The organism is Kitasatospora sp. cg17-2 (genome assembly GCF_054031055.1).
Genome location: NZ_CM132923.1, coordinates 913,511 through 1,144,196 on the forward strand (window position 1 = coordinate 913,511; position 230,686 = coordinate 1,144,196).

The window sequence follows — 230,686 nt, forward strand, 5'->3', positions numbered from 1 at the left end:
GTCCTTGAAGGCCGTGCCGGGCCGGATCGCGTCCACCGCGGGATGGCCGAGGACGGCCGCCGCGTGGGTGCGGACCAGGTCGAGCAGCAGGCGGTGCTGTTCGGACTCACCGAGGGCGGCGAGCCGTTGACGCAGCACCGCCGCGGCGGGTGCCTCCGTGTCGTCGGTCGCGGCCTCCAGGGCACGTCGGGCCTCGGGGACGCCGGTGAGCAGCGGGCTGGGACGGGTGGAGGTGAAGACGGCGGCGAACCGCTCCCAGTCGACGTCGGCGACGGCGAGCACGGTCTCGTCGTCGTCCAGCGCCTGTCGCAGGGCCTGGACCGCGAGGTCGGGGGCGATCCGGGGCAGGCCGTGCTGCTCCAGTTTGAACAGGTCGGCGTCCTCCCCGGCGACGCGGTCCTGCCAGGGGTTCTCGGCCTGCCAGATGCCCCAGTCGACGGTGGTGGCGGTGAGGCCGCGGGCCCGGCGGTGCTGGGCCAGGGCGTCGAGGTAGGCGTTGGCCGCGGCGTACGCGCCGTGGTCGCCGCTGCCCCAGACGCCGGCGATCGAGGAGAACAGGACGAAGGCGTCGAGTTCGCGGTCGAGCAGGGCGTCGAGGTGTTCGGCGCCGGCGGCCTTGGCGGCGACGATCTGCTCGAACGCGGACATCGGTGTGCCGTCGAGGGGGGCGAGCGCGACGAAGGCGGCCGCATGGACGACCGCGGTGACCGGGTCGCCCGCCGTCTCCAGTCCGGTGAGCAGCTCCGCCACGGCCCGACGGTCGGCCAGGTCGCAGACGGGCAGGGTCAGTCGTACGCCGAGGGCGGCCAGTTCCGCGGCGAGTTCGGCCGCGCCGGGTGCCTGGGGGCCGCGGCGGCCGGGCAGGACGAGGTGGGTGGCGCCGCCGCGGGCCAGCCAGCGGGCGAGGTCCGGGCCGACGGCTCCGGTGCCGCCGGTCAGCAGGACGGTGCCGCGGGGCTTCCAGTGCTTCGTGGGGCCGTCGTTCCGGGGGGCGCGGCGGAGGCGGCGGGCCAGCAGGCCGGTGGGGCGCAGGGCGAGCTGGTCCTCGCGGCCGGCACCCGTACCGGGGCCGGTACCGGAGGCCGTCAGGACGGCGACGAGCCGGGTCCTGGCGCGGGCGTCGAGGTCCGGCGGCAGGTCGACGAGTCCGCCCCAGCGGGCGGACAGTTCCAGCGCGGCCACCAGTCCGGTGCCCCAGACCAGGGCCTGGCGGGGGTGGGTGACCGGGTCGTCGGCGCCCGTGGACACCGCCCCGGCGGTGGCGCACCAGAGGGGTGCTTCGAGGGCGAGGTCGCCCAGGGCCTGCACCAGGGCGACGGTGAGTGCCGTTCCGGTGGGCAGGGCCGGGTGGTCGGGGTGGGGCCGGTCGGCGGCGGCCAGCAGCGACAGCACGCCCGTCGGGACGCGGTCGCCGAGGGCGGTGGCGAGGGTGTCCGCGAGGTCCGTGCGGCGGACGGCGTCGGTCGTGAGTCCGGCCGTGACGACGGTGGCGCCCGCTTCGGCGAGGGCGAGCAGCGGCCCGCGTACCTGTGCGTCGTCCTCGTGTCCGGCGGGCAGGACGACGAGCCAGGTGCCGGCGGCGGGCGTGGCGGCCGGCGGGTCGGGCAGCGGCTGCCAGCCGATGCGGTAGCGCCAGGAGTCGATGACGCTCTCGTCGCGCCGCTGTTGCCGCCAGTCGCGCAGGGCCGGCAGGACGGGGGCGAGGGCGGCCTCGTCGACGGCGAGGTGGGCGGCGATCTCGGCCGGGGCGTCGTGGTCGACCATGTGCCAGAAGGCCGTGTCGTGCGGGTCGGCGGCCGGTGCGGTGCCGGGCACCGCCTCCGGCTCCAGCCAGTAGCGCCGCGACTGGAAGGGGTAGCCGGGCAGGGCGGTCGGGCGGGCACCGGTGCCGGCGTACACCGCGGACCAGTCGACGGCCACGCCCGCCACCCACAGTTCGGCGGCCGAGCACAGGGCCCGGCGCGGTCCGCCGTCGTCGCGGCGCAGGGTGCCGACGACCACGGGCGGCTCCGCGGCACCGGTGGCCCCGACGGTGGCCTCGGCGGTGTCCTGGAGGGCCATGGTCAGCACCGGGTGCGGCGACACCTCGACGAAGACCTCGTGGCCCTGCTCGACCAGGGAGCGTACGGCCGCCTCGAAGCGGACGGTGCCGCGGAGGTTGCGGTACCAGTAGTCGGCGTCCATGGCCGTGGTGTCGAGCAGCTCGCCGGTGACGGTGGAGAACAGCGGGATCCGGGCCGGGAGCGGGCGTACCCCGGCCAGCGCGGCGAGCACCTCGGACCTGATCCGTTCGACCTGGACCGAGTGCGAGGCGTAGTCCACGGGGACGGACCGGGCCCGCACACCCTGGGCGGCGCAGTGGGCGAGCAGTTCGGCCAGGGCCTGCGTCTCGCCCGAGACCACCACGGCGGCGGGCCCGTTGACGGCGGCCACCGACAGCTTCTCGGCCCAGGGGGCGATCTCGGTGCGGACCCGGTCCTCGGGCAGGGACACCGCGACCATGCCGCCGAGTCCGGCCAGCGCCCGGATCGCCCGGCTGCGCAGGGCGACGACCTTCGCCCCGTCCTCCAGGCTCAGCGCTCCCGCCACCACGGCGGCGGCGATCTCGCCCTGGCTGTGCCCGACCACGGCGTCGGGCCGGACGCCCCAGGACTCCCAGTGCGCGGCCAGTGACACCATCACCGCCCACAGCGCCGGCTGCACCACGTCCACCCGTTCCAGGGAGGGTGCCCCGGGCGCGCCCTCCAGGACGGCGGGGAGCCGCCAGTCGACATGGGCGGAGAGGGCGGCGTCGCAGGCGGCGAGGCGGTCCCGGAAGGCGGGGCTGCCGGCGAGCAGGTCCAGGGCCATGCCGGCCCACTGGGAGCCCTGGCCCGGGAACACCAGCGCCGTCCGGCCCTCGACCGCCCGGCCGGTGCCCACGACGACGTCGGCGGTCGCGGCCGGGCCGGTGGGGAGCTCCGTGCCCGGTCCGGACAGGGCGGCGAGCCCGCTCAGCAGCGCGGGGTGCCCGTCGCCGATCACCACGGCCCGGTGTTCGAAGGCGGACCGGGTGGTGGCCAGCGAGAACCCGAGGTCGACCGGCCGGGCGGGCGCGTCCGCGGCGAGCCGGGCGCGCAGCCGGGCCGCCTGGTCCCCGAGCGCGGACGCGGTGCGGCCGGACAGCACCCAGGGCAGCACGGCCCCGGCCACGGTGTCCGGCGCGTCGGTCACCGCTTGCGGTCCGTCGGCTTCCGCTCCGTCGGCTCCCGGTCCGTCCGTTTCCGGTCCGTCCGCCGGTTCCGGCTCCGGGGCCTGTTCGAGGACGACGTGCGCGTTGGTGCCGCTCATGCCGAACGAGGACACCCCGGCCCGGCGCGGCCGGTCGACGGCGGGCCAGTCGCGGGCCTCGGTGAGCAGTTCGACGGCGCCCGAGGACCAGTCGGCGTGCGGGGTGGGCGCGTCCACGTGCAGGGTGCGCGGCAGGACACCGTGCCGCAGCGCGAGGACCGTCTTGATGACCCCGGCGACTCCGGCGGCGGCCTGGGTGTGCCCGATGTTGGACTTCAGCGACCCCAGCCACAGCGGACGGTCGGCGGGCCGGTCCTGACCGTACGTGGCCAGCAGCGCGTCGGCCTCGATCGGGTCGCCGAGGGTGGTGCCGGTGCCGTGCGCCTCCACCGCGTCCACCTCGGACGCGGTCAGGCCCGCGTCCGCGAGCGCCGCCCGGATCACCCGCTGCTGCGAGGGGCCGTTGGGGGCGGTCAGGCCGTTGCTGGCGCCGTCCTGGTTGATCGCCGAACCGCGCAGCACGGCCAGCACCGTACGGCCGTTGCGGCGCGCGTCCGACAGCCGCTCCAGCAGCAGCATCCCCACGCCCTCGCCCCAGCCGGTACCGTCCGCGGCCGCCGCGAACGGCTTGCAACGGCCGTCCTGGGACATCGCGCCCTGCCGGCTGAACTCGACGAACACGGCCGGCAGCGCCATCACACTGACCCCGCCGGCGAGGGCGAGCGAGCACTCGCCGGCCCGCAGCGCCCGCGCCGCGAGGTGCAGCGCCACCAGCGAGGCCGAACAGGCGGTGTCCACGGTGACCGCGGGGCCTTCGAGACCGAGCGCGTAGGACACCCGCCCGGACATCACGCTCATCGAGTTCCCCGTCATCAGGAACCCCTGGACGGCTTCGGCGGCGCCGGGGCCCAGCGTCGCGTACCCCTGGTCGATCGCCGCGGCGTACACCCCGGTACGGCTGCCCCGCAGGCTGAGCGGGTCGATGCCGGCCTGCTCGACGGCCTCCCAGGACGCCGTCAGCAGAAGCCGCTGCTGCGGGTCCATCGCGACCGCCTCGCGGGGCGAGATGCCGAAGAACTCCGGGTCGAAGTCCGCCGCGTCGTCGAGGAACGCCCCCTGCCCGGGGACCGTGCCGCCGGACGGCCAGGCGCTCTCCCAGCCCCGGTCGCCGGGGACGGCCCCGACGGTGTCACGGCCTTCGGCGAGCAGTTCCCACAGGTCCTCCGGGGTGCGGACGCCACCGGGGAAGCGGCAGCTCATCGCCACGATCGCGATCGGCTCGCTCGTGCGGGCCTCGGCCTCCCAGAGCCGCTGCCGGGTGTCCCGCAGGTCGATGATCACCCGGTTGAGGTAGTCGCGCATCCTCTGGTCGCTCACTGGACACCGCTGCTTTCGTCTCGGGCTGCTCGGGTCTCGTCTCGGGCCGCGCGGAGTGCGCGGGGCGCGCCGGGTGCGCCGGGTGCGCCGGGTGTGCGGTCCGTTGCCCCGGTCACGCGGATCCCAACTGCCGGTCGATGTAGTCGAACACCTCGTCGTCGCTGGCCGCCTCGATCAGGTCGGGGGCGAGGTCGTCCGCCTCGCCCGCGGGGCGGACGGTGGTGACCGGTGTCCCGCCGGGCAACGGACGGGACAGCACTTCCCTGATCCGGGCGGCGAGTTCCTCGCTGACACCGTCCGGCGGCAGGGCGTCGAGCAGGGTCTCCAGGGTGTCGAGCCCGGCCCGGACCGCCGAGTCGGCCGTCGGGCGGGCGTCGCCGGCCCGCTCGGCGAGGTGGCGGGCCAGGGCCTCCGGGGTGGGGTGGTCGAAGACCAGCGCGGCCGGCAGCCGCAGCCCGGTCGAGGACATCAGCCGGTTGCGCAGTTCGACCCCGGTGAGGGAGTCGAAGCCGACGTCCTTGAACGGGCGGGCCGGGCGGATCAGGTTCGGCGAACTGTGGCCGAGCACCGCTGCGGCGTTGCCGCGCACCAGGTCGAGCAGGGTCCGGTACAGCTCGGCCTCCGGCAGTTCGGCGAGCTGCCGCGCCATCGAGGGCGCCGGTGCCGCGGCGGAGGCGGCGCCGGTACGGGCGGGGCGGACCAGGCCGCGGAGCACGGCGGGCAGCCGGTCGTCCGCCCGCAGCACGGACGGGGCGATCCTGGCCGCGAGCCGGTAGGCGTACGGGGAGTCCAGGGCCGCGTCGAACAGGGCGAGGCCCTCCGCCGAGGTCAGCGCGCCCGCCCCGGCGCCCCGGCCCGCGGTGACCGCGGCGGTCATCGCGCTGCGCTCCTCCCACAGGCCCCAGCCGATGGACAGGCCGGGCAGCCCCTCGGCCCGGCGTTCGGCGGCGAGGGCGTCCAGGACGGCGTTGGCGGCGGCGTAGTTCGCCTGCCCGGCCGCGCCGAACTGGGCGGCGCCCGAGGAGAACAGGACCAGCGCCGCGAGGTCGAGGTCCCGGGTGAGCTCGTGCAGGGCCAGCGCCGCGTCCGCCTTGGGCCGCAGGACGCGGTCGAGCCGGTCCGGGGTCAGCCCGGCGACCGTGGCGTCGTCCAGGACACCGGCCGCGTGCACGACGGCGGTCAGCGGGTGCGCGGCGGGCACCGACCCGAGCAGGGCGGCGAGTTCGGCGCGGTCGGCGACGTCGCAGGCCGCGACGGTCACCGATGCCCCGAGCCCGGTCAGTTCCCGCACCAGCTCCGGCATGCCGTCGGCGGACCCGCCCCGGCGGCCCGCCAGCAGCAGGTGCCGGACGTCGTGCGCGACGACCAGGTGCCGGGCCAGGAGCCGCCCCAGGGTGCCGGTGGCCCCGGTGACCAGGACGGTCCCTTCCGGTTCCGGCCGAGCGGGCAGCAGCAGGACGTTCTTGCCCACGCCCCGGGCCTGGCCGAGCGAGCGCAGGGCGGCCGGAGCCTGCCGGACGTCCCAGCCGGTGACGGGCAGGGGGCTCAGCACTCCCTGCTCGAACAGGCCCAAGACCTCGGCGAGCATCTCCCCGATGCGCTCCGGACCGGCCTCCATCAGGTCGAACGCCCGGTAGCGCACCCCGGGGTACTGCCGCGCGACCGCCTCGGGGTCGCGGACGTCGGTCTTGCCCATCTCCACGAACCGGCCGCCGTTCGGCAGCAGCCGCAGCCCGGCGTCGACGAACTCCCGCGCCAGACTGTCGAGTACGACGTCGACGCCCCGCCCGCCGGTGGCGGTCAGGAACGTCTCCGCGAAGTCGGTGGTGCGGGACGAGGCGATGTGCCCGTCGTCCAGTCCGCCGGCCCGCAGGACGTCCCACTTGGCGGGGGAGGCGGTCGCGAACACCTCCGCACCGGCGTGCCGGGCGAGCTGCGCCGCCGCCATGCCGACCCCGCCGGCCGCGGCGTGGACCAGGACCGATTCCCCGCGCCGCAGTCCGCCGAGATCGAACAGACCGTAGTAGGCGGTGAGGAACACCACCGGCACGGACGCGGCGCGGGCGAAGGACCAGCCCGCGGGTATCCGGGCGACGGTGCGGCGGTCGGCGACGGCGGTCGGGCCGAACGCGCCCCCGAAGATCCCCATCACCCGGTCCCCCGGCACCAGGTCGTCCACGCCCGGGCCCACCTCGACGACGGTTCCGGCGCCCTCGCTGCCCAGGCCCTGCTGTTCGGGATCGGGGTCCAGGCCGAGCGCGGCGATGACGTCGTGGAAGTTCAGCCCGGCGGCGCGCACCGCGATCCGCACCTCGCCCTTGCCCAGCGGGGCGAGGGCGTCGGGAGCGGGCTCCGCCACGATGTCCTCCGCGGCGCCCCGGCCGTCGGTGGTGAGCCGCCAGGCGGTGCCGTCCGGCAGGGACAGCGTGCCGTCCGGCCGGCCGCCGCGGACCAGCCGCGGCAGCAGCGGCGGGCCGGTCCGCAGCGCCAGCTCGGGTTCCCCGGCGGCGAGCGCCGCGGGCAGGGCGTCCGCCGGCAGTGCGTCCGCCGGCCCGCCGGTCCCGGGCGTGTCGACGAGGACGAAGCGCCCCGGGTGCTCGGCCAGCGCGCTGCGCACCAGGCCCCACAGGGCGGCCTGGGCGGGATCGACGGGACGGTCGACCGGGCCGGTACGGACCGCGTCCCTGGTGAGCAGGGCCAGCCTGGCCGCGCCGAACCGCTCGTCGGCCAGCCACTGCTGGACGAGGGCGAGGCCCTGGTGCGCGGTGGCGCGGACCCGGTCGGCGGGGTCGGGCAGGTCGGCGGTGGCGACGGCCGCCACGATCACCTCGGGGAGGGCGGCGCCCGCGGCGAGGGCGGCCCCCAGGGCGTCGAGGTCCTGCCACGACACCGCGCCGGGGACGGCGCCGCCGAGAGCGGCCCAGGTGGGCACGGCGCTGTCGGCCGGGTCGGTGGCCGGGGCCCAGTCGAGGCGGTACAGCAGGTCGGCGTGGGCGGTCGCGGAGAGCGGCCCGCCCGCGGCCGGAGGCCGCAGCAGCAGGGCCTCCACGCCGAGCACCTGACGTCCCGACAGGTCGTGGGCGTGCAGGGTCACCGCGTCCGGCGCGTCCGCGGCGAGCCGCACGCGCAGCGTGGTGGCCCCGGTGGTCCCGCCGGTCACACCGCTCCAGCTGAAGGGCAGCCGGGCCCGGCCGTCCTGGTCGGGCAGCAGCGCGGCGCTCTGGAGGGCCGCGTCCAGCAGCGCGGGGTGCAGCACGCACCCGGCGGCGTCGGCGTGCTGCGGCTCCGGCAGCACCACCTCGGCGAACACCTCGCCGCCGCGGAGCCAGGCGGCGCGGATACCGCGGAAGGCGGGGCCGTAGTGGTAGCCGGCCTCGGCGAAGCGCTCGTAGAGGTCGCCGGTGTCCACGGGTTCGGCACCGGACGGCGGCCAGCTCAGCAGACCGGCCGCGCCTTCGGACCGGTCCCCGGCGGGCCGGGGTACGAGAGTGCCAGTGGCGTGCTCGGTCCAGGGCGTGTCGGCGTCCTGCGCCGTCCGGGCGAACACGCTGAGCCCGCGCCGGCCATCGCCGTCGGGCGCGGCCACCCGGAGCTGCAGGTGGACGGCTCCCTCGGCCGGGAGCACCAGCGCCGATCCGAGGGTGAGTTCCTCGACCACCGGGCAGTCCGCCTCGGCCCCGGCACGCAGCGCGAGTTCGAGGAAGGCCGTGCCGGGGAGGAGGACGACGTCCGACACCGCGTGGTCGGCGAGCCAGGGGTGGGTCCGCAGCGAGATCCGGCCGCTGAGCAGCAGTTCGTCGGAGTCCGCGACCTGCACCGCCGCACCGAGCAGCGGGTGCCCGGTCGTGGCGAGACCCGCCGAGGCGACGTCCCAACTCGTGGTCGGAACGTCGAGCCAGTAGCGGGTGCGCTGGAAGGCGTACGTCGGCAGTTCGACGCGCCGCGCCCCCGGGAACGCACCCGACCAGTCCACCGCCAGTCCGCACTCCCACGCGCGGCCCACCGCACGCAGCACCTGGTCCACGCCGCCCTCGCCGCGGCGCAAGGTCCCCAACACTGCGGCATCCGCACCGGCAGCCTCCACCGACTCCCCCACCGCCACCGACAGCACCGCGTGCGGGCTGGACTCCACGAAGAACCGGAACCCCTCCCCCAGCAGCGTCGCCGTGGCCGTCCCGAACTCCACGGTCTCCCGCAGGTTGCGGTACCAGTACTCGGCGTCCAACTCCTTCGTGTCCAGCCACTCGCCCGTCACCGTCGAGAAGAACGGCACCGAAGCGGAGAGAGGGGCGATACCTTCCAGATCGGACAGCAGCTGCTCGCGGATCTCCTCCACGTGCGCGGAGTGCGAGGCGTAGTCCACCTCGATCACCCTCGCCCGCACACCCTCGCCCACCAGGGCGTCCACGAGTGCCGTCACCGCGTCGGCGTCGCCCGACACCACCGTCGACGACGGGCCGTTCACCGCCGCCACAGACAACCGGCCCGCCCAGGAGGCGATCCGCTCCCGTGCCACGTCCACCGGCAACGGCAGCGACGCCATACCGCCCCGACCCGCCAGCACCCTGATCGCACGGGAACGCAGCGCGACCACCCGGGCGCCATCGTCGATACTCAGGCCGCCCGCCACACAGGCCGCCGCGATCTCACCCTGCGAGTGACCCACCACGGCGTCCGGAACGACACCGAACGAACGCCACACCTCAGCCAGCGACACCATCACTGCCCACAGCACCGGCTGCACCACATCCACCCGCGCCAACAACGCCTCGGAATCCAAAGCCTCCGTCAACGACCAGTCCACGTACGGCGCCAGAGCCCGCTCGCACTCCGCCATCCGCCCCGCGAACACCTCCGACCCGACCAACAGCTCCGCAGCCATCCCCACCCACTGCGAACCCTGACCCGGGAACACCAACACCGAACGGCCGGAAACCAACCCGCCGCCGGCCACCCCGGCACCCTGCGACAGCGCGGTCAGGCGCTCGGCAAGGTCCTCCTCCGTGCCCACCAGCACCGCCCGGTGCCCCAGCGCGCTGCGGCCCGTGGCCAGCGAGAAGGCCACGTCCGCGGCGCGGACGCCCGACCCGTCCGCGATCCGGGCCGCCAGTGCCGCGGCCTGGGCGTCCAGCGCCTCCGGAGTGCGCGCCGAGAGGAGCAGGGGGACGGCGGCGGGTACGGTCTCCGGCGTCCAGGGCCCGTCGACGATCGGGTCCGCGGAGGCTGTCGGGTCGGCCGGGGCCTGTTCGAGGATGACGTGGGCGTTGGTACCACTGACGCCGAAGGAGGACACTCCCGCACGTCGCGGGTGTCCCGTCTCGTCCCAGGCCCGGGCCTCCGTCAGCAGTCGGCCGGCTCCCGCCGACCAGTCCACCTCGGGCGTCGGACCGTCCACGTGCAGCGTCTTCGGCATCACCCCGTGCCGCAGGGCGAGCACCGACTTGATGACCCCCGCCACACCGGCGGCGGCCGAGGCGTGTCCGATGTTGGACTTCAGTGAACCGATCCACACCGGACGGTCCGCCGGACGGTCCTGACCGTACGTCGCCAGCAGCGCCTGCGCCTCGATCGGGTCGCCCAACCGCGTCCCCGTACCGTGCGCCTCCACCACGTCCACCTCGGACGCCGTCAGCCTCGCGTCCGCCAACGCCGCCCGGATCACCCGCTGCTGCGACGGACCGTTCGGCGCCGTCAGACCATTGCTCGCACCGTCCTGGTTCACCGCCGAACCACGCACCACCGCCAGCACCGGATGCCCCAGACGCCGCGCGTCCGACAACCGCTCCACCAGCAGCATGCCCGTGCCCTCACCGAAGGCCGTCCCGTCGGCCCCCGCGGCGAAGGACTTGCAGCGGCCGTCCGGGGCGAGTCCGCCCTGTCGGCTGAACTCGACGAACAGTTCGGGGCTGCACATCACGTTGACGCCGCCGGCCAGGGCCATCGAGCACTCGCCGGACCGCAGCGCCCGCACCGCCAGGTGCAGGGCCACCAGCGAGGACGAGCAGGCCGTGTCCACGGTGACCGCGGGGCCTTCCAGGCCGAAGAAGTAGGCCAGGCGTCCGGAGACGATGCTTCCCGAGTTGCCGGTGCCGAGGAATCCTTCGACGTCCTCGGGGATGTGGGGCAGCAGCCGGGCGGCGTAGTCCTGCTGCATCAGGCCGACGTACGTGCCGACCGGGGCGCCGCGCAGGGTGGACGGGTCGATGGCCGCGCGCTCGAAGAGTTCCCAGGTGGTCTCCAGGAGCAGCCGCTGCTGCGGGTCCATGGCCAGGGCCTCGCGCGGCGAGATGCCGAAGAACTCGGCGTCGAAGTCGGCCGCGTCGTGCAGGAAGCCGCCGTGCCGGGTGACGGAGGTGCCGACGCTGTCGGGATCGGGGTCGTAGAGCGTCTCCGGGCTCCAGCCCCGGTCGTCGGGGAACTCCGAGATGCCGTCGCGGCCCTCGGCCAGCATCCGCCACAGGTCCTCGGGCGAGCGGACACCGCCGGGGAGGCGGCAGGCCGCGGAGACGATCGCGATCAGGTCGTCGTCCGCGTCCCGGTTCCGGTAGGCCGGAACCGCCGGTACGGCCGCGGCCGTTGCCGTGCCCGCTTCCGTGTCCGTGAGTCCGGCGGCCAGGAAGTCCGCGAGCGCCGCCGGGGTCGGGTGGTCGAACACCAGGCTGGCGGGAAGCCGCAGGCCGGTGGCGGTGTTCAGGCGGTTGCGCAGGTTCACCGAGGCCAGGGAGTCGAATCCCAGTTCACGGAAGGCCCGTCCGGGGTCGAGGGTGTCCGGGGAGGCGTGGCCGAGGACCGCTGCCGCGTGGGTGCGGACGAGTTCGACGAGCAGCCGGGTCCGTCCGGTGCCGTCGAGGGCCGCGAGGCGCAGGCGCAGGGCGTTGTCCTCGGCCCTCGCCTCCGCGGCCGTGGCCGCCCGGCGCGGCGGTGTGCGCACCAGGCCGCGCAGCAGCGGCGGCAGGGTGCCGTCCGCCGCCGCGGACCGCAGGGCCGCCGTGTCGAGGCGCATCGGGACCAGGGCGGCCGTGTCCACGGTGAGGGCGGTGTCGAAGAGCGCGAGCCCCCGCTCGGTGGAGAGCGGCGGCATCCCGGACCGGGCGAGGCGCCGTACGTCGTCCTCGTCCAGGTGTCCGGTGAGCGCGCTGGGCTGCTCCCACAGGGTCCAGGCCAGCGACTGGCCGGCCAGCCCCGCCGCCCGGCGCCGGACGGCCAGGGCGTCGAGGAAGGCGTTGGCGGCGGCGTAGTTGGCCTGCCCGGGGCCGCCGAAGGTGCCCGCGGCCGAGGAGAAGAGCACGAAGTGCGTGAGGTCGAGGTCGCGGGTCAGTTCGTGCAGGTGGAGGGCGGCGTCGACCTTGGGGCGCAGCACGGCGTCCACCCGTTCGGGGGTGAGCGCGGTGACGACGCCGTCGTCGAGGGTGCCCGCGGTGTGGACCACGGCGGTCAGCGGGTGCGCGGGCGGCAGGTCCGCGAGGACCGCGGCCAGGGCCGCCCGGTCGGCGGCGTCGCAGGCGACGACGGCGGTCTCGGCTCCCAGCGCGGCGAGTTCGGCCCGCAGTTCGTCGGCTCCGGCGGCGGCCGGGCCGCCGCGGGAGAGCAGGAGCAGGTGCCGGACGCCGTGCCCGGTGACCAGGCGGCGGGCGACGTGGGAGCCGAGCAGCCCGGTGCCGCCGGTGATCAGGACCGTGCCGTCCGGGTCGAAGGCCCGGACGGGCGCTGCCGCGTCGTCCGGGAGGTCCGGGTCGTTCCTGAGGACCCGGACCAGCCGGGGTACGCGGACGTCGCCGCTCCGGACCGCGGTCTCCGGTTCTCCCGAGGCGAGGGCCGCGGCGACGCCCGGGGAGGTGCCGTGCTCGGCGTCGAGGTCCGAGTCCGGGTCGAGGTCGAGCAGGGCGAAGCGCCCGGGGTGTTCGGACCGGGCCGAGCGGACCAGGCCCCAGAGCGCGCTGTGCGCGGGGTTGCGGACGTCCTCCCCGTCCGCGGCGCCGACCGCGCCCCGGGTGGCGAACACCAGGCGCGAGTCGGCGAAGCGGTCGTCGGCGAGCCAGGTCCGGACGTCGGCGAGGGCCTGGTGCACGGTCGCGCGGACCGCCTCGGCCGGTCCGGCCGCGGCCGCGGGTTCCGCGCGGGCGAGCAGGACCGTCCCGGGCACCGGGGCTCCGGCGTCGACGGCGGCCAGCAGCGTGGCCAGGTCCGCGGTGCGGTGGACGGGTGCGCCGCTGCCGCGCGGGGGCGCGGTGACCCACTCCGTCGTGTAGAGGTCCTGGTGGCGGCGGCCCAGGGGGGCTCGGTCGGCGGCGAGGCCGACGGCGCCGGCGGGCCGCAGGACCAGCGCGTCCACGGTCGCCACGGGGGCGCCGGTCGCGTCGGCGACGGCGAGTGTCACCGCGTCGGGTCCGGCCGGGGCGAGCCGGACCCGGATCGCGTCGGCGCCGGTGGCGTGCAGGGTCACGCCGTTCCAGGAGAACGGCAGCCGTCCCTCGGGGTGAGCGTCCGCGCCGGGGGTGCCGGGCACGCCGGTGGCGTGCAGGGCCGCGTCCAGCAGGGCCGGGTGCAGGCCGAAGCGGGCGGCCCCGGGCACGGGCCCGGCGGGCACGACGGCTTCCGCGAACAGCTCGTCGTCGCGCCGCCAGGCCGCGCGCAGCCCCTGGAAGGCGGGACCGTAGGCGAATCCGGCCGCCGCGAAGCGGTCGTAGAGCCCGTCCAGGTCGAGGGGTTCGGCGCCGGCCGGCGGCCAGGGCATCGGCCCGTCGGCCCCGGCGCCGTTCACGCCGTTCGCGCCGTGCACACCGTCCGTGCCGTCCTGGGCCAGGACGCCCTCGGCGTGCCTGGTCCACCCGTCGTCCTCGGGGTCGCCGTCGGCGGGTGTGTCCGGCCGGGAGTGCAGGCTGAGCGGGCGGTGGCCCCGGGAGTCGGGGGCGCCCACGGTGAGGCGCAGCACGGTGCCGCCGTGTTCGGGCAGCACCAGGGGGGCTTCGAGGGTGAACTCCTCGACCCGGGGGCAGCCGACGCGGGCTCCGGCCTGGAGCGCGAGTTCCAGGAAGGCGGTGCCCGGGAGCAGTGCCCGGCCGCCGACGGCGTGGTCGGCGAGCCACGGGTGGGTGCGGGCCGACAGGCGGCCGGTGAGGAGCAGGCCGTCGCTGTCGGCGAGGACCACGACGGCGCCCAGCAACGGATGGTCCGCGGGGGTCAGTCCGGCGGAGCCGACGTCGGCGACGGGCGCGGCGCCGTCCTCCAGCCAGTACGGGTCGCGCTGGAAGGCGTAGGTGGGCAGTTCCACCCGGCCGGGGCGTCGGCCGGCGAAGACGGTGTCCCAGTCCGGGGAGACTCCGCTCAGGTGGAGTTCGGCCAGCGACTCGGTGAACCGGCGCGGGCCGCCGTCGTCGCGGCGCAGGGTGCCCACGGCGGTGGCGTCGGCGCCCGCGTCCTCGGCGGTCTCCAGGGCGCCGACGGTGAGGACGGGGTGCGGGCTGCTCTCCAGGAGGACCCGGTAGCCGTCGGCGAACAGGGCGCGGGTCGCCTGTTCGAAGCGGACGGTCCCGCGGAGGTTGCGGTACCAGTAGTCGGCGTCCAGGGCGGTGGTGTCCTCCAGCAGGCCGCCGCTGAGGGTGGAGTAGAACGGGACGGCGGACGGACGGGGGGTCAGTCCGTCGAGCCGGACGAGCAGTTCGGCGCGGATGTCCTCGACGTGGGCGCTGTGCGAGGCGTAGTCGACGGGGATGCGCCGGCTGCGGATGTCCAGGGCCGTCGTCCGGTCGAGGAACGCGTCGAGCGCGTCGGTGTCGCCGGAGACCACGGTGGAGGAGGGTCCGTTGACGGCGGCGACGGAGAGCCGGCCGTCCCAGGGGGCGAGGTGTTCGGCGACCTGTTCGGCGGGCAGGGCCACCGAGGCCATGCCGCCGCGGCCGGACAGGGCGCGGATCGCCCGGCTGCGCAGGGCGACGACCTTCGCCCCGTCCTCCAGGCTCAGCGCTCCCGCCACCACGGCGGCGGCGATCTCGCCCTGGGAGTGGCCGATGACGGCGCCGGGGGTGATGCCGTGGGAGCGCCACAGTTCGGCCAGGGAGACCATGACGGCCCACAGCACCGGCTGCACCACGTCGACGCGTTCGGCCGGCGGGGTGCCGGGGGCGCCGCGCAGGACGGCTTCCAGGGACCAGTCGACGAAGGGCGCGAGGGCGCGCTCGCAGTCCGCGACGCGGGCGGCGAAGGCGGGGGCGGAGTCGAGGAGTTCGACGGCCATGCCGACCCACTGGGTGCCCTGTCCGGGGAACACCAGGACGACTTCGCCGCCGGTTCCGGCGGTGCCGAGGACCAGGCCGGGGGCGGTGCGCCCGGCGGCCAGGGCGTCGAGGCCGGCCCGGAACTCCTCGGGGTGGGTGCCGATCAGGACCGCCCGGTGCTCGTGCGCGGCGCGGGTCGTCGCGAGGGCGTGGCCGACCTCGGCCGGACCGGGCCCGGGGTGGGCGTCGAGGTGGTCGCGGAGCCGGGCGGCCTGGGCGCGCAGCGCTTCGGCGGTGCGTCCGGAGAGCACCCAGGGAAGCACGGCGGGGGCGGCGTCGGGGACGGCGGCGTCGGGGACGGGGGCGGCGGCCTGGTCCAGGACGGGTTCGTCCGCCTGCTCCAGGACGACGTGGCCGTTGGTGCCGCTGACGCCGAACGAGGACACCGCGGCCCGACGCGGCCGTCCGGTCTCGGGCCACGGGGTGTTCGCGGTGACCAGGCGTACCGCGCCCGCGGTCCAGTCGATCTGCGGGGACGGGTCCTGCGCGTGCAGGGTGGGCGGGACGGTGCCGTGCCGCATGGCGAGGACGGTCTTGATGATGCCGCCGACGCCGGCCGCCGCCTGGGTGTGCCCGATGTTGGACTTCAGCGAGCCGAGCAGCAGCGGCTGCCCGTCCGCGCGGTCCTGCCCGTAGGTGGCCAGCAGGGCCTGGGCCTCGATGGGGTCGCCCAGCGGGGTGCCGGTGCCGTGCGCCTCGACCACGTCCACGTCGGCGGGGGTGAGTCCGGCGTTGGCCAGGGCGTGGCGGATGACGCGCTGCTGGGCGGGGCCGTTGGGGGCGGTGAGCCGGCTGCTGGCGCCGTCCTGGTTGACGGCGGTGCCGCGGATCAGGGCGAGGACCGGGTGGCCGTTGCGCCGGGCGTCGGAGAGGCGCTCCAGCAGGAGCATGCCGACGCCCTCGCCCCAGCCGGTGCCGTCGGCGGCGGCGGCGAAGGACTTGCAGCGGCCGTCCCGGGCCAGGCCGCCCTGGCGGCTCATCTCCACGAACGGGACGGGTGTCGACATGACCATCGCGCCCCCGGCCAGGGCCAGGGTGCAGTCCCCGGCCCGCAGGGCCTGGGCGGCGAGGTGGACGGCGACCAGCGAGGAGGAGCAGGCGGTGTCGATGCTGACCGCCGGGCCCTCCAGACCGAAGGTGTAGGCGACGCGGCCGGAGGCGACGCTGTCGGAGCTGCCGCTGCCGATGTAGCCGGCCACGTCGTCGGGGACCTGGCGCAGCCGGACCGCGTAGTCCTGGTACATCACTCCGGCGAAGACGCCGGTCCGGCTGCCCCGCAGGGCCGCGGGGTCGATGCCGGCCCGTTCGAACGCCTCCCAGGTGGTCTCCAGGAGGAGCCGCTGCTGCGGGTCCATCGCGAGCGCCTCGCGCGGGGAGATCCCGAAGAATCCGGGGTCGAAGTGCCCGACGTCGTCGAGGAAGCCGCCCAGGGCGGTGTGGCTGGTGCCCTCGCGCAGTTGTTCCGGGTCGTCCAGGTGGTCCAGGTCCCAGCCCCGGTCGCTCGGGAAGCCGGTGATGGCGTCGGTGCCGTCGGTGACCAGTCGCCACAGGTCCTCGGGGGACCGTACGCCGCCGGGGTAGCGGCAGCTCATCGCGACGACCGCGATCGGTTCGCGGCCCGCTTCCTCGGCCTCGGTGAGGCGCCGGCGGGTGTGGTGCAGATCAGCCGTCACACGCTTGAGGTAGTCCCTCAGCCTGTCGTCGTTCACCATCGGGGGCCGCCGTCCTGGTTCGCGTGTCGGGTCGGTGTCATGACAGGCCGAGTTCGTTGTCGATGAGGTCGAAGAGTTCGTCGTCGCTGGCGCCGTCCATGCGGTCCTCAATGGAGTCGGCCGCCGTGGCGTCGCCGCCGGCCGCGGTGACCGCCAGGCCGAGGCGGCCCAGGATCTCCCGGAGCCGTTCGGCGAGCCGGTCGCGGTCCGCCGGGTCGTCGAGGGTGCCGGCGAGGGCGTCCTCCAGGCGGTCCAGTTCGGCGAGGCCGGGGACCGGGCCGGGCCCGGCCTCGGGGACCAGCTCGACGGCCAGGTGTCCGGCGATCGCGGCCGGGGTCGGGTGGTCGAAGAGCAGGGTGGCCGGCAGCGGGTGGCCGGTGGCGGCGCGCAGCCGGTTGCGCAGTTCCACCGCGGTCAGCGAGTCGAAGCCGACCTCCAGCAGACCGCGTCCGGGCTCGACCGCGTCCGGGCCGCTGTGGCCGAGCACCAGGGCGGCGTGGGAGCGGACCAGGTCGAGGAGGACCCGGCCGCGCTGGGTCTCGTTGAGGGAGCCGAGGCGCTGCTTCAGCGCTTCCGGCGCGTCGGCTCCGGTGCCGGCGGCGGGGCCCGCGGCGCCGCGCCGGGCGGCGGGGCGCACCAGGCCGCGCAGCAGGGCGGGGACCCCGCCGGAGGCGGCCTGGGCGCGGACGGCCTCGGTGTCGAGCCGCAGCGGGAGGACGACCGGCTCGTCGAGGGTGCCGGCCGTGTCGAAGAGCGCCAGCCCCTGGGCCGGGTCGAAGGCGACGATCCCGCCCCGGGCGATCCGTCGCAGGTCGGCCTCGGTGAGCCCGCCGGTCATCCCGGTGCTGTTGGCCCACAGGCCCCAGGCGAGGGAGCGGCCGGGCAGCCCGTCGGCGCGGCGCCGGTGGGCCAGTGCGTCCAGGAAGGCGTTGGCGGCGGCGTAGTTGCCCTGGCCCATGCCGCCGAAGACTCCGGCGATGGACGAGAACAGGACGAACTCGGACAGGTCCAGGCCGGCGGTGAGTTCGTGCAGGTTGATCGCCGCGTCCACCTTGGGGCGCAGGACGAGGTCCAGCTGCTCGGGCGTCATGTCGGCGACGACGCCGTCGGCCAGGACGCCCGCGGCGTGCACCACCCCGGTCAGCGGGTGTGCGGGGGGCAGGACGGCCAGCAGGGCCGCGAGGGCGTCGCGGTCGGCGGCGTCGCAGGCGGTGATCTCGGCGTGCGCGCCCAGGGCGGCGAGTTCGGCGAGGAGTTCCGCCGCGCCGTCGGCCGCGGGGCCGCTGCGGCTGGTCAGCAGCAGGTGGCGGACGCCGTGTTCGGCGACCAGGTGGCGGGCGACATGGGCGCCGATGGCGCCGGTGCCGCCGGTGATCAGGACGGTTCCGTCACCGCCCCAGCCGGGTGTGCGCGCGGTGGCGGCCAGCGGTACCCGGGCCAGCCGGGCGAGGTGGACGGCCCCGGCCCGGATCGCGAGCTGGGGTTCCCCGGACGCGAGGGCGTCGGCGAGGAGAGCGGGCGGGGTGTCGTGGGTGTCCAGGTCCAGCAGGACGAAGCGGTCGGGGTTCTCGGTCTGCGCCGAGCGGACCAGGCCCCAGAGCGCGGCCAGGGCCGGGTCGGGGACGTCGTCGGCGGTCACCGGGACGGCGCCGCTGGTGACCAGGACCAGCCTGGAGCCGGTCAGGCGCTCCTCGGCCAGCCAGTCGCGCAGCAGGGCGAGGACGGTGCCGAGGCCGTCGTGGACCGCGTCGCGGAGGGTGCCGGCCGGCGCGTCCGGGGCCGGGGCGGGCGGGCAGGCGGCCAGGACCAGCGGGGGCGGCGGGGCGCCCGCGTCGAGCAGGGCGGACAGGGCGGCGAGGTCGGTGACCGGACGGCCGGGGAGCGGCGCGGCGCCGGTGGGCAGGGGCGTCCCGGTGCCGAGCACGGTCCAGGACTCCGGTGCGGGGACGGAGGCGGCGGCCGTCGCGGCGCGCTCGGGCAGGGCCTGCCACTCGGGGCGGAACAGTTCCTCGTGGTGTCCGGCGCGGGTGGCCTTGAAGCGGTCGGCCGAGACGGGCCGCAGCACGAGGGAGCGGGCCGAGAGCACCGGCCGGCCGGTGGCGTCGGTCGCCCGGACGGCGACGGCGTCGCGGCCGGTGGGGGTCAGCCGCAGCCGGAGTTCGGCGGCGCCGGAGGCGTGCAGACGCACCCCGTTCCAGGAGAAGGGCAGCCAGCCCTGCGCGGGTCCCTCCAGGACGTCGAACACCAGCGAGTGCAGGGCCGCGTCCAGCAGGGCCGGGTGCAGGCCGAACGCGGTGGCGTCCGGTCGCTGCTGCTCCGGCAGGCTCGCGACGGCGTAGACCTCGTCGCCGAGCCGCCAGGCCGCGCGCAGGCCCTGGAACGCGGGGCCGTAGGCGAAGCCGCCGCCGGCGAAGCGGTCGTACAGGCCTTCCGTGTCGAGGGGCACGGCTCCGGGCGGCGGCCAGGCCTCGGGGTCCGCCGGGTCGACCGGGTCGACCGGGTCCGGGCCGGGTTCGTCGGCGGAGCCGAGCAGGCCGCTCGCGTGCCGGGTCCAGGGGGCGTCGGGGCCGTCGTCGGCGGCCCGGGCGTGCACGCTCAGCGGGCGGGTGCCGGAGGCGTCCGGGCTTCCGACGGTCAGCTGGAGCGCGACGGCTCCGCCCGCCGGGAGCACCAGCGGTGCTTCCAGGGTGAGTTCCTCGACCCGGTCGCAGCCGACCTGGTCGCCCGCGCGGACCGCGAGTTCCAGGAACGCGGTGGCGGGGAACAGCACGCCGTCGTAGACGCCGTGGTCGGCCAGCCAGGGGTGGCTGCGGACCGAGAACCTGCCGGTGAAGAGGAAGCCGTCGGATTCGGCGAGTTCCGTTCCGGCGCCGAGCAGCGGGTGGTCGACCGTCAGCAGTCCGGCCGCGGGCAGGCCGGCCGCGGCCGGGCCCGCCTCCAGCCAGTAGCTGGCGCGCTGGAAGGCGTAGGTCGGCAGGTCGACGGCGGGGCGGGACGGGCCGCCGGAATGGACGGCGTTCCAGTCCACCGGGACGCCCTCGACGTGCAGCCGGGCCAGGGCGGCCGTCGCCGCGGGTGCTTCGGGCCGGTCCTTGCGCAGCAGGGGCACCAGCACGGGGCCGCCGGCGGCGCCGGTGTCGCCGGTCAGGCAGTCCTGGCCCATCGCGGTGAGCGCGCCGTCGGGCCCGAGCTCCAGGAACGCGGTCACGCCGTCGCGTTCCAGGTGGCGCACGCCGTCCTGGAAGCGGACGGTGCCGCGCACGTGCTCCACCCAGTAGTCCGGTGAGCCGAGCTGCTCGGCGGTGGCCGGCTCGCCCGTCAGGTCGGAGACGACGGGCACGGTGGCCTCCCCCGCGACGATCCGGGCCGCGACCTCGCGGAACCCGGCGAGCATCGGCTCCATGAGGGGCGAGTGGAAGGCGTGCGAGACCCGCAGCCGTCGGGTCTTGCGGCCGCGCGCGGCGAGCACGGCGGCGATCTCGTCCACCGCCGCCGCGTCGCCGGAGATCACGGTCGAGGCCGGGCCGTTGACCGCGGCGAGGGCGACCTCGCTCTCGCGGCCCGCGAGCAGCGGCAGTACCTCCTCCTCCCCGGCGGCGAGGGCGGCCATCGCGCCGCCCGCCGGGAGGGCCTGCATCAGCCGTCCCCGCGCGACCACCAGCGCCGCGGCGTCGGGCAGGGAGAACACCCCGGCGACGTGGGCGGCGGCCAGCTCTCCCACGGAGTGGCCGAGCAGCCGGTCGGGACGCACACCCCAGTGCTCGACGAGGCGGAACAGCGCGACGCCGAGGGCGAACAGGGCGGGCTGGGTGTACTCGGTGCGGTCCAGCAGGCCGTGGCCGGGATCGCCGGGGGCCGCGTCGATCACCTCCCTCAGCGGGCGGTCGAGCAGCGGGTCGAGTTCCGCGCAGACCGCGTCGAAGGCGTCGGCGAAGACCGGGAACCGGGCGTACAGTTCGGCGCCCATACCGGTGCGCTGGCTGCCCTGGCCGGGGAACAGGAAGGCGGTCTTCACCGCCGCGCCGGTGACACCGCGCACCAGGTCCGCCGAGGGCTCGCCGGCGGCGAGGGCGGTGAGCCCGTCGAGCAGGGTCCGCCGGTCCGTGCCGGTCAGGGCGGCCCGGTGCTCGAAGGCGCTGCGGTTCAGGGCCAGGGAGCGGCCCAGGTCGGCGACCGCGAGGGTCGGGGCGTGCTCCACGTGCCGGAGCAGCCGGGCGGCCTGGTCCCGCAGCGCGTCCGCGCCGCGGGCGGAGAGCAGCCAGGGCAGGGCGGGTGCGGCGGACGCCTCGGGCGTGGTCGCCGGGACCACCGGGGCCACCGCGGGGGCGGCGGCCGGGGCCGGTGCGGTGGGCTGTCCGGTGGGCTGTCCGGTGGGCTGTTCGGTGGGCTGTTCGAGGATGGTGTGGGCGTTGGTGCCGCTGACGCCGAACGACGACACCGCGGCCCGCCGGGGGCGGCCGGTCTCCGGCCACGGGGTGTCCTCGGTGAGCAGCCGGACCGCGCCGGCCGACCAGTCCACGTGGGGTGTCGGCGCGTCGACGTGGAGGGTGCGCGGCAGCGCCCCGTGCCGCATGGCCTGCACCATCTTGATGATGCCGGCGACCCCGGCGGCGGCCTGGCTGTGCCCGATGTTCGACTTCAGCGACCCGAGCAGCAGCGGCTGCTGCGCGTCGCGTTCCCGGCCGTAGGTGGCCAGGAGCGCCTGGGCCTCGATCGGGTCGCCCAGCCTGGTCCCGGTGCCGTGCGCCTCCACCGCGTCGACCTCGGCGGCGGTCAGTCCGGCGTCGGCGAGGGCCGCCCGGATCACCCGCTGCTGGGAAGGGCCGTTGGGGGCGGTCAGGCCGTTGCTGGCGCCGTCCTGGTTGACGGCGGAGCCGCGGACCAGGGCGAGCACCGGGTGGCCGTTGCGCCGGGCGTCCGAGAGGCGTTCCAGGACGAGCAGTCCGGCGCCCTCGGCCCAGGAGGTGCCGTCGGCGGCGGCGGCGAACGGCTTGCAGCGGCCGTCCTCGGCGAGCACCCGCTGTCGGCTGAACTCCACGAACGCGCCCGGTGTCGACATCACGGTGACCCCGCCCGCGAGCGCCAGCGAGCATTCGCCGGCCCGCAGCGACCGGGCCGCGAGGTGGACGGCGACCAGCGACGAGGAGCAGGCCGTGTCGACGGTCACCGCGGGCCCTTCGAGGCCGAGGCTGTAGGAGATCCGCCCGGACGCCACGCTGCCCGCGCTGCCGATGCCGAGGTAGCCCTCCATCTCCTCGGAGGGTTCGGTGACGCGCGACCCGTAGTCGTGGTGGCTGCATCCGACGAAGACGCCGCTCGGGCTGCCCTTGAGCGACAGCGGGTCGATGCCGGCCCGCTCGAACGCCTCCCAGGAGAGTTCGAGCAGCAGCCGCTGCTGGGGGTCGATGGTCAGCGCCTCGCGCGGGGAGATCCCGAAGAAGGCCGGGTCGAAGCGGTCGGCGTCGTGCAGGAAGCCGCCCTCCCGCGCGTAGGTGCTGCCGACCCGGTCCGGGTCCGGGTCGTAGAGGCCGTCCAGGTCCCAGCCGCGCCCGGTGGGGAATCCGCTGATCGCGTCCCCGCCGCCCGCGACGAGCTCCCACAGCTCCTCGGGGGTGCTGACGCCCCCGGGGTAGCGGCAGCTCATGGCGACCACCGCGATCGCCTCGTCCTCGGGCACCGCGGCGGCCGCGGGCACCGGCGCGGGAACGTCGGGCGTCTCCGTGGCGGGCGCGCCCGGCAGTTCGGCGCGCAGGTGTCCGGCCAGCGCCGTGGCCGTGGGGTAGTCGAAGGCCAGGGTCACCGACAGGCGCAGACCGGTGGCCGCGGCGAGCCGGTTGCGCAGTTCGACGGCGATCAGCGAGTCGAAGCCGATCTCCTTGAACGCCTGGTCGGGTCCCACCGCCTCGGGCCCGGGGTGGCCGAGCACGGCGGCGACCTCGGAGCGAACCAGGTCCAGCAGGGCCCGGTCCCGTTCCGCCGGGGGCAGTGCGGCCAGTCGCAGGGCCGGCGGCTCGGCGCCGTCGGCCGTGCTCCGGGAGCCGCGCGCGGCGGCGAGCGCCTCCCGGACCTCGGGCAGGTCCCCGAGGGCGGCGCTGGGCCGCAGCGCGGTGAACGCCCGGGTGAATCGGTCCCAGGCGAAGTCGGCGACGAGGACCGCCGTGTCGTCGTGGTCGAGGGCCCGGCGCAGCGCGGTCGTGGCCGTCCCGGGATCCATGGCGGGCAGGCCGTCGCGGATCAGCCGTTCGGCGACGGCTCCGGAGGCGAGGCTCTCGCCGCCCCACAGGCCCCAGGCCACCGAGGTGCCGGGCAGTCCGAGGTCGCGGCGCTGCCGGGCCAGGGCGTCGAGGTAGGCGTTGGCGGCGGCGTAGCTGCCCTGGCCGGTGCCGCCGAGCGTGCCGGCGAGCGAGGAGAACAGCACGAAGGCGGTCAGGTCGAGGCCGCGGGTGAGCGCGTCGAGGTTGCGTGCGCCGTCGAGCTTGGGGCGCAGCACGCCGGCCGCGCGTTCGGGGGTGATCGAGTCGATCACGCCGTCGTCGAGGACGCCCGCGGTGTGCAGGACGGCGCGCAGCGGGCGCTCGGCCGGGATGCCGGCGAGCAGTTCCGCCAGTGCGTCGTGGTCCGCGACGTCGCAGGCCACCGCGGTGGCGGCGGCGCCGAGACCGCGCAGTTCGGCGAGCAGGGCGTCGGCCCCCGGGGCCTGGGCGCCGCGCCGGCTGGTGAGCAGCAGGTGCGCGGTGCCGGTGCGGGCGAGCCATCGGGCGATCTGGGCGCCGAGGCCGCCGGTGCCGCCGGTGATCAGGACGGTGCCCTCGGGTGTCCAGTCGCGGACGGGGGCGGTGTCGCCGAGTCCGGCGTGGACGACCCTGCGGCCGTAGAGGCCGGTGGCGCGCACCGCCAGCTGGTCCTCGCCGTCGGGACCGGTCAGTGCTTCGGCGAGCCGGGTCGCGGCCCGGTCGTCGAGCCGTCGCGGCAGGTCGACCAGGCCGGCCCACCGCCGCGGGTACTCGACTCCGGCGACCCCGCCGAGGCCCCAGACCAGGGCCTGGAGCGTGCTGTCGATCCGGTCGGAGCGGCCGACCGACACCGCGCCCCGGGTGACGCCCCAGAGCGGGGTGTCGGTGCCGAGGTCGCCCAGGGCCTGGAGGAGTGCGACCGTCAGGGTGAGGCCGAGGGGGAGCGCCGATCCGTCGCCGTGCGGTTCCTCGGCGAGGGCGAGCAGCGACAGGATTCCGGCGGGCGGCCCGTCGGCGTGGTCGTGGGCGTCGCGGAGCAGTGCGGCGAACCGGGTCCGGTCGGTCGCGTCGGGGCCCGCCGCGACCAGGACGGGTGCGGCGCCGTGTCCGCGCAGGGCGTCGACGGCGAACGCGACGGCCGGGTCGCCGGCGGCGCCGGCCGGGGCGACGACCAGCCAGTTGCCGGTGAGCCGGGGCGGTTCGGGGGCCGGCAGGGGCTTCCAGGTGACCCGGTAGCGCCAGCTGTCGGCGGTCCGGTCGCCGGCCCGGCCGCGCGCCCATGCGGCGAGGGTGGGCACCAGGGAGGCGAGGGAGGCCCTCAGTTCGCCGTCCTCGACCCGCAGGGTGGTGGCGAGGGCGTCCAGGTCCCCGTGGTCGACGGCCTCCCAGAAGCCGGAGTCGGCCGGGCCGGCGCCGGTCGTGGCGTCGACGCCGGTGAGGGCGTCGGCGGGCCGGTCGGGGGTGGTGTCCAGCCAGTAGCGCTGCTGCTGGAAGGCGTAGGTGGGCAGGGGTCGCTTGCGCGCGCCGGTTCCGGCGAACACCGTGTCCCAGTCCACCGGAAGTCCGCGGACCTGGAGTTCGGTGAGCGCGGCGAGGAAGCGGCCGGGGCCGCCCTCGGCGCGGCGCAGGGTGCCGACGACGGCTCCGTCCCCGGCCCCGGCCGCTTCGACGGCCTGCTGGAGCCAGACGGTCAGCGCGGGGTGGGTGCTGCACTCGACGAAGGTGTGGTGCCCGTCGGCGACGAGTGCGTCGACCGCCCGTCCGAACTCCACCGGCCGGCGCAGGTTCTCGTACCAGTACCCGGCGTCCAGGCCCAGGGTGTCCAGGGGGCCGCCGGTGACCGTGGAGTAGAAGGGGATGTCGGACGTCCGCGGCGCGGTGCCGGCGAGGAGGGTGAGCAGTTCCTCGCGGAGTTCCTCCACCTGGGGCGAGTGCCCGGCGAAGTCCACGCCGGGGACCGGCCAGGTCAGGACGCCCGCCTCGGAGTACTGGTCGCGCAGTCGTTCCAGGGCCGCCGGGTCGCCGGAGACCGTCACCGACGTCGGCCCGTTGACGGCGGCGACGTCCAGCGCAACGTACTGGGCGGACGACAGCGTCTCGCGCACGGCTTCGACCGGCTGCGGCACGAACAGCATGCCGCCGCGTCCGGTCAGGGCCAGCAGGGCCCGGCTGCGCAGGGCGACGATCCGGGCCGCGTCGTCCAGCGAGAGCGCGCCGGCCACGCAGGCGGCGGCGATCTCCCCCTGGGAGTGGCCGACCACGGCGTCGGGGACGATCCCGTGCGCCCGCCACAGCTCGGCCAGCGACACCATGACGGAGAACAGCACCGGCTGCACCACGTCCACCCGGTCCAGCGGGGGCGCGTCGGTCTCCTCCCGCAGGACCGCGAGCAGCGACCAGTCCAGGTGCGGGGCGAGGGCGCGTTCGCAGGCCGCGATCCGGTCGGCGAAGGCCGGGGCGTGGTCGAGCAGTTCCCGGGCCATGCCGGCCCACTGGGATCCCTGGCCGGGGAAGACGAGGACGGTCCTGGTCGACCGGGCGACGGTGCCTTCGACCAGGCCGGGTGCGCGGTCCCCCGCGGCCAGCGCGGCCAGGCCGCCCAGCAGGGTCGCGCGGTCCTCGCCGACGACGGCCGCGCGGTGCTCGAAGGCGGTCCTGGTGGTGGCCAGGGAGTAGCCGACGTCGGCGGACGACAGCTCCGGGTGCTCCGTCAGGTGCGCGTGCAGCCGTTCCGCCTGGGCCTTGACCGCCTCGGCGGTCCGCCCGGACAGGACCCACGGGACGGCGGCCCGCGTGGTGCCGGGATCCGTCGCGCCGGACCCGGCGGACGGGACGGCGGACGGGCCGGCGGCGGGTACCGGTACGGATGCGGACCCGGCGGCGGGCGCGGACCCGGCCGGCAGGGCGGGCAGCGGGAGCGCGGGTTCGGCGGGCGGCTGCTCGACGACGACATGGGCGTTGGTGCCGCTCAGGCCGAAGGAGGACACGCCGGCCCGGCGCGGCCGGCCGGTCTCCGGCCAGGGCGCGGCCTCGGTCAGCAGGGCGACGGCGCCCGCCGTCCAGTCGACGTTCGGGGACGGCCGGTCGATGTGCAGGGTCCGCGGCAGCTCGCCGTGCCCCATGGCCAGCACCATCTTGATGATGCCGCCGACGCCGGCCGCGGCCTGGGTGTGCCCGATGTTCGACTTCAGCGACCCGAGCCGCACCGGCCGGTCGGCCGGCCGGTCCTGGCCGTAGGTGGCCAGCAGCGCGTCGGCCTCGATCGGGTCGCCCAGCCGGGTGCCGGTGCCGTGCGCCTCGACGGCGTCCACGTCGGCGGCCGTCAGCCGGGCGTTCGCCAGCGCGTCGCGGATCACCCGCTGCTGGGCCAGGCCGCTGGGCGCGGTCAGCCCGTTGCTCGCGCCGTCCTGGTTGATCGCCGAGCCGCGCAGCACCGCGAGCACCGGGTGGCCGTTGCGGCGGGCGTCGGAGAGGCGTTCGAGGAGCAGCAGGCCCACGCCCTCGGCCATGCCGAAGCCGTCCGCCGAGGCCGCGAAGGACTTGCAGCGCCCGTCCTCGGCGAGCCCGCGCTGCCGGCTGAAGCCGGTGAACGACAGCGGGGTGCCCATCACCGTGACACCGCCGGCCAGGGCCAGCGCGCATTCGCCCGAGCGCAGCGACTGCGCGGCGAGGTGGACCGCCACCAGGGACGAGGAGCAGGCCGTGTCCACGGTCACGGCGGGCCCCTGGAGGCCGAGTTGGTAGGCGACCCGCCCGGACAGGACGCTGGTGGAGATGCCCGCGATGAACAGGCCCTCCAGTTCCTCGGGGACGTCGCGCAGGGTGCCGCCGTAGCCCTGGTAGGAGGCGCCGGCGAAGACCCCGGTCGGGGTGCCGTGCAGGGACGTCGGGTCGATGCCGGCGCGCTCGATCGCCTCCCAGGCGGTGACGAGCAGGAGCCGCTGCTGCGGGTCCATGGCCAGGGCCTCGCGCGGGGAGATCCCGAAGAATCCGGGGTCGAAGCGGTCCGCGTCACTGACGAACCCGCCCGCGGCGGCGTAGCTCCGGCCGGGCCGGTCGGGGTCCGCGTCGTACAGCGCGTCGAGGTCCCAGCCCCGGTCGGACGGCAGCCCGGAGACGGCGTCGCGCCCGTCGGCGAGCAGTTCCCACAGGTCCTCGGGGGTGCGAACGCCGCCGGGGTAGCGGCAGCTCATGGAGACGATCACGACGGGGTCGTCGTCCTCGGCGGGCTCCGCCGACGGGGCCTGCCGGACGGCGGCGGGCTCCTCGGCGGCGCCCAGCAGTCCGGTCTCCAGGCGCCGGGCGAGCGCGGTCGCCGACGAGTAGTCGAAGACGACGGTGACCGGGAGCCGCAGGCCGGTGGCGGTGTTGAGCCGGTTGCGCATGTCCACGGCGGTCAGCGAGTCGAAGCCCAGGTCGCGGAAGGCCCGGCCGGGGGCGACCGCGTCCGGCGAGTCGTGGCCGAGGACGGCGGCCGCGTGGGTCCGGACCAGGTCGACCAGCACCCGGGTCCGCTCGGCCGCCGGAAGCGGCGCCAGCCGGTCGCGCAGCGCCGAGGGCGCTCCCTCGGCCCCGGTCGCGCCGGTCTCCGGTTCGGCGGCCAGCGCGGCGCGCACCTCGGGGAGTTCCCCGATCAGCGGGCTGGGGCGGGCCGAGGTGAAGACCGTCGCGAAGCGGTCCCAGTCGATGTCGGCGACCACGACCACCGTCTCGTCGTGGTCCAGGACCTGCTGGAGCCCGGTGATCGCGGCCGCGGGCGGCATGAAGAGCACGCCGTGGCCGCGCAGGGTCTCCTCCGCGAGTTCGGCCGCCATCCCGGCCCCGCCCTCGGGGTTCCAGATCCCCCACACCACGGAGGTCGCGGCGAGGCCGCGGCTCCTGCGGTCCTCGGCGAGGCCGTCGAGATAGGCGTTGGCGGCGGCGTAGGCGCCGTGGACGGCGCTGCCCCACACCCCGGAGATGGAGGAGAACAGCACGAACGCGTCGAGCGTGTCCCGGTCGAAGAGCAGGTCCAGGTTCCTGGCCCCGCCGGCCTTGGCGTGCAGGGTGTCGGCGAACTCGTCCGCGTCGGTGTCGGGCAGTGGCACCAGCAGCCCGGCCCCCGCGGCGTGGAAGACGGTACTGATCCGGTGGCCGTCCTGTTCGAGGCCGTCCTTCAGCGCGCGCAGGGCCTCCAGGTCGGCGACGTCGCACGAGGCCAGGGTGACCCGGGTGCCGAGGGCGGCCAGTTCCTCGGAGAGCTCCGGCGCACCCGGCGCGTCCGCGCCGCGCCGGCCGACCAGCACCAGGTGCGCGGCTCCCCGCCGGGCCAGCCAGCGTGCGATCTGCGCGCCGATCCCGCCGGTACCGCCGGTGATCAGCACGGTGCCCCCGGGCCGCCACCTGCGCCGCGGCGCGGCGTCGCCCAGGGCCGACCGGACCAGCCGCCGGCCGTGGCAGCCGGTGGCCCGTACGGCCACCTGGTCCTCGTCCCCGGCCCCGCCGGCCAGCACCCGGCACAGCCGCGCGGCGGCGTCCGGGTCCAGCACCTCCGGGAGGTCGATCAGACCGCCCCAGCGCTGCGGGAATTCCAGCGCGGCGACCCGGCCCAGACCCCAGAGCAGGCTCTGCGCGGCGCTGACCGGACTCCCGGTGTCGGTGCCCCCGACCGACACCGCGCCCCGGGTCGCCCACCACAGGGGCGCGTCGATCCCGCCGTCGCCGAGGGCCTGCACCAGGGCCAGGTTGAGCGCGGTGCCCAGCGGGACGGAGGGGTGCGCCGGGTGCGGGCGCTCGTCGAGGCCCAGCAGCGACAGCACTCCCGTCACCGGGCCGGGCAGCGCGTCGAGCGACGCGCGGACCCGGTCGGCCAACGCGGCGCGGTCGGCCTCCGCCCCGGTGACCCGTACGTGCGCCACCGAGGCCCCGGCCTGTTCCAGGACGTGGGCGGTCGCCTCCGACCGGCGCACCCCGTCCTCGGACTGACCGTCCGAGGACAGGACGAGCCAGTTGCCGTCCAGTGGAGGCGGAGGGCCCTCGGGCAGGGCCCGCCAGGTCACGCGGTAGCGCCAGGAGTCGACCACCGAACGCTCGCTGCGCTCGGTGCGCCAGGTGGTGAGCGCGGGGAGCACCACGTTCAGCGGGTCCTCGGGCGCGACCCCGAGGGCACTGGTGAACCGGTCCAGGTCGCCCCCACCCAGGGCCTCCCAGAAGTCGTCACCCTGCGGGGACGTTCCGGAGGGACCGCCCGCCGCGGGGCCGGTGTCCTCCAGCCAGTACGGGCGACGCTGGAAGGGGTAGGTGGGCAGGGAGACTCCGCCCGGGCGGAGTCCGGCGAACACCCGGTCCCAGTCGGGCGACAGGCCGCCCGCGTAGGCCTCGCCCAGGGAGGTCAGGAAGCGGTCGAGGCCGCCCTCGCCGCGCCGCAGCGTGCCCAGGACCACGGCGGGGCCCTGCGCGGAGCCGGCGGTGTCGGCCTCGTCGGCGGTCTGCTGGACGCCGAAGGTGAGCACGGGGTGCGGGCCGGCCTCGACGAAGAACCGGAAGCCCTCCCCCAGCAGCGTCGCCGTGGCCGTCCCGAACTCCACGGTCTGACGGAGGTTGCAGTACCAGTACTCGGCGTCCAACTCCTTCGTGTCCAGCCACTCGCCCGTCACCGTCGAGAAGAACGGCACCGAAGCGGAGAGCGGGGCGATGCCCTCCAGATCGGACAGCAGCTGCTCCCGGATCTCCTCCACGTGCGCGGAGTGCGAGGCGTAGTCCACCTCGATCACCCTCGCCCGCACACCCTCGCCGACCAGGGCGTCCACGAGTGCCGTCACCGCGTCCGCATCGCCCGACACCACCGTCGACGACGGACCATTGACCGCGGCCACCGACAGCCGGCCCGCCCAGGAGGCGATCCGCTCCCGTGCCACGTCCACCGGCAGCGGCAGCGACGCCATCCCGCCCCGACCCGCCAGCACCTTGATCGCACGGGAACGCAACGCCACCACCCGCGCCCCGTCCTCCAGACTCAGACCACCCGCCACACAGGCCGCCGCGATCTCACCCTGGGAATGACCCACCACCGCGTCCGGCACGACGCCGAAGGAACGCCACACCTCCGCGAGCGACACCATCACCGCCCACAGCACCGGCTGCACCACATCCACCCGCGCCAACAGCGTTTCCGAACCCAACGCCTCCACCAACGACCAATCGGTGTACGGCGCCAGAGCCCGCTCGCACTCCGCGAAACGCCCCGCGAACACCTCCGACCCGCCCAACAGCTCCGCAGCCATCCCCACCCACTGCGAACCCTGACCCGGGAACACCAACACCGAACGGCCCGACGACACCCCGTCGCCCCGAACCAGCCCCGGCACCGTCCGGCCCTCGGCCAGGGCCTTCACGCCGTCGATCAGCCGGTCCCGGTCGGCGCCCACGACCACGGCCCGCCGCTCGAAGGCGGTACGCGTGAGGGCGAGCGCGCGGCCGGTGTCGTCGGCCCGCAGGGGTGCGGGACCGGCGCCCAGGTGCGCCAGCAGCCGGGCGGCCTGGTCGCGCAGGGCCTCGTCGGTACGCCCCGACAGCACCCAGGGCAGCGGGTGCGCGTCGCCACCGGCCGCCAAGTCGGCCACCGGTTCGGCTTCCTCCGCCGGGGCCTGTTCCAGGATCAGATGCGCGTTGGTGCCGCTGACGCCGAAGGCGGACACCCCGGCCCGGCGCGGGCGTCCCGTGTCGTCCCAGGCGCGGGCCTCCGAGAGGACCTCCACGGCTCCCGACGACCAGTCCACCATGGGCGTCGGCCGGTCCGCGTGCAGGGTCCTGGGCAGTTCGCCGTGCTCGATCGCCAGCACCATCTTGATGACGCCGCCCACGCCGGCCGCCGCCGAGGTGTGGCCGATGTTCGACTTCAACGAGCCCAGCCACAGCGGTCGTTCGGCGGGCCGGCCCTGGCCGTACGTGGCCAGCAGGGCCTGCGCCTCGATCGGGTCGCCGAGCGTGGTGCCGGTGCCGTGCGCCTCCACCACGTCCACCTCGGACGCCGTCAGCCCCGCGTCCGCCAGCGCCGCCCGGATCACCCGCTGCTGGGACGGACCGCTGGGCGCCGTCAGACCGTTGCTCGCACCGTCCTGGTTCGTGGCCGAGCCGCGAACGACGGCCAGCACCGGGTGCCCGTTGCGGCGGGCGTCCGACAACCGCTCCAGCAACAGGACGCCGACACCCTCGGACCAGCCGGTCCCGTCCGCGTCGGCCCCGAACGCCTTGCAACGGCCGTCGGCCGACAGCGCGCGCTGGCGGCTGAACGCCACGAACGCGTCGGGGGTCGCCATCACCGAGACCCCGCCGGCCAGGGCCAGCGTGCAGTCGCCCGCCCGCAGGGCCCGGATCGCCAGGTGCAGGGCGACCAGGGAGGAGGAGCAGGCGGTGTCCACGGTCACCGCGGGGCCTTCCAGGCCCAGGGTGTAGGCGATCCGGCCGGAGACCACACTGCTCGCCGTCCCGGTGTCCAGCAGGCCCTGGACCTCGGGGAGGTGGCGCGAGCCCGCGCCGTAGCCGTTGCCGATCGCCCCGAGGAAGACACCCGTGGCGGTGCGCCGCAGCGTCCGGGGGTCGATCGCGGCCCGCTCGACCGCCTCCCAGGCGGTCTCCAGCGCCAGCCGCTGCTGGGGGTCCGTCGCCAGGGCCTCGCGCGGCGAGATACCGAAGAACTCGGCGTCGAACTCGGCCGCGTCGTGCAGGAAGCCGCCGTGCCGGGTGTAGGAGGTACCGGCCCGCTCGGGGTCCGGGTCGTAGAGGCCCTCCACGTCCCAGCCGCGGTTGACCGGCCAGGTCGAGACCGCGTCGGCGCCCCGGGAGACCAGGTCCCACAGCAGTTCGGGCGTGTCGGCGCCGCCGGGGTAGCGGCAGGCCATCGAGACGATGGCGATCGGTTCGTGGCGGGCCTGTTCGGCCTCGCGCAGTTGCCTCCGGGCGTCACCGAGGTCCGCGGTGGCGCGCCTGAGGTAGTCGAGCAGCTTCTTGTCGTCGGACATCAGGGACAGCTCTCTCTCAGGCGTTTCCGAAGTCGTTGTCGATCAGGGCGAACAGCTCGTCCGCTGTCGCCGTTTCCGTCGCCGCGGCCAGGTCGTCCACCGGTCCGGGCGGCAGTGCCTCGCCGCCCGGTGCACCGACTCGCCGGCCCCAGCCGCGCAGCAGTTCGTCCAGTCGTTCGCCGACCCCGTCACTGTCCGCCGCTCCCGGCGGGACGGCCGCGAGCAGCACGGCCAGCCGGTCCAGCTCGGCCAGCAACGGCGAGGGCGGTTCGGGCGCGGCGGACAGCTCGGCGTCCAGGTAGTCGGCGAGCGCCTCGGGCGTCGGGTGGTCGAAGACGACCGTCGGCGGGACGGCCAGCCCGGTGGCCTCGCACAGCGCGTTCCTGAACCGCACCGCGAGCATCGAGTCGAAGCCGACCTCCGAGAAGGCGCGTTCCGCGCGCACCGGACCGGCTCCGGGATGGCCGAGGACCGCCGCCGCGTGCCGGACGACCAGGTCGAGCACCGCCTGACGGCGGGCCCGCCGGTCCAGCGGGGCCAGCCGGGCGGCCAGTCGTACGGCGGGGGTGCCGTCGTCGTCGCCCGCCGCCCGCGCGGTCCCCTCGGCCGGCACCGAGGTGGTGGCCGAGGCAGTGACCGCGGCGGCCGTCCGGCCCGGTGTGGGCAGCCAGTACCGGTCGCGCTGGAACGGGTACGTCGGCAGCGGGACGGGTGCCGGGTCGTCCGGCCCGGGCGCCCCCGTCCAGGGCGACCAGTCCACCGGACCGCCGCCCGCCGCCCACGCCTCGGTCAGCGAGGCCAGCAGCCGGTCCCGGCCGCCGTCGCCGCGCCGCAGCGTGCCGACCGCCGACACCTCCCGCCCGGCCTCCGCGGCCACCGCCTCGATCCCGGCGAGCAGCACCGGATGCGGGCCGACCTCGACGACCAGGGTGTGACCCGTCTCCAGCAGGGCGCGGGTCGCCCCGACGAAGTCGACCGGCTCGCGCAGATTGCGGTACCAGTAGGCGGCGTCGAGCGATTCCCCGGCGACGGGTCCGCCGGTCACCGTCGAGTAGAGCGGGACGGTCGAGGCGCGGGGCTGTATCCCGGCGAGGGCTTCACGCAGTTCGTCCTCGATCTCGGCGACCTGGGCCGAGTGGGCCGCGTAGTCCACCGGGATCGTCCTGGCCCGTACGCCCTCCCGGTCGCAGGCGGCGAGCAGGGCGGCCAGCTCCTGGGGCTCCCCGGCGACGACCACCGCCCCGGGGCCGTTCACCGCGGCCACGCACGCGCGTCCGCCGGCGGGCAGCAGGCCCGTCGTCCGCTCGGCGGAGGCGGCGACCGACACCATGCCGCCGCGCCCCGCCAGCCTCAGCAGCGCCCGGCTGCGCAGCGCCACCACGAGGGCCGCGTCGTCGAGCGACAGCGCTCCGGCGACGCAGGCGGCGGCGATCTCGCCCTGGCTGTGCCCGACCACCGCGTCCGGGGTGACCCCGGTGTCGCGCCAGTGCGCGGCCAGCGCGACCATCACGGCGAACAGCACCGGCTGGACGACGTCCACCCGGTCGAGCGTCGGTGCGCCGGGCGCACCGCGCAGCACCTCGGTCAGGGACCAGTCGGTGTGCGGGGCGAGCGCCCGTTCGCAGGCGGCGATCGCGGCGGCGAACGCCCCGGAGGAGTCGAGGGCCGCCACGGCCATGCCGGCCCACTGCGAGCCCTGGCCGGGGAAGACGAAGGCCGTACGGCCGCCGCGGGCCCGGTCCTGCACGGCGTCGGGCGCGGGCTCTCCCGCCGCGAGCGCGTCCAGCCAGCCGAGCAGCGCGTCGCGGTCGCGGCCGGTGGCGGCCGCCCGGAAGGGCAGGGCGGGGCGGGTGGTGGCGAGCGCGCGGGCCGGTCCGGCGACGTCCCCGTCGGGGTCGGCCCGCAGGTGCTCGCCCAGTCGGCGCGCCTGCCGGCGCAGGGCCGCGGGGGTCATGGCGGAGAGCAGCCACGGCACCGCGGTCCCGGTGTCCTCGGCCGGTTCGCCGTGGGTGCCTCCGGTCGGCGGGGTGTCCTCGGCGGGTGCCTCCTCCAGAACGGCGTGGGCGTTGGTGCCGCTCATGCCGAACGCGGAGACGCCGGCCCGGCGCGGCCGGCCCCCGTCCGGGGCGTCCCAGGGGCGGGCCTCCGCGAGCAGCCGGACCGCGCCGGCCGACCAGTCCACCCGGCTGGACGCCTCCTGTGCGTGCAGGGTGCCGGGGAGCACGCCGTTCCGCAGCGCGAGCACCGTCTTGATGACCCCGGCGACCCCGGCGGCGGCCTGGGTGTGCCCGATGTTGGACTTCAGCGACCCCAGCCACAGCGGACGGTCGGCGGGCCGGTCCTGGCCGTACGTGGCCAGCAGGGCCTGCGCCTCGATCGGGTCGCCGAGCACGGTGCCGGTGCCGTGCGCCTCGACCAGGTCGATCTCGGCACCGGACAGTCCGGCCGTGGCCAGCGCCGTCCTGATCACCCGCTGCTGCGCGGGGCCGCTCGGGGCGGTCAGGCCGTTGCTGGCACCGTCCTGGTTCACCGCGGTGCCCCGGACCAGGGCGAGGACGGGATGCCCGAGGCGGCGCGCGTCGGAGAGGCGCTCCACGAGCAGCACGCCCACCCCCTCGCCCCACCCCGTGCCGTTCGCCCCTTCGGCGAAGGAGCGGCAGCGGCCGTCGGGCGACAGGCCCTGCTGACGGCTGAACTCGACGAAGACGTCCGGGCTCGCCATCACCGCGGCGCCGCCGACCAGGGCGAACGAGCAGTCGCCGGCGCGCAGGGCCTGGCCGGCCAGGTGCAGGGCCACCAGCGAGGACGAGCAGGCCGTCTCCACGGTCACGGCGGGGCCGCCGAGCCCGAGGGTGTAGGCGATGCGGCCGGAGGCGACGCTGGTGACCGTGCCGCTGAGGAGGTGCCCCTCGACCTCGTCGGACGGGTCCTGCGGGCCGGTGCCGTAGCCCTGGGCGGCGACGCCGACGTAGACGCCCCCCTCGCTGCCGCGCAGCGACGCGGGATCGAGTCCGGCCCGCTCCAGGGCCTCCCAGCTGGTTTCGAGCAGCAGGCGCTGCTGCGGGTCCATGGCGAGTGCTTCGCGCGGGGAGATGCCGAAGAACTCCGCGTCGAACTCGGCCGCCCCGTCCAGGAATCCGCCGCCGGTGGTGTAGAAGGTGCCCGGGTGCAGGGGGTCCGGGTCGTAGAGGGTGTCCAGCGGCCAGCCGCGGTCGGCGGGCAGCGCGGCGACCGCGTCCACGCCGTCGGCCACCAGTCGCCACAGATCCTCGGGCGAGCGGACGCCGCCCGGGAACCGGCAGGCCATCGAGACGATCGCCAGCGGTTCGTCGGCCGCCGCGGGCCCGGCCGCGGAGTCCCGTGCGGTGGTGCCGGTCGTGCCGGTCGTGCCGTCGGCGTCCGGTTCCGTGCCGCCCAGCCCGGCGAAGAGGTGCGCGGCGAGGGCGGTCGCGGTCGGATGGTCGAAGACGGACGTGAGCGTGAGCGGCAGCGCGGTGGCCTCGACCAGCCGGTTGCGGAGCTCGACGGCGGTGAGCGAGTCGAAGCCCACCTCGCGGAACGGGCGGTCGGCCGCGAAGCCGGCGGCCGACTCGTGGCCCAGCACGGCGGCCGCTTCGCTCCGGACCAGCTCCGTCAGCAGTTTGCGGCCCTCGGGCCCGGACAGCCGGTGCAGCCGGTGCGACCACGCCGGGTCGCCGCCCGTCCCGGGCCCGGAGCCGGCGGGGGTGTCCGCGGCCGCGGGGCCGCCGTCCGCCGCCCGGGCGGCCGGCAGGCCGCGCAGCAGCGCGCTGGCCCTCGCCGAACCGAAGAGCGGCGCGAAGCGGCTCCAGTCCAGCTCGGCGACGACCGCCTCGCCCTCGTCCAGGGCCAGCGCCAGGCCGAGCGCGGAGAGCGCCGCCGCGGGGGCCATCGGCACCAGCCCGTGGCGGCGCAGGCCGTCGCCCACGGCGCCGTCGGCCATGCCCGCGCCGGCCCAGGGGCCCCAGGCCACCGAGGTCGCCGCCAGGCCCCGGCCGCGCCTGGCCGCGGCGAGGCCGTCCAGGTAGGCGTTGGCCGCCGCGTACGCGCCCTGGCCGCCGCTGCCCCAGGTGGCCGAGACCGAGGAGAACAGGACGAAGGCGTCCAGCGGGCGGCCTTCGAACAGGGCGTCGAGGTGGGCCGCGCCGAGCGTCTTGGCCGCCGTCCGCCGGGCCAGTTCCTCCGGCGTGCAGTCCATCAGCGCGGTGTCCGAGGTGAGTCCGGCGGCGTGCACCACGGCCCGTACGGTGTCGCCCTGGTCGCGCAGCCGCTCCAGGACCCGTTCCAGCGCGGTGCGGTCGGCGACGTCGCAGGCCAGCACTGTGCTCCGGGCGCCGAGCGCCGCCAGGGCGTCGACCAGCGCGTCGGCTCCGGGGGCCTCGGGGCCCCGCCGGCCGAGGAGGACGAGGTGGTCCGCGCCGCGCTCCGCGAGCCAGCGCGCCACCTGGGCGCCGAGGCCCCCGGTGCCGCCGGTGACGAGGACCGTGCCGCGCGGCGTCCACGGTGCGGGCGCGGGTGCCTCCGGCTCCGGCGCGGGGACGAGCCGGCGGCCCAGCGGTACCGGCGTGCGTACGGCCACCTGGTCCTCGCCGTCCCGTCCGGCCAGCACCGCGCACAGCGCGTCCAGCGCGGGCCCGTCCAGCAGGTCGGGCAGGTCGACCAGGCCGCCCCAGCGCAGCGGGTGCTCCAGTGCCGCCACCCGGCCCAGGCCCCACACCTGGGCCTGTTCGGGGCGGACCTCCTCCGTGCCGTGCGCCGCCACCGCGCCGCGGGTGGCGCACCACAGGGGCGCGTCGACGCCGCTCTCGCCCAGGGCCTGGAGCAGCAGCAGGGTCCCGGTCAGACCGGCGTCGAGCGTCCGCAGGACCGGGTGGGGTCCCTCGGCCAGGGCCAGCAGCGACAGGACGCCCGTCAGCTTGCCGAACTCCGGCAGCAGCAGGGCCAGTTCGGCGCGTTCGGCGGCGGCCCCGACCCGGGTCACGACCACGTCGGCGCCGTGTCCGGCGAGGGCCTGTTCGCAGGCGATCGCGGTGTCCTCGGCGCCGGGTCCGTCCGGGGTGACGAGCAGCCAGCGACCGGAGAGGCGGGGCTCCGCGGGCGCGGCGAGCGGCTCCCAGGCGACGCGGTAGCGCTGGGGACCGGCGGGGGTCGCGGCCCCCCGGCGGGCGCGCCAGGCGGCGGGGGCCGGGTCCAGCGCGGCCTCCGGCCAGAAGCGCCTGCGCTGGAAGGCGTAGGTGGGCAGGTCGACCCGCCGCACGTCGGTGCCGTTCCAGCCCGCCGACCAGTCCACGGCCACGCCGCGCAGGTGCAGCGAGGCGAGTGCGGTGCGGACGGCGTCCGGCTCGCCGCGACCGTCGCGCAGCAGCGGCACCGTCCCGGGGCCGCCGGAGCCGCCGGCGCCGGAAGCCGGGTCGGTGGTGGGGTCGAAGGCGGGGTCGGGGTCGGGGAGGCAGGCGTGGAGCATGCCGGACAGCACGCCGCCCGGTCCGAGTTCGAGGTAGGTCGTCGCACCCTCGGCCCGCAGCCGGCGGGCCCCTTCCAGGAAGCGGACGGTGCCCCGGACGTGGCGCACCCAGTGGTCGGGGGACCGGAGTTCCGCGGCCGTGGCGGTGCGCCCGGTCAGGTTGGAGACGATCTCGATGCCGGGGGCGTGGTAGGTCAGCGACTCCGCCACGTCCCGGAACGCGTCGAGCATCCCGTCCGTCCGGGCGGAGTGGAACGCGTGGCTCACGGTCAGGCGCCGGGTGCGCCGTCCGCGGGAGCGGAACACCCCGGCCAGGCGCTGCACCGCGTCCACGTCACCGGACAGGACCACGGAGGTGGGCCCGTTGACGGCGGCGATGTCCACCGCGTCCCGGTCCGCGTCCCGGTCCGCTTCCTGCTCCGGGACGGAGTGCCCGGCGCGGTCGTCCAGCAGGGCCCGGCGCACTTCCTCCTCGGTGGCCTCCACCGCCACCATCGCCCCGCCCTCGGGCAGTTCGTCCATCAGCCGTCCCCGGGCCGCCACCAGCGCGCAGGCGTCGGGCAGGTCCAGCACGCCCGCCGCGTGGGCGGCGGCGAGTTCGCCGATGGAGTGCCCCATCAGCAGGTCGGGCCGCACACCCCAGTGCCGCACCAGCCGGAACAGCGCCGTCTCCAGGGCGAACAGCGCGGGCTGGGTGTACCGGGTGCGGTCGAGCAGTTCCGCGCCCGGGGTTCCGGGCGCGGCGAACAGGACGTCGCGCAGGGGCAGGTCGAGGTGCGGGTCCAGGCCGGTCAGCACCTCGTCGAGGGCGTCGGCGAACACCGGGTCCTCGCGGTAGAGCTCCGCACCGGCTCCGGCCCGCTGGCTGCCCTGCCCCGGGAAGAGGAAGGCGGTCCGGCCGGAGCGTACGGCGCCGCCGGTGAGCAGTCGGCCCTCCGCCGTGCCGCGCGCGAGTGCGGTGAGGGAGCGCCGGACGGAGTCCCGGTCCCGTCCGAGGACGGCTGCCCGGTGTTCGAGCGGGGCCCGTCCCGCGGCGAGCGAGTAGGCGACGTCCGCCAGTTCGACGTCCGGGTCGGCGTCGAGCCGGCTCACCAGCCGGCCGGCCTGCGCCCGCAGGGCCTCCGGTGTCCTGGCCGAGAGCAGCAGCGGCACCGGCGGGCCGGTACGGCGGGCGGTGGCGGTGGCCTCGGCGGTGACCGCCGCGACGGCCGTCGTGGCGGCGGTGTCCGGAGCGGGCACCGCCGAGGTGCCGGTCCGGTCCACGGTGTCGGTCCGGTCCGAGGTGCCGGTCCGGTCCGGGGCGTCGGTCCGGTCCGGGGCGGGCACGACCGCGATGGCCGGCGCCTGCTCGACGATCGCGTGCGCGTTGGTGCCGCTGATGCCGAACGACGACACGCCCGCCCGGCGCGGGCTCCCGGTCTCCGGCCACGGCGTGCGCGCGGTGAGCAGGCGGATGCCACCGTCGGACCAGTCGACGTGCGGGTTCGGCGTGCCGGCGTGCAGGGTCCCCGGCAGTTCGCCGTGGCGGATGGCCAGCACCATCTTCATCACCCCGGCCACCCCGGCCGCCGCCTGGGTGTGCCCGATGTTCGACTTCACCGAGCCGAGCCACAGCGGACGGTCCGCCGGGCGCGCCGGTCCGTGGACGGCCTGGAGCGCCTGCGCCTCGATGGGGTCGCCGAGCCTCGTGCCGGTGCCGTGGGCCTCGATCGCGTCGATCTGGTCGGCCCGCAGCGCGGCGTCGGCCAGGGCGGCACGGAGGACCTGCTGCTGGGACGGGCCGTTGGGGGCGGTGAGCCCGTTGCTGGCGCCGTCCTGGTTCACGGCGGTGCCGCTGATCAGCGCGAGCACGGGGTGCCCGTGGCGCAGGGCGTCGCTGTGGCGCTCCAGCAGCAGCACCCCGGCTCCCTCGCCCCAGCCCGTGCCGTCCGCCTCCGCCGAGAACGCCTTGCACCGTCCGTCGGCGGCGAGCCCGCGCTGACGGCTGAACTCCACGAAGAGCCGCGGGGTGCTCATCACCGTCACCCCGCCCGCGAGGGCCTGCTCGCAGTCGCCGCGCCGCAGGGCCTGCACGGCCAGGTGCAGCGCCACCAGCGACGAGGAGCACGCGGTGTCGACGGTGAGCGAGGGCCCCTGGAGGCCGAGGACGTAGGACAGCCGCCCCGAGAGCACGCTGGCCGTGTTCCCGGTCAGCAGATGGCCCTCGGACACTCCCTCCGCGCCCTCCAGCAGCGCGGAGTAGTCCTGGCCGTTGGTACCGATGTAGACGCCGACCTGCCGGTCCTTCAGCGCGGTCGGATCCTGCCCGGCGGCCTCGACCGCCTCCCAGGCGGTCTCCAGGAGCAGCCGCTGCTGCGGGTCCATGGCCAGGGCCTCGCGCGGCGAGATGCCGAAGAACTCCGCGTCGAACTCGGGGACGTCGTGCAGGAAGCCGCCCTGCCTGCTGTACGTGGTGCCGGCCCGGTCGGGGTCCGGGTCGTACAGCCCCTCGGTGTCCCAGCCCCGGTTCGACGGCCAGTCACCGACGGCGTCGGTGCCCTTCGCGAGCAGGTCCCAGAAGTCCTCGGGCCCTGCGACCCCGCCGGGGAAGCGGCAGCCCATGCCGACGATCGCGATCGGCTCGTGGCAGTCGGGCTCCGCCGCCCGGCCCGTCCCCGCGCCGACGGGGCCGGCGGACCCGGCGGTGCCGCCCGCCGCGTCCGGCAGTCCCAGGTCCAGGTCCAGGTCCAGGTCCGCGAGCAGCCGGTCGGCCAGTGCCGACGGTGTGGGGTGGTCGAACAGGACGGTGGCGGGCAGGGCCAGTCCGGTGACGGAGGCGAGCCGGTTGCGCAGCTCCACCGCCGTCAGCGAGTCGAAGCCGAGCGCGGAGAACGCCTGTCCGGGCCGGACCGTCTCGACGTCGGGGTGGCGCAGGACCGTCGACGCATGGGTGCGCACCAGTTCGGTGAGGGTCCTCACCCGGTCCTCGTGGCGCGGCAGTTCGGCGATCCGCTGCCGCAGGGCGTCGGCGGGGTCGCCGCCCTCCCGGGCCGCCGACGGTGCGGTGGCGTCCGGGACGGGCCCCGCGGCCGCCGGGTCCGGAATCCCGTCGAGCAGGGCGGCGGACGGCAGGCCCGTGCCCGCGGCGAAGCGCCGCCAGTCGACATCGGCGACCAGGACCAGCGCGTCGTCCTCCGCGAGTGCGAGGCCGATCGCGGTGACGGCCGTTTCGGGCTCCATCACCGGCAGACCGAAGTCCCGCAGCCGTGCGGCGACCTCGTCCGCCAGCAGGCCGGGACCGGCCCAGGCGCCCCAGGCCACGGAGGTACCGGGCAGCCCGGCGGCGCGGCGGGCGGCGACGAGTGCGTCGACGGCCGCGTTGGCGGCCGCGTAGTTGCCCTGCCCGGCGTTGCCCACGACGCCCATCACCGAGGAGAACACCACGAAGGCCGACAGGTCGAGACCCGCGGTGGCCTCGTGCAGGTTCCGGGCGGCGGTCAGCTTGGCGCGCAGGACCGCGGCGAGCCGCGCGGGGTCCAGCGCGTCGAGCACACCGTCGTCGAGGACACCCGCCGCATGGACGACGGCGGACAGCGGGTGCCGCGCCGGGATGTCGGCGACCAGTGCCGCCAGTGCGACCGGGTCGGCGACGTCGCAGGCCGCGATGGTCACTTCGGCGCCCAGCGCCGTCAGTTCCGCCCGCAGCTCGTCCGCACCGGGTGCGTCGGCACCGCGACGGCCGACCAGCAGCAGCCGCTCCGCGCCCTGGCCCGCGAGCCAGCGCGCCGTGTGCGAGCCGACGCCGCCGGTGCCACCGGTGACGAGGACCGTGCCCTGCCACCGCGGTCGCGGCCGCCCCCGGGCGGCCGCGCCACCCGCACGGGCCTTCGACGACATGGGGGACGCGGGCCGGAGACGGCGGCCGTGGACCCCGGTGGAGCGCACCGCCACCTGCTCCTCGTCGGCCGCGGCTCCCGCGAGCACCGCACACAGGCGGCGGGCGGCCCGCACGTCCAGCACCTCGGGCAGGTCGATCAGACCGCCCCGGCGATGCGGATGCTCCAGCGCCGCCGTCCGGACCAGGGCGGCGGAGGCGGCCTGACCGACGTGTCCGGGCCGCTCGGCGCCGCCCAGGACCGCCAGTCCCTTCGTCAGCGTCCAGAGCCGGGCGTCGAGGCCCGCGTCCTCCAGCGCCTGCGCCAGCGCGAGGGTCAGCGCCGCAGCACCGGGCACATCGGGGTGCTCGGGATGGGGGCGCTCCTCCCAGGAGAGCAGGGACAGCACTCCGGCGATCGGCTGCTCCCCCGCGGTCCTCGTGAGCAGAGCGGCCAGTTGTTCGCGGGTCGCGCCCGGATCGGCGACGACGCACGGGAGGAGGTCGGCTCCGGCCGCGCCGAGGGTGTCCAGGACGGCCGCCGCGTCGTCGCCCTCGGGACGCAGGGCGAGCCAGCGACCGGGGAGGCCGTTCGCCGGCGCGACCGACAGGGGTGCCCAGGCGACGTGGTAACGCCAGGATTCCGCCCTGCTCTCACGGTTCCTGGCGGACCGCCAGGCCGCCAGGGCGGGCAGGACTTCGTCCAGGGCTGCCCGGCCGACCCCGAGGGCTTCGGCGAGCTCGGCGGGGTCCTGCAGTTCCAGGTCGTCCCAACGGTCCTCGGCCGGGGCGGCCGGGACGGCGGCGGGGGCCGTCAGCCAGTAGCGCCGCCGCTGGAAGGCGTACGTCGGCAGCTCGACGCGCCGCGCCCCCGGGAACGCGCCCGACCAGTCCACGGCAAGTCCGCACTCCCACGCACGGCCCACCGCCCGCAGCACCTGCTCCGGGCCGCCCTCGCCGCGGCGCAACGTCCCCAGCACCGCCGCGTCCGCACCCGCGGCCTCCACCGACTCCCCCACCGCCACGCCCAGCACCGGGTGCGGGCTGGACTCGACGAAGACGCGGTGCCCGGCCGCGAGCAGCGCGCCGGTCGCGCGCTCGAACTCGACGGTCTCCCGGAGGTTGCGGTACCAGTACTCGGCGTCCAGGGCCTTCGTGTCCACCAGGCCGCCGGTCACGCTGGAGTAGACCGGCACCGAGCCGGAGCGGGGGGTGAGGCCTTCCAGGTCGAAGAGCAGCTGCTCCCGGATCTCCTCCACGTGCGCGGAGTGCGAGGCGTAGTCGACCTCGATCACCCGCGCCCGCACACCCTCGGAGACAAGCCCCTCCACCAACTCCACGACCGCGTCCGCGTCGCCCGACACCACCGTCGACGACGGACCGTTCACCGCCGCCACCGACAACCGGCCCGCCCAGGAAGCGATCCGCTCCCGTGCCACGTCCACCGACAACGGCAGCGACGCCATCCCGCCCCGACCGGCCAGCACCTTGATCGCGCGGGAACGCAGCGCGACCACCCGGGCGCCGTCCTCCAGACTCAGACCACCCGCCACACAGGCCGCCGCGATCTCACCCTGGGAGTGGCCCACCACCGCGTCCGGAACGATGCCGAAGGAGCGCCACACCTCCGCGAGCGACACCATCACCGCCCACAGCACCGGCTGCACCACATCCACCCGCGCCAACAACGCCTCGGAACCCAACGCCTCCACCAACGACCAGTCCACGTACGGCGCCAGAGCCCGCTCACACTCCGCCATCCGCCCCGCGAACACCTCCGACCCGACCAACAGCTCCGCAGCCATCCCCACCCACTGCGAACCCTGACCCGGGAACACCAACACCGAACGACCGGAAACCAACCCGCCACCGGCCACCCCGGCACCCTGCGACAGCGCCTTCAGCCCACCGAGCAACTCGCTCCGGTCCGTGCCCAGCACCACCGCCCGGTGCTCGAAGGACGCCCGCCCCATCGCCAGCGAATGACCCACGTCCGCGATGTCGAGCCCGGGCTCGGCCACCACCCGGGCCGCCAACGCCGCCGCCTGCGCCCGCAGAGCCTCCGCACTGCGCGCCGACACCGGCCACACCACCGCCCCCGGACGCCGGGCATCCTCCGCCGCCGCCCCGGCCGGGGCCTCGGCCGGTGCGGACTCCAGGATCACGTGGGCGTTGGTGCCGCTGATGCCGAAGGAGGACACTCCCGCACGTCGCGGGCGTCCCGTGTCGTCCCAGGCCCGGGCCTCCGTCAGCAGTCGGCCGGCCCCCGCCGACCAGTCCACCTCGGGCGTCGGACCGTCCACGTGCAGCGTCTTCGGCATCACCCCGTGCCGCATCGCCAGCACCGACTTGATGACACCGCCCACACCCGCCGCGGCCTGCGCATGGCCGATGTTGGACTTCAGCGAACCGATCCACACCGGACGGTCCGCCGGACGGTCCTGACCGTACGTCGCCAGCAGCGCCTGCGCCTCGATCGGGTCGCCCAACCGCGTCCCCGTACCGTGCGCCTCCACCACGTCCACCTCGGACGCCGTCAGCCCCGCGTCCGCCAACGCCGCCCGGATCACCCGCTGCTGCGACGGACCGTTCGGCGCCGTCAGACCGTTGCTCGCACCGTCCTGGTTCGTGGCCGAGCCGCGGACGACGGCCAGCACCGGATGCCCGAGACGCCGCGCGTCCGACAACCGCTCCAGCAACAGCATGCCCACGCCCTCGGCCAGGCCGAAGCCGTCCGCGGCTGCCGCGAAGGCCTTGCAGCGGCCGTCCGGGGCCAGACCGCCCTGACGGCTGAACTCCACGAGCATGCCGACCGTGGACATCACGGTCGCGCCGCCGGCCAGGGCCAGCGAGCACTCGCCCGACCGCAGCGCCCGCACCGCCAGGTGCAGGGCCACCAGCGAGGACGAGCACGCCGTGTCCACGGTGACCGCCGCTCCCTCCAGACCGAGGGTGTAGGCCAGTCGGCCCGACACGACGCTCCCGGTGTTGCCGGTCAGCAGGTGGCCGCCCTCGTCGGCGCCCTCTTCGAGCGGGGGCCCGTAGTCCATGGTCATCGCCCCGACGTAGACGCCCGTCGGGGTCCGCCGCAGCGTGGCCGGGTCGATCCCGGCCCGCTCCAGCACCTCCCAGGTGGTCTCCAGCAGCAGCCGCTGCTGCGGGTCCATCGCCGCCGCCTCGCGCGGCGAGATGCCGAAGAACTCCGCGTCGAACTCGGCCGCGCCGGCGAGCGAACCCGCCTCCCGCTGGTAGTAGCGGCCCGGCGTCCCCGGTGCGGGGTCGTACCGGCCGACGGTGTCCCAGCCGCGGTCGTCGGGCAGCGCGGAGACGGCGTCGGCACCTGCCGACACCAGCTCCCAGAGTTCGTCGGGGCTGCCGACACCGCCGGGGTAGCGGCAGCCCATGCCGACGATCACCACGGGGTCGTCGTCCTCGGACCGCCGCACCGGCCCGTCCGCCTCCGCCTTGGTGTTCCGGTCGGGCCGGTCGCCGCCGATCCCGTCGCAGAGGTACTCGGTCAGGGCCGCCGGGGTCGGGCAGTCGAAGACCACCGTCGCCGGGATGCGCAGCCCCGTCGCCGCACTCAGCCGGTTGCGCAGCTCCACCGCGGTGACGGAGTCGAATCCCAGGTCGAGGAAGGCCAGTTCGGCGGGGACCGGATCGGACCGCCCGGTCAGCGCGGCGATCTCCTCGCCCACCAGCCGGGCCAGCGCGGCCCGCCGCTCGGGTACGTCCAGTCCGGCCAGCTCCGCGCGGAACGCGGTGCCGGCCTCCCGGTCGTCGGGGTCACCGCCCGTGCCGCCCGCGCCGCCGGGCCCGTTCGCGTCGCCCGGGCCGGGCTCCGCGAGCAACGCCAGGACGGCCACCGGCAGTTCCCGTACCCGGACGTCCTGCCCGGCGGACAGCGCTTCCCGTTCCGGAGCGGCACCGAGCACGTACAGGTCACCGAGCGCGGTCAGGAAGCGGCCCGGACCGCCCTGGTCGCGGCGCAGCGTCCCGAGGACGGCGGCCCGCGCACCGTGCTCCTCCGCGCAGTCCGCGAGGGCGGAGGTCAGCACGGTGTGCGGGCTGACCTCCAGCAGGACGCCGTACCCGTCCCGCAGCAGGGCCCCGGTCGCCTGGTGGAACCTGACCGTGTTGCGCAGGTTGCGGCACCAGTAGTCGGCGTCCAGGACCGGGACGTCCAGTCGTCCGCCGGTCAGTCCGGAGTAGTAGGGCAGCTCCGGTGTGCGGGGCCGGACCGGTGCGAGGTCGGCACGCATCCGGGGGAGGATCGCGTCGATGTGGGGGGAATGGGCGGCCAGGCCGACCGCGATCCGCCGTGCGTGCACCGCGTCCGCGGCCAGGTCGGCGAGGAGTTCGGCCGCGGCGTCGCGGTCGCCGGAGACGATCACGGACCGCGGGCCGTTGTGCGCGGCGACGACGAGGCGGCCGTCCCAGCGGCGCAGCCGCGGCTCGACCTCGTCGGCCGGGGCCATGACGGAGACCATGTCGCCCTGTCCGGCCAGGGTCGCCTGGGCCTGGCTCCACAGGGCCACCACCCGCGCGGAGTCGTCCAGGGACAGCGCGCCGCTGACCGCGGCGGCGGTGACCTCGCCGACGCTGTGCCCGAGCACGGCGGCCGGTTCCACGCCGTGGGACCGCCACAGCGCGGCGAGCGACACCGTCACGGCGAACAGCAGGGGCTGCACCACGTCGGCCCGGTCCCCGGCGGGCGCGCCCGGCGCGTCCGGGTCGCGGAGCACGTCGATCGGCGACCAGTCGACGAACGGTTCCAGGGCCTGCGCGCACGCGTCCATCCGGTCGCGGAAGACCGTGGAGGTGTCCAGCAGGTCCACCGCCATCCGGGGCCACTGCGCGCCCTGTCCGGGGAACACGAAGGCGACCCGGCGGTCCGACCCGGCGGTGCCCTCCGCCAGGCCGGGCATGCTCCTGCCGTCGGCGAGCGCGCCCAGCCGCCGCAGGAACCCGTCACGGCCGTCCGCCACCAGTGCCGCCCGCCGGCTCCCCTCGGACGCGGTGCGCGCGAGGGCGAGCGCGATGTCCTGGGGGCTCCAGTCGTCACGACCGGCCAGGTACGCGTGCAGGCCGCGCGCGCCGGCCGCCAGCGACTCCTTGCCGCTGCCGGCCAGCGTCCACAGCAGCGGTGCTTCTGTACCGTCGGGGTGCGCCATCGTGTGTTCGGACTCCTTCACGGCGAGCAGGACCATCAGTCACCGGACCGTCGCGGGGCGCCCGCTCCCACGGGTCGCGCGCCGTCCGGGACGCCTTCGTCGTGCCCGGCGTGTACCGCCACCGGACCTGCGACGTCGATCTTGCCCAAGTCGCATAGCGGCCCGATAGCGCAGGCCGCGACACGACTCGGGTACGGGGAGCGGGCGGGTCGCGGGCACGCGCGGGAGATCCGCGCGCACCCTGTGGGTCGGGTCAGGCGTCCGTTCCGGCGGACGGGGCGCCCGGGGTCCGGGCCACTCCCAGCTCCCGCCAGATCCCGTCCAGTGCCGCGACGAACTCCTCGACCGCCGCGGGCTCGTGGACGGCGCCGGGCGCGCTCCTGAGGATCTCCTGGCCCGCCCGCACGCTCGGCGCGTTGATCGCCTGGACGTAGATGCCGTGGCGTTCCAGCAGCAGGGCGGAGATCCGCTGGGCGAGCGCGTCGTCCCCGACGAAGATCGAGACGATGTGCGACTCGTCGGAGACGAAGGGGATGCCGCGTTCGGTGAGCAGCCGGTGCGTCAGTCGCGCGTTCCCGCGGAGCCGGTCGCGTTCCTCGTCCGACGAGCGCAGGTGCCGGACCGCGGCGAGCGCGCCCGCCACGACCGCCGGCGGCAGGGCGGTGGTGAAGATGAAGGAGCGGGACAGGCCGCGCACCGCGTCGACGAGTTCGGCGGGGCCGGCGATGTATCCGCCGGTGGTGCCGAATCCCTTGGCGAGCGTCCCCATAATGACGGTGAACTCGTCCGCGATACCCAGGCTCGCGGCGATGCCCGCTCCCTCGGGTCCGTACATCCCGACCGCGTGGACCTCGTCGAGGAAGGTCATCGCGCCGTACTCGCGGGCGATCCGGGCGATCTCGGCGAGCGGGGCGACATCACCCGCCATCGAATAGACCGACTCCACGACGATCATCTTCGGTCGATCGGGATCGGTGGCGGACAGCAGCTCTTCCAGATGCGCCGTGTCGTTGTGGCGGAAAATGTGCTTCTCGGCGCCGCTGTGGCGGAGTCCGTCGATGATCGAGGCGTGGTTCATCTCGTCGGAGAAGACGGCGCAGTTCTTCAGCCGGCCGGCCAGGACGGTGAGGGCTCCGTCATTGGCGGTGTACCCGGAGGTGAAGAGCAGGGCGTCCGCCTTTCCGTGCAGATCCGCCAGTTCCTTCTCCAGCAGCACGTGGTGGTGGTTGGTCCCGCCGATGTTCCGGGAGCCGCCCGAGCCCGCGCCGTACTCGCCGAGGGCTTCCCGGGTCGCCGCCAGGACCACCGGGTGCTGGCCCATTCCCAGGTAGTCGTTGCTGCACCACACGCTGATCTCGGAGGTCACCCCGTCCCGCAGGCTCCGGGCCGCCGGAAATTTCCCGGCGATCCGGCCTATCTCCAGGAACTCCCGCTTCGCCTCCGGGGATCCGCCTTCCCTCATATGCCGCGAGAAGAGCTCCAGGTAATGGTTCATGACGACCCTTTCTCCGAGGAATGCGCCGATACGGGGCCCGGACCGGTAGAGGGGATTGTCTCAGAGCGGAATATCACTTCGATGGCGCGGACTGCGACAATGAGAAGTCCGCATGCTTCTGTTTCCTCAATTCGAGCCCCTGGTGGACCTGCTTTGCCTGTTGTAGGCTGTGCCGAAATTCCTCGAAACGGCACCTCTGGAGTTTCCTATGCCGTCGGACGAAACGTATGTCAGCCAGATCCTGGACGTCATCTCCGCGGAACCGGAGAAGGTGGTGCTGTCCTGGCGCGACCGGACGCTGACCGCGGCGGAGCTGACCGGCCTGGTCCGGTCGGCCGCGCAGGCCCTGCACCAACACACCGGCGGGAGCGGCGGGAGCGGCGGGAGCGGCGGGAGCGGCGGGAGCGGCGGGGCCGTGGTCGCCATCCTGACCGTCACCAACACCGCCCCGACCCTGGTCCTGCGGTACGCCGCGAACCTGGTCGGGGCCACGGTGGTCCATCTGCACACCACCAACGCCGTCGACCCGGCGGACCACCTGGCCGCCGGCGCCAAGCTCAAGATCCTCCGGGAGACCGGTGCGACGCACCTGGCCGTCGACGCGGAGAACCTCGCGACCGCCCGCGAGCTGCGCGAGCGCCTGGGCACCCCGCTCGCCCTCGTCGCCCTCGGCGATCTCGGCCCCGACGTCCTGGACCTGACGACCGGGGACCCGGACGCGCTGGACCGGGCCGACATCGAGATCGGCCTCGACCGGCCCGCGGTGGTGACCTACACCAGCGGTACGACCGGCGAGCCGAAGGGCATCGCCTTCGACTTCCGGACCCGCAACGGCTTCATCTCCGCCGGACTCCAGATGCGCTGGCGGTCCGTCTACCTGGCCTGCCTCCCGCTCAGCCACTCCAGCGGCGCCACCGCCGACGACTCGCTCGCGTCCGGCGGCTCCGTGGTCCTGCGGGACGGCTTCGACCCGGCCGACGTGCTGCGCTCCGTCGAGCGGCACCGGATCACCCGGATGCTGCTCTCCCCTCCCCAGCTGTACCTGCTGATGGACCGTCCGGAGGTGGGCGCGACCGACCTGTCGAGCCTCCAGATGGTCACGTACGTCGGGTGCCCCGCGTCCCCCGAGCGACTGGCCGAGGCAGTCAAGGTCTTCGGCGACGTGCTGATCCAGGTGTACGCGACCAGCGAGGCCGGCTTCGTCAGCATGCTCTCGCCCGCCGAGCACCTCGACCCCCGGCTGCGGGTCACCGTCGGCCGCCCGATGCCCGACTGGGTCCGGATCACCGATCCGGACGACCACCGCGACCTGCCGCCCGGCGAGATCGGCGAGGTCTGCGTACGGTCGCCCTTCACGATGAGCGCGTACGTGGCCGAGCCCGAACTCACCGCCCGGACCGTGCGGGACGGCTGGGTGCACACCGGTGACCTCGGCTTCGTCGACACCGACGGCTACCTCCACCTGCGCGGCCGGATCGGCGAGGTGATCAAGACCAACGGCATCAAGATCCATCCGGTGACGGTGGAGAACGCCTTCCTGGCCCATCCCGAGGTGGCGCAGGCCGCCGTCTTCTGCGTCCAGGACCGGGACCGCGTCGAGCACCTGCACGCCGCCGTGGTGCTGCGCGAGGCGGGCACGGCCGACCCCGAAGGACTGGCGGAACACATCAGGGCCACCATCTCGCCCAAGCACGTCCCCGCGCGGATCCACGTCCGCCCCGCCCTGCCCCTGACCGGCGTCGGCAAGCCGGACAAGGCGCGGCTGGCCACGGAAGCGAGCGGGTGACACCCCCATGACCCTGTCCGTGGCGGCGATACTCGCCGAGTCCGCACTACGGCGACCGGAGCACCCGGCGGTCGTGTGGGGCACGCGGAAGATCACCTACCGCGAACTGTGGGACGGGGCACGGCGGTACGCGGCGGCGCTGCGCGCGCGGGGCATCGGCCCCGACGACAAGGTGGCGCTGCTGCTCCCCAACACGCCGCACTTCCCGCTGGCCTACTTCGGCGTGCTCGCGCTCGGCGCGATCGCGGTCCCGGTCCACGCCCTGCTCCGGGCCGACGAGATCGCGTACGTGCTGAAGGACTCCGGGGCGGCGGCGCTGATCTGCGCCGCCCCGCTCCTGGCCGAGGGCGGCAAGGGGGCGGAGGCGGCCGGCACGCCCCTGCTCACCGTCATGGAAGAAGGAGGGGACGAGGAGGGGGCCGCCCGCGCGCGGCGGCTGGACGAGCTGGCGGCCCGCAGTGCCCCGATCGACCGTCAGGTGCCGCGCGACCCGGGGGACATCGCGCTGGTCCTCTACACCTCCGGCACCACCGGCCGGCCCAAGGGCGCCCTGCTCACGCATCTCAACGTGGTGATGAACGTCGGCACGACCATGCTGTCGCCGTTCGACCTCACCGCGGACGACGTCCTGCTCGGCTGTCTGCCGCTGTTCCACACCTTCGGCCAGATCTGCGGCATGAACACCTGCTTCCGGGCGGGGGCGACCATGGTGCTGATGCCGCGGTTCGACGGACCGGGAGCGCTGGACCTCATGGTGCGGGAGGACTGCACCGTGTTCATGGGCGTCCCCACGATGTACACGGCGCTCCTGGACGCGGCCCGCGCCGACCCGCGCAGGCCCCCGCTCGACCGCGCGTTCTCCGGCGGCGCCGCGCTGCCGGTGGCCGTCCTGGACGCGTTCCGGGAGACGTTCGGCTGCCCGGTCCTCGAAGGCTACGGGCTGACCGAGACGTCTCCGGTGGTGGCCTACAACCAGAGGGCGTGGCCGCTCAGACCGGGCACGGTGGGCCGGCCGATCTGGGGCGTCGAGGTCGAGATCGCCAGGGCGGAGGTGGAGGACCGGATCGAACTGCTGCCCGCCGGCGAGACGGGCGAGATCGTCGTCCGGGGGCACAACGTGATGGCCGGCTACCTGAACCGGCCGGAGGCGACCGCCGAGGCCATCGTGGACGGCTGGTTCCGCTCGGGCGACCTCGGCGTCAAGGACGACGAGGGCTACCTGTCCGTCGTCGACCGCAAGAAGGACGTGGTGCTGCGCGGCGGGTACAACGTCTACCCGCGCGAGGTGGAGGACGTCCTGGCCCACCACCCGGCGATCGCCCAGGCAGCCGTCGTCGGGCTCCCCCACCCCGTCCACGGCGAGGAGGTGTGCGCGGTGGTGAGGGCCCACCCCGGCCATACGCCGGGCCCGGCCCTCGGCGCCGAGATCGTCGCCTGGAGCAGGGCCCGGATGGCGCCGTACAAGTACCCGCGCCGGGTGGAGTTCGTGGACGCCTTCCCCCTCGGCCCCAGCGGCAAGGTCCTCAAACGGGAGCTGGTCGCCCGCTTGCGCGCCGCGGACCCGGACCGCCCCCCGGACGACCGGCCCCGCCCGCACTGACCCGGGCCCCGGCCGGTCGGGACTCCCCCGATCGGCTGCGGGTCGCCGGAGCGCGTCCTACCGGACACCGTCCGCGGTGGACCGACGACCGCTCGCACCGCGCTCTCACGCGCCACCTCGCTCGGCGCGTGGTCCGCGCTCCACGCACGTCTCATGTCAGTCGTTGACGGTGTTCCCGGTCCTGAGGTCGTCGATCTTCTGCTGGTAGTCGTCCAGCCGGTCGGGGCAGTAGACCTTGACCACCTCGGCGCCGGCCTCCAGGATCCGCTTGTCCGCGATGACCGGGCGCTGGCCGGGGCCGGCCGCGCCGTTGGAGATCTGGACGAGCCAGAGGCCGCGTCTGAGCGCCGAGTTGGGGTCCTCGCAGACCACGCCGCCGTCGGTGCCCAGGGTGTCGGCGATGGTGGCCGGGTCGCGTACGGCGAATCCGTCGGCGGCGAGGGCTTCGTTCAGCTGGTTCGCCTTCCGGTAGGCCTCGTTGGTGTTCTTCTGCTGCGTGTAGGTGAACAGTCCGACGACCGCCACGACGACCAGTACCACGATCGCGCCGATGTAGATCCAGCGGTGCTCCGACCACGCCCGGGTGGGACTCATGCCGCGCCTCCGTCGACCTGGGCGGAGCCGGCGTCGGGCTGCCGCCAACCGGGTTTGCGCGCCTTCAGGAAGGCGAACGGGATGACCACGCCGAGCAGCAGGAGGCCGCCGCCGACGATGCCGACGTAGGCCCAGGCGCTGCCGCCGCCGAACTGCGAGGACGGGATGAACCCGATGGCCATGGCCAGGGCCGAGGCCACGAAGCCGACCACACAGAGCGTGGTGAGCATCGGCGCCCGGTAGCCGCGGGGGTGGTCGGGCTGCTTGCGGCGCAGTTGGACGGCTGCCACAAACATCAACAGGTACATGATCAGGTAGACCTGGGTGGTGATGACCGAGAAGATCCAGTAGACGCTGGAGACATCCGGGATCAGTGCGTACAGCAGGGCGATGACGGTGGTGACCGCGCCCTGGGTGACCAGGATGTTCTGCTGGACCCCCTGCGCGTTGAGCTTCTGCAGGAACGGGGGCAGGTAGCCCTCCTGCCGGGAGATCAGCAGCAGGCCCTTGGAGGGGCCGGCCAGCCAGGTGAGCATGCCGCCGAGCGAGGCGGCGCACAGGGCCACCGCGATGATCGGGACCAGCCAGCCCACGTGGAAGTACTGGAAGAAGGCGTCGAAGGCCTGCATGACGCCCGCGGTGAGGCTGAGCTGGTCGGCCGGGATGACCCAGCTGATGGCCAGCGCGGGCAGGATGAAGATCAGCAGTACCAGGCCCATGGACAGGAACATCGACTTCGGGAATTCCTTGGCCGGGTTGCGCAGCTTGTTGACGTGGACCGCGTTCATCTCCATGCCGGAGTAGCTGAGGAAGTTGTTGACGATCAGCACGAGGCTGGCGATGCCGGTCCATTGCGGGAACAGGTGCGAGGAGTCCATCGGCGCCGCGGAGGCGTTGCCCTGGCCGAGGAAGACGAATCCGAGGACGACCAGCAGCGCACCGGGGATCAGCGTTCCGATGACCAGGCCCCAGGAGGCCAGGCCGGCGACGGCGTTGGTGCCGCGCGAGGACACCCACACGCCGGTCCAGTAGAGAACGACGATGACGATCGCCGTGTAGACGCCGTTGCTGGCCAGCGCGGGATTGATGACGTAGGAGACGGTGCTGGCGACGAAGGCGAGCAGGCTCGGGTAGTAGAAGATCGTCATGGCGAACTGGCACCAGACCGCGAGGAACGCGAGCGGCTTCGACAGCCCCTGGGCGACCCAGTTGTAGACGCCGCCGCTCCATCCCGAGGCCAGTTCCGCCGAGACCAGCGCCGTCGGCAGCAGGAACACGACGGCGGGCAGCAGGTAGAGGAAGACGCAGGCGAGACCGTACACCGCCATGGTGGGCGAGGCCCGCAGACTGGCGACCGAACTGGTCGTCATCAGCGCCAGCGTCAGCCAGGTGATCTTCTGCGACCCGACGGCGGCCCGTACCGCGCCCGCCGGCTTCGCCCGGGCCGGGCGGCCGGTATCGTCCGCCGGTACGTCACCAGCGCTCATGGGGACCCTCCTCGGGTGCGACGGCCCGCGGTGGGACGTCACCCCCACGCTCGCCAGGACGGGCGGCAGCCGCTCGCCGGGTTCGGCCGGCCGGGGCCGTTCGTTCCCTCGTTCACCCGTCCGGCGGCTCAGAGCACGAGTCCGGTCCGCTGCCGCGGCGGAGCCCGCCCGGACCGCACCCGAACCCGCAGGCCCGGGCCGGTCACCGGCCCTCGACGGGAACGGTGTGCGCGTGCGCCGCCGCGGCGGCGCCGAACGACTCGGGCCCCGACCGGCGGCGGGCCCGGACCGCCAGGGCCGACAGCAGCAGACCCACCCCGGACGCGACGGCGAGCAGCAGGCACGCCCGCGACAGCCCCTCGGCCAACGCGTCCGCCGCACCGTCACCGGCCGCGCGCCGCGACGCCCCGACCGACGCGTTCACCGCCGCCACCGCCGCCGTGAACGCGGCCGCACCGATGTAGCGGGCCATGTTGGAGATCCCGGACGCGGCTCCGACGTCGTCGGCCGACACCCCCGAGGTCGACGCGGAACTCGCCGGACCGTTGACCAGCCCCAGACCGACCGCCAGCAGGACGAGCGGCCCGACGAACGCCGCATAGCGCCAGTCCCCCTGGACGAGCGCCAGCAGCGCGCACCCGGCCGTCGCCGCCGCGAACCCGACGCCGATGACGGGCGCGACCCCCATCCGCTTGACCATCCGGGGGACCAGCGGGGTGACCGCGATGAGCCCGACCGTCGCGGGCAGGGTGGCCAGACCGGCCTGCAACGGGCTCAGCGCGAGCGTGGCGGGGTCCTGGAAGTAGAGGCTGACCAGGTACATCAGACCGTTGATCACGCCCGCGCTCAGCAGGATCGCGACCGTACCCCCGATCAGCACCCGGTTCCCCAGCAGCCGCAGGTCCACCAGCGGCGCCTCGACCCGCCGCTCCACGAGGACGAACCCCACACCCGCCGCCACCGTCACGGCGAAGCACCCCAGCACCCCCGGCGACACCCAGCCCCAGTCCGCGCCCTCGCTCAGCGCGAGCAGCGCCGGGGCGAGCACACCGGCGATCAGCACCGTCCCCGCGAAGTCGATCGACCGGCTGCGCTCGGGATCGCGGGACTCGGCGACGCCCTTCACCGTGACCGGGACGCAGCCGAGCGCGATCGCCGCGTCGATCCAGAACAGCCCCTGCCACCCCGTGCCGTCCACCAGCAACCCGCCGACCAGCGGCCCGGCCGCCGCGCCCACCGCCGACGCGCCGCCCCACAACGTCACGGCGCGCACCTGCCCGGCCCCCGAGGAGGCGACCGACAGCAAGCTCATGCCGCACGCGAGGATCGTCGCCCCGGCCGCCCCCTGGATCGCCCGGCCGACGATCACACCGCCACCGCTGCCGGACAGCGCGATCAGCACGCACGAGCCGACGAACAGCACCAGGCCGCCCAGGAAGACCAGCCTCCGGCCGAACACGTCGCCGAGCGCACCCGAGGTGACCACCACCGCCGCACCCACCAGCGAGTACCCGGTGACAGCCCATTGCAGCGTGTCCAGCGAAGTCCCGGTGTCCGTACTGATCGCCGGGAGCAGGATGCTCACCGCCGAACTGTTCGCGTTGACGACCAGCGCCGAGAGGCAGGTCGCGATCAACACGGCCGCCGGCGCGGGGCGGCCGGAATCCGCGGATGTCGCGTCACCGCTTCGGGAGTCCACACAGGCAGGTTCACACGCGCCGCCCCGCCCCGCAGCCCGTGACCGACCTGCGGCGTCGTCCCCGGAAGCGCTCCTGGGCCGATCCTGGCCGACACCGGGGCGGCCGCGCGCACGTACGCGGCCGCCATCTCCTCGGTCAGCGGTGGTTGACGATGACGGAGATGCCCCAGCCGATCGACGCGAGGACCACCGCGAGGAGCAGTCCGGCCAGGGCGTAGCCCACCGGGCCGGCGGTGGGGCGGTCGGTGGCGGGTTCGGTGGCGGATCCGGTGGCCGGGACGCCGGTGGGCGCGGGCCCGGCGGGCGGGTTGAGCAGGCGCAGGGCGAGGGCGAACAGCGCGGGCAGACCGGCGCCGGTGAGCAGGCCCACCACGAGGATCTTCCACAGCGCGTCCAGGTCGATCCAGGAGTTCACGAGCCCACCTCGTCCGTGGCCTTGACGGGCGCCGGGACCACCGAGCCGGTCCACGCCGCGTTGACGTTCTCCGAGGTGACGGCCGGGTAGCGGGAGGCGACGTAGAAGGCGGTCGACGCCAGCACCAGGACGGTGAACACCACCAGCACGCCGGCCGTCCCGCCGATCCCGTTCGCGGTCCAGTAGGCCAGCGCGCCGACCAGTGCGGCGGCCGGCAGGGTGAGCAGCCAGGCCGTCACCATCCGGCGGGCGAGCTGCCAGCGCACCTCGGCGCCCTTGCGCCCGATCCCCGAGCCCAGGATCGACCCGGTCGCCACATGCGTGGTGGAGAGCGAGTAGCCGAAGTCGGTGGAGCAGAGGATCACGGCGGCCGAGGCGGATTCGGCGGCCATGCCCTGCGGCGACTCGATCTCCACCAGGCCCTTGCCCAGGGCGCGGATCACCCGCCAGCCGCCGACGTAGGTACCCAGCGCGATGGCCAGCGCGCAGGAGAGGATCACCCAGTCCGGCGCCGTCGCCCCGGAGGTCAGGTTCCCGTTGGCGATCAGGGCCAGGGTGATGACGCCCATGGTCTTCTGCGCGTCGTTGGTGCCGTGGGCGAGCGACACCATGGAGGCCGAGCCGATCTGGCCCAGCCGGAAGCCGCGCCCGCGCGCTCCTTCGGACACGCCCCGGGTGATGCGGTAGACCAGCAGGGTGCCGGCCACGGCCACCAGGCCGGCGATGAACGGCGACAGCGCCGCCGGCACGATCACCTTGGAGACCAGGCCCTGCCACTTGACGGCCGAGGAGCCGGCCGCCGCCACGGTCGCCCCGATCACGCCGCCGATCAGCGCGTGCGAGGAGCTGGAGGGGATCCCGAGGTACCAGGTGGCCAGGTTCCACAGGATGCTGCCGGTCAGACCGGCGCACACCACGGTCAGGGTCACCGCCCCGCTGGCGACCAGGCCGTTGGCGATGGTCGCCGCGACGGCGGTCGACAGGAACGCGCCGACCAGGTTCAGCACCGCCGAGAGGGCGACCGCGACGCGCGGCGGCAGGGCCGCGGTGACGATCGAGGTCGCCATCGCATTGCCGGTGTCGTGGAAGCCATTGGTGAAATCGAAGCCCAGCGCCGTGACCACCGTCAACGCCAGGACCGCGTCGTTTCCGGTCACGCCCCAGAACCTAGCCCGCGAGCCGACCCGGTCCCGGCGCCGCGGCGACCCGGCACACCGGGAAGCACGGGCCGGCCATCCGATCGGCGCAACACCGCGCGTCCTGCGGGGTCCGTCCGGGCGGCACCGCGTCGGACGCCGGGCGTCGACAGCCGCCGAGGGTCTCCCGCTCGACCCGCTCACTGCCCACTGCTCACGAGCCGCATACCCGCGGGGGGATTGCCGGCCGGCACCGATGGCAGTCGGTACCGGCCGGCAATGCGAGAGAAAATATCCGATATACGAAGTCTTGGCCAGAGGCTTCGCGTGATCCATTCCGACCGGTCAGGGTGCCTCAACCGGCCCGCACGCCGAAGCGGCGACACCTCTGGCGTTAATTTCGTATATCGCATATGTTACGCGGCACACCTTCGGCCGCGACGCAGCCGACCGGGCCCAACGGGCCACCCACGACATCTCCGGACCCGGCTCCGACTCCACCCCGAGCCGCCCCCACGAAGGAAGACCATGACCAGCTCCGAGCCGCACGGAATCAGCCGCCGCTCCGTCCTGCGCGGCGCCGCCATCGTCGGCGCCGCCGCCGCCATGCCCCAGCTCCTCACCTCCACCCCCGCGCACGCCGTCGACGACAACACCGGTGGCAGCTACACCGTCGCCTTCGACGACAACGCGGCGAAGAGACAGACGATCCTCGGCCTCGGCTTCGAGATCCAGTCCGACTCCATCGGCTCCAACGACGGCCCCACCGACGACGGCCTGGTCAGCGGCGTCCCCCTGGACCTCACCGCCGCCGCCTACACCCGCTTCGTCAACGACCTGCTCAAGGCCGGCCGCAGCGACCGGGGCTTCCGCTACTGCCGACTCGCCATGGGCCTCTACCACCGCGGCGTCACCGCCGACGGCAAGCGCTTCCAGGACCGCTACCCGGACCAGACCAAGAAGCTGGCCACGATGGTCCAGGACGCGGGCATCGAGGGCCTCGGCGTCGAGTACTGGTCCCCCGCGCCGCACTGGAAGAGCAACGGGCAGCTCGGGGGCGGACCGAACAAGGACGCGACCCTCGCCTCCTTCGCCCCGGCCGAGGCCGCCGCCATGGGTGATGCCATGGTGGCCGACCTGGACTACCTGGTCGAGAACTCCAGGGAGACCCCGAGCTCGCCGCCGCGACTGAAGATCATCTGGTGGAGCCTGCAGAACGAACCCAACCAGGGCGCCAGCTACAGCAGTTGCAAGTACACCGACGAGCAGTACCGGGACGTCTTCAACATCATCGCCCCCAAGATCCGCGCGGACTACCCGGACACCAAGATCCACGCCACCAGCATCAGCGGCTGGTGGAACAACCGGGGCGCGGTCCTCAAGAACAACGCCACCTCCATGCAGTACATCGACGCCTGGACGTGGCACAAGATCGGCGCCGACAGCAACACCCAGATCACCGAGAACTACACCGGCAGCGGCGTCGACTTCCGACCCGTCTTCAACAACGAGTTCGAGTACCTGGGGGGCCACGGCCCGGTCGTCGACCGGGACACCCTCAACACCGCCCAGTCGATCATGAACTGGATGACCTTCCAGAACGCCCCCACCTGGTGGTGGCTGCACGCCCTCAAGCCCAGCACCGACGCCCTGTCCGAGAACTACGGCCTCGGCACCTGGCGGCCCCCGGGCGCCCCGGCGGACAGCCGCTTCCCCGGCCTCCAGCCCGGCGACTGGACCTTCAACCCCCGCAACTGGAACGCCGTCGCCGGCTTCGTGCGGTTCATGCCCTGGGACTCCGTGCGCTACAACGTCGAGGAGCCCCACCCCACCGAGGCCAACGGCGGCCTCAAGACCCACCCGAACGGCGTCACGACCCCCGGCAACGTCACCTACCGGCCCGACCAGCGCATCATGGCCTGGAAGACCCCCGGCGGAAAGCCCGTCCTCGTCGTCACCAACCGCGGCAACGCCAACTACACCTTCACCGTCGACACCCGGACCACCGGCACCTTCCGCGGCTACCGCTACGGCCCCTCCACCAACATGGCCGGCGTCGGCGCCAAGTCCGGCACCACCCTCACCCTCACCGTCCCGCCCCTGTCGATCGAGTTCTGGGTCCACGACTGACACCCCTCGGTGCCGGGACCTGGACCGGCACGGCCCGCCGCCCCTGCCGTCGCATCCGGATGCGACGGCAGGGGCGGCGGCAGGAGCGGCGGCCGTACGCGGGCACCCCGGCCGGCGGCGCGGTGACCGCTGCCGCTCTCCCCGGAGTCGGCCTTCCCGCGTCGGCGCATCCGACGGACGCCGGCTGGGGAGCATTGCGGAATGGACTACCAGGACTGCGTGGACATCCTCGAGAAGCTGCACGGGCGGGTGCGGGAGTCGCTCCGCGACGAACGACGGGCGAACGTCCCCCGGCTGCTGGCGGCACTGGGTCATCCCGAGCGCGGACTGCGGGGGATGCTCGTGGTCGGGACGAACGGCAAGGGATCGACCTGCGCGTTCGCGGTGTCGGCGGTGACCGCCGACGGTGCACGGGTGGGCAGCATGCCCAGCCCGCACCTTCAGGAGCACCGGGAACGGATCCGGGTCGACGGGGTCCCCGTCACACGCGCCGAGTACGCAGCCGCGTTCGCCGAGGTGTGGCAGGCGGTCGAGCGGCACGCGCTGCCGGTCCTGGCCTCGGGCCTGTACGCGGCCACCGCCGCCGTGCACTTCCGCCGCGCAGGGGTGCCGCTGGCCGTGGCCGAGGCGAGCATCGGCGGGAACCGGGCCGCGGCCGGGGAACTCGGCATGGACGTCAAGGTCGTCACCGGCATCGGACTCGACCACACCCGGCTGCTCGGGAACTCCCTGGCCGAGATCGCCCGGGCCAAGGCGATGGCCGTCCGTGACGGGGACCACGCGGTCCTGGGGCGGCTCACCCCCGAGGCGGCCGCCGCGGCGCAGCAGGTCCTCGACGAACGGGACCGGCTCACCGTGTGGCGCATGGACCACGAGATCCACTACACGGCCCGCACCGTCGCCGGCGACCGCTCTCCCGCGGTCGTGGTGGACGTCACCACCCCGCGCGCGGTGCACCGCGGCCTCCCCTGCCCACTGCCCGGCGCGCACCAGCACCACAACCTTGCGGTCGCCGTCGCGGCGGTGGACGCGATGGCCGAACGCGGCCACCTCCGCACCCCGGACGGCGAACGCCTCCGCGCCCGACTGGCCGCCACCCGCTGGCCGGGCCGCCTCGAACTCGTCCCCGACGCCCGGCTGCGGGGCTGGACGGGCCGCGTCCTTCTCGACGGCGCGACCAACCCGCAGGGTGTCGCCGCCGTCGCCCCGGAGATCCTCCGCCACGGCCGCGGGGACGGGCACGCGGACGGCCGCGGGGACCGACCGCCCGTCCTGGTCTTCTCCTCCTTCGAGGGAAAGGACGTCCCCGGCATGCTCGCCCCGCTGCCCTCCCACTGGCCGATGGTCCTCACCCGCACCGGCTCCCACGAGTGCTCCGACCCCTCCGCCGTGCGCGACCGCGTCGCCGCCGGCCGGGGCCCGTGCCTGACCGCCCAGAACACCCGGTCGGCACTGGAGCAGGCCGGCGCCCTCGCCGGGCCCGGCGGCCTGATCGTCGTCACCGGCTCGCTCCGCCTGGTCGGCGAAGCCCGCACCGCGCTCGACCTCCCGCCCGCCTGACCGCCTGACCGCCTCCGGGTCGATGCTCCTCCGGCCCGCGGACAGTGTGTCGCGGGCCTCCTGGACCGCGCGTTCGGTGTGGGGGCCCAGGCCGCTCATGGCCTCGTCGAGGACGAGGACCGGCGGGTTCCGCAGCATCGCCCGGACGATGGCCGGCCGTTGCCGTGCGTCCCGCTCCGTCCCCGGGTGTCAGCTCCGGGCGGCGTGGATCGCGCGGCTCTTGCGGGACTTGACGGTCTGCGGGTGGAACTGGCCCAGCACACGGTGGCGGTCGGCCGCCACCTGCTCCAGCAGTCGGGCCGCCTCACCGTGGTGCCCGGCCTCGCCCAGGTTGCAGGCGTGGTTGTGCCGGGCGGTGAGGGTGTGCGGGTGGTCCGGGCCGAGGACGCGTCGGCGGTCGGCCGCCACGAGCGCCAGCAGCCGCGCCGCCTCCTCGCGGTAGCCGGCCTCGCCCAGGTAGTAGGCGTGGTTGTGCCGGCTGGTGAGGGTGTGCGGGTGGTCGGGCCCCAGCGCGTGGTGGCGGTCGGCCGCCACCTGCTCCAGCAATCGGGCCGCCTCCCGGTACTGCCCGGCCTCGCCCAGGTTGTAGGCCTGGTTGTTGCGCGCCCTGAGGGTGTCCGGGTGGGCCGCGCCCAGCAGCCGCGCCCGGCCGTCGGCCACCTGCGCCAGCACGGTCGCCGCCTCGTTGTGGCGCCCCTCCCGGCCGAGGGAGTTGGCCAGCTCGTGGGCCGTCGTCAGTTCGTCGACGCTGGGCGGCCGGACGGCCGCGGCAGGAGGCGGGGGCAAGGACGGCGACGACGACGGAACGCGCACGGTCGCCAGTACGGTGGCGGCGGCGCCCGTCGGCCGGGCGACGGCAGCCCGCAGCGCCTCGGCCACGGCCAGGGCCGAGGCGGGGCGGTCCGCCGGATCCTTGGCCAGGAGCCGCAGGACGACACGGTCGAGGCCGTCCGGCAGCTCGGGCCGGTGGTGCCGCGGTGGCACGGGCTGCTCGTTCAGGTGGGCTTCCATCGCGGCGTACGAGTTGCCGCGGAAGCCGAAGGGCGTCGTGCCGGTCAGGAACTCGTACAGCACGCAGCCGAGGGAGTAGAGGTCGGCCCGGCCGTCGATCCGCAGGCCCTTGATCTGTTCCGGGGCCATGTACGCCGGGGTGCCGTTGGCGCTGCCGGCGGGGGTGAGCTGGGTGTGGCCGGCCATCAGGTAGGCGGCGATACCGAAGTCGAGGACGACGACGGCCTCCGTGCCGTCCGCGTGCCGCGTCAGGAAGAGGTTCCCCGGTTTGATGTCCCGGTGCGCGACATCCACCGCGTGGGCGGCGGCCAGCGCGTTGCAGATCTGCACGCCCCACTCCACGGCCCGGGCGGGGTCGAGCCGCTGACCCGACCCCAGGGCCTCGGCGACGGACCGGCCGGTGAGCAGGCTCATCACGACGTAGGGCGTCGCCAGACCGGCCTCCCGGTGAAGGCCGTAGTCGTGCACGCCGATGATGTTCGGGTGCTGGAGCCGCGCGGTGATGCGGGCCTCCCGCTCGAAGCGGGCCTGCGCCTCGTGGTCCTCCGCGCCGTCCACCTGGGGCAGCAGGACCTTGACGGCGACGTCCCGTTGCAGCCGGGTGTCCAGGGCACTCCAGACCGCCCCCATCCCGCCGACACCGATGCAACGGTCCATCCGGTACCGGTCGTTGACCATGGTGCCCTGCAACATCCGCTCCCCCACCCCGAGTCCCGTCCGGGCTCACCGTAGTGTGTCCGGACGACCCCGCGCAGCCTCGTCCGGGGTTCCCGATCAACGGGCCGGGTCCCCCGGTCGCGCGGCGTCGGCCGACCGGGAACGGCTACGCCTCGGCGGGCCTTCGCCGGACGAACTCCGGCGCCCCCGCCACCGCCTCGCGGACGTCCGGGTGCGGGTCGTCGGCGAGGGCGAACAGCAGTTCGGCGACCCCGGGCGTGCGCCAGTCGCCGATCGCCCACACCAGGGACTCCCGGACGCGGTGGTCGGGATGGGCGGCGAGGTGGGCGAGTCGGGCGATCGGGCCCCGGCGGCGGCGGAGCCGCATGAAATGGTCGAGGACCGCCTCCAGCTCGGCCGGGTCGCCCGGATCCCCGGCGGCCGCGATCCGGGCGAGCAGCACGTCGGTCGGCGGCGGCGGGCCGTCCAGCTGGTGCGGGAGACGCTCGCGCAGCCGCCGGGCCCCGTAGCCGCCGCGCACCCGGCAGCCGAAACAGGTGCAGGGCCGGGTGCCGTGCGCGTCGGGGCAGTACCGCCAGCCCACCACCTGCGGCGCGGCGCGGACGCGGTGGACCTCCGCCCGCCCGATCGCCCGGGGTACGAACACCTCCCAGCCGCGCGGGTCGTCCAGCGCCGCGATCCGCCGCACCGCCTCCGCCGCGGGGACCACGGCCTGGGCGCTCCGCGCCCGGTCCCCGTAGGACCCGACCAGCACCGGCTGGGCGTCGTCCAGCCGGACGTGGACGGCCACCCGACCGCCCCGCCGGTCGAAGCGGCCCAGCTCGCGCATCCACTGGTGGGTGAGCGTGTACGACGGCAGCACCGGGAAGCAGTACACCCCGCGTGCGCCGTCCTGGCCGTGACTGGCCGAACGGATCCCGGCCCGCCGGATGCGCGGCGCGTTCGCCGCCGCTGTGAGGTGCACAAACATCGCCATGGCTCGGCATGCTAGGCGATCGGCTCCGCGGCGTCCTGGCAATTACCGGGCGCTCAGCGGTGGTTCAGCAGGCCCTCCGCGAGTGGCGCGAACAGCAGGTCCCAGTTGCCGGGCAGGTGGCGTACCGCCGCGGTCAGGTGGAACCGCGCGACCGTCCACTCGTCGGGCCGCGCCTGCGTCCCGTGCTCCCGGACAGCGTCGAGGCAGTGGTCCACGAACTCCGGATCGTCCTCGTCGAACCCGAGCCGCTTGCACGCCCGCCGCACCTCCGGCGCCTCGTCGAACCAGTCCTCCCAAGCGGTGGCCGCGCCCAGGAGATAGAGCAGATGACTGCCGGACGCCGGCAGGCCGCCACGCAGGTCCGCGGAGACGACGGCCCGATCCGCGTCGTCGCCGGTCAGCGCCGTTCCCTCGACCGCGAGAGCCACCAGGTCGTCCCAGTGGGCCGCGTCGTGACTGCCGGTGCGCTGCCGCATGTACGCGCTCGCGAAGGCGGCCATCGCCCGCGGGTCGTCGATCAGCGGGGAGACGACCAGGTCGCTGGTGAAGTCGAAGCCGAAGTAGTACCGCCGCCCGTCCAGGGTCAGCGACTCCACGCCCCCGACGTGGCCGATCCGGTCGGGCAGGGGCGGGAAGCGCTCCAGGAGATCCTGTTCCATGGGGCGGACCATAGCCTCCGCCACCGACATCCGTCGGGTCCGCGCGGTCGACCGGGCACCGCCGCGCCGGGCTGTTCCCCTGGCGCGGCGGTGCTGTCGAGGCCCCGACGGGGCGGACGGCCCGGACGGGGTGGACGGAGCGGTCAGGGCGGTCGGGGCGGTCGGGGCGGAGGACCGCCGGGCGGTCAGATCCGGGTGGCCAGCGGCACGGTCGTCCGCTTCATCCAGGTACCCGTCGCGAAGTCGCGTGCCTTGACGACGACCCGGTCGCGGTACACGTCCACCTGGATCCCCTGATTGAAGCGTCCGGGGACGGTGGACTCGCCGCCCTGCCCGTTGTCGGCGTAGCCGGTCTGCACGGCGCCGGTGTTGATCACCGAGAAGCCGTCGAGGTTGGCGGTGCCGGGCACGACGCGGCGCACGTACCAGTCGGAGAGGTTGAGGTCCCAGTGGGTGTGACCGCTGAAGAGGAACACGTCGCGGTGGCGCCCCAGGAGGCCGAGGAGCCGGTCGGGCTGGAGGTAGTCACTCGAATAGATCTTGCTGCGGGTACCGGAGACGGTGTTGGGCAGCGGGTGGTGGGTGATCACCATGACCGGCTTCCGCCGCCGCGCCCAGTACTGCAGGCGGTCCTCCAGCCACTGGAACTGCGCGTCGCTGATCCACACCTCGTCCCACAGCGCGCTGTCGTGGTACCTCATGTACCGCTCGGTGCCGAGGGTCAGCACCGGGATGCCGCCGAACGTCGTCTCCGTGTAGATCGTGGACCGGCCGGCGAACCGGTAGAAGCTGCGGAAGAGGGAGTCCTCGGTGGTCCCGTTAGGCCAGGTGCTCTGGGCGAGCGTGTTCGGGTCGGACCACTTCGGCACGTAGAACTCGTGGTTGCCGATCGCCCAGGCCACCTCGCGCGGCTTCGGGCCCTGGTCCAGGACCTTCCGCACCTCGGCGTACTCGAAGTCGTAGCCGCGCGGCGTGATGTCGCCGGCGACGGCCAGACCCGAGGAGCGCGGATTGGTGGACCTGATGTCCCGGAGGGCCTGGGCGAAGTCACCGAGGTCGCCCTGGATGTCGCTGATGACGTTGAAGGTGGTGACGAGCCCTCCGCCGGCCTCGGCGGACGTGGCTTCGGCGGGCGCGTCCTGGGCGGGCGCGGCCGCGGCGGTGCCGTGGGCGAGACCTCCGAGCACCAGTGCTCCGGCCGTCGCACCGAGCAGGGACCTGCGTTCCATGGTCGTTCCCTTCCACTGTCGCGCGGGGACGGGGGAGCCGGCCCCTCGCACGATTCGGATCAGACCCGTTATCGATATGCGATCAAGTGGACGACCAGGTGAACGGGTGCCGACGGATGGTCACGATACGAATGACCGCTTGCGATTGCCCGGGCCGAGCGGGTCGAGCGGACCGACCGGACCGAGCGGGCGGGCGGGCGGGCGGGCGGGCGGACCGGGCCTACCGGACCGACCGGGCCGAGCGCCGGAGGCCGGCGACCGCGTCATGAGTCCGTCAAGAACGCGCCTCCCGCCGTCATGGTGCCGTCAGCGGCGGCCCGGGCACCCCGGCCGGGGCGTTCCCTGGACAAGGGTCCCCCGGAGGCGGGGAACCACCGGGTGTCACGCGACCGAGGCGGAGGCGAGCAGCCATGACCGGCACCACCAGCGGCACCAGAACCAGCAGTACGACCGGGACCACCAGAGTGGTCGTCGGGCTCAGCGGATCCCTGGGCAGCCTCGCGGCGCTCTACCGCGCCGTGGCCGAGGCCGCCCGGCGCCAGGCCGTGCTCGTCCCGGTCGCCGCCTGGTCGCCCTCCGACGACGACCGGCGCGGACCGCGCCCGCTGTCCGAACTGGAGCACGCCGCCCGCCGCCGCATCGACACCGCCTTCGAGCAGGCCTTCGGCGGCTACCCCGCCGACCTCGTCATCCACCCCCTCACCGTCCGGGGCAACGCCGGACCCGCCCTCGTCTCCGCCGTCACCGGACCCGACGACCGACTGCTGATCGGCACCGGCCGCCACAGCCGCCTCGCCCGACTGCTGCCCGGCACCGTCCTCGCCCACTGCCACACACACGCCACCTGCCCCGTCACCGCCGTCTCCCCCTCCGAACTGCTCGAACGCCTGGAGTTCAGCGCCCGCAGCGGCGCACCACTCCCCTTCGCGGCCGGCCACCCCGGCACCCGACACACCCACCCCCGGCCCGTCGGCGTGCGCTGATCACCTGGGCGGTCGCCGGCCCGCGTCACCGCTGACCCGGGCGGGGGTTCGGAAAACCGAACCCCCGGTTCGGGGGGCCGCACCATCGATCCGTGCGCCGCAGCCGCCAAGGATGGCGGTATGGACGGAACGACACAGACCACCGGTACCGCGGCCGCCGCGCGGGCGGACGACCTCTACCGCGAGTACGGACGCGGCACCGCCGCGGTGCGGGCCCTGCGCGGGGTGTCCGTGGCCTTCGCGCCCGGCACCTTCACCGCGGTGATGGGGCCCTCCGGCTCCGGGAAGACCACCCTGCTGCACTGCCTCGCCGGGATGGACCGCCCCACCCGCGGCACCGTCCGGTGGGGCGACACCGAGGTGTCGGGGCTGCCCGAGCGGCGGCTGGCGGAGCTGCGGCGCAGCCGGGTCGGGTTCGTGTTCCAGGCCTTCAACCTGATGCCGGCCATGACGGTCGCCCAGAACGTGGAGCTGCCCGGCCGACTGGCCGGGCGGCGGCCCGACCGGCGTCAGGTGCTGGACGCGCTGGCCCGGGTCGGCCTGGCCGGGCGCGAGCGGCACCGGCCGGGGCAGCTCTCCGGCGGTCAGCAGCAGCGGGTGGCGATCGCCCGGGCCCTGGTCTCCGACCCCGAGGTGCTGTTCGCCGACGAGCCGACCGGCGCCCTGGACCGGTCCACCGGGCACGAGGTGCTGGCCCTGCTGCGGTCCGGGGTGGACCGGGACGGCCGGACCTGCGTCATGGTGACCCACGACCCGGTGGCCGCCGGGTACGCGGACCGGGTGCTGATGCTGGCCGACGGCCTGGTGGTCGACGAGCTGGAGCGCCCCACCGCCGCCGAGGTCGGCGAGCGCCTGAGCCGGCTGGGCGGGTGAGCGCGATGTTCTCCCTCGTTCTCGGACAGCTGCGTCGGCGCCCGGCCGCCTTCGCCGGAACGGCGGTCGCCCTGCTGCTCGCCATCGCGGCGGTCACCCTGTTCGGCTCCCTGTTCGCCGCCGAGCTCGCGACGCCGGCGGCCGTCCGGAAGGCGGCCGCCGGACCGGGGCTGATGGTGATCGCGGCGGCGTTCGGCGAGATCGCCGTCCTGGTCGCGTTCTTCGTCGTCGTCAACGCGCTGGGTTTCGCGCTCCGTCAGCAGCACCGTGAACTGGCCCTGCTGCGCACCGTCGCCGCGACGCCCCGGCAGACCCGGCGACTGGTGCGCGGCGAGGTCCTCGTCACCGTCCTGCTGGTGACCGGGCCGGGCTGGGCGCTCGGCGCGGTGGCGGCCCGGTGGTTCCTCACCGCGCTGCAGCGGCGCGGTATGGCGGCGCCGGGCGTCCGGGTGCCGGGGACGCCGGTGCCGATGCTGGTCGCCCTCGGCGTCGTCCTGCTGGTCGGACTGGCGGCCGCCGCCGTGGCGGCCCGACGGATCTCCCGCATCGCGCCGGCGGCGGCGCTGACGGCGAGCTCGACGGAGCACGCCCGGACCGGTGTGCCGCGGCTGCTCGCCGGGGCCGGCGCGCTGGCGGGCGGTGTCCTGCTGCTGCGGCTGTCGGCGACCCGGCCGGCCGACCAGGTGGACAAGGCGGGGCAGGCCGCGCTGCTCGCCTCGCTGGTGCTGCTGGTCGCGGTCGCCCTGGTGGGCCCGTTCGCGGCACGGGTCCTGGCGGCCGTGCTGGGCGGTCCGCTCCGGGTGCTGGCGCCCGGGGCGGGCTGGCTGGCCGACGCCAACCTGCGCGGTTACGCGCGGCGGCTGTCGTCCGCGGTGGTGCCGGTCGCGCTGCTGGTGGGGCTGTCGGGCACCATGTCGATCATGACATTCACCGCCGGGCGGGCCGCGGCGGCGGGGGGCAGCGCCTCCTCCGTGACCTCCGCCACCGACATCTGGCTGCGGCAGGCCGAGCTGGGGATGCTGGTCTGCTTCGCCACGGTCTCCGTCGTCAACACCCTGGTCGCCGTGACCGCCGACCGGCGCCGGGAGTTCGCCCTGCTGCGGCTGGTCGGCGCCACCCGGCCGCAGCTGCTGCGAATGCTCTCGGCGGAGGCGGTGCTGACCACCGCGGTCGGCGTCCTGCTCGGCGCGGCGGTCGCGGGCGCCGCGACCTCCGCGTTCAGCGCCGCCGTGACGGGTTCGGCGGTGCCGCCGGTGCCGGTGGGGACCTGCGGGTGGATCGTGGCGGGCGCGGCGGCGCTGGTCCTGCCGGCCATCCTGGTCACCGGCCGCCGGGCGGTCGGCGGACCGGCGGCGGAGCTGGTGGGCGGCGGCCGTGACTGAGCGCGCCGACGGCCCGGCCGGAGGGGCGAGGCACGGCGCCGCGCCCGGGTGGCGGCGCCACCTCGCCGTCCGGGGCGGGGACTGGGCCTTCGCGGTCCTCGGGCTGCCGGTCGCCCTGCTCGGCGGGCTCCTCGCGATCGCCGTCCTGTACGCGGGGGTCCTGCTCTCGCTGACGGTGGTCGGCCTGCCGTTCGTCGCCCTCGCGCTGCTGGGTGTGCGCCGCCTCGGCGCACCGCAGCGGTGGCTGGTGGACCGGCTGCTCGGCGAACGGGTCGAACCGCCGGCCCCGCTGCCCCGCCCGGCGGGAGCACTGGCCCGGGGCCGGGCGGTGCTCACCGATCCGGTCGCCTGGCGGGTGCTGCTCCACCTGCTGCTGCGGCTGCCGTTGGGCGTGCTCGGCTTCGCGGCCGCCGTGCTGCTTCCGCTCGGCGGCGGGTGGCTGGTCGGCTTCCCGCTCTGGATCCGGCTGCTGGAACCGGGCCCCCGGGCGACCGGCTGGCCGGAGCTCGTCGCCGTGCCCCTGGGCCTGGTGCTGCTGGCCTCGGCACCGGGCACGGTCCGGGCGCTGAGCGGGGTGAACCGGCGGCTGGCCCGGGCCCTGCTCGGACCGGTCCGGACCCACCAGCGCGTGCGGGAGCTGGAGAACGCCCGCAGCGGCCTGATCGCGGCGAACACCGACCGGCTCCGCGGGCTGGAGCGTGATCTGCACGACGGCACGCAGGCCCGGCTGGTGGCGCTGGCGATCACGCTCGCGCTCGCCGAGGACGCGCTCGGCCCCGACGGACCGCCCGGGCCGGACCCGTCCGCCCCCGCGGACGCTGCGCGGCTGCGCGCCCTGGTCACCCGGGCCCGTACCCAGACGGACGACACCATCGTCGAACTCCGGCTGCTCACCCGGGGCATCCACCCGGTGACGCCGGAGGGCGGCCTCGGCGAGGCCCTTCCCGGTCTCGCCGCGACCTGCCCCGTACCGGTCGACATCCGCCTCGACCTGCGTCAACGGCCGGAGCCGGCCATCGAGCAGGCGGTCTACTACTGCGCCGCCGAACTGCTCACCAACATCGCCAAGCACAGCGGGGCCCGCTCGGCCGAACTCGCGGTGCGCGCGGCCGACGGCCGGGTCCGGCTGCTGGTGCGCGACGACGGCCGGGGCGGGGCGGCGCCCGGCGGCGGGGCAGCGCCCGGAGGCGGGAGCGGCCTGACCGGACTGGCCGAGCGGCTGGCGGCGGTGGACGGGACACTGCGGGTGGACAGCCCACCCGGCGGTCCCACCACGGTCACGGCCGACCTCCCGACGGCCCTGTGAACCGTCGTCACCCCTCCTGCTCGGCCAGGTACGCGAGCACGGCCTTCACCCGCCGGTTGTCGACGTCCGTGGCCGGCAGGTCGAACTTGGTGAACACGGCGGCCACGTGCTTCTCCACCGCCCGCTCGGACACCACCAGCAGCCCGGCGATCGAACGGTTGGAGTGGCCCTGCGCCATCAGCTCCAGCACCTCGCGCTCGCGCGGCGTGAGAGTGTCCACCAGCCGCCGCCGCACGCCGCGCATCAGCCCGGTGACCACCTCCGGGTCGAGCGCCGTACCGCCGTCCGCGACCCGGTGCAGCGCGTCCATGAACTCCGAGGTCCGGGCCACCCGTTCCTTCAGCAGATAGCCGATCCCCGCCGCGCCACCGGCCAGCAGCCGGGCCGCCCAGGCCGTCTCGACGTGCTGGGAGAACACCAGGATGCCCGCCCCCGGGTCGGTCGACCGGATCTCGACGGCGGCCCGGATCCCCTCGTCGGTGTGGGTGGGCGGCATCCGGATGTCCACCACGGCGACGTCCGGCCGGTGCTCGGCCACCGCGGCGATCAGCTCCGGCGCCGTCCCGGCGGTGGCCACCACCTCGCACCCCCGCGCGCCGAGCAGCTCGACCATGCCGTCCCGGAGGATCACGGAGTCCTCGGCCAGTACCACGCGCAACCGCTTGTCGATCATGACGCCATTATCGGGCCCGCCCGATCGGGCCCGGGAGCCGCAGGTGGGCGGGCCGATCTTCACGCGGGCGGCTCCGGGATACTGCCGGGATGACAAACGAACTGACGGCCCGGCCGGAGACAGTGGCGGCCGGGGACGGGGAGCGTCGGGCGCTGCGGCGTGATGTGTCGGGGCCGGCGCTGCTGGCGGGCCTGGTGTGCGTCGCGGTGTCGTTCTCCGGTCCCCTGGTGGTGGTGCTCGCGGCGGCGGCCGCCGGGCGGCTGGACACCGCGCAGACGGCCTCCTGGATCTGGGCGGTGGCGATCGGCAGCGGGGTGAGCGGCTTCGCGCTGAGCTGGTGGACGCGGACGCCTGTGGTCACCGCCTGGTCGACGCCCGGGGCCGCGCTGCTGGTGACCAGCCTGGGCGACTACCCGTACCGGGAGGCGATCGGGGCGTTCCTGGTGAGCGCCGTGACGGTGACGCTGTTCGGGGTGACCGGGTGGTTCGGGCGGCTGATCGCCGCGGTGCCGGTGGGGATCGTGAACGCCATGCTGGCGGGCATCCTGTTCTCCTTCGGCGCCGGGATCTTCGGTGCCGTGCACAGCGCGCCGACGCTGGTGGTCGGCGCCTTCGCGGCGTTCCTGGTGGCGAAGCGGTTCGTGCCCCGGTACGCCGTGCCGGTGGCGCTGCTGGCCGGCGGGGTGCTGGCGGCGCTGACGGTGGGGCTGCCGCTGCACCTGGGCTCGGGCGGGCCGACGGTGCCGGTGCTGACGGCGCCGGCGTTCTCCTGGTCGGCCGCGGTGGGTCTGGCGCTGCCGCTGACGATCGTGGCGCTGGCCTCGCAGAACGCGCCCGGTCTCGGGGTGATGCGGGCCTTCGGTTACCGGGCGGACGACCGGCTGCTGATCGGTTCGACCGGCGCGATATCGGTGCTGATGGCGCCGTTCGGCTCGCCGGGGGTCAATCTGGCCGCGATCACGGCGGCGATCTGCTCGGGCCCGGAGGCCCACCCGGATCCGCGCCGCCGCTATGTGGCGGGGATGTCCTCGGGTGCGCTGTACGTGCTCGTGGGCAGTTTCGGCGGGGTGCTGGTGAGCCTGTTCACCGGGCTGCCGAAGGAGCTGATCGCGGTGATCGCCGGGGTCGCGCTGCTGGCCTCGCTGCAGGGCAGTCTCGCGGCGGCGGTCGCCGAGGAGCGCGGGCGGGACGCGGCGATGGTGACGTTCCTGGCGAGCGCCTCGGGGATGAGCCTGTTCGGTATCGGCTCGGCCTTCTGGGGGCTGGTGTTCGGGCTCGGCACCCACCTGGTCCTGGACGCCCGGCGGGGCGGCGACAAGCGCTAGCGGTCCGGCAGGACTTCGACGTTCTGCCTGATCGGAGGACTGCGTGTCGTCGAGGATCGGGACACTGTTGATCGCGCCGAGGCGTTCGGCGGAGTGAACGGGCGGGGGGCGGGAAGTCGGCCGAACCGACTTCCCGCCCCCGCAACAGCATTCGACTCAGGCGCCGTGGCGGTGACGCCGACGCCGCTCCACGACCAGGAGCAGAACTCCACCGCCGAGCAGCAGCCCGACACCGGCAACAGCGGCGACCCGGATCCCTCCGCCGGCACCCGTGGAGGCGAGTGCGCCTCCGGTGCTAGGGGTCGAAGCCGGGGCCGAAGTGAGGGCCGCGCTCGGGCTCGGGCTCCCCGAGCTGCTCGGGGAGCCCGACTCGCTCGGGGAAGCCGAGCCGGTCCGGGAAGCCGAGCCGGTCGGCCTGTTCGTGGCGGACGGCGGGACCGACTCGCCCGGACGCGTACTCGGGCCTGCCGAGCCGGTCGGCTCACCGGTCGCGGACGGAGAGCCCGACTCGCTCGGACGCACACTCGGGCTCGCACTCGCACTCGCACTCGGGCTCGGGCTCGCACTCGGGCTCCCCGAGCCGCTCGGGGTGGCGGTCGGTGACGGCGAAGCCGCAGCCGCGGTCCAACTCACCTCCGCTCGCGCGATGGTGTGGAACTTGTTGAGTCCAATGAGGATCAGCGGCTGACTGTCCGGACTGACCAGCACCGAGCCGTCCTCGACCGGCACGTAGCCCGCCACGCTGACGGTCCCGCCGCCCGCGCCCGCGGCGGCCGGGACCTTCACGAAGAGCGGGTCACCGTTCTTGGCCGGGCCGGTCAACCGACCGCTCCCGTCCGAGAGGACGGTTCCCTTCCCGTCGGTCAGCACCGCACCGGCCGCGACAGCCTCCGGGCCGAGGAGCCCGATGACCTGATCGCCGGTGGTGGCGATCCCGATCGGGCCGAGCACCGACCCGGCGCTCCCGGTCACCGTCGCGGGGGCGAGGGACAGCGGAGCGGCCGGTTCCTCGACGTCGACGGCGTGCGACACGAGGTAGTCGACGAGCCGGTCCGGGACAGGGCTGTTCAGCACCCCCTTCACGTGGTTGGTGAGGCGCCAGACGGCGGCCTGGGTCGCGGCGGCCGCCTGCGCCCTTGTGAGCTTTCCCTGAACAATCGCCCCGAGCTCCTCGACGGTGACTGTCGGGAACCCGTGCCGCAGGATCCAGTTGACCTTCCCCGCATCCGCGTTGCCCTTCAACGTGGACACGCCGGACCAGCGGCCCACCTCGTACGGCGAACCGAGTTTCATCTCGCTCCGGGCGTCGAGGGAATAGCCGAAAACGGCGGCGACGGGGTCGAAGGTCCTCATTTCCATCAGACCGCCCCTGACCCCGTCGTCCTTGCCGTCGCCGAAGAAGACGAATTCGCCGACGACTATCCTGCTGGTCGACACATGCGACGCGTGAACACCGGGAGGCTCCTCGGGGATGCCGTCCGTTCCGGCGGCCTCCGCCGGCGCCGGCACGCCGAATGCCAGCGTTCCCGTCGCGAGCACGACTCCTGCCGCGCGGATTGCAGACTTCCACTTCACTGCTGATTCTTCTCCTGTGAACTCCGGAACCCAATGGCCCCGGTCCGGGCCGGATCAATGCTTGTGTCCGCCTCCGCCCTTCGCGGCGCGGCCGTCGAAGAGAGAGTGGCCGTTCCACGGCTCTATGGCTCCATAGAGGCGACCTATGACATGCCGCCGGAGCCGGAGCGCGAGCCGCTGGAGGGCAGGTCCGCCGGGATCCTCCATTGCCCTCCATCGGCTCGCGACATCCGCCCAACTGTGCTCGAAATCCTTGGGCTTGCCGTTCCGGACACGAACGAAGGTATCAACGGGAGGGCGGGTCCGGAGCCGGATTCCCGGGGCACTTCCTGCAGAACCGGGGCGCAGGTTCCTGCAGCAATGGAGCCCCCGCGCCGGAATATCGCAACAGGACTCCCACCCCGTCGCCACGACGGCCCGCCCGTGTCCCCGACCTGGGGTACTGTTCCGGTCCGACATTTCTTCACGGGGACGGTGGAATCAGTGGAACGAGCCACACTGGCGGCCCTCGGCGTGAGCCCGCAGGAGGAATCCGCCTATCGAACGATGCTCCGGTCACCGGGAATCGGGATTGCCGAAATATCCCTCACCTGCGGAATCAGCCGAGAGGGGGCCGGAGCTCTCATTGCCCGACTGCGGGAACTCGGAATGGTGGCCGCGACCGGTGGACGCGCGTACAGCGCCCTCGATCCGGAGTCGGTGGTGGAACGACTGGCACGGCTCCGGATCCAGAGTCTGCAGGGTGAGATCCGGCAGATCGCCTCGTCGCGTCATCTGGTGGACGACCTCCTGGACGAACGGCGGGCGGGGCGGCAGAGGTCGGCCCGCGAACTGGAACACGTCGAGGGGCTCGACCAAGTGGTCGCGTGCGTCGACGAACTGTCCTTCTTCTCCCGCGAGGAGCGGCTCACGACCCACCCCGGACCGATCCTCACCGCCGCCTTCGACGCGGTCAGGAGCTCCGACCTCAAATACCTGCAGCGCGGCCTGCGGATGCGGACCATCCTGCACGCCCGTGCGCTCGACCGCCCCGAGGTCGACCTCTTCGCGGCGGAGCTGGCGCGGGAGGGAGCCCGGGTCCGCAGCACTACGGGCGCGCTGGAGCGCATGGTGGTCTTCGACCGCCGGACCGCCGTGGTGGCGGCCGACCCGCACGACATCACCAAGGGCGCACTGATCGTCCGCGAACCGGGCCTGCTGTCGCACCTGCTGGCCCTCTTCGAGCACCAGTGGTCGCAGTCCTGTGAAGTCGAGGAGGAACTGCCGGGCGAGGTCGAGCGGAAGGTGCTGCACGCCATGGCACGCGTCGACAAGGACGAGGTCGGCGCCCGGGAACTCGACATGTCGCTCCGGACGTACCGGAGCCATGTCTCGACGCTGATGCGCCGGCTGGGAGCGGCGAACCGGTTCCAGGCCGCGCTCGCCGCCCGTGAACGGAACTGGATCTGACGCGGCGGCACCGACCGACGGCATCACGGCGCGGGCACCTCGTCCGGACGACGGTGGGACGGAACAGGCCCGCAGCGGGAAGCGGTGGCGGAGTGCGCGGCACGGGAGGGGCGTGCACGAATCGTTCCGCTCCCCGGGAGGCGCCCGGGACGGGGCCGCTCCGAGGCCCGCAGCCCTCCCCCGCGGTGCCGCCCGGCCCGGCACCACCGGCCCGGACCGGTCGAAACCGGCGTGCGGGGGCGCGGTCCCGGGCCGCGCGCGACACCGGGCGCCACCCCTCCGGCCTTGGCAGGGATCACCGCGACGGCGGACGCTCTGTGCACAGCCGATCATCGGCTGATCCCCTTCACCTGCCAGCCCCCGGAGGGCACCCATGTCGTTCTCGCGCACCCGCCTCGCCGCCGTCGCCCTGCTCGTCGCCGGTGCCACCGCCCTCGCCGTCCCGGCCCAGGCCGCCGGCGGCAACCGGGCGCTCAGCCGGTTCGACGACGGCAGCTTCGAGACGCCCAAGGCCCCCGTCAACTCCTTCACCCCGCTGACCGCCGGTCAGACCATCGGCCCGTGGAGCGTCGCGAGCGGCAGCGTCGACCTGATCGGCGCCGGCTTCTGGCAGGCCGCCGAGGGCGACCAGTCGGTCGACCTCAACGGCACCAGCGCCGGCACCGTCACCCAGCGCTTCACCACCGTCCCCGGCACCACCTACTCGGTCACCTACTCCCTGGCCGGCAATCCGGCGGGCGCGCCGGCCCTGAAGACCGGCCGGGCGCTGATCGACGGCCAGAACTTCCAGGACTTCTCCTTCGACGTCACCGGCCGGACCTTCGCCGCCATGGGCTACGTGGGCCGTCAGTTCACCTTCGTCGCGCAGGGCACGTCGACCGCCCTGGGCTTCACCAGCACCGTCGGCGGGTCCTACGGCCCGGTCGTCGACAACGTGCAGGTGCAGGAGTGCAAGCCCTGTTGCGGCTGACCGGCCCGCCCCGCAGACTCGGGCCCGGCGGGGCGGTCGCCCCGCCGGGCCCTCGGGATCAGCGGGTGCAGCTGATCGCGGCGTTCGCCCCGTAGTAGCCGGGGGCGAGCCGGTAGGACTCCGCGAACAGCAGCACGCACTGCTCGTCGAGGAAGCCGTTCAGCAGTGCACTGTGGCGGGCCTGCCGCTCGGCCTCGCGCTTGGCCTCCTTGGGGCTGTTCTCGTAGGCGGAGCCGGTGAACCTCAGGGTCTCCTGCGCGACGGCGGCCGCGCCGGACCGGGTGACGGTGTCGGTGGCGGCGTGCGCGGCGGTCGGCACGAGCACGGCCGCACCCGCGAGGAGGAGGGCGGCTGCGCCCCGGACGAACGTCGACGTCATCTCAGTGGTCCTGCTTTCCTTCTCGGTGGACTCGGGGGTGGACATCGGACGGGTCAGCGCCGGCAGAAGACCTCGGCGACCACCGAGAACCCGCCGCCGCTCGGCTTGACGTCGGTGGCGCGCAGGTAGCACTGGCTCCGCAGCCAGCCGGCCCGCTCCGCCTTCGCGAAGGCCGCGTCGGAGGCGTTGGCGATCGCGGCGGACTGCGTGTAGCCGTAGCCACTGGCGGTGAACGACGCCGACTCGGTCGCGGCGGTCGAGGCGACCCCGGCGGGGCTCGCCGGGGCGGCCCCGGCGACGGCCGCACCGCCGAGCAGGCAGGCCGAGGCCGCGACCGCCACGACGGCGGCGCGCAGACGGAGCGAGGAAGAACGGCTCATGGGGACTCCTCCGGAACGGATCCGATGATCACGGCGACGACCCGTGCCCCGGACGACTGCCGGGGCGGGGTCGGCGGAGCCAGTCTCCGGGCGCGGAGTCCGGCCGGGCAAAGCCCTTCGAGCACGGTCGAATCCGGACACCTGGCGGACGTCCGCTCAGGGGGCGGCGAACAGCCCCGGGAAGGAGGAGGCCAGCCACGGCCGACGGCCCCAGGCCAGCACCCTGCCCCGGCGGAGGGCGTCGGTGGCGCTGAAGCGGCCCAGCGCGATCAGGAGGAACGCCACCGGTTCGGTGAGGATGGTGCAGTCCGGACGGCGCGGCGGCCGCCGGCTCACCACGGCCGCACCGTCCGTGAAGGTCACCGCGAAGCCGTCCAGGCCCCGGACCCGCAAGCGGTAGCAGGCGCTGTGCCCGGCCGCCGCGCGGGCGTCCACCACCAGCGGCATGGCCGTCCGCAGGAAGGGCATCGTCAGCCCGACCCGCCGCCGGTCGATCGGGTGCGGCCGCCCCAGCGCGACGGCGATGTCGTAGAGGTGGCCCAGCATGTGGGTCAGCAGATAGGCGCCGAGGGTGTCCAGGTCCATGTCCCCCAACGGGGTCCGGACCGGCTCCCCGCCGCCGCGCGGTCCGGCCGCCGCGGTGAACCGCCGGGCCTGCCGGGCGATCTCCGCGCCGAGCACGGCCGGGTCCCGCTCCGGCCGCTCGGCCAGCGAGGCCGCGTTGGCCGCCGCCAGCGAACCGGGCGTGCCGTCCCCGTACGGCCGGTCCGCGCCGGCCGCGAGTTCCGCCATCAGCTCGTTGGCCATCGCCAGGTGCGCGGCCGCCTCGGCGACCGTCCACTCCGCACCGGGTATCGGGGTCGCGCCGCGGCAGCCGGCGAGCAGGGCGACGGCCGCGTCACCGACCTCGGTGACCGCGTCGAACAGCGCGCCGCGCCCGGCGCCGGGCCCCTGCGCGGGGAGCTGGCGATTCATGGAGGTGAACACTGGCGCACTCCCACGCCCGTGTCCAGAGCCGCGCCGCGAGCCGCCGGCCTTCCCGGCTCAGGGCAGGGCGAGGCGCAGCCGCTCGCTGACGGCGTGCATCGTCCGTTCGTCGAGCCGCTTCTCCTGAACCTCCACGTCGTAGAGGCCGGGACGGATCGTGGTCACGAAGTCGGCCAGGACATGACCGGCGACGTCGTCCACCGCGCACCCCTGGTGCTCGCCGATGGAGACGGCCGTCGGCCACTCGTCGGAGCCGGTGCCGATCTGGGCGACGACGACGGTGTCCAGGACGGCGTTGCGGGTGTCGTTGGAGATCACCACCCACATCCCGCCCATGCCGTCGCGCCCGACGACGATCACGTCCCCGCGCCGCAGCGAGGTCACAGGGTCCCCTCCATGGCGCTGACGGCGAAGTAGGTGGCCCGGTCGGCGAGCGCCGTCTCCTCGGCGCGCCCGAGTGTCCGGCTCATGTGGCGGTAGCCCGCTTCCAGGGCGACGGCCAGGGCCCGGTCGAGGGCGGCGGCGTGGACGAAGCGCTTCACCGGGAGTCCGGCGGCGGCCGCCGCCCGCCGGATCCGGGTCAGCTCGGCCTCCGTGAAGGAGACGTTCAAGGCTGGCATGGCCATGACGGTACCGGCATCCGGTACCGGCGACCAGGTGCTGTCGGCACCCGCGGCGGGGCCCCTCGGGTGTCAAGACGCGGCGACCGGTCCCCGACCCGGCCCGCGCCGGACATACCCGCCGCCCGGGCCCTCTTGACATCCCCGCCGGGCGGCGACGGCTGCTCTCCTTGTCGGAGGCACCACGGCCAGGCGCTTTCCTCACACCCGACAGGAGAACAGCCATGCCCATCCCCTACGCCCGCAAGGCCCTGACCGCCCTCGCGACGGGGGCGGCCCTCGTCGGCGCCACCCTCACCGCCGCCGGACCGGCCTCCGCGGCCACCGAGCGGGCCGACTACCAGGTCGCCTGCGCGAGCAGCAAGTACCACTGGTGCGACGCGGTCAGCGCCAGCGGCGAGTACGCCCAGATGAACGTGTACTGGGGCAGCGACGGCCACGAGTACATCGACGCCTTCTTCAACACCAACCACTACGGCCAGAACCTGTGGATCCTGACCTGGAACGGCAGCGGCTGGGACTGGTCCGGCGTCGCCGCCACCTACGACTGGCAGAACGGCTACTGGGGCGCCGTCGACAACGGGCGCTCCGACGCCGGCAAGACGATCAAGCTCGCCATCTACAACTGGGACACCGGCGGCTACGTCTACACCAACTCGCACTGACACCGGCGGTTCCCTGCTTCCCGGTGCCCTTGAGCCCTGAGCCCGCCGAGTCCGTCGAGTCCGTCGAGTCCAGGACCACCGGGGACGGAGCCCCCGCGCGCGCCGGCGCGGGGGCTCCACCGTTTCAGTCCCCCGCCGAGCCCGATGGACCGGGCGGACGGCGGTCGAGGACGCGCAGGCGCAGCCGGTGCGGCCGCAGGACGGTGGTCAGGCGCATCGGGCGGTCGTCGGAGCGGCGGCCGCCGGACACCGCGACGGGCCGTCGGCGTGCCAGCAGGGTGGCCAGCGCGATGGCCGCCTCGGTGCGGGCGAAGTCCGCGCCCAGGCACTGGCGCGGACCGTTGGCGAAGCCGGCGAACGCCCAGCGCGGCAGCGCGGCGGAGCGCTCGGGCAGCCAGCGGTCCGGGTCGAAGCGGGCCGGGTCGGCGAAGATCCCGGGATGGTGGTGGGCGACGTACGGGCTCAGCACCACCTGGGTGCCGCGCGGCAGGGTGCGACCGCCGAGCTCGGTGTCCCGGGTGCAGGTGCGCAGCAGGACCCAGCCCGGTGGGTAGAGCCGCAGGGCCTCGGTCAGCACGCGGTCGGTGTACGGCAGTCGGGGCAGGTCGCTCCACCGGGCGGGCCGGCCGTCCGGCAGGGCCTCGTCGAGTTCGCGGTACAGGGCGTCGAGCACGTCCGGGTGGGCGGTCAGCAGGCGCAGGGTCCAGGAGAGCTGGGAGGCGGTGGTCTCGGTGCCGGCCAGCAGCATGGCGACGACCTGGTCGTGCAGTTCGGTGTCGGACAGGGCCGAACCGTCCTCGTCGCGGGCGGCGACCAGGCCGGCCAGCAGGCCGGTGCGGTCGGCGCCGTGCTCCCGCTGGTCGCGCACCAGCTCGGCGACGGTGCCGCGCAGGGTGCGCACGGCCGCGCGGTAGCGGGGGCCCGCGGGCAGTCGGACCACTCGTCGCAGTGCTCCGGCGAACGCGGTCTCGAACGCCCGCTGGAGCCGGCCGGCCAGGGCGTCCGGCACCTCGGTGCCGAGCAGGGTGCGGGTCACCACCCGCAGGGTGAAGCGGTAGCAGGACGGGAAGACGTCCACGACCTCGCCGGGCCGCCAGGATTCGGCGAGCAGCGTCGCCTCCCGGGTCATCACCTCCGCGTACGCGGTGACCCGGTCGGGCCGGAACTCCGGTTGCAGCATCCGGCGTTGGCGCCGGTGGTCGGCGTGGGCGCAGGTCGCGACCCCGTTGCCGAGGATCTCCCGGAAGCGCCCGTAGATCGGGCCGCCCTTGTCGTAGGTGCGGTCGTCGGCGTAGACCTGCCGCAGCAGTTCCGGGTGGCAGGGCACCACCAGCCGGTTAGGCCCCAGGCGCAGGTCCACCAGGTCGCCGTGCCGGTGCAGTCCGGCCAGCAGGGCCGCCGGATCGCGCACCAGCGCGGGCAGGTGCCCGAGCAGGGGCACCGCCCCGGGCAGGCTCGCGTGGACGTAGGCGGGTGGCGCGGCATCCCGCGCGGACGAGGACACGTACAGCAGCGTAGGGACGGCCGGGGGCGGACGACAGTACCCGGGCGTCCGCCGCGCCCGGGCCCTGCTCGGCCCCGCGGCCGAGGGAACCGCCGGGGTGGCGTCAGGCGCCGGTCGCGGCGGAGGCGGCGACGGTGGCGGCGGTGGTGGCGGCCAGGATCGCGACCTGGGTGGCGCGGATCGTCTCCTGGACGGCGTCCGCCGCCCACTGGCCCTCGGCGAGGGCGGCCATCCTCGGCTCGACGCGCTTGCCCTGGTCCCCGGGGAAGGCCAGCCGGTGCAGCCGCGCGCCGTGCAGGAGGCCGATCAGGCCGGCGGTCCGCAGGTCCGGCTCGGCGCCCTCCAGCACGACGCGGTTCAGCCGCTCGCGCAGCTCGCGCTCGACCGTGCCGTCCGCCTCGGGGAAGCGGCGGACGGGGAAGAGTCCGAGCACCCGGTGGCGCTCCTCGGTGACGATGCCGCGCTCGCGCAGGCTCTGCAGGGCGGCCTCGACGCTCCTGGCCTGGTCCTTCCTCAGCCAGGCGGACACCGTGGCGGACTTGGTGCTCCCGGCCCAGGCCGCGATCGACTCCAGCCGGCCGTCGAGCAGCGCGTCGCCGGTCGGCGAGGTGTCGGCCACCTCCACCCGGCCGCCGTCGACGCGGATGCGCTCGGCGAGCGCCAGCTCCAGCAGCAGGCCGCCGGCGACGATCCAGCCGACCGCCCAGCGGTCCTTGGCCTGGCCGCTGTCGTCGTCCAGCGACAGCAGCATGATCTCTTCGGCCAGTGTGACGTGCATGGTCCATCCCCCGTGATCAAGGTACGAGCGCCCGGGTCCGGGGACGGTGGCCCTCGGCCGGGACGATCGAACGATCGAGTGATGATAGATCATTTCGATCGAAAAAACAGGAGGTCAGGAGGCCGGGAGGCCGGGAGGCCGGGAGGCCGGGCGGTCAGAACGACGCGGCCGGTCGGACGGCTCGGACCGGCCGGGCGGCGAGCAGCTCGTCGAGGCCGACGATCCGGTAGCCGCGCCGACGCAGGCCGGTGATCACCTCGGGCAGGGCGGCGACGGTCTGCGAACGGTCGCCGCCGCCGTCGTGCATCAGCACCACCGAACCCGGTCCGACCCCGCTCAGCACCCGCTCCGCGACGACCTCCGCACCGGGCCGCGACCAGTCCTTCGCGTCCACGTCCCAGAGCGCCGTACTGAGGCCCGACCCGGCCACCGACCTGAGGAGTTCCGGACTGCGGCCGCCGTACGGGGGGCGCAGCCAGCGCGACGGGCGGGTGCCCCCGCAGGCGTGGGCGAGGGCGTCGGCGGTGAAGCCGAGCTGCGCGCGGAGCCCGATCGGGCCGAGGTCCGGCAGATAGGCGTGGGACCAGCTGTGGTTGCCCAGGGTGTGGCCCTCGGCGGCGATCCGGCGGACGACCCCGGGGTGGGCCAGGGCATGCAGGCCGATGCAGAAGAACGCGGCGGGGGCGTCGTACCGGGCGAGCACGTCCAGGATCCGCGGGGTGTACTCCGGGTGCGGGCCGTCGTCGAAGGTCAGTGCCACCAGTGGGGCGGCTCCCCCGCCTCCCGCCAACAGCAGCCCCTGTTCGGCGAGTTCGCGCTCGACCGGTCCGCTGGCCGCCTCCGCGGCGGTGATCGCCTCCTCGCGGCCGGCCAGGGTCCAGCCGTCCGGCGGCAGCGCCGTCAGCGCCTCGGGGCTGTCGCGGCCCAGCGCGGCCAGGGAGCGCGCCGTGACCCGACCGTCCGTCAGCACCGGCGGGTCGGCCCGGAGTACGGGTATGCCGAGGGCGGCGAGCGGGGCGTCCATGATGCCGTTGGCGCTGTCGAGGACCACCGCGAAGCCGTCCGGCGACTCCCCCGCCAGCTCGGCCAGCCGCGCCACCGGCCGTTCCAGGCCGCAGTGTTCGTACACCTCGTCCGGTCCGGACGGCCCGTCGTCGGCGCCCGCCACGGCGATCCGGTAACCCCCACGCGTCAGACCCACTCCTGCGAACCGCACTGTGCTGCGCCTCCCTTGGACCGTTCGTGGCCGGCGGGACGGCTGCGGGCGGCTGCGGACGGGCCGCCGACGACGGCGGGCCGGTACGGACCGCTGCGGGCACCCTCGGCATCCGCCCGGCGCGCACCCCGGTCGGCGGGCAGCCCAGATCATACGGACGCCGGGGCTCCGCGACGACAGCTACGGCAGGCAGCTTCCGGACGAGGGGCGGAGGCCGGGAGCGGAAGGCCGCAAGAGCGGAGGGCCCGGTACCGGTTAGGGTCGGGGCCATGTCTGCTCCCGCCGCCGCTCCCACCCCCGCCCTGCGCCCCGCCACCCGCGCCGACCTGCCCGCCGTCCTGGCCCTGCTGGCGGACGAGGACCGGGTGGTGGACCAGGCGACCGTGCTGGTGACGGAGGCCTACGAGCGCGCCTTCCACGCGATCGACACCGACCCGCGCAACGAGTTGCTCGTCCTGGCGGACGCGGAGGGCGCCGTGGTCGGCTGCCTCCAGGCCACCTACATCCCCGGCCTCGGCAAGGGCGGCGCCGAACGCGCGCTGCTCGAAGCGGTGCGGATCCGCGCCGACCGGCGCGGGGGCGGGCTCGGCCGCGTCCTGATGACGCTCGCGATCGACCGGGCCCGTTCGCGCGGCTGCGCGCTGGTCCAGCTGACCAGCAACAAGCAGCGCGGGGCCGCGCACCGCTTCTACGCCGGGCTGGGCTTCACCCGCAGCCACGACGGGTTCAAGCTCGCGCTCTGAGGCCGGCGCTCCGGGCGCCGGGGCAGGGGCGCCCGCCCGACAGGCCGTGGCGGCGAACAAGCGGCCGTGGCACGGGGAAACGGCAGCGGAGCGGCCGGTTCCGGCCAGGGCGGGGACGGGGCGGGACGGGCGCGGTGGGGCGGCTGGTACCGGTGCGGAGGCGGGCGGGGCGGGACGGACCGGCCGGGGCGGGTGGGGCGGTGGACGGCCGCCGCGCGAACGGCCGACGGCGGACCGGGCGGCCCGTGCCGGAGGCCTGTGCCACCGCCCGGCCCGCCCCTACGATGTGAGCGCCGTCGGGCCTGACCCCCGACCCCGTCACTGCCGGCCGACGCCGGACCGCACCGGTCCTCCCTGAGGGACCGTCACCCCGTCGGCCGCCGCGCGCCGGCCCCGCCACGGGCCCGGGCGGAGCAGCGGTGCGGGCAGCACCGCGCAGGCCACACCCGTGATTCCTCACCGTCCAAGGGGTATGCCCATGCACGCCGGTACCTTCGCACCACCGGTCAGACCCGTCGGCGGCGCCCGCGCCGTCCGCGCCCTGCTCCTCGTCCTCGCCGTGCTGGCGGCCCTGGTGGGCGTCAGCCTCCCGGCGGCCGGCCCGGCTCACGCCGCGGTGCCCGACCGCTGGGGCTTCGCCTACCTCGACAACCCGAACCCGCCGCTCGGCTACGTCCCCGACACCAGCCGCCAGTGGGGCAGTTGGCCCACTCCGGCCAGCAACCCGGTGAAGGTGGACCAGGTCGGCACCGGCTCGTACGTGGTGCACTTCCCGCTGATCGCCGGGCCCGGCGGCATCGCGCACGTGACGGCCGTGAGCCGCACCGGCAGCTGGTGCCAGGTCAGGAGCTGGGGCACCGCCGGCACCGGCCAGGACGTCACGGTGGGCTGCTACCGCCCGGGCGGCGCGCCCGAGGACAACCGGTTCACCGTCCTCTACACGACCAGCAGCGGCGTGCCGTCCCCGCCCGGCGGCAGTTACGGCTACGTGTTCGCCAACTCCACCGGATCGGTGATCACCCAGTACAACTCGGTCGGCGCCACCAACACGGTGGGCGCCGGCGGCACCGGCATCTGGAAGGTCTGGCTGCCCGGCCTGGGCCAGGCCACCCCGGTCGGCAACCTCCAGGTCACCGCGGTGGACGCGACCGCGGGCGCCCGCTGCAAGGTCGCCGACTGGTCGCCCGCCGCCAGCGGCCAGACCGTCGTGGTCGCCTGCTTCAACGCGGGCAACGCCCCGTACAACACCCGCTGGACGCTGAGCTACTCGGAGAAGCGGGCGGTGCACGGCCCGGCCTTCCCGCCCAGCAACTTCGGCTACCTGTGGTTCAACGGCGGCCTGCCCCCGGGCACCAACTACAACTCCTCCGGGGCCGTCAACACCCTGACCGGTTCGGTGCCCTACACCGTCAACCTGCCGAACGTCGCGGTGCCGCCGGACACCGCCCAGGTCACGGCCTTCGGCCCCGGCCCGGACTACTGCGGGCTGGCCACTCCCTGGAACCGCAGCGCCGGCACGGTGAACCTGTTCGCGCTGTGCTTCAACGGCTCGGGCTCACCGATCTCGTCCCGCTTCTTCACCGCCTACACCTCGGCGTTCTAGCCCCGCCGACGGCCGGGCGCGCGACGACGGTCGCGCGCCCGGCCGTCTGTCCGTTTCAGCTCCGGGTGAAGGTGCCGAGGCCGTCGTGGTCGAACTGCTCGACGACCACGGTGGCGGCCTTCCCGTCCGCGCCCACCGCGAAGGTCACCCCGGACAGGCCGGCCGCGTTCTCGCCCCTGGTGCGGAAGCTGAACACGTCGCCGTCGTAGTGCTGGAGCGGGAAGCGCAGGTTGTCCGGCCCCAGGCTCATCACCAGGCCGCCGCCGTCCCCGGAGCTCACCGTCAGCGGGCCGAAGTAGTCGTTGCCGTACGTGCCGAGGTAGGCGCTGTCCGGCTTCGCCGGGGCCGCTCCGGCCGGCGGGGAGGCGTAGTCGGTCGGCGACACCGGGCTCGCCGCCGCGGCGGGCACCACCTTGCCCAGGAAGCCCAGCCAGTCGACCGTCTCGTGACCGTACTGGGCGAGGTCGAAGAACTCCTCGGCCACCGCCTCGGGGACGCCGGTGGGCTGGCCGTTGGTCAGGACGACGATCCCCAGCTGCTCGGACGGCAGCAGGGTCACCACGGTCGCCGCGCCCAGCGAGAAGGCGCCGGAGTGGTTCAGCCGCAGCCGGCCCTCGGCGTCGTAGCTCACGTTCCAGCCCAGGCCGTAGAAGCCGGTCCGGCCGGCGGGCGCGGTGGTCGGGCTGGAGACGGTCTGCGGCAGCCGGGTCTCGTTGAGGCCCGCCGGGTCGACGATCTGCTTGCCCTCGAAGGTGCCGTCGGCGAGCTGCAGCCGCATCCACCGGCCGAGGTCCTGCACGGTGGAGCTCACCCCGCCGGCCGGGGCCTGCGGGTCGGGGTTCTCGGTGGTGCTGACCTGCCAGCCGGCGGCGTCGCGCACGTGCGGCGTCGCCTTGTTCGCCGCGCTGTCGTAGGCGGAGCGCAGGGAGCTGGTGGAGGTCATCCCCAGCGGCTTGTAGAGCACGTCCGCCGCGAGGTCCTCCCAGGCCACGCCCTTGGCCTTGGCGACGGCCACCGCGGCCTCGGTCAGGCCGTAGTTGGTGTAGGCGTAGCTCGCCCGGAACGGCGCCAGTCGGTGCTCCCGGAGGTGCTGCAGGATGTAGTCGCGCTGGTAGCCGAGGTCCTCCAGCAGGTCGCCGGCGTGGTCCGGCAGACCGCTGCGGTGGGCGAACAGGTCGGCGATCGTCACATGGCTGCTCACCCAGGGGTCGGCCAGGGCGAAGCCGGGATCGTGGGCGGTGACCGGGTCGTCCCACTTGACCGTCTTCTGGCCGACCACCCCGGCGACCACGGTCGAGGCGATCGGCTTGGAGACCGAGGCGAGCTGGAACACCGTGTCCGGGTCCACCGTCTCCGGCTTGCCGAGCTGACGCACGCCCAGGCCCTTGGCGTGGATCACCTTGTCCTTGTACACGACGGCGAGGGCCAGCCCCGGCACCCCGGTCTTCGTCAGGGCGTTCTGCGCGTAGTCGTCGATCCGGGCCACGGCGGCGTTCACCTGGTCCTCGGTCAGCTCGGCCGGGGGCTGCCGCGGCGGTGCGGTGGCCGGGGCGGAGGCCCCGGTCAGCGAGGAGGAGGAGCCGGGGCTCGTGGGGGCGGGTTCGGGGTCGCCGCCGGAGGCCGAGGTGCATCCGCCGAGCAGCGGGACGCCCAGCAGCAGACCGGCCGCCAGCAGGGGCGCGGTGCCGCGCGGCACCGGGCGGGGCGCGGTCCGGCCGGGCCCGGCGGCGGTCCACCGGGGTGCGCCGTGACGATGCATCGGGATCCTCCCTCGTCCGGGCGGCGCGGCCCGCATTCGGCGGCGCCGCCGTCCGCCTCACGGCGCGAGTATTCGACGGCCCGTGCGGCGCCCGCCCCCGCCGCGCACCCGGGCGGCGCGCAATCCACCCGTCCGGCGGCGTGGGCGAAGGGGGCGCGAGGTCGAGGGCCGGGGGGGCGGACGGCCCGGCCCCGGCGCCGGTCAGGCGTCGGACAGCAGCTCGCGGATCAGGCGGACCAGGGCCGGGACGGCCGGGTGCGGCGGGGTGTCGGCGCGCCGGGCCAGGAACAGCGGCACCGGCGGGGCGTCGGCGAGCGGACGGTAGGCGATCATCGGGTGACTGTGCAGCCGGGGGGTCGCCGCGGTCGAGACGCCGACGGCGCGGCCCCCGGCGATGGCGGTGAGCCACTCGTCGGTGTTGTCGACCTCGATCGTCGCCGAGGGGCGGGCCCCGGCCGGCCAGAGGTCGAGGGTGGTGGTGCCGGCGACCGTGTTCAGGACGACCGGCCGGGCGGCGAGGTCCGCGAGCGCGAGGGTCTCGCGCCCGGCGAGCTCGCTGTCCGCGGGGACGGCCGCCACCCGCTCCTCCTCCAGCAGCAGTTCGGTGACCAGACCGGGTTCGGTGACCTCACCCCGCAGCAGGGCGACATCGGCCCGGCCCCGGGCGAGGCCGGCGGTGCGGTCGTCGATCCGGCGCAGTTCGAGCGGCTGGTCCGGGTGTTCCCGGTCCCAGCGGCGCAGCAACGGCGCGGTGTACTCGCCGAGGGCCGGCCAGGGGTGGCCGAGGCGCAGCGGGAGGACGGTCAGCGCGCGGGGGTCGAGGGCGCCGTCGACGGCGGCGAGGGCGGCGGCGGCCCGGTCCCGGAAGGCCCGGCCGGCGGCGGTCAGCTCCAGGTGGTGGGTGGAGCGGTCGATCAGGCGGGTGCCGAGGTGGTTCTCCAGCTGGCGCAGGGTGCGGGAGAGGGCGGGCTGGCCGGTGTGCAGGCGGACCGCGGCGCGGGTGATCGTCCCCTCCTCGGCGATGGCGAGGAAGGCTCGCAGGTGGCGCAGCTCGATGGTCATGCCCGGGGAGCATAACCGCTGTCGGATCGGCATTTCACGCGCCGGGGGCGGATTCCTAGCGTGGAGGGCATGACGAGAACCACTTCAGGTATCGCGGTGCCGCAAGCACCGCCGGGGTTCGCGGCGGGCCTCCGGAGGGGCGGCGGGCCCCGGACGGAAGGCGCGCCCCGGCCGGTGGCCGCGCCCGCGCGGGTGGGCAGTGCCACCGGCGTCGGCATGGTGCTGGCCGGCACCCTCTCGGTCCAGTTCGGCTCCGCCGTCGCCGCCCTGCTGTTCCCCCGGGCCGGTGCCCTGGGCACGGTCGCGCTGCGGGTGACGATCACGGCCGTGCTGCTGCTCGCCGTCTGCCGACCCCGGCTGCGCGGGTACGGCCGGGCGGACCGGGCGGTCGCGGGCGCCTACGGGGTCGCGCTCGGCGGGATGAACATCCTCTTCTACCAGGCGATCGACCGGATCCCGCTCGGCCCGGCGGTGGCCCTGGAGGTCCTCGGGCCGCTGCTGATGTCGGTCGTCGTCGCCCGGCGGGCGGCCGGTCTGCTGTGGGCCGGGCTGGCGTTCGCGGGCGTCCTGCTGCTCGGGAAGGACGGCTTCGACCGGCTCGACCCGGCGGGTGCCGGGTTCGCGCTCGGCGCGGGCGCGATGTGCGCCGCCTACATCCTGCTCGGCGTCCGGGCGGGGCGACGCTTCCCCCGGCTGGACGGGCTGGCGCTGGCGATGGCCGTGGCCGCGCTGATGAGCCTGCCGCTGGGGATCGGCTCGGCGGGCGCCACCCTGCTGGAACCGGGGGTGCTGGGGCTGGGGCTGGCGGTGGCGCTGCTGTCCTCGGGGCTGCCGTACACGCTGGAACTGCTGGCGCTGCGACGGCTGTCCGCGCCGGCCTTCGCCGTCCTGACCGGGCTGGCCCCGGCGGTCGGGGCGCTGGCCGGATTCCTGGTGCTGGGACAGGAGCTGTCGGCGGCCCAGTGCCTGGCGGTGGTCCTGGTGGTGGCGGCCGGCGCGGGCGCGGTCCGGGCGGGTGCGCCGAGGCCGCCGCGCGGACGGGGCGCCCGCCGGCGCGGCCGGGGAGCGGTCCCCTCGCCACGATCGGCTCTTCGCCGGCCGAACACGGGCTCGACGGAATGACCGCCCCGACGCCCCGGGGCGCAAGAACTGCGCCAGTCCGACGGTTCGGATCCGGCCGATTTCCCCGCACCGCCCCCGGAGCGCCCGCGCGCCTGCCATGCTGACCAGCGGCAATGCGCTCCGAGTAGTCGGAGCGTCACACACCGTTGACGAAAGTCCGGGTGGGCACGTGCAGTACTCGATCAGCGCGGCGGCGTTCGTCGCGATCATCATCCTGATCCGCCTCCGGCGCCGGACCGAGGCCCGGAGCCGGGGCGACGAGGCGTTCACCGTGTTCAGCAGCATCGTGCTCGGCGTCCTGATCGCCGGCACGGGCTGGGGGAACGCGATCCTCCAACTCGTCGGCGTGGCCACCCGGGCCACCCACTGACCGGGACGGAGGACGGTTGACCGGACGCCGAACTCCCGTCCGCCGCCGCAGGCGTGGCCGCCGCCCGCCGGGCGACGGGGTGACCTGGCTGGTGGGCGCGGCGATGGCGGCCGCGGCGCTGCGCTGGCTGGCGGCACACCGGTGGCTGCTCGTCCTCGCCGCCGTCGCGACCGCCGTGGCGGTGGCGGTCGCGGCGCACCGGCGCCTGCGCGCGGCGCGCGAACGGCGGTTGCACGCCGCACGGTTGCGGCTGGCGCTGACCGGACCGGGCGGCCTGGACCGGCTGGCACCGGACGCCTTCGAGTTCGCGGTGCGCGACCTGCTGGCGCGCGACGGCTGCCGCGCGCGCAAGGTCGGCGGGGCGAACGACCGGAGCGTGGACGTCCTCGCCGAGGACCCGACCGGCCGCCGCTGGGCGGTGCAGTGCAAGCACAAGCAGGACCCCGTCGGCGGCAGACCGGTGGGCGTCGGCGTCCTGTACGCGCTCGCCGGCACCTACCGGCGCAGCCACGGCGCCCATGTGGCGGTCGTCGTCACCAACGGCCGCTTCTCCCGCGAGGCCCTCAAGTGGGGGGCTGAGCAGGGCATCCTGCTCGTCGACCGGCCCTCGCTCGCCCGCTGGGCCGGGGGCGGCCGCCCGCTGTGGGAGGTCCTGCCGCGCGTCCCGGCCCCCCGCGAGGGCCGCCACCGCTGACCGCCGGTCGTCGACCGCGGGGCGGTTCCACGACCGGACGGGCTCTGGCAGGATCGGCCGAATGGAGAACCGCGAGGGGACGGGGCCCCGGTTGGTCGTCGGAACGGGCTACGCGCTGTACCGGGGACCGCTCGCGGACAGCCACACCCACCGGCACGCGGCCTTCCAGGTCGCCTTCGCCCCCGGCGCGGCCGACCCCCTGCCCACGGTGACGGCCACCGACGGGCACGGGGTACGGCACCGGGGTGCCGCCCTGGTGGTGGCCCCGATGGTGCGCCACCGGATGGAACCGGTCCGGGAGTTGGTGACCTACTTCGTCGACCCGCACTGCGCGTTCGCCGACCGGCTGCGGACCCCCGGCGGCCCGGGCATCACGGTGGCGCCGCACTGGCACGGCCTGCGGGAGGAGCAGGTCCGCCCCGCCGGGGCGCTGCCCTCGGACCGGGTCGACCCCCGGCTGCGCGCCGCGATGGAGGCCGCCGGCGACGACGCCGTCCCGCTGGCCGGTCTGGCCGCGCGGGTCGGGCTCTCCCCGCAGCGCCTGCGGGCGCTGGCGCAGGAGCAGTTGGGCCTGCCGCTGGCACGCTGGCGGATCTGGCGGCGGCTGGCCCGCGCGGCCGACGCGCTGCGCGCGGGCAGCACCCCGGCCGAGGCCGCCCTCCTCGGCGGCTTCGCGGACCAGGCCCACTTCGGCCGCCGGATGCGGGAGATGACGGGGCTGACGCCCGCCGCGGTGCTCCCGGCCCTGCGCCCGGTCCCGCCTCCGGTCGGCGGTCAGGCCCGGCGGGCCACGTAGAGCGAGAGGGAGCCGGTGAGCGTCGCGACGGTCTCGCTCTCCCGCACGTTCTCGAAGCCCGCCTCCGCGATCAGCCGGGGCAGGATCCCGTCGGCGTTGGGCTGGGTGTCCGCCTTGCCGTCGGCCAGCTGCACGAACCGGAACGCCAGCCGCATCGCGGCCGTGCGCTGCTTGCCGTAGTCGGCGATCACCAACTTGCCGCCGGGCCGCAGCATCTCGTGCATCGCCGTCAGCACGGCGCGCTTCATCGGCACGGGGCACTGATGCAGGACCAGGCTGGAGACGACGGTGTCCGCCGTCCCGGCGCCCACGATCCCGGCCACGGCGTCGCCCATGCCGAGCCGCCACTCCGGGGTGCCGCCCGCCGCACCGTCGGTGGCGGCGGCCTTGCGCCGGGCCACCTCCAGGGCCTCCGGGTCGGGGTCGACACCGATGACGGTGGCACGCGGTTCGACCCGGTTCAGGAGCACCGCCAGCGAGCCGGTGCCGCAGCCGACATCGACCACCACGTCCTCCGGTCGCGGCGCGACGTGCATGGCGACCAGGCTGCGCCACAGCCGCTCCCGGGTGAGGGCGACCACCGGGTCGTAGAGGCGGACCGGCGCGAAGCGTCCGGCGGCGGGGGTGAAACTGCGTTCGGTCATGGGCAGCAGTCTTGACCCGGCCCCGGGGCCGCGTCTTGAACGAATCGCTCGCCCGGGGGCCGGGGCACGACGGCCCCGGCCCCCGGGATCAGCCCACCGCGGCGACGAGACGCTTGAGCTGCGGCGTCACCAACTCCGTGCGCAGGGCCGGGGCGTGGGCGGTGTCGTCGGCGGTCAGGAACAGCACCCGGTTGTCGCCCACGGCCGCCCAGAGATACACCCTGGTGAGTCCGCCGGGCGAGGTGACGGCCCCGGTGGGGGTCCGCACCTGGAAGCCGACGGCCGGCACGTCGAGCCCCGGCGACGGGACCGGCTCGACCGTCAGCTGGACGCCGCCCTTGCCGTTGTCGACCCGGAGGCCGGTGCAACCGCCTCCGGTCACCGCCGCCCGCAGCGCCTCGAAGCGCTCCCGGGACAGCCCGTCGGCCAGCCCGGCCACGTCGATCTGGGTCCGGTTGGCGAGCACGTTGTTCCCGGTGACGTACCAGCGGCTGACGGACCCGGCCGGTCGCTCGAACATCGCGCGGAGCACCGGCGCGCATTCCGGGTGTTGCTGCGCGGCCGCCTCGGCCTTCGGGTCCAGGACGGTGGCCGTCGACGCGACGGCCGGGGCCTCGGCGGTACTGCCCGGCGGCAGGTCGGCGTCGGGCAGCAGGGCCGCGGCGAGTTGCTCCCCGGACAGGGCGGCGCCCGGGCGCCACGCCGCCCCGGGTGGCGGGGCGGCGTGGTCGTCCGCGGCAGCCGACGTGCTCGCGGCCGCCGACGTGCTCGCGGCCGCAGACGACGTGCCCACGGCCACGGCCGGGGACGAGGACGGTGACGAGGACGGTGACGAGGCGCAGCCCGCCGTGAGGGCGAGCAGCGCCAGGATCGCCGGTGCGACCCGTGCGACTCGTGCGGTAGGTCCGGTCGGCCCGGTCAAGAGGTCTCCATTCGTCGTTCCCGGATGCCAACCCGTCAGGAGTGGGCGCGCTCCCACAGCTCGGTGACCTTGCCGGAGGCGTCGACGGCCACCTTGTAGTCGCCCGCCGAGCAGGGGTAGGAGCCCTTCTCGCTGTGCGGGGAGGCGAGGCACTCGTTGATGTGCTTGACGACACCGGCCAGGTCGACGTCCTTCGGGGCCGCCATCACCGAGCTGAGGTGCCCCTTGGCGGTGGGTGCGAAGGCCGCCGTCCGGTCGGCACCGACCGGTTCGAAGGACACGTCGTTGACGCCGCAGGCGTCCTTGGTGTCCCGGTAGGTGAGGGTGGTGGTGCTGGTCCCCTTCACCGGGTAGATCCACTTCTGGCCGGCGGGCAGCGGCACGTGGGTGCAGAAGCCCTCCGGCTCGTCGGAGGCGGACCCGGCGGGCGCGGTGGACCCGGCGGAGGCGGGCGCGGTGGTCGGCGCGGCGCCCTTGGTGGCGGGCGCACTCGCGGCGGCGGTCGGCGCGGTGGTGCCCTTGGCGCTCTGGTCGGGCGAGTTGTCCGGACCGCAGGCGGCCAGACCGAGTGCGGCGGTCGCGACCAGAGCCGTGGCGAGCAGTCTCCTGGAAACGGGCATGACGAAGGAACCCCCGTGTAATGCATGATCAGATGAATGGTGCGGCCGACAGACTAGCGTCTTTCGCGGGCGAACCCTTCCGGCCACCGGCACCCCCCGAAAAGGTCCTGCCCCACGGCTTCGGACAGGAAGGAGTGCGTGGCGGCCGAAGGACGGGTCCCGGGGTCGGCCGCTACGGACGCTCGGGCCTGCGAGCGTGGAGCAGGGCCGCGTCGAGCGGGAGCGGGGTGTGGGCGAGGAGGTCGAGGCCGGCGGCGCCGAGGAGGTCCGCGTAGTGGTCGGCGCGGCGTTCGCGGCCGCCGACGTTGCACATCATGTGGACGTCCCAGGCGGTCGCCAGGGAGGCGGATCCGTCGGCGGGCAGCAGGCGTTCGACGATCAGCAGGTCCGCGTGCGCGGGCATCGCCCGCTCGCAGTGCCGCAGGATGGCGCGGCAGCGGTCGTCGTCCCAGTCGTGCAGCACCCGGGAGAGCAGGTAGACGTCGCCGTCGGCGGGGACGTCGGCGAAGTCGCCGACCCGGTAGGTGCAGCGGTCGGCGCAGCCGGCCTCCGCCATGGTGCGGCGGGCGGCCTCGACGGCGTGCGGGCGCTCCAGGAGGACGCCGCGCAGCCCCGGGTGGGCGGTGAGCACCCGGGCGAGGAGTTCGCCGTTGCCGCCCGCGACGTCGACGACGGTGCCGCCGTCCGGTCGCGCGGCCGCGGCGGCGAGGGCCGGGTGCGCGGGCACGGGGTCGAACATCCGGGTGCTGGCGGCCATCGAGCGGTCGAACAGGTCGGCGAGTTCGGGGTCGCGGGCGAAGTGGTCGAAGTGGTTCTCGCCGAAGAGGTGGTCGAAGGCGGTCTCGCCGGTGCGCACGGTGTGGTCGAGGGCACCGAAGGAGCGGTAGAACGGCCCGCCGTACATCAGGGCGAGCGGCCGCATCGAGGCCGGGGCGTCCTCCCGGAGCAGCGCGCCGACCTCGGTGAGACGGACGCGCTCCCCCTCGGCGGTCACCACGCCGAGCATCGCGAGGTAGCGCAGCAGGGTGGCCAGGGCCCGGGGGTCGGTGCCGGTGCGGTGGGCCAGGGCGGTCCGGTCGACGGACTCCCCCTGCGGGACGGCGTCGGGCAGGCGCAGCCGGGCGCTGGCCGCCAGGGCCTGGGTGGCCCAGGCCCCCGTCAGCAGGCGCAGGAGCGTTTCGGCAGGCTGGTCGGTGGGCGCGCCGGTGGACGAGTGGGCCGCCGGGCGGTCGGCCGGGCCGTCGGCCAGGTGACCGGCCAGGACGTCGCGGTGGTCGCCCGGCGCGTACAGCTCCACCCGCCGGTAGCCGGCCAGGGCGGCGGCGGGCACGGTGAAGTAGAGGACGGTGCCGTTCTCGTGCGGGTTGTAACCGCCGCCGTCGGGGACGGCGCCCTGGTCGGCGAGCAGGGCGCACAGTCCGCGCAGGAGCAGCGGTTCCGGGCGCAGCACCTCGAACGCGAGGTGCGCCTCGTGCTGGTGGACCCGCTCGTGCTCGGCGACGTCCCCCAGGTCGGAGCCCGGCGGGACGGTCAGCGCGAACACCTCGACCGCGCGGCGGGTGCCGTCCGCCGCCCGCACCCCGGGGCGCAGGATGGACACGTCCAGTCCGGCGGCGTCGCGGCCGTGGCGGGCGGCGAGCCGGTCGCGGACGACGGAGCTGGGGAGCGGCGGGGCGTCGGCGGTCAGGCCGCAGGCGGCGAGCTCGGCGCGCAGGGTGGCCGGGTCGGGCGGGAACACCAGCAGGGCGGCGTGCGCGAACGCCAAGTGGCGGGTGAGGGCGTGGAGTTGCGGGCCGTCGAGGCCGGGGAGGAGGAGCGGCAGGAGGGTGGATGTGTCGTGGCGACGGACGAACTCGGCGGCCGCGCGCAGGCAAACGCTGTCTTCGCTGCCGCCGTCCGGGCCGGTGGCGGGCGCCGCGGTGGCGCCGGCGGTCATGGCGGGAGTGGTCATGGCAGGGGTGGTCATGGCAGGGGTGTCCTCGGTGCGGTGCGCCGACGGCCGGTACTGCTCGATGGGCCGACGGGGATCGATGAGCTGTCGGGGATCTTGTCGGGGCTCGGGAGGGTGCGGGGCCCGGCGAGGGGTGTCGCTCACAGGCCGACGTAGTTCTCGGCGAACCAGTCCTGTTGGGTGCGCGACGTGCGCAGCGCCTCCAGCCGGGCGCGGCGGAGTCCCGTCTCGAAGCCCGACGGGACGCCCTGGGGGGTGGGCGCCGCGTGCAGCAGCCGGACCATCCAGTGCGAGAACTCCATCGCGCGCCAGATGTGTTCCAGGCAGCGCCGGGAGTAGTCGGCCAGCGCCCGGCCGTCGCCGTGGGCGAGGTCGTCGACGAGGGCGGCGGCGAGCAGCTCCGCCTCCAGCACCGCGAGGTTGGCGCCCTTGGCCGCCGAGGGGGTGGGCATGCTCGCGGCGTCGCCCGCGAGCAGCAGGGCGCCGTGGCGCAGCGGTTCGACGACGTCGCTCTCCAGATCGACGACGGTACGCGCGACGACGCTCCCCCGGTGCAGCGGACCGTGTTCCGCCGCGCGCATCCGCAGGTCCAGTTCGTCCCAGATACGTTCCTCGTCCCAGTCCTCGGGCGCGGTGCCGCGCTCGCACTGGAGGTAGTAGCGGGTGATGTCGGACGTGCGGGCCATGTGCCCGGCGAAGCCCCGCTCGTGCACCGCGTAGCCGACCGCGTCCAGGCTGGGCGGTGCCTCGACCAGCAGGCCCAGCCAGGACAGGCCGTGGTCGTGGCGGTGGACGACCGTGCCGGGCGGCAGCGAGCGGCGGGCGGCGCCGTGCCGGCCGTCGCAGCCGGCGACGTACCGGGCCCGCCACCGGAGGGGCTCCCCGTCGGGTCCGCGCGCCTCGACGGTCGGGCGGTCGCCGTCGGCGTCCAGCACCCGCAGCGCCTCGGTGCCGAACCGGACCTGCCCGCCGGCGTCCAGGAAGGCGGTGAGCAGGTCGGCGACGAGGTACTGCTGCGGGTAGACGGTGTGGCGCTCGCCCCGGGCGAGCCGGGCGTAGTCGAGCCGGAAGCTGCCCTCGGCGGTGCGGAACTCGCAGGTGGCGTGGGGTCGGCCGTGGCGGCGCAGGCCGTCGGCGAGGCCGTGCCGGTCCAGTACCCGGACGGTGTTCTCGGCGAGGAAGCCGGCCCGGGCCCGGCTGTGTAAGCGGGCCCGCTCGGCGCGTTCCAGGACGACGCAGTCGATGCCGGCCCGGTGCAGCAGGTTGGCCAGGACCAGACCCGCCGGGCCCGCGCCGAGGACGACCACCTGGGTGGTGCGGTCGGCCGTGCTCCTGGCCGAGTTGTCCGCGGTGTTGTCGGGGGCGTTGTCGGCGGCGTTGTCGCTGTTCGAGAAATCCTGACGCTCAGTCACAGGAAGTGGATCATAATCACCGTCGGATACATGAAACGACGTAAATCACCCTCACGGGTGAATAGGGTGACAATGCTTCCTTTCCGGTCGTGGACGCCGATCGTCCGCCCACGGTCGGATTCGCCGCCCTCCGGCGGCCGTGGCACAGTGGCGCGATGAAGACCATCGGCCTCCTGGGCGGTATGAGCTGGGAATCCACCGCGACCTACTACCGCCTGCTCAACGAACTCACCCGGGACCGGCTGGGCGGCCTGCACTCCGCCAAGTGCGTGCTCTACTCGGTGGACTTCGCCGAGGTCGAGCGGCTCCAGGCCGCCGGGGAGTGGGAGACGGCGGGCCGGCTGCTCGCCGAGGCCGCCCGCGCCGTCGAGGCAGCGGGCGCGGAGCTGCTGCTGATCTGCACCAACACCATGCACAAGGTCGCCGACCAGGTGGCCGACGCGGTGTCCGTCCCGCTGCTGCACCTCGCCGACGCGACGGCCGCGGCGGTCCTCGCCGCCGGGGTGACCCGGGTCGGGCTGCTGGGCACGGCCTTCACCATGGAACAGGACTTCTACCGGGACCGGCTGGCCTCCCACGGTCTGGACGTCCTCGTCCCCGACCCGGCGGGCCGGGCCCTGGTGCACCGGGTGATCTACGAGGAGCTGTGCCTCGGGGTGGTCCGCGAGGAGTCCCGGGCGGAGTACCGCCGGGTGATCGCCGGGTTGGTGGCGGCGGGCGCCGAGGGCGTGATCCTCGGCTGCACCGAGATCGAGCTCCTGGTGGGGCCCGACGACAGCCCGGTCCCGGTCTTCCCCACCACCCGCATCCACGCCGAGGCCGCCGTCACCGCCGCACTGTGACGCCGGTGGCGATGACGGTGGCGGCGGCGCTACCGGTGCCGGTGCCGGTAGCGCACCCGGTCCGACCGGGACGACCACGACGACCCGTCCGACGAGCGGAGTGCCCCGCCCCGGCGACGGCCGGGACGGGGCACAAGGGCGGCGAGGACCGCGACCTACAGGTCCTCGGTCCTCACGACGTGGCCGCGAGGCCGATCAGCAGATGGCAGAGGAACACGGCCGGCAAGTAGCCGACCACGGCCCCGACGGGCCAGCGGGCCGCCCCGCTCCGGTCGAAGCGGCGGGCGGCGAGGGCGGCGACGACCACCGGCAGCAGCGCCAGCCACCCCCACCCGGCCGGTCCGCCCGCCCACGGCCGCAGCACCGCCAGCGACACCGCGGCGGACGCGGCGGCGGAGCCGAGCGCGAGCGCGACGGTCGTGCGCAGGCCGAAGACCCGGACATAGGTGCGCTCGTGCGCTCCCGGCTCGCGGACGACCTTGCGGACCAGTTCGTGGTGGGTGGCGGCCAGCATGATCACCACCAGCAGCGGCAGCACGTGCTTCCCGGCCCGCGCGACGGTGTCGCCGTCCAGCCCGGTGTCGTGCAGGAACACCGCGTACAGGTAGAGGTTGAGCAGCACCTGGACCGGGGAGCTCAGCAGGACGCCGCTGACGACAGCGTCCCCCCGCGGCCACCCGAGCCACAGCTCGGACCCCACCAGCAGCACGGTGTAGAGGAGCTGGGCGGCGATCAGCAGCAGGGCGGCCCGATTGCCGGCGTTGAGGAGGAGCAGGAACGCGGCCCCGGCGCCGAACAGCAGGTACAGGTCGCGCGGCAGTACGGCGCCGCGCGCCAGCGGGCGGGACGGGTTGTGGCGCCGGTCGTACGGCAGGTCGCGCAGGTCGTCGGCGGCCCGCATCAGGAGCAGGTCGACCAGCACGGTCAGCGCGGCCCCGACCGTGCCCCAGCCCGGCCGCCAGTCCACGACCCGCGCGTCGGCGGCGGCGAACAGCCCGGTGGCGCCCAGCGCCCACACCCCGGCGAACACCAGCGACAGCGGCAGCGGGAAGCTGCCGCGCAGGAAGGCCACGAGGCGCACGGCGAGCGGGCCCGGGTCGGCGGGACCGGCCGGCCCACCGGCCGGGGTGACCGCCTCCGGGCCGGCGGCGGCGGGCCGGGCGGCCGGGGGGCTCACGTGCTCCGCCCCTCCGCGGCGGGGACCGCCGCGGCACCGGCCGCCGTCCAGCGGACCGGCAACTGCCAGACGCCGTTGATGAACATCGTCCGCCGCCAGTCCAACTCGTCCTCGGGGACGGCGAGTTCCAGCACCTCGAAGCGGCGCAGCAGCGCGTCGACGCCGATCTGCAGCTCGGCCCGGGCGAGTTCGGCGCCCAGGCAGAGATGACGGCCGTACCCGAAGGCGAGGTGGGAGCCGACGTCCGCGCGGTCGGGGTCGAAGGCGTCCGGGTCGGTGAAGACGGCCGGGTCGCGGTTGGCGCTGTCGGTGAGCGGCACCACGATCTGCCCGGCCGCCACCGGACAGCCGCCCAGCACGGTGTCCTCCTTCACCAGGTGCGGCGCCCCGCCGGTGTTGTTGAGGGAGCTGAAGCGCAGCATCTCCTCGACCGCCGCCGGGATCCGCTCGGGCTCCGCGCGCAGGCGCTTCACCAGGTCGGGGTGGCGCAGCAGGAGCAGCACGCACATGCCGAAGGAGTTGCCGGTGGTCTCGTAACCGGCCATCAGCATGCCCGAGCCGAGGGAGACCACCTCCCGGTCGGACAGCCGCTGCTCGGGGTCGTCGTCCGGGCGCAGCGCCAGCCTGGTGAGCAGGTCGTCGGCCGGGGTGCCGGCCTCGGCGGCGCGCCGCTTGCCGTCGACCAGGGCGGTGAAGTACGCGTCCATCCGCGCCTGGGTGGCGGCGACCTCCTCCCGGGTGTGACCGGAGGTGGACATCAGGATGTCCACCTTCGCACGCAGCATCGCGCCGTCGTCGAGCGGGACGCCGAGCACCTCGCAGATGACCCGCATCGGGAACGGCACGGTGAAGCCGCCCACGAGGTCGGTCTCGCCGGCGGTGGCACCGGCGGTCAGGTCGTCGAGCAGCTCCTCGGCGAGGGCCTCCAGGCGCGGCCGCAGCAGGCGGACCTGGCGGGCGGTGAACGCGGGGAGGATCGCGCGCCGGCGCCGGGTGTGGTCGGGGGCGTCGGCGGTGGCCAGCAGGACGGACTCGGTCTTGCGGGCGAACAGCGGGCGGGCGAGCTCGGTGTAGCCGGCCCGGCTGAAGCGGTCGTCGCCGAGGACGGCCGTGACGTCCTCGTGCCGGGTGACCAGCAGGGCGGGCTGCCCGCTGGACAGTTGCACCGGGTGCGGGGCGCGGGCGTGCAGGACGTCGTGGTACGCGTCCGGCGGGCGCACGTCGCCGGCGGGCGGGAAGGGGAAACGGGCCGGGTCGTCGGTCATGTCCTGTCGCCCTTCTCGGTGGTGGCGGTTCCGTCGGTCGGGGCGGTCCCGACCGGCGCCTCGGGCTTCCCCGGCTCCTGCGGCTTCTCGGAATCGCCCGGCTCCTGCGGCTGTTCGGACGGCGGCAGCAGCCGCACCGTCCCGGCCGCGCCGTCGAGCTCGATCCAGGCGCCGTCGGGGATCGCCGTGGTGGCCCCCGGCACGGCGACCACGGTGGGAACGCCGAGCAGACGGCCGGTGATCGCCGTGTGGGACAGCAGGGTGCCGCGTTCGACGACCATGCCGGTCGCGGACATCATCAGGAACAGCCAGCCCGGATCGGTCTCCCGGGCGACCAGGATCCGCCCGGCGGCGAGGTCCGGGTCGGTGGACGGGTCGAGCACCACCTTGGCCCGGCCGCGCACCACGCCGCCGCTGGAGCCGATGCCCCGCAGCAGTCCGTCGTCGGCGGCGGCGGCCTTGCCCACCGCGCTCGCCCTCGGCAGCGCCCGGGCGAGCGGCAGTCCGGCGGGCGTGCCCAGCAGGGCGGGGCGCTGCGGGTTCTTCGCCCAGCGCTCGCGCTGGGTGCGGCGCAGCGCGACCAGGGCCCGCAGGTCGGTCACGGTGCCGGTGCCGTCGAAGGCGCCGATGACCTCCTCCACGGTCAGGTCGGCGACGTCGAGCGCGTCGTCCAGGACGCCGGTGCGGGCGAGTTCCGCGCCCAGCCGCCACATCACGTCGCGCGACAGCCCGAACAGCTGGGTGCGGCAGAACCGGGTGTCCTCGCGGATCCGGGCGAGGTCGCGGGCGAGGGAGGTGACGCCGAGCAGGACGGCCCGCCGGACCGGGTTCGGGAGCACCTCGTGCAGCCGTTCGCGGGCCTTGCGGGCGGCCGCCTGCTCGTCGGCGCGGCTGGCCGCCACCGTCGCGCCCTGGCGCACCAGCGGGCGGATCAGCGCGAGCACGGTCCACGGGCGCTGGCGGGGCGTGGGCTCCTCCAGCTTCAGGTCGTGCAGCGCGCGGTCGCCGTAGCGGGCGACGTAGCCGCGCGCGGCGTCGCGGACGGCCGCACCGTGCTGGCCCTCGACGATCCGCTGCCACAGCTGCTCGGGATCGCTCGCGTCGTCGAGCACGGCGGCCCGCAGTTCGGGCACGGCGCCGACGAGTTCGGCCAGACCCATGGCCGCGCGCACCGCCTCCAGCGAGCGGTTCTCCCGCCCGCCGCCCATCAGCCCGACCAGGACCTGCGGGCCCTCGCCGGTCCAGCGACGCAGCAGGACGCTGCCCGCGCCGAGCACGACGAGCGCGATGAACGCGTTCACCAGGGTGACGCCCCAGCGCTCGCCGGCGCGCTCCCAGAGCCGCCGGTAGAAGGCGATCAGCTCCTCCGGCGAGTCGCCGATCGTCTCGGCCTCGGCCATCTGCCGGTCCCACCAGCGCAGGAAGCTCTTCACCTGCCACGGGTGGAGGGCGCTGCGCCAGGCCAGCCGGGGCAGTGCCAGGGCGACGGCCGGGGCGGCCCAGCGGCGCTCGCCGCGGGCGGGGCCGGTGATGCCCATCGCCTGTTCCCAGCCGCGGCGCACGAGTTCGAACATCGGCATCTGCCCGTGCAGGGCGTGCCAGTCGTCGAGCCGGTAGTAGACCTGGCCCTCCAGGTAGCCGACCATCCGGGCGAGGCGGTGGGCGTTGTCCCGCACCCAGGACTCGGGGACGCCCATCCGCCGGTAGAGGTCGGTGAAGGAGCGGCGGTAGAACTCGCGGGACTGGGAGAACGTCAGCGCGCCGGAGACACCGGGGAAGCTCTCGGTGATGTTGTGGTTGCCCCAGTAGACCTGGTCGTTCCCCGGCTCCTCCGTCGCGGCGTCGGCGGTGGCGGTGGCGGTGGCCGGGGCGGTCCCGGCCGTGGCGGCACCGGTGGCCGGGGAGGTCCCGGCCGTGGGCGGCGCGGTGACCAGCGGGCGGGCCTGGAGCAGGTGGACGACGCCGTCCTCGGTGAGGGCGCCCTCGATGTCCTGGGGGACACCGAAGAGTTCCTCCACCCGCACGGCCAGCTCCGCCACCGCGCGCACCTGGTCGTCGTCCAGCACCGGGACGTCGGCGAGTTCGCCGGCCACCGGCAGCAGCACCGGCGCACCGGCGGCGGCACCCTCGGCCAGGCCCATCGACCACTGCTTGCGCACGGTCAGCGCGGTCACCTCGTCGGTGGCCGGGTCGTGGAAGAAGTGGTCGATGTCCGCCTTCTCCTGGACGACGCCCTCGCCGATGCCGTAGGCGGCCGCGACGACCCGGCGGACCGCGCCGTCGCGCGGGTCGCGGGTGAACGCGACGAACGAGCGGGTGCCGAGCACCATCCGCTGGACGCCGACGGCCACCCGGGCGCGCAACGGGTCCAGACCGCGCAGGGTCCGGTAGCGCACGGCCTGCGGGTTGAACGCGGAGGCCCAGCAGCCCAGGACGGCGTCCTCCAGGCCGTCCTCGTCGACGTAGAGGAAGCTGTCGCTCATGCCCGCGAACGGGTCGACCGCGCTGTCCTCGCCGATCGCCTCGGCCGCGTCGTTCTCAGGAGCGTCGTTCTCGGGAGCGTCGGAAGCGCCGTCGGTCCCCGTACCGGCCGGGACCACGCACGCCCGCACCGCGACCAGGCCCTCCGGCCCGGCCACGGCCGCGAACTCCTTGCGGATCCGCTCGGCCAGCGCCACCGGCAGCCGCGCGCCGCCCAGCGCCTCGCGGGCCGCCGCGCACCAGCTCTCCACCTCCGCCCGGTCGGCGCCGTCCGCCGGTTCGGCGGGCAGCGACGGGCGCAGCGCGTCCAGAGCCTCGTCGAAGGCGGCGGCGGGCAGGCAGAAGAACTCCGGTACCCGGAACCCGGCCCGTCGCAGCACCTCCTGCCGGGCGAACTTGTTCCCGACCCGGGCGGCGTCGGCCAGCACCTCGCCGCCGTCCGTCGCCGTGGTCACCACGAGATCCGTCATGCGCCCCCACCGCCCCATCCCGTGCCGCCCCAGCCGTCCAGGTGCAGCACGCTGTCCACCGGCCGGCGCGGCGCCGGTCCGAATCCGTCCCCCAGCACGTGCGCGGTGGGGATCAGGGCCCCCTGGCGCACGTCGCCCGGCAGCCCGAGGAGGTCGGCGACCTCCTGCTCGGCGTCCAGGTGCACCGTCGTCCACGCCGTTCCCAGGCCGCGGGCGCGCGCGGCGAGCATGTAGCTCCAGGCGGCGGGGAGGAGCGAGCCCCACACCCCCGCCTGGTTGGCCGCCGTGAGCCGGCGGCTGCCGAGCTCCAGGCACGGGATCACCAGCACCGGCACCTCGTGCAGGTGCTCCGCCAGGTGCCGGCCGCCGGCCAGCATCCGGTCCGACACCCCGCCGGCCGACACCCCACCCGCCGATGCACTGCCCGCAGGCGCGCCGCTCGCCGACGCCTCTCCGGCAGCCGCTCCGTCGGCGGCGACGGTCGGCGGGTAGCGGGCCTCGAACGACCGCCGGTAGACCTCGGCGATCCGCTTGCGCAGCCCGTCCTCGGCCACCACCAGCCAGTGCCAGCGCTGGGTGTTGCCGCCGTTGGGCGCCTGGAGCGCGATCTCCACGCACTCCCGGACCCGGTCGAGGTCCACCGGGCGCGTCAGGTCCAGCCGCAGCCGCACCGAGCGCGTGGTGGTGAGCAGTTCGTCCGGCGTCGTCGGCACCCCGACCCGCGACGGGCGGGCGGAGGCGCTCACCAGAGACCCGGCACGAGGCGCGAGTGCCCGGCCGCGTAGTCGCGGTAGCCGGGGATGTTCAGCAGCATCCGCTCCTCGGTGCGGATGCGGAAGGTGATCGCGGCGGCGAGCACGACCAGCAGCACCACGCTCAGCGGGTTCAGGAAGAACACCACGAGGCCGACGTGCGCCGACAGCATTCCCGCGTAGGCGGGGTGCCGGATGAACCGGTAGACGCCCCAGGTGACGACCTGGTGGTCCGTCTGCCGGGTCACATGGTGCGAGTAGAAGCGGCCCAGCGTGCGGATCGCCACCTGCCTCAGCACGACCCCGCCGACGAACACCGCCGCCGGGACCAGCAGCAGCGGCGACCACTCGTCCCAGGGCAGCGGCCCCAGCACGGCCGCGGACACGGTCGCGATCCGGGCCGTGGCGTAGAACAGCAGCGACGCCGACTCCCGCGGCGCCGAGCCGGAGGTCCGGAAGGTCACCGGGATCTCGACCGCCAGCCACGCCAGGTAGCAGGCGGCCAGCACGGCCGCCACCAGGTCCACCCCTTCGCCCGCGTGCCGCAGGTGGACCACCAATCCGGTGGCCACCGCGAGCACCGCGACGACGAACAACAACTGCGGCGCCCGCACCGCCCACGACGTGCCCGTGCCCGTCACCTGTTCCGCCCCACTCACTTCGCCGACCTCCGCTTCAAGTAACCCGCACGGCTGAGGGTGTGGACGCCGATCTGCAACCGGCCGTACCCCTCGCCGCTCTCCGCGTCCACGACCGCGAACCGGTACACCGCGCGCGCCCCGCGCGCCGGTGCGAACTCCCACCACAACTCCAACGGCACCTCGATCGGCAGGCCGGTCGGCAGGTCGGCCTCCAGCGACAGCCAGAGCATCTGCGCGTCGAGGTCCCGCCCGTGGGCCGTGTGGCCGAGCATCGTCGCCATCTGCCGCGCCGACTCGACCAGCGCGCCCATGGTGTGCACCCCCGTACCTGCCAGTCGGTGGCCCGGTGGCGGCACCAGTACCGCGGCCCGCTCGACCCGCACCGCACCGCCGAGCAGGACGTTCTCCGGGCGGTGGCGGTGCACCAGCGCCGGATCGGCGGGCACCGCGGGCTCGGCGGGAACCCCGCCCTCCCGCCCGGCCCGCACCGGGGCCGGCGTCCCGCCGAAGCGGACCGAGGCCCGGCTGACGGCCTCGCCGTCCTGCAGCGCCACCAGCTCCCAGGCCGGTCCGTCGTCGGCCGCGATCGGACCGCCGCGCAGCCACACCGGGGAACCCAGCTCACACATCCGGTCGAAGCTCATCGAGAGCCGCAACCGGCCGCCGTCCGCGTCGACCCACTCCGGAGCCCGGGCCCCGAGGACGTCCAGGACTCCCGCCACCAGCACCATTCCGGGCACATGGTCGAGCGGGTGATCGAAGAAACAGAAGTCCTTCTCGTCCACCACCACCGGGACGACCACCCCCGGCCCCGGTCCGCCGACATTTTCGGACGGAACCTCATCTATTTGGTCGAATCCCTCCCCCCGGAAGTCTTCTGACGAACTGTCATGAACCGATGGAACGTCAGTTCCATATGAGACACCTGGTACCAACGAGGTCACGAGGACCGAGGTAACCATCGATCACCTGTCCGAGCAACCCGGACCGGCCCACGCCCCGACCGGACCCCGCCAGCGACCAAAAACACCCGCAGCGATGGCCGAAAACCCCATCGCCGACACCGGCCCGCGACGCCTACGGGTGGCCCAGGAGTGGCCCGTGACGGCGAGGGCGGCCGGGGGCGGTCGAGGGCGGCCCGGGGCGGCGGGGAGCCGCCGCCCCGGGCCGGGCCGCGCCCCGACTACGGCTGCAGCATGACGAGCAGCTCGGTACCGGGCACCAACTTCCGGTTGACGGAGGTGGACTGGACGAACACCGTGTAGGCGGGGTTGTCTCCGGGCTTGACGGTGGCCTCCGAGGCCGGCAGGCCCAGGAGCCGGCGGGCCGCCGGGCCCGAGAACACCTTGCCGGTCATCCGGCCCGTGGCCGGGTCCTTCTCCGCGACGGCGAGCTGCTTGCCGCCCTGGATCCGCTCCCGCTTGGACAGCTCGTAGAAGGCACAGCCCGTCCGGTAGGTGTGCCCCGCGCCGGTGACGAACTCGCGGATGGGCAACGGCTGATCGACCGGGACGAGGGCGTAGGCACCCGCGTCCAGGGCGTCGAGCTCGGCGGTGACCGCCGCGGCGCTGAGGTCCTGGCCCATGGTGAAGAGGTTCTTGGTGCCCCGCACGCCCTTCTCCCGGCCGCGCAGGAAGCTCGTGGCGGCGGACTTGACGGTGCCGATCGCCTCCTCGACGCCCTTGCTGGAATCGGCGTCCCAGATCGCGATATTGCCCGCGGGGAACCCGTATTCCTGGGCGGTGCGCTTGGCGAGCGAATTCGGGACCAGGATCGCCGACGTCCAGTGGTCGGGAAGCCCGGCCATGGCCCCGTGGATCCGCTCCATCCAACCGCGCAGCACGGCCTTCCCCTTGGCCCCCGGTATACGGATGTGCATCTTGCCGCTCTCGGAACAGCCGGAGGCGTTCTCCTCCCCGTCCGTGACGACGACCTGGAGGAAGGAGTGCTCCCCGTAGCCCTCCCAAATGTTCTTCAGATCGTCGACGGACTTCACGGCCGCCTCGATCAGCGCCGTCGCGCCGTTGTCGACGCGGTAGAGGCCCTTCAGGGACGGCAGATGCTTGACGTCCATGTCCCAGACGAGGTTCCGCACTTCGTGGTCGAAGGCGTAGAGGCTGATCCTGGTCTCGTGCCCGAGCCGGTCGGACTCCTCCTGGAGGCCCTTCACGAACTCGTCCACGACCCGGACCAGCTGCTGCTCGTGCTGGCGCATCGAGCCGGACTTGTCGACCACCAGCGAGACGTGGTTGACCTTGTGGTCGATCCTGTTCGTGGACATTGTTCTCCCCTTTTCCCAACGCCATTTCCGGCGCCTTCCGGCGCTCCCCTCGGCGTTGTTCCAACCCTATGCGGAGGCACTGACAATTCCGCCGGACCGGGAGGGGGCCCCGGTCGGGGAATCCGAGGGCGCGTCAGATCGGAAAATCGGGTCGGGGTGTCGGGCCGGGGGGCTCGGGTCAGGGAGTCGGACCGGGGAGTCGGACCGGGCCGGGGGCGGTGCCCGTGGCGTGCGCGTGCAGCAGGACCGCGAGCGCGTCCGCGTACGGCCGGGGACGGCGCCGGCGCGGCAGGGCGAGGCCGAAGTGCCGGGCGGGGCGCGGCGGGGTGACGGGGACGACCCGGGTGCCGGGCTGCGGCGGGTCGAGGGCGACCTGCGGGACGAGGGAGACCCCGACCCCGGCGGCGACCAGCGCACGGGCGAAGAAGTAGTCGGTGGTGGAGCCCGCCACCCGCAGTTCGAAGCCGGCCATCAGGGCGTGGCGGCGCAGGAAGGCCTCGGTCTTCGCACAGCCCAGCACCCACGGGTCCTCAGCGAGTTCGGAGAGGTCCAGGCCGTCCCGGCCGGCCAGCGGATGGTGCTCGGGCAGGACGACGGACAGCGGGTCCGTCATCAGCGGCGTCCACTCCAGACCGGAGCGGTCGCCGGGGACGACGGGCAGCGGCCCGTCGAAGTGGTAGGCGAGGGCGAGGTCGGCGCTGCCGTCGCGGACCATCGGGAGGCTGTCCTCCGGTTCGCGCTCCACGATCCGCAGTTCGACCTCCGGGTGCGCCGCCGCGAACCGGGCCAGCACCGGGGGCAACAGGTGGCGGCCGCCGCTGGTGAAGGTGGCGAGCGTCAGCCGGGGCCGGTCGGCACCCAGGCGCGCGATCCGCTGCTCGGCGTGCCGCAGTTCGGCGCCCACCGCGACGGCGGCGTCGACCAGCAGACGCCCGGCCTCGGTCAGCCGCACCCCGCGCGTCGACCGCTCCACCACGATGGTACCGAGACCGCGTTCGAGGGCCGCGATCTGCTGGGACACGGCGGAGGGTGTCAGCAGCAGCGCGGTCGCGGCACGGTTGAAGCTGCCGTGCTCGGCCACGGCCTGGAGCATGGTGAGCCGTCTGACGTCGAGCATCGTGGTTCCCCCCGGGTCCGCGCAGGTGCCGCCGCCCCGCTCCCCGGCGGTGTGCGGCGGGTGGGCGCGGAGAGGACAGTACCCCGATGACACCGCATCCGGGTACGGACGATCGGTCGGTCCTCCGTCCGACCGTCCGACCGTCCGACCGTCAGACCGGTCGCTCAGCCCTCGGCCGGACCCGGCCCCGCCCCGGACCCCGGCGGAACGGGCGTCAGGACCGTGCCGACCAGCTCCGCCAGCCGCGCCCGCAGCTCCTCCCGGCCCAGGCCGCCCGGTCCGGCCAGGTGCTCGACCAGGTCGGCCCGGATCGCGGCGAGCAGGACGTGGGCGGTGAAGCCGCTGTCCGCCGCGACCGGAACCCGCTCCAGCAGCGTGCGGAGCAGCGCGTGCCAGCGCGCGTAGTGCTCCGTCCGGTACGGGCTGGCCTCGCCGTCCTCCAGGGCCAGGGCGAGCGCGCGGTTGTCGAGCTTGAAGCCGAGCAGGGCGTCGAGCAGGGCGGGGACGCGCTCGGCCGGCGGGGTGTCCGGTCCGAGCGGCGGCGGGCCGGTCCCGACGGCGTCGCCGAGCGGTTCGAGCCGGGCCTCGTACAGCGCGCGGAGCAGCCCGGCCCGGTCGCCGAAGGCCCGGAACAGCGTGCCCTTGCCGACGCCGGCCGCCGCCGCGACCTCGGCCATGGTGACGTCCTCGGCGTTCTCCCGGCGGGCGAACAGGGCGTCGGCGGCCGCGAGAACGGCCTCCCGGTTGCGGACGGCGTCCTTGCGGGACCTGTGCTCGGACATGCGTCCGCTCCTCTCCCGTACGGGCCCGGGGTCAGCGCCGATGAAACGGACCGGTGGTCCGTACGGCCGGAGGACGAGGATACCCAGGCCGACCGGGCGGGGCCGCCGCGCGGCACGGCGGGGCGGCGCGGGCCGACGGGTCTTCAGGCCTTCGGGTCTCCGGATCCTCGGATCGTCGACTCTTCGTGTCCTCGGGTCTTCATGTCTTCAGGTCTTCAGGTCTTCGCATCTTCGGGTCTTCACCAAAGATCCGCGAGGTCGACCCCCAAGAGATCTTGACCCCGGCGGGCAGATAGTATGTACCCGCACGTGAGGCCCGGCAGAAGGCTTCCCGTTGCGTGCGGCCGCCCACGAGGCCTCTTTCCGCATGCCCGCTCCCGTCTGCCGACACCCGTGGCGCCGTCCGTGACCCTCGACGCCGGACGGGCACCACCGGGTCGCCGACCCGTCCTGCCCGCACCGCCGCGCGCGGGGACCCCCGCACCGGACCGTGGCCCCGCGCGGGCCGCTCCCGTGCGTCCATCAACGAAACGTCAGCTCAGGTATTCTCATGCACCCCCACCCCGCCGTCATCGACGGCTTCCACTACGGCTGGCTCAACCCGGTCCTGTCCTACCTGGTCGCCTGCACCGGCGCCGCGCTCGGCCTGCGCTGCACCGTCCGCGCCCTCGACCTGCCGCCGCGCAGGCGGCTCGGCTGGCTGCTGCTCGGCGCCGCCGAGATCGGCTGCGGCATCTGGACGATGCACTTCCTGGCCATGCTGGGCTTCACCGTCAGCGGCTCGACCATCCTCTACAACGTGCCCCTGACGCTGTGCAGCCTGGTGCTGGCGATCGTGGTCTGCGGCCTCGGCATCCTCTATGTCGGCTACCGGCCGCGACGCCTGAGCACCCTGCTGGTCGGCGGCACCGTCATGGGCCTGGGTGTGGCGGCGATGCACTACCTCGGCATGGCCGCGATGCACGTCCAGGGGCAGGTGTCCTACGACACCCTCACCGTGGCCGGCTCGATCGCGATCGCCGTCGCCGCGTCCGCCACCGCGCTGTGGATGACCCTGAACATCACCGGCCTGCTGGCCTCGCTCGCCTCCGCGCTGATCGCCGGGGTCGCGGTGGTCGCGATGCACTACACCGGCATGGCCGCCGTCTCGGTGGTGCTGGACGGTCGGACCCCGGTCGGCGGCCTCCCCGCCTCGCAGTTCATCACCCCGCTCGCGGTGGCCGTCCTCGTGCTGCTCTCGCTCGGCGGGATCGCGCTGATGCTGTCGCCGCACGACGCCTCGCTGTCCGGCCTGGACCGCGACCGGCCGGAGCCGGTCCGGGTGCCGCTGTTCGAGCGCCAGGACTGACCGGCTCCCCGCCCCCCGGCCGGGAGCTCCGAAGCCGAACGGCCCGGCCGCAGGGAAGATCCTGCGGCCGGGCCGTTCCGCGTCCGGTGCCGTCCGGTGCCGTCAGCCGGCGGTGAGGGTGCGCCAGGGGCGGGTGCCGAGCTCGGCGGGGGTGCCGTCGAGGACGGCCGCCGTGCGGGTCGCCGGGTCCAGGGCGACGGTGGCGAGACTCGCCCAGCGGCGGCCGAGCGCCTCGGCCGGGTCGGGCAGGCAGGTGACGGGCGGTTCGCCGGGGCCGGTGACCAGGCAGCGGGCGAGCGCCTCCGAGGTGTCCGGGAGCGGCCGGAGACGGGCGAGCCGGGCACGGACGAAGTCGTGGCGCTCGCCCGAGTCCGGCTGGTAGAGCCAGGACTTCTCCTCCGCCGCCGGTACCGGGGTCAGGAAGTGGTTGGTGCGCACCAGCAGGCCGCGCTCGTCCGGGGCGACCGCGAACACCCCCGCCGGGCTGAGGTCCAGCAGGGTGGCCTCCGTCCCGTCGAAGAGCGCGAACGAGCCGGAGGAGGCGAGCGGCGCGCCGCGGACCAGGTCGACGGCCTCGGCGACGCTGCCGGCCTCCGCGAGGACCACCGCCGCGAGCACGTGCACCGGCACACCGCCGACGCCGTCGCGGGCGTGCCCGAGGATGTTGAAGTGCAGGGCGAGGCCCGCGCTGTTGATCCCGATCTTGCCGAGGATGCCGTCCTCGGTGAGGCCGACGACGGTGTGCCGTCCGCCCCGTGACTCCAGGGTGTGCCAGTGGGCGCTCAGTTCGACGTGCCAGTCCCAGGTCTGGACGCCGAAGGTGCGCACCACTGCGGCGGGGCCGTCGGTGCCGCCGGGGCCGTCGGTGCCACCGGTGCCACCGGGCGGCTCGGTGGTCCGGCGCACCAGCGTGGTGCACTCCCCCGGCGGGACGGTGGCGCTGCGGGCGAGGATCTCGGTCCGGGCGTTGAGGGCGGCGACGCGCCAGGGGTCGAGCCCGGCGCCGTGGGCGATGCCCTCGATCTCGGCGCGGGCGCCCGGGCGGAACTCCCCGACGGCGTCCAGGGCGCGTTCGGCGTCGTCACGGACCCGGTCGGGGGTGATGCCGCCGAGGGCGAAGAGGCGCTCGTACACGTCCAGCGCGGCGGGGAGGTGCGCGCGCAGTTGTTCGCCGCGGGCGGTGCCGCGCCGGTACGGGTCGACGGCGTCGACCCGGACGTGACGGCGGTGGTCGGGGCGGGGGATCGGCGTCGGGGTCACGGCTGCTCCTTCGGGGCGGTGACGGTGCCGGGGGCGGCAGCGGCGGGAGTGGGGGCGAGGCGGGGGTGGAGCTGGACCGCGCCGCCGACGACGGTCGCGAGCACCGGGTTCACCGCCTGGGCCCCGGGGTCGAGGTCCAGCGGGTTGGCGGCGAGGACGGTGAGGTCGGCGGTGAAACCCGGGGCGATCCGGCCGAGTTCGCCGTCCGCCCCGGCGGCGTGGGCGGCCGCGACGGTCATCGCCCGGTACGCCTCGCGCGCCGTGACCGCCTGGCCGGGCTGCACGGGTGCGGCGTCCGGTTCCTCGACCGGGCGGCGCAACTGGCAGTCGGCCAGGCCGACCCGCGGGTCGCCGGGACCGATCGGCCAGTCCGATCCCAGGGCGACGACGGCGCCGTGGTCGAGCAGGTCGCGGGTGCGCCAGCCCCGGGCAGCCCGCTCGGGGCCGATCCGGCGGGACCAGTTGTCGGTGCCGTCCGCACGGGTCTGCCGGGTCGCGTGGACCGGCTGCAGACCGGCCACCACGTCGAGGCGGGCGAAGCGGGGCAGCAGGTCGTCCGGGACGGATTCGAGGTGCTCGATCCGGTGCGGGGCGCGCGGGGCCCGGCCGGTCTCCTCGAAGACGTCCAGGGCGAAGCGCACGGCGCGGTCGCCGATGGCGTGGGTGGCGGTGGGGATGCCGCGTTCGGTGAAGAAGCGGACGGCGGCGCGGTAGGCGTCGGTGTCGCGCCAGAGCGGCTCGCGGTTCTCGCCGTGGACGTCGGGGTGTTCGAACCAGGCGGTGCCGTTGTCGGCCGTGCCGTCGAGCATGAACTTCACCCCGTCGACGTGCCAGCGCCGACCGCCCAGACCCTGGAGCCCGGCGATCCGCCGCCAGACGTCCGGGGTGGAGTCGGCGGGCACCAGCGGGGAGCAGCGCACCCGCAGCGGCAGCTCGCCCCGCTCCTCCAGGTGCCGGAACACCTCCTCGGAGGGCTCCCCGAAGTCGAGGGCGTGCAGTCCGGTGAGGCCGCTGCGGGCGAAGCGTTCGAGCTGCGCGCGGACATGGGCGGCGGCGGTGTCGAGCGGGACTTCGGGGTAGTGGGCGAAGACCAGGTCCATGGCCTGGAGTTCGAGCACGTAGCCGGTCGGACGGCCGGCGCCGTCGACCACGACGGAGGAGGCGTCGGTGAACGACTCCCGGCCGGTGAGGCCGGAGAGTTCGACGGCGCGGGGGCTGACGACCAGCGCGTGGGCGTCGCGGGTCAGCAGGGAGACCGGGCGCCCGGGGAGGTGCTCGGCGAGGAAGGCGCCGTGCGGTTCGCCGTCGAACACGTTGACGTCGAGGTCGAAGCCGGTGATCCAGTCCTCGGCGGGCCGACCGGAGGCGGCGTCGGCGAGGCGGGCGAGGACGTCGGCGAGGGTGACCGCGCCGGACAGGTCGACGCCGCTGCCGGTGGAGATGGCGCCCCAGACGGGGTGGGCGTGGGCGTCGACGAGGCCGGGCAGGATCGCGGCGCCCGGGAACTCGTGGACCACGGTGGCGGGGCCGCGCAGCGGGGCGAGGAGCTCGGCGGGACCGACGGCGGTGATCCGGCCGGCGGTGACGGCGACGCCGTGCAGGGGCCGGTCGCGGGCACTGTCGTGGGCGTCGGGATCGGGGTCGGGGCCCGGGTCGGGGTCGGGGCCGGGGTCGGGGTCGGTCAGCAGCTCGACGGTGCGGGCCAGGAGGATGGTGTCGGCGTGCACGGTGGGTTCTCTCGGATCGGGGCGGTGCGGGACTGCGGGTGCAGGTGAATGTCTGCGGCGGGGCGCGGCGGGGGGCGTGCGGTCCGGTCAGGGGCGCGGGATCGTGCCCAGCGCGCCGGTGGCCGCCCAATAGACGGCGGCCGCGACGGTCATCCCCGCCGGGACGGAGAGGTCGACACCGCCCGCGGCCGCCGCGATCGGTCCGGTCCAGAAGGTGGTGCGCACCCAGAGCCCGGCGGTGAGCGCGCCCGCGGCCAGGGCCAGGAAGCCGGCCCAGTGGACACCGCCGCGGTACCAGAACGGCCCGCCGCGTCGCTGGGCGAGCAGTTCGGGCCCGCTGTAGCGGTTGCGGCGCAGGACGAGGTCGGTCATCGCCACCGCCATCACCGGGCCGGTGACCACCACGACGAGCTGGAGCACGGTGCTGACGGCCGTGAGGAAGTCGAAGACGAGGATCGCGTAGAGCGTCATCGCCGTGCCCAGCACCCCGATGACCAGCACCGCCGGGATCCGCGCGAGCCGGACGCCCACCGACTGGACGGACAGGCCCGCGCTGTAGGCCGTCATGCCGTTGTTGGTCATGGTGTTGACGACCACCGCGACGACGAAGACCGGCACGAACCAGCCGGGCAGCACGCCCTCCAGCGCGGCCTCCGGGTCGGTCATGTCGAGTCCGGTGGCGGCGAGCGCGCCGACCGCGGTGAAGACCACGCTGGGCAGGTACGCCCCGAGCGCCGTCCAGCCGGCGACGGCGACCGGGCTGCTGTCGCGGGGCAGGTAGCGGGCGAGGTCGGGACTGTTGGTGTAGGACAGCGGCGCGGAGGCCACCAGCGTGAACCCGGCGCCGAGCGCGGCGGCCAGCGCGGCGCCCCGCAGCGGCTCGGCCGGAGCGTACGAGAGGTCGGCGGCGGCGAGCACGTACCCGGTGACCACGGCGAAGACGGCGGTCAGCGCGACGCTCAGCCCCGTGTAGAGGCGCACGATGAGGCCGTACCCGAAGATGGCGATCAGCAGGGTGCCGGCCGCGATGACGCAGATCACCGCCGCGTCGACGGCCGGGGAGGCGGGCAGACCGAGCCGGGCGGCGAGACCGATGCCCGCCACCGAGGCGGCCGACCAGTTCAGGGCGAGGTAGGCGGCCGCGATCAGCCAGCCGGTGACGACCACCACGGCGCGGTTGCCGCGCACGCCGTACAGGGCGCGGGAGACGACCGACCCGCTGGTGCCCGCGACGGGACCGGCGGCCGCGACCACGCCCGTGCAGATCCAGACCAGGTTGCCGACCAGGACCACGCCGAGCGCCTGCGGGAGGGTGAGGCCCATCAGGACGAGCGCGGCGCCGACGACGAAGCTGAGGTAGCTGACGTTGGGCGCGGCCCAGACGGCGAACAGGTCGCGGGGGCGCCCACCGCGCTCCTCGTCGGGGACGAGGTCGATGCCCCTGGCCTCGGGGCCACCGGCGCGCGGGGCGGGGGCGGGGGCCGCACCGTCGGAGCCGGAGCCCGGTCCCGGGCGGGGGGCCGACCCGGCGCGGGCCGATCCCGCGCGGGCCGATCCCGCGCGGGCCGACCCGGCGGACCCGGCCGAACGGGGGTCGTCGGCCGGTCTCGGGGCGGGGGTGGAATCGGTCGGTCTCATCAGGGCCTCTCGGGTCGGTCGAGGAACCGTCCGCCGGCCGTTCCAGCCTTATTGGTCGGATGGCCAACAACGTGTTGGGCACACATCCAATAGCGTGTCCCCCATGACGTCAAGACCTCAGGGCGCCCGCACCCGCAAGCCCCCCGTCGAACGCCGCGCGGAGATCCTGCACACCGCCGCCCGGATCGCCCTGGACGAAGGCCTGGAGCGCATCACCCTGCGCCGCGTCGCCGACGAGCTCGGCGTGCGCCCCGGACTCATCGGCCACTACTTCCCGGCCGCCGACGACCTGGTGACCGAGGCCTTCGCCCACGCCGCCGCCCAGGAACGCGACGCCCTGCTGCCACCCGGCGCCCACGAGGCGGACCGCTCCCCCACCGCCCGGCTCGCCGGCTTCCTGGTCCGCCTCACCGGCGCCGACTGCCTGGACCTCAGCCGCCTCTGGCTCAACGCCCGCCACCTCAGCCGGTTCAAACCGGGCCTGCGCGCCACTGTCCGGGAACAGGAGTCGCTCACCCGCACGGCACTGACCGGACTGGTGGAGGAGGGCGTGCGCCGCGGCGAGTTCCGCACCGACGACCCACTCGGCGCGGCCCTGCACATCCTGGTCACCGTCGACGGCCTCGGCGCCTACGCCAACGACGACATCGACGGCGACAGCAACGACGAAGGCGGAAGCGACGACCTGAACCACCCGGCCCTCCAGGACCTCGCCCTCACCGTCGCCGAACACCGCCTCGACCTCACCCCGGGCCTGTTGCGCGCCGCCGCGATCTGAGACACCTGCCCCTGGGCACCGCCCCGCCGCCCGACGCCCTCCCGACCGGGCCGACGGCCACGCTGTCGAGGGCGGGGTCGTCCGTCCCGGCAGAGATCGCACGGTCGCCACGAGAACCGACAGGCCTTGCGTCCGCCGTAAGACCCTAATTCTTGTGGTTCTAGAGATCGTTGAGTGATTGTGGAGGGCCTTGTTGAGCGCCGGGTCCCGGACGAGTTGTGGGGGCTGTTTCGACGAGTGGTGGCGCCGACGGTCGTTCAGCGTCCGCAGGGTGGCGGCCAGCGGCGGGTCGGTGACAGTGAAGTGCTGGCCGCGATCGTGTTCGTGGCAACCTCGGGCTGTACCTGGCGTCAGCTCCCACCAGTCTTCGGGGCCTGCTGGCAGACGGTCTACCGGCGGTTCGCGCCGTGGAGCCGGGAACGGGTATGGATCTGTATGTAACGGGTCGTCCTGGACGAGTTCGGCACCCAGGCGAGCTGGACCGATCACGGTGCGCCATCGACTCGGTGAGCATCCGCGCCCTCAAAGGGGGGCCACTGACCGGACCGAATCCCGACCGACCGTGGCAGGAACGGGTCGAAGATCCACCTGATCTGCGACCGCAACGGGCTGCCGATCTCGCTCGCCGTCTCCGCAACGAACCTGCACGACAGCCAGGCTCTGGAACCCTTGGTGCTGGGCATCCCACCCATCCGCTCTCACCGCGGCGCTCGTCGACGCCGCCCGGCCAAGCTCCACGGGGACAAAGGCTACGACCACGACCACCTTCGGCGAAGGTTGCGGTCACGCGGAATCGTCCCGCGCATCGCCCGCCGTGGAGTCGGGTCCTCCCAACGTCCGGGCCGTCACCGCCGAGTCATCCAACGCACGATGTCCTGGCTCGGCGGATGTCGTCGCCTGCACCGGCGCTACGAGCGCAAGGCCGAGCACTTCCTCACCTTCGCCGCCATCGCCGCAGCCCTGATCCGCTACCGCCGCCCGGGCCGCGCCGGCGGGAAGGTCCGGTCAGGCCGAGACAGGTCCGACGCTGCGAACCCAGACGGGAAAGGGTGCGGCCTCCGGCTCGGGCGCGGTCTGCTCCGACTGATCGTGCTCGTCCTCACGGTCCGACCGGGCATCCACGCCCGGCTCCTGGTCGCTCAGGAAGCCCTCAACGACAGTACGGAGATCGTCCGAAGGCACGTAGGCGCCGCCGAACGGCAGTTCGTCAGAGGCCACCGACCCGGTCGAGCACCGGAGCTGCTCGGCTTGCTCGTCGTACCACACGTAGAACGTCGCCACCCCTGCGAAGCCCATCTCACCGATGCGGAGCCGGATGCCTTCGGCGGTCCGCTCAAAGGCGGCAACCACCTCCGAGACCGACAGGGCCCGCCTGTCCTCATCCTCCGCACTCAGCCACCAGGTGTTGGTCTCCCACTCCACCCTCCGGTCGGTCGGCTCCAACACCAGCGGTTCGTCCGCCACCTCGGCGATCCATGTCAACAGCACACCAAGAAGTATCCCAGCACACCTCAGGCACCAGAAAGCACCAAGGGAAACGACATCCAAGGCCGTCGTGCTGGTCGCAGTCATCGGGGAGTGACTGCGACCAGCGCCTTCCCGTCGGTCGGCGGCCTCCCCGGCGCCGGGGACGCCTCGCCCTCACCAGAGCCGCTGCTCGCAGTGCGAACCGGACAGTTGCCGCTCTGCCGCTCGCCCTTGCCGACGCGGACGAGGTACTTGCCGAAGGACTCGACCGGCTCGGCGGCGGCGGGAGTCACACCGGTCGTGGTCGTACAGGTCGACGGGGGTGGCACCGTCGACGAGGAACAGCTCGGCGTCGCCAGGGCTGTCGGCGACAGCCCTCGCCGAGAACCCGCAGGTCACCGCCTCGGTGCCGACGCTCGTACGCGGAGGGCGGGGGCGATCCCGGCGACCTCGGCGAAGGAGTCGAACCGGTCGAGGAGATCCGCACTGCGGTGCTCCTTCGACCACAACCTCCCGCACCGAGCCGCACCCCCGGCCCCCGGCGGGGGCGCGCGCTCCCGTGACCGCGAGACCGTCGCGCTCCCGCGCGCCCTCGGAGCGGTCTGCCGGAGGGCTGGGCGAAGGGGCGCCGGGGTGGGACGGTGTCCGGTCTCGGGAGCCGAGCAGGAGGAGACGGGGGCGCGGAGCATGACAAGACGTTGGCTGGTGACGGGGTGTTCGACCGGGCTGGGCCGGGCACTGGCCGGGGCGGCGGCGGAGGCCGGGGACCAGGTCCTGGCGACCGCGCGCCGGGTGGAGACCCTGGACGGGCTGGTCCGCGAGCACCCCGGCCGGGTGCTCGCGCTGCCCCTCGACGTCCGCGACCCCGAGCAGTGCGAGCACGCGGTCGCGACAGCGGTGAAACGTTTCGGCGGACTGGACGTCCTGGTGAACAACGCCGGGAACGGTGTGTTCGGCACCGTGGAGGAGGTCGGCGACCAGGAGCTCCGCGACCAGCTGGAGACGCTGGTCGTCGGGCCCTGGCGGCTCGCCCGGCTGGTGCTGCCGGTGATGCGGGCGCAGGGCGGCGGGCTGGTCCTGAACGTCTCCTCGCTCGCCGGCCGGACGGCCTTCCCCGGTCTGGCCGCCTACGTCACGGGCAAGCACGCGCTGGAGGGCATGACCCAGGCGCTGGCCGCCGAGACGGCCCCCTTCGGCATCCGGGTCGCGGCGCTGGCCGCGAGCGGCTACGCCACCCACTACGGCGGCTCGGTGACCGACGCCGCCGGCCGTTCCGCCGCCTACCGCGCGAGCACCGAGCCGATGCGCGAGCAGCTGCGCGACATGGCGGCCCTGCCGGACATCGGCCGCCCCGAGGACTTCGCCCGCGAGGTGCTCCGCCTCGCCGACACCCCCGGCCCGCTGCCCGTCCGGATCCCGATCGGTCCCGGCAGCTTCGAGCACCTCAGCGCCGCCGCGCACGCCACCCACGCCGAACTCGCCACCGCCCGCGCACTGCTGGAGGAACCGGGCCCGCGCCAGGACTGACGGCCGGTCCGCCGACTCCCGGCAGCCGTCCCGCGCAGCACCCCGATCAGCACCCCGATCAGCGCCCCGATCAGGTCACGAGCAGCGCCCCGACGGGTTCGGCCGCTGTTCAGCGGGGCGTGGCCCGGTCGATGACCTCCGACCAGATCGGGTACCTACCGTCGGGGGCCGGACCACTTCCGGGAGCGAACATGCACGACAACCACGAGTCCGGGCACCCCTGCGAGTGCCCGCGCACCGCCGAACTCGACGGGGACGGACCCGCCGCGGCCGGGCGCCGCCGGTTCCTGCGCGGGGCGGGCCTGCTGGGCGCCGGGGTCGGCACGGCGGGGCTCGGCCTGCTCGGCGCGGCGCCCGCCCACGCGGCCGGCCCCGGACCGGCGGCCGGCTCCGACCCGTCCGGCACCGGCGCGGCAGGGGCCAAGAAGCCCGCCGGGAAGCAGCGTTGGCAGCCCGACCCGGACGCCCGCCGGTTCACCCTCGTCGTCATGCCGGACACCCAGTACCTGTTCGACCAGGACCGGATCCACCCGGCGCCGGTCGAGGCCGCGATCCGCCACGTGCTCGACGGCGGGGTCAACCGGGAGGACGGGACGGACGACAACATCGTCTTCCTGGCCCACCTCGGCGATGTCACCGAGAACGGGCTCCCCGCCGAATTCGCCGCCGTGAGCAAGGTGTTCGGCCTGCTGGACGACGCCGGCGCGGCCTACGGCGTGCTCGCCGGCAACCACGACATCCGCTCCTCCACCGACGACCGGCGCGGCAGCACCCCGTACCTGGAGACCTTCGGCCCGGCCCGGGCCGCCCGCACCTCCGGTTACCGCAGCTCCAGCCCGGACGGCTACAACACCTGCCACATCGTCACCGCCGGCGGCCGCCCGTGGATGCTGCTCTCGCTGGACTGGCGGCTCTCCGACGCGGGCTTCGCCTGGGCCAACGCGGTCATCGCCGCCAACCCGAAGGTGCCGGTGATCCTGACCACCCACGAGCTCGCGTACGCCGACGACGGCGGCCGGGCCGAGCTGTCCGACTACGGCCGGCAGCTCTGGGAGCGGCTGATCAGCGGCAACGACCAGATCTTCCTGACCGTCAACGGCCACTACTGGCCGCCCGGCCGGACGGTGCTGACCAACAAGGCCGGCCACGACGTGCACGTCCACATCACCAACTACCAGGACCGCTACTACGGCGGCGCCGCGATGATCCGGGCGTACCGCTTCGACCTGGACCGCAACACCGTCGACGTGTCGACCTACTCGCCGTGGATCCAGGAGATCGCGGCCGAGGAGCGCAACCCCCTGGCCGCGCAGCAGGTCGAGCTGACCTCGGACGTGGACCGCTTCTCGCTCTCGATCGACTTCGACCGGCGCTTCGCGGGCTTCGCGCCCGTCCCGGCGCGCCCCGCCCGCCGTCCCGCCGAGCTGCTGGTCCGGGACACCGCCGCGTACTGGCGGTTCGAGGGCGGCGGCGACGGCACCGCGGTCACGGCCCGGCAGGTCGTCAAGGACCTGACCGGGCAGGGCAACGACCTGTACCCGCAGAGCTCGCCCGGCACCCCGGACGGCGGGCTCACCTGGTCCTCGCAGCACCACCCGGACCAGCCGGGCCACGGCAGTCTGCTGTTCAGGGGCACCCGCTCGCCGGTGCGCGGCACCTACCTGCAGACCGCGCCCAACGCCCCGCTGAACCGGGAGACCTTCGAACGCGGCTTCACGGTCGAGGCGTTCTGCAAGCTGCCCGCCGACTGGGACTCCGGCCAGAGCCGCTGGTCCGCCCTGCTCAGCCGCTGGGGCACGGCGGCGGAGGCGGGCCGGAGCGGCCCCGGAACGGACGCCGACGAGCCCGTCGTGACGCTCAGCCTGTCCGAGGCGCCCGCGCTCCAGTGGTGCGTCTACCCCGTCAACCAGACCGGGGCGTCGACCTGTTGGGGCCACCAGCTGCCGCTGGACCGCTGGTGGCACGTCGCGGTCGTCAACGACGGGAAGCTCAGCCGGATGTACGTGGACGGCTGCGAGGTGGCCCGCAACCCGGCGACCCCGGCCGTGGGGCTGGCCACCCTCGGCCGCCCCTGGATGGTGGGCGGCTACGCGTACGCGGGGGTGCTGGACAAGGTGTTCCACGGGTACATCGGCGATGTCCGGATCGTGCGGCGGGCCCTGCGGGTGAAGGAGTTCATGACCGGGTGACGGGGCCGGGCAGCGGGAGCCCGGGGAGCGGGAGGTCCGGTCCGGTGCGCGGAATCGCCCTCGGGACCGGCTGCGGCACCGGAGCCGCAGCCGCCGGGGCGTCCGCTCCCCCGCCCGCCGTCCCCGTCCCCGCGCCCGTCCCCGCGCCCGGGGCGCACAGCGTCTTGGCGACGAGCGAGCCGACCGGTTCCGCGCCCCCCGAGCCGTCCCGGCCGACGAAGGGGTTGTACGACAGCGCGAACTGCCGCTTGCCGTCCCGGCTGCCGAGCAGCAGGGTCCCCCAGCCGGCGAGGCTGCCGTCGTGGCCCCAGGCCGCCTCGCAGCCCGGCCCCAGGTCGAGCCGGAACACGCCGAGCCCGTACCCCATGTCCGGGTCCGTGCTCGCCACCGTGTCCGTCAGCGCCGACATCTCGGCGGGCCGCAGCAGCTTCCCGCCGAACAGCGCGGCGTGGAAACGGTCGAGGTCGGTGGTGGTGGAGATGCCGTTGCCCGCCGCGTCCACCACCGAGGGGTTCAGCCGGGTGATGTCGGCCGGCCCGGCCGGCAGGTCGAGGTACGCGTGGGCGTGCGGACCGCCGAAGCCGGTCCCGGAGCCGGGGAAGACGGTGTCCTCCAGGTGCAGCGGCCGGACGATCCGACGCTCCACCTCCTGCTGCCAGGCCCGGCCGGTGACCTTGCGGACGATCATCCCGGCGAGCACGTAGTTGGTGTTGGAGTAGTGCCAGCCCTGCCCGGGCGCGAAGTACGGCGGGTGCTCCGCGGAGACGGCGGCGAGCTGCTCCGGCCGGTAGTCCCGGTAGCGCCACGTCCCGTGCGCGTAGTCCTCCAGCTCGGCCTCGTTCGTCACCAGGAAGCGGGTGTCCTCGGTGTAGTTGAACAGGCCGCTGGTGTGGTTCAGCAACTGCCGGACGGTGATCGCGGCGCCGTTGGGGACGACCCCCGGCAGGTGGCGCTCGACCGGGTCGTCCAGCCGCAGCCGCCCCTCCCCGACCAGCTGGAGCAGCACCGTCGACACGAAGACCTTGGTCACGCTGCCGATCCGGAACCGGCCGTCCGCCTCGGCCGGCCGCCCGGTCGCCAGGTCCGACACCCCGGCGGCGCCCCGCCACGGGGAGCGGCCGACACCGCGGATCTCGGCGAGCGCGGCGGTCGTCCCGCCCCGCTCCACGAGGTCCCGCAGCTCCTGCTGCCCGTCGACCCGAGGCCGACGCTCCGCCGAACCGCCCTCGCCACCGGCCGCCACGGCCGCCGTCGGGGCGAGCGCGAGGACGGTGGCACCCGCCAGGGCGACGGCGGCGAACCGCGCCCCGAGCCGCCCGCGCCGACGGTCCGTCCGAACCCGAACACTGGTCATGGTGCCCCCTCCCGGCCCGGCCCTCGGGCCGCCGGGCCCAGGATTTCAGCCGCCGCGCGCCTGCGCCTCCTCCTCAGGGGGTGATCGGCGGTCCGCCCCGGGGACAGGAGGACCAGCCGAACGGCGGGGGCCGACCACCGGCCGACGGCCCCCGACCTCCCGGCCCCCGCCGTCCCGTCAGACCGCCCGGCGGCGCAGCACGGTCAGGGCGACCCCGAGGGTGAGCAGCGCGGCGACGGCCGGCAGCAGGTCGATCGCCCGACTCCCCGTCGGCGGCAGTACCGGCGGGACCACCGGCGGCACGACGGGAGGCACGACAGGAGGCACGACCGGCGGGACCACCGGGGGCACGACCGGCGGCCGCACCGGCGTCTCCGTCCCGCACCCCGGCCCGGACGGCTCCTCGCAGTTGGCTCCCGGCGTCCCGGAGGTGACCGCGTTGCGCAGTGTGCGCTCCCCCGTGAGGTCGGTCCGGACGGTGACGGAGTAGCTGACCGTGACGGTCCGCCCGACGGCCAGGCCCCCGCGCCAGGTGAGCCTGGGCGCGCTCCAGTCGAGCGTGCCGCCGTCCGCCCGGGCGTCGCCGTTCCACGTGGCGGCGTCCAGGACCCCGCTCAGGTCGTCGGTGAAGGCGGCCTCCTCGTAGGCGGCGGCGCCGGTGTTGGTGACGGTGACCCGGTAGTGGACCGCCTCGCCGGGCCCGGCGTCGGCGGGGGTGACGGTCTTGACCAGGGCGAGGGAGCGGATCGGGGTGGTGGTGGCGCAGTCGGGGTCGACGGCCGCGCGCCGGCGGTCGCCCATCGGCAGCGGGCAGTTGGTGCGGTCGGGGCTGGTGACGGTGTTGCGCAGGGTCCTGTCGCCGGTGGGTTCGCGGGTGACGGTGACGGAGTAGGTGATGGTCGCGGTCGCCCCGGCGGTGAGGGTGCCGGTCCAGGTGAGCGCGGGCGCGGTCCAGTCGAGGGTGCCGCTGTCCGCCCGGGCGTCGCCGTTCCAGCGCGCGTTGCCGAGCACGCCGCCGAGGTCGTCGGTGACGGAGGCGTCGCGGTAGGTGGTTCCGCCGGTGTTGGTGACGGTGACGGTGTAGCGGACGGTGCCGCCGGGGGTGGTGACGGTGGGCGCCGCGGACTTGCGGACGCGCAGCAGCGGCGCGGGGAGGATCTCCCGGCAGGCCGGATCGGTCGAACCGGCCTCGCAGTTGGAGCCGCTGGCGGTGACGGTGTTGGTGAGCCGCTGGTCCCCGGCGAGGGTGGCGGTGAGGTGGTAGGTGACGGTGGCCCGCTCCCCCTTGGCGAGGGTGCCGGTCCAGCTGAGGAGCGGCGCGGCGTAGCGGACGGTCCCGGTGTCGGCGCGGACGTCGTCGTTCCAGGTGGCGTCGTCCAGCACGTCGGTGAGGTCGTCGGTGAAGGAGGCGCCGGGGTACGGGGCCTCGCCGGTGTTGGTGACGGTGACGGTCCAGGTGACGGTGTCCCCGGCCTTGACGTCCTTCGGGGTGCCGCTCTTCTCGATCCGCAGGGCGGGCAGCGGGGTGACGGTGCCGCAGTCGCCGTCGCAGGTGGCGTCGGTGGGGCCGGTGACGGCGTTGCGCAGCACCTTGTCCCCGGCGGGCGGGCTGCCGACGGTGACGCTGTAGGTGATGACGACGGGGGTGCCGGGGGCGACGTCGCCGGTCCAGCCGAGGACCGGCCGGGCGTAGTCCAGGGTGCCGGCCGTCGCCCGGGCGTCGTCGTTCCAGGTGGCGTCGTCGAGGACGCCGGTGAGGTCGTCGCGGACGGTGGCCCCGGTGTAGGGGGCGGTGCCGGGGTTGGTGAGGCGGACGGTGTAGGTGACGCGGCCCCCGGGCACGGGGTCGGCCGGGTCGGCGGTCTTGCGGAGGGTGAGTTCGGCGACGGGGGTCTCGGTCCCGCAGCGGCCTTCGCAGGTGGCGTCGGCGGGGCCGGTGACGGCGTTGCGCAGCACCTTGTCCCCGGCGGGCGGGCTGCCGACGGTCACGCTGTAGGTGATGGTGGCGCGGGCCCCGGCGGGGAGGTCGCCGCTCCAGTGCAGCCGGTCCGCGCGGCGCTCGACGGTGCCGAGGGTGGCCGTCGCGTCGTCGTTCCAGGTGGCGTCGTCGAGGACGCCGGTCAGGTCGTCGGTGAAGGAGGCACCCGGGTAGGGGGCGGTGCCGGGGTTGGCGGCGGTGACGGTCCAGGTGACCTTGGCGCCGGGGCGGGCGGTGGCGGGGTCGGCGGTCTTGGTGAGGACGAGGCGGGCGACCAGGGTTTCCGTGCCGCAGGCCGGATCGGTGCTGCCGGACTGGCAGTTGGAGCCGTCCGGGCCGGTGACGGCGTTGCGCAGCCGCTGGTCCCCGGTGGGCGGGGAGGCGACGGTCACGGTGTAGGTGACGGTGGCGGAGGCCTCCTGGGGGAGGTCGCCGGTCCAGCTGAGGCGCCGGGCGGCGGGGTCGAAGACGGCGGTCCCGGTGGAGGCCGTCACCGCGTCGTCCCAGACGGCGTCGTCGAGCACGCCGCTCAGGTCGTCGGTGAAGGAGGCGCCGGTGTACGTGGCGCGGCCGGTGTTGGTGACCGTGACGGTCCAGGTGATCCGCTCGCCGGGCCGGGCCTCGGCGGGGACGGAGGTCTTGGCGATCGCGAGGGTGGCGAGCGGGGTCTCGGTGCCGCAGGACGGGTCGGTGGTGCCGGGCGGGCAGCTGGAGTCGGTGGGGCCGGTGACGGAGTTTCGCAGCACCTTGTCGCCGGTCGGGGGCTTGGCGACGGTCACGGTGTAGGTGACGGTCACGGTGGCGGAGCGGAGCACGTCGCCGGTCCAGCTGAGCCGTCGGGCGACGGGGTCGAGGGCGGCCGTTCCGGTGGAGGCCGTCACCCTGCCGTCCCAGGTGGCGTCATCCAGCACCCCGGTCAGGTCGTCGGTGACGGTGGCGGCGCGGTAGTCGGCGTCGGCGCTGAGGTTGGTGACGGTGAGGGTGTAGGTGACGGTGTCGCCGGGCCGCGCGGAGGCGGGGGCGGCGGTCTTGCGGACGCTCAGGGTGGGTCGGGGGATGACCGAGCGGCAGCTCGGATCGGTGGAGCCGGGCGGGCAGTTGGAGTCGGTGGCGGTGGCGGTGTTGCGCAGGTAGGTGTCCCCGGTGTTGGTGACGGTGACGGTGTAGGTGATGGTCGCGGTGGCGCCGACGGCCAGGTCGCCGGTCCAGGTGAGGACGCGGGTGGCGGGGTCGAAGGCGGTGCTGCCGGTGGTGGCGCTCGCGGTGCCGTTCCAGGTGGCGTCGTCCAGCACGTCGGTGAGGTCGTCGGTGAGCCGGGCGCCGGGGTAGGGCGCGGTGCCGTCGTTGGTGACGGTGAGGGTGTAGGTGACGGTGTCGCCGGTCCTCGGGTTGTCGGGCGCGCCGCTCTTGGCGACCTTGAGCGAGCGGACGTCGGTCTCCGTGGCGCAGGCCGGATCGGTGCCGCCTGCGGGGCAGTTGGTGCCGTCGGGGCCGGTGACGGCGTTGCGCAGCCGCTTGTCCCCCGCGGGCGGGCTGCCCACGGTGACCCGGTAGGTGACCGTGACGGTGGCTCCCGCCGGGACGTCGCCCCGCCAGGTGAGGCGGCGGGTGGCGGGGTCGAAGGCGGTGCTGCCGGAGGTGGCGGTCACCGCGTCGTCCCAGGTGGCGTCGTCCAGGACGCCGCCGAGGTCGTCGGTGAAGGAGGCGCCGGGGTAGGCGGCCCGGCCGGTATTGGTGACGGTCACGGTCCAGGTCAGCCGCTCGCCGGCGGCGACGGTGCCGCTGGAGGCGGTCTTGGCGATCGCGAGGGTGGCGAGCGGCGTCTCGGTGGCGCAGGACGGGTCGGTGGTGCCGGGCGGGCAGCTGGAGTCGGCCGGGCCGGTGACGGCGTTGCGCAGGACCTTGTCGCCGGTGGGCGGCGTCCGCACGGTGACCGAGTAGGTGATCACGACCGTCTGGCCGACCGCGATGTCACCGGTCCAGGTCAGCCGGGACGCCCCGGCGTCGTAGGCGGGCTGGGTGGGCGTGGGCGCGCCGCCGCTGCGGGCCGCGGCGTCGCCCCGGTAGTCGGCGTCGTCGACCAGGCCGGTCAGGTCGTCGGTGACGGTGACTCCGGTGCGGGCCACACCGCCGGTGTTCTCGGCCGTGACGGTGTAGGTGACGGTGTCGCCGGGCCGGGCCGAGGTGGTGGAGACGCTCTTGGCGAGGACGAGGCCGCTGATCGTCTCGTCCGTGGTGCAGTCCGGATCGGTGCTGCCCGCGGCGCAGTTGGAGCCGTCGGGGCCGACGGCGCGGTTGGTGAGGCGCCTGTTCCCGGGCGGCGGGGAGCCGATCCGCACCGTGTAGGTGACGGTGACGACGCCGCCCCGCGCGACGGTGCCGGTCCACCGCAGGGTGCGGTCGCCGGGGGTCCAGGTGACAGTGCCGGCCGGGGCGCCGTCGGCGGTGCGGGCGGTGGCGTCGTTGTTGTAGACGGCGTCGTCGACGACGTCGGTGAGGTCGTCGGTCAGGGTGGCGCCGGTCCAGTCGGCCGCGCCGTCGTTGGTGAGGGTGACCGTGTAGGTGACGGTGGAGCCGGGCTGCGGGGCCTCGGGGGACACGGACTTGCGGATCGCCAGCCGGGCGACCGGGACGTCGGTGGTGCAGGCGGGGTCGGTGGAGAGGGCGCCGCAGTTGCTGTCGGGCACCGTGACCGCGTTCCGCAGGACGCCGTCCCCGCCCGGTGGGTCGGCGACCCGGACGGTGTAGGTGATCGTCACCGTGGCCCCGGCCGGGATGTCCCCGGTCCAGCGCAGGGTCCGGTCCGCGGGGTCGTAGGCCGGACGGTTCGCGGTCGGGGTGCCGCCGACGGTGGCGGTGGCGTCGTTGTTGTAGGCCGCGTCGTCCACCACTCCCCCGAGGTCGTCGGTGACCACGGCGCCCGTGACGGGCACCACGCCGTCGTTCCGGGCGGTGACGGTGTAGCGGACGGTGCCGCCGGGCTTGGCGGTGGCGGTGTCGGCGGTCTTGGCGACCACCAGCCGGGCGGTCAGGTTGGGTGCGACCGCGCAGCTGGCCAGGTCGGTGATCGGCCAGGAGCCGCCGGACTCGGAGCTGATCCGCCCGGTCTGGTTGTCCTGGGCGTTGCCGCCGGCCACCTGGACCGAGACGCCGGTGCGCGGGTCGGCCCGGTAGAGCGCGCCGCCGTAGTAGCCGAGGTAGACGGCGCCGTCGAAGAAGGCCATGCCGTAGTTGTTGAAGCCGTTCCCGGCTCCGGCGCCGGTGATCCGGACGGCCTGGGCGGTGGTTCCGGTGGCGGGGTCGAGGCGGTAGATGTAGGTGGAGCCGGAGTACACGATGCCGTAGTACACGCCGCCGTCGACGTCGACGAAGATGTCCGGCACCAGGGTGCCGCCGGCGAACACCGGGTCGTTCGCCGGGACGGAGGTGAGGGTGCTGCCGCGCGACCAGGTGCGGGTCGCGCCGGTCGCCAGGTCCATCCCGAACAGCACCGGCGCGCCGCCGTTCTGCGCGCCGTAGAGCATGCCGGTGCGCGGGTCGGCGCCCAGGCCGCCCCAGTTGACGCCGCCCGGCAGGTTGCGGGTGGCGCCGCCGGCGATCTGGTCGGTGACCGTGTCGGTGCCGCTGACGTGCTTGTAGAGCTTGAGGTTCGAGGTGGTGTAGCTGGAGTAGAAGGCCGCGACCCGGCCGGTGTCCGGGTCGCGGCCCATCGCCATGTCCGTGGACCAGTAGTCCGGCAGGCCGCTGCCGACCCGCTTGCTGATCACGGTGTTGCGGACGGTCGCGGCGCCGGAGGCGTCGTTGGCGAACTCCATGCCGGAGCGGAAGTTGCTGTAGTACAGGTGGTCGCAGTCGAAGCTGGAGGGGATGTTCTGCCCCTCCACCGTCCAGCTCTGGGCGAGGGCGGGTCCCGCCCCGGAGAGCACGAGCGAGGGCAGCACGAGCAGCAGGGCGAGCAACTGGGCGAGCCTGCGCTCGACGGACGGACCGAAAGCGGCGAGAGGCCTCACGACACGACTCCTGTGGGCTGGCGGCGGCAGTCACAGAAAGTCACAGCATGAGCTGATCATCAAACACCCACTCCGACGGGTGATCGGATGATCACTCATCCGGCCGCGCCCTCGGAGGTCCGATCCCGGGCCGCGCTCCCCGAGGACGGCGGGAAGGAGCCCTCCCCGAGGCACTCTGGTGCCACCGGAACGGCTCTGGCAGCATCACCGCCGAGCCGGACACCGGTATAGACCACTGGGCGTCCCGGCTCTGTCGACCGTGTCCTGGAGCACCCAGAGGAATCCGAGGCCCACTGTGAAGACCTTACGGAACCGCATCTCCCATCTGCTGACGATCGTCCTGCTGGTACTGGGGATGGCGACCGCCGCCGGCGCGCAGGCCCACGCCACCCCGCAACGGCTCACCGGCAGCGCGACCATCTGCTCCAACTCCCCCATCCCCACGGGATGGGTCGTCACCAGCTCCTACAACAGCAGCAGCTGCGCCGGCACCGGCGTCGCCTACACCATCACCGACACGAGCAACCTGACCAGCCTCTCCGCCGTGTGCTCGATGTCGCCCGTCCCAGCGGGCTGGGTCATCACCGGTTCCTACAACGCCGGCGGCTGCCAGGGCACCGGCGTCGCCTACTCCCTGGTCAGGATCACGACGCAGAGCACCATCGTCATCTGTTCGATGTCGCCCATCCCCCAGGGCTGGGTCATCACCAACGCCTACAACAGCGGCGGCTGCCAGGGCACCGGCGTCGCCTACACCATCGCCTCCGTGGCCAACCTCAGCTCCGTCACGGCCTGCTCGCAGTCGCCGATCCCGGCGGGCTGGGTGATCACCAACGCCTACAACAACAGCGGCTGCGCGGGCACCGGCGTCGCCTACACCCTGGTCAGGATCACCACCCAGACCTCCCTGACCGTCTGCTCGCAGTCGCCGATCCCCCCGGGCTGGGTGATCACCAACGCCTACAACAACAGCGGCTGCGCGGGCACCGGCGTCGCGTACACCATCGTGAGCGTCGCCAACCAGACCTCCGTCACCGTCTGCTCGCAGTCGCCGCTCCCCCAGGGCTGGGTCATCACCAGCGCCTACAACAACAGCGGCTGCGCGGGGACCGGCATCTCCTACACCCTGGTGAAGATCACCACCCAGACCTCCCTGACCGTCTGCTCGCAGTCGCCCATCCCCCAGGGCTGGGTCATCAGCGGCTCGTTCAACAGCGGCAGCTGCGCCGGCACCGGCGTCGCGTACTCCATCCGGAAGGCCTGACCGGCCGCCGCCCCCGGTAGCCGCAGCCGACGGCCGGGAGGGCGGTGGGCACGCCTCCCGGAGGGGGCGTGCCCACCGCCGTCGGACGGGCCCGGGCCCGCACCCCGGACTCAGCCCCCCGGTCCGCTCCGGAGCAGCCAGAGCGCGGTGTCCGGCGGGAGCAGACGGTCTGTCAGAGGCGCGCTGGCGAGCAGGTGTTCACCGTCCGCCTCGACGGCGACCGGCCGCGGGGAGAGGTTGACCAGGCAGGTGAAGCCGGGCCCGCGGTCGAAGGCGAGGACACCCCCGGGGGCCCGTCGCCAGCGCAGGCCGCCGGCGATCCGGGTCCGGCGCAGCCGCAGGGCGGTGCGGTAGAGCTCCAGCATCGAATCCGGGTCCCCGGTCTGGGCCTCGACGGTGAGCGCCGCCCAGTCGGCGGGCTGCGGGAGCCAGGGCTCCCCGGCACCGGCGCCCGGGCCGCTGAAGCCGTACGGCGGCGCCGTGCCGGACCAGGGCAGCGGGACGCGGCAGCCGTCACGACCGGGGTCGGTGCCGCCCGAACGGTGGTGCATCGGGTCGCGGAGCCGGTCGAGGGGCAGGTCCTCGACCTCCGGCAGGCCCAGCTCCTCCCCCTGGTAGAGGTAGACCGAGCCGGGCAGGGCGAGGGTGAGCAGTGCGGCGGCGCGCGCCCGGCGGCGGCCGAGGGCGGGGTCGGTCGGGATGCCGAAGGCCTTGGCCCCGAAGTCGAAACCGGTGTCGGCGCGCCCGTAGCGGGTGACGGTCCGGGTGACGTCGTGGTTGGCGAGCACCCAGGTGGCGGGGGCGCCGACCGGCCGGTGCGCGGCGAGCGTGGCGTCGATCGAGCGGCGCAGCTGCGCCGCGTCCCAGGGGCGGGCCAGGAAGTCGAAGTTGAAGGCGGTGTGCAGCTCGTCGGGGCGCAGGTAGCGGGCGAACCGCTCGGCGTCGGGCACCCAGACCTCGCCGATCAGGGCGCGGGGCGGGTGGTAGGAGTCGGCGACCGCCCGCCAGGAGCGGTAGACCTGGTGCAGGTCGTCGCGGTCGACGTAGGGGTGCGGGCCGTCGGGGGCGAGGTCGGGCAGGTCCGGGTGCTTGACCAGCAGCCCGGCGGAGTCGATCCGGACCCCGGCGGCGCCCCGGTCGAACCAGAACCGCAGCACGGCCTCGTGCTCGGCGCGCACCTCGGGGTGGTCCCAGTTGAGGTCGGGCTGCTCGGCGGCGAACAGGTGCAGGTACCACTGCCCGTCGGCGGTCCTGGTCCAGGGGCGGCCGCCGAACTCCGACCGCCAGTTGTTGGGCGGGAGTTCGCCGTGCTCGCCGCGGCCGTCGCGGAAGTGGAAGCGATCGCGTTCGGGGCTGCCGGGCGGGGCGGCGAGGGCGGCGCGGAACCACGGGTGCCGGTCGGAGACGTGGTTGGGGACGATGTCGACGACGGTGTGCAGGCCGAGGCCGGCCGCCTCGGCGATGAGCTTCTCGGCCTCGTCGAGGGTGCCGAGGGCGGGGTCGACGGCGCGGTAGTCGCTGATGTCGTACCCGCCGTCCTTCTGCGGGGACGGGTACCAGGGGTTGAACCAGACGGCGTCCACGCCGAGTTCGACGAGGTGGGGCAGCCGGGCACGGATCCCGGCGAGGTCCCCGACGCCGTCGCCGTCGCCGTCGGCGAAGCTGCGCGGGTACACCTGGTAGACGGCGGCGTCGCGCCACCACGGCGGGGACTCGGGCTGCTGGGCCACGGAGGCCCTCCTTCGGGGTCGGGGGTTCGTCAGCCCTTGAGGCTGCCGGCGGTGAGGCCGGCCATGATGTTGCGCTGGAAGATCAGGAAGAACACGATCGTCGGGGCCGAGGCGATCGCCAGGGCGGCGATCAGGACGTTCTGCGGGACGCCCAGGGACAGCGAGTTGATGCCGGTGTTGAGCGGCTGGTCGCGCGGGTCGGGCAGGACCAGCAGCGGCCAGAGGAAGTCCTTCCAGACGTTGACCACGGCGAAGATCGAGACCACGCCGAGGATCGGCCGGGACATCGGCAGGACGACCGACCACAGGGTCCGCAGCGGTCCGGCGCCGTCGATCGCGGCGGCCGCCAGCAGCTCGTCCGGTATCGAGTCGAAGAACCGTTTCAGGAGGAAGATGTTGAAGGCGTTGGCGACGGTCGGCAGCCAGATCGCCCACGGGGTGCCGACCAGGTCGGCGTGGATCAGCGGCAGGTCGAGCACCGTCAGGTACTGCGGGACGACCAGCACGGCCGCCGGGACCATCAGGGTGGCCATCATCATGCCGAGGAGGAGCTTGCCCAGGAGCGGGCGGAGCTTGGAGAGCGCGTACGCGGCGGCGACGTCGAGGACCAACTGGAAGGCGAGCGCCCCGAAGGCGTAGACGAGGGTGTTGGACAGCAGCCGCCCCATCCGCAGCTGGCGCCAGGCCTCGGCGTAGGTGCCCGGGTGGAGTTCGTGCGGGACGAGCGTCGGTGGGCTCTGCACGACCTCGTGGGCCGATTTGAGACCGCCGGTGACCAGCCAGTAGAGCGGGCCGAGGAAGACCAGGGTGAAGCCGACGACGGTGACGGCGAGGACGGTCCGGTGGACGAGCCGACCGCGAGGCCGGTTGAGCTGGACGTCGGAGATCAGGGTGCGCACGGGCGGTCCTCAGTCCTGGTCGGCGTGGCGGGCGAGCCGGGTGTAGAGGCCGGAGAAGCCGGCGAGGACGAGCAGCATGACCAGGCCCAGTGCCGAGGCGCTGCCGTAGTTGTTGAAGTTGAACGCGTACTGGTAGACGAGGTGGACGACGGTGGTGGTCGAGCCCTCGGGGCCGTTGCCGCCGGTGAGCAGGTAGGGCTCGACGAAGACCTGCATGGTGGCGACGATCTGGAGCAGCAGGAGCAGGGAGAGGATCAGCCGGGTCTGCGGGACGGTGACGTGCCGGATCCGCCGGAACAGGCCGGCGCCGTCGAGTTCGGCGGCCTCGTAGAGCTCGCCGGGGATGTTCTGCAGGGCGGCCAGGTAGACCAGGGTGGCGCTGCCCATGTTCATCCAGGTGGCGGCGAGGACCACCGAGACCATGGCGGTGTCGGCCGAGTTCAGCCAGGCCGAGGTCGGCAGGTGGAGGAGTTCGAGGATCCGGTTGAACAGGCCGTGCCCGGGGTCGTAGAAGTACTTGAAGAGCAGCACCGAGGCGACCGGCGGCATCATCACCGGCAGGTAGACCAGGACCCGCAAGTAGGCCCGGGCGCCGCGCAGTTCGTTGAGCAGCAGGGCGACCACGAAGGGCACCGCGAAGCCGAGCAGCAGGGCGAGCACGGTGAACAGCAGGGTGTTGCGCCAGGCCTGCCAGAACGCGGGGTCGTGGACGATGCGGTCGAGGTTCTCCAGGCCGACCCAGGTGGTGCGGCCGCGCCTGGTCCGCTGGAAGCTCATCACCACTTCGCGGACCATCGGGTACCAGGAGAAGTACGCGAAGCAGAGCAGGGCGCCGAGCAGGAACCCGTGGGCGGTGAGGTGGTGCCGGACGCGCTGCCGCAGCCGGCCGGGGCGGGGGTGGTGGGCGGTGGCTGCCAAGGGGTGGGCTCCTGACGGCGGGCTTCGGGGCGGTCCGGGCGGACGGGCTGTCCGGGTGGTCCGGGTGGCTCGCGGGCGCTTCGGCGCTTCCGGCGCTCCGGGGCTTCCGGCGCTGCGGGGCTTCCGGCGCTGCGGCCGCTTCCCGGGCGGACGGGCGTCAGAGGTTGGCCAGCACCTGGTTGACCTGGCTCTCGGCGTCCGCGAGCAGCTTGTCGAGGTCGGCGTCCCGGTCGGTGAGGACGGCGGAGACGGCCGTGTCGAGGATCTTGTAGATCAACTGGGCGTTGGCGGGCTCGGTCTTCCCGGGCACCTGGACGGCCAGGTAGGGCGCGTAGTTGGCCACCGGGACGGTCGCCGAGGCGGCCTTGGCCGTGTTGTCGGCGGCCAGGCTCGCGCCGGTGAAGAACGCGGGCTGGGGCAGGCCGACCGGCAGGCCGTCGTTCCTGGTGCGGGCGTAGTCGAACTGGCCCTTGCCGAGGGTCAGGAACTTGAAGTTGATCCAGGCGATGCCGGCCTTGATCCGGTCGGGGCCGATCCCCTTCTTGAACAGGTAGTCGTTGCCGCCGAGCAGGGCGGCCTTCCCGCCGGGCATCGGTCCCATGCCGTAGTCGGCGTAGTTCCCCTTGAGGGTCTGCACCATGTAGGTGATGTCGTCCGGCGCGCCCACGTACATGCCGAGCTTGTCGGTGGACATCTGGGTCATCAGGTCCGGCCACTTGAGGCCCTGGGTGGCACCCATCGCGTTGTCGGTCCAGCGCAGGTCGTGCAGGTTCTGCAGCACCTGGCGGCCCTCGGGGGTGCGGAAGGCGGCCTTCTTGCCGTCCGGGGTGGTCATGCTGCCGCCGAGGCCGTACAGCTCGGCGGTGTAGTGCCAGCCGCCCTGGTTGGTGGCGCTGTAGTCGCCGTAGCCGTTGACGCCGTCGCCGAGGGCGGCGATCCGCCTCGCGGCCTCGCGGATGCCGTCCCAGGTGGTCGGCGGGCTGTCGGGGTCGAGACCGGCCCGCTGGAAGAGCTTGCGGTTGTAGATCAGGCCCATCCGGTAGTTGGAGAAGGGCAGGCCGTAGAGCTTGCCGTCCGACTTGAGGGTGGCCAGCACGGACGGGTCGATGTCCTTGAGGGCGGGGACGGAGGTCTCGTCGACGTAGGCGGAGATGTCCTCGGCGGCGTCGGCGTCCAGGACCTGTTCGAGGTCGGTGAAGTAGCTGTAGAAGACGTCGGTCTGGGTCCGGCCCTTGAGCTGGGCGGTGAAGGCGGCGGGCTCCTCGCAGGGGAAGCCGTCCTTCGAGGTGACGGTGATGTTGGGGTGGAGCTGCTGGAAGGCCGCGATGTCCTCGGCCCACTGCTTGCGCTCCGCGGGCTTGTTGACGGGCGGCTGGCAGTCGATCGAGATGGTCACCCTGGTAGCCGGGTCCAGCGGCGCGGCCGCGTCCGCGGCGGGGGCGGAGGCGTCGGGCGCCTCGGCGGTGGAGCCGCTGCCGCAGGCCGCCGCGGTGAGGGCGAGGCCGGCGGCGGCGAGCGCGGCGAGGGATCTGCGGACCCGCGGGTTTCTGGTCATGGGTGGTGGACCCTTTCGAGCGGCGGGGCGGCGCGGGACACGCCGGAGCCCAGCGGTTTCGGGGTGGGGGTGCCTCGGCGGAAGGACATCGCCGGGCGGTGGCCCCACTTAAGCAGCCCGCAAGCGGGCCTCGCAATATCTCGACGCGAACTCGCAAACTTTCGACAGGCGGCTTGCGACGCGCGGGCCGGGTGCGGGCAGCCCGAGCAGGGCGGGCGCGCCGGGGCGCCCGCCCTGCCGGTCCGTGCGGGTCGGGTCCTACGGGCTGACGTTGATCCGGAAGGTGGAGGTCGTGTTGCGGATGTCGACGGCGTTGCCGTTCAGCGCGAGGTGGTTGAACGTCACCTCGCCCACCGCCGGGCCCTGGCCGGGCTCGGGCAGTTCGTTGGCCCAGACGCCGAACCCGGACTTGGCGTCGAAGGCGTCACCGCTGCGCCGGGCCCCGCTGATCGAGATGTCGGTGAACACCGTGTCGGTGACCGGGTTCTGCGGCTGCCCGCCGCTGTAGTTGGTCTGGAACATGATGCCGCTGTAGGTGGGGTCGACGATGTCCACGTCGCTCACCCGGATGCCCTGCAGCTTCTTCGAGGCCGAGAAGACCCAGATCCCGGGGAAGGTCTGCCCGCCCCAGAAGTGGCCGCCGGCCCGGACGATCGAGATGTTCTGCAGGTTGGTCGGATCGGTCCCGAAGCCGTTCATCGGATATCCGAAGTCCAGCGAGGAGATGGTCACCCCGGCGTAGCAGAGGGTGTCGGCGACGAGGATGTTGCGGAACGTGTTGGCGTAGCCGCCGTACACCGCGATGCCGGCCGCCCGCCAGGTGAGGAGGCTGGTGAGGTTCTCGTAGACGTTGTTCTTCTCGTCCGCGCCGCCGGCGTCGATCGCCGAGAACAGCGCGAAGGAGTCGTCGCCGGTGGCGCGGGCCTCGTTGTTGGCGACCAGGTTGTCGGTCGAGCCGTTGGTCATGTTGACGCCGTCGGCGAAGGTGTCGCGGATCCGCGAGTTGGTGATCCGCATCGAGTCCGTGTTGGCGCCCCAGTACATGCAGACCATGTGCTCGGTCCAGATGTCGTCGATGGTGATCCCGGAGACGTTGGAGAAGTCGAAGACCTTGCCCGGCCCGTCGATCCGCGAGGTGTAGTTGCCGAAGTAGGCGAAGCCGGCGAAGGTCGAGCCGTTGGCGCTCGCCTCGGCCCGGAAGCCGATGTCGGTGTTGGACTGGTCGGCCGGGGCGCGGAAGCGGGTGAACCACGGGCCGGCGCCGATCACCTTGACCGGCTTGCCGTACACCTGGAACTTGCTCGCCGTCCGGTAGTCCCCCGCGGGCAGGTAGACGCCGACCAGGGTCCCGGTCGTGTCCATCCGCACCCGGTCCAGCGCGTCCTGGACGTCCTGGTGGCCGAAGCCGGTCGGCACCGCGTACTTCGCCGGGTCCGGGTTCGGCCGCTGGACGGCCTGCTCCAGGCCGACGAAGTCGATCGCGTAGCTGCTGGTGTTGGCGGCGTCCTTCTGCAGCCGGATCTTCGCCCCGGCCGGGACGGTTGTCCCGAGCAGCAGGTTCGCCTCGTCGTAGATGTGCCGGGGGCTGCCCGCGGCGGGCGAGTTGCCGGGCGAGGCCTCGCTGCCGTACAGCCAGGCGTACCGGGAGGTGAGGTCGACGGCCTTGAGGAAGGTGCCGTCCACGTACACGTCCAGGGTGGCGTCCGTGCCGCCGCCGGAGGGCGCGTCGGGGATGGAGAAGCGGGTGACCAGGGTGTTGGTGGGCGCCTTGGCGGTGAACTCCACCGAGGCGCCGGTGCGGTCCAGCGTCACGGCGCGGCGCCCGGAGGCCTCGCCGGCGAGGTCGCCGATGGTGCGGTTGGGCCCGACCACGGCCGCGCCGCCGGCCAGTACGCCGTCCTCGGCCTCGTAGGTGTCGAAGGGCAGATTGGCACCCCGGCCGACGTAGAGCTGCTGGGTGCTGGTGTTGTTCGCCTGCTTGACGGTCGGCTCCTCGGCGTCCGGCGCGATCACCGTCCGCACCGTGTAACGGCCGTTGCCCGCCGTCCAACTGCCCAGCCGCACGGGGGCGGTGGTGGTGCCCGGGGCGATCACCCCGGTGTAGGAGCCGGTCAGGGTCTTCAGGACGGCGCCGGTGGCGGCGTCGGCGACGGTCAGGGTGAGGCCGTGGGTGCCGCCCGCCGAGGCGCTGCTGCCCTGGTTGCGGAGCGCCACGGTGAAGTCCACCGGGTTCCCGGCGGCCGGGTTGGCGGGCGACCAGGCGACCGGGGCGGCCACCAGGTCCGAGCCCGGGACGGGGCGGACGGTGAGCGGGGCGGGACTCGTCCAACTGTTGTTGGACTCGTCCTGCTCGATCACGGCGTTCGCCTCGTCGGCCTTCGCGGTGAGCGGGTAGCTGCCCGCCGGCTGCGGGGCGATCTGCGCCGAGACGGTGGCCGAGGCGCCGGCGGCCAGCGGACCGACCTGCGCGGTACCGGCCTTGGTGGTGCCCAGGTAGAGGGTGACGGCGCTCGGACCGGCGGGGGCCGAACCGGCGTTGCGCACCGTCGCGGACAGCGTGACCGGGTCGCTCTCCACCGGTTCGGCCGGGGCTGCGGTGACGCCGGTGACCACCAGGTCCGGGTTGGGCGCGGGCCGTCCGATCACCTGGAACTCGGCGATCTGCCCGGCCGGCGCACCGGAGTTGGCGGTGATCCGGAGCTGGACGTCGGCCACCCGGGCGCTCACCGGGACGGTGACGGTGTTCCCGCTCGGCTGGTCGAAGGTGTAGGACTTCGGCGCCACCAGGGAGGTGAACGCCGTCGCGCTCTGTTCCCGGCCCAGCACCTCGACGGTCTGCGTCCGGGTCGACCACGCCGAGGCCGGGTCGAGCTTCAGCACCACCGACCCGGTGTCGGCGTTCGCGCCCAGCGCCACCGTGAGCACGCTCGGGTAACTGCCGCCCGCGCCCTCCCAGTAGGTGGTGACGTCGTTGTCGTTGGCGTTGGTGGCGACGAAGGTGTGGACGGTGGAGGAGGCCGTGATGGCGCGGCCCGCCGCCAGGTTGGTGCCGCCGGTGCTGCCGGCGCGGGTGACGGTGTTGCTGCTCGCGGAGCGGTTGCCGGCCGCGTCCCTCGCCGTGACGTAGTAGGAGACGGTCGCGCTGTCCGGGCGGCTGTCGGTGTACGTCAGCACCGAACCGGCCACACTGGTGAGCAACTGCCCGTCCGCGTACAGGTCGTAGCCCGTCACCCCGACGTCGTCGGTCGACGCCTGCCAGCTCAGCCGGATCTGCCCCGGCCCCGCCTGGGCGTACGCCAGCCCGGTCGGCGCACTCGGCGCCCGGGTGTCGCCGCCCTGGCCGGTCCGGGTGACGGTGTTGCTGTTCGGCGACTGGTTGCCGGCCGCGTCCTTGGCGCGGACGTAGTAGGAGACGGTCGCGCTGTCCGGGCGGCTGTCGGTGTACGTCAGCACCGAACCGGCCACACTGGTGAGCAACTGCCCGTCCGCGTACAGGTCGTAGCCCGTCACCCCGACGTCGTCGGTCGACGCCTGCCAGCTCAGCCGGATCTGCCCCGGCCCCGCCTGGGCGTACGCCAGCCCGGTCGGCGCGCTCGGCGCCCGGGTGTCGCCGGTCGTCGGGCCGTAGACCTCGAAGGAGGCCAACTGTGCCGCCGGCCAACCCGAGTTGGCGGTGACCAGCAGCCGCAGGAAGCGGGTGGTCACGGTCGGCAGGTCGACGGTGGCGGTGTTCCCGCTCCGGGGGTCGAAGGTGTAGGCCGCCGAGGGCAGCAGGTCGGTGAAGGCGTTGCCGTCGGTGGAGCCCTGGACCTTCAGCGTCTGGGTGCGGCGCTCCCAGCCGGCGGGCAGCCCCAGCGCCAGCCGGTTCACCGGGACGGCGGCCCCCAGGTCGCCCTGGATCCACTGCGGGAAGGCGTTGTTGGCGCTCTCCCAATAGGTGGACCGGTCGCCGTCGTTGACGTTGCGGGCGACGTACTGGCCGTTGGCGCTGCTGGCGGCGACCGGGCGGCCGGCCACGAGATCGGGTCCGCCCGCCGCCCGGGCGACCGGTGCGACCGGCCCCCCGAGCAGGAGCATCCCCACCGCGACCGACGCTGCCGTCAGTCGTCGGAGGATACGGGTCAGGTGCATGAGTCCCTCTGTCTCTGATCGATACCGGTACCGGAGGACCGACCGGGCGTGGGCCGGCCGGCGGAGCGGGCCGACGGCGGCTTCGGCGGCGGCCCGGGGACGTACGGAGCTGGCCTCGTCGAAGAGCTCGACGGGCGCGATCAGAAAAACGACAAGATTCTGTCGCAGTTTTGCGGCTGAGCACCCAACAGTTACAGCGCGGATACGGCCATGTCAACGGAACGCGTCACGGTGGGTACACGAAAATGCGGCGGGCACCCGAAGGTGCCCGCCGCTGTCCCGCTCCCGTGCCCGGCTCCCGGCCGGGCCCGGCTCAGTCGCGCCCGCGCGCCGGCGCGGTCGACCCCCGCACCACCAGCTCCGGCTCGAAGAGCAGCTCCTCGTGGGTGACCCGGACCCCGCCGATCTCACCGACCAGCAGCTCCACCACCGCCCTGCCCATGGCGTCGATCGGCTGCCGCACGGTGGTCAGCGGCGGATCCGTGCAGGTCATGAAGGAGGAGTCGTCGTAACCGATCACCGAGACGTCCTCCGGCACCGCGAGCCCCGCCCGCCGCACCGCCCGGATCGCCCCCAGCGCCAGCGGGTCGCTCGCGCACACCACCCCGGTCACGTCCCGGCGCAGCAGCCTGGTGGTCGCGGCCTGCCCGCCCTCCAGGGAGAACAGCGCCCGCTCGACGCAATCGTCCGGCAGCTCCAGGCCGAACCGCTCGGCGGCCGCCCTGGCCGCGGCCAGCTTCCGCCGCGACGGCATGTGGTCGGCCGGGCCCAGCACCAGCCCCACCCGGCGGTGGCCCAGCTGCCGCAGGTGCCCGAAGGCCTGCTCGACCGCCACCGCGTCGTCGCAGGAGACCCGGGGGAAGTCGAGGTCCTCGACGGCCGCGTTCAGCAGCACGGTCGGCAGACTGCGCTCGGCCAGCCGGGCGTAGTGGTCGTGCGGCGCGTCGCCCTGCGCGTAGAGGCCGCCGAAGAAGACCACCCCGGAGACCTGCTGGGCCAGCAGCAGATCGACGTAGTCGGCCTCCGACACCCCGCCCGCGGTCTGGGTGCAGAGCACCGGGGTGAACCCGTGGCCGGACAGGGCGCCGCCGACCGCCTCGGCGAAGGCCGGGAAGATCGGGTTCTGGAGCTCCGGCAGCACCAGGCCCACCAGCCGGGCCCGCTCCCCGCGCAGCTGGGTGGGCCGCTCGTAGCCGAGCACGTCCAGCGCGGTCAGCACCGCCGCCCGGGTCGCCTCCGAGACGCCGGGCTTGTCGTTGAGCACACGGCTGACCGTCGCCTCGCTCACACCGACCTTCTTGGCCACCTCGGCAAGTCGTCGTGTCATGACGGGGAGTCTAGGGCAGGAACGCAAACGGCTTGCATCTTTTTGCAAGACCATTTGCGTCGGGACGGTCGCGCGCGGACGACACACCGGGCTCGGTGGACGTCGCCCGCGCAGCGCTCTCAGTAGACGTCCCGCACATAGCGCTTGTCGGCGGCCAGTTGCTTGAGGTGCACGGCGGCCTCCTCCTCGGTGAGGCCGCCGTGGGTGCGGGCGATCTCGCGCAGCGCGCCGTCCACGTCCCTGGCCATCCGGGCCGCGTCGCCGCAGACGTAGAGGTGGGCGCCGTTCTGCAGCCAGTCCCAGAGACCGAGGCCGTGCTCGCGCATCCGGTCCTGGACGTAGACCTTGTTGCGCTGGTCCCGGGAGAAGGCGAGGTCGAGGCGGTCGAGGTGGCCCGTGGCCCGGAAGTCGGCCAGCTCCTCGCGGTAGTAGAAGTCCGTCGACTGCCGCTGCTCGCCGAAGAACAGCCAGTTGGGGCCGGTGTGGCCGAGTGCCCGGCGGTCCTCCAGGAAGCCGATGAAGGGGGCGACGCCGGTGCCCGGGCCGATCATGATCATCGGGGTGGCGGGGTCCGTCGGGGGCCGGAAGTGCGCGGTCGGCCGGACGAAGACCGGCACCGGGCCGTCGCTCGCGCGGTCGGCGAGGTAGGTGGAGCAGACGCCCTTGCGGATCCGGCCGGCGCCGTTGGGGTGGCGGACCACCGAGACGGTCACCCGGACCTCGTCCGGGTGGACGAGCGGGCTGGAGGATATCGAGTACAGCCGGGGCTGGAGGGGCTTCAGGACGGCCGCCCAGTCGGCGGCCCCGGCCCGTACGGCCAGTGCGCCGACCACGTCCACGGCCTGTCGGCCCCAGGTCCACTTGGCCAGCTCACCGGTGTTGTCCGGGCGCAGCAGCCGCTTGAGGGCGCGGTCGCCGGACCGCTCCCCGGCGAAGCGGAGCAGGTCCGGGGTGATCCTGGCGATCTCCAGGTGGCCGCCCAGGGCCTCGGCGAACGGGAGTTCTCCGACGCCGGGGACGGTGACGGGGGCGTCGGGGTCGAGGCCGGTGACGGCCAGCCACTCGGCGACCAGCTCGGGGCAGTTCCGCGCCCGGACGCCCAGGACGTCCCCCGCCCGGTAGCCGAGGCCGCCGCGGTGGTCGGTGTCGCCGAGGCCGTCGCCGTGGTCGGTACCGCCGAGGCCGTCCCTGGTGTCGAAGGCGAACTGCCGGACCTCCTTCGCGGAGCCGGGCAGGCCGAGCAGCCGGTTGCCGGTCACCCGGGCGCCGAAGGGCGACTCCTTGGAGTACCCGGTCCGGGGTGCGGGGACGGCCACCGGGGCAACCGGGACCACCGACGTCGGCGCGGTGGCGGTGGGGGTCCTGTCGGCCGGGACGGCCAGCGCGGCCACCACCTGCTCCAACCACCGGTCGGCCGCGTCCCGGTAGTCGGGCTCGCAGTCCGCGCGCGGGGCGATCCTGGTCGCGCCGAGTTCCCCGAGCCGTTGATCGAGGCGACGCCCGTGGCCGCAGAAGTCGCTGTAGCTCGAATCGCCGAGCGCGAGCACGGCGTAGCGCAACCCGCCGGCGTCCGGCGGCGCGTCGGCGAGCACCCCTTCCCAGAAGCCGGCGCCGTTGTCGGGGGCCTCGCCGTCGCCGAAGGTACTGGTGATCAGGAGCACGGGCGCCCCGGCCGCCAGGGTGGCGGGCCCGGCCTGGTCCATGGCGAGCAGCAGCGGCTGCCAGCCCTCGGCCGTCAGGCGTTCGGCGACCTCGGCGGCGACCTGCTCGGCGGTGCCCGTCTGCGAGGCCCACAGGACGGTCACGGCCCGCCCCGCCTCCGGGAGGGCCGACGGACCGGCCGCGTCCTCGGCCGCTGCCGCCGCTCCCGGCACCTGCACCTGCGCCGGTCCGAGCACCCCGGTCGCCGCCGGTCCCTCCGCTCCCGCCACCAGGCGCGAGTACGCCCCGGCCAGCACGCCGTTGACCCACCGCGCCCGCTCGGGGTCGACCGGCGCCTGCGCGGGCAGTACCGGCACCCCGGCGGCCCCGGCCGGCGCGGACGGCACCCCGGCCAGGAAGCCCGCCAAATAGGTGCGTTCGGCGGCCGTCAGCTGCGGCGCCTCGACCGCGTCGACGCCCAACAGCCCGGCCAGCGCCGCGAGCTGCGACCCCCCGACCGCGCGCGGCCCCTGCTCCACCGAGGACGCGGGCGCGGGCGACGGCGCGGACTCCCCGGCCGTCACGGACTCCACGGCCGTCCCGGACTCCGCCGCCGTCCCGGACCCCCCGGCCGTCCCGGACTCCGCCGCCGGTGGCGCGGCCGCCTCCTGCGGGACCGGCGCCGCGACCGGACGCAGCGCGACCGCGCAGACCTTCAGCTCCGGCTGGAACGAGACCGGGTCGACCGCGTCACTGGTGACCGCGTTGATGCTGAGGTACTCGCCGAACAGGTCGTTCCAGTGGAACGGCGCGAAGCAGTCCCCCGGCCGCACCCGGTCGGTGACCACCGCCGGCAGCACGGCCCGCCCGCGTCTCGACGCCACCTCCAGCCGGTCGCCGTCGACCACGCCGAGCGCCTCCGCGTCCTGCGGGTGGATCTCGACGAACGGGCCCGGGTCGAGCCGGTTGAGCTTGGCGACCCGGCCGGTCTTGGTGAGGGTGTGCCACTGGTGCTGCAACCGACCGGTGTTGAGGCAGAACGGGTAGTCCTGGTCCGGCAGTTCGGCGGGCGGCAGGTGCGGGCGGGCGAAGAACACGGCCCGGCCGGACGGGGTCGGGAAGGCCAGCCTCGGCCGGCTCCCGTCCGGCCGCTCCAGCAGCGTCTGGCTGACGCCGTCGTTGAGGTAGCGGACCGGGTTGCGCTCCGGCCCGTCGGGATCGGCGGCCGGCCACTGCACGGGGGCGTCCCGCAGCCGGGCGTAGCTCACGCCCCGCAGGTCCCAACCGGTCTTCGGGTTCCAGGCCCGCTTGAGCTCCTCGAAGACCTCCTCCGCGCTCGCGTAGTCGAAGGCCTCGGCGAAGCCCATCTCGCAGGCCACCCGGGCGATGATGCGCCAGTCCGGCAGCGCCCCGCCGACCGGGTCGGCGGCCGGCCGGGCCAGGGTGAGGCCGCGCTCCGAGTTGACCAGCACCCCCTCCGTCTCGGCCCAGAACGCGGCGGGCAGCACCACGTCGGCGTAGGCGTTGGTCTCGGTGTCGGCGAACACGTCCTGGGTGATGACGAGTTCGGCGGCCTCCAGCCCGGCGATGACGGTCTTGCGGTTGGCGACCGAGGCGACCGGATTGGTGCAGATGATCCAGCACGCCTTGATCTCCCCCTCGGCCATCCGGGAGAACATCTCGACGGTGCCCCGGCCGACCTCGGTGCGCAGCGTGCCGGGCGGCACACCCCAGAGCTCCTCCGTGAAGGCCCGTTCCGCCGGGTCCAGCACCGACCGCTGCCCGGGCAGGCCGGGCCCCATGTAGCCCATCTCCCGGCCGCCCATCGCGTTGGGCTGGCCGGTGAGGGAGAACGGGCCGCTGCCGGGGCGGCAGATCGCGCCGGTCGCCAGGTGCAGGTTGACCAGGGCGTTGGTGTTCCAGGTGCCGTGGGTGGACTGGTTGAGCCCCATCGTCCAGCAGCTCGTCCACTCCGCGGCCGCGCCGATCAGCCGGGCGGCGGCGCGGATGTCCTCCTCGGCGATCCCGGTGGTCCGGGCGACCTCGGCGGGCGGGTAGTCCGCCAGGAAGCCGGGCATCTGCTCCCAGCCCTCGGTGAACTCCTCGATGAAGGCCGGGTCGGTGTCGCCGTTCTCGACCAGCAGGTGCAGCAGCCCGTTGAGCAGCGCCAGGTCCGTGCCGGGCCGGATCTGGAGGAAGAGGTCGGCCTTGTCGGCGGTCGCGGTGCGCCGGGGGTCGACGACGATCAGCTTGGCGCCCGCCTTCTTGACCCGGTCCATCATCCGCAGGAACAGGATCGGGTGGCAGTCGGCCATGTTGGAGCCGATGACGAGGAACACGTCGGCGTGGTCGAGGTCCCGGTACGAGCCGGGCGGCCCGTCCGCGCCCAGCGACAGCTTGTAGCCGCTGCCCGCGCTCGCCATGCACAGCCGGGAGTTGGACTCGATCTGGTTGGTGCGGACGAAGCCCTTGGCGAGCTTGTTCACCAGGTACTGGGCCTCCAGCGTCATCTGGCCCGAGACGTAGAAGGCCAGCGCGTCCGGCCCGTGCTCGTCGAGCACCGCCCGCAGCCGTCGCGCCGTCGCGGTGATCGCCGCGTCCACGTCCTCGGCCCCGGGTTCGGCTCCCCGCTCGGCCCGGACCAGCGCGGTGGTCAGCCGCCCGGGCGCGGCGAGCATGTCCGAGGTGGTGGCGCCCTTGGTGCAGAGCCGACCGGCGTTGACGGGGTGGTCGCGGTCCCCGGAGGACTTCACCACGGTGCGTCGGCCGGTCGCCCCGTCGACGGCCACGTCGAGCAGCATGCCGCAGCCGACACCGCAGTACGAGCAGACGGTGCGAACACGCTCGACGGGCTTCGGGTCCGGTACCGTCACCACGGCTCCCTCTCAGGTAGCGATCTCCGGCCTCGGTCCTGCCGGTCCGTGCCGTCCGGCGGTGAGGAGGCCCACCACCGGCACCGTAGGAAGACGGCGTTAACACGAGATCACGAACCCGGACGCCGTGCGTAAACCCCGCCGCACGGCCGGCACCCCACCCCGGTGAGCCCGGGGCCGGCCGCACCGCCCACCGGACCTGCCGGACGCGCCCGAACCCGGCGAGCCCGCCCGACCCCGCGGACCCCGACCGACCGGCCGACCGCCTTCGCACAGTGCCACGGCGGGCGGGCCGTTGCCAAGACGCCGCCGCGCCCGGACCCGCCGGGCGGCGGGGACGGGCGCGGGAACGGCACGTGTTGCGGCTTCAGCCCGGCGGGGGCGGCACGGTGACCGGGGAGGAAGCGCCGGGGAGGACGAGGCTCGGCGTCCCGCTCCCGTCGGCGGGGGTGGACCAGACGTCGGTGGCCTTGCTCCCGTGGACCGGGAGGGCGTAGGCGAGGGTGCTGTCGTCGAGCCACGCGGCCTGGTCGTCGACGCTCCGGGTCTCGGCGAGCGGGTGCTCGCGGAGGTCGGCCAGGTCGAGGACGTAGAGGCGCCAGGGCGCCACGGGGTCGGCGGAGACCTTCTTCTTGAAGGCGATCCGGGTCCCGTCCGGGGAGAGCGAGGGGCACTCGACGTTCTCCCGCAGGGTGCGGGCCGACCAGGCCTTGAGGTCGCCCTCGACCAGGTGGGTGCGGCCGCCCGTCGACACGGTGGCGTAGAAGCGGTTGTCGTCGGCTGCGAAGTTGACGCCCCAGTAGTTGAGGTCGGCGGCGTGGTAGCGGGTGTCCCCGATCGTCAGCAGGATCTCCTCCACCGACTTGATCAGATAGCCCGTGCGCAGGTCCAGGACCGAGGTCCGGGTCGAGAAGCGGCCGGCGGCGTAGGAGTCGCCGACGGCGAAGGTGGTCCAGGACAGCACCTGGCCGGAGGGCGACACCCGGGCCCGGTTGGGGATGCCGGGGACGGTCACCTTCCGGAGCTCGGTGAACCGCCGGTCGTAGACCACCGCCTCGGTGCGGGCCGGGGTGCCGGGCAGGGCGCGCAGGCACAGGGCCCGGTCCCCCGCGGCGTAGAACCGGGCGCAGGACGGGCCGTCCGCCACCCCGCCCGGGCTGCGGGCGACCCGGCCGGTGGCGGTGTCGCGGTAGTAGAGGCCGGGCTCCTCCAGGGTGAACGAGGCTTCCGCCGCGACGAGTTGCGGACCGCCGCCGCGTTGCCGGGCGTGCAGCACATAACCGAGGGAACCGCCCAGGAGGACGAGGACGGCGAGGACCAGCACGATCGAACGGGACTTCATCGGACCTTCCTTCCCGGCAGGATCCGCCAGGCGGCGGTGAGCGCGACGGCCAGCACGAGGGCGGCCGAGACCAGGGCCGGGCGCGGCCCCCACCAGGTCCAGGCCGCGCCGAAGCCGGCGGCACCGACCAGGCGGGCCAGGGCCTGGCCGGTCTGCAGGACGGCGAGCCCGCTCGCCCGGCCCCGCGCCGGGAGCGCGGGCGCGGCCAGGGCCATCAGCACACCGTCGGTGGCGGCGTAGAAGACACCCAGGAGGACCAGCACGAGCACCGCGACCGCCGGGCCGGCCGGGGCCAGCAGGGTGAGGTAGGCGGCGAGCAGGGCGCCGTGGCCGAGCAGGAAGGGGATCCGCCGTCCGCTCCGGTCCGCGAGCCGCCCGGCGGGGACGGCGAGCAGCAGGTAGCAGGCCGCCGAACCGAGCGGCAGCAGCGGGAAGAGCGCGGCCGGGAGGTCGAGGCCGCGCTGGAGTAGCAGGTAGAGGAAGGAGTCGCCGATGGTGGCGGCGCCGAGCAGCGCCGCGGCCACGACCACCCGCCGGAAGGCGGGGTCGGCGAGCACCCGGGGCGCGGTCCTGGCCGGCTTCGGGGCCGGGACGGGCTTCGGGGCGTGCGTCGCCGTCACGGCCCGCGTCGGCATGACGGCCCGCGTCGGCGTCACGGCCTGCGTCGGCGTGACGGCCCGCGTCGGCTTCACGGGGGTGGTCGGCGCCCCCGGGTCGGCAGGCACGAACAGCCCCAGCACCACCACGCCGAGCAGGCCGATGGCGAAGCTGAGCACGAACACCGCGTCGTAGGCGTCCGCCGTCGCCCACAGGACCAGGAACGCGACCAGCGGACCGAGCAGCGCCCCGGTGGTGTCCATCGCCCGGTGCACGCCGAACGCCCGGCCGAGGGCCTCCGGCGGCGCGCTGAGCGTGATCATCGCGTCCCGGGGCGCGGTGCGCACGCCCTTGCCGAGCCGGTCGGCGGCCATCGCGGCGGCGATCCCGCCCGCCGCCCCGCCCGCCAGCAGCAGGCCGAGCCGGGAGAGCGCGGAGAGCAGGTAGCCCGCCCCGGCCACGGTCCGGTGGCGGCCGCCGCCGCGGTCGGCGAGCCGCCCGCCGAGGAGCCGGACCAGCGCCGTGGCGCCGTTGAACAGTCCGTCGAAGACGCCGAACTGGAGGGGTGACAGGCCGAGGCCCAGCACCAGGTAGAGCGGCAGCACGGCCCCGACCATCTCCGAGGAGATGTCGGTGACCAGGCTGACCGCCCCGAGCGCGACGACCGTACCGGGGACGCGCCGCCCCGCCCCGACGGGGCGGGGCGGCGCGTCCGAACGGCGGCCGGTGGTGGCCAGGTACATCATCAGTGGCAGCTGTACGTCGGGCTGGTGTCCTTGGCCTTGCCGTCCGTGCCGACGTAGCTCCAGCCGTACCCGGAGTCGGTGAAGTCGAGCTTCAGCACGCCGTAGTCGCCGCTGATCCGCTTCTGGCTGTTCGGCTGGACCTGCTCGATCGGGTAGGGCTCGGCGCCGCCCATGCCGCCGACGATCTCGACGATCCCGTCCGCGGTGGCCTTACCGTCCGGGTCCTGCGGGGCGAACCGCTCGTAGTGGTGGTCGTGCCCGTTGAGCACCAGGTCGGCCTTGGCGTCGTAGAGGATCCGCCACACCGGCCGGGAGACCGGGTCGTTGCCGTGCCCGCCCGAGGAGTACAGCGGGTGGTGCCAGTAGGCGGCGACGCACTTCTTGCCGTTCGCCGCGAGGTCGGCCTTCAGCCAGTCGATCTGGGCGCTCTGGTCGAAGGCGTTGGAGTCCAGGGCGACGAAGTGCCAGTTGCCCTCGTCGAAGCTGTACCAGCTCTTGCCCTGCGGATAGGCGATGCTGCCGAAGTAGGCCTTGTAGCCGACGAGGGAGCCGGCCGGGTCGTAGGTCTCGTGGTTGCCGGGGACGGGGTGGGTCTTGGCCTTGAACGCGCCCCAGGTCTTGTCGTAGTAGGCCTTGAAGTCGGACAACCGGGCGTCGTCGTACTGGCTGTCACCCATCGTCAGGTAGAACTTCGGGTCGATCCGCTGGGCGAGGGCCGCGGTCTTCGGGTGCGCGCAGGCGCTGTCCGAGGCGGTGCACTGCGCGGCGATGTCGCCCGCCGCGACCACGGTGAAGGCCCCGCCCGGCGTGGGCCCGGTGGTCGTCGCGGTCGGTGTCGGCGTCGGTGTCGTGCCCGAGGTCCCGTAGACCTCCATCTCGATCAGCGAGTAGCCGTAGGAGGTGCCGCGCGCCGTCCCGTACATCCGGACGTAGCGGCCCTTCCCGGTCAGGCCGGTCCAGTCGTCCGTCCCGCCGTTGCTGGCCTTCTCCTCGGCGACCTGGGTCCAGGTCGCCCCGTCCGCGGACACCTCCAGGCGGTACGCCTTCGCGTACGCGGCCTCCCAGGTCAGCTTGATCCGCGAGACGGAGGCGTTCGCCCCGAGGTCGACCCGCAGCCACTGCGGGTCCTTGCCCTCGGCGCTCGCCCACCGCGTACCGGTGTTCCCGTCGAACGCCTTGCCCGCCGCGTACGACGAGCCCTCCGTGGACGAGGCCGTGGCGGCCTTGCCCCGCGAGAGCAGCGGATCGGCCGCCGCTCCCGCCCGCCCGGACCAGCCGAGCAACAGTCCGCCCACCAGCACGAGCACGGCGGCGAACACTCCGATGTGTACAGGCCTCACTGAGACTTCGGGACGCATCCCTGGACTCCCTGACCTAGAACGAGGGCAAGAGCTGGACTCCGGCCCGGCCCGCACGCGAGCCTTCCGGCCGGGCGGCGGCCCGCACCACCGCAGCGGCCGGGTCAGAGCTCTCGCTGAGCACGTCACGCCCCGGCAGTGCGGGCGCCGCGCCAAGCCGCCGTCGGGGAGCCTAGTGGTAAGTAAAGTTTCCTGACAATACCCTGAGTACGCCGAACTCCCTTGCGAACTGCCCTGCGAACTCCCTTGCGAACAACGGGCCGTACGTCGACCGACCGCCGCCCCGACCCAGGACCTGCGGGGTGCGCGAGAATGCACGGATGGACGGAACGGGCGGAACGGGCGCGGCGCTGGAGCGGGCAGCCGCCGATGCCGATGCGGTGGAGGGCTGGCTGCGCGGGCTGGCGGGCAATCGGGCCCTGCCGGTGGAGGTGCTGGCCCGACTGCTGGAGTTCGACGAACCGTCGATTCCGACCCCCTGGCTCCGGCACCGGCCCCTGGACGCCGCGGCGACGGAGCTGGTGGTGGCGTCGCCGCAGGTCCAGCACCGCTTGGACGTGACGGAGAACCCGACCGCGGACGTCGACGTCCTGGCCCGGCTCGCGCGGGATCCGGAACCCCGGGTCCGGTTCGTCTATGCGGTGATGCTCTTCGAGCACCGCCGCCGGATCCCCGCCGGGGTACTGGAGATCCTGGCAGAGGACCCGGAACCGAAGATCCGGCGGATCGTCCGCGGCGGTGGAGCACCTCCGGTAGCGGCGCAGGAGCCGGAAGCCCCCGTACTGACGCCGGAGCAGCGGGTGGCACACCCCGACCGGTCCGTCCGCCTGGAGGCTGCCGCCGATCCCGGGCTGCCGACCGCCCTGGCCCTGCGACTGGCGGCGGATCCCGAGAACGACGTCCGGCTCGCGGTCTCGCTGCGGGAGGAGCTGACCGAGGACCAGCGCACCGCGATCCCGTGCACGGTGCCGCAGCGGTTCTGGTCACCGCCGTCCTGGATCGCACGGCAGGCGACCGATCCGGACGCGGCCCGCCGGATCGCGAGCTCCGCGCACCTCGGGCTGCGACGTGCGCTCGCGGCCCAGCCCCACCTGCCGTCCGACGTGGTGACCCTGCTGGCGGCGGACGAGGACGAGTGGGTGCGGCGCACGCTCGCCGAGCACTGCGAGGACGCGCCGCACGAGCTGCTGGTCGAGCTGTACGCCACGGTGCAGGACCGGTACTGGTCGGGCTTCCGCCACCACCGCAACTTCGCCCGCCCCGGGTTGGCCCGGTTCGCCGACGACCCCAACCCGCGCCTGCGGAACGCCGCGCTGGACGACCCGGAGGCCGGGCCCGAACTGCCGCTGAAACTCGCCGACGACCCCGAGGTGAGCGCCCGGGCGGTCAGCGACCCCAGGCTCCCCGCCGACGAACTGCTCCGGCGGCTCGCCCGGCCGGCCCATGCCGCGGCCGCCGCGTGCAATCCGACCCTGCCGGTGGCGGTCATGCACCACCTGCTGGACCTGGCCGGGGCACACTGACCCACCGAGCGACCGCCTCCGGGCCCGCGTCGGGCGCGTGGGCGCGTGGGGGTACTCGGCGACCGTCCTGCCGAAGCCCTCGGACCGACCCTCCCGGCCATCACCCGGACATCGGCCTCGGGTCCGTGCTCAGCCCGGCCTGCCGCACGCCCGCGGACTCCAGCTCCTCCAGCAGCACCCGGATGAAGGCGCGGCTCATGAAGGGCATGATCGCGTCCTTGCAGTCCAGCCCGATCCGGGGCACTGGATCCGCCTCCACCGCGGCGTAGTTCGGGCTGTAGAAGTCGACGCCCTTCTCCAGCGCGGCTTCCATCTCCTCGGCCGACAACTCGCGGCCGTCGTCGGTGAGCCGCATCAACCGAGGCTCGGCCGCGTTCAACGCCGCCACCACCGCCGCCCGGTCCTCGGCCGAGGAACTGACCTCGATGTCCCAGAACTGGTGAACCGGGTAGCCGTGATCCACGACGATCCGCAACGTCCCCGCGTGCACGCTGATCCCGTCCGGCACCTCCGACGACTCGACCGCGCGGCTCATCCACCCCGCCGCCCGTCCGTCGAACGCCTCCACGAACGTGTTGGTGATCCGCCACAGCATCTCCGGCCCCGCGCCGGCGGCGGCACGCTCGAACAGTTGCTGCACGTCGTCGCGGCCTGCGGCGAGGGCCGCGCACGCCGTCTCGAACAGCGTCTCCCGGCTGTGCGGACCTTCTGCGTTCGATGTCATACGGGTCTTGATAGCAGGGGCCGACGACACAGCCGTTGCCCCAGGAGCAGCGAGCACCGCTGGGGCGCCGGTCCGTACGTCGGACGACCGTCCTGGGGTCGGGTTCCGAGCGTGCACGGTCGAGTTCCGGCCGATTCAACGGGTTCGCACCATGCTGGCCCTCTGCCCGCCGGACCCTGCCGTTGACAGCCCACCCCACGTCAGGAGCCGAGCAAGGTGTCCGGTACGAACCGCCCCGCCGCCCCGCCCGGTGGCCGCCCTGCTCTGCGTCTGCGATCGCCGCAGGGCCTCCTCCAGCGTCCGAGCTGATGGCGTTCCGCGCGGTCCACGCCGAGTGGGGCACCGTCTTCGCGCACCTGCCCGACCTCGGGTGTGGGCAGGCGTGGGAGAGGGTGTGGAAGGCGAGGCCGGCCGCGCCGCTGGCCTGCCCGGAGTGCCTGCACCCGGTGCACGCGAAGGTCTCCAGGGGCGGACTGCGGTTCTTCGCCCACGCACCGCGCCCGCCGCACTGCGAGATCGCCCTGCAGGGCGAGTCCGAGGCCCACCACCTCCTGAAGCTGGAACTCGTCGGCGCCGCCCGCGACGCCGGCGCCCACGCCGAGCTGGAGGTCCGCGCCGCCGACGGATCCTGGCGCGCCGACGTGCTGGCCACCGACCCAACCGGGACCAGGCGCACGGCGCTGGAGGCCCAGCTGTCCCCGATCACCGCCGACACCATCACCACCCGCACCGAGCGGATGCTCGCCGACGGCGTCACCAGCTGCTGGTTCAGCGACCGCCCGCGGCCACCGTGGCTCGGCACCGTCCCCTCCCTGCGCCTGGCCGCGGCCGACAGCGGCCTGGTCGTCGCCGAAGGACTGGTGAAGCTCGCCGGTGGCCGGTGGGTCGCCGCACCGCAGGTCCCCGTGGCCGACTTCCTGCGCTGGGTCTTCACCGACAGGGTGGTCCAGCACGCCCCGCAGCTGGCCCTCGCCCACCCGCAGCGACAGCTCGACCTGGTGTGGACCGCCCCGCAGTACATCGCGGCCGAGGACGCCCACGTGCGGGAGGCCCGGCGGCGGGAGCTGGAACAGGAGCAGCAGCGGGCCGCCCACCGGGCGCAGGCGGCGAAGCGGCGGGCCGGGATCGACGCGAGCAACGCCCTCTCCCGGGCCGGAGCGCGGGAGCGGGCGGCCGCCGCCGAGCGGCAGGCGCGCCTGGCGCCCAGCGACACGGTGGAGATCCGTCGGCACGTGCTGCGGATGAATCGCGGGGTTCGCCTGGCGATCGCCCATCTGGCCCGCGAGCACGGCATCACGACGGAGATCGGCTGGAGCCTCGCCGACCCGCGCTGGGCCGCCGGAACCCCGCTGATCGGCCCCGACGGAGCTGTGGTCGCGGTCTTCGACCCGGCGCCGAGCCTCGTCAAGGGCGAGGCGTTCGGGTTGCTCGCGGGAATGCTGTTGCTGTTCACCACCGCGGCGGACCTGAAGCGCTTCGACCGGGCGACGCGCAGGCCGCCGCGGCCCCGGGTGCCGATCGACGGCTGGACCATGCAGCACACCGAACCGGCCCCGGACCGCTCGCCGTCCCCGGCCGGGACACCGCCCAACAGAGCGGTCCGGGACGCACCGGTGGAGCCGGGGTGCACTCGGCCTCCGGAACCCGACGGTGGCACCCCTGTCCCAGCCGCCACCTGAGGCAACCCGAACGCCTTGGCGGGCCGAGCCGCAGCACTGTCGGCCGGCCCTGCGCGGGGCGAAGCACGGATCGTCCCCCGCCGGGTCGGCCGGGGGACGGAGCGCCCCGGTGCCGGTGCGGAGCTACCGGCGCAGCCGTGCGGGCGTCGAGGTCGAGGTCGAGGGGGAACGGGTAGTTGGGCTGTGTTGGTCGTCGACTTCGTGGTCGGTGGTGTTTGGCGGTTGTGCGCTGGTGGCAGGGGTGGTGATCAGGACGCGGACTCCGCTGTCCACCGTCCCGCCTGCCTGCGGCTATCGGCGGCCCCGGGCCGGCTCCGTCCGTGTCAGCCGACCGCCCCCGGTGTTGCCGGAGGCATCAGGCAGGGCGTTCTGACCCGAAAGAGCAGCAGTCCTCCCGTCGTGGTCTCGACGGTGATCAGGTACCGGCTCGACGCCTGGGAGGCGTCGAGGACGGTGTCGACCTTGCCGTCCGTGGTCTCCCGGTATCCGTCGATCTTGAAGCCCTGCTGTTCGAGCATCGCACGGACCTTGCGGACCGCCTCGGGGTGCTGCTCGAGCGGGGCGGAACTGTAGACCGCGTACGACATCTTGTACCGGCCGTCCTGGGCGACCTCGTCGTTCTGGCCGACGCAGTCGTTGAAGAACGGCTCGGCGCTGCCGGGATCGAGGGTGACACCGCCGCTCTGCGCCATGTACTCGGTCATGCGCTGGGCCCAGCCCTGGGCGTCCTGGCGAGCCTTGACGGGCAGCGGCTCGGCGGGGTCGGGCGTGGACATGCATCCTCCGAGGATCAGGGGCAGACAGAGCGCCAGTGCGGCGATGCCGGGGCGCCGCGCTGCGACAGCGCGGGCCGCGGGTCGTGGCAGGGGGAACGGCACAGTGGAATTCCTTGTGGCTGGAACAGGACGTGAGGACCGGACGGCCGGGCCGTGGTCGGCCCGTCCCGGGAATTACAGGGGGCCCGATGGGTTGACGGTCAGTCTGGGAAGCGTTGTCGGTTCCTTCCCGACAGTTCCTCGGCCGACGAAGAGGCTATTGCGGTGACCGGCCGGGCCCCTATCCGTACAAGTACTCATCCGGTATGACATGAAAACAGGCGAGTCAGGACCCGCCTCGTCCGGTTGGACGCAGCGCCCTGGCCGCGCCACCCGCTACCTCTGAATTCGCTTGCCGGCGGCCCGCGGTCTGCGCCGATACTTCGGCATGAGCAGAATCGCGCAGGTCATCGTGTTGGCGCCGGACGCGGATGAGGTGATGGGACCGCTGACCCAGCCGGACGACTCACGCAGCTGGCAGGGTCGTTTCGAGCGGCTCCACCTCTTCATCGGTGGGTGGGTGATCGAGTTCGACCGAATGCGTCCACGGTCGGGACTGCTTCGGCATCTGGAGTCCCTGGCCTGGCCGCATCCGGAGAGCGTGCAGGTGTTGATCCACGACGAGGAGGACGACTGCTTCGGGCTCTGGATGATGCGGGACGGTGTTCTGACCGAGTTGCCCCTTCCCGGCCATCGGCGCCTTCACCCCCCAGCGCCGGCCACCCACGAGTTCCCGCCCGGTCCGGGCCTGCTGTGGCGAATACAGACGGCCGTCCCCACCGGTTTCTCCACATCACGCCAGGACCGGCGCCCCGCCTGGTAGGGCTCACCCCGCTCGGGTGGTGCCGGTGTCGGCCGGCCCCGAGGACGTCCTCGGGGTCGGCTCCGGCGGGTCGGGCGGCGGCCGTCTCCGCACACAACTCGGCCTCGGTACGGCGGGCGACGGCGTTGACGTCTATGTGCTCGGCGCGCAGCATCGCGTGCCGGTGCAGGCAAGAGGGTGGGCGCCCGATCGGCGCGTAGTCAGGGGCAATCAGGGACGGCGGACAGGGCCCGCGCTCAGACCTGGCGTTGTACGGCCCGGTAGTGGTCCAGGTACTCCTTCAGCTCGGCGTCGAGCGGCTCGTCGCTCCGTCCGTTGACGGCCCGCCAGAGGCGGTTCTCGAGCCAGAACCGGTAGGCGAAGTGCTCGAAGGAGGGAGCGCACCAGAGGATCTCGGCCTCCTGAGCCACCGGGTCGTCCAGGTCGCCCTCGGGCTCGTAGTCGTCGGAGTCCCGAGCTTCGTACTCGAATTCGTAGTCGAGGGAGGAGTTGACCACAAACACCTCGCCGGACGGCCGGAGGTAGAGGTACCAGAGAACGCAGTCCTGCTGGTCACGGAAGAAGCGGACGAGGAACGCACCCGTCTCGACGGGACTGGGCAACGGTGCCGAGAGGCTGATCCAGCAACCGGTCACCGACACCGAGTCCAAGGAGCCGCGCAGGTTCGACGAAGTGCAGAAGGTAACGAAGTCCTGAGGCAGCGACAGTCCTTCGGCCGCCAGGCGGAGATCCAACTCGTGGAGTTTCTCGACCTGGTCCTGGAGCGTCCCACCGGGATCACCGAGCCACTGGAACGCCCCGGTGAGGCGGCTTGCGTCCAGCACGGGCAGGCTGTCGTAGGGGTACCTCTCGTACGTACAGCGGCAGGGCCGGTGGTCGCCGAGGTCGGTAGCGCACCAGGCGGCACGGAAGTCGACAGTCATCAGTGGCTGCTCCGTTCGAATCAGGACACGCGCTCGGCAGCATGCCATTCCGCTCGGACATTCGAACGGGCTCGTTCAGGGCTCCAGCCGGTTCTGCACTGGCAGCACCTCACGGCCGACACCGAGCGGCTCCTCGGCGACGACCACCCCGACACCCTGACCTCCCGCAACAACCTCGCCTCCTCCTACTGGCAGGCGGGACGCACCGCCGAGGCGATCGTGCTCCAGGAACGGGTCCTCACCGACCGCGAGAGCATCCTCGGCCACAACCACCCCGACACCCTTGTGTCCCGTGGCAACCTCGCCACGTCCTACTGGCAAGCGGGACGCACCGCCGAGGCGATCGTGCTCCAGGAACGGGTCCTCACCGACCGCGAGCGGATCCTCGGCCACAACCACCCAGACACCCTGACCTCCCGGGCCAACCTCGCCGTCTCCTACTGGCAAGCGGGGCGCACCGACGGTGCCCTCGACCTGTTGCGTTCCGTTGTGGAGGGCCGGGTCCGTGTTCTCGGCCCTGCGCACCCGGACACCGTGGTGTCGCGCGCGGGTCTGGCCACGATGCTGACCCGGCGGGGGCGTGCTCTGCTCCCCGGTGACGCGGCGGGGGCGTGGCAGGACGCCGCCGAGGCGGTCGGGGCGGTCGGCCCGTACCTGGCCGATGATCCGGCCACGTACGGGCCCGCGCTCGCCGAGGCGTACGGGCTCGCCGCCGCGGTGCTGGACACCGACGGGCAACCCGAGGCCGCCGCCGACTTCCGCTCCCGCGCCCTCCAGGCCGCAGGCACCGCACTACCGCCCCAACCCGATCACGACACTGGTGGCAGGAGCCTGTAGTGACCCGACCGCCGTGGTTGTGGCGCGGGATGCTCGCCGAGCACGGTGTCACCGAGGGCCGGCTGCTGCGGAGGATCGACCGCTGGGGCCACATCTCCGAGAAGCTGCACCCCGGCCCCGTCTACGACCTCTCCAAGCGGCTGGTGGCCGCCGTCGGCCTGGAGAAGGACGCCGAGGGACGTGTCTTCACCGCGAACGGCTGGCGGGCGTCCGGCCGCTCGGCGGCCCGGGACGCCGGCGCCTCGGCGGAGGCCGCCGACCGGCACGGCCGGTGGAAGCCCGGCTCGCAGGCCGGCCGAGGCTACGAGCGCGACCGCGGCGAGTACGGGGACCACCCGATGGTGAAGGTCGCCGCCGAGCAGCGCAGGACCCGGACCGCCGTACCGGTCCCGGCCCGGCCCGAGGCCGCGGAGACGGTCGACGGGTTCGCGGTCGTCGACGACCAGCGGGCCGACAGCAAGGGGCGGCTGGGCGCGGACGGCCAGCTCGCCATCGTGTTGCCGGACGCCCCGCCGGCCGAGTAGCGGCACGCCGGGGCCCGGGCGGCGGGGTCGCTGCCCGGGCCCCGCCGTCTCCGATCGGAGGCGGAGTCGAGCAGCGGCCCGGAGGGGCGGGCGTCCAGCCGGTGCGCCGCGGTCGACGGACTGCCCGGCACCGGCCCCTGGGTCACTCGGCCGGTGCGCGGGCCGAAGGGCCCGGTCGCTCAGGTTCCGCCGGGTTTGCCCGTCGAGACCAGCAGGAGGACGGACGAGCCCGGTGCCACCGGTTGTGCGCCGCCCCGGGGCTGACTGCTGATCACCTGCCCGGCGGGAGCGTTCCAGTCCGTGTGACGCATGATCGTGCAGCTCAGTCCGAGTCCGCGCAGCAGGCTTCCGGCCTGTTCGACCGGCATGCCGGCCAGGTCCGGCAGCGCGATGCCCGCTCCCGCGGTCTGCTCCTGCTCCTGTGTCGGCGTCGCATCGGCGCTTCCGCTCTTGGGGGTGCCGGTGGCGAGCGGGGTGCACGCCCCGTTCGCCGGTGGGGACAGGAACGGGGAGGCGCCGGGCGCGGCCGGCACGGGCTTCAGCGCGAAGAACCCCACCGTGGCGCACGCCAGCACGCAGCACGCCGCAGCGGTGCCGAGGAGCGCCCGGCGGGTGCGGCTGCGGCCGACGGCTCGCTCGATCGCGGCCGCGTCGACGACCGGCGCCGTCGGCCCGTCGGCGAAGGAGACCACCGCGGCACGCAGCTCGGCTTCGAGGCCCGGCTCGAACGGGGCCGGTCCGGACGACGTGTTCCTCACTTCGTACCTCCGAAAGCGGCCGACGGCGTGTGCGGCGCCTGGGCGCCCGATACCGAATCGCGCAGCTTGGCCAGGCCGCGGGCGAGCTGGGACCTCACCGCACTCGAAGAAATGTCCAGGACGTCGGCGACCTGCCGGGCGTCCAGATCGTGCAGGTAGTACAGGACCACCACGCTGCGCATGCCCATCGGCAGCCCGAGCAGTGCCTCGATCAGTTCCGCGCGCAGATCCACCTGCCCGAACCGGTCCCGGGGGTCGGCCGTCTCGGGCACCCCCGACAGCCCGGGGCGCTCGCCCCGGCGCGACAGCCGCCGCCAGCGGTCGTTGGCCAGGTTGACCAGCACTTTGCGCACGTACGCCTCCGGCGAGTCCGCCACCGCGACCTTCCGCCACTGTCGGCACGCCCGCTCCAGCGTCTCCTGCACCAGATCCTCGGCCACGTGCACGTCACCGGTCAGCGCATACGCGGTGCGGAACAACGCTCCCGACCGCTGTGCGACGAACTCCGTGAATCCGTTGCCCGGACCGCTCCTGCGAAACCTCACCCGCCGACCTCCTCTCCTCGTCCCGTCCTGATCACTGCCCCCATGACGGCGGAACGGGGGCCGGGTGCTGCACCGAGCCGCCGGTAGTGACGTGAATCACAGCCGGGACGGAAGGGTGTCCCAGGACCTCGCGCCGCTGCCGCCCGGGGTGCGGGCGGAGCCCGGCGAAGCGGAGGGCCGCCGGGCCGAATCGCCGATCTCCAGGTTCCTCGCCCGGGAGCTTCCCGGCGTCGCCGACCTGGCGACCCGGTACGGGCACTGGGCCGGCCAGCTGCGCAAGCCGGTCCGCCCGCGCTCCCGGGGGGAGGTCGACTGGCCCATGCTGGGCCACACCACCCGGATCAGCGGGGCAGGATGCGCAGTACTGCCTCGCGTTCGCCGCTGAGCCGCAGCCCTTGCTGTAGTGCGGCGCTCAGATCGAGGTCGCCGAGCAGGGTCGCGGCCAGCAGGTGCGGCGGTCCACTCAGGGACGCGGTGGGGTGGTCGACCCGGCCGGCGTGGGTGTGCACCGAGCCGTCCTTGACTTCGATGACCAGGTCCTCGTTGCCGTCGGCGTGCAGTTGCAGGGCGATTGCCGGCTGGTCGGGGCGGTGGTCGGTCAGTGCCCGGGCGGGCATGTCCAGCCAGTGGGTGCGGAAGGTGTCGCTGCCGCCCGGCTCACGCAACAGCGGCACGCCCCACCGGCTCAGCTCCTGCAGCACCGGCTCCAGCGCGCGGCCACGCTCGGTGAGGGAGAACAGGGTGGTGGCCACCGGCGGCGGGGCGGCCTCGCGGTGGATCAGGCCGGTTTCCTCGAGTTCGCGGAGCCGGTCGACCAGCAGGTTGCTGGCGATCCCGGGCAGGCCGTTGCGCAGGTCGGTGTGCCGGCACGGACCCAGGGCGAGCAGTTCACGGACGATCAGCAGGGTCCATCGGTCGCCGATGGCGTCCAGTGCTTTCGCGATGCCGCAGAACTGCCCGTAGGTGCGCATGCCACCACCCTACATCGTGGTGTTGAGATTCAAAACTCCCTTGTTGACTTTCTCAACAACGTCGGTCTAGCGTCCCTGCCATGACCCCCACCCTTTCCGTGCGTCGGCTGGCCTGGGCCGGCATCGAGATCCGTCTCGGCGACACCCGCCTGCTGATCGACCCGCTCGAGAACGTCGCTCCGCTGGCGCCGGTGATGGGACCGCCGCACCGGCCGGTCGACCCGGTCGATACCCCGCCCGGCACCCACGCCCTCATCACCCACCTGCACCCCGACCACTACGACCACGACCTGATCGCCCGGATCGCGGCCACCGGCACGATCGGCTGCCACACCCCGAGCGCGGCGGCGCTGCACGAGGTGGGCATCACCCCCGTTGCCCAGGACCTGGGCCAGTCACGCCGCATCGGAGCGCTGACCGTCACCCCGGTGACCTCGCTGGACTGGCGCGGCAACGACTGCGACCAGGTCGCCTGGGTCGTCGAAGGCGCCGGCCGGCGGGTCATCCACTGCGGCGACACCCAGTGGCACGGCAGCTGGTGGCAGATCGCCCGCGACCACGGCCCGTTCGACGTCGCGTTCGTCCCGGTCAACGGCGTCATCGCCCACTTCGAGGGCTACGCGGCCAACGTCCCGGCGACCATGACCCCCGAGCAGGCCGTCGAGGCCGCCGTCGCACTCGGCGCCGACACCGTCTGCGCCATGCACTACGGCCTGTTCCACAACCCGCCGTTCTACACCGAACAACCCGACATCGAGCAGCGCTTCCAGCACGCCGCCGACGAGCGCGGCATCACCGCGGCCATCGTCGCCGACGGCCAGCCCGTCCTGTGACCAGCAGAAACAAGGAGCAACACATGAAGATCGTCCTGTTCGGTGCCAGCGGAAACATCGGCCGGCCCACCACCGAGGAACTCCTGCGTCGCGGCCACACCGTCACCGCGGTCACCCGAGCCGGCCACGTCGACGGACTCGAGCACAAGGCCCTGACCGTGACCACCGGTGACGTCACGGACGCCGCCGCGGTCGCCGGCCTCGCCGCCTCCCACGACGCCGTGCTGTCGGCCGTCGGCCCCCGGATCGGCCAGGAGAACGACCGCGCCACGATCGTCGGTGCCGCCCGTGCGCTGATCGAGGGACTCCGCCGAGCCGGCGTCACCCGCCTGGTCACCATCGGCGGTGCCGGTAGCCTGCGCACGCCGACCGGCGCCCGGGTCATGGACGACCCGGACTTCCCCGCGCTGTGGAAGGCCAACGCCGAGGCCCAGTCCGAAGCGCTCGACCTCTACCGCGGCGTGCACGACCTCGACTGGACGTACGTGTCGCCCGCCGCGGTCATCGGAGCCGGCGAGCGGACCGGGGCCTACCGCAGCGCCGGGGACACCCTGCTCACCGACGACGACGGCAACAGCCGCATCTCGTACGCCGACTACGCGATCGCCTTGGCCGACACGATCGAGAGCGGCACCGCGATCCGCCGCCGCATCACCGTGGCGTACTGAGCCATGAGCAACGACGCCGCCGGCCGGCACACCCGAGTCATCGTCCTGCTCGCAGCGCTCGTGGCCCTGGGACCACTGTCCATCGACGGCTACCTGCCCGGACTGCCGGAACTCGCCGGCGACCTGCGCGCCAGCGCCGCGGCCACCCAGCTCACCATCACCGCCTGCCTGGCCGGGCTGGCCATCGGGCAGCTGATCGCCGGGCCGCTGAGCGACACCTACGGCCGGCGGCGTCCGTTGCTGGGGGGCCTCGCCCTCTACACGATCGCCAGCGCGCTCTGCGCGGTGGCACCCGACGTCCGGACCTTCGTCGGCCTGCGCCTGGTCCAGGGCATCGGCGGGGGGTTCGGCATCGTCATCGCCAACTCCGTGGTCCGCGACCGCACCTCCGGAACCCGCACCGCACGTCTCTTCTCCGCACTGACCTTGATCACCGGCCTGGCGCCGGTGTTCGCGCCGGTCCTCGGCGGCCAGCTACTGCGCGTCACGGCCTGGCCCGGAATCTTCGTGGCCCTGGCCGTACTCGGCGCCGTGCTGCTGGCGGCCTCCGCCGCAGGACTGCCGCAGACCCGCCCCTCCGCGTCACGCCGGCCGCTGCCGGCTGTCGTCGGGCAACTGCTCAGCGACCGGGTCTTCACCGGGTACGTCCTGGCCAACGGCCTGGTCTTCGCGGCGATGTTCACCTACATCTCCGGCTCGCCGTTCGTCCTGCAGGAAATCCACGGCCTGTCACCGCAGCAGTACAGCGCCGTGTTCGCCGTCAACGCCGCCGGACTCATTGCGGCCGCCCAGATCAGCGGCCGACTGGTGGCCCGGGCCGGCGCCCGCGCGCTGCTGCTCGCCGGTCTGCTGGGCGCGACAGCCGGTGGCACCACGGTCCTGGGCGCGGTGCTGACACGGGCACCCCTGCCCGTGCTCCTGATCGGCCTGTTCGTCCTGGTCTCCAGCGTGGGCCTGGTCATGCCGAACGCCGCGGCCCAGGCCCTGGCCGACCACGGCGGACACGCCGGGTCGGCCGCCGCTCTGCTCGGCTTCAGTCAGTTCATGTTCGGCGGGGCACTTGCTCCGCTGGCCGGCGCGGGTGGCGCCACCGACGCCTTGCCGATGGGAATCATCGTCGCCGTGCTGCCGGCGCTCGCTCTGCTCACACTCGGCGTCCTCACCCGGTCGATGCCCGGTGAGCGCACTCGCAGGCCGGCTCGCCAAGGACCTGCCGGGCACCGGCGACCGCGCCGGCACCCACGCGGATCTTCTCCATGACCGGCTCGAGCTGGGTACAGTCGACGCCGAACGGCTGCTCGGGGAGGACCATCCCGGTACTCTGACCGCCCGCGACAACCTAGCCACCTCCTACTGGCAGGCGGGGCGCACCGACGAGGCGACCGCGATCGAGGAGCGGGTCCTCGCCGACCGCCAGCGGATCCTCGGCGACGACCACCCCGACACCCTGACTGCCCGTGCCAACCTCGCCGTCTCCTACTGGCAGGCGGGGCGTGCGGACGGTGCCGTCGACCTGTTGCGTTCCGTTGCGGAGGACCAGGACCGTGTCCTCGGCCCAGTGCACCCGGACACCGTGATGTCCCGCGCGGGCCTGGCCACCGTGCTGACCCGGCGGGGGCGGGCGCTGCTCCCCGGCGACACGGCGGGGGCGTGGCGGGATGCTGCCGAGGCGGTCCGGGTGGTCGGCCCGTACCCGTCCGATGATCCGGCGACGTACGGGCCTGTCCTGGCCGAGGCGTACGGGCTCGCCGCGGCTGTGCTGGACGCCGACGGGCAACCCGAGGCCGCCGCCGACTTCCGCTCCCGCGCCCTCCAGGCCACAGGCACCGCACCACCACCCCGGCCCGGCGACGGTGCGGCGGACGGGAGCCGGCCATGACACCACCACCCTGGCTCTGGCGCGGCCGGCTCGGGAAGCAACAACAGCAGGCTGACGCCCCCGCAATCGACACCCGGCAGAGGATGCCGGCAACGCGGGCAAGGCCGACGGGGACAACGGCTGACCCCCGCGCTCGCGGGGGTCAGCCGGGGGCGGCCCCCGGACTGCGGCCCCGCCGTCCGGACGGGAAGCGGCCTCCTGCAAGACGCGCCGCCGCAGCCGAGCCAGTGGGTCAGTCCCGGGTGCTGTTGGGGTCGTCACGGGTCAGGACTGGCTGCCCCTTCGCGGCGCGGACGGCCTTGCGGCGTCGATACTCGACCTCGTTGCCGTCGCCGCCGTCCTCGACGGCGAAGCGAGCCATCTGAGCGTCGTCGCGGCAGCGTCCGCGCGATCGGCGGCCGTGGAAGTGGGCGGGGTCCTCCGGCAGGGAATCTTCAAGGCGAGTCCTTCGTCGTAGGGGGACCTGATTAGCGCCAGATGGTCAGCAGCAGCACGCACACCACGACGACGGCCGCGACCGAGACAGCTGCGGCGAGTCGCGACCGGGCGGAGTCGACCTGTCCGTCCCGTCGTCGTCTTCGCAGTGCAGGACGAGCGCAGTGCACGAAGTGAGGTCCACGATGAAGTAGCCCCACGACCAGGAGCGGCAGTTGACGCACCGGCCCACCTCGACGCGGGCCGTGTCCGGCGCGGGCATCGGTTCGTTGTCGGCGAGGCTTTCAGGAGGCCTGGGCATGGCCGGCCTTCCCCTGGTAGTCGCCGCGGGCCACCTCTCGGCTGATCCAGGACTGAGCGCTCGCCTCGATGCCCCACCGCAGGACGACCTCCTTCTCGCGGACCGGCCCGCCCGTCTTGCTGTCCATCACCACCCACAGGCCAGGGTTCCGCCCCTGGCGCGGCTCCTGCACCACCCGGTACCGCGCGGCGTGCCTCTGTCTGGCGGTCCTGCCGTCGCCGCGGCGGACCTGGATCGTCATCCGCGTCTCCGGAAGCTGGACCGGGAAGTCAAGCGTCCCGCCATCGAGCGCCGCCTCGACCATCTCGGTTGCCCCGGTGCCGAAAAGCAGCTTCAGGGCGGCGTGCTGCTGGTCTCCGAGGTCGAGGCCCCGGACGGTCTGCCAGACCTCGGTCAGCGCCGCCACCGGTGGCAGGGCCGTCGGGGGCAGGAGGTCCCCGAAACTCACGGTCCAGTCCTCATCGCTGGTCAAGGCCATGTGTCCTCCTTGGTGCCTTGGCGACCGCAGCGGCATCCGAGCTGCACCGCTCCCTGACGAGATTCGGGTAACGCAGCGCACACCTCGATACCCGGACGGTAATCTCACTGTGAGATGACACAGAGACAGGACTGCTGCTGTGGCGACTGCGCTCGAACCGATCCGACTACCTGACCCGGCCTGGCAGAACTCCGAGGTCCGCGGGCTGCTTCGGGACCGGGATATCGCTGGCGTGTTCCGGTGGGTCCAGCACCACAGCGGTGCCAGCCAAGCGCGGATCGGCGCTCAGGTCGGCATGACCCAGAGCCGGGTCAACGAGATCATGAACCGGCGCCGGGAGGTCGTCCGCCTCGATGTGTTCGAGCGCATCGCGGACGGCCTGAACATGCCAGCGGATGCACGACGACTGCTCGGACTGGCCCTGCAGCGAGAAAGCCGGGCGCCCGGCGCCGCGTTCGACCTCGCAGCCTTCCCGGAGATCGTCCGTGTCTACTCCGACCAGGCATCCGCAGCAGCCGAGATCCAGCGCACTGCCCGGTCCGCTGGCGAGATCGACGTGCTCGCGGTTCGGGGTCTGGGGCTCCTCGGCCTCCGTGACTCGTTGCTCCGTCCTCATCTCGAACGCGGCGCCGACGCCAGGCCGCGATTGAGGGTGCTTCTTCTGCATCCCGAAGCGCCGGCCGTTGCGGACCGCGCGAGGGAGATCGGCGAGTCTGCGGAATCGCTCTCCAGCGGGATCCTGCTTGCCGAGGCTCGGCTGCGTGAGCTGGCCGAGGTGGGACATGTCGAGGTCTACCGCTACCGAACCTTGCCGGTCTGGCGCACGATTCGCCTCGATGCCACCCTCTATGTCAGCTCGTTCCACAGCGGTTGGGAAGGACACGAGTCGGCGACCTATAAAGTGCTCGCCACCCCGTACGGTCCCTTGTTCGCCGGGTGGCGTCGGCAGCTCGACGCCATGGTGACGGAGGCCGAACGGATCATCTGACGAAGGGATGGGCGATGGCGATCGAGGCGGAGCTGAAGGCGGTAGTCCGGGATCCGGAGCACCTCCTCAAGGCCCTTGAGGAGCGGTACGGGGTCGGTCGCGCCGAGGTGTACCGCGATACCTACTACGACGCCCCGGACGGCTCGTTGATGGGTGAGGACCGGGAACTACGGATCCGCACCGTACACGGGCCGGACGACACCCGTACCGTCCTGACCTACAAGGGCGCTCGTGTCGATGTGGCCTCCGGGTCCAAGCCGGAGGCCGAGACCATGGTCGAAGACGCCGAGGCTGCACACGAGATCGTCCGTGCGCTCGGATTCGTTCCGCGCATTCAGTTCGAGAAGCGGTGCCGCAACTACGACTTCACGGAGAACGGTCGGACGTTCCTCGCAACCCTGGTCCGTGTCCCCGAGATCGACGGAACGTTCGTCGAGCTGGAGACCGCTGCCAGCACCGACGACCTCTCCGAGGCGCTGGCCAGTGTGCGCTCGGTTTTCGCCTCGCTCGGCATCAACGATGCGGACCTGACGACCGAGCAGTACACGGACGCGGTGTCCGCTGCCCGGCCGTAGCCGTTGCCAGTTCGGCCGTCTGCGCCCGGGCAGGTCCCGCTCGTCGGTATGGTCCCCCTCAACACCTTGAGCATCCCTGGGGGTCCTCCCCGCAGGCGCCGAGGGCGGCGTAGGCGGTGTCCTCCCCGCGCAGGCGGGGTCAGCCGGTCTGCGAGAGCGTCGTCGACGCGTCCGGTGAGGTCCTCCTCGCGAGGGGAGGGTCAGCCGTTGTCCAAGCTGTGGGCGGCTCGTCGGGCTGCGTTGGGTGGGGGGTGTCACGTGGTCCGGTCGGGGCGAGGGCGGAGCCGGGCACTGAGGGCCTTCCCGGTGTGGAGGTCGGCTTGGTCCATGCCCACGCCGAGTCCTTCGGCGAGACGGTAGAAGAGCCCGCGCAGTCCCAGCGGCCCGGTCTCCTCGGTGTCCGGGAGGGCGCCCAGTGCCCGCAGTTCGGGGTCGAAGCGGTGGGGGTCGTGGCCGGATCGGTGCTCGGGTCCGATGCCCCGCAGGGTGTTCAGAGTGGTCACCAGTCGACCGTTCTCGGCATAGCGGAACTCCACCATGGGCTTTTCGTTTGCGTGCAGGGCCAGTGCCGCGGTCCCGTCCGAGACCGCGTCGAGCAGTTCGTCGCCCTCGACGCACAGCCAACTGCCGTGCTCCCACGCCCACGCCCATGACCCGTACCGGCCGGCGGTGACCACGTAGGCGTCGTCCTCGAAGAGGATGTCGCCGAAATCCTCGTGGAACTCGGCCCCGCTCCGTTCGGCGAGTGTGGCGGGGTCCGCCCCCATCCGCTCCAGGAGCCGTCGCGGAGTGAGGTCACGGGCGAACGTGACACTCACCAGCGGCAGGTCCCTCCCGTACATCCAGCCCAGGCCACTCATCCGAACCCCTCCACGGCATCGATCGACCCACCCCCGGTGAGGCTAGACCACCCCAACGACACGGCCACCGATCCAGCCGACCCCTCCCGGTACCCGGCACGAACAGGTCGGCGGCCCACGGCTGGTGACGTTCTCCCCCACGCACGGGAGTCAGCAGGAGACCCCGAACCGGGCGCGGTCCGTGGTCAAGTCCTGCCCGCGCAGGCGGGCCAGCAGTGACCCCGTGTTTTCCGCAGCCAACACCCCAGCGTCACCACCGTCTGCCACGATGGACGCCGCTCCTTGACACCTCAACAGGCCAGCTCGAATGTGCCCCCCGAAGACTGGTCAAGATATGGCAAAGCCCCGAGAACGGCGCAGGTCGCGAAGGGTCTTCCCCGCACTCGCGGGGGTCAACCGTTGCGGACGGTGCCCGGGTCCTCCCCACAGGCGTGGGAGTCATTCGTTTACCAGCGACTCGATCTCGTTCCTGCCCGGACCGGGCTCTCGCCATGAAGCCCTTCTCCTGCCGCCACTCCAGCTTTACTCGTCTCCCGCGAGCACAGGGAGAACGCCAGGCGCGACCGGGGGCAACTGCGTCCGGCCGGAAGCCTCTGCAGGAACCGAACCACTGTGTCGCCGCCACCTGCCACGATGGACACTGCTCCTTGAGACGTCAACAGGCTGATCCGGGCCATAACGCTCGACATGCCGGTCGCTCCGTAAGTCGGAGGCAGACAGCCGCTCCGTTGAATTTCCCGAAGGAACCCGAGGCGCCACGGCCCTCGGCCGCGTGCTCGACGGCGAGCTCCGTCAGCTGCGCGGTGTCGATCCGGAAGTGGTCGGAACAGGCCGGGAGATGAGCCTGGGCGGCCTCGGCCGGACTGCCGGGCGCCGCTCCGGCGAGTCCGGTCACGAGTTGCGGAATGGCGGCGCCGGAACCGGCACCGGCGCCTCGGGTCTTCTCGGGTAAACGGGAACGGTGATGCACGGTGGCCCTCCGGAGGATGCGGATGCGGTACACGTGCTGCGGCGAAGCTGATGTGACGTTGCGTCGTCCATTGGTCGGCCCCCGCAGGCGCGGGCGGACCAGGCGATCGGCGCTGTCCTGCGCGCCGGGGCACCCCCTCTGTCCGAACAGGCACGGACGGCCGCCGGCGGTGAACTCGATCGGCCGCCGCGCCCGTTGCTACCGGTGAGGGTCCGTCGGGCGGTCGCCCGGCGGGTCGCCGCCCCGGTGCCGCCGGGCGGTCGACGAGGCCCCGCCCCGACCGATCAGGAGCAGACATGAACAAGATCAAGGCCGCCGTCGCGGCCCTCGCCGCCCTCGCCGGGATCGGTCTGAGCGCGGCTCCCGCCTCCGCGGGTGACATCAACATCCCCGCGCGCTGCAGTGACAAGCAGTTCGGCGGCAGCTTCCTGTGCGGCGGTGACTTCCGTGACGGCGTCACCTACTTCGGCTTCCAGGACGGGAACAGCGAGATCTTCGTGATCGGCACCGACAACGCCGTGTGGACGCGCTGGACGAGCGGCAGCTCCCACAAGCTCAGCAGCTGGACCTCCCTGGGCGGCTACTTCACGAGCAAGGTCATGATCACCCGCCAGACCCTGGGCGGCGCCTTCACCATCACCTCGCGCGGCAGCGACTACAACCACATGTGGTCCCGGGACCGCAGCCAGAACGGGAACTGGAACAACTGGTACGTCGACGGGCCGCCGATCGCCGGCGGCGGCAAGGTCGTCCCCGGGTCCCAGGAGCCCGCGGCGACCGCTCTCTGACCGGTCCCCCGGCCGCTCCCGGCCCTCCCCGTAACTCGGACGGCAGACCCCAGCACTCGGACAGACCACCGTCGGGCGGACCGCTCCCGCTCGGCGCGGTGCCCGGCGGGGACTCCGCGGCAGAACCCGCATGGTCTCGAGGTGCTCCGGGAGCGGGCACCGGGCGGTGGACGAGTCGGCGACCAGGTGATGGCCACAGATCCGGTCGCCGGGGCCACCGGGTCCGGAACTGTTACTGCCACGATTACAAGGTGTGTTATTTCAGTGCCGAGCATCCGGCCACGAACGAACCACTCCACGTTCTCATCGAGCGGGCCGCCGACGCAGAGCTCACTACGGCCGAACTCGACCACAGCCGACTGCTGCGCGACAAGGTCGCACAGGGCGCCCGGTCAAGTCCGCCCCTCACCCGATCCGGGCCGTCGCAATGCTGCATGCCGTCGCTACCGGGTCACTTGACGTACTACCCACGTCGTAGCGGGTGACGGTAGCCGGGTCTTCGAGCTGAGGAACCTGCCGGGGCCGGGTGGGTTTGGGTGCGGGCCGGACAACGCTGGTGGGGGCGGAGGTTCCTGAACCTCCGCGGCCCCGGGCCAGGGTAAGCCCGTTCGGTGTCACCGGCCCCGCCCGGCGCCCAGGCGGAGAGGCTGTCCGCCGGTCACGTCAGCCGGTGCCGGGGTGCGGACAAAATCCTTCCTCGATCTCCCGGTAGCTGGCGAGGATGCTGCTGGAGCCACGGCGAACGTAGAACTCCAGGCGCCCGTTGTCCCGGTAGGCGCACGGCTGGTTTCCACCAGGGACGTCGACCGCGATGACCCGCTTGTAGTCGTGCTTGATCACCCGGGGGTGACAGACCGGCGCGGGCTCCAGATTGTTGCGGATCATGTCTCCGATCCTGCGCTTCTGCTCGTCGGCGCTCTGGTCCTGACTCAGGCCGACGATCTCCAGGTTGTCGTCCTCCACGCCGAACAGGATGGTGCCGCCCCCGGGCTGCGACGCGAACGCTGCCACGGTCTTGAGCATCTTCTTCCGGGTGCGGGCGTCCTTGTCCGGAATCTCCCGCTTGCACTCCAGCTGGGGGCCTTCACCATCCGCGAGGAGCAGCTCCAGTTCCAGTTCGGGTTGCTCCCAGACGACCGAGGTGTCGCGGACGCTGCCGTACGGTCCGGCAGGGAAGTGCCGCATGTCGAGCCACTTACCGCTACGGTGCGCGATCAGCAGGCTCTCGACCCGCAGTCCCTCGGGCAGGTCGAAGGAGTAGGAGCCGGCGCCCTCGACCGAGAGCCGGCGGGAATCAGCGGGCTCGCTCAGTTCCAGGACAACGCCGTCCAGGTCGTCGCCTTCAAGATCGACGGTGAGCCGGTCCGGGGCAACGGTGACCTTCTGGAACCAGGCACCCCGCCGAGGCTGGACGACACGCCACAACTGGTCGACGGTTGTCCGACTGTCGTAGGGGCGCCGGTAGAGGAAGGAACTGACAGCCTGATCGAAGGTCAGGAAGGAGGGATACGAGGTGTCGCCGACCAGCACACCGTGATTGCGGTAATCGGTGGAGATCCTGCGGATCGTCCACTCGGTCCGGGGCCAGGGCGTCGTCCTCCCCGTCCACACCTGGTTCCCGCGGAGGTTGTCAGCGGACACATGGGTCGAATCCTGGTCGGCGAAGACACGGAAGCTCCCGATGTCCGCGGGCTTGCCGCACAGCAGGTCCGCCACCAGACTGCCCCTGAGCCTCCGGGCGACGAACGCCACCGTCGGGTACAGCCAGGTCTCCTCGCCATTGGTGTCGAGATCGGGAGCGTCGAGCAGAACTTCTCCGTGGTGGAGCCGCCACTGCTCCTGTGTGTCAGTCACCAGCACCAACCGAGCGCGGACGTCCTCGCACCCTCGTACCAGCTCCGCCAGGCCATCCACGTCCACCTGCTCCGAGGCCATCATCACCGACTACTCCCCTCCCCGGCCGGAGACGGTCCCGGCGTGGTCGTCCCATGATGGCCGAACAGAGCCACCGCCGACGGCCGGCCCACCTGTTCGGGAGGGCCGGGCGTGAACACGCCGGCCATGTCCTTCGAACCCGCGCTGACGACTGCTGCGGTGCAGGACTCGTTTCCACTAGAGGTCGAAGCCGGCCGGGGCCCAGTGGCGAGCGTTGTCGGTGCCGAGGACGGCGGCCCGGCGGTCACGCGGAATGCCCCGGCGTGACCGGAAAAATACCCCCGGGGGTACAGTGGAGGGCAAGGACGAACACGAGCACGACCCACGGGCGGCGCAGCCGGAACCGGCCGCGTCGCCGCACCAGGAACGGAGCACCACATGGACCACGGGATCGCCGTCACGCTCGACCTGCCCTTCGCCGAGGCCGTCGAGCAGGTCCGGGCCGCACTCGCCGGGCAGGGCTTCGGCGTGCTCACCGAGATCGACGTCCGGGCCACTCTCCGGGCCAAGATCGGGGAGGAGATCGAGGACTACCTGATCCTCGGGGCCTGCAACCCGCCCCTCGCCCACCGCGCCCTGGAGGCCGACCGGCACATCGGGCTGCTGCTGCCGTGCAACGTCGTGGTCCGCGCCGTCGACGGGGGCACCCTGGTCGAGGCCATGGATCCCCAGCTGCTCGTGCAGGTCACCGGCAAGCCCGAACTGGCGGCCGTCGCCGACGAGGCGGCCACCCGCCTCCGCGCGGCGCTGGACGCGCTCACCGCCTGACCGGCCGACGAGCGAGCGGGGCCCACCCGGCGTGGGCCCTTTTCTTCTCCCTCTCGGATACCCCCACCCGTATTTTGCGCCCCCGGCCCCCGGCCCCCGAGGACCGGCCGCCCAAGGATCGGAGCAGCACGTGCAGCACCCGGACACCGCCCTCGACCGGCCACCCGCCGCAGCACCCACAGGACCGCCCTCCTCCCCCGGACCGCTCGGCCGGCTCGGCCTCTGGTCGGCGCGGCACGTCAGGACGGTCCTGGCCGGCTGGCTGCTGGCCGCCCTCGCCCTCGGCGCCTTCGCCCCGCAGGTCACCACCGCGCTCTCCGGCGCCGGCTGGCAGGCCGACGGCTCCGAGTCGGTGAAGGCCCGGCAGGTCGCCGAACAGCACTTCGGCGGCAACGCCTCCACCGCGCTGCAGATCGTCGTCACCGCCGACCGGCCGGTCGACGATCCGGCCGTCCGGCAGGTCCTCGCGCGGGCGTCCGCGCTCGCCTCCGCCGACCCCCGGGTGTCCACCGTCGTCCCGCCCCAGCCGGGCGCCACCATCAGCCAGGACGGCCGGACGGCCGTCCTGCTCGCCGGGGCGAAGGCCTCCCCCGACGACATGGTCCGCGCCGCCGACGATCTCAAGGGTCCGCTGAGCGCACTGTCCGGGGACGGCGTCGAGGTCCACGCCACCGGGGCCTCGGTGCTCTGGAGCGACTTCAACAAGGCCAACCACGACGCCATGATGAAGTCCGAGATCATGTCCTGGCCGGTCACCCTGGCCATCCTGGTGCTGGCCTTCGGATCGCTGGTCGCCGCCGGACTGCCCCTGCTGCTCACCCTCGCCGGGCTGGCCGCCTCCGCCGGCTCGCTGGTACTGATCGGCCATCTGTTCCCGGTCTCCGTCTGGGCGATGAACTTCGCGATGATGTTCGCCCTGGCCCTGGGCATCGACTACGCGCTGTTCCTGGTCGTCCGCTTCCGCGCCGCCCGTGCGCGCGGACGGGCCGACGCGGTCGCCGAGACCATGGACACCGCGGGAAAGGCCGTCCTACTGTCCGGCGCGACAGTACTGGTCAGCCTGTCGGCCGTGATGCTGGTGCCGTCCCCGGCGTTCAGGTCGATGGCCGGTGGCATCATGCTCGCCGTCCTGTTCGTGCTCGCCGCCACGCTCACCCTGCTGCCCGCCGTCCTCGGCCGGCTCGGCCACCGCGTCGATGCCCTCGCGCTGCCCCGGCTGAACGCCGGCCCGCACCGGTCGGCGCGCTTCGCCGCCTGGGGCGAGCGGCTGTGGCGGCAGCCGCTGCGCTTCGGCGCCGGGGCACTCGTCGTCCTGGTCGCGCTCGCCGCGCCCGTCCTCGGGCTGCGCACCGCGATGCCCTCGATCACCGTCGTCCCGGAGGACAGCAGCGCCCGTGCCGGGTACGCGGCGGTCCAGCGGGCCTTCGGCCCGGGGGCGCCCGGCACCCTGCAGATCCTCCTCCCGGCACAGGCCGACACGGAGACGGGCGCCCTGGACGTCGCGCGGGCCGCCGCCCGGGTCGCGGCCACGCCCGGGATCGCCGGGGTGCTGCCCGCGCAGCCCGCCGCCGACGGCTCCGGCTGGTCGATGCTCCAGGCGGTCCCCGCCGTGGACCCGTCCAGCCCCGACCTCGCACGCACCGTCGACACCCTGCGGGCCGATCTCCCCGCGGACGCCCTGGTCGGGGGCGCGGCGGTGGAGAACCTGGACCTCCAGCACCTGCTCACCGCGAAGACCCCGCTGGTGATCGGCGTGGTGATGGCCCTGGGCTTCCTGCTCCTGCTGGTCGCCCTGCGGGCCCCGCTGATCTCGGCCCTCGGCACGGCCGCCGGCCTGCTGTCCACCGGTGCGGCCTTCGGCGTGGCCCGGCTGGTCTTCCAGGACGGCCACGGCGCGGGCCTGCTCGGATTCGCCCCGCAGGGGTTCCTGGACGGGTGGGCACCGGTGTTCTTCTTCGCGATGATCTTCGCCATCGCGATGGACTACACCGTCTTCCTGCTCGCCTCCGCCAAGGAGCACTACGAACGCACCGGTGACCCGCGCGAGGCGATGGTCGGCGCCCTCGCGCACTCCGGCCGGGTGATCTTCGCGGCGGCGGGCGTCATGGTCGCGGTGTTCTTCACCTTCGCGCTCTCCGGACCGCTGCCGCCGAAGGAGATGGGCATCGTCCTCGGGGTCGCCGTCCTGCTGGACGCGACGCTGGTCCGGCTGGTGCTGCTGCCGGTCGTGCTGCGACTCGCCGGCACCGCCGCCTGGCACACCCCGGCCTGGCTCGACCGCGTCCTGCCGCGGATCTCCTTCTCGCACGACTGACTCTCACGACCGAGGAGTGCCGTTCGGTGGTGGCCCGGGCCGCCCGGGCCACCACCGAAGGGCTACGGACAACGAACAACAAGCGGCCGCGGATCCTCACCGGCAGGTCGCAGGTCACCACGGCGAAGGTCTCCGCGCACGAGGAGACCTCACGGGCAGCAGGCCCCCCTTGGGGGGAGCGCGGCCACAACGGCCGGACCGGTGCCCCGCGAGCCGCTACTTCTGCAGAGGCGATCCGTCCAGTGCCTCGGACAAGAACCAGCATTCGACCGCGATAATCAGGCCGAAGACCACCGCACAGGCGATCGCCGAGATGGTGAACTGCCCGACCACAGTCTTCGCGAACCGCTTCATGCGCCGCCCCCACCGTCCGTTCCGCGTCGACCGCACTGACGCCCTCCGCCCCCGGCCGGTTCCCCCGCCGCCGATCTTCTTCTCACCCGGCGGTCCGGCCGGGCGAGAAGGAGATCGGCGGCCGTGCCGCGCTCAGCGGCGGCCGAGGATCCTCGCCAGCAGGCCGCCGATGCCGCCACCGCCGCCCGTGCCCGGGGCGCAGGCGCAGCGGTCGGACTTCGGGACGCCGGCCAGCACCTGGTCGACGTGCATGCCGCACCCCGCGTAACCGGCCTTGCCGCAGGTGCGGCACGTAGTTCGACGACACATCTCGGGACTCCTCGGATCACTGGGGGAAGGCTCTCCCTCCGCTTCCAGGATACCGGTGGGGGTATTTTTCGTCGGCGCTCCCCGGGTCAGGGGGTGTCGACGAGACGGAAGGCCAGGCAGACCACGGCGGTCCCGTCCTCGACCGCGGTGCCCAGACGGCTCCAGTAGCCGCGGTGGCCCTCGCGCCACTCGGCGAGCGAGGCGTCGCCCTCCCCCTCGGCCCGGGCGTGCTCCCAGGTCACCGCGCCGAAGGTGGTCACCTCCACACCGGTGATCTCGATCGCGGCGACGAACCCTCCGGCGTCGTCCACGAGCGCCAACCGTTCACCGGGCAGTTCCAGTTCCTCCGACTGCTCGGCGTACTCCGCGAGCAGACCGGTGGTGGCGGTCTTCCGGCCCGCCAGGACCAGGGAGTTCAGCTCGGTGCGGATCCCGTCCGGGGTGCCGAGCTCCATCGAGCGCATGCCGTTGACGCGGGGCCACATCCTGGTTGTCCCTTCAGGAGAGCGCACCGACCGACCGGGCTCCGGCGTCCGGGCCGGACCGGGCCGGGCCGGGCCGGGCCGGGCCGGGCCGGGTCCGCGCGGTGGAGGTGACGCTCGATTTCGGTTCGATTACGGTGTGTCGCTTTGCTGACCGATTGGGCGGGAGTGTGGTGATTGATCTTGTTGGCACCGGGACCGGGCCGCTCTCATAATTCCAGCCAGACGCGTGTTGTGCGGCCAATGACGGCCGCCGAGGTGCCCGTGAGCGGCCGCGCGCGAAACCTTCTGCTCCTTCCTGGGGGAATCCCTTGTCCGCGCACGATCACGTGCCGCCCGCCGCCGATCCGGCGCAGGCGTCCGCACCGGACCGATCCGCCGGCCCCGGCCCCGTCCCCGGCGCTCTGCCCGAGGAACCGGCCCACACTCCCGCCGCACCCGCCGTGACCATCGCACCCATCACGGCGGCCACGGCCACCGGTACCCCTGACGCCCCGGGCCGGAAGCTGCCGCGGGCCGTCGGCGTCGCGCTGGCGACCGTCGGACTGCTCGCCGTGACGGCGGTCAGCGCGACCGTGACGGTGGCCGTCGGCAAGCCGGACCACCGGCCGGCCGTCGCCGCCGCGACCGCCCCGGCGACCGCCCCCGCGACGGCCACCACCTCGGCCGCCGGAACCGCGAGCACCGCACCCACCGCCGCCGCCACGCCCACCACCGCTCCCCCGGCCGCGTCGGCACCCGCGCCCGTGCCCACGCCGACGAGCACCCTCAAGGGCACGGTCAGCAACGGGCGGCACGACGGCGACCTCCAGTACTTCCTGCTCCCGATCCCCGAGGGCGGCGAGTCGTACGGCCCGGCCGACGGCATGCTGCTGACGGACAAGGACATGGGCGAGCAGATGGGCGGCGCCGAGGCCATCAAGGCACTCAAGTCCTTCGGCTACAAGGACTCCGCCACCCGCACCTACCGCACGGCGGACGGCAAGGCCGAGGTCACCGTGACCCTGCTGCGCTTCTCGACCCCCGCCCGGGCCACCGAGGTCGCCCGCAACTACACGCTGGACGGTCTCGACCCGATCGAGATCACCGGCGACCCGGCCGCCCACGGATACGTCGACAAGCCCAAGCAGCAGGCCTACACCGGCTCGATGAGCGGCATCTCCAGCCAGGGCGACGTGCAGTACATCATCGACGTCGAAGTGAAGGGCACTCCGGACAAGGCGCTGCTCAGTGAGCTGATGAAGCGCCAGCGCGACTGGCTGACCTCCGGTCGCTGAGCCCCCGGCCCTCCCCTTCCCCCCTCTCTGGAGCCCTCGCATGACCACCGACCCCGTGGCGCCGTCGCCCGTCGACGCGCCACCGCCCACTCCGCCCGCCGGGGCGCCGGACCTGCCGACCGCACCGCCGGAGACCGCGCCGCTCGCGGCCGCGCCGTCCGAAGCCGCACCGGAAGCACCTTCCGAGGCCACGACCGACACCACGACCGAGGCCACGCCGCCCGCCCGCCGCCCGCGCCGCCCGCGTCCGGTCCTGCTGCTGGTCTCCGGCCTGGTGCTCGGCACCGTGGCCGGCGGCGGCGTCGGCTACGCGATCCAGGCGAAGCGGCCGCCCACGCCGCTGCCGCCCGTCCAGGTCGCCCTGCCGTCCTACCCGGCCGGGGCGCTGGACCCGGTCGTGGCGGCCGCCGCCGCGCCGACCCCGCTGACCATCGACGGCGACCTGCGCAAGCTGCTGCTCACTGCGCCGAGCGGCAGCACCTCCTGGGGCGACTACCCGGACACCCCGAGCTGGATCACGGCCGGCGAGCTGGCCGAGCACGAGGGCAGGACCGCCGCCGTGTTCAAGCAGCTGAACACCCGCGGCTTCCGGCGCGCCGTGGAGATCGACTGGAAGCAGGGCGATCTCAAGGTCCGGGTCTCCCTGATCCAGTACACGGCCGACCGGGCCGCCGAGGCCGCCGCCCGCACCCTCGGCCGGACCCTCGAACCGTTCGCCCCCGAGGCCAACGGCGGCTACGAGGTGGACTCCAGAGCGTCGTACTGGGCCGAGACCACCGAGACCTTCTACGGCGCCGACGCCGTCGCACAGCGCGGCACCGTCGTCATGGAGGTCAAGGTGTTCGGCACCCGACCGGTGTCCCCCGAGGTCGTCAAGGACCTCGCCAAGCGGCAGTGGGAGCGGCTGGCATGAGCGAGAGTGACGTCATCGTCCCCGGTTCCCCGGCTGTTCCGACGCCCGAGGCACCGCCCGGCGCGGCCCCCGAGGCACCGCCCGTCCCGGTCGCGGCGCCGTCCGGACTCCCGGTCGGCCACGCGCCCGCGACGCCGACCGCTCCCCGGCCCCCGCGCCGGCTGCTGCGCGCGGGCGGCGCGACCGTGGCCGCGGCCCTGGTCGGCGTGGTGATCGGGATCGGCATCATCGAGGTCCGCTACGACGACCCCGCGCCCGCGACCGCCGCCCCGACGCCGGCCTCCGCGCCCGCGCCCAGTGCCACCGCCACCCCGTTCGGCGCGAAGTCCAACGGCAACCACTTCGGTTCGCTGCGCGACCTGCTGCTGCCCGTCCCGGCGGGCTACGGGCTCGGCGCGGACGACGGCGGCTTCGGCAACGACGTCGAGCTGACGGGGGAGCAGCTGCTCGCCGCCGAGCTGGACGACGAGGTCGTGACGATGCCCAAGGAGCAGCAGGACAAGCTCCGCAAGTACTGGAACGACCTGCACGTGAAGGCCGCCGGAGTGCGCACCTACACGACCCAGGCGGGCGATCTGACGGTCAGCATGAAGCTGCGCCAGTTCAACCAGCAGGAGGTGCAGAAGCTGAACGAGTACACGGCGATCTTCACCGGTGAGACCGGCATCTTCCGCACCGGTCCCGCCGTGCCCGGCCATGCCGAGGCGCACTGCTACCTGCTGCCGGCGCCGCCGTCCGCGCCGATCGACCGCCTGGAGTGCTCGGCCGCCGAGGGTGACCTCCTGGTCGTCATGGCGGTCGAAGGTGTGGCCCCGCTGCCCAAGGACCGGATCGTCGCCCTCCTCGCCCAGCAGCTCGACCGTCTCGCCATCCCGGGAGCGTCCGTATGACCGACAGCGCCACGCCGCAGGACACCGCCGCCCCGGCGGAGGGTCCCGTCCTGCCCGAGGAGACCGGTAGCCCCGCGGTCGGGGACAGCCGCAGCCCCGCGGTCGGGGAGACCCGCGGCCCCGCCGACGACGAGAGCCACGGCCCGGCGGACGGCGAGACCCACGGCCAGGCCGTCGGGGAGACCGTCGTCGCCGCGCCGGAGGACGCCGAGCGGACGGCCCTCCGTGCCCGTCGGCGCCGGGCGGCGGTGCGGTGGGGTGCGGCCGTCGTGGTCTGCGCGCTGGCCGGCACCGGGACCGCGCTGGCCGTGACGGCTCAGGAGCGCACCGACCTGCCCGGCCTGGCCACCCCGAAGGACGGCCGGTACACCTTCCCCGTCCTGGCGCTCCCGCAGCTGCCCTCCGGTCAGCCGGCGCCGAAGGAGAACAAGGGCCGGCACGCGGCCGACCTCCGTAGCCTGCTCCTGCCGGTTCCCACCGAGGCGGGCGGCTCGCTCGCAGCGGCTGCCGCCCCCGCCGCCCCGGCTCCGGCCGGGAGCGGCTCGGCGTCCGCGTCCCCGGCCGCTCCGGGCTCGACCTCGACCGCGGCCTCTCCGACCGGCACGCCCTCGGCGTCCTCCGCCGCCCCGGTCGGCCCGGCCCCGGTCGGGCGGGTCTCCTGCGAGGCGATCACCGCCGACTGGAAGGATCCCGGCCCGCTGCGGGCCCTGCTGCTGCAGAACGCCTGCCGCGATGCCGCCGTCCGCGAGTGGACCGCCGCCGACGGCACCCGGACGCAGATCCGGCTGCTGTCCTTCGGCTCCCAGGCGGAGGCCTGGCCGCTGTTCGACACGCTGCGGAGGACGGGCGAGCCCAAGGACTCCTCGGGCGGCGTGCGGACCGGTGACACCCAGGGCTGGGACACGGTGTTCGGCGTCGACCTCGCCACCCGCGAGGTGCCCGGCTCCCCGGCCGCCGGCACCCGGATCGCCTTCCTCTCGGCGGGGAATGTCACGGGCGTGATCACCATGACCAATCCCAAGGGCGTGGCCACCGCCGCCTTCCGGCAGGTGGTGACGCTCCAGTCCGACCTGCTGGCCTGAGCCGAACAGCGGGAGAACGGACAACGGCGGACGGGCCGGGCGGTGACTCCGCCCGGCCCGTCCGTTCCCCGTTCCCCCGTTCCCCCGGTTCCCCGGTTCCCCCGTTCCCCCGTCCCCCTGCCCCCGTCACCCCCGTGACCGGGAGGTCAGGAGCAGTTGGTGAAGGTCGGGCTGGTGTTGGCGATGTAGAGCGTCGCGCCGGCCTGCGGGTCGTAGGTGAGCGGCACGGTGAGGGTGTCCTCGGCCGTCCAGGGGATGCCGCGGGCGTCGAAGGTCCAGGTGCCGGTCACCTTGCGGGCCAGCTCGGCGAGCGTCACCCAGCCGTACTGCTGGGGCGGGACGGAGACCGCGACGCTGTTGTTGACGGTGGTCGACCCCTGCCAGACGTTGCTGTAGTGCAGCGCGGTGCTGACCACGGTGGTGAGCGCGCCGCCGGGCACGCCGCCCGAGATCTGGGTCCCCATGTCACCGCCGATGCTGTTGGACCATCCGCTCATATTGGTGACCGAGAACGCCTGCTGGACGGTGCCGGAGGTGTTGTTGAACCAGACCGAGGAGACGCAGACCTTCGGCAGCGGAGCCGCCGGGGCCTCGCTCTTCAGCGCCCAGGAGCAGGTGGAGATGTCCTTCTGGCACTGCTTGGCGGCGTGGTCGACGGCGAGGTTGCGGGCCGCCGCGGGGAAGCCGGTGGACCAGCGCTGGTTCACCGTCCCGTTGCAGGCGTACTGGTCGGTCCAGGCGTCGTCGTAGTTGCCGCCGAGCAGCAGGTCCAGACAGGTGTTGTCGCCCTGGTGCCGGATCATGAACGAGTCCTCGGCGCCAGGGACCGGCTGGAAGAACCACTTCTGGCTGGCCTGGCCGGCACAGGTCTGCTGGCGCAGGGCGGGCGTGAGCCAGGCGAGGTCGACGCACTTGCCGGTGGTGTTGTTGACGATGGTGAACGAGGAGTCCGAGGAGTCGACGTTCAGCCGCCAGGACTGGTGGTAGCCCGGCGCCGAGTTGGTGACGATGTACGCGCCGTCGCCGGTCGAGCCGTTCTGGACGTCGAGCCGGCGGCCGTTGCTCAGCGAGGTGATCGTCAGGCACTGCTGCGGAGTCGCACAGGCCGCCGCAGGTCCGGTGACGGCGGCGTCGGCCCGCGTGGCCGTGAACGGCGCGGCGGTGAGGCCGAGCGCGGCGCAGCAGGTCACCAGGAGGGCCGCGAGCAGGCGCAGCCAGGGGGCGGAGCGGCGGCTCGGGGCCGCGGGCGGGGCGGAGGTCGACAGCACGGGTCGGTCCTTTCGTCGGGAGGGATCCGCGGTGCGGTGCGGACGGGCGGGGCGCCCGGACCGCCCGCTCCTGCGGAGGTCAGGCGGCGAACGCCGCTTCGAGGCGCGGCACGTAGTCCACGAGGTCCTGGGCCCAGCAGCCGTAGCTGTGGCCGCCGTCGCACGAGCTGCCCCAGCCCGCGCCGTTGCCGTAGTTCACGTAGCGGTGCGGGATGCCGAGGGCGGTCAGGCGGTCGGTGAAGCGCGTCGCGGTGCCCTCGGCCCAGAACTCCATGCCGGCGGGGTTGCCGTTGCCGTTGCCGGTGTAGACGGCGATGCGGGTGTCGGCGAGCAGTCCGGCGCGGCCGGTCGGGTCGGCGGCGTTCCAGCGCCAGTCGGCGCCGAAGACCGGGTACGGCGTGCCGAAGATCGCGTCGCTGGACACCGTGGGTCCGAAGTCGAAGCCGCAGGGCTGTCCGCCGCTCGGGGCGCACAGCACGGTTCCGGCGTTGGTCAGGGTGCCGACGACGGCGCCGCGGATGACCATCTCGTCGGCCGAGAGGTCGTTGGCGCCGGACATGGTGAGGACGTGGCCGAAGAGGTCCGGGCGGGCCTGGGCGTAGTGGAGCGCGCCGAAGCCGCCCATCGACAGGCCGCCGACCGCGCGGTGCTTGCGGTCGGTGAGGGTGCGGAGGTTCGCGTCGATGTACGGCACCACCTGGGTGAGGTGGAAGGTCTGCCAGTTCTGCGCGCCGGCCGCCGTGCCGCTGTCCAGCCAGTCGGTGTACCAGCCGCGCAGGCCGCCGTCCGGGACGACGGTGATCATCGAGGTCGCCGCGGTCAGGGCGGGGTAGGCGAGGCCGGGGTTGGCGGGGTTGTCCGAGGCGCCGTGCAGGAAGTACAGGACGGGGTAGCGCTTGTCGGGGCGGTCCGCGTAGTCGTCCGGCAGCAGGATCCGGATCGTGTGCTCGCCGGCGACCTGCGGGGTGGTCACGGTGAGGACGAAGTTCGTGGCGCTGCCGGTCACGGCGCCGACCCGGGTGAGTCCGAAGCCGTCCTGCATCGGCGGCGGGGCGGGCGCCCCGGCCCGGGCGGACGACACGCCGGGCAGGAGGAGCAGGAGGAGGGCACCGACCAGGGCGGCGACCGCCGTCCTCGCGGGTGCGGGCCGGGCGGTGGGCGGAGCGGCTGTCATGGATCGTCCTTGGGCGCGAGGGGGCGAGGGAGGGAGGACGTGGAGGCGTGGAGGCGTGAGGGCATGGGGACGTGCGGGCGTGCGCCGGCCGTCCGGAGCGGACGCCGGGCGGACTGTGCGGACACCGAGCAACTCTCGCGATCCGACCCCGCCGCGCGCCAGAGCGCCCGGCGGCCCGCTTGGGCCACCGGCGCATGTGCGCCACGCAGGCGGGTAGGCTTCGACGACTTGTCATATCGCCATGGACATGGCGAAATCGGAGGTGCCGTGCTCCACGACGTACTCGATCCCGACTCCGAGCGCGGCCGGGTCTACCAGTGGCTGGTCGGCCGGCCGCAGGCCCGCCTCCCCGACCTCGTGGCAGCGGCCGGGATCGGCGAGGACGCCCTGCTCGCCCTGCTGGCCGAACTCGCCGACGAGGGCATCGTGATGGCCTGCGACCACCGGCGGCTCACCTGGGAGGCGCTGCCCCCGGGCCAGGTGGTCGAGGCCGCGCTCCAGCGCGACGCGGCCCGGCGGGCCGACGCGCGCCGGGCCGGGGCCGAGCTCGACCGGCTCTACCGGCTCGCCCGCCGCGGTGCCGGCGGCTACGCCGCGCTGGAGGTGGTCGAGGACCACCCCGAGGTCCTCGCGGCCGGACGGCGCCTGCAACTCGCCGCCCGCCGCGAGGTGCGGGTCATCGACGTCCCGCCGTACTCCGGGGACGCCGCGCACTACCTCGACCAGGAGGTGCTGCAGCGTCAGCGGATGGCCTCCGGCGTCGTCTACCGCTCGATCTACGGCGGGTGCGCCTTCGACGATCCCGTGGCGGGACCCAACATGGCGCGGATGATCGAGGCCGGGGAACAGGCCCGGACGCTCGACGAGCCGCCGCTCAAGCTCGCCCTCGGCGACGACGACCTCGCCATCGTCACCCTGCCCGCCGACAACCGCGCGGGAGTCGTCTCGCTGCTCGTCCGCCCCTCCAGCCTGCTCGGCGCGCTGGCCTCGGTCTTCGAGACGCTCTGGCGGCTCGCCGTCCCCGCCTCCACCTCCGGCCCCGGACTCCAGCTCGACGACCGGGACCGCCGCATCCTCGTCCTGATGGCCAGCGGTGCCACGGACGACGCGATCGCGCGGCGGCTGGGTCTGGGGCGGCGCACCGTCGTGCGGCGCGTCTCCGTGCTGCTGGCCAGACTCGGCGCCACCACCCGCTTCCAGGCAGGGGTGCAGGCGGCGCGGCGCGGCTGGCTCTGACGGCCGCGGGGCGGGGCGGCCCGGCCCGGCCCGGTCCGGTCACCGGCTCAGTCACCAGGTCGGTCCCCCTCCCGGTCACTCTCTCAGTCACCAGCTCAGCTGATGACGCGTTCAGCAGATCGGCAGTTCTGCTGATGACCGTACGGCGGCAGAGTGATGGCCATGAGCCACTCCACCGCACGAGAAGCCGTCGGGAACACCACCACCGGGAACACCACCGCCTGGACCGCCCCGGACCGTGCTCCGCGCCGGGTCGGCGTGATCGGCGGGACCAGGTACTTCGGCCGCCACCTGGTCACCCTGCTGCGCGACGCCGGCACCGAGGTCACCCTGGTCAACCGCGGCTCCGCCCCGCCGCCGCCCGGCGTCGACCACGTCCTGGCCGACCGGGACGACGAGGACGCGCTGACCGCCGCCCTCGGCGACCGCACCTTCGACGCGGTGATCGACCAGGTGCTGTACACGCCCGCCCAGGCTGTGGTGGCCCGCCGGGTCTTCGCCGACCGGACCCCGCGGTACGTGATGACCTCGACCATGGAGGTCTACGACCCCGCGACCTCGCCGCTGGTCCGCACCACGCCCGGGGTGCCGGTCGCCGAGGAGGTCGTCGACCCGGCGACCTGGCTGGTGGACCTCGACCTGCCGTGGCACGACCCGGCGGCGCTGGTCCGGCACTTCGGCGAAGCCACCGCCTACGCCGAGGGCAAGCGCCAGGCCGAGGCCGTGCTCGCCGCCGGGCGGCCGCCGTTCGGCTGGACGAGCGTGCGCAGCGCCCACGTGCTGGGCGGCGGGGCGCTGGACTTCACCGGCCGGCTCGCGCACTTCACCGGGGCGGTCGCCGCGGGGCGGCCGGTCGCGGTGCACGAGCGGCCGCGGCCGACCTCGTTCGTCCGGCACGAGGAGATCGCCGCCGCCCTGGTCGCGGTCGCCGCCTCGTCCTCGGTCGGCGCGGTCAACGCCGCCTCGGCGGAACCGCTGGACGCGGTCGGGCTGTCCGAGCTGATCGCCGGACAGCTGGGCACGACCGCCCGCTTCCGGCCGGCCGAGGGCGCGGACCACGCGCCGTTCTCATTCGACCGCTGGTACCCGATGGACACCCGGCGGGCCGGAGCGCTCGGCCTCTCCTTCTCGCCGCTCGGCTCCTGGCTGCCGGCCGCCGTGGCCGAAGCCATCGCTGCCACCGGCACCGAAGCCGTCGAAGCCACCACCGGAAAGGACGTGTGACCGTGCGACAGCGCACCCTCGGCGGGCGGAGCGTCGGCGCGATCGGGCTCGGCGCGATGCCGCTCTCGGTGGAGGGACGCCCCGACCCCGATGCTGCCCTCACCACCCTGCACGCCGCGATCGACGCGGGCGTCACCCTGGTCGACACCGCGGACTCCTACCACTGGCACGCCGGCGAAGCCGGCCACAACGAACGCCTGATCGCCCGCGCGCTGGCCGACCGCTCCCCCGCCGACCGCGCGCACGTGCTGGTCGCCACCAAGGGCGGGCGCGGCCGTCCGGGGGACGGCTCGTGGACGGTCGACGGGCGGCCCGAGCACCTCCGGCGCGCCGCCGAGGATTCGCTGCGCCGCCTCGGCGTGGCCGCGATCGACCTCTACCAGGTGCACAAGCCCGACCCGCTGGTGCCCTGGGCGGACTCGGTGGGAGCCCTGCGCGAACTGCTGGACGCGGGGAAGATCCGCGCGGCGGGCATCTCCAACGTCGACGAGCAGCAGATCCTGACGGCGCGGGAGATCCTCGGCCCGGGGCTGGTCTCGGTGCAGAACCGGTTCTCCCCGGCCGACCGCGGCTCCCTGCCGCAGCTGCGGCTCGCCGAACGGCTGGGCCTGGCGTTCCTGCCCTGGAGCCCGCTGGGTGGCCTCGCCAGGAGCGTGCTGGACGGTCCGGCGGACGGCGTCCCGGCCCGCACCGCCTTCCACCGCGTCGCCGAGGCACGCGGGGTCTCGCCGCAACAGATCGGCCTGGCCTGGCTGCTCGCCCTCTCCCCCACCGTCGTCCCGATCCCCGGCGCCCGCCGCCCCGCCAGCATCCGCGACAGCGCGGCGGCGGCCGGGCTGGTCCTCGACGCCGACGAACTCGCCGCCCTGAACGGCCCGTTCGCCGACCCGACCGACCCGACCGACCCGACCGCGCCGACCGCGCCGACCGCGCCGACCGCGCCGACCGCCGCCACCTACCCTGCAGACCCTGCCGACCCCGTCAGCCCGGCCGCCTCGGCCAGCAGCCGGTAGGAGGTGAGCAGTTCCGCCCGGTCGTAGGTGCTGGTGGTGACCAGGAACTCGTCCGCGCCGGTGCGCTCCAGCAGCGCCGCGAGGTCGGCGACCGCCCGGGCCGGAGTGCCGGCGACATGGCCGGCGAGGGCCTGCTCGAACGCGGTGCGCTCGCGCGGGGCCATCGGCCTGGCCAGGATCTCCTCGGCGGGTTCGAGCGGCGGGAACTCGCCGTGCGTCCGGCTGTAGGCGCTCGCCCAGGCCTCCGGGACGAGCAGTGCCCGGCCCCGCTCCTCGGTCCCGGCCACCGCGACCGTCCCCGACACCACCACGTAGGGCCGCCCGGCGTGGGCCGAGGGCCGGAAGCGCTGCCGGTAGCGGTCGATCGCGGCCACCATCGCCTCCTCGCCCCGCACGGCCGCGATCACCAGCGGCAGCCCGGCGTCGGCGGCGACGTCCGCGCCCGCGCCGGTGGCCAGCACGTACGCGGGGACGTCCAGGCCCTCGGCGGGGCGGGCGTGCACTCCGCCGGGGCCGCGCGCGTCGGGGTCGAACCAGGAGAGGAGTTCGGCGAGTTGCTCCGGGAAGGCGTCGGCGGCGTCCTTCTCCCGGCCGAGCGCGCGGCGGACGCCGTCGGTGAAGCCCACCGACCGGCCGAGGCCCATGTCGATCCGGCCGGGGAAGAGCGCCGCCAGCACGCCGAACTGCTCGGCGACGACCAGGGGTCGGTGGTTGGGGAGCATCACCCCACCGGTGCCGACCCTGATCCGCGAGGTCGCCGCGGCCACCGCCGCCGCCAGCACCGTCGGCGCCGAACCGGCCACGCCCGGCACCCCGTGGTGCTCGGAGACCCAGAACCGGTGGTAGCCGAGCCGCTCGGCCTCCACCGCGAAGGCCACGGTGTCGCGCAGCGCCTGCGCGGGCTCCTCCCCCCGGCGGGTCCGGGAACGGTCCAGTACGGAGAGGCGCAGGGCGGGCGAGGCGGTCACGTCCGTGGCAACAGCCGTCGGCGGCGGAGGCATTCCCCGCCCGGGCCGCCACCGGGCGAAAACCGCTTGCCGCGGCAGGCTCCCACCCACTAGCAATGTGACATGCTACAAACCTCCCGCATCGGGCTCCGCGCCCGCCACGACAGCGACGTCGCGGTACTCCAGAGCGAGCTCTACGACGACGTGCCCACCCGCTCCCGGGCCGACTCCCGGCCGTGGCGGCCGATCTCCCCCGGCGCCGCGGAGTCCCCGTACGCCGTGTCCCCGGCCGGGGACGACGCGGCCTGCTTCTCCGTGGTGGAGCTGTCCTCCGGCGAACTCGCCGGTGAGGCGCTGCTGTGGGGCATCGACACCCACAACCGGCTCGCCCACCTCGGCCTCGCGCTGCGCCCCGGCTTCCGCGGGCGCGGACTGGCGGGCGAGGCGGTGCGGCTGCTGTGCCACTACGGGTTCACGGTGCGCGGCCTGCACCGGCTCCAGGTCGACACGCTGGCCGACAACCTGCCGATGGTCGCGGCCGCGACCCGCGCGGGCTTCGTGGTCGAGGGCACACTGCGCCGGTCGGCCTGGGTGACCGGGGAGTTCCTGGACGAGGTCGTGCTCGGGCTGCTGGCCGAGGACTGGACCGAGAAGCCGTAGCCGTTGCCCGGACCCGGGCCGCGGCGGCCCGGGTCCGGAGGGCCGCGGCCCGGGTCCGGGCGGCCGCCGTTCCCGTCCGCCGCTCCCGTCCGTCGCTGCCGTCCGTCGCTGCCGTCAGCCGAGCCCGAACCAGTGCTCGGCGAGCGACTCCAGGGTGCCCACCCCCGGGGGCGGCGGCACCTCCCGCAGGTACCGGGGCAGATTGCTGTACACGTGCAGCAGCGTCCAGGCCATGGCCGCGCGCGGGTCCACGGCCCGTCCGTACCCGGCCGCGAACCGCGCCATCAGCCCCGGTTCGGCCCGGGTGACGAAGACACCGACGCCGACGAAGTCGTACGCCCGGTCGCCGATCATCGCGGGCTCGAAGTCGAACAGCCCGGACAGCCGCCCGCCGGCCGGGTCGAACAGCAGGTGCTGGCGCATGAACTCGGTGTGCAGCAGCACGCGTTCGGGCTCGCGCGGCAGCTCCGCGGCGTCCAGGAAGTCGGGGATGCGCTCCAGCCAGGCGTCCGGCAGGCCGCGCTCGCGCTGGCGTCCGACGGCCCCGGCGCGCTGCCGGTCGGTGAAGGCCCCCCAGTCGCCGGGGCCGAGCACATCGGCGAGCGGCCCCGGGTCGAGCGCGTGCAGGGCCGCCAGCGTCTCCCCCGCCTGGACGGCGGTCCGCTTCCGCCCGTCGGGCGACAGGTCCGCCCAGGCCTCGGTGAGTTCGGCGCCGCGCAGCCGGGACATCAGCACGTACCGCCAGCCGTTCTCGTACTCGCCGGCGTCGTGCAGCTCCGGTGTCGGCACCGGCAGTCGGCCGCCGATGTGCGCGAGCACCCGGGCCTCGGTCCGGCCGTCCTCGGCGGCGGCCTTGGGATAGAGCTTGAGGACCAGCTCGGCGCCGAGGGCGTAGACCGGCTGGGAGCCCTCGGAGAAGCGCTCCGGGGCGGGCAGCCCGCGCAGCCCCAACCGGGCGCAGAGGTCCTCGACCCCCGGGCGCATGACCGCCTCGTCCGGGACGACCGCGTCCCACTGTTCGTCCGTCTCGACCAAAGGCAGCATGCGGTGGACGTTAGGCGGCGGACGTCCGGGCGGCAACCGGATTTCGGCCGGCTCCCGCCCCTGACCGGCGGCAACGCCCGGACGCCGGGGCGGCGGACGGCGACGCGACGCGCCCCGGGGCGGCGGACGGCGACGCGACGCGCCCCGGGGCGGCGGACGCCGGAACGTGGGCGCCACCGCCCCGGTGAACGAGGATCAGCCGCGCGGCAGGACCAGCGACTGCACGGCGGCGAGCTTGCGCCAGTCGCTGGAGACGATGCTCGCGTGGGCGCGGGCGAGCAGCTCGGTACGGGCGCGGGCCTGGTCGGCCGTGGGGTCGGTGCCGCTGATCGCCGGGGCGACGTTGTGGGCGTCGGTCATCGTCAGCAGGTAGTGGTTGGTGTCGTACCAGGAGGTGTCGATGCCGTTCACATAGGCGGCGGCGTCACCGTCGAAGACCACGAACCACGGACGGATCGAGGTCTCGCTGTACCGGGTCCGCGGGTCGCCGGCCGCCGCGCCGAGCGCGGTCGGGAACATCCGGGCCTCGCCGATCCGGCCCGCCGCCGCCAGGTCGCGCAGGTAGCGGCCGTACTCGACGTCGGTGTGCAGGGTGTCGAAGGGGTTGTCCAGCTCCACCGTGCCGGGGATCACGTACACCAGCACCCGGCCCGCGAGCGCCGCCCGGGTCGGCCAGTTGCCGGCCCGGGCCGCCTCGTCGAGGCTCGGGTAGCTGCCGCCGCCGGGCTTGGCGAGCAGGTCGGCCGGGCGCAGCGCGGCGGAGCCGAGGTGGGCCGCGATCAGCGCGTCCAGCTGGGCCGGGCCCATGCCGAGGTTCCCGGAGAAGCCCGGCTTGAGCTCCAGCTTGATCACCAGCGGTCCCGCCGCGGGGTGGGCGGCGAGCCAGAGCCGGACGTCGTCCAGGCAGGTGTCCAGGTTCTTGTTGCCGCTGCCGGAGTAGAGCTGGGAGGCCGTGGTGGCGCTGACGCAGTTGTTGCCGTTGCCGAGCGGGTTGGAGTGGCTGACCTTCCACTCCTTGGTGATGGCGTTCGGCCAGGCGTCCAGCTCGATCATGCCGGTGCCGGTGTCGAGGCCCTGGGCGAGGTAGCGGAACGCGGCCGGGTCGTAGGTGTTGTGCAGGCCGACGGTGGTGGCGGAGCCGAACGGGAGCTCGCCGGGGGTGCGCTCGGCGGCCTCGGCGGCGGAGCCGATCGGCAGGAGCGCGGCGGCCGCGGCGAGCAGGCCGACGGCGAGGGTGCCGATGAGGGTGCGGCGGACGGTCACGATGGGGGTCCCCTTGTCAGTGCGCCTGAGGGCCGGCGCGCCTTCGGCGGTGGCTTCCGCCGGTGCAGAGCATGACGGGGCCGGCCGTCGGACCGGTGAAGGGGGCACAACAAGTGCGTGACTGTCAGCTGCCGATCCGTCACCGCACGCTGCTGCGGCGGCGGGCCGACCGGGCAGCCCGGGCAGCCCGGGCGGGCGCCGGGGCGCGGGGACGGTCGCCGGGGCGGGTAAAGCCGACGGCACGGGCTCGGCGGGCTCGGCGGGCTCGGTGGCCCGGGTGGGCCCGGTGGCCCGGGCGGGCAACGCGGACCGGGCAGGCAGCGCGGTTCGGGCGGGCGATGTGCTCATCAGAAGACGGACCAGCCGGTCGCCGTCGTCAGCGCGTCCAGGGCGGCCACGCCGAGCACCGAGTTCCCGGCCGCGTCCAGCCCGGGGCTCCAGGTGCAGACCGTGCCCCGGCCGGGCAGCACCGCCAGGACGCCGCCGCCGACCCCGCTCTTGCCGGGCAGGCCCACCCGGTAGGCGAACTCGCCGGCCGCGTCGTAGGTGCCGCAGGTGAGCAGCACAGCGTTGATCCGCTTGGCCTCGCTGCGCGACAGCAGCCGCGAGCCGTCGGCGCGCACGCCGTGGCGGGCGAGGAAGAGGCCGGACAGGGCCAGGTCCCGGCAGTTCGTCTCGATCGCGCAGTGCGCGTAGTAGTGCGCGAGCACGTCCTCGACCGGATTGCGCAGATTGCCGTAGCCGGCCATGAAGTGCGCCATCGCGGCGTTGCGGTGGCCGTGCTCGGCCTCGGAGGCGGCGACCGCGCGGTTCACCGCGACGGCCGGGTCGCCGGACTCCGCGCGCAGGAAGTCCAGGACGGAGCCGACCGCGTCGCCGGTGAGCTCCAGCAGGCGGTCGGTGACCACCAGGGCGCCCGCGTTGATGAAGGGGTTGCGGGGGATGCCGTGCTCGGTCTCCAGCTGGACCAGCGAGTTGAACGGGTTGCCGGAGGGCTCCCGGCCCACGCCGCTCCACAGGCCGTCGCCGCCCTCGGCCAGCGCGAGCGCGAGGGTGAAGAGCTTGGACACCGACTGGACGGAGAACGGCTGCTGCCAGTCCCCCGCGCCGAAGACCCGGCCGTCGACGGTGGCGATCGCCATCCCGAACGCCGTCGGGTCGGCCTCGGCCAGAGCCGGGATGTAGTCGGCGACCCGGCCGCGCAGCGGCGAGCGCACGGCCGCCGCCATGGCGTCCCGGACCAGCTCCTGGTAGTCCACGCCCGGGTCCGACGGCTGCTGCGGGCCGTGCGCGCGGGGCGGGTCGATCGCGTCGTTCACCGCGCCATTGTCCTCGGCGCGGGTCCGCCCTCCGCAGCCGGGGTGCCGTCGGGGTGTCGCCCGGGGCGCCGCACGGGTCCCGCCGGGGCGGGCCGGGGGTCCGCCGGGGGTGTCCGAGGTCTGTGGCAGGCTGTTCGCCATCCGACGGAGGGGGACGACGATCATGCACAGGCCGAGCCGGCCCGAGGACCTCGACGACGCCGGGCAGGTGTGGGCGCGCGCCGTGCTGCTCGCCCTGCTCGACGCCGCCCAGGGGAACCGCGAGCACTGGCTGGACGAGCAGGGCGTGTGGAGCGAGAACGGCGGCGGCTCCTTCTGGTGGCGTCTCACCCTGGTCGACGACGGCCACGCGGTGTTCTGCGGCCAGGACTCCGACGGCAGCCACACCCACGTCGACGGCCGGCAGATCGACTTCCTGGTCGGCGGTCCGGAGTGGCTGCCCTGGGAGCAACTGCGGGAGGACGCCCAGGGGAACCTGTTCGGCTTCCTCTACTGGTGGCAGGACGGCGCCTGGCACCGGATCCCCTACCCGGACGCCCTGGCCGAGGACGGTCTGGCCGCCGCCGCGCCGTGGCTGGGGTCCGAGCAGTTGTTCCTCGCCGAGGCGGCGGAGCTGGCGTGGGTGCTGCGCGAGGACGCGCCGGCCTTCGCCGACGCCGTGACGCGCTTCCTGCGCCGCGCCGAGCAGCGCACCGTGGACGCCCGTGCGGTGGCGGAACTGCTCGCGGCCGCCGGGGTCGGGGACGACGACCGCGAGGCGCTGCGCTTCGAGCCGGCGCTGGACGTCGCCGTCCGGGCCGGGCTCACCCGGCACGCGCCGGTGCCCGGCTGACGGGTAACCGGCCGACGGGTGCCCGGCGGGGCTCAGGGGCAGCGCACGTCGGTGCCGCCCACGCCGACGAGGCCGTCGTTGAACGCCGCGCCGCCCTGGTACTCGTAGTACACGTAGGAGTAGAAGTTGACGTTCAGCGCCTCGCCGCAGGCGGAGTCCGGGGCGATGGTGTAGGTGAGGGTGTAACTGGTGCTGGCGCCCGGGGCCAGGGGCAGGGCGAACAGGGCACCCGAGCCGCCGGCCTGCGGGTTGCCGCAGACCGTCGGGTACGGCACCCCGTTGCACGCGGTCTCCGCGTACTTCAGCCCCGCGTACTCGACGTCGGTAGAGGTGTCGTAGGTCTGCTGGACGGTCTGGTAGACGAAGCGGATCGGGGTGTCGTGGGGGTTGGTGAGGGTCACGGTCACGGTGAACGAGCCGCCGGGCGGCGTCGTGGCCCGGTCGCTGACCGAGGTCAGCGGGATCGGCAGGGAGGCCGTCCGGGCGGCGGCGCGGTGGGCCGGGGCGGCGGGGACGGGGGCGGCATGGGCCGGTACGGCCGCGAGCAGCGGGCCGGCGAGGAGAAGGGGCAGCAGTGCGCGCACGGCGCGCTTCCACGATGTCAGGCGCATGACGACGGAGCGTAGGGGCCGGGGCCGCGGCTGAGCTCCCGACCGCGGCCGTCCTCGGGGCGCGACCGTACCGATGGACGAGCGGTGGACGGACGGACCGGCCCACCGCACTCGCGTTCGAGCACGGCCGGACGGCGGCGGGCGTACGCTGCGGTGCCCCCGTCGCTCGCCCGGCCGCCGTCGTCCCGCCACCCGCCCACGACACCCGGCCCGGCGGCCACGCGTGGGACACCCGTAGGTGCCGCCGACCCGCCGGCGGTCGGGTCAGCGGCGGACCATGCGCACCCCGGCGACCTCCAGCAGACCGTCCAGCTCGACCTTGCCGACCCGCTGGTCGGGGCTGGGCACCAGCCCGTCCCGGCGGACGAGGTCGAGGATCCGCTCGGCCAGCGGCAGCACCATGTGGCGCCCCCAGCAGCGTTCACTGGCGTGACCGAACGGCAGGTAGCCGGGCTGGTTGTCGGGGTCGACGCCCTTCCAGCGCTCCGGCCGGAAGGTCTCCGGGTCGTCCCAGAGCCGGGGGTCGCGGTGGCTCAGCAGCGGGAGCAGCAGCAGGTCGTCCTTGGGTCCGATCCGCGCGTCCACGGCGCCGAACTCCGGGGAGGCGACCCGCAGGATGTTCCAGGAGGGAGGCAGCAGCCGCAGCGCCTCCAGCAGGATGTCGCGGTTCGGCACCTCGTCGTCGAACGGCGCGCCGAGCCAGACCGCGTTGGTCACGAGCGCGGCCACGGTGAAGCAGATCGGCCCGGCCACCCGCCGGTAGAGGTACATCGCGTAGCGACGGTCGTCGTAGGTCTCGGCGTCCAGCACCCGGGCGGCCAGATTCGACAGCGGAATTTCGGTGCCCGGCTTGCCGAGCATCGCGGTACCGGCTGTGACGGCCATCCAGGTCAATTTGGGCGTGAGTTCCAGGCGGCGGTCGACCAGGATCCGGAAGCGGAAGCTCTCCTCCCCGAAAACCAGGTCCCGCAAATAGATGTGCGGCGTGTGCGGCCATTTCCCGCTGAGATCGGTCCGGTCGCCCAGCGGCTTCTTCAGTGCCGTCCGGACGTCGGCCGACACCGCCTGCATGAGCGCCGCCGCATCGGGCTTGGTGACGAGCCGCCCCCGTACGGGCTTGAAGGTCGGCCGCTCCTCGGCATTGGCCGGCCTGCTGCGCAGCAGTCCGTCCATGAGGTCGACGCCGGACACGCCGACGGTGTCGGCCTCCAGGCGGAAGAGGTCCTGACCTCGGTACTTGTTGAGGAGTTCGTCGATCCGCGGTGCGAAGACGGTGACGCGGGCGCTCCGCCCGGTGCTGGACATGACCATCCGTGGCTCCAAGGGTGAACGGCTGTGGTGACAGGGGCCCGCCCTCGGCGAACGCCCCGCTCACGGCGAGCGGGCCGTGCCCGGCGGGTCCGCTCGGGACCCACCGGGCACGCGTCCGGCAACGGACCGCCGGAATTAGATCCAGCCGTACCAGGCGTAGGCCTTCAGGCTCTTCTCCGGCATGACCTTCTTCACGAAGTGAACGAGCTTCATGACAGCACCTCCATGTCTCAGAAAACGATGACGAACAACATTCCGGCGAGCGGCACCCGGAGCGAACTCCTAGGAATTTCGGGTTCCGTTTGCCCCCCGCTGCAACGAGTGAATACCCGCCCGCAAATCACGGTCAAGTGTGACGCAGATCACTCGAGCGAACGCCCGGTCGGGCGGTTTGACGCCCCGTCGGCGAGGCCCGGCACTGTTGACGCGAGCGCGACAGTGCTGGTCAGCGCCACGTCCGACCGATGGCCGCCAGGTGAACAGCGCATTCCCGGCGAGGGTCGGCCGGGGGCCGGACGGCCCCAACGGAACGTTCGGTCTGCCTCATGGGGCATCGCGACTGCCCGGTCGTGGCACCGGGGCGGCCCGACCCGCCGCCGGAGGCAGAACGGCGGGCCGCCGCCCCGATTCCCCCCGCCCGACCCGTGGTTGAGCCCCGCCCACGCGCGTACCCTCGGTCGCGAGGGCGGGACTCCGGAGCCTGGGGGGCGACGAGTGGCTGTGGGACTACTGGTGGGCTTCGCGCTGGGCTGCCTGGTGACGGCGGCGGTCCTGTGGCGCCTGACCCTGTCGGCCGCCCGGCAGGCCGCCCGTTCGGCGGCGAGGGCCGAGGCCGCCGCCCTCAAGGCCGCCGGATCCGACGCCGACCCCGTCACCACCGTCGCCGCGACATCGGCGGCGGCCCCCGTGCCCGCAGCGGCAACCGGAGTCGCCGTCGCGAAACCCGCCGCCGCGAAGAAGCAGCCCGCCGCCGTCGCGAAACCCGCCCCGCGCGTCGAAGCGGCCCGCCCCGACCCGACACCGCCGCGCCCCCGGTCCACCACCGACTCCGCACCCGCGCCCGTCCTCCCGCCCGCCGAGGACGGCCTCCCCCGGCTGCGCCCCGCCTCCGGGCTCAACGACAAGCGGGGTCCGGTCCCACGGCGGCAGGCCGGTGAACGGTTCCACTTCTCCGGACGGTGCGGGGAGCGAGAGGCCGAGTACGAGTTCCCCATCGAGTGGCCGGAGGGCGCCATCACCGTGGCGCAGATCGAGGCCTCGACGAAGGGCTACCTCAGCATCAGCCCCATGACCAGGACGCTCGACCGCGTCGAGTCGCACTCCTCCCTCATCTACCTCAGCTCCTCCGGCAAACGGAAGGGCGTGCGCACCGTACTGACGCACGACTTCACCCACCTCCTGGTCGACTCCCGCGGCATCGGCGAGTGGTCCGTCCGGCTGTACGGCTCCGACGAGATCGACGAGTTGACCGGCACCGTGGAGGGCTACGGCTCCACCGTCCTGGCCGTCCGCCAGAACCTCCCGGTCAGTTGCGTCACCCACGTCAAATCGTCTTCCTGGTCCGCCGAGTTCATCTGCGCCTGCGGACGGATCCCCGAGTCCTTCGGGAGATGCGGGTGCCCGATCCCGCCCGGAGTGCCCAGCAGCCCGCCCCTGGGCGCCTGGGAGTCGGGCGAGGCGATGCGGACACTGCTGTTCCCGAGAACCGGAGTACTCAAGCTGAGGACCAGCGAGCCGTCCGACCCGTGGCGCCTGGAAGTCCGCCCGTACACCGGCAAGCCCAAGGCCCGCTGACCGGCGGGTCCGCCGGCCACCCCGCTGCCACCGCTGCCGACCGGAGTCCGCAGGTCGGACCGGCCGGACCGCCGTGTTCCGACCGATCGTCACCGGCACTTTGCGCCCGGACGCGCGAGTACGGCGACGACGCCGCTACCCTGTGCTCCGCAGCGGAACGACCGCCCGGCCGTTTCCGCTCTCGCTGGGGGCGATTGTGGTCGAACGTCTGGTGGTGGACCTCCACGCCGACGGCCGGATGCTGGTGACGGAACAGCCCTCCGGGGAGGTGTCCCCGGCAGCCGCCGTCGACGCCGGATGGCTGCGGCGGCCCCTGGCCGACGGGCCGATGGAGAGCCTGCGCTGGTACCTGGAGGACTACCTGCGGACCCCGCTCGGCGCCTACGGCGAGCGCGGTCCGCAGATCGCCCGGCAGCTCCCGGACTGGGGCGCACGGGTGTTCTCCGCACTGTTCGGCACCGGCCCGGGGCGGGACGCCTACCTCCGGGCCCGCGGCCGCGGCGGCGACGGGCTGGAGCTCGTACTGCGCTCGGACTCCGCCCAGTTGCTCGCCCTCCCCTGGGAGTTGATGACGGACCCGGAGCGACCGGTGCCGCTGCTGCTGGACGACGTCGTGCTGAGCCGCCGGACACCGGACACCGAGGACGGCGGCAGCCCGACACTCGGTACCGGCGTGTCCCGGCTGCGGGTACTGCTGGTCGTCGCCGCCCCCGACGACCCGGCCGGCCCCGGCCACCGGTTCCTCGCCCCGACGCTGCTGCGGCGACTGCGCGCGGAACACGGCACGGTCGAACCGACCGTCCTGCGCCCACCGACGCCGGACCGGCTGGCCGAGGTGCTGCACGAGGCCCGGGAGGAGGGCCGGCCGTTCCACGTCCTCCACTTCGACGGGCCCGGTCCGGCCGACGTGCCGACCACGACGCCGGTCCCGCTGGTGGTCCTGACCACCGGCCGGTCCGCCCCCGAGCCCGGACTGCCGGAGGCCGTGGCCGCGTCCCGGCTGCTCCGGGAGGGCGCACACGCCGTGCTCGCGCTGCCGTACCACCTCCACGCACCGGCCGCCGCCGGGTTCCTGGCCACCTGCTACGAACGGCTCCGCACCGGCGATCCGGTGGCCCTGGCCGTGGCCGCAGGGCGCCGCCGACTCGCCACCCAGGACCGACGCACCTCCCCCAGGGGCCCACTGCCGCTGGCCGACTGGACGGTCCCGGTCCTGTACAGCCGGCCCGGGGCGGCACTGCCCGGACCGGACACCGACCGGGCCGTGCAGGTGGCGCCCGCGCACGAGGCGACCGGGGCGACCGGGGCGACCGGGGCGACCGGAGCCACGGCAGCAGCGGAGCCCCCGGACCACCGTGACGAGCTCGCACCCGTCGGCGGGTTCGTCGGACGGGACGGACTGCTGCTCGGCCTCGACACCGCGACCCAACGGCACCGTGTGGTCCTCCTCCACGGCGCCGCCGGCATCGGGAAGACCGAACTGGCCAAGGCCTTCGGCCGCTGGTGCCGGGAGACCGGCGCGGTGGACGGGCCGGACGCCGTGGTCCTGCACGCCTTCGAAGCGGGCACCGCCGGGCCCGTCGCGGCCGGGGTGGTCGAGCGGATCGGCCGCCGGCTGTTCGCGCCCGAGGAGTTCGACCCGCTCCCGCCCGCCGAGCGCCGGGCCGCCGTCGAACAGGCGCTGGCCACCCGCCGACTGCTGCTGATCTGGGACGGCGTCGACTCCCTGGCCTCGGCCCCGGAGGCGCCGGACGAGGAACGCGCCGGCCTCCGGACCCTGCTCGACCTGGTCGCCCGGCAGGGGAGCAGCACCGTCCTGCTCACCGGCCGCACCCGCGAGGACTGGCTCGGCCCGGCGGCACTGCGGATCGAGGTGCCGGGCCTCGACCCGGGCGGGACCGTCGAGTACGCCGAGCAGTTGCTCGCCCCCGCCACCGAGGCCCCCGACGCCACCGGCTCCCCCGACACCGTCCGCCGGCGCGGTCTGCGGGTGTTCGGCGAACTGCTGGAGTGGCTGGGCGGGCACCCCCTGGCCATGCGGCTCGCGCTGCCCTCGCTCGACGCGCACGAGCCGTGGCAGACGCTGGACACCCTGGTGCGCGGTGCGGCCGCGCTGCCGGACGGAGCCGCCGACGCGGACCGACTCCCCGCCCCCGAGACCGTTCCGGCGGCGCTCGCGGTGAGCACCGACTACGCGCTGGCCCGCCTCGGCGCGGCCGACCGCCGGGCGCTGACGGCCGTCTCGCTCGTGCACGGGGTCGCCGACGCCACCGTGCTCGCCCTGCTCTCCCGCCATCCGCTCGCGCCCGAACGCTTCCGGGGCCTCGGCACCGAGGACTGGCAGCGGCTGCTGCTGCGGGCGGCCGAGCTCGGTCTGCTGGCGCCCTGCGGCCGCACCGCCTACCGGGTCCACCCGACGGTCGCCACCCGGCTCGCCGCCGGGTGGCGCGCGGCCGGGCCCGGCTTCGCCGAGCAGCACGAGGCCGGGCTGCAGGCCCTGCTCGGCGCCCAGGTCAACTTCTGTCTGCTGCTCAGCCGCGAGCTGCACAACGGCAGCACCGAGTTCGCCCTGACCGCGCTCGACCTGCAGCGGCCGTCGATCGGCGCGATGCTGGCCCGGGCCCTCGACCGGGGCCTGTGGCTGCAGGCGCTGGCGCTCGTCCGACCGCTGCACGACCACTGGAACGCCCGGGGCACGGACCTGGAGGCCCGCCACTGGATCGACCGGGTGCGGCTCGCCGTGGAGGAGGCCGACGGCACCCCGCCCGTCCTCGACAGCCCGGCCGGGTCCCTGTGGCTGTACGTGGTCGGAGCGGACGCCCGGCGGCTGCCGCGGCTGGGCCTGGTGGAGGGGGCCGAGCGCGCCCTCCGCGAGATCCACCGCGCCGCCGAGCTGCACCCGCCCGGTGCCGAGCAGCTCGACGAGCTGGCCGACTGCCACCAGCGGCTCGGCGGGATCGCCGTCGACCAGGGCGACTTCGGCGAGGCCGAGGAGTGGTACCTGCGGTCGCAGGACCTGCTGGAGCGGCTCGGGGACGTGGAGGGCCTCGCGATCGGCCACCACCAGCTGGGGGTGATCGCCCAGCGGCTCGGCCGGCCGGACGACGCCGAGCGGCTGATCCGGCAGGCCCTGGACCTGTTCGAGCGCCTGGGCGAGACCGTCCGGGTCGCCGCCTGCCACCACCGGCTCGGCGTGCTGGCCGAGGAGCAGGGCCGCTTCGAGGACGCCCACGGGTACTTCGGGCAGGCGCTCGCGGCCGTCCGCGCGACGGCCGTCGGCGCCGTGGCCGACCTGTCCGTCGCGGCGGAGCTCCACCACCGGCTCGCCGCCGTCGCCGCCGAGCTGGGCCGGCTCGACGAGGCGGAGGACTGGTGCGAGCGGGCCTTGGACCTCGCCGAGGAGTCCGGCAGCCGGGCCGGCGCCGCCGACGCCCACCACCGGCTCGGTGTGCTCGCCGCCGCGCGGGAGCGGTTCGCGGAGGCGGAGGCCCGGCACCGCAAGGCGCTGGAGATCCGGCAGGACCTCGGCGACCTGGCGGGCACCGCGGCCGCCGAGCACCAGCTCGGTCTGGTGGCGACCCAACGCGGGGACCTCGCCGAGGCGGAGCGCCGCCACACCCGGGCGCTGGCGCTCCGGGAGGAACTGGGCGACCGGGTCGGAGTCTCGGCCGGGCACCACCAGCTCGGGCTGACCGCCCAGGCGGGCGGCCGGGCGGCCGACGCCGAGGCCCGGTACCGCAAGGCGCTGGAGGTCTCGCACCGGATCGGCGACACCCCCGGACTGGCCCGCACCTTCGGGCAGTTCGGGCTGTTCGCGGCGGAGCAGGGGCGGCCCCGGGAGGCGATGGAGTGGCTGGTCCGCAGCATCACCTGCTTCGAGGAGTTCCCGCACCCGGCGACCTGGCCGAGCGTGGTCGGCCTGCACCGCCTGGCCGTCGACCTCGGCCCCCGCGCCGTCGAACGCGCCTGGCGCACGGTCACCGGCCGCCGCCTCCCGGACGCCGTCCGGGAGCACGTCGCCGACTGACCCCCGGGCCCGGCCGACGTGGGCCCGGCTGTTGCGGGCCCGGCCGTTGCGGTCGAGGCCGACGCGGGCCCGGACCGGGTTAGCCGGCCGGGGTCTCGCCCAGCAGGAGACTCCGGATCCGGGCCAGGGTCCTGGCGTCGCGGGCCGTGGTGAAGGGGAGGGCGTTGCCGCCGGCGAGGCGGAACGGCGCGCCGGTGAGGGTCGCATGGGCGCCGCCCGCCTCGGCGACCAGCAGCAGTCCGGCCGCGTGGTCCCAGGCGTTCTCCCAGGCGAACACCGTGGCGTCGACGGCGCCCCGGGCGATCGCCAGGTACTCCAGCCCCGCCGATCCGGCGCACGGCCGGGTCCGCACGCCCTCGGCGCGCAGGCCCAGCAGCGCGCGCTTGCGGTCGGGCGTGGTGAAGCGGGGGTGGGAGGCGGCGATCTCCAGCTCGGCCCCGGACTCGGGCGCACCGGCCCGCAGCGGGACGCCGTCCAGGTGGGCGCCGCCGCCGCGCAGGGCCGTCGCCATCTCGTCGCGGACCGGCGAGTACGTCCAGGAGGCGAGCAGTTCGCCCCGGTGCGCGAGCGCGACCAGGGTGCAGAAGCCCTCGTCGCCGCGGACGAAGGTACGGGTCCCGTCGATCGGGTCCACGATCCAGACCGGCCGGTCACCGCCCAGCTCCGCGTAGAGGCCCGGGTCCGCGTCGACCGCCTCCTCCCCCACCACGACCGAACCGGGGAGCAGTTCCGTCAGCGCGGCCGTCAGGTGCGCCTCCGCACCCCGGTCGGCGACCGTCACCAGGTCGTGCGGGCCCTTCTTCTCGGCCACCTGGTCGGCGGTGAGCGAGCGGAAGCGCGGCATGATCTCGGCAGCCGCCGCCCGCCGGACCGCCTCCCCCACCGGGCCCAGGCACTCCGCGGCGAAACCTTCGTCGATCATCCGTCCATCACACCACAGATACGGGCACCCCAGATCCAACCGACCGGACGGACGGGATCGACGACCGGCGCACCCTCCCGCCCCGCCCGCGCCGGCTCGACCTTCCGCGTCGCGCGCGCCGGATCGACCCTCCGCCCCGCCCGCGCCGGCTCAGCCCTCCGCGTCGAGCGGCCGGGACGGCCGAGCCTGCTGGGCCTGCTGGGCCTGCTGGGCCTGCCGGGGCTCGGGCCAGGACAGCAGGGAGCCCAGAGCCAGCACCACCGCCGTCCCCGCGACGCCGCACAGGGCGGCCCGGAGGCCGACCGAGGAGGCGGTGAGGCCGACCGCAGCGGGCCCGAACAGGCAGCCGGCGTAGCCGATCGAGGCGACCACCGCCACCGCGGACGAGCGGGCCTCGGGGCGGGCCCGCTCCCCGGCCAGCGAGAGGATCGTGGGCGTGCAGACCGAGGTGCCCAGACCGGCCACGACGAGCGCCGCCAGCATCGACCGCACGCCCGGCGCCAGCGCGGCGCCCAGGGTGCCGACGGCCGCCACCGCCGCGCCCAGGGCGAGCAGCTGCCGCTGCGGCAGCCGGGCGGTGAGACCGTGCCCGGCCAGGCGTCCGACCGCGGCGGCGGCCGCGAACACCACCGGACCGGCGGCGGCCGCGCCGGAGCCGGTGTGGAAGACCGAGCGCAGCATCACCGCGCTCCAGCTCTGCCAGGCGTTCTCGATCAGGTACGCGAAGCCGCACAGCACCCCGAGCGCCAGCAGCGGCCGGTCCGTGACGGCGGGCCGCCGACGGGCCCGGCGGGACACGGCCGACGGCGGCTCCGCCGGGCCGGGGAACCCGATCACGAGGGCCGCGCCGGCCAGCAGCACGGTGGTCACCAGCAGCACCCGGTCCGCCCGGAGGCCGCGTTCCAGGGCGAGACCGGTGCCGAGGGCGCCGAGCACCACGCAGGCGGAGAAGCAGGCGTGGGCGGCGTTCATCAACCGGCCCGAGCGGCTCTCCTCCTCGCTCGCCAGCGTGTTCACCCCGACGTCGACGGCCCCGGACGCCGCGCCCAGCACGGCGAGCGCCGCCATCAGCGCCCTCGCCCCGTGCGCGAGTCCGGGCAGTACGGCGGCGGCCGCCATCAGCAGGAGGATCGCCGCGACGGCCGAGCGGCCGAAGCGGTCCACGGCCGCGCCCGCCGGTCGCATCGAGCCGAGGGCGCCGAGCCCGATCATCAGCACGGCGAGGCCCAGCTCGGCGTTGCCCACCCCGGCCTGTCGCTGGACCTCCGGGATCAGCGCGCCCCAGGCACCCCAGAACACCCCGAACGCGCCGAACCCCACCAGCACCTGAACTCGCACCAGCACCACCAGTCCCATCCGTCACTGACGGACAGGGCCATTCCCCCGGTGCGCTCCCGCAGCACACACCCCTCAGGGCGCCAAAGAGCGCGCCCCCAGCGCGTCCGGCACCCCGGGCGCTGCCCCCGGCGCGAGCACCGGACCGGAGCAGGACCGGGGTGGGACCGGAGCGGACCGGAGCGTCCGTCAGCGCCCCCGGGAGGCCGGGGCGGTGCAGTGGTCGCGCGCCTCGACGAGCGCGGCGGCCAGGGCGGCCGGGCGCCGGGTGGAGAGGTAGACGTAGGGGCAGAGCAGCGAGGGCTCGGCCACCTCCACCCGGACCGCGCAGGGCAGGTAGGTACGGATGAGAAGCCGGGCCCGGGGGCTCGCCAGCCGGGTGCGCCAGGCGAACGCGGCAGCCTGGTCGAGGACCTCGACCGCACCCGCGTGCTCGCCCCGCAGCACGATCGGACCGGCCACCAGCACACCGTCGCACACCCGGATCCGCGCGCCGCCGTACCGGCCGAACGCCGGCGCGAGCGCCATCAGCAGGACCGTCCCGGCGGCGACGGCGACCACCGGGGAGAGCGGGAGCAGCGCCGCCGCGAGCGCGCCGGCGGCCACCAGCGCGGCCAGCCACCAGCGCAGCGGGACGGAGAGTCGTTCGTCGTAGATCACCACACCCGGGATGCTGCCATGCCGTCGGCCGAGCGCCGACCCTGGGCCGCCGAGGACCTTCCGGCCCCGGACGGCGAGGTGAGGTGAGGTGAGCTCAGGGTCCGGTCGGGTCAGGTCCGGTCGTGCCAGGAGAAGGCCGTGATCCGCCAGCCCTCCGGGGTCCGCACGAACTGGATCGTCTTCGTCCCGCCGCCCTCGTAGGGCTTGCCGTCGAAGAGGCCGTACTTGCGGTACTCGCCGAAGCGGGACGCGACGTCGCCCTCGATCTCGGTCCGCTCGGAGGTCTCCCACTCCGAGAAGCCGACCAGTCGCCCCTCCGGTGCCAGAAGCCGTTCGCGCGGCTCGACGAACTCCTCCACGGAGTAGACGGTGAAGGTCGGAGCGGTGCTGACGATCACCCCCTGCGGGAGCATCAGGCGGCGCAGCCGGGCCACATCGGCACCTCGGCCGTCCCGGTTGTCGAACGCCCCGAAGAACTCGGCGGTCAGCTGGTCGATTTCGGCCTTGGACATGATCCGACCGTAGCACCGGACCTCGTGCGAATCACCCCTTTGATGAAATGTCACACACCACACCGGGCCGAACCTTCCGCCCCGGGACATCACGTCCAGGTGTCGCGCATGTGATGATGCCGCGCCCCTATGGTGAACACGGGCAAATCGCTAGCATGACCGTGCCGTCGAACAGGAATCCGCCAACCCGCATGGGAGGAAACACTCATGAGCGCTCAGGTACTGGAGATCCGCGACGCCGGCCCGCTGGACATCGACGAGGACACCATCGCCTTCGAGGACGAGTTCGCCGCCGACCTCACCCCGGTGGCCTGCCTCGCCGACCCGTGGGTCACCTATGTCCCCACCCGTTTCGAGTGTGGTTTCGACTCCTGACCCCCACCGGGCGGTCGGAGTAGCAGGACGACCGCCGGGGCCCTGCCCGGCGGTCGCACCCGCCCGCGCACACCAGGGCGCGGGACACCCGGACTCCGGGAGAGGAGCGGCGGACCATGGCGCCAGCGACCGCGGGCGGGGAGCCCGACGACGGGCCGGCGGGGGACGTACGGTCCCGACTCGCCGCCCACCTCGCGGCACCGCCCGGCGCCCGACGGCGGCTGCACACCGGCGACGGCTGGCTGTACCTCCAGGACCCGCGGATGCCCGAGCTCGGCCACGGCTGGAAGCTCCACCTCTCCGCCCGGCCCGACCAGTTGCCCGACCTGGTCGACCTCGTCCTCCCCGTCCTGCTCGGCCGCACCTGCGACGCCAAGTTCGCCGCCTCCACCGCCGTCCTGCACCAGCTCAACTCCGGGCTGCGCGGCGCCGCCGGCGTCGGCAAGGCCGTCACGGTCTACCCCGCGCCCGAGGAGGCCGGGCCGCTCGCCGCGGAACTGGCCGAGGTACTGGCGGGCCGCACCGGTCCGCGCGTGGTCAGCGACCGGCGGCTGCGGCCGGACACCCCGGTCTACTACCGCTACGGCCCGTTCCGGGTCTCCGGCGACGACCCCGACCTCGTCATGACCGGCCCGGACGGCCGGACCTTCCCGGGGCTGGCGGAGCCCGCCTACCGCCAACCGCCCTGGGCGGCCGACCCGTTCACCGCGGCCGACCCGACCGCCGACCCGACCGCCGGCCCGACCGGCGACCCGACCGGCGGCCCGGCCCAGAGCCCCTCGCCGACCACCCGGGTCGGCGACGGTCGCTACCGGCTCACCGCCGGGATCACCCGCTCGCCGAACGGACACGTCTACCGCGCGGTGGAGGTCGCCGGCGGCCGGGAGGTGGTGGTCAAGCAGGCCCGCGCCTTCGTCGCCGAGGACCGGTCCGGCACCGACGCCCGCGGCCGGCTCCGGCACGAACGGCGGGTGCTGGCCGCGCTGGCCGGCGTGCCCGGAGTACCGGACCTCGTCGACTACTTCCGGCACGGCGAGGACGAGTACCTGGTCAGCACCGCCCGCGGGCCGCGCGACCTCCGCCGGGCCGTGCTCGAAGCCGGTCCCTACGACGTCCTCGGCGACCGGGCGGCCACCACCGCGCCCGGGACCGGCACAGGGCCGGGGCCGGGCCGCGACTGGTGGGCCCTGGCCCGGGGACTGCTCGCGGTCCTGGACGCCGTGCACGCGCGCGGCGTGGTCGTCCACGACCTCAAACCCGCCAACGTGGTGCTGGACGGCGCGGGCGGCTGCTCGCTCGTCGACTTCGGTGTCAGCTCGCTGAACGGCGAGCGACCGGAGGGCACCACCCTCGGCTACGCCCTGCCCGCCACCGCCGGGCCGGACACCGCCGGGCCGGACACCGCGGGATCCCACCCCGCCGACGACTACTACGCGTTGGGCGCCACCCTGCACTGGGCCGCCACCGGCCTCGACCCCGTGGTGATCGACCCGGACCCGGCCGTCAACCGCGAGCGCACCCTCGCCTGTCTCGCCGCCGCGCTGCCCGCTCCGCCCGCCCCGCTCGCCCGGCCCGCGGACGCGGTGGTCGACCTGGTCGCCGGGCTGCTGAGCCCGGACGCCGAGGTGCGGTCGGCGGCCGCCGCCGGCCTGCGGCAGGTCCCGGCCGAGCCCGGCGCCCGACCGGCCGCGCCCGGGATCCGGCCCGCGACACCGGCGCCCCCGCCCCGGACCGCCCACCGGCCACCGGTGGTGACGGCGGACCTGCTCGACCGGGCCGTCCGGCACACCCTCGACCGCTGCGTCCGGATGGCCCGCGACCTCGCCCACGACCTCGCCGACGGGCGGCCCGACGCCTCCCCCGGCGCGGGCCTCCCGTCCCGCCCGCGCGCCCTGCTCTCCCGCTACGACGGCGCCGCCGGCCTCGGCCTCGAACTGCTCCAGCACCCGGACCGGCCGGAGGTCCGCGACGCGGCCGCCGGACTCGCCCGGTGGACCGCCGCCCACCCCGCCCTCGGCCGGCTCGGCCCGGGCCTGTACGACGGCCGCGCCGGGGTCGACCTGTTCCTCGCCCAGGCGGCCCACCTGCTCGGCACCGAACCCGTGGGCACCGAGGCCGCAGCGATCGCCGCCGACCGGTTCGGCGAGCTCCCCACCGACCTCCCGGCCGACCTCCCCGCCGACCAGGTGTCCGGCGCCGCCGGTCTCGGCACCGCCCGGCTGCTGCTGGCCCGGCTGGCCCGCGCCGACGGCCGGCCCGAGGAGGCCGCACGGCACACGGCCGTCGCGGCCGCCTGCGCCCGGCGGCTCACCGACGGCCGCCCCACCGACCCCCGGGAGGCCCCGAACCCCGGCACCGCCGCCCTCGTCGAGGGCTTCGCCCACGGCCGGGCGGGACTCGCGCACTTCCTCCTCGCCCTGCCCGCCACCGACGCCGGAACGGCGGAGGCCGCCCGGCGCCTGGTCGACGGCCTGGCCGAGGACGTCCCCCGCCTCGTGACCGAGGCCCGCGCCCCCGGCGCGACCCGTCGTTACGGCTCCTGGTGCCGCGGTCTGGCCGGACTCGGGTCGGTCCTGCTCCAGGCCGGACGGCTGTACCGCGAGCCGGCCCTCGTCACCCGCGCCGCCGAGGCCGCGGCCGCCGCCCTCGTCCCGGCCCCCCGCACGGGCCCCGTCGGCCAGTGCTGCGGCCTCGCCGGCCTCGGCGAACTGCTGGTGGACCTGGCCGTGGCCACCGGCGACGAACGCCACTGGCGCTCCGCCGAGAAGGTCGCGGGCCTGATCCTGGCCCGCGCCGGCGGCCCGTACGACCGCCCGCTGCTGCCCGGTGGCGACCCCTCGACGGAGTCCGCCTCCTGGGCCGCCGGCACCCCCGGGGTGCTCGGCTTCCTGCGTCGGCTGAGCCGACGGGGCGGGCCGCGCCCCGGCACCCTGTTCCCGGCCTGACGGCCCCCGCCCGACGCAGGCCCCCCGCCTCCCCCGCCCGACGGCCGGGGCAGACTCTCCCCATGACCCAGCTGCTCTCCCGTGCCGACGTCGAGGCCGCCCTCGACCTCCCCACCGCGCTGGCCGCCCTGGAGGCGGGCTTCCGCACCGCCGACCGGCTGCCGCCCGCCCACCGCGTGGGCAGCGCGCTCCCCGGCCCCGGCACGGCGATGTGCCTGCTCCCCGGACTGCTCCCCGACGTGCCCGCCTACACCGTCAAAGTCAACGCCAAGTTCCCCGGCGCGACACCCGCGCTCCGCGGGGTCGTCTGCCTGCACTCACTGGCCGACGGCGAACTGCTGGCACTGCTGGACTCCGCCTCCGTCACCGCCTGGCGCACCGGCCTGGCCGCCGCGCTCGCCACCCACGTGCTCGCACCGGAGCACGCGCGAACGGTCGCCGTGATCGGCGCGGGTGCGCAGAGCCGGACCACGCTCCGGGCGCTGCGCGCCCTGCGGCCGGTCGACGAGGTGGTCGCCCACGACCTCGACCCGGACCGGGCCGCGGCGATCGGCCGCGCCGTGCCCAGCGCGCGGGCGGCCGTCGAGGCGGCGGACATCGTCATCACCGCCACCTGGTCGCGCGAACCCCTGCTGGACGCCGACGTACTGAGGCCGGGTCTGCACCTGACCGCCCTCGGCTTCGACGAGCGCGGCAAGACCGAGCTCTCCCCCGCCCTGCTGCGCGCGAGCCGGCTCGTGGTGGACGACCGTGCCCTCGCCACCGCCTCCGGGGTCCTGCACGGCACCGGCCCGGACCCGGACCTCGCCGTCGAGTTCGCCGACGTCCTGCGCGGCGCCGTCCCGGCCCGGCCGGACGACCGGCCCACCGTGTTCGCGCCGATCGGCCTCCCCTGGCAGGACCTCGCGCTCGCCTGGCCGGTCCACCTCGCCGCCCGCTCCGCCGGCACCGCGCCCGCCTTCGACTTCCACTGACCCGTCGGAGCGGGCCGCCGCCGATGGAAAACCGCTGGCGGCGCGCCTGACGACCCGGTAGGAAGACGCCCATGAGTACTCCCGCCCCCGTAGCCACCCCCGCACCCGTCCCCGCACCCGTCCCCGCCGGTCCGGACGGCGCCGAGCCGCGCACCTTCCGCCGCACCACCCTCGACCTGGGCGACGTGGTGCTCCGGCCGTGGGGGCGGGCCGACGCCGAGCCGGGCCCGGTACTGGACGGCCTGGTCGCCGCCGCGGCCGATCCGCTGATAGCCCTCTGGAACCCGCTCGCGACCCGCGACCCCGCCGCCGCCCTGGCCTGGCTGGCGGCCCGCGAGGACAGCTGGGACAAGGGCACGGCCGCGCCGTTCGCGGTGCTGGACGCCGCCGACGGCGCCCTGCTGGGCTGCGTCAACCTGCGCTGGACCGACCGCGCGGACGGTCTGGCGATGATCGGCTACTGGGCCCCGCCGGCCGGACGCGGCCGGGGAGTGATCGGCCGGGCCACCCGGGCCGTCACCGCCTGGGGCTTCCGGACGGCCGACGCCCGCCGGATCGAGGTCGCCCACGCGGTCGGCAACGACGCCTCCTGCCGACTGGCCCTGAAGTGCGGCTACCTCCCCGAGGGCACCCTGCGGGCCTCGTTCCGCTTCGGCGACGGGACGTACCACGACGAGCACCTGCACGCCCGCCTGGCCACCGACCCCGAGCCCGCGCCCGAGTCCCGGTAGCCGGCGGCAACGCGCCCGGAGCTCCGCCGGACCGACCGCCCGGCGGAGCTCACGGACGGCCGCCGACGGGTCAGCCCACGTTGAGCGGGTGGTCCGGGGCGAGCAGGGCGGCGATCCGGCCGGCCACCTCCTGCGCGGTGTTGCGGTCCGGGGCCCCGCAGTTCCGCGTCGTGCTGACGGCGATCGCCAGGTGCTCGTCCGGCTGGTACGCCTCGATCGCCGCGTAGCCGAAGAAGGAGGGGTTGGACAGGATCCAGCCCCGGTCGACGATGACGCCCAGGCCGAAGTGCTGGGCCTCGGTCTGCGGCAGGCAGACGTCCTTCGGGCAGCCGTGCACCGGACCGGGCAGGCCGACGGTGCCGGGGTTCAGCTGGGTCCGGAAGGACTGCTCGGAGAGCAGCGCGCCGGTGCCGACGGCCTCCACCGAGCGGGTCAGGTCACAGATGTCGCTGATCAGCACCGCGCCCGGCGCGGTGGTCCAGGACGGGTTCCAGAACGTCGACTCCTCGTACGTGCCGCGCGAGGCGGTGAAGGCGTGCTGCACGGGGGTGGGGATGTCGGGGGTGAAGCTGTTGACGGTCTGGCGCAGGCCGAGCGGCCCGAAGATCCGCTGCTCCAGCAGGTGGTCCAGCCGGGTGCCGGTGATCTTCTCGAGTGCCTCGCCGAGCAGGACGAAGTTCGCGTGCGAGTAGCTCCAGTTGGTCCCGGGCTCGTACCAGAAGTTCTGCGCGGTGGAGATCGCGACCAGTTCCTCCGGGGTCCAGTGCCGGAACGGGTCGGCGGCGAGCGCGTCCAGGAAGCCCTGGTCGGTGACGTAGTCGGCGAGCCCCGAGGTGGTGTCGCCGAGCATCCGCAGGGTGATCCGGTCCGCCTGCGGCAGGTCCGGCAGCCAGGGCGCGACCGGGTCGTCCAGGCCGATCCGGCCCTCCTCGGCGAGCTGCAGCAGGACGATGCCGAGGAAGGGGAAGGCGACCGAGCCGGCCCGGAAGTGCATCGCGGGTTCGGCCGGAACGCCCGTCATCGACTCGCCGAGGGCGCCGGTGACGAGCTCGTGGCCGTCGACGGTGACCCGCAGGATCACTGATTTCAGGTCGAGCTCCTGCTGGACCTGCCGGGCGATGTCGAGCACCTCGCGGGCCCGGGGGTCGGCGTCGGGGTCCGAGCGGACGCAGGAGTGCGCGGGCGAGGGGGTCTTGGCGAGGGCGCGGGCGGCGGCCGGCGGTCCGGCCGGGAGGGCGACGGAGGTCAGGGTCGCGACCGTGAGGACGGCGGCGGCGAGCACCCTGGTGCGGGAGAAGGTCATGACCGCACTATGGGCGGACGCTCCGGGCACGATCCGGCGCAACACTCCGCAGCGTCCTCCGGTGGGCGCAGCGCGGTTCGTCCGGCGGACCGCCCCGCCGGACCCGCGCGAACGCCCCGGGGCCGTGGCCCCGGGGCGTTCGAGGAGCGTGGGATCAGCCGTTGGAACGGTCGAAGTACTGCACCCAGCTGCCGCGCGGGCCGACGAGGCCGACCGCACCGTTGCCGGCCTGCAGGCCCGACGAGGCGGACGGCTGCGAGCCCCCACCGTGAGCCACCGCGGCGGTCGGCGCGATCACGGCCGCCGCGGCGGCGACGGTGGCGATCACGGCGAACTGGCGGAGCTTTCCACGAACCGACATCTCAGGTTCTCCTTGATGGATGGTCAATAGCCATGGCCGACCGCCTCCGAGGACGGCCGGACGCGACACACGTTTGCACACGAACGTGGAAAACCGGCCGTCGCCCGCAACCCGGACGGGCCGAACGGGTGAGAACTTACGCCCCCGGGGTGACCTCGGCACGCCCGTCCGGCCGTACGCCGCCACGACGCGCCGCCACACACCCCCTGGCCCCGCGTGCACGCCCCGCGCCCTAGAGCTTGCCCCGCGACCGCTGCGCGGCGGGTGCGTCGCCCGCGGCCAGGTGGGCGTCCATGGTGGCGTTCAGTTCGGTCATGAACTGCTCGAACTGCTCCAGGAGTTGTGGTGGGTAGGGGGTCATCGCGGCGTCGAGGCGGCCGGCGAGCGGGCCGAAGAACTCGTCCGCCCGCTCCTGGATGTGCGGGCCGCCGCGCAGGGTGACGACGCGCCGGTCGGAGTGCTCGCGGGTGCGGGTGATGTGCCCGGCCGCTTCGAGGCGGTTCAGCAGCGCGGTGGTGGCGCCCGTGGAGAGGGAGATGCGCTCGCTCAGCCGGGCCGGTGACAGCGGGGTCCCGCGCTCCTCGGCGGCGGCGATCTCCAGTACCGCGGTCGCGTCGGTGGAGTGCAGGCCCAGCCAGGCCGCGAAGCGCCGGCTGAGCTCGGCGTAGTGGCCGCCGTAGATCCGCAGCCCTTCCATCAACCGCTCGCGCCGCGCCGCGACACCCTCGCCGATCGCTTCCTCCACCGGGCCTGCCACCTCTGCTCTCCTGCGGGGCGTCTGCTCTCCTGCCGGGTGCCCAGGTGGGCGGCCCGCTTTGACAACCTACCTCCACCACTTTACCTTCATGGTGGAATTACTTCACCATGGAGGTATCTGGCGTGCGTGACCCGTCCCCCACCCCCGACGAGACGACCGGGCCCTACCGCTGGCGATGGCTGATCCTGGCGGTGATGATCGTCGCGGAGATCATGGATCTCCTGGACGCCTCGATCGTCAACGTCGCCGGGCCGGACCTGGAGAGGTCCCTCGGCGCCGGGTCCCTCGGACTGCAATGGGTGATCGGCGGCTACGCCCTCACCCTCGGCGCCGGCCTGGTGCTCGGCGGCCGGCTCGGCGACCGCTACGGCCGACGCCGGATGTTCCTGACCGGACTCGCGGCCTTCACCACCAGCTCACTGCTGTGCGCGGCAGCGCCGAACATCGAGTCGCTGATCGCCTTCCGCCTGCTGCAGGGCACCGCCGGAGCGGTACTGCTGCCCCAGGGCCTGGGCCTGCTGCGGGAGAACTTCTCCGGCCCCGAACTCACCAAGGTGTTCGCGATCTTCGGACCCGTACTCGGCCTGGGCGGCATCGTCGGCCCGGTCCTGGGCGGCTTCCTCATCGAGGGCGACTTCTTCGGCCTCGGCTGGCGGTCGGTGTTCCTGATCAACCTGCCCATCGGCCTCGCGGCGCTGATCGTCGCCGCGAGGTTCGTGCCCCGGAAGGCGGGCGACCGCACAGTTCGGGTCGACCTGACCGGCGCCGCCCTGGTCGCGGCCTCCTGCGCCCTGCTGGTGCTGCCGCTGAACCAGGGCCAGGAGAACGGCTGGCCGCTGTGGACCTGGCTGTCCATGGCCGCCTCCGCGGTCGGCTTCGCCCTCTTCGCCCTCCAGCAGCGCCGCACGGCCGCCGCGGGCCGCGAGCCGCTGGTGACCCCGGGCCTGCTGCGCAAGCCGGCCTTCACCGTCGGACTCGGCGGCATCGCCCTGTTCTTCGGCGGGCTCGTCGGCACCCAGCTCGTACTGACCCTGTTCCTCCAGATCGGCCGCCACTTCACCGCCGGCGAGGCGGGCCTCGGCAACCTCCCCCTCGCCGTGGGCACCGCGATCGGCGGCGCGGTCAGCGGCGCGTTCCTCGCGGACCGGATCGGCCGCAAGGTCCTGCAGATCGGACCGCTGGTCCAGCTGGCCGGCGCGGCCGTGCTGTGGTTCGAGCTCGACGGCCTCGACGCCGCCACGTTCTCGATCGGGGACATCGTCCCCGGCGTGGCGCTGGCGGGCATCGGCGCCGGCATGGTGATCGCCGCCCTGTTCGGCTTCGTCCTGGCCGCGGTCGACGACGACGAGATCGGCTCCGCCTCCGGCGTCCTGTCCGCGGTCCAGGCCGTCGGCGGCTCCATCGGCGTCGCGGTCTTCGGCTCGGTCTTCTTCGCCCGCGCCGAGACCGGCGACTTCACCGGCGGTTTCCACGGCGCCCTGATCGTCCAGGCCTGCCTGCTGGCGGTCTTCCTCGCGATCACCTTCCTCCTGCCCGAGAAGGCCCGCCCCGACGACGAGCAGCACAGCACCCCCACCGCCTCCGACGCGCAGCCACACCTCACCGCGACCTGATCCGACCGCACGGGCGACAAGCGGGCCCGTCAACCTCCAGAGTGGACCTCCGACAACAACTCGAGCCCCACCCCTTCGCCCCGCCGACTCCCGGCGGGGCGAAGCCGCTCCGCCAGGAACGAATGGAGAGACCCATCGCCCGCACACCCGCACGCCCGTCCGTCGCCACGCCGCTCAAGTACCTCGTGGCGGCGACCCTGACGGTCTCGAGTCTTGGAGCCTGCATGGCGGACACCGACTCCGGCAAGGACGCCCCGCTGCCGGTCAAGTCCCGTGACGACGCGCTCGGCTGGGCTCGGCAGATCACCGAGCACCTGGCGCAGACCGCCGGCATCACGATCAACGCCGAGCCGGTCGACCCGCTCTTCTCTCCCTGTGTCGGCAAGAACGGGGAATCCGCGCCCGACGACCGCTACACCCTGTTCTACGCGGTCCACAGCTACGTCCCGAACGCCCAGCACAACGACGTGGTCCGCAAGGTCAGGGACATCCTGAGCACCGAAGGACTCAAGATCTCCGCCTACCAGGAGACGCCCGCCACCGAGCCGAGTTCCACCGTCGTCGCACGCCATCCCGCGAGCCAGTACGTCGTCGACGTCTCCAGCACCGCCGGCGACAATCGCATGGTCCTGGACATCACCACCCCCTGCCTGAAGCCCCCCACCGGACCGGCCGCCGCCACGCCGTAGCTCCGGCCGGCGGGCCCGGGGGTGGTGGGGGGTGGGCCGTGCTGCATGATCGGCGGCGTGGAGGCCATCCCCCCGGAGGGCGCCACCGGTGACGCGCGTCACAGGAACCGGCCGGGCCGCTCGGACAAGGCATGACGTGAACCATCCGCACTCCCGGCTCCGAGCCGGGGACCCCGAAGCATTTCGCGAGCTCTTCCGGGAGCACTCGTCCCTGGTGTACCGCCATGCCGTGCGTGTGACCGGGAACTGGGCGCTCGCCGAGGACGTGGTGTCGCTGACCTTCCTGGAGGCCTGGCGCCTGCGCGGGAAACTGCGCGACGAGGGCGACAGTCCTCGGCCCTGGCTCATGGGCATCGCCGTCAACGTGCTGCGCAACACGACACGTGCCGCTCGCCGCCACAACACGGCGATGGCCCGGATGCCCGTGGCCGATCCGGTGCCCGACTTCGCCGACGAACTCGTCGGCCGGATGGCCGACTCCGAACAGCTCGCGGCCGCCCGGAAGGCCCTGGGGCGGCTGCGGCGTTCGGAGCGCGAGGTCTTCGCGCTCTGTGTCTGGTCCGGGCTCGGCTACGCGGAGGCGGCCGCCACCCTCGGCATACCCGTCGGGACCGTGCGCTCGCGCCTCTCGCGGGCCCGCACCCGGCTGCGCAAGCTCGCGGACGACGAACTGCGCGCGGCGAAGAAGGACGCCGCGAGGAACGCCCCGAAGAAGAACACGGAACCGCTCCCGATCCCCGGACAAGTACAGGGCGGCCGCAGCATCGCGGCCCGGCCGCACAAGGAGACGCACCGATGATCCGCAACCCGTGGCGGCACAACGAACCGCTCGACCACGCGGAACTGGCCCGTCTGTTGCCGCCGCCGGCCGATCCCCGCCTGGCGGCCGACCGCCAGGACCTGCTCGAGGAGTACCTGATGAGCGAGATCCACCAGTCCGACCACGCCCCCGCGGGCGCGGCGGCCCCCGCAGCCTCCCCGGCGCGGCGGCGGCCGCTGCGCCGCGCCGTGCTGTTCGCCACCCCCGTCGCCGCAGCCGCCGCCCTGGCCGTCGTGGTGTCCGTCGGCGGCGCGCCCGGCACCAACACCGTGGCCGCCCCCGCGCTGGTCAAGGCTCCGGTCGTGCAGATCGAGGAAGGCAGCACCGTGCAGCTCGCCTCGACGGTCCGCGAGATCGCCGCCGCGGCGACCGCGCGCACCACGCCCCAGCCGGGACCGGGCCAGTTCGTCTACATCAAGAGCCGGGTCTCCTTCATGTCCACCCGGAACAACGTGGACACCGGGGAGTCCACCACCTGGGTCCAGCCGCTGCACGACCGCGAGGTGTGGAAGTCGCCCGACGGCACCAAGGGCTGGCTGGACGAGCCGGGTTACCAGGACAAGGGCGGCATCACCCTGGACAACAAGGAGCCGCGCAAGCAATCGACCTACCAGTGGCTCGCGGCCCAGCCGAGCGACCCCGACGCGCTGTTGAAGTCGGTCTACGCGACGGTGAGCGGCGACCGGGACCACGACCAGCAGGCGTTCAGGGAGATCGGTTCCCTCATCCGCGAGCAGCTCGTGCCCTCCGCCCTCGCGGCCTCGCTCTACCAGGCCGCCGGCCGGATCCCGGGCGTCGTGGTGGTCGAGCACGCGCAGGACGCCTCCGGTCGGGACGGGATCGCGCTGGCACGGCTCGACCCCCAGACCGGCGAGCGGTCGGAGTGGATCTTCGACCGGGAGACCCACCAGTACCTCGGCAGCCGCGGTGTGCAGGTCCGGGAGTTCGACGGCGTCAAGCCCGGCACCGTCGTGGAGCAGACGACCATCGTGACCCGGGCGATCGTCGACGCGAAGAACCAGCGTCCCGGCGCCGGACAGGCCACGGTCTGACGGTTCGAAGACCGGTGACCCGCCGGGTCACCCGTTCGGGCAGTGCCCCGTCGTGCCCCGCCGTGTCCCGCTCCGGCGGCGCGGCGGGGCACCGATGCTGGCCCTGGCACGGCCCGACCGGGCCTGCCGCCGGCCCCGAGCCGTGGTCCGGCGGGTACCGAACGAATTGGGTGAGTGTGATGTCCCGACTCCTGCTTTCCAGGGCCCTGCGGGCGGCGTGCGCGGCGGTGGTCCTGGCCGCCGGTCCGGCGGCGGCCGCCGACACGTGCGCGGCCGGCGCGGACCTCGCGGTCTCGGCCGCCGACCCCGCCCCGGTGGCCGACGGCGGCTCCACCCTGCTGCACCCGGTGGTGACCAACGCCGGGGGAACCGCGACCGCCGTACCGTTCACGCTGTACGTGCACCTGCCGCCGGGGGTGGTGGGCAGCGGGACGTCCTCCGGCGCGGCCTGTTCCACGCTGCCCTTCGGCCACACCGTCGCCTGCGCCGTCCCGGCCGGCCTGGCGCCGGGCGCCTCGGTCACCGCCGAGGTGCGGATCTCGGTCGCCTCCGGCATGGACCCCGAGGTGCTGGACGGCACCGTCGAAGCAGAGCTCCCGGACGACCCGACGCCGGGCAACAACAGCCGCACGTTCAGGATCACCATCGTCTGATCCCTCGCACCCTGTGCGCGCGCCGCTCCGCGACGGGAGGAGTAGGAGGCGGCGGCGTAGCACCCACCCTCTCTGCCGTCAACACCCGCTCTGCACACGACAGATGGCCGAAAGCAGGACAGCACGGGGGCCGATTCACTACGGTCGTCCTCACGACAGCGGCACCGGCGGCCCCGGACTCGTGGTCGGCGCGACCCGCCGGGTGGGACGGCAGGGGGTGGCATGGCTCAGGCACGGAGGCGTCCGTCGCGTGCGGAGGCGGTGCGGCAGCGCACCGGTGCTCAATTCATCGGCCGCAGAGCGCAACTGGCGCTGTTCGTGGACAATCTCGCCCGCGACCCGGACCCGGACTCCGGGCCGGATCCGGCGGACTTCCTGTTCCATGTGCGCGGCGTCGGCGGGGTCGGCAAGTCCACGCTGCTCGCCCAGTGGCGCGAGGCGGCGCGGCGGGCCGGTGCCCTGACCGCACTGGTCGACGAGACCGATGTGCACGGCGTCGGCACGGCCCTCACCGCGCTCGCCCGCCAGCTCGCCGAACAGGCCGGTCCGCTGCGGGAGTTCGACAAGGCCCTGGAGCAGTACCGGCGTTCGCTCCAGGCCGCGGCGGACCGCGAGCCGGAGCAGCCGCCCGGCGGGGAGGGCGCGTCGCTGCCGACCCGGCTGGTGACCCAGGCGGCTCTCGGGGCGGCCTCGGTACTGCCGGGCGCGGGCGTGGTCGCGGCACTGGCGAACCCGGACGCGGTGGCCCAGGGCGCCGAGCGCCTGATCGCGGGGGTGCGCCAGCGCCGGCGCGGCGGCGACGTCGAGGAGGCCGCGCTGGGCCGGGCCTTCGTCGCCGAGCTGTCCCGGCTCTGCGACCGCGACCGGGACCACGGCCGGGACCACGGCCGGGACCGTGACGGCAACCGGGGCCGGGACCGCCGGCCCTGGATCGTGCTGTTCCTCGACACCTGGGAACTGACGGGCCGTTATCTCGACGGCTGGCTGCGGGAGATCCTCGACGACGCGTTCGGCCCGTTGCCGCTGGAGGTGGTGTTCGTGCTGGCCGGCCGGGACGAGCTGGCCGAGCGCGAGTGGGCGCCGTGGCGGCCGGTGCTGGTGGACGTGCCGCTGGAGGTGTTCACCGAGCAGGAGGCCCGTGACCTGCTGACGGCGCGCGGGGTCACCGATCCGCTGGTGGTCGACGCGGTGCTGCGGATGTCGATGCGGCTGCCGCTGCTGGTCGCGCTGCTGGCGGCGGCGGATCCCGGCGCGGTGGAGGAGGTCGCCGACGTCGGCGCCGACATGGTCGACCAGGCGGTGGTGCGCTTCCTGCAGTGGATCCCCGAACCGGAGCGCCGGGACACCGTGCTGGCCGCCGCGCTCCCGCTGCAGCTGAACCGGGACCTCTTCGCCTGCGCCGTCCCCGAGGCCGAACCGGCCGTCTGGGACTGGCTGTCGGTGCAGCCCTTCGTGACCGGGCGCGGCGACTTCCTGCAGTACCACGCGGTGGTCCGCACCAGCATGGTGCGCCGCCGCCGGATCCACACCCCGCGGGAGTGGACGGCCGCGCACACCCGGCTCGCCGAGCACCACGCCGCGGCGCGGGCGGCGGTCGAGTTGTACCTGCCGGCGGCCCGGCGCGTCGCCGACCCCCGGTGGCGGCGGCAGTTGCTGAACGAGACCTACCACCTGCTCTGCTCCGATCCGCTGGCCCGGCTGCCGCGCGCCCTGGAGCACACCGCGCGCACCGCCGGGGACGCGCCGGACGCGCTGGCCTCGTGGGCGGAGATGCTCGGCCAGGCCGCGCAGGACAGCGACGACGCGGAACTGACCCGCTGGGCCCGCCGGATCCACGCGGCGGCGGCCGGCGAGCAGCCGGTGCTGGCGGTCCTGGACGTACTCGCCGGTCCCGGTCTGCCGGTCCGGGTGCGGGCCTGGGCACTGACCCACCGCGGCTACCAGTACTTCGTCGAGGACCGGGACGACGACGCCCTCGCCGACCTCGACCAGGCCGTCGCGATCGCCGCCGACCTGCCGCAGGCCCTCGCCTACCGGGGGCGTGTGCTCAACTGGCACGGCCACCACGAGCAGGCGCTGGCGGACTTCACGGCGGCGCTGGCCCTCGACCCGGAGTACGCCTGGGCGCTGTCCCGGCGCGGCGAGGCCCGGCAGTTGGCCGGGCTGACCGAGGAGGCGATGGCCGACTTCACGGCGGCGCTGGCGCTCGACCCGGACGACGCCTGGGCCCTGGGTTCGCGCGGCCAGGCGCACCGGCTGGCCGGGCGGTTGGACGAGGCGGTCGCCGATCTGACCGCCGCCATCGTGCTGGACCCCGAGTACGCCTGGGCGTTCACCCAGCGCGGCGAGGCGTTCCGGACGGCCGGGCGGCTGGCCGAGGCGGTCGCGGACTTCACGGCGGCGATCGCGCTGGATCCCGGTGACGCCTGGTCGCTGAGTTCACGGGGCCAGGCCCTGCGGCAGGCCGGGCGGCTGGACGACGCGGTCGCCGATCTGACCGCCGCGCTGGCGCTCGGCCCGGACAACGCCTGGGCGCTGGCCGAGCGGGGCGAGGCGCACCGCCAGGCGGGCCGGCCCGAGGAGGCGGTGGCGGACTTCACGGCGGCGATCGCGCTCACTCCGGAGCACGCGTGGGCGCTGGGCTCGCGCGCCCAGGCGCACCGCCAGGCGGGCCGGCTGGACGACGCGATCGCGGACTTCACCGCCGCGCTGGCGCTCAACCCGGAGTACGCGTGGGCGGTCGGCGAGCGGGGCGAGGCGCACCGCCAGGCGGGCCGGCTGGAGGAGGCGGTGGCGGACTTCACCGCCGCGCTGGAACTGGACCCGGGGTACGCGTGGGCGCTGGCGGAGCGGGGCGAGGCGCACCGCCAGGCGGGGCGGCTGACCCAGGCGGTGGCCGATCTGACCTCGGCGCTGGAGCTGGACCCCTCCGACGTGTGGGCGCTGCGGGCGCGCGGGCAGGCGTTCCGGCAGGCGGGCCGGCTGGACGACGCGATCGCGGACCTGACGGCCGTGCTGGCGATCGACCCGGAGTACGCCTGGGCGTTGGCGCTGCGCGGCGAGGCGCACCGGCTGGCGGGGGACCTGGAGGAGGCGATCACCGATCTGAGTGCCGCGCTGGCGCTCGAACCGGACGACCCCTGGGCGCTCGGTTCCCGGGGGCAGGCGCGGCGGCAGGCCGGTCTGGTGGAGGAGGCGATCGCCGATCTCACGGCGGCGGTCACCCACAATCCGGACTACACCTGGGCGCTGGCCGAGCGCGGTCAGGCGCACCGGCAGGCCGGGCGTCCGGCGGAGGCGGTCGCCGACCTGTCGGCGGTGCTGGCCCGTGATCCGGCGGACCTGGCGGTGCGGTGCGCGCTGGTGGCGGCGTACCGGCACGACGGTCGGTTCGAGGAGGCGCGGGCGCTGCTGGCGGAGGTGGCGCCCGGGCTCGCGGCGTCGTCGACGGTGCTGGTGGAGGTGGCGGTGCTGCGGCTGCTGACGGAGGGGCCGGCGGGTGCGGCGGACGCCTGGGACGCCTTCCTGGAGTGCCCGTACGAGGACCCGCGGGACCCGTTCGAGCCGGCGGTGCGCAAGCTGCTGCACGGTCTGGTCGCCGGGGACGTGCAGCCGGAGGAGCTGGCGCGGGCGTTCCTCGCGGTGCCGGGGGCCGGGGCGGCGCGGGCCGATGTCTGCCTCTATCTCGGTGAACTCGCGTGCGCCGGGGCACCGGTGGGGGAACGGGCGGCGGCGGCGCTGCGGATCCTCGGGTAGCGGCGGCGGACCCGGGAGCGGCCGGGCGGAGGGAGGGTGGACGGCCGCGTGGACGGCCGGAAGGTGCTCGGGCAGGTGGTCGGCCGGGTTGCCCGTTCGGGCAACCGGTTTTTAGGGGTTGCCACCAGAAACGATCATTTGGGTAGATTCATGATCGACTCATTGACCGGCTCACGGCCGGTCGACCTGCGCTTCCGTGTCACCCCGAGAACAGGATCCCGATGCCGAACCCCAGCTCCGCCGTGAGCCGTCGCACGCTGGTGACCGCGATCGGCGCCACCGCCGCCGCGATCGCCACCGCCCCGGCCGCGCACGCCGCCGCGCCGAGCACCCCGGCCTCGCCGGTGACCCCGGCCGCTCCGGCCGCGCCCGGCACCCAGGCCGCCCGGACCGTGACCGTCCCGGCCACCCGCGCCCGCTCCGCCGCCGGTCGCGCCGCCGCCGGTGTGCGGACCGACTTCCCGATCCAGTACGTCGGCGTCAGCTGGGACGGCCCCCGCCGCGGCGGCGCCATCCGGCTCCACCACGAGGAGACCGGCCCGGGCGCCTGGCAGCCGATCGCCACCGGCTGCGCGGGCGGCCCCGACCTCGCGGGCCCCGCCGCGAAGGCCGCCCCGGCCGCGACCGTCGCGACCGCGCTGGTCACCGCCGACGGCGCGGTCGGCTACGACCTGCGGCTGCCCGACGGCGCCACCAACCTGCGCTCCACCGCGCTGGACACCACCACGGGCCCGGCCCGCACCAGCACGCTCGCCCCGACCACGCCGGTCACCCTCTGCGGCGTCGAGTACCTGAGCCGCGCCGCCTGGGGCGCCGACGAGTCCAAGCGGTTCAAGAACGGCGTGGAGAACTCCCCCGCCAAGTACTACCCGCTGCAGACCCTGACGGTGCACCACACCGACACCCCGAACGCGGACCCGGACCCGGCCGCCACCGTGCGGGCGATCTACGAGTACCACGCGATCACCAACGACTGGGGCGACATCGGCTACCACTTCCTCATCGACGAGGCCGGCCGGATCTACGAGGGCCGCTGGTCCGGTGACGACGGCGTCCCCGGCTTCGACGCCAACGGCAACGCGGTGACCGCCTTCCACACCGCCGGCTTCAACTCGGGCAACCTCGGCATCGCGCTGCTGGGCACCCTGGTCAACCAGCAGCCCACCGCCAAGGCCCGGCAGTCGCTCGCCCTGGTGCTCTCGCTGGCCGCCCGCACCCACGGGCTGGACCCGCAGGCGCACGTGACCTTCGTCAACCCGGTCAACGGCGTGACCAAGCCGGTCGACCTGATCAGCGGCCACCGCGACTGGCTGGCCACCGACTGCCCCGGCGGCGTCTTCTACGCCACCCTCCCCGCGCTGCGGGCCGAGGTCGCCGCGCTCTGACGGGCGCTGCGCACCGACCGGTGCGACCGGTCGTCCTCGTTCGGGGCCCCGGGTGCTCCCGGGGCCCCGAACGGGCGCCGGGAGCACCTCCCGCACTCAGGCGTGCCCGACGTCCGCCGCGTCGGCCAGGCCCAGCAGTTCGACGGCCCGCTCCCGCATCTCCACCTTGCGGACCTTCCCGGTGACCGTCATCGGGAACTCCTCCACCAGGTGCACGTAGCGCGGCACCTTGTAGTGCGCGATCCGGCCCGCGCAGTACTCGCGCAGTGCCTCCGCGGTCAGCTCGGGCGCGCCGGGCCTCGGCCGGATCCAGGCCATCAGCTCCTCGCCGTACTTGACGTCGGGGACGCCGACCACCTGGACGTCCAGGATGTCCGGGTGGGTGTGCAGGAACTCCTCGACCTCGCGCGGGTAGATGTTCTCGCCGCCCCGGATCACCATGTCCTTGAGCCGGCCGGTGATGTTGAGGTACCCCTCCTCGTCCATCACCGCGAGGTCGCCGGTGTGCATCCAGCCCTCGGGGTCGACCGCCTCCGCCGTGCGGTCCGGCTGGTCCCAGTAGCCGAGCATCACCGAGTAGCCCCGGGTGCGGAGTTCACCGGGGGTGCCGCGCGGCACGGTCAGGCCGGTCTCCGGGTCGGCCACCGCGACCTCCAGGTGCGGGCCGACCCGGCCGACGGTGGACACCCGCCGCTCCAGCGGGTCCTCGGCCCGGGTCTGGGTGGAGACCGGGGAGGTCTCGGTCATGCCGTAGCAGATGGACACGTCCCGCATGCCCATCCGGTCGACGACCTGCTTCATCACCTCGGTCGGACACGGCGAGCCCGCCATGATCCCGGTGCGCAGACTGGACAGGTCGAACTCGGCGAAGCCCGGGTCGTTCAGCTCGGCGATGAACATGGTCGGCACGCCGTAGAGCGAGGTGCAGCGTTCGGCCGCCACCGCGCGCAGGGTGGCCGCGGCGTCGAAGGCCGGGGCCGGGACCACCACGCAGGCCCCGTGCGAGAGCGCCGCCAGGTTCCCCATCACCATGCCGAAGCAGTGGTAGAACGGGACGGGCACGCAGATCCGGTCCGCCTCCGTGTAACCGCACGACTCCCCGACGAAATAGCCGTTGTTGAGGATGTTGTGGTGCGAGAGGGTGGCGCCCTTGGGGAAGCCGGTGGTGCCCGAGGTGTACTGGATGTTGATCGGATCGTGGGCACCGAGTCCGGCGCCGACGGCCGCCAGCCGCTCCCGGTCGCCGCGCTCCCCCGCCGCCGCCAGCTCCCGCCACTGCGGCGTGCCGATCAGCAGCACGTCCCGCAGCTCGGGACAGCGCGGTCCCGCCTCGGCCAGCATGGCGGCGTAGTCGGAGGTCTTGAAGCTCGGCGCGGCCACCACCGTACGGATCCCCGCCTGCCGCAGCACGTACTCGACCTCGTGCGCCCGGTAGCCCGGGTTGACGGTCACCAGGATCGCGCCGATCCGGGCGGTGGCGTACTGGGTGAACACCCACTCGGGGCAGTTCGGCGCCCAGATGCCGACCCGGTCGCCGACCCCGACGCCGAGGCCCAGCAGCCCGAGCGCGATCCGGTCCACCTCCGCCGCCAGCTCCCGGTAGGTCCAGCGGCGCCCGCTCGGTAGGTCCACCAGTGCCTCCCGGTCGGGGAACGCGGCCACCGCGCGGTCGAGCGCGACGCCGATGGTGTGCTCCAGCAGCGGCACCGAGGTACTGCCGGCGCTGATGCTGGGAGCGGGCACGGCGGCGGGGGCGGGCACGGGAGAGGGCGGGGTCATGGCAACGGCTCCAGGACTCGTCCGGGCAGAAGGCGACCGAGTCTACGCAGACCACCACCCCCCGTCACCCGGTTCCGCCGCCCCGCCGCGGGCGGGGCGGCGGAGCGGGCGAGGAGCGTGACCCGGGGTCAGGCCGGGGTGCCGTCCTGCACCGGGGCGGCACCGGCGGTCCCGGTGGACTCCCGCACGGCGGCGGACTCCTGGACCGCCGGGGCCGGCGGCGCCGGGACGGTGGCGGCCACCGCCGCGGCGGCCAGTGCCACCCCGCAGCCGATCAGCAGGCCCACCCGGAAGCCGGTCTCGGAGGGCAGCACGTGCCCGCCCACGGTGGTGGTCAGCTGGGCGAGCACGACGCCCACCACGGCCGCGGAGACCGAGGTGCCGAGCGAGCGCATCAGGCTGTTGAAGCTGTTCGCCGAGGCCGTCTCGGAGAGCGGCACCGCGCTCATGATCAGCGCCGGCATCGCGCCGTAGGCGAGGCCCACACCGGCGTTGCAGATCAGCGTCACCATCAGCACGCCCCAGGTGGACCCGATCAGCAGCATCGACAGTCCGTACCCGGCAGAGATCGCCAGCGCACCGGCGACCAGGGTGAACTTGGGGCCGCGCGCCGCCGAGAGCCGGCCGCCGAGCGGCGAGACGACCATCATCATCAGGCCGGACGGCGCCATCCACAGCCCCATCGCGAGCATCGACTGACCCAGGCCGTACCCGGTCGCCGCCGGCAGCTGGAGCAGCTGCGGGACGATCAGCGCCTGCGCGTACATCCCGAAGCCCACCAGGACGGACGCCGCGTTGGTCAGCAGCACCCTCGGCCGGGCGGTCACCCGCAGGTCGACCAGCGGCTCGGCGAGGCGCAGCTCCCACGCGCCCCAGGCGAGCAGCAGGACCACTGCGGCCGCGAACAGGCCGAGCGTCGTCCCGTCGGTCCAGCCCCAGTCACCGCCCTTGGAGACCGGCAGCAGCAGGCAGACCAGGCCGGCGCCGAGGCCGAGCGCCCCGACCGCGTCGAAGTGTCCGCCGGCCGGGCGGGTGGTGGGCGCGGGCACCAGGAGGCGGATCATCACCGCGACCGCCACGGTGAGGACGGCCGCGCCCCAGAACAGCGCCCGCCAGCTGGTGTACTGGGCGACGGCCGCCGAGATCGGCAGGCCGAGGCCGCCGCCGATGCCCATCGAGGCACTGACCAGGGCGATCGCGGAACCGAGCCGCTCGGGCGGCAGGACGTCGCGCAGCAGGCTGATGCCGAGCGGCACCACGCCCATGCCCATGCCCTGGAGGCCGCGTCCGGCGATCATCGGCAGCACCGAGGAGGTCAGCGCGCAGATCACCGAGCCGAGCAGCAGCGGGGCGCAGCAGGCCAGCAGCATCCGCCGCTTGCCGAACAGGTCGCCGAGGCGTCCGCTGATCGGCACGAACACGGCGGCGGAGAGCAGGGTGGCGGTGATCACCCAGGAGGCGTTCGAGGGGGAGGTGTCCAGGATCTTCGGCAGCTCGCCGATCAGCGGGGTGACCAGGGTCTGCATGATCGCGGCCACCGTACCGGTGAGGGCGAGGGTGGCGACGACTCCCCGGGTCCGGTCGGGGGCGGTGGTCTGTGGGGCGGCCATGGGCGGGGGCTCCTCGGTTCCGGGGCAGGAGGTGCGTTCATATGCAGAGTACACATGATGTGTATCGTGCACATCACCCACCATGGGCGACCGCCTGCGATACTGTGCGCAACCATCGCAGGTCAGCGCCCCGGAACCAGGGACGGGAAGGACGGCATCATGAGCGGGCCCACGGACGAGGTGGCGTTCGAGTACATGGTGCTCAGCCGGCACCACTACCTGAGCCCGGCCGGCGCCCGGCCGGAGGGCAGCCGGCTCGACCGCAGCGCCTACATCCTGCTCAGCCGGATCCGGATGCAGGGCCCGATGTCGATCGGCGAACTCAGCGACGCCTTCGGACTGGACGCCTCCACCCTCAACCGGCAGACCGCCGCGATGACCCGGGCCGGGCTGGTCGAACGGATCCCCGACCCGGACGGCGGGGTGGCCCGCAAGTTCCGCACCACCGAGGAGGGCGAACGCCGCCTCGACGAGGACCGCGCCGCGCACGCCCACGCCCTCGACCTGGTGATGGCCGACTGGCCCGCCGAGGACGTCCGGACCTTCGCCGACTTCCTTCGGCGCTTCAACACCGGGATCGAGCGCCTCGACGGCCGGCCCTGGCCCCGCCCCTGACCCACCGTCGCCGGGCGCTCCGGCCCGACGGACCCCCGCCCGCCCCACCAGGAGCCCCGACCCGATGGACCGCCCGCAGACCCCCGCCCTCCTCCTCGACGCCCTCGCCCCCGCGCATCCGGCCGGCATCCTCGACGCCGCCGAGCGGGCCGAACGACGCGGCGCGGACCGGCTGGTGGTCTCCGAGACCGCCTACGACCCGTTCCTGCAGCTGGCCCGCGCCGCCGACCGCACCAGCACCCTCGAACTGGCCACCGGCGTGGCGGTCGCCCTCGCCCGCACCCCGATGACGCTCGCCTACCAGGCCTGGGGCCTGCACGCGGCCTCCGGCGGCCGGGCCGTGATCGGGCTCGGCTCGCAGGTCAAGCCGCACATCGAGAAGCGCTTCGGGATGCCCTGGGACCGGCCCGCCGCGCGGATGCGCGAGTACGTGCAGGCGGTGCGGGCGATCTGGCACAGCTGGCAGACCGGCGAGCGGCTGCGCTTCCGGGGCGACTTCTACACCCACACCGTGATGACACCGGTCTTCGCCCCTGACCCGATCCCGGCCGGGGTGCCGCGGCTGCTGCTGGCGGGGGTCGGCCCGCTGATGGTGCGCGCCGCCGGGGCGGTCGCCGACGGCTTCCTCAGTCACCCGTTCACCTCGGTCGACTACCTGACCCAACAGGTGCTGCCGGCGCTGGCCGAGGAGCGCGGCGCGGCCGAGGCGGCGGGCGCGGCCTGGACCGGGCGGCCGTTCGAGATCGTCGGGAGCGTGCTCACCGCGACCGGGCGCACCGAGGAGGAGCTGCGGGCCCACCGCGCGTCCGTCCGGGAGCGGCTCGCCTTCTACGCCTCCACGCCCGCCTACCGCCCGGTGCTGGCCCAGCACGGGTGGGAGGACCTGCACGAGGAACTGCACCGGCTGTCGCTGCGCGGGCGGTGGCCGGAGATGGCCGCGCTGATCGACGACCGGGTCTTCGACACCTTCGCCGTCTCGGGCACCGTCGAGGAGGTCGCCCGGGAGATCCACCGCCGTTACGCGGGTCTGGCGACCAGGGTCTCGGCCAGCCTCCCCGAGGACGCCGACCCGGACCTCGGCCTGGACGTCCTGGACGCGCTGCGCGCCCTGGACGGCCGCCCGGCACCGTACTGACGGGGCCGGGGCGGCTACGCTCCGCAGTCGGCCCGGGAGGGCGGTCCGACCGGAAAACCGGACGCGCCGTATGCTTCGGCCGCGCCACCCGCCCTACGGGTGAAGGACGGTGACCGTGCCTCAGCCCGCGTCGGCCCCGGCGCCCTCCGGGCCGGCGGCGTCCGCCACCTCACGCGCCGTCGCCTCCCGCGCCGCCGCCTCGCGCGTCGCCGTCATCTCGGCGTAGACCCGGGCGCCCCGGTCCGGCGCCAGGTCCAGGGAGGCGAGCACACCGGGCACCGCCACGCTCGGCATCAGGTGCCGGTACAGCGTCGAGACCCGGACGGCCAGGTCGGCGCGGCCGGTGAAGCGCTGCGACTGGAGCTGCACGCCGACCCAGGAGGCCGTCATCAGCCCGGCCGTGTCGGCGGGCACCACGTGCGGCAGCAGCTCGCCGCGCTCGCCCGCGTCGACCAGCAGCCGCTCCAGCCGGGAGATCCAGCCGGGCGCGGCGTCGATGCCCATCTGCTTGTCCGCGCCCTGGTCCACCGAGAGCCGGACGGCCGCGCTGACCAGCGGGTCGATGGGCACCAGATGCGTGACCACCATCCCGGTGTCCACGAACTCCTGGAGCTTGCAGGAGCGCTCCGGCACCGCCTCGGCCTCGAACTGCCCCTCGATCACCCCTTGCGCGAGCTCCCGCTTCGAGGCGAAGTGGAAGTAGACGGCACCGCGCGTCACCCCGGCCCGGGCCACGACCTCCCCGATGGTCGCCCGCTCGTAGCCGAACTCGTCGAACACCGAGGCCGCGGCCTCCAGAATCAGCCGCCGCGTCCGCAGCGCCCGTTCCTGTCGCACCACCCCGACCACCCCCACCACACCAGCACCGAAACAAAACCAAACAGCCCGTATCTTACCCGGGGCGCGGGACCGCCCCGACTGCCGTCCCGGCGGGGACGCCCGCACACGGGCTGTCAGAGAATACCGACCGTGCGGTCCGACCCCCCGCGGGAGCCTGCCCCGGGGCACACCTCCCTGGCATGCTCCGGGCGAACTCCCCGGCGGTGACCGGCCGGAGAGGACCGACCCCGGCTGCCCCGGACCCCGGCCGCTCACCCCGTCTCCGCCCGGTCCAGCACCGCGACCGCCTCGACCTCCACCAGCTGGTCGTGGTACCCGAGCACCGAGATTCCCAGCAGGGTGCTCGGCACGTCGTGGCTGCCGAGGTACTCGCGGTAGACGTCCCACACGGCCACCAGGTCGCTCTGCCGGGAGGAGGCCACGTACACCGTGGTGCGCACCACGTCCGTCAGCGCGGCACCCTCGTCCTCCAGCACGGTGACGAGGTTCCGCATCACCTGGTGGGCCTGCCCCGCGTAGTCGCCCACCGCCACCGTGCGCCCCTCCGCGTCCAGCGGACAGGCCCCGGCCAGCCAGAGCGAGCGGACCGGCACGTCGACGGCCGCCGCGTAGGCGTAGTCGACGGCCCGGGTGAGCCGGTGGTTGCGGATCAGCCTGACGGCGCTGCTCATGGGTGCCTCCCGGACGGTCGTTCGGTACTGTCGGAGCCATCGTTCGAAGCCGGGACCCGGACCGTCAATCGATTTACCGCGCCGCCCCGGACGCCCCGGGCCCCGCCGGCCAGGAATTCACCTCTGCGGGTGATGGCGGCACGGCGGCCCAGGCCGGGATCCTGGTGGTTCGCCGACGACCGAAGGGGCTGCCGTGCCGTTTCCGCACACCACCGGGGGTTGGGGCCGCCGCGGACTGCTGGGGGCCGCCCTGGGGGCCGCCCTGGCCCCGCTGGGGGCCGGTTCCGCGGCCGCCCGCCCCCGCGAGGAGGATCCGGGGCTCTCGCTCGGCCTCCGGGTCGCCGCCGTGGCGACCGCGCAGATCGGCGTGCCGTACGCCTGGGGCGGCGGCGACCGGCTGGGGCCGAGCCTCGGCTTCTGCGACGAGGAGAACGGCTACCTGGACGGGAAGTGCCTGGGCGAGAGAACGACCGGCTTCGACTGCAGCGGCCTGTCGCTGCACTGCTGGTACCGGGCGAGCGGCGGAGCGGTGGAGCTCGGCCACTACACGGTCGCCCAGTTCCACCGCTCCGCCCCGGTCGACCGGTCCGAACTGCTCCCCGGCGACCTGCTGTTCTTCTCCCGCCCGGACGCGCCGCTGCACCATGTGGGCCTCTGGGCCGGTGACGGCGCGATGATCCACGCGGAACGCACCGGCACCCTGGTGGCCCGGGTCGAGGGCGTCCTCGACCTGCCGCGCTGGGCCCGCGAGTTCGCCGGCGCCCGCCGCCCGCAGCCGCGCGACCGTCAGACACTCCCCTCGGGACCTCGCCGCACCGGCCCGTGACCTCCCGGTGCCGCCCGGCCCTTGCCGCCCCGGGCGGACCCGGGCCGGCCCGGGTCCGCCGGGGGCGCTAGCCTCCGGGCATGACCGCATCACCGCACTCCCGCCGGACCGTCACCCGGCTCGTGGACGGACGCGTCTGCGCCTACGACCTGGCCGCCGAGGACCGGGGTCCGCTGTCGCCCGTCCTGGTCTGTTCGCCCGCTCCCGGGGACGAGGTCGTCGACCACGCCGTCGCCGCCGACCTTCGGCGTTGCTACTTCACGACCCCGGACGCGGTCGTGTGCGTGGCACCGGACGGCGTCGAGATCTGGAGGTCCGGGCTCGAACCGGAGTCGGCCCCGCGGTACGGACACCGGCCCGGCTGTGTCCTGTCGCCGGACGGACGCGTGCTCTGGGTCTACCGCCCCGACGTCATGGCCGGCCGCGGCCGCCCCGACCAGTGGGTCGCCCTGGACGCCGGCTCCGGGGCCGTCGTCGCGCAGGCGGACCTCCGGACCGCCGGGCACGGCGGAGCGCAACTGCCGCACGCGGCCAGCGGCCAGGTCCTCCTCAACGTGGGCGAAGGACAGGACGGCACGGCCGTCTACCGCGCCTCACTGACCGGGACGGGGAGCGGGACGGGGAGCGGGACGGGGAGCGGGACGGGGAGCGGGACGGGGAGCGGGACGGGGACCGGGACGGGGACCGGGCTGGACCTCTTCCAGTACCCCTGGGACGACCGGTGCCTCATCGACCTGTCGCCGGACGGCCACCGGTTCATGACCGTCAACCACGACCAGGGCGACATGGCCGTCCACGCGTTCCCCGGGGGCGAGGCGGTGTTCACCCTCTCGGTCGACGCCTTCGGACACGACCCGGGCGACGCCTGTCTGGAATGGTCCGGCGGCCATCTGGACCCGGACACCGTCATCGTCACCGTCGTCGGCGAGACCGAGGACGAGGAGGACTGGTTCCGCCACTACCGCGTCGACGCGCGCTCCGGCCGGGTCCGCGGCGAGTTCGACGCACGGGGGAAGGACCCCTACGACATCCACCCCCTCGGCGACGGCACCTGGCTCACCACGGACCCGTCCGGACACCCGGTCCGCTGGACCGATTCGTAGGACGCCGCCCCGCGCCCTCGGGGGTCGGCCGGATCCGGCGGCGACCAGGCTCTCCGTGTCGGAGGCGGCCGTTATCGTGCACTCGGCAAGATCGAGTACGAGTGGGGCGGTCACAGATGGAGCGGGGATCGGGGACGGTCGTCGAGGTGGAGTACGCGGAGAAGTGGGATCCGGCTTCCCGTACCGCCGGGCGGGTGCTGTCCGTCGAGGAGGCGCGGGCGCGGGACGCCGAGGGACTGCCGTACGCGGTGCTGCTCCGGGCGCCGGGGAGCGCGGTGCCGACCGAGGTGCGGCTGGTGTCGTGGGGCGCGGGCTCCGTCGAGGTGTGGGCGTACGACGAGCAGGGCCGCCGGACGCTCGAAGCGGAACTGAGCCTGCTGGTCGACGAGGAGTGGCTGCTGAACCGACGCACGATCAGCTGGCGCTACCCGGATCCGGTGACGGCGGACTCCGCCCAGGACTGCCCTCGTACCGTGGTGGACCTCTTCTCCGACGGTACGGGGCGGATCTCGCACCAGCCCGAGGGCATGCGGGGCTCCTCGCTGGAGGCCGTGCTCACGGTGCCGGAGGAGCGACTGTGGTCGGCCCGGCCGGAGTTCGGGACGTGGCGGCCGCTTCGGGGCGACGAGCACCTGCCCGACTGGGTGCGGGCGCAGGTGGACGCCGCCGGGACGCCCGGGGCTTCCGTGCCGTGGCGCCGGCAGCCGTCCAGGATGTTCTCGTCCGTCGACTTCGATGCCCTCTTCCGGCCCGGCACCCGGATGTCCGGTCCCTACGACGACGAGATGACCGTCGTGGAGCCGAGGCGGACCGGCACCCTGCACGTGCCGAGCGGCCGGCTGGCCGTCGACTGCCCGCTGGACGACGACGGGCCGCACTTCAGCATCGCCGTCCCGCCGGGCGTGCACGTGCTCGACGAGGCGCGGGCCGTCTCCCCCGACGGCCGCGAGTCGCCGACAGCGGTCCGGGTACGTGTCGGGGAAGCCCCGGTCGTGTCCTGGGAGATGGCCCTCAGGCCGTGCGACGACACCAGGCTGCTCGGGGAGGGCGAGGCGTACGGGTTCGGTACGGACGGCGCGACGGGCGCCTTCGCCGATGCCGCGGCGTGGGGCCCGCTCCAGCGGCTCTCCCGGCAGCCGAGGGCGGACAACGACCCGGAGGCGTGGAGGTACGACGACGGCTCCGTCTACTTCCTCCACACCCGCGAGCCCGGCTCCGGCGCCGAACTGGTGGCGTTCGCGGTGAGCTCGGACGGGGTCCATCCCACCTGGGTGGGGCGGTCGGCAGACGGGGACGTGGTCGCTGTGGTGGTGCTGGTCGAGGAGATGCCCGACCTTCCGGCCCTCTGAGCCCCTGGTTCCGCTGGTTCCGCTGGGAGCGCTGGGAGCGCTGGGACCAGCGGGACCAGGGACGCGCCGGTGGACGCTCCTCCCCGCACAGGCGGGGGCCGGCGTCGGGCATGCTCCCGCGCAGACGTCGCGTCGGCAGTCAGGAGCCGGCTTCGGCGGGGAAGAGGGCGTCGAGCCGGGGTGTTCCGGTCCTCGCTGCGGCCGCCACGGCGGCGATGCCCTCCTCGGGGTCCGCCCAGGTCTCCTGGACGGCGTCCAAGGCCTCGTCGAACGCCTCCGGGCAGTCGCCCGGCCGACCCGTCAGATCGTCGAAGACCTCCCGCGCCGCATAGTCGAGCTCCTCCCACTCCGGCCACTCGTCGTCGTGCCACTCCCGCAGGGGCCGCCCCACCAGGGCCCGCACCTCGGGAACGTCCGCGAGGGCGTCCGGGTCGGCGAGCACCGCCCCGTACGTCTCCCGCCCCTGGGCCACCAGCCAGAGCGCGAAGTAGTCGAAGCCGTCGTCGGAGCACAGGCCACCCTCGATCCGGTCCGCCGCCGACCAGAGCGCGCCCGTGGCAACCGCCGCGCACGCGGCTTCCAGACGGGCCTGGAACTCGACCGCCTCCGCGGCCGAACCGAGCCGCAACGCCCCGCGCAGCCACTCCAGCCGTTCGCGGCGGCCGCCGGGGCGACGGCTCAGCCCGTCCATGAGCGCCCAGAAGGTCTTGTCGTCCATGCCGCACAGGATCGCAGCCGGCACCGACACACCGGGCCCGCAAGGGATCGGGCGCTGGACCTCGGCCCGGCGTCGGACGGTCGGCCGGGGCGCGCGGGTGTGACAGGGACTCAGGTGTCGTCGGCGGTGGGCCGGGCGGTCCCGGGGCCGCCGGTGCGGAGCGCGGACCTGGTCGTACGGCGGACCGCAGCGGATCACGGGGTGCCCGGGAGCTCCGCGTGGATCCGGGCCAGCAACTCGTGCAGGACCCCGCGTTCCGCGCCGGTCAGCGGGGCCAGCACCTCCTCCTGCACGGCCAGCGCCTCGGCGCGCAGCTCGGCGAGCAGGGCGCGGCCGGCGTCGGTGACGGTGACCGAGAGCCGGCGGCGGTCGACGGTGTCCCGGGCCCGTTCGACGTACCCGGCGAGGGCCAGCTGGTCGGCGACCTTGGCCATGTCGCTGGCGTCGACCCCCAGCCGCCGCACGAGGTCCCGCTGCGCGTGCGGGCCGAAGTCGGCCAACGCGGCGAGCACCGCCATGTCCCACAGCCTCAGCCCGCGCCGGGCGAGGCGTTCGGCGAGCCGGGAGCGGGCCGCCTTCCCGGTCCGGGACAGCAGGTAGGTGCTGAGGTCCAGCAGGGTCGGCGGGGTCGCCAGGGCGGACGACGGGCCGTCGGGAGCGGGCGCGGGGACGGAAGGGGTGGAGGCGGGTTCCTCTGGGGCCATGGGAGAAGTCTAGGGTGCGACCCTATAGTGGGAGCAGACCCATAATTCTGGAACGATAACGACCCCGGACCCGAGGCGAGGAATGCCGACCATGGACGCCCCGTACCACCGCCTGCTCGTCGCCGACTTCCCCGCCTGCTACGGCTTCTACCGGGCCGTCCTGACCCCGCTGACCGGCGCCGTCCCGGTCAAGGGAAGCCCCGACGGCCCCTACGCCACCTGGGACCTCGACGGCCGGGCCGTGCTGTCGCTGTTCGACCGGGGTCTGCTGGCCGCCGCCGTCGGCACCGCCGCGCTGCCCGCCGAACCGGCCGCCGCCACCCAGGACGGCGCCGTGCTGGTGTTCCGGGTCGAGGACGTCGGGCAGGCGTTCGACCTCTGTCTGCGGCACGGCGGCCGCCCCGTCGTCGGCCCCACCGACCGCCCCGACTGGGGGCCGGGTCTGCGCACCGCCCATCTGCGCGACCCGGAGGGCCGGCTGATCGAGCTCCAGTCGTACTGAGTTCAGCCGCGCGCGCGGCGCAGCATCCGCTGTGGCAGGCTGCCGGCGGTCCAGTAGCCGTCGAGGATGCGCAGCAGGCCCTCCGGGTCCCGCATCACCTCGGCGATCCGGTCGCCGTGGGCCTCCGCGAGGGGGTCGCGGTCGACCGTGCGGCGGTCGGCGGAGGTGAAGGAGGAGGAGTAGGCGTGGCAGGCCGGGCACCAGAGGTAGTTGATCATCGACGGTCCGCTGCGGCCGAACTCCTCGTGGTGGTAGGAGCGCAGGCCCGCGTGGTCGCAGACCGGGCAGACGCGCTCGGTCACCGGTAGGTCGAGCTGGTCGCGGAGTGCCTCACGGTGGTTCTCGTCGTACGGCCGGGCCATCGGACGGCGGTCCTTTCGGTAGTGCGGGTCACACGGGCGGCACCGGTAGGCCGCGGCGGGGCTTCCCGCCGCGGCCGGCCTGTCGGCGGACCGTGGGAACGGTCCGACCGTGGATCAGTCCTGTCCCGATATCCTCCGCCACATCATGATGCCGAAGGCCTCGGCGTCCTTCTCGGTTCCCGTGTCACCGTAGTTGCGCATCCGGTTCTGGTGGTGGGTCTCGTGGAAGAACGTGATCACGGCCTCCCGCATGTTCCGGAGGCCCTTGTTGGACATCTCGATGATCGGCAGCCCGTTGCGGCCGGTCTTGGGCTTCGCCGGGTACGGATAGCTCGTCCGGTACGTGTGCGGGCTGTTGCCGTAGTTGAGCTCGCCGGTGTTGGCGTCGATGATCCGTTCCTTGTGGACGACGTCGTACTTGTCCCACTCGGAGCGATAGCCGGCCCGGGAGAGGTACTGCTTGAGCCGGCCCAGGCTCACGACCGGGCCGTCCGCGTACTCGTTGGGCTTCTTGTCGGGCTTGCTGCGGTAGGCGTTGCCGTCCTTGGTGCCGCCGTTGCCGGCGTCCGGGGTGGCCGCGGGCTCGTCGGCGCTCTTCGCACCGCTCTTGCCGCTGCCGCCCGGCTCCGTCCCGCCCTTGCCGGTACCGGACTTCGGGGTGGACGGGGCGTCCCCGCCCTTCGGTGTGGTCGGCTCCGGATCGGCCTTGGTGGTGGTCGGCAAGTCGCCGGAGAGCAGCTTCTTGACGGCACTGACCACATCGTCGCCGGACTCGACCGCGACCTTGACGGCCTTGACCGCCTTGACGCCGGCGCTGATCATCTTGACGGCGCCGTAGCCGTCGATCAGCAGCGAACCGACCACCCCGGTCCACTGGCCGGCCACGTACGAGGTGGAGCTGGTGTCGACGCCGAACGCGTTGGCGAGCGGGTGGTCGTCGACGTAGCCGGTGTGGCCCAGCCGGAACGGGGAGTCGTTGGAGTACCCCGTCATGTCGTTGAACACGTCGTTGTCGCCGTTGGCGATGTCGGCGAACGAGTTCCAGCCGTCGGAGAGCCAGTTGACGCTCCACTGCCACGGGTCACCGACGATGGAGTCGCCGACACCGGTGAAGAAGCTGCCGACGTCGCCCCAGCTCCACCAGAGGCCGTTGGGGTCGCTGCCGGAGGTGGGGTTGCCGGCCCCGTAGCCGTAGCCACCCATCTGGTTGGGGTCGCCGGCCTCGAAGACCGGGTCCACCTGGAGGAAGCGGCCCTGCACCGGGTCGTACTGCCGGGCGCCGAGCAGGTCGAGGCCCGACGTGGTGTCGGTCGGCCTGCCCAGGTAGCCCCGGTTGTCCGCCCAGCCGCCCGGCGCGGTGCCGCGCGGGTTGCCGTACGGGTCGAAGGCGCGCCGGGTGACGGCCAGGGTGGTGCCGTCCACCTGGAGCTGCGCGGTGCCCTGCGGGGTGGTCGGCTGGTAGCTGATCGTCCCCTTGCTCGAACGGACCGTCACGGTGCCGTCGGGCGAGCGGTAGTACCGCAGGCCGGTCACCGACTTGGTGGCGCCGTCCAGGGTGAGCTGCTGGGTGCCCGCGAACAGGTAGAGCGTGGTGCCGGCCGGTCCGCGCTGGAGCAGCAGGCCGCCGT

General features: G+C 74.4%; 159 protein-coding genes and 1 pseudogene (2 of these 160 cut by a window edge). 67 read left to right on the plus strand and 93 right to left on the minus strand.

The window, feature by feature from the left end:
• The 5 genes from ACW14Y_RS03720 to hemA all read right to left on the minus strand — a co-directional run.
• Positions 1-4,647: the 5' end (the start) of a type I polyketide synthase gene (locus tag ACW14Y_RS03720; RefSeq protein WP_456985852.1), read on the minus strand. 5,712 nt of this gene lie to the left of the window's left edge; only the first 4,647 of its 10,359 coding nucleotides appear in the window; it begins with the start codon at positions 4,645-4,647; its stop codon lies off the left edge, out of view.
• Between the two features lie 112 nt (positions 4,648-4,759).
• Positions 4,760-16,633 (minus strand): SDR family NAD(P)-dependent oxidoreductase, encoded by an 11,874-nt coding sequence (locus ACW14Y_RS03725; protein WP_456985853.1) that lies wholly within the window; start codon positions 16,631-16,633, stop codon positions 4,760-4,762.
• 37 nt (positions 16,634-16,670) lie between these two features.
• Positions 16,671-31,865 carry a type I polyketide synthase gene (locus tag ACW14Y_RS03730; protein ID WP_456985854.1) on the minus strand — a complete coding sequence of 5,065 codons (15,195 nt, stop codon included), beginning with the start codon at positions 31,863-31,865 and terminating at the stop codon, positions 16,671-16,673.
• Between the two features lie 16 nt (positions 31,866-31,881).
• On the minus strand, positions 31,882-46,374 hold the full coding sequence (locus tag ACW14Y_RS03735) for a type I polyketide synthase (protein WP_456985855.1): 14,493 nt from the start codon (positions 46,372-46,374) through the stop codon (positions 31,882-31,884).
• Positions 46,375-46,627: 253 nt separating this feature from the next.
• Positions 46,628-47,869 carry a 5-aminolevulinate synthase gene (hemA, locus tag ACW14Y_RS03740; protein WP_380300268.1) on the minus strand — a complete coding sequence of 414 codons (1,242 nt, stop codon included), beginning with the start codon at positions 47,867-47,869 and terminating at the stop codon, positions 46,628-46,630.
• A gap of 208 nt (positions 47,870-48,077) precedes the next feature.
• Between hemA and ACW14Y_RS03745 the strand changes: the two genes are divergently transcribed.
• Entirely contained in the window at positions 48,078-49,655 is a 1,578-nt protein-coding gene (locus tag ACW14Y_RS03745; protein WP_456985856.1) for an ANL family adenylate-forming protein, read from the plus strand.
• Between the two features lie 7 nt (positions 49,656-49,662).
• Positions 49,663-51,255, plus strand: coding sequence for a long-chain-fatty-acid--CoA ligase (locus ACW14Y_RS03750; RefSeq protein WP_456985857.1), 1,593 nt, complete (start codon positions 49,663-49,665; stop codon positions 51,253-51,255).
• 156 nt (positions 51,256-51,411) lie between these two features.
• Here the strand turns inward: ACW14Y_RS03750 and ACW14Y_RS03755 are convergent, their stop codons facing one another.
• From ACW14Y_RS03755 to ACW14Y_RS03775, 5 genes are all read right to left on the minus strand, one after another.
• Positions 51,412-51,849, minus strand: coding sequence for a hypothetical protein (locus ACW14Y_RS03755; protein ID WP_380437590.1), 438 nt, complete (start codon positions 51,847-51,849; stop codon positions 51,412-51,414).
• Positions 51,846-53,336, minus strand: a complete 1,491-nt coding sequence (locus tag ACW14Y_RS03760; RefSeq protein ID WP_380300264.1) for an APC family permease — start codon at positions 53,334-53,336, stop codon at positions 51,846-51,848. Before ACW14Y_RS03760 ends, ACW14Y_RS03755 begins: the two co-directional genes overlap by 4 nt.
• 202 nt (positions 53,337-53,538) lie before the next feature.
• A complete protein-coding gene (locus ACW14Y_RS03765) occupies positions 53,539-55,035 on the minus strand; it encodes an MFS transporter (RefSeq protein WP_456985858.1) in 1,497 nt (498 codons plus the stop codon).
• A 136-nt stretch (positions 55,036-55,171) separates the two neighbouring features.
• Positions 55,172-55,450 carry a hypothetical protein gene (locus tag ACW14Y_RS03770; RefSeq protein ID WP_456985859.1) on the minus strand — a complete coding sequence of 93 codons (279 nt, stop codon included), beginning with the start codon at positions 55,448-55,450 and terminating at the stop codon, positions 55,172-55,174.
• Positions 55,447-56,607 (minus strand): inorganic phosphate transporter, encoded by a 1,161-nt coding sequence (locus ACW14Y_RS03775; protein ID WP_380300261.1) that lies wholly within the window; start codon positions 56,605-56,607, stop codon positions 55,447-55,449. Before ACW14Y_RS03775 ends, ACW14Y_RS03770 begins: the two co-directional genes overlap by 4 nt.
• Positions 56,608-57,114: 507 nt before the next feature.
• On the opposite strand from ACW14Y_RS03775, the gene ACW14Y_RS03780 reads away from it, so the two are divergent.
• Together ACW14Y_RS03780 and ACW14Y_RS03785 are read left to right on the plus strand one after the other, a co-directional pair.
• Positions 57,115-58,716 carry a glycoside hydrolase family 30 beta sandwich domain-containing protein gene (locus tag ACW14Y_RS03780; RefSeq protein WP_380387446.1) on the plus strand — a complete coding sequence of 534 codons (1,602 nt, stop codon included), beginning with the start codon at positions 57,115-57,117 and terminating at the stop codon, positions 58,714-58,716.
• A 201-nt stretch (positions 58,717-58,917) separates the two neighbouring features.
• Positions 58,918-60,276 (plus strand): bifunctional folylpolyglutamate synthase/dihydrofolate synthase, encoded by a 1,359-nt coding sequence (locus ACW14Y_RS03785; protein WP_456985860.1) that lies wholly within the window; start codon positions 58,918-58,920, stop codon positions 60,274-60,276.
• A 189-nt stretch (positions 60,277-60,465) separates the two neighbouring features.
• Here the strand turns inward: ACW14Y_RS03785 and ACW14Y_RS03790 are convergent, their stop codons facing one another.
• The 4 genes from ACW14Y_RS03790 to ACW14Y_RS03805 form a co-directional block, all read right to left on the minus strand.
• Positions 60,466-61,980 carry a protein kinase domain-containing protein gene (locus ACW14Y_RS03790; protein ID WP_456985861.1) on the minus strand — a complete coding sequence of 505 codons (1,515 nt, stop codon included), beginning with the start codon at positions 61,978-61,980 and terminating at the stop codon, positions 60,466-60,468.
• Between the two features lie 130 nt (positions 61,981-62,110).
• Complete coding sequence (locus ACW14Y_RS03795) at positions 62,111-62,941, minus strand: HEAT repeat domain-containing protein (protein ID WP_380387455.1); 831 nt, start codon at positions 62,939-62,941, stop codon at positions 62,111-62,113.
• Positions 62,942-62,994: 53 nt separating this feature from the next.
• Complete coding sequence (locus ACW14Y_RS03800; RefSeq protein WP_456985862.1) at positions 62,995-63,600, minus strand: hypothetical protein; 606 nt, start codon at positions 63,598-63,600, stop codon at positions 62,995-62,997.
• Between the two features lie 185 nt (positions 63,601-63,785).
• Entirely contained in the window at positions 63,786-64,829 is a 1,044-nt protein-coding gene (locus ACW14Y_RS03805) for a DUF4073 domain-containing protein (protein WP_456985863.1), read from the minus strand.
• Positions 64,830-65,239: 410 nt separating this feature from the next.
• On the opposite strand from ACW14Y_RS03805, the gene ACW14Y_RS03810 reads away from it, so the two are divergent.
• From ACW14Y_RS03810 to ACW14Y_RS03825, 4 genes are all read left to right on the plus strand, one after another.
• A complete protein-coding gene (locus ACW14Y_RS03810; RefSeq protein ID WP_456985864.1) occupies positions 65,240-65,812 on the plus strand; it encodes a universal stress protein in 573 nt (190 codons plus the stop codon).
• A gap of 120 nt (positions 65,813-65,932) precedes the next feature.
• Positions 65,933-66,685: an ABC transporter ATP-binding protein gene (locus ACW14Y_RS03815; RefSeq protein ID WP_402723813.1), complete on the plus strand. Its 753-nt coding sequence runs from the start codon at positions 65,933-65,935 to the stop codon at positions 66,683-66,685.
• 5 nt (positions 66,686-66,690) lie between these two features.
• Positions 66,691-68,067 (plus strand): FtsX-like permease family protein, encoded by a 1,377-nt coding sequence (locus tag ACW14Y_RS03820; protein WP_456985865.1) that lies wholly within the window; start codon positions 66,691-66,693, stop codon positions 68,065-68,067.
• The gene (locus ACW14Y_RS03825) at positions 68,060-69,373 is read left to right on the plus strand and encodes a sensor histidine kinase (RefSeq protein ID WP_456985866.1); all 1,314 of its coding nucleotides are present in this window, start codon (positions 68,060-68,062) and stop codon (positions 69,371-69,373) included. The genes ACW14Y_RS03820 and ACW14Y_RS03825 overlap by 8 nt, the downstream gene beginning before the upstream one ends.
• A gap of 7 nt (positions 69,374-69,380) precedes the next feature.
• On the opposite strand, the gene ACW14Y_RS03830 is transcribed toward ACW14Y_RS03825, so the two are convergent.
• The gene (locus tag ACW14Y_RS03830) at positions 69,381-70,046 is read right to left on the minus strand and encodes a response regulator (RefSeq protein ID WP_456985867.1); all 666 of its coding nucleotides are present in this window, start codon (positions 70,044-70,046) and stop codon (positions 69,381-69,383) included.
• Positions 70,047-70,135: 89 nt separating this feature from the next.
• On the opposite strand from ACW14Y_RS03830, the gene ACW14Y_RS03835 reads away from it, so the two are divergent.
• The gene (locus ACW14Y_RS03835) at positions 70,136-71,371 is read left to right on the plus strand and encodes a benzoate/H(+) symporter BenE family transporter (RefSeq protein ID WP_380300247.1); all 1,236 of its coding nucleotides are present in this window, start codon (positions 70,136-70,138) and stop codon (positions 71,369-71,371) included.
• Positions 71,372-71,527: 156 nt separating this feature from the next.
• Here the strand turns inward: ACW14Y_RS03835 and ACW14Y_RS03840 are convergent, their stop codons facing one another.
• Positions 71,528-72,808 (minus strand): Cys-Gln thioester bond-forming surface protein, encoded by a 1,281-nt coding sequence (locus ACW14Y_RS03840; RefSeq protein ID WP_456985868.1) that lies wholly within the window; start codon positions 72,806-72,808, stop codon positions 71,528-71,530.
• Between the two features lie 786 nt (positions 72,809-73,594).
• Between ACW14Y_RS03840 and ACW14Y_RS03845 the strand changes: the two genes are divergently transcribed.
• Both ACW14Y_RS03845 and ACW14Y_RS03850 read left to right on the plus strand, forming a co-directional pair.
• Positions 73,595-74,395, plus strand: a complete 801-nt coding sequence (locus tag ACW14Y_RS03845) for a helix-turn-helix transcriptional regulator (protein WP_456985869.1) — start codon at positions 73,595-73,597, stop codon at positions 74,393-74,395.
• 373 nt (positions 74,396-74,768) lie between these two features.
• On the plus strand, positions 74,769-75,365 hold the full coding sequence (locus ACW14Y_RS03850) for a choice-of-anchor C family protein (RefSeq protein ID WP_380310979.1): 597 nt from the start codon (positions 74,769-74,771) through the stop codon (positions 75,363-75,365).
• Between the two features lie 58 nt (positions 75,366-75,423).
• Here ACW14Y_RS03850 and ACW14Y_RS03855 read toward each other — a convergent pair whose 3' ends face one another.
• The 5 genes from ACW14Y_RS03855 to ACW14Y_RS03875 form a co-directional block, all read right to left on the minus strand.
• Entirely contained in the window at positions 75,424-75,744 is a 321-nt protein-coding gene (locus ACW14Y_RS03855) for a hypothetical protein (protein WP_380310981.1), read from the minus strand.
• 53 nt (positions 75,745-75,797) lie between these two features.
• Complete coding sequence (locus ACW14Y_RS03860) at positions 75,798-76,124, minus strand: hypothetical protein (protein ID WP_380310983.1); 327 nt, start codon at positions 76,122-76,124, stop codon at positions 75,798-75,800.
• A 156-nt stretch (positions 76,125-76,280) separates the two neighbouring features.
• A complete protein-coding gene (locus ACW14Y_RS03865; protein WP_380389942.1) occupies positions 76,281-77,099 on the minus strand; it encodes a maleylpyruvate isomerase family mycothiol-dependent enzyme in 819 nt (272 codons plus the stop codon).
• Between the two features lie 69 nt (positions 77,100-77,168).
• Positions 77,169-77,495, minus strand: coding sequence for a type II toxin-antitoxin system PemK/MazF family toxin (locus tag ACW14Y_RS03870; protein ID WP_380310987.1), 327 nt, complete (start codon positions 77,493-77,495; stop codon positions 77,169-77,171).
• Complete coding sequence (locus ACW14Y_RS03875; protein WP_380310989.1) at positions 77,492-77,731, minus strand: plasmid mobilization protein; 240 nt, start codon at positions 77,729-77,731, stop codon at positions 77,492-77,494. The genes ACW14Y_RS03870 and ACW14Y_RS03875 overlap by 4 nt, the downstream gene beginning before the upstream one ends.
• Before the next feature lie 224 nt (positions 77,732-77,955).
• Here ACW14Y_RS03875 and ACW14Y_RS03880 point away from each other — a divergent pair, with 224 nt between their 5' ends.
• Positions 77,956-78,396 (plus strand): hypothetical protein, encoded by a 441-nt coding sequence (locus ACW14Y_RS03880; RefSeq protein WP_380310991.1) that lies wholly within the window; start codon positions 77,956-77,958, stop codon positions 78,394-78,396.
• A 124-nt stretch (positions 78,397-78,520) separates the two neighbouring features.
• Here the strand turns inward: ACW14Y_RS03880 and ACW14Y_RS03885 are convergent, their stop codons facing one another.
• The 3 genes from ACW14Y_RS03885 to ACW14Y_RS03895 form a co-directional block, all read right to left on the minus strand.
• Positions 78,521-79,900, minus strand: coding sequence for a cytochrome P450 (locus tag ACW14Y_RS03885; protein ID WP_456985870.1), 1,380 nt, complete (start codon positions 79,898-79,900; stop codon positions 78,521-78,523).
• A gap of 103 nt (positions 79,901-80,003) precedes the next feature.
• On the minus strand, positions 80,004-80,678 hold the full coding sequence (locus ACW14Y_RS03890; protein ID WP_380310994.1) for a GOLPH3/VPS74 family protein: 675 nt from the start codon (positions 80,676-80,678) through the stop codon (positions 80,004-80,006).
• Positions 80,679-80,832: 154 nt separating this feature from the next.
• Positions 80,833-81,879, minus strand: a complete 1,047-nt coding sequence (locus tag ACW14Y_RS03895) for a polysaccharide deacetylase family protein (protein WP_380444174.1) — start codon at positions 81,877-81,879, stop codon at positions 80,833-80,835.
• A gap of 284 nt (positions 81,880-82,163) precedes the next feature.
• Here ACW14Y_RS03895 and ACW14Y_RS03900 point away from each other — a divergent pair, with 284 nt between their 5' ends.
• Both ACW14Y_RS03900 and ACW14Y_RS03905 read left to right on the plus strand, forming a co-directional pair.
• On the plus strand, positions 82,164-82,637 hold the full coding sequence (locus tag ACW14Y_RS03900) for an N-acetyltransferase family protein (RefSeq protein WP_456985871.1): 474 nt from the start codon (positions 82,164-82,166) through the stop codon (positions 82,635-82,637).
• Positions 82,638-83,115: 478 nt separating this feature from the next.
• Positions 83,116-84,240 (plus strand): hypothetical protein, encoded by a 1,125-nt coding sequence (locus tag ACW14Y_RS03905; protein WP_380311000.1) that lies wholly within the window; start codon positions 83,116-83,118, stop codon positions 84,238-84,240.
• A 55-nt stretch (positions 84,241-84,295) separates the two neighbouring features.
• On the opposite strand, the gene ACW14Y_RS03910 is transcribed toward ACW14Y_RS03905, so the two are convergent.
• Both ACW14Y_RS03910 and ACW14Y_RS03915 read right to left on the minus strand, forming a co-directional pair.
• Complete coding sequence (locus tag ACW14Y_RS03910) at positions 84,296-85,999, minus strand: serine hydrolase (RefSeq protein WP_456985872.1); 1,704 nt, start codon at positions 85,997-85,999, stop codon at positions 84,296-84,298.
• Positions 86,000-86,200: 201 nt separating this feature from the next.
• The gene (locus ACW14Y_RS03915) at positions 86,201-87,061 is read right to left on the minus strand and encodes a LysR family transcriptional regulator (RefSeq protein ID WP_456985873.1); all 861 of its coding nucleotides are present in this window, start codon (positions 87,059-87,061) and stop codon (positions 86,201-86,203) included.
• A gap of 69 nt (positions 87,062-87,130) precedes the next feature.
• Here ACW14Y_RS03915 and ACW14Y_RS03920 point away from each other — a divergent pair, with 69 nt between their 5' ends.
• The 4 genes from ACW14Y_RS03920 (at position 87,131) to ACW14Y_RS03935 (ending at position 90,043) form a co-directional block, all read left to right on the plus strand.
• A complete protein-coding gene (locus ACW14Y_RS03920) occupies positions 87,131-88,183 on the plus strand; it encodes an EamA family transporter (protein WP_456985874.1) in 1,053 nt (350 codons plus the stop codon).
• 169 nt (positions 88,184-88,352) lie between these two features.
• On the plus strand, positions 88,353-88,553 hold the full coding sequence (locus ACW14Y_RS03925) for a hypothetical protein (protein WP_380312313.1): 201 nt from the start codon (positions 88,353-88,355) through the stop codon (positions 88,551-88,553).
• 16 nt (positions 88,554-88,569) lie between these two features.
• Entirely contained in the window at positions 88,570-89,247 is a 678-nt protein-coding gene (locus tag ACW14Y_RS03930) for a restriction endonuclease (protein ID WP_456985875.1), read from the plus strand.
• A 61-nt stretch (positions 89,248-89,308) separates the two neighbouring features.
• Positions 89,309-90,043, plus strand: coding sequence for an AraC family transcriptional regulator (locus ACW14Y_RS03935; protein WP_380312316.1), 735 nt, complete (start codon positions 89,309-89,311; stop codon positions 90,041-90,043).
• Here ACW14Y_RS03935 and ACW14Y_RS03940 read toward each other — a convergent pair.
• The 5 genes from ACW14Y_RS03940 to ACW14Y_RS03960 form a co-directional block, all read right to left on the minus strand.
• Entirely contained in the window at positions 90,022-90,687 is a 666-nt protein-coding gene (locus ACW14Y_RS03940) for a class I SAM-dependent methyltransferase (protein ID WP_456985876.1), read from the minus strand. The two genes, ACW14Y_RS03935 and ACW14Y_RS03940, sit on opposite strands and share 22 nt — an antisense overlap.
• Before the next feature lie 88 nt (positions 90,688-90,775).
• The gene (locus tag ACW14Y_RS03945; RefSeq protein ID WP_456985877.1) at positions 90,776-91,480 is read right to left on the minus strand and encodes a hypothetical protein; all 705 of its coding nucleotides are present in this window, start codon (positions 91,478-91,480) and stop codon (positions 90,776-90,778) included.
• 164 nt (positions 91,481-91,644) lie between these two features.
• On the minus strand, positions 91,645-92,229 hold the full coding sequence (locus tag ACW14Y_RS03950) for a hypothetical protein (RefSeq protein WP_402724343.1): 585 nt from the start codon (positions 92,227-92,229) through the stop codon (positions 91,645-91,647).
• 172 nt (positions 92,230-92,401) lie between these two features.
• Positions 92,402-94,165, minus strand: a complete 1,764-nt coding sequence (locus tag ACW14Y_RS03955) for a methyltransferase (RefSeq protein ID WP_456988052.1) — start codon at positions 94,163-94,165, stop codon at positions 92,402-92,404.
• A gap of 155 nt (positions 94,166-94,320) precedes the next feature.
• Positions 94,321-95,487, minus strand: coding sequence for a 4-hydroxybenzoate 3-monooxygenase (locus ACW14Y_RS03960; protein WP_456988054.1), 1,167 nt, complete (start codon positions 95,485-95,487; stop codon positions 94,321-94,323).
• Positions 95,488-95,747: 260 nt separating this feature from the next.
• Between ACW14Y_RS03960 and ACW14Y_RS03965 the strand changes: the two genes are divergently transcribed.
• Complete coding sequence (locus tag ACW14Y_RS03965; RefSeq protein ID WP_380299779.1) at positions 95,748-96,434, plus strand: aspartate/glutamate racemase family protein; 687 nt, start codon at positions 95,748-95,750, stop codon at positions 96,432-96,434.
• Positions 96,435-96,606: 172 nt separating this feature from the next.
• Here the strand turns inward: ACW14Y_RS03965 and ACW14Y_RS03970 are convergent, their stop codons facing one another.
• The 9 genes from ACW14Y_RS03970 to ACW14Y_RS04010 all read right to left on the minus strand — a co-directional run bounded on the left by ACW14Y_RS03970 (position 96,607) and on the right by ACW14Y_RS04010 (position 107,400).
• Entirely contained in the window at positions 96,607-97,611 is a 1,005-nt protein-coding gene (locus ACW14Y_RS03970) for a UbiA prenyltransferase family protein (protein WP_380442927.1), read from the minus strand.
• A complete protein-coding gene (locus tag ACW14Y_RS03975) occupies positions 97,608-98,876 on the minus strand; it encodes a cytochrome P450 (RefSeq protein ID WP_456985878.1) in 1,269 nt (422 codons plus the stop codon). The genes ACW14Y_RS03970 and ACW14Y_RS03975 overlap by 4 nt, the downstream gene beginning before the upstream one ends.
• Complete coding sequence (locus tag ACW14Y_RS03980; RefSeq protein WP_456985879.1) at positions 98,873-101,827, minus strand: PEP/pyruvate-binding domain-containing protein; 2,955 nt, start codon at positions 101,825-101,827, stop codon at positions 98,873-98,875. The genes ACW14Y_RS03975 and ACW14Y_RS03980 overlap by 4 nt, the downstream gene beginning before the upstream one ends.
• Complete coding sequence (locus tag ACW14Y_RS03985) at positions 101,824-102,573, minus strand: nitroreductase family protein (protein WP_380389909.1); 750 nt, start codon at positions 102,571-102,573, stop codon at positions 101,824-101,826. Before ACW14Y_RS03985 ends, ACW14Y_RS03980 begins: the two co-directional genes overlap by 4 nt.
• Positions 102,570-103,238: a methyltransferase family protein gene (locus ACW14Y_RS03990; protein ID WP_380299784.1), complete on the minus strand. Its 669-nt coding sequence runs from the start codon at positions 103,236-103,238 to the stop codon at positions 102,570-102,572. Before ACW14Y_RS03990 ends, ACW14Y_RS03985 begins: the two co-directional genes overlap by 4 nt.
• Positions 103,235-104,023, minus strand: a complete 789-nt coding sequence (locus tag ACW14Y_RS03995; protein ID WP_380299785.1) for an AfsA-related hotdog domain-containing protein — start codon at positions 104,021-104,023, stop codon at positions 103,235-103,237. The genes ACW14Y_RS03990 and ACW14Y_RS03995 overlap by 4 nt, the downstream gene beginning before the upstream one ends.
• A gap of 380 nt (positions 104,024-104,403) precedes the next feature.
• Positions 104,404-105,501 carry a vWA domain-containing protein gene (locus ACW14Y_RS04000; RefSeq protein ID WP_380299786.1) on the minus strand — a complete coding sequence of 366 codons (1,098 nt, stop codon included), beginning with the start codon at positions 105,499-105,501 and terminating at the stop codon, positions 104,404-104,406.
• A 178-nt stretch (positions 105,502-105,679) separates the two neighbouring features.
• Positions 105,680-106,618, minus strand: coding sequence for a LysR family transcriptional regulator (locus ACW14Y_RS04005; protein ID WP_456985880.1), 939 nt, complete (start codon positions 106,616-106,618; stop codon positions 105,680-105,682).
• 164 nt (positions 106,619-106,782) lie between these two features.
• Complete coding sequence (locus tag ACW14Y_RS04010; protein WP_456985881.1) at positions 106,783-107,400, minus strand: TetR/AcrR family transcriptional regulator; 618 nt, start codon at positions 107,398-107,400, stop codon at positions 106,783-106,785.
• 550 nt (positions 107,401-107,950) lie between these two features.
• On the opposite strand from ACW14Y_RS04010, the gene ACW14Y_RS04015 reads away from it, so the two are divergent.
• Positions 107,951-108,748 carry an MHYT domain-containing protein gene (locus tag ACW14Y_RS04015; RefSeq protein WP_327064034.1) on the plus strand — a complete coding sequence of 266 codons (798 nt, stop codon included), beginning with the start codon at positions 107,951-107,953 and terminating at the stop codon, positions 108,746-108,748.
• A 102-nt stretch (positions 108,749-108,850) separates the two neighbouring features.
• Here the strand turns inward: ACW14Y_RS04015 and ACW14Y_RS04020 are convergent, their stop codons facing one another.
• The 3 genes from ACW14Y_RS04020 to ACW14Y_RS04030 form a co-directional block, all read right to left on the minus strand.
• Entirely contained in the window at positions 108,851-110,008 is a 1,158-nt protein-coding gene (locus ACW14Y_RS04020) for a C45 family autoproteolytic acyltransferase/hydolase (RefSeq protein ID WP_456985882.1), read from the minus strand.
• Positions 110,005-111,735, minus strand: coding sequence for an amidohydrolase (locus tag ACW14Y_RS04025; RefSeq protein ID WP_456985883.1), 1,731 nt, complete (start codon positions 111,733-111,735; stop codon positions 110,005-110,007). Before ACW14Y_RS04025 ends, ACW14Y_RS04020 begins: the two co-directional genes overlap by 4 nt.
• Before the next feature lie 87 nt (positions 111,736-111,822).
• Positions 111,823-113,373 carry a purine-cytosine permease family protein gene (locus ACW14Y_RS04030; protein ID WP_456985884.1) on the minus strand — a complete coding sequence of 517 codons (1,551 nt, stop codon included), beginning with the start codon at positions 113,371-113,373 and terminating at the stop codon, positions 111,823-111,825.
• Positions 113,374-113,476: 103 nt separating this feature from the next.
• Between ACW14Y_RS04030 and ACW14Y_RS04035 the strand changes: the two genes are divergently transcribed.
• Both ACW14Y_RS04035 and ACW14Y_RS04040 read left to right on the plus strand, forming a co-directional pair.
• Entirely contained in the window at positions 113,477-114,151 is a 675-nt protein-coding gene (locus tag ACW14Y_RS04035; protein ID WP_380393925.1) for a TetR/AcrR family transcriptional regulator, read from the plus strand.
• Positions 114,152-114,328: 177 nt separating this feature from the next.
• Positions 114,329-115,129, plus strand: a pseudogene (locus ACW14Y_RS04040) (IS5 family transposase); the annotation flags it as partial.
• A 27-nt stretch (positions 115,130-115,156) separates the two neighbouring features.
• On the opposite strand, the gene ACW14Y_RS04045 reads toward ACW14Y_RS04040, so the two are convergent.
• Positions 115,157-115,639 (minus strand): hypothetical protein, encoded by a 483-nt coding sequence (locus tag ACW14Y_RS04045; protein WP_456988056.1) that lies wholly within the window; start codon positions 115,637-115,639, stop codon positions 115,157-115,159.
• 666 nt (positions 115,640-116,305) lie between these two features.
• On the opposite strand from ACW14Y_RS04045, the gene ACW14Y_RS04050 reads away from it, so the two are divergent.
• The gene (locus ACW14Y_RS04050) at positions 116,306-117,145 is read left to right on the plus strand and encodes an SDR family NAD(P)-dependent oxidoreductase (protein WP_456988058.1); all 840 of its coding nucleotides are present in this window, start codon (positions 116,306-116,308) and stop codon (positions 117,143-117,145) included.
• Between the two features lie 191 nt (positions 117,146-117,336).
• Positions 117,337-119,334, plus strand: coding sequence for a LamG-like jellyroll fold domain-containing protein (locus tag ACW14Y_RS04055; RefSeq protein WP_456985885.1), 1,998 nt, complete (start codon positions 117,337-117,339; stop codon positions 119,332-119,334).
• On the opposite strand, the gene ACW14Y_RS04060 is transcribed toward ACW14Y_RS04055, so the two are convergent.
• Both ACW14Y_RS04060 and ACW14Y_RS04065 read right to left on the minus strand, forming a co-directional pair.
• Positions 119,321-120,688 (minus strand): serine hydrolase domain-containing protein, encoded by a 1,368-nt coding sequence (locus tag ACW14Y_RS04060; protein ID WP_456985886.1) that lies wholly within the window; start codon positions 120,686-120,688, stop codon positions 119,321-119,323. The genes ACW14Y_RS04055 and ACW14Y_RS04060 overlap by 14 nt on opposite strands.
• A 177-nt stretch (positions 120,689-120,865) precedes the next feature.
• Entirely contained in the window at positions 120,866-126,676 is a 5,811-nt protein-coding gene (locus tag ACW14Y_RS04065; RefSeq protein ID WP_456985887.1) for a DUF7927 domain-containing protein, read from the minus strand.
• 295 nt (positions 126,677-126,971) lie between these two features.
• Between ACW14Y_RS04065 and ACW14Y_RS04070 the strand changes: the two genes are divergently transcribed.
• On the plus strand, positions 126,972-127,940 hold the full coding sequence (locus ACW14Y_RS04070) for a hypothetical protein (RefSeq protein ID WP_456985888.1): 969 nt from the start codon (positions 126,972-126,974) through the stop codon (positions 127,938-127,940).
• Between the two features lie 110 nt (positions 127,941-128,050).
• Here the strand turns inward: ACW14Y_RS04070 and ACW14Y_RS04075 are convergent, their stop codons facing one another.
• From ACW14Y_RS04075 to ACW14Y_RS04120, 10 genes are all read right to left on the minus strand, one after another.
• Positions 128,051-129,670 carry a glycoside hydrolase family 13 protein gene (locus tag ACW14Y_RS04075; RefSeq protein WP_456985889.1) on the minus strand — a complete coding sequence of 540 codons (1,620 nt, stop codon included), beginning with the start codon at positions 129,668-129,670 and terminating at the stop codon, positions 128,051-128,053.
• A gap of 29 nt (positions 129,671-129,699) precedes the next feature.
• Entirely contained in the window at positions 129,700-130,569 is an 870-nt protein-coding gene (locus tag ACW14Y_RS04080; protein ID WP_456985890.1) for a carbohydrate ABC transporter permease, read from the minus strand.
• 9 nt (positions 130,570-130,578) lie between these two features.
• Positions 130,579-131,487 carry a carbohydrate ABC transporter permease gene (locus tag ACW14Y_RS04085; RefSeq protein WP_380305739.1) on the minus strand — a complete coding sequence of 303 codons (909 nt, stop codon included), beginning with the start codon at positions 131,485-131,487 and terminating at the stop codon, positions 130,579-130,581.
• A gap of 157 nt (positions 131,488-131,644) precedes the next feature.
• On the minus strand, positions 131,645-133,042 hold the full coding sequence (locus ACW14Y_RS04090; protein WP_456985891.1) for an extracellular solute-binding protein: 1,398 nt from the start codon (positions 133,040-133,042) through the stop codon (positions 131,645-131,647).
• 258 nt (positions 133,043-133,300) lie between these two features.
• The gene (locus ACW14Y_RS04095) at positions 133,301-137,173 is read right to left on the minus strand and encodes a discoidin domain-containing protein (protein WP_456985892.1); all 3,873 of its coding nucleotides are present in this window, start codon (positions 137,171-137,173) and stop codon (positions 133,301-133,303) included.
• Between the two features lie 313 nt (positions 137,174-137,486).
• Entirely contained in the window at positions 137,487-138,500 is a 1,014-nt protein-coding gene (locus ACW14Y_RS04100) for a LacI family DNA-binding transcriptional regulator (RefSeq protein WP_380305745.1), read from the minus strand.
• Between the two features lie 119 nt (positions 138,501-138,619).
• Entirely contained in the window at positions 138,620-143,014 is a 4,395-nt protein-coding gene (locus tag ACW14Y_RS04105; RefSeq protein WP_456985893.1) for a molybdopterin-dependent oxidoreductase, read from the minus strand.
• Between the two features lie 367 nt (positions 143,015-143,381).
• Positions 143,382-144,356: a hypothetical protein gene (locus ACW14Y_RS04110; RefSeq protein ID WP_456985894.1), complete on the minus strand. Its 975-nt coding sequence runs from the start codon at positions 144,354-144,356 to the stop codon at positions 143,382-143,384.
• Positions 144,353-145,696 carry an MFS transporter gene (locus ACW14Y_RS04115; RefSeq protein WP_456988060.1) on the minus strand — a complete coding sequence of 448 codons (1,344 nt, stop codon included), beginning with the start codon at positions 145,694-145,696 and terminating at the stop codon, positions 144,353-144,355. Before ACW14Y_RS04115 ends, ACW14Y_RS04110 begins: the two co-directional genes overlap by 4 nt.
• Positions 145,697-145,698: 2 nt before the next feature.
• Positions 145,699-147,018 carry a discoidin domain-containing protein gene (locus tag ACW14Y_RS04120; protein WP_456985895.1) on the minus strand — a complete coding sequence of 440 codons (1,320 nt, stop codon included), beginning with the start codon at positions 147,016-147,018 and terminating at the stop codon, positions 145,699-145,701.
• Positions 147,019-147,377: 359 nt separating this feature from the next.
• Between ACW14Y_RS04120 and ACW14Y_RS04125 the strand changes: the two genes are divergently transcribed.
• Positions 147,378-148,580: a hypothetical protein gene (locus ACW14Y_RS04125; protein WP_456985896.1), complete on the plus strand. Its 1,203-nt coding sequence runs from the start codon at positions 147,378-147,380 to the stop codon at positions 148,578-148,580.
• A gap of 100 nt (positions 148,581-148,680) precedes the next feature.
• Here the strand turns inward: ACW14Y_RS04125 and ACW14Y_RS04130 are convergent, their stop codons facing one another.
• A complete protein-coding gene (locus ACW14Y_RS04130) occupies positions 148,681-149,304 on the minus strand; it encodes a hypothetical protein (protein WP_456985897.1) in 624 nt (207 codons plus the stop codon).
• 308 nt (positions 149,305-149,612) lie between these two features.
• Here ACW14Y_RS04130 and ACW14Y_RS04135 point away from each other — a divergent pair, with 308 nt between their 5' ends.
• Entirely contained in the window at positions 149,613-150,983 is a 1,371-nt protein-coding gene (locus ACW14Y_RS04135; protein WP_456985898.1) for a competence protein CoiA family protein, read from the plus strand.
• Positions 150,984-151,306: 323 nt separating this feature from the next.
• Here the strand turns inward: ACW14Y_RS04135 and ACW14Y_RS04140 are convergent, their stop codons facing one another.
• Positions 151,307-151,759, minus strand: coding sequence for a hypothetical protein (locus ACW14Y_RS04140; protein ID WP_456985899.1), 453 nt, complete (start codon positions 151,757-151,759; stop codon positions 151,307-151,309).
• A gap of 427 nt (positions 151,760-152,186) precedes the next feature.
• Between ACW14Y_RS04140 and ACW14Y_RS04145 the strand changes: the two genes are divergently transcribed.
• Entirely contained in the window at positions 152,187-152,621 is a 435-nt protein-coding gene (locus tag ACW14Y_RS04145) for a hypothetical protein (RefSeq protein WP_380386612.1), read from the plus strand.
• 236 nt (positions 152,622-152,857) lie between these two features.
• On the opposite strand, the gene ACW14Y_RS04150 is transcribed toward ACW14Y_RS04145, so the two are convergent.
• Positions 152,858-153,544 carry a hypothetical protein gene (locus tag ACW14Y_RS04150; protein WP_456985900.1) on the minus strand — a complete coding sequence of 229 codons (687 nt, stop codon included), beginning with the start codon at positions 153,542-153,544 and terminating at the stop codon, positions 152,858-152,860.
• On the opposite strand from ACW14Y_RS04150, the gene ACW14Y_RS04155 reads away from it, so the two are divergent.
• A complete protein-coding gene (locus ACW14Y_RS04155) occupies positions 153,494-154,381 on the plus strand; it encodes a tetratricopeptide repeat protein (protein ID WP_456985901.1) in 888 nt (295 codons plus the stop codon). The two genes, ACW14Y_RS04150 and ACW14Y_RS04155, sit on opposite strands and share 51 nt — an antisense overlap.
• A complete protein-coding gene (locus tag ACW14Y_RS04160; protein WP_456985902.1) occupies positions 154,381-154,905 on the plus strand; it encodes a hypothetical protein in 525 nt (174 codons plus the stop codon). The genes ACW14Y_RS04155 and ACW14Y_RS04160 overlap by 1 nt, the downstream gene beginning before the upstream one ends.
• A gap of 179 nt (positions 154,906-155,084) precedes the next feature.
• On the opposite strand, the gene ACW14Y_RS04165 is transcribed toward ACW14Y_RS04160, so the two are convergent.
• The 3 genes from ACW14Y_RS04165 to ACW14Y_RS04175 all read right to left on the minus strand — a co-directional run bounded on the left by ACW14Y_RS04165 (position 155,085) and on the right by ACW14Y_RS04175 (position 157,179).
• Positions 155,085-155,663: a PASTA domain-containing protein gene (locus ACW14Y_RS04165; RefSeq protein WP_456985903.1), complete on the minus strand. Its 579-nt coding sequence runs from the start codon at positions 155,661-155,663 to the stop codon at positions 155,085-155,087.
• Positions 155,660-156,208, minus strand: coding sequence for a SigE family RNA polymerase sigma factor (locus ACW14Y_RS04170; protein WP_073810252.1), 549 nt, complete (start codon positions 156,206-156,208; stop codon positions 155,660-155,662). Before ACW14Y_RS04170 ends, ACW14Y_RS04165 begins: the two co-directional genes overlap by 4 nt.
• A gap of 341 nt (positions 156,209-156,549) precedes the next feature.
• Positions 156,550-157,179 (minus strand): winged helix-turn-helix transcriptional regulator, encoded by a 630-nt coding sequence (locus ACW14Y_RS04175; protein WP_380305772.1) that lies wholly within the window; start codon positions 157,177-157,179, stop codon positions 156,550-156,552.
• A gap of 80 nt (positions 157,180-157,259) precedes the next feature.
• On the opposite strand from ACW14Y_RS04175, the gene ACW14Y_RS04180 reads away from it, so the two are divergent.
• Genes ACW14Y_RS04180 through ACW14Y_RS04195 form a run of 4 tightly spaced genes read left to right on the plus strand, consistent with a single transcriptional unit; the run spans position 157,260 to position 160,559 of the window.
• Complete coding sequence (locus ACW14Y_RS04180; protein WP_456985904.1) at positions 157,260-158,012, plus strand: MBL fold metallo-hydrolase; 753 nt, start codon at positions 157,260-157,262, stop codon at positions 158,010-158,012.
• Between the two features lie 23 nt (positions 158,013-158,035).
• Positions 158,036-158,680, plus strand: coding sequence for an NAD(P)-dependent oxidoreductase (locus tag ACW14Y_RS04185; RefSeq protein ID WP_380305776.1), 645 nt, complete (start codon positions 158,036-158,038; stop codon positions 158,678-158,680).
• A 3-nt stretch (positions 158,681-158,683) separates the two neighbouring features.
• Positions 158,684-159,940 carry a multidrug effflux MFS transporter gene (locus tag ACW14Y_RS04190; protein WP_456985905.1) on the plus strand — a complete coding sequence of 419 codons (1,257 nt, stop codon included), beginning with the start codon at positions 158,684-158,686 and terminating at the stop codon, positions 159,938-159,940.
• Complete coding sequence (locus ACW14Y_RS04195) at positions 159,858-160,559, plus strand: tetratricopeptide repeat protein (RefSeq protein WP_456985906.1); 702 nt, start codon at positions 159,858-159,860, stop codon at positions 160,557-160,559. The genes ACW14Y_RS04190 and ACW14Y_RS04195 overlap by 83 nt, the downstream gene beginning before the upstream one ends.
• A 232-nt stretch (positions 160,560-160,791) precedes the next feature.
• On the opposite strand, the gene ACW14Y_RS04200 is transcribed toward ACW14Y_RS04195, so the two are convergent.
• Both ACW14Y_RS04200 and ACW14Y_RS04205 read right to left on the minus strand, forming a co-directional pair.
• On the minus strand, positions 160,792-160,920 hold the full coding sequence (locus tag ACW14Y_RS04200) for a hypothetical protein (protein WP_380312843.1): 129 nt from the start codon (positions 160,918-160,920) through the stop codon (positions 160,792-160,794).
• Positions 160,921-161,278: 358 nt separating this feature from the next.
• On the minus strand, positions 161,279-161,773 hold the full coding sequence (locus ACW14Y_RS04205; protein ID WP_456985907.1) for a hypothetical protein: 495 nt from the start codon (positions 161,771-161,773) through the stop codon (positions 161,279-161,281).
• A 139-nt stretch (positions 161,774-161,912) separates the two neighbouring features.
• On the opposite strand from ACW14Y_RS04205, the gene ACW14Y_RS04210 reads away from it, so the two are divergent.
• On the plus strand, positions 161,913-162,761 hold the full coding sequence (locus ACW14Y_RS04210) for a helix-turn-helix domain-containing protein (protein WP_456985908.1): 849 nt from the start codon (positions 161,913-161,915) through the stop codon (positions 162,759-162,761).
• A gap of 14 nt (positions 162,762-162,775) precedes the next feature.
• Entirely contained in the window at positions 162,776-163,336 is a 561-nt protein-coding gene (gene cyaB, locus ACW14Y_RS04215) for a class IV adenylate cyclase (RefSeq protein ID WP_456985909.1), read from the plus strand.
• 254 nt (positions 163,337-163,590) lie between these two features.
• Here cyaB and ACW14Y_RS04220 read toward each other — a convergent pair whose 3' ends face one another.
• Positions 163,591-164,196: a DUF6461 domain-containing protein gene (locus ACW14Y_RS04220; RefSeq protein ID WP_456985910.1), complete on the minus strand. Its 606-nt coding sequence runs from the start codon at positions 164,194-164,196 to the stop codon at positions 163,591-163,593.
• A 1,266-nt stretch (positions 164,197-165,462) separates the two neighbouring features.
• Between ACW14Y_RS04220 and ACW14Y_RS04225 the strand changes: the two genes are divergently transcribed.
• The gene (locus ACW14Y_RS04225; protein WP_456985911.1) at positions 165,463-165,954 is read left to right on the plus strand and encodes a hypothetical protein; all 492 of its coding nucleotides are present in this window, start codon (positions 165,463-165,465) and stop codon (positions 165,952-165,954) included.
• Positions 165,955-166,617: 663 nt separating this feature from the next.
• Here the strand turns inward: ACW14Y_RS04225 and ACW14Y_RS04230 are convergent.
• On the minus strand, positions 166,618-167,892 hold the full coding sequence (locus ACW14Y_RS04230) for an AlbA family DNA-binding domain-containing protein (RefSeq protein WP_456988062.1): 1,275 nt from the start codon (positions 167,890-167,892) through the stop codon (positions 166,618-166,620).
• Between the two features lie 375 nt (positions 167,893-168,267).
• On the opposite strand from ACW14Y_RS04230, the gene ACW14Y_RS04235 reads away from it, so the two are divergent.
• Together ACW14Y_RS04235 and ACW14Y_RS04240 are read left to right on the plus strand one after the other, a co-directional pair.
• Positions 168,268-168,657 (plus strand): DUF302 domain-containing protein, encoded by a 390-nt coding sequence (locus tag ACW14Y_RS04235; protein ID WP_456985912.1) that lies wholly within the window; start codon positions 168,268-168,270, stop codon positions 168,655-168,657.
• Between the two features lie 130 nt (positions 168,658-168,787).
• Positions 168,788-170,971 carry an MMPL family transporter gene (locus tag ACW14Y_RS04240; protein ID WP_456985913.1) on the plus strand — a complete coding sequence of 728 codons (2,184 nt, stop codon included), beginning with the start codon at positions 168,788-168,790 and terminating at the stop codon, positions 170,969-170,971.
• 216 nt (positions 170,972-171,187) lie between these two features.
• Here the strand turns inward: ACW14Y_RS04240 and ACW14Y_RS04245 are convergent, their stop codons facing one another.
• The 3 genes from ACW14Y_RS04245 to ACW14Y_RS04255 all read right to left on the minus strand — a co-directional run bounded on the left by ACW14Y_RS04245 (position 171,188) and on the right by ACW14Y_RS04255 (position 172,119).
• On the minus strand, positions 171,188-171,325 hold the full coding sequence (locus tag ACW14Y_RS04245) for a hypothetical protein (RefSeq protein ID WP_380305477.1): 138 nt from the start codon (positions 171,323-171,325) through the stop codon (positions 171,188-171,190).
• Between the two features lie 132 nt (positions 171,326-171,457).
• Positions 171,458-171,634: a hypothetical protein gene (locus tag ACW14Y_RS04250; protein ID WP_380305475.1), complete on the minus strand. Its 177-nt coding sequence runs from the start codon at positions 171,632-171,634 to the stop codon at positions 171,458-171,460.
• 86 nt (positions 171,635-171,720) lie between these two features.
• The gene (locus ACW14Y_RS04255) at positions 171,721-172,119 is read right to left on the minus strand and encodes an ASCH domain-containing protein (protein WP_456985914.1); all 399 of its coding nucleotides are present in this window, start codon (positions 172,117-172,119) and stop codon (positions 171,721-171,723) included.
• Between the two features lie 440 nt (positions 172,120-172,559).
• On the opposite strand from ACW14Y_RS04255, the gene ACW14Y_RS04260 reads away from it, so the two are divergent.
• From ACW14Y_RS04260 to ACW14Y_RS04275, 4 genes are read left to right on the plus strand one after another with little or no spacing between them, the layout of a single operon-like run.
• Entirely contained in the window at positions 172,560-173,393 is an 834-nt protein-coding gene (locus tag ACW14Y_RS04260; protein ID WP_456985915.1) for a hypothetical protein, read from the plus strand.
• 40 nt (positions 173,394-173,433) lie between these two features.
• Positions 173,434-174,306 (plus strand): hypothetical protein, encoded by an 873-nt coding sequence (locus ACW14Y_RS04265; protein ID WP_456985916.1) that lies wholly within the window; start codon positions 173,434-173,436, stop codon positions 174,304-174,306.
• Complete coding sequence (locus ACW14Y_RS04270) at positions 174,303-175,196, plus strand: hypothetical protein (protein WP_456985917.1); 894 nt, start codon at positions 174,303-174,305, stop codon at positions 175,194-175,196. The genes ACW14Y_RS04265 and ACW14Y_RS04270 overlap by 4 nt, the downstream gene beginning before the upstream one ends.
• The gene (locus tag ACW14Y_RS04275) at positions 175,193-176,278 is read left to right on the plus strand and encodes a hypothetical protein (protein ID WP_456985918.1); all 1,086 of its coding nucleotides are present in this window, start codon (positions 175,193-175,195) and stop codon (positions 176,276-176,278) included. The genes ACW14Y_RS04270 and ACW14Y_RS04275 overlap by 4 nt, the downstream gene beginning before the upstream one ends.
• 146 nt (positions 176,279-176,424) lie before the next feature.
• On the opposite strand, the gene ACW14Y_RS04280 is transcribed toward ACW14Y_RS04275, so the two are convergent.
• Positions 176,425-177,546, minus strand: a complete 1,122-nt coding sequence (locus ACW14Y_RS04280; RefSeq protein ID WP_380386698.1) for an RICIN domain-containing protein — start codon at positions 177,544-177,546, stop codon at positions 176,425-176,427.
• A gap of 79 nt (positions 177,547-177,625) precedes the next feature.
• On the minus strand, positions 177,626-178,720 hold the full coding sequence (locus ACW14Y_RS04285) for an alpha/beta hydrolase (RefSeq protein ID WP_380386701.1): 1,095 nt from the start codon (positions 178,718-178,720) through the stop codon (positions 177,626-177,628).
• Between the two features lie 267 nt (positions 178,721-178,987).
• Between ACW14Y_RS04285 and ACW14Y_RS04290 the strand changes: the two genes are divergently transcribed.
• From ACW14Y_RS04290 to ACW14Y_RS04300, 3 genes are all read left to right on the plus strand, one after another.
• A complete protein-coding gene (locus tag ACW14Y_RS04290; RefSeq protein ID WP_380305461.1) occupies positions 178,988-179,956 on the plus strand; it encodes a LuxR family transcriptional regulator in 969 nt (322 codons plus the stop codon).
• A gap of 162 nt (positions 179,957-180,118) precedes the next feature.
• Complete coding sequence (locus ACW14Y_RS04295) at positions 180,119-181,180, plus strand: NAD-dependent epimerase/dehydratase family protein (RefSeq protein WP_456985919.1); 1,062 nt, start codon at positions 180,119-180,121, stop codon at positions 181,178-181,180.
• A gap of 2 nt (positions 181,181-181,182) precedes the next feature.
• Positions 181,183-182,193, plus strand: coding sequence for an aldo/keto reductase (locus ACW14Y_RS04300; RefSeq protein ID WP_456985920.1), 1,011 nt, complete (start codon positions 181,183-181,185; stop codon positions 182,191-182,193).
• Here the strand turns inward: ACW14Y_RS04300 and ACW14Y_RS04305 are convergent.
• Positions 182,136-183,161, minus strand: a complete 1,026-nt coding sequence (locus tag ACW14Y_RS04305; protein WP_456985921.1) for an MsnO8 family LLM class oxidoreductase — start codon at positions 183,159-183,161, stop codon at positions 182,136-182,138. The two genes, ACW14Y_RS04300 and ACW14Y_RS04305, sit on opposite strands and share 58 nt — an antisense overlap.
• 102 nt (positions 183,162-183,263) lie before the next feature.
• Between ACW14Y_RS04305 and ACW14Y_RS04310 the strand changes: the two genes are divergently transcribed.
• Complete coding sequence (locus ACW14Y_RS04310) at positions 183,264-183,800, plus strand: GNAT family N-acetyltransferase (protein ID WP_380305453.1); 537 nt, start codon at positions 183,264-183,266, stop codon at positions 183,798-183,800.
• A gap of 114 nt (positions 183,801-183,914) precedes the next feature.
• Here ACW14Y_RS04310 and ACW14Y_RS04315 read toward each other — a convergent pair whose 3' ends face one another.
• From ACW14Y_RS04315 to ACW14Y_RS04325, 3 genes are all read right to left on the minus strand, one after another.
• Entirely contained in the window at positions 183,915-184,844 is a 930-nt protein-coding gene (locus tag ACW14Y_RS04315) for a phosphotransferase family protein (RefSeq protein ID WP_380305451.1), read from the minus strand.
• A 195-nt stretch (positions 184,845-185,039) separates the two neighbouring features.
• The gene (locus ACW14Y_RS04320; RefSeq protein WP_380386718.1) at positions 185,040-186,107 is read right to left on the minus strand and encodes a phosphatidylinositol-specific phospholipase C domain-containing protein; all 1,068 of its coding nucleotides are present in this window, start codon (positions 186,105-186,107) and stop codon (positions 185,040-185,042) included.
• Positions 186,108-186,454: 347 nt separating this feature from the next.
• Entirely contained in the window at positions 186,455-187,366 is a 912-nt protein-coding gene (locus ACW14Y_RS04325) for a glutaminase (protein ID WP_380386781.1), read from the minus strand.
• A 223-nt stretch (positions 187,367-187,589) separates the two neighbouring features.
• Between ACW14Y_RS04325 and ACW14Y_RS04330 the strand changes: the two genes are divergently transcribed.
• Entirely contained in the window at positions 187,590-188,258 is a 669-nt protein-coding gene (locus tag ACW14Y_RS04330) for a hypothetical protein (RefSeq protein WP_380386720.1), read from the plus strand.
• 32 nt (positions 188,259-188,290) lie between these two features.
• Here ACW14Y_RS04330 and ACW14Y_RS04335 read toward each other — a convergent pair whose 3' ends face one another.
• The 3 genes from ACW14Y_RS04335 to ACW14Y_RS04345 all read right to left on the minus strand — a co-directional run bounded on the left by ACW14Y_RS04335 (position 188,291) and on the right by ACW14Y_RS04345 (position 190,393).
• Complete coding sequence (locus tag ACW14Y_RS04335) at positions 188,291-188,869, minus strand: hypothetical protein (protein WP_456985922.1); 579 nt, start codon at positions 188,867-188,869, stop codon at positions 188,291-188,293.
• Positions 188,870-189,133: 264 nt separating this feature from the next.
• The gene (locus ACW14Y_RS04340) at positions 189,134-190,180 is read right to left on the minus strand and encodes a cytochrome P450 (RefSeq protein ID WP_380440595.1); all 1,047 of its coding nucleotides are present in this window, start codon (positions 190,178-190,180) and stop codon (positions 189,134-189,136) included.
• A gap of 135 nt (positions 190,181-190,315) precedes the next feature.
• On the minus strand, positions 190,316-190,393 hold the full coding sequence (locus ACW14Y_RS04345; RefSeq protein ID WP_350540985.1) for a tryptorubin family RiPP precursor: 78 nt from the start codon (positions 190,391-190,393) through the stop codon (positions 190,316-190,318).
• 501 nt (positions 190,394-190,894) lie between these two features.
• On the opposite strand from ACW14Y_RS04345, the gene ACW14Y_RS04350 reads away from it, so the two are divergent.
• A complete protein-coding gene (locus ACW14Y_RS04350; RefSeq protein WP_456985923.1) occupies positions 190,895-191,974 on the plus strand; it encodes a hypothetical protein in 1,080 nt (359 codons plus the stop codon).
• A gap of 196 nt (positions 191,975-192,170) precedes the next feature.
• Positions 192,171-196,001 (plus strand): tetratricopeptide repeat protein, encoded by a 3,831-nt coding sequence (locus ACW14Y_RS04355; protein ID WP_456985924.1) that lies wholly within the window; start codon positions 192,171-192,173, stop codon positions 195,999-196,001.
• A gap of 79 nt (positions 196,002-196,080) precedes the next feature.
• On the opposite strand, the gene ACW14Y_RS04360 is transcribed toward ACW14Y_RS04355, so the two are convergent.
• The 4 genes from ACW14Y_RS04360 to ACW14Y_RS04375 all read right to left on the minus strand — a co-directional run bounded on the left by ACW14Y_RS04360 (position 196,081) and on the right by ACW14Y_RS04375 (position 199,430).
• On the minus strand, positions 196,081-196,923 hold the full coding sequence (locus ACW14Y_RS04360; protein WP_456985925.1) for an inositol monophosphatase family protein: 843 nt from the start codon (positions 196,921-196,923) through the stop codon (positions 196,081-196,083).
• Between the two features lie 150 nt (positions 196,924-197,073).
• Positions 197,074-198,261 carry an MFS transporter gene (locus ACW14Y_RS04365; RefSeq protein WP_456985926.1) on the minus strand — a complete coding sequence of 396 codons (1,188 nt, stop codon included), beginning with the start codon at positions 198,259-198,261 and terminating at the stop codon, positions 197,074-197,076.
• 186 nt (positions 198,262-198,447) lie between these two features.
• Positions 198,448-198,921, minus strand: a complete 474-nt coding sequence (locus ACW14Y_RS04370) for a DUF3093 family protein (RefSeq protein ID WP_380305433.1) — start codon at positions 198,919-198,921, stop codon at positions 198,448-198,450.
• 107 nt (positions 198,922-199,028) lie between these two features.
• The gene (locus ACW14Y_RS04375; RefSeq protein ID WP_380305431.1) at positions 199,029-199,430 is read right to left on the minus strand and encodes a Cif family virulence factor; all 402 of its coding nucleotides are present in this window, start codon (positions 199,428-199,430) and stop codon (positions 199,029-199,031) included.
• 207 nt (positions 199,431-199,637) lie between these two features.
• Here ACW14Y_RS04375 and ACW14Y_RS04380 point away from each other — a divergent pair, with 207 nt between their 5' ends.
• The 4 genes from ACW14Y_RS04380 (at position 199,638) to ACW14Y_RS04395 (ending at position 204,455) form a co-directional block, all read left to right on the plus strand.
• Positions 199,638-199,805, plus strand: coding sequence for an SflA family class IV lanthipeptide (locus tag ACW14Y_RS04380; protein WP_380305429.1), 168 nt, complete (start codon positions 199,638-199,640; stop codon positions 199,803-199,805).
• A 116-nt stretch (positions 199,806-199,921) separates the two neighbouring features.
• Entirely contained in the window at positions 199,922-202,750 is a 2,829-nt protein-coding gene (gene lanL / locus ACW14Y_RS04385) for a class IV lanthionine synthetase LanL (protein WP_456985927.1), read from the plus strand.
• 62 nt (positions 202,751-202,812) lie between these two features.
• A complete protein-coding gene (locus ACW14Y_RS04390) occupies positions 202,813-203,724 on the plus strand; it encodes an ornithine cyclodeaminase family protein (RefSeq protein ID WP_380310194.1) in 912 nt (303 codons plus the stop codon).
• A 71-nt stretch (positions 203,725-203,795) separates the two neighbouring features.
• Positions 203,796-204,455 (plus strand): GNAT family N-acetyltransferase, encoded by a 660-nt coding sequence (locus ACW14Y_RS04395; protein ID WP_456985928.1) that lies wholly within the window; start codon positions 203,796-203,798, stop codon positions 204,453-204,455.
• 70 nt (positions 204,456-204,525) lie between these two features.
• Here ACW14Y_RS04395 and ACW14Y_RS04400 read toward each other — a convergent pair whose 3' ends face one another.
• From ACW14Y_RS04400 to ACW14Y_RS04410, 3 genes are all read right to left on the minus strand, one after another.
• The gene (locus ACW14Y_RS04400; protein ID WP_456985929.1) at positions 204,526-205,758 is read right to left on the minus strand and encodes a serine hydrolase domain-containing protein; all 1,233 of its coding nucleotides are present in this window, start codon (positions 205,756-205,758) and stop codon (positions 204,526-204,528) included.
• 154 nt (positions 205,759-205,912) lie between these two features.
• Positions 205,913-206,119: a hypothetical protein gene (locus tag ACW14Y_RS04405; protein WP_030395545.1), complete on the minus strand. Its 207-nt coding sequence runs from the start codon at positions 206,117-206,119 to the stop codon at positions 205,913-205,915.
• Between the two features lie 232 nt (positions 206,120-206,351).
• Positions 206,352-206,816: a MarR family winged helix-turn-helix transcriptional regulator gene (locus ACW14Y_RS04410; RefSeq protein WP_380310212.1), complete on the minus strand. Its 465-nt coding sequence runs from the start codon at positions 206,814-206,816 to the stop codon at positions 206,352-206,354.
• 182 nt (positions 206,817-206,998) lie between these two features.
• Between ACW14Y_RS04410 and ACW14Y_RS04415 the strand changes: the two genes are divergently transcribed.
• From ACW14Y_RS04415 to ACW14Y_RS04445, 7 genes are all read left to right on the plus strand, one after another.
• Positions 206,999-208,489, plus strand: coding sequence for an MFS transporter (locus tag ACW14Y_RS04415; protein ID WP_456985930.1), 1,491 nt, complete (start codon positions 206,999-207,001; stop codon positions 208,487-208,489).
• A 224-nt stretch (positions 208,490-208,713) separates the two neighbouring features.
• Positions 208,714-209,178: a hypothetical protein gene (locus ACW14Y_RS04420; RefSeq protein WP_456985931.1), complete on the plus strand. Its 465-nt coding sequence runs from the start codon at positions 208,714-208,716 to the stop codon at positions 209,176-209,178.
• A gap of 136 nt (positions 209,179-209,314) precedes the next feature.
• Positions 209,315-209,977: an RNA polymerase sigma factor gene (locus ACW14Y_RS04425; protein ID WP_380310202.1), complete on the plus strand. Its 663-nt coding sequence runs from the start codon at positions 209,315-209,317 to the stop codon at positions 209,975-209,977.
• Complete coding sequence (locus tag ACW14Y_RS04430) at positions 209,974-211,050, plus strand: CU044_5270 family protein (protein WP_456985932.1); 1,077 nt, start codon at positions 209,974-209,976, stop codon at positions 211,048-211,050. Before ACW14Y_RS04425 ends, ACW14Y_RS04430 begins: the two co-directional genes overlap by 4 nt.
• 179 nt (positions 211,051-211,229) lie before the next feature.
• A complete protein-coding gene (locus ACW14Y_RS04435; protein WP_456985933.1) occupies positions 211,230-211,703 on the plus strand; it encodes a hypothetical protein in 474 nt (157 codons plus the stop codon).
• A gap of 222 nt (positions 211,704-211,925) precedes the next feature.
• Complete coding sequence (locus ACW14Y_RS04440) at positions 211,926-215,459, plus strand: tetratricopeptide repeat protein (RefSeq protein ID WP_456985934.1); 3,534 nt, start codon at positions 211,926-211,928, stop codon at positions 215,457-215,459.
• Positions 215,460-215,680: 221 nt separating this feature from the next.
• Positions 215,681-216,844 carry a peptidoglycan recognition protein family protein gene (locus ACW14Y_RS04445; RefSeq protein ID WP_380386760.1) on the plus strand — a complete coding sequence of 388 codons (1,164 nt, stop codon included), beginning with the start codon at positions 215,681-215,683 and terminating at the stop codon, positions 216,842-216,844.
• Positions 216,845-216,940: 96 nt separating this feature from the next.
• Here ACW14Y_RS04445 and ACW14Y_RS04450 read toward each other — a convergent pair whose 3' ends face one another.
• Positions 216,941-218,623 carry an AMP-binding protein gene (locus ACW14Y_RS04450; protein WP_456985935.1) on the minus strand — a complete coding sequence of 561 codons (1,683 nt, stop codon included), beginning with the start codon at positions 218,621-218,623 and terminating at the stop codon, positions 216,941-216,943.
• Between the two features lie 128 nt (positions 218,624-218,751).
• Positions 218,752-220,233 carry an MFS transporter gene (locus ACW14Y_RS04455; protein WP_456985936.1) on the minus strand — a complete coding sequence of 494 codons (1,482 nt, stop codon included), beginning with the start codon at positions 220,231-220,233 and terminating at the stop codon, positions 218,752-218,754.
• 159 nt (positions 220,234-220,392) lie between these two features.
• Between ACW14Y_RS04455 and ACW14Y_RS04460 the strand changes: the two genes are divergently transcribed.
• Both ACW14Y_RS04460 and ACW14Y_RS04465 read left to right on the plus strand, forming a co-directional pair.
• Positions 220,393-220,848, plus strand: a complete 456-nt coding sequence (locus ACW14Y_RS04460) for a MarR family winged helix-turn-helix transcriptional regulator (RefSeq protein WP_380311137.1) — start codon at positions 220,393-220,395, stop codon at positions 220,846-220,848.
• A gap of 64 nt (positions 220,849-220,912) precedes the next feature.
• Positions 220,913-221,983 carry a TIGR03617 family F420-dependent LLM class oxidoreductase gene (locus ACW14Y_RS04465; RefSeq protein ID WP_456985937.1) on the plus strand — a complete coding sequence of 357 codons (1,071 nt, stop codon included), beginning with the start codon at positions 220,913-220,915 and terminating at the stop codon, positions 221,981-221,983.
• Between the two features lie 120 nt (positions 221,984-222,103).
• Here ACW14Y_RS04465 and ACW14Y_RS04470 read toward each other — a convergent pair whose 3' ends face one another.
• Together ACW14Y_RS04470 and ACW14Y_RS04475 are read right to left on the minus strand one after the other, a co-directional pair.
• Positions 222,104-222,823: a ScbR family autoregulator-binding transcription factor gene (locus ACW14Y_RS04470; protein ID WP_380311141.1), complete on the minus strand. Its 720-nt coding sequence runs from the start codon at positions 222,821-222,823 to the stop codon at positions 222,104-222,106.
• Between the two features lie 251 nt (positions 222,824-223,074).
• Entirely contained in the window at positions 223,075-223,494 is a 420-nt protein-coding gene (locus ACW14Y_RS04475; protein WP_456985938.1) for a RidA family protein, read from the minus strand.
• A 193-nt stretch (positions 223,495-223,687) separates the two neighbouring features.
• Between ACW14Y_RS04475 and ACW14Y_RS04480 the strand changes: the two genes are divergently transcribed.
• From ACW14Y_RS04480 to ACW14Y_RS04490, 3 genes are all read left to right on the plus strand, one after another.
• Positions 223,688-224,320: a C40 family peptidase gene (locus ACW14Y_RS04480; protein ID WP_456985939.1), complete on the plus strand. Its 633-nt coding sequence runs from the start codon at positions 223,688-223,690 to the stop codon at positions 224,318-224,320.
• Positions 224,321-224,400: 80 nt separating this feature from the next.
• Positions 224,401-225,423 (plus strand): hypothetical protein, encoded by a 1,023-nt coding sequence (locus tag ACW14Y_RS04485; RefSeq protein ID WP_456985940.1) that lies wholly within the window; start codon positions 224,401-224,403, stop codon positions 225,421-225,423.
• A gap of 116 nt (positions 225,424-225,539) precedes the next feature.
• On the plus strand, positions 225,540-226,772 hold the full coding sequence (locus tag ACW14Y_RS04490; protein WP_456985941.1) for a DUF4241 domain-containing protein: 1,233 nt from the start codon (positions 225,540-225,542) through the stop codon (positions 226,770-226,772).
• Positions 226,773-226,911: 139 nt separating this feature from the next.
• On the opposite strand, the gene ACW14Y_RS04495 is transcribed toward ACW14Y_RS04490, so the two are convergent.
• Both ACW14Y_RS04495 and ACW14Y_RS04500 read right to left on the minus strand, forming a co-directional pair.
• Entirely contained in the window at positions 226,912-227,490 is a 579-nt protein-coding gene (locus ACW14Y_RS04495) for a DUF4240 domain-containing protein (RefSeq protein WP_456985942.1), read from the minus strand.
• A 194-nt stretch (positions 227,491-227,684) separates the two neighbouring features.
• Entirely contained in the window at positions 227,685-228,194 is a 510-nt protein-coding gene (locus ACW14Y_RS04500; RefSeq protein ID WP_456985943.1) for a MarR family winged helix-turn-helix transcriptional regulator, read from the minus strand.
• A 91-nt stretch (positions 228,195-228,285) separates the two neighbouring features.
• Here ACW14Y_RS04500 and ACW14Y_RS04505 point away from each other — a divergent pair, with 91 nt between their 5' ends.
• On the plus strand, positions 228,286-228,696 hold the full coding sequence (locus tag ACW14Y_RS04505; RefSeq protein WP_456985944.1) for a VOC family protein: 411 nt from the start codon (positions 228,286-228,288) through the stop codon (positions 228,694-228,696).
• Between the two features lie 2 nt (positions 228,697-228,698).
• Here the strand turns inward: ACW14Y_RS04505 and ACW14Y_RS04510 are convergent, their stop codons facing one another.
• Together ACW14Y_RS04510 and ACW14Y_RS04515 are read right to left on the minus strand one after the other, a co-directional pair.
• Positions 228,699-229,058, minus strand: a complete 360-nt coding sequence (locus tag ACW14Y_RS04510) for a hypothetical protein (RefSeq protein WP_456985945.1) — start codon at positions 229,056-229,058, stop codon at positions 228,699-228,701.
• Positions 229,059-229,172: 114 nt separating this feature from the next.
• Positions 229,173-230,686: the 3' portion of an RHS repeat domain-containing protein gene (locus ACW14Y_RS04515; protein ID WP_456985946.1), read on the minus strand. 5,704 nt of this gene lie beyond the right edge of the window; the window shows 1,514 of its 7,218 coding nt (coding positions 5,705-7,218); its start codon lies beyond the right edge, outside the window; the stop codon is at positions 229,173-229,175.

Excerpts from the sequence above, each read along its gene's own strand:
- ACW14Y_RS03725 (WP_456985853.1), bottom strand. The coding sequence starts at position 16,633 with ATGGTGAACGACGACAGGCTGAGGGACTACCTCAAGCGTGTGACGGCT.
- ACW14Y_RS03730 (WP_456985854.1), bottom strand. The coding sequence starts at position 31,865 with ATGTCCGACGACAAGAAGCTGCTCGACTACCTCAGGCGCGCCACCGCG.
- ACW14Y_RS03735 (WP_456985855.1), bottom strand. The coding sequence starts at position 46,374 with ATGGCGCACCCCGACGGTACAGAAGCACCGCTGCTGTGGACGCTGGCC.
- hemA (WP_380300268.1), bottom strand. The coding sequence starts at position 47,869 with ATGAACCATTACCTGGAGCTCTTCTCGCGGCATATGAGGGAAGGCGGA.
- ACW14Y_RS03745 (WP_456985856.1), top strand. The coding sequence starts at position 48,078 with ATGCCGTCGGACGAAACGTATGTCAGCCAGATCCTGGACGTCATCTCC.
- ACW14Y_RS03750 (WP_456985857.1), top strand. The coding sequence starts at position 49,663 with ATGACCCTGTCCGTGGCGGCGATACTCGCCGAGTCCGCACTACGGCGA.
- ACW14Y_RS03755 (WP_380437590.1), bottom strand. The coding sequence starts at position 51,849 with ATGAGTCCCACCCGGGCGTGGTCGGAGCACCGCTGGATCTACATCGGC.
- ACW14Y_RS03760 (WP_380300264.1), bottom strand. The coding sequence starts at position 53,336 with ATGAGCGCTGGTGACGTACCGGCGGACGATACCGGCCGCCCGGCCCGG.
- ACW14Y_RS03780 (WP_380387446.1), top strand. The coding sequence starts at position 57,115 with ATGACCAGCTCCGAGCCGCACGGAATCAGCCGCCGCTCCGTCCTGCGC.
- ACW14Y_RS03785 (WP_456985860.1), top strand. The coding sequence starts at position 58,918 with ATGGACTACCAGGACTGCGTGGACATCCTCGAGAAGCTGCACGGGCGG.
- ACW14Y_RS03790 (WP_456985861.1), bottom strand. The coding sequence starts at position 61,980 with ATGTTGCAGGGCACCATGGTCAACGACCGGTACCGGATGGACCGTTGC.
- ACW14Y_RS03795 (WP_380387455.1), bottom strand. The coding sequence starts at position 62,941 with ATGGCGATGTTTGTGCACCTCACAGCGGCGGCGAACGCGCCGCGCATC.
- ACW14Y_RS03800 (WP_456985862.1), bottom strand. The coding sequence starts at position 63,600 with ATGGAACAGGATCTCCTGGAGCGCTTCCCGCCCCTGCCCGACCGGATC.
- ACW14Y_RS03805 (WP_456985863.1), bottom strand. The coding sequence starts at position 64,829 with ATGGAACGCAGGTCCCTGCTCGGTGCGACGGCCGGAGCACTGGTGCTC.
- ACW14Y_RS03810 (WP_456985864.1), top strand. The coding sequence starts at position 65,240 with ATGACCGGCACCACCAGCGGCACCAGAACCAGCAGTACGACCGGGACC.
- ACW14Y_RS03815 (WP_402723813.1), top strand. The coding sequence starts at position 65,933 with ATGGACGGAACGACACAGACCACCGGTACCGCGGCCGCCGCGCGGGCG.
- ACW14Y_RS03820 (WP_456985865.1), top strand. The coding sequence starts at position 66,691 with ATGTTCTCCCTCGTTCTCGGACAGCTGCGTCGGCGCCCGGCCGCCTTC.
- ACW14Y_RS03830 (WP_456985867.1), bottom strand. The coding sequence starts at position 70,046 with ATGATCGACAAGCGGTTGCGCGTGGTACTGGCCGAGGACTCCGTGATC.
- ACW14Y_RS03835 (WP_380300247.1), top strand. The coding sequence starts at position 70,136 with ATGACAAACGAACTGACGGCCCGGCCGGAGACAGTGGCGGCCGGGGAC.
- ACW14Y_RS03845 (WP_456985869.1), top strand. The coding sequence starts at position 73,595 with ATGGTGGCCGCGACCGGTGGACGCGCGTACAGCGCCCTCGATCCGGAG.
- ACW14Y_RS03850 (WP_380310979.1), top strand. The coding sequence starts at position 74,769 with ATGTCGTTCTCGCGCACCCGCCTCGCCGCCGTCGCCCTGCTCGTCGCC.
- ACW14Y_RS03855 (WP_380310981.1), bottom strand. The coding sequence starts at position 75,744 with ATGACGTCGACGTTCGTCCGGGGCGCAGCCGCCCTCCTCCTCGCGGGT.
- ACW14Y_RS03860 (WP_380310983.1), bottom strand. The coding sequence starts at position 76,124 with ATGAGCCGTTCTTCCTCGCTCCGTCTGCGCGCCGCCGTCGTGGCGGTC.
- ACW14Y_RS03865 (WP_380389942.1), bottom strand. The coding sequence starts at position 77,099 with ATGAATCGCCAGCTCCCCGCGCAGGGGCCCGGCGCCGGGCGCGGCGCG.
- ACW14Y_RS03875 (WP_380310989.1), bottom strand. The coding sequence starts at position 77,731 with ATGCCAGCCTTGAACGTCTCCTTCACGGAGGCCGAGCTGACCCGGATC.
- ACW14Y_RS03880 (WP_380310991.1), top strand. The coding sequence starts at position 77,956 with ATGCCCATCCCCTACGCCCGCAAGGCCCTGACCGCCCTCGCGACGGGG.
- ACW14Y_RS03890 (WP_380310994.1), bottom strand. The coding sequence starts at position 80,678 with ATGCACGTCACACTGGCCGAAGAGATCATGCTGCTGTCGCTGGACGAC.
- ACW14Y_RS03900 (WP_456985871.1), top strand. The coding sequence starts at position 82,164 with ATGTCTGCTCCCGCCGCCGCTCCCACCCCCGCCCTGCGCCCCGCCACC.
- ACW14Y_RS03905 (WP_380311000.1), top strand. The coding sequence starts at position 83,116 with ATGCACGCCGGTACCTTCGCACCACCGGTCAGACCCGTCGGCGGCGCC.
- ACW14Y_RS03910 (WP_456985872.1), bottom strand. The coding sequence starts at position 85,999 with ATGCATCGTCACGGCGCACCCCGGTGGACCGCCGCCGGGCCCGGCCGG.
- ACW14Y_RS03915 (WP_456985873.1), bottom strand. The coding sequence starts at position 87,061 with ATGACCATCGAGCTGCGCCACCTGCGAGCCTTCCTCGCCATCGCCGAG.
- ACW14Y_RS03920 (WP_456985874.1), top strand. The coding sequence starts at position 87,131 with ATGACGAGAACCACTTCAGGTATCGCGGTGCCGCAAGCACCGCCGGGG.
- ACW14Y_RS03935 (WP_380312316.1), top strand. The coding sequence starts at position 89,309 with ATGGAGAACCGCGAGGGGACGGGGCCCCGGTTGGTCGTCGGAACGGGC.
- ACW14Y_RS03940 (WP_456985876.1), bottom strand. The coding sequence starts at position 90,687 with ATGACCGAACGCAGTTTCACCCCCGCCGCCGGACGCTTCGCGCCGGTC.
- ACW14Y_RS03950 (WP_402724343.1), bottom strand. The coding sequence starts at position 92,229 with ATGCCCGTTTCCAGGAGACTGCTCGCCACGGCTCTGGTCGCGACCGCC.
- ACW14Y_RS03955 (WP_456988052.1), bottom strand. The coding sequence starts at position 94,165 with ATGACCGCCGGCGCCACCGCGGCGCCCGCCACCGGCCCGGACGGCGGC.
- ACW14Y_RS03965 (WP_380299779.1), top strand. The coding sequence starts at position 95,748 with ATGAAGACCATCGGCCTCCTGGGCGGTATGAGCTGGGAATCCACCGCG.
- ACW14Y_RS03975 (WP_456985878.1), bottom strand. The coding sequence starts at position 98,876 with ATGACCGACGACCCGGCCCGTTTCCCCTTCCCGCCCGCCGGCGACGTG.
- ACW14Y_RS03980 (WP_456985879.1), bottom strand. The coding sequence starts at position 101,827 with ATGACGGATCTCGTGGTGACCACGGCGACGGACGGCGGCGAGGTGCTG.
- ACW14Y_RS04000 (WP_380299786.1), bottom strand. The coding sequence starts at position 105,501 with ATGTCCACGAACAGGATCGACCACAAGGTCAACCACGTCTCGCTGGTG.
- ACW14Y_RS04005 (WP_456985880.1), bottom strand. The coding sequence starts at position 106,618 with ATGCTCGACGTCAGACGGCTCACCATGCTCCAGGCCGTGGCCGAGCAC.
- ACW14Y_RS04010 (WP_456985881.1), bottom strand. The coding sequence starts at position 107,400 with ATGTCCGAGCACAGGTCCCGCAAGGACGCCGTCCGCAACCGGGAGGCC.
- ACW14Y_RS04015 (WP_327064034.1), top strand. The coding sequence starts at position 107,951 with ATGCACCCCCACCCCGCCGTCATCGACGGCTTCCACTACGGCTGGCTC.
- ACW14Y_RS04030 (WP_456985884.1), bottom strand. The coding sequence starts at position 113,373 with ATGAGACCGACCGATTCCACCCCCGCCCCGAGACCGGCCGACGACCCC.
- ACW14Y_RS04035 (WP_380393925.1), top strand. The coding sequence starts at position 113,477 with ATGACGTCAAGACCTCAGGGCGCCCGCACCCGCAAGCCCCCCGTCGAA.
- ACW14Y_RS04050 (WP_456988058.1), top strand. The coding sequence starts at position 116,306 with ATGACAAGACGTTGGCTGGTGACGGGGTGTTCGACCGGGCTGGGCCGG.
- ACW14Y_RS04055 (WP_456985885.1), top strand. The coding sequence starts at position 117,337 with ATGCACGACAACCACGAGTCCGGGCACCCCTGCGAGTGCCCGCGCACC.
- ACW14Y_RS04060 (WP_456985886.1), bottom strand. The coding sequence starts at position 120,688 with ATGACCAGTGTTCGGGTTCGGACGGACCGTCGGCGCGGGCGGCTCGGG.
- ACW14Y_RS04090 (WP_456985891.1), bottom strand. The coding sequence starts at position 133,042 with ATGACCAGAAACCCGCGGGTCCGCAGATCCCTCGCCGCGCTCGCCGCC.
- ACW14Y_RS04095 (WP_456985892.1), bottom strand. The coding sequence starts at position 137,173 with ATGCACCTGACCCGTATCCTCCGACGACTGACGGCAGCGTCGGTCGCG.
- ACW14Y_RS04100 (WP_380305745.1), bottom strand. The coding sequence starts at position 138,500 with ATGACACGACGACTTGCCGAGGTGGCCAAGAAGGTCGGTGTGAGCGAG.
- ACW14Y_RS04110 (WP_456985894.1), bottom strand. The coding sequence starts at position 144,356 with ATGAAGTCCCGTTCGATCGTGCTGGTCCTCGCCGTCCTCGTCCTCCTG.
- ACW14Y_RS04115 (WP_456988060.1), bottom strand. The coding sequence starts at position 145,696 with ATGTACCTGGCCACCACCGGCCGCCGTTCGGACGCGCCGCCCCGCCCC.
- ACW14Y_RS04125 (WP_456985896.1), top strand. The coding sequence starts at position 147,378 with ATGGACGGAACGGGCGGAACGGGCGCGGCGCTGGAGCGGGCAGCCGCC.
- ACW14Y_RS04130 (WP_456985897.1), bottom strand. The coding sequence starts at position 149,304 with ATGACATCGAACGCAGAAGGTCCGCACAGCCGGGAGACGCTGTTCGAG.
- ACW14Y_RS04135 (WP_456985898.1), top strand. The coding sequence starts at position 149,613 with ATGGCGTTCCGCGCGGTCCACGCCGAGTGGGGCACCGTCTTCGCGCAC.
- ACW14Y_RS04140 (WP_456985899.1), bottom strand. The coding sequence starts at position 151,759 with ATGTCCACGCCCGACCCCGCCGAGCCGCTGCCCGTCAAGGCTCGCCAG.
- ACW14Y_RS04145 (WP_380386612.1), top strand. The coding sequence starts at position 152,187 with ATGAGCAGAATCGCGCAGGTCATCGTGTTGGCGCCGGACGCGGATGAG.
- ACW14Y_RS04150 (WP_456985900.1), bottom strand. The coding sequence starts at position 153,544 with ATGACTGTCGACTTCCGTGCCGCCTGGTGCGCTACCGACCTCGGCGAC.
- ACW14Y_RS04175 (WP_380305772.1), bottom strand. The coding sequence starts at position 157,179 with ATGCGCACCTACGGGCAGTTCTGCGGCATCGCGAAAGCACTGGACGCC.
- ACW14Y_RS04180 (WP_456985904.1), top strand. The coding sequence starts at position 157,260 with ATGACCCCCACCCTTTCCGTGCGTCGGCTGGCCTGGGCCGGCATCGAG.
- ACW14Y_RS04185 (WP_380305776.1), top strand. The coding sequence starts at position 158,036 with ATGAAGATCGTCCTGTTCGGTGCCAGCGGAAACATCGGCCGGCCCACC.
- ACW14Y_RS04190 (WP_456985905.1), top strand. The coding sequence starts at position 158,684 with ATGAGCAACGACGCCGCCGGCCGGCACACCCGAGTCATCGTCCTGCTC.
- ACW14Y_RS04200 (WP_380312843.1), bottom strand. The coding sequence starts at position 160,920 with ATGGCTCGCTTCGCCGTCGAGGACGGCGGCGACGGCAACGAGGTCGAG.
- ACW14Y_RS04205 (WP_456985907.1), bottom strand. The coding sequence starts at position 161,773 with ATGGCCTTGACCAGCGATGAGGACTGGACCGTGAGTTTCGGGGACCTC.
- cyaB (WP_456985909.1), top strand. The coding sequence starts at position 162,776 with ATGGCGATCGAGGCGGAGCTGAAGGCGGTAGTCCGGGATCCGGAGCAC.
- ACW14Y_RS04220 (WP_456985910.1), bottom strand. The coding sequence starts at position 164,196 with ATGAGTGGCCTGGGCTGGATGTACGGGAGGGACCTGCCGCTGGTGAGT.
- ACW14Y_RS04225 (WP_456985911.1), top strand. The coding sequence starts at position 165,463 with ATGAACAAGATCAAGGCCGCCGTCGCGGCCCTCGCCGCCCTCGCCGGG.
- ACW14Y_RS04230 (WP_456988062.1), bottom strand. The coding sequence starts at position 167,892 with ATGATGGCCTCGGAGCAGGTGGACGTGGATGGCCTGGCGGAGCTGGTA.
- ACW14Y_RS04235 (WP_456985912.1), top strand. The coding sequence starts at position 168,268 with ATGGACCACGGGATCGCCGTCACGCTCGACCTGCCCTTCGCCGAGGCC.
- ACW14Y_RS04245 (WP_380305477.1), bottom strand. The coding sequence starts at position 171,325 with ATGAAGCGGTTCGCGAAGACTGTGGTCGGGCAGTTCACCATCTCGGCG.
- ACW14Y_RS04250 (WP_380305475.1), bottom strand. The coding sequence starts at position 171,634 with ATGTGTCGTCGAACTACGTGCCGCACCTGCGGCAAGGCCGGTTACGCG.
- ACW14Y_RS04255 (WP_456985914.1), bottom strand. The coding sequence starts at position 172,119 with ATGTGGCCCCGCGTCAACGGCATGCGCTCGATGGAGCTCGGCACCCCG.
- ACW14Y_RS04265 (WP_456985916.1), top strand. The coding sequence starts at position 173,434 with ATGACCACCGACCCCGTGGCGCCGTCGCCCGTCGACGCGCCACCGCCC.
- ACW14Y_RS04270 (WP_456985917.1), top strand. The coding sequence starts at position 174,303 with ATGAGCGAGAGTGACGTCATCGTCCCCGGTTCCCCGGCTGTTCCGACG.
- ACW14Y_RS04275 (WP_456985918.1), top strand. The coding sequence starts at position 175,193 with ATGACCGACAGCGCCACGCCGCAGGACACCGCCGCCCCGGCGGAGGGT.
- ACW14Y_RS04285 (WP_380386701.1), bottom strand. The coding sequence starts at position 178,720 with ATGACAGCCGCTCCGCCCACCGCCCGGCCCGCACCCGCGAGGACGGCG.
- ACW14Y_RS04295 (WP_456985919.1), top strand. The coding sequence starts at position 180,119 with ATGAGCCACTCCACCGCACGAGAAGCCGTCGGGAACACCACCACCGGG.
- ACW14Y_RS04310 (WP_380305453.1), top strand. The coding sequence starts at position 183,264 with ATGCTACAAACCTCCCGCATCGGGCTCCGCGCCCGCCACGACAGCGAC.
- ACW14Y_RS04315 (WP_380305451.1), bottom strand. The coding sequence starts at position 184,844 with ATGCTGCCTTTGGTCGAGACGGACGAACAGTGGGACGCGGTCGTCCCG.
- ACW14Y_RS04330 (WP_380386720.1), top strand. The coding sequence starts at position 187,590 with ATGCACAGGCCGAGCCGGCCCGAGGACCTCGACGACGCCGGGCAGGTG.
- ACW14Y_RS04335 (WP_456985922.1), bottom strand. The coding sequence starts at position 188,869 with ATGCGCCTGACATCGTGGAAGCGCGCCGTGCGCGCACTGCTGCCCCTT.
- ACW14Y_RS04340 (WP_380440595.1), bottom strand. The coding sequence starts at position 190,180 with ATGGTCATGTCCAGCACCGGGCGGAGCGCCCGCGTCACCGTCTTCGCA.
- ACW14Y_RS04345 (WP_350540985.1), bottom strand. The coding sequence starts at position 190,393 with ATGAAGCTCGTTCACTTCGTGAAGAAGGTCATGCCGGAGAAGAGCCTG.
- ACW14Y_RS04360 (WP_456985925.1), bottom strand. The coding sequence starts at position 196,923 with ATGATCGACGAAGGTTTCGCCGCGGAGTGCCTGGGCCCGGTGGGGGAG.
- ACW14Y_RS04375 (WP_380305431.1), bottom strand. The coding sequence starts at position 199,430 with ATGTCCAAGGCCGAAATCGACCAGCTGACCGCCGAGTTCTTCGGGGCG.
- ACW14Y_RS04380 (WP_380305429.1), top strand. The coding sequence starts at position 199,638 with ATGAGCGCTCAGGTACTGGAGATCCGCGACGCCGGCCCGCTGGACATC.
- lanL (WP_456985927.1), top strand. The coding sequence starts at position 199,922 with ATGGCGCCAGCGACCGCGGGCGGGGAGCCCGACGACGGGCCGGCGGGG.
- ACW14Y_RS04390 (WP_380310194.1), top strand. The coding sequence starts at position 202,813 with ATGACCCAGCTGCTCTCCCGTGCCGACGTCGAGGCCGCCCTCGACCTC.
- ACW14Y_RS04395 (WP_456985928.1), top strand. The coding sequence starts at position 203,796 with ATGAGTACTCCCGCCCCCGTAGCCACCCCCGCACCCGTCCCCGCACCC.
- ACW14Y_RS04400 (WP_456985929.1), bottom strand. The coding sequence starts at position 205,758 with ATGACCTTCTCCCGCACCAGGGTGCTCGCCGCCGCCGTCCTCACGGTC.
- ACW14Y_RS04405 (WP_030395545.1), bottom strand. The coding sequence starts at position 206,119 with ATGTCGGTTCGTGGAAAGCTCCGCCAGTTCGCCGTGATCGCCACCGTC.
- ACW14Y_RS04410 (WP_380310212.1), bottom strand. The coding sequence starts at position 206,816 with ATGGAAGGGCTGCGGATCTACGGCGGCCACTACGCCGAGCTCAGCCGG.
- ACW14Y_RS04420 (WP_456985931.1), top strand. The coding sequence starts at position 208,714 with ATGGCGGACACCGACTCCGGCAAGGACGCCCCGCTGCCGGTCAAGTCC.
- ACW14Y_RS04430 (WP_456985932.1), top strand. The coding sequence starts at position 209,974 with ATGATCCGCAACCCGTGGCGGCACAACGAACCGCTCGACCACGCGGAA.
- ACW14Y_RS04435 (WP_456985933.1), top strand. The coding sequence starts at position 211,230 with ATGTCCCGACTCCTGCTTTCCAGGGCCCTGCGGGCGGCGTGCGCGGCG.
- ACW14Y_RS04440 (WP_456985934.1), top strand. The coding sequence starts at position 211,926 with ATGGCTCAGGCACGGAGGCGTCCGTCGCGTGCGGAGGCGGTGCGGCAG.
- ACW14Y_RS04445 (WP_380386760.1), top strand. The coding sequence starts at position 215,681 with ATGCCGAACCCCAGCTCCGCCGTGAGCCGTCGCACGCTGGTGACCGCG.
- ACW14Y_RS04450 (WP_456985935.1), bottom strand. The coding sequence starts at position 218,623 with ATGACCCCGCCCTCTCCCGTGCCCGCCCCCGCCGCCGTGCCCGCTCCC.
- ACW14Y_RS04455 (WP_456985936.1), bottom strand. The coding sequence starts at position 220,233 with ATGGCCGCCCCACAGACCACCGCCCCCGACCGGACCCGGGGAGTCGTC.
- ACW14Y_RS04460 (WP_380311137.1), top strand. The coding sequence starts at position 220,393 with ATGAGCGGGCCCACGGACGAGGTGGCGTTCGAGTACATGGTGCTCAGC.
- ACW14Y_RS04465 (WP_456985937.1), top strand. The coding sequence starts at position 220,913 with ATGGACCGCCCGCAGACCCCCGCCCTCCTCCTCGACGCCCTCGCCCCC.
- ACW14Y_RS04475 (WP_456985938.1), bottom strand. The coding sequence starts at position 223,494 with ATGAGCAGCGCCGTCAGGCTGATCCGCAACCACCGGCTCACCCGGGCC.
- ACW14Y_RS04485 (WP_456985940.1), top strand. The coding sequence starts at position 224,401 with ATGACCGCATCACCGCACTCCCGCCGGACCGTCACCCGGCTCGTGGAC.
- ACW14Y_RS04490 (WP_456985941.1), top strand. The coding sequence starts at position 225,540 with ATGGAGCGGGGATCGGGGACGGTCGTCGAGGTGGAGTACGCGGAGAAG.
- ACW14Y_RS04495 (WP_456985942.1), bottom strand. The coding sequence starts at position 227,490 with ATGGACGACAAGACCTTCTGGGCGCTCATGGACGGGCTGAGCCGTCGC.
- ACW14Y_RS04500 (WP_456985943.1), bottom strand. The coding sequence starts at position 228,194 with ATGGCCCCAGAGGAACCCGCCTCCACCCCTTCCGTCCCCGCGCCCGCT.
- ACW14Y_RS04505 (WP_456985944.1), top strand. The coding sequence starts at position 228,286 with ATGGACGCCCCGTACCACCGCCTGCTCGTCGCCGACTTCCCCGCCTGC.
- ACW14Y_RS04510 (WP_456985945.1), bottom strand. The coding sequence starts at position 229,058 with ATGGCCCGGCCGTACGACGAGAACCACCGTGAGGCACTCCGCGACCAG.